A 173,455-nucleotide genomic window follows, 5' to 3' on the forward strand; every position below is an offset into this window, starting at 1 on the left:
TCATCCGCCGCCGCCCCCCGAGATCTACCCCCAATTCTCCCCACTGTTTCCCTCCCGCCCGCACTTCCGTTCGGGCGGCGGGCGCCCCCGACGGTGAGTTTGGTGGGGTCGGACCGGCCGGTCCGACTTCACCGGATCCGCAGGAAAGGCAGTCATGAGCGCGCACGCCGCACCAGACCCCACATCCGAGACCGTCGCCGCCCGGGCAGTGAACCTGACCAAGACGTACGGTTCGGGGGAGACCGCGGTCACCGCACTCGGTGGTACAACGGCCGACTCCGCGAGCAGGGGCGTCGACGTCGAATTCGCGCGGGGGGAGTTCACCGCGATCATGGGGCCGTCGGGGTCCGGGAAGAGCACCCTGATGCACTGCCTGGCCGGCCTGGACTCGGCCACCTCCGGGTCGGTGCTGATCGGTGACACCGACCTCACCGGGCTGTCCGACAAGGGCATGACGGCGCTGCGCCGCGACCGCATCGGGTTCGTGTTCCAGGCGTTCAACCTGGTGCCGACGCTGACGGCGTTGGAGAACATCACGCTGCCCCTCGACATCGCCGGCCGCAAGGCCGACCAGCAGTGGCTGGACTCGGTCCTCACCCGGCTCGGGCTCACCGATCGTCTCGACCACCGGCCCAGCGAGCTGTCCGGTGGACAGCAGCAGCGTGTGGCGTGCGCGCGGGCGCTCGCCGGGCGGCCGGAGATCATCTTCGGTGACGAGCCGACCGGCAACCTCGACTCGCATTCGTCGGGCGAGGTGCTCTCGATCCTGCGCGCCGCGGTCGACGAGTTCGGGCAGACCGTCGTCATCGTGACGCACGACCCGCGTGCCGCGAGCTACGCGGACCGGGTGGTGTTCCTCGCCGACGGGCAGATCGTCGACGAGCTGCGTGAGCCGACCGCCGACACCGTCCTCGATCGGATGAAGGGCCTCGACGCCCGCGTGAGCGTGCGGGGCTGACCGTGGCGACGTTGAACCGGAATCCGATGCGCAAGTTGTCCCTGCGCAACCTCGCCGCGCACAAGGTGCGCCTGATCCTGACGGTCCTCGCCGTGGTGCTGGGTACCGCGTTCGTGACCGGATCGTTCGTGTTCACCGACACCCTGCAGCGCACCTTCAACGGCCTGTTCGAGGACGCCGCGAAGGGCGTCGACGTCCGGGTCTCCACCCCCGAGCAGGGATCGAGCGGGGTCCCGCTCTCCGACACCGCAACGATCGAGGCGGTCCCCGGCGTACGCACGGTGGTGCCCTCCGTCAACGGCCAGATCGTGCTCCTCGGCGCGGACAAGGCGCCGGTGCAGACCGGCGGCGCGCCCAGTCTCGGGGAGTCGTACCTGCCGCCGGACCGCGCACTCGGTGACCCGCCCGAGTTCATCGCGGGTACCCCACCGGTCGCGCCGGGACAGATCGCGCTGAACGAGGGCGGTGCCGACAAGGCCGGCCTGAAGGTCGGTGACACCACCCAGGTCCTCGTCCCGTCGCACGGGGTGTTGAGCGTGGAGGTGTCGGGAATCTACGAAAGCCCGACGGACACCGGTGGATTCATCGGTGCCCTGTTCGAGGCGGGGCAGGCGACGGAACTGTTCACCGACGGCACCCACGCGAACTACCTCGACGTCGCCGGTGACGGCACAGTCGGGCCGAAGCAGCTGAAGGAGGCGATCGCGACCGCGCTGCCCGACACCAAGGTGCAGACCGGTGCGGAGGTCCGGGACGAGGTCGAGGCGGAGGTCACCTCGGCGCTGAAGTTCGTCAACTACTTCCTGCTCGCGTTCGGTGCGATCGCCCTGCTCGTCGGCACGTTCATCATCTACAACACCTTCTCGATGATCGTCGCGCAGCGCCTGCGGGAACTCGCGTTGCTGCGGGCGATCGGTGCCAGCCGCGGGCAGGTCGGTCGCTCGGTGGTCACCGAGGCGCTCGTGGTCGGGGTGCTCGGCAGCGCGATCGGCATCGCCGCCGGTGTCGCCCTCGCCTACGGGCTGCGGTCGATGCTCAACGCGTTCGACGTCGGATTGCCTTCCGGCCCGCTGCAACTGGCCCCCCGCACGGTCGTCGTCGCGTTGCTCATCGGCGTGCTCGTCACCGTGGTCAGCGCATACGCGCCGGCCCGGCGGGCCGCGAAGACCCCGCCGGTCGCCGCGATGCGGGAGGAGTTCGCCGCCGCAGGCGACACGCTGCGGGTCCGCACCCTGATCGGCTCCGCGTTCGCGGTGCTCGGCGTGGTGCTGCTGGTGATCGGTGCCCGCGGTACCGGTGGTGGTGCCGCCGCGACGGTCGGACTCGGCGCCGCGGCCCTGATTCTCGCGGTGCTGCTGGCCGCGCCGGCCCTGTCGCGGCCGGTGGTCGGGGCGCTCGGGACGGTGTTCGCCCGCCCGTTCGGCGCGGTCGGTCGGCTGGCCCGCACCAACGCCGTCCGCAACCCGCGGCGCACCGCAGCGACGGCGTTCGCGCTGACCCTCGGGCTGATGCTGGTGACGGTGATCGGGGTGTTCGGGTCGTCCGCGAAGGCCAGTGTCGACGAACTCGTGGACACCGGCATCCAGGCCGACTACATCCTCACCGGGCCGCAGCAGATCGGCGTTCCGGTCGGGGCGGCCGCGGCCGCCGCGAAGGTGCCCGGGGTCGCGACGGCGGTGTCGCTGCACGGGGTGTCGGTCAAGATCGACGACGAGCAGACGATGGGCACCGGCGTCGGCGGTCAGCTCGACGGGGTGCTCGACTACCAGCTCGTCGAGGGCAGTGCCGCACTGGACGGCAACGTGGTACTCGCGTCGGAGTCCTTCGCGGCCGAGAAGGGGTGGAAGCTCGGCACCCCGATCGTCATGACCAACAAGGACGGCGACACGGTGACCGCCGAGCTGACCGGCATCTACGCCGAGAACCAACTGCTCGGCGACTGGGCCACCACGCAGCAGGTCTACGAACAGGTCACGCCTGCGGTGATGCGCGCGGACTGGGCGGTGCTGATCAAGGCGCAACCCGGGGCCGACCTGACCGCGATGCGCGGCGAGATCGAGAAGGCCACCGACCCCTACCTGGTGGTGCAGGTCAAGGACCGCGACCAGTTCAAGGGGGAGCAGGGCCAGCAGATCGACACCCTGCTGGCGGTCCTGTACGGGCTGCTGGCGTTGGCGGTGGTGATCGCGATCCTCGGCATCGTCAACACGCTCGCGCTGTCGGTGGTCGAACGGCGCCGAGAGATCGGCATGCTGCGCGCCGTCGGCATGCAGCGCCCGCAGGTGCGCCGCACCATCTACATCGAGTCGGTGCTGATCGCGGTGTTCGGCGCCGCGGTCGGGGTGCTGCTCGGTCTCGTGTTCGGGTGGGGATTCGTCCGCACCCTCGCCGACGAGGGCCTCGGCACCGTCGCGGTGCCGTGGGGTCAGGTGATCGCGATGCTCGTCGGGTCCGGGATCGTCGGCGTCCTCGCCGCCCTGTGGCCGGCGAGCCGCGCCGCCCGCACCAAGCCGCTGGAGGCGATCGCGGGGGTGTAGGAACCGGTGAATCAGGCTGTGCCGGTGGGCGTCACACCCACCGGCACACCTGTGGGTCCGTTCGCAAGAGTCGCACCGATGCCCGATTTTCGGGAGTCAGTGTCGGGACAAAGTCGAACGGATGTGCTGATTTCGACGATCCTGTCGGACTCGGCGCGTAGTGTCGCCAGTATGTTCGATTCGGGGGTCGATCAGAGGGGTGGCGGGTCGCGTACCCGTGGTGCGTGGGGCCTGGTGGCGACTGCTGCCGATGTCGCCCTGCTGGCGGAGGCCACCGAGAGTGCCCGGGTCGAGAACCGGGCGGCGGCGCGGAAGGTGCTGGCGGCGGGTGCGCTGTGGGATGCGTGGATCGAGCGGGATGTCGAGCTGGGGTCGGGGAAGATCTCCGACTGCGGCAACGCGGCGATCGCGGAACTCGTGGTGCGGCTGGGGTGTTCGAGGACGGTCGCCGAATCGCATGCGTCGTTGGGGATCGATCTGCGGTTGCGGTTGCCGCTCACCCGGGCGGCGTTCGAGGCCGGGGATCTGGACCTTGCTCGGGCGCGGGCGATCTCACGGGAGACGACGGGACTGTCGGTGGCGACGGTGGCCGCGCTGGAGCCGCAGATCCTGGCCGCGGCACGGCACCTGTCGCCGGGACCGCTGGCCACGGAGATCGACCGCCTTGTCGTCGCGTACAGCCCGGACGAGGCGGCCGCGCAGCGGGAGAACACCCAACGCTGGCAGCGGCGCGTGGTCAACAGACGCGGTCGAGGCTGCTCGACGGTGGAAGTGACCGTCTCCCCGGAGGAGGGGCAGGCGATCATGCAGCTGGTCGCCGAGTTCGCCGGGACGGTGTGTCGCCACGATCTGCGAGGTGCGCAGGAACGCCTCGTCGATTCGGTGCTGGCCCTTGTGCACGGCGAGGCCCACCTGGCGTGCACGTGCGAGCGAGACGACTGCGACGCCCCGAAAGCCGACGCGCTGCCGGGCAGGCGGGCGCCGCTGACGCAGATCACGATGGATGTCGCGACCCTGCTCGGTCTGCTGGCGCAGCCGGCGTACCTGCACGGCCACGGACTGATCGATCCCGAGCTTGCGCGGCAGCTCGCGGAAAACGGGACATGGCAAGCGATGCTCACCGAGGTCCTCCAACTCGCCGAGGAACTGGGCCTCGTCGACCACGAGGACGCGGACGTGGCCGCCGTGGCACGGCCCGCCGCAGCGAACTCCCACGCGCCGTGCGACGAGGCGACCCCTACGCTCTCGAATGCACCTGCCGGGGAATCGGGTTCACCGCGAACCGCACCCGACGTGACAAAACCCGACGTCGTCGTGTCGGACCGCACCGCCCCGACCGGCGATGATGCCGCCGAACACCCGGAACCCGGCAGTGAAGCCCCGGAGCCCCCGCCCAGGTTCTGCGTGCGATCGTTCCTCACGCGCGGCAGTCGCCGCGCCGCGGGACCCGTACCCGACCCCAGAAAGCCGGCGACGGCTGTGTCGTCCCCACCACACCTGCCGCCGACAAGTGTCGGCACCATGACAGACGCGATCCTCGCGGCGGTGCGCGCGAATCCGGCTCTCGCTCACGGCATCCACCGTGACGGGCACGGCGGCCTGCTCGTCCCGCCATCCGGGGCGCTGACCTACCGGCCCGATGCCGCGACTGCTGCGCTCGTTCGAGCCCGGGACCGGCACTGCCGGTTCCCCGGCTGTTCCCGTCCCGTCGAGCAATGCCAGCTCGACCACATCGTCGAGTACCTCGCGTGGGATCCGATCTCCGGAGGCTGGACGATCGTGTCGAACTTGCAGTGCCTGTGTGCGTTTCACCATCAACTCAAGACGCTCGGACTGTGGCAAGTGGTGATCCTCGGCGGCCCGCGCGCGAGCGCTCACGCGTTGTTGTGGACCTCGACGCTCGGGTCGACCGCGGTAACACTCGCCGGCGGCACGTCCGGCGCCGCTGACCTGGCTTCGCTTCGGCCCCGTGTAACCGGCCGCGCCGCTCCGGCCGTGACCGTTCCCTCCACGGACCCGGAAGCGCCGCCGTTCTGACCGTCGCGTTCAGCGCGCGATATCGACGACAACCCTCGCCGGGTCCGTCAGCAGCGACACCGTCACCGGTTGCTTGGCGCTGTCCAGGCCGATGAACGACTGGGTGACGCCCTCGAACACGGTCGCGATGGTGACCTCGGTGATCCCGCCGGATCCGGCCAGCGGGTTCGGGCCGGAGTACTGGTCGACGCCGGTGTCGAACGGATAGCCGGTGCCGGTCAGGGACACCTCCAGAATCGACTGCCCCGGCACGTCGATGACGTCGCCGCTACCGTCCTGCACGGCCTGGTCGACGTAGCGGACGGTCCAGCCGGGGGTTCCAGTGCCGCCGAACTCGTAGACGACGCGGTCGAAGCCGTCGTGCGCCGCGACGCGCACGCCGGTGACGGAAAGCGACGCTCCGGGAGAGTGCTCGGAGTGCGAGTCGACGACGGTCGGCACGCCGCCGGGTTCCGTGATCGGCGACGACGGCGTTCCCGTCGAGTCGACAGCCTGTGCCTCCGCGGTGGGGTGTGCGGGCGGGGCGGGTTCGGCAGCCGTGCCGCAACCGGTCAGTGCCACCAACCCAACAATCGTGAAAGCCATCTGCCGGCGGAGTGTGCGACCTGTCATCGGTCCAGGATAGGCCTGGCGCACACTCGTACCGGCCGCTCAGCGCACGACCATGTCGCTGTCGGTCGCGCTCAGAGTGATGGGGGCGATCGTCCTGCCACGCATCCAGTCTCGGATGAACGCATCGCGTGCGGGGGTCGCGGCGCTGCCCTCGGGGATCGCGATCGCACCGACCAGGTGTCGCGGATCGTTGTCGAGACCCGGACCCCGTGGCGTCATCCGCAGGCCGTCCGCGGTGTGCATCAGCACCGGGATCCGCGAGCCGTCCGGGGCGACGACCGTCGCCTCCCGCGTGGTGGCCGCCGGGTCGAACGCGGTGACTTCGAGGCGATATCCGGACGGTGCCGCGTGACTGCCGAGTGCTTCCAGTGCTCGCGGATCGACCACCGTGTAGGGGAAGCCGATGTCGATCAGGACCTGCGCGTCGATCAGTGCGTCACGGGACGGCAGATCCGCGGTGAAGTTCCAGGGGGCCGGTGGGGCGAGGGTGCGGTCGGAACGGTCCTCCGCCGGATTCTGCACCGGGATACCGAGCCTGCCGGCTCGGGTCGGGGTGAACTCCCATGCGGGGGAGTCGAGGTCCTTGTGCCAGAACCCCGCCTCGCGGCCACGGCTGCCCTCCACCCGCAGCTCCCGCCGACCGGGACCGGGTCCGGTGGAATGCACGCTGATCGCGGAGGTGATCTCGCCGGGGATCTTCGGTTGGTGCACCCAGTCCGGGGCGGGCAGTTGGATCGCGGCGGTGCTGCGGTCCAGCGTCTCCACGACCAGGTTCGGTGCCGTCGGCTTGCCGGACTGGTCGTCCCAGCTGTACCGGAAGAAGATCGAATCGGAGCCCGAAGAGTCGAAATCGAAGGTGCGGGTGTACATGTCGCCGTAGGAGTTCATCACGAAGGTCGTCGATCCGGCCGCTGAGAGCGACGATGCGCGGAACCGTCCGCCGAGCGGTGACCCGATCTCGTAGCTGTCGTCGTTCGGCAGCCACGGATCCGCGTAGGTGATTCGGCTGCCGTCCCCGGTCAGGGCAGGCACCATCGTCATCTTGCCCAGTCCGACGTAGTGGATGCGGCCCGCGATGTCGGTGTACGTCTGGTTGTCCCATGGTGACGACACGCTGAGCGCCCACCCGTTCGGGCGGTCGTCCGGGAGTTGGCGTCCCGAGGCGAGCCAGAGCGGTGCACCCCACGCCGACGTCCAGGTCCATGCGACCGGGTCCTGGGACACGTTGTCCATCGTGTAGATCCACCCGGACTCGTCGACCGCGATCAACTCGTCGTCGTCCACGGAGATCCCGACGAGGCGGTCTCGGAGGCACTCCGGCATCGGTGCGAACCGCCACGGCTCCGCGGTCGCACGCGGCCGGGCCAGCAGGGCGTGACCGGCGAGGGCGAACTCCCAGGACCTGTTGAACTGGGTTGTCGCCGTTCGCAGTTCGACGTTTTCCGGTGCGTCGGTGCCGGGGTACGTCGGGAGGGCGGTGAGTCCGAGCCGGCCACCTCCGGACGGCACGCCGGGCGGCAGTTGGGCGGTGCCGAACGGGACGCAGCCCGCTGGTGCCGCCGACGGCGCCGCCGCCGCGGGCGGGGCGAAGGCCACCACCGTGGCGAACGCCGCCGCCGCGGCCAGTCGAACGTGGTGCATCGTCATCGGTGCCTCCCGGGTCAGGGCTCGATCGGCGCGCGGTCCATCGTGATGCGCCCGCGGACAGCGACACCGTTGATGCTGAGCACCGACCAACGGTGGCCGTCGTGATGCAGCGTCGCGATGCCCGCGTTCGGGATCCGTGGAACGGGTGGGCCGTGCAGGGCGCCGATCACCGAGCGGATCAGCCCACCGTGGCTGACCGCCACGACCGAGCTCCCCGAATGTCGCTCCGCGAGTTCACCGAGGACGGCCAGACCCCGGCGCCGGACCTCCTCGCGCGGCTCGAGGCCCGGGTACATCCCGTCCGGCCAGCGGTCCCACGCCTCGTAGTCGGTCACGCCCTCCGCCCCACCGAAGTGGCGTTCGGCCAGGCCCGGATGGGTCGCCGAGCGGGTCAGCCCGAGCCGGGTGCCGATGATGTCCGCGGTCTCGCTGGCCCGGGAGAGCGGGGAACTGACCAGCACGTCCCACGGTCCGTCCGCCAGGCGAGTAGCCGCGCGCTCGGCTTGGAAACGACCGGTGTCGTTGAGCGGGACGTCGGAGGAACCCTGCAGACGTCGCTGCGCGTTCCAGTCCGTCTCGCCGTGCCGGACCAATGCCAGGTAAGTCATGGTTGCCGCAGGCTAGCACCGCTGGACAGTGCTCGGGGGTAGGCGCACACTGCACACATCCAGGCGAGGAGATGGTGTGGTGCCCGAGACTGACACCCCGACGACGTTGGCGCGGGCTCGGCCGCGGCGCAGCGGCCGGGCACCGTCCGGTCAGATCGCGGACGGCTTCGTCGCGCGGCGGCTGCAACTGGGGCTCACCCAGAGCAGGCTCGCCGAACAGGCCGGGGTCTCCCGGTCCAGTGTGCAAGCCATCGAATCCGGCCGCGCCACCGTGCAACTGGACGTGCTCGAGGCCGTCGCGGACGTGCTCGGCTGCGACATGGTCCTTGCTGCGCGGGCCGGGCGCCGCGTCCCGGAGGAGTGACCGGCGCCCGGCCGGGGGTCAGTTCTCGCAGCCGATGCCGTCGTTGTCGCGATCGAGGTGCGGTGCGTAGCCCGCCTGGCCACGGTAGACCGGAGCGGCACCGGCATTCCGGGCCTCGGTGCAGTTCCGGTAGTACACCTGACTCGGTGCGGGCTGCGGCACGGCGGCCGGCGGTGCGGGCTGCGCGGGCGGAGTCGGGGTAGCGGGCGGCGCCGGGGTGGCGGGCGGTGCCGGGACCGGAGGCAGGAGCCGTGCCACCGAGTCCGCAGATGCGCTCGGGATCAGTGCCACGATCTCCGGCGGCAGGAAGTCGGAGAGGGTGGACGCGGCGGCTGTCGAGGTCCCGCCCACCGCAATTGTCGTGGCGGCAACGAGGCCGATGGTCAGTCTGCGAAGAGTCATGTTTCCCCAGAAATGGTCGAAGGTGCGCTCGAACGATACCGGCGGGGAGGTTTGCCGCACAGTTGCGGGTGGGCGCGATCTCGGCGCGCCCGAGTTTGTCGGGTCAAGCGTTCACGACCTGATCGGGGACAACTTCGGGAACGCCGAAAGGCATTGTCATTCAGTTGGATGACAAGAACCGCGCCGGCACGGTGGGCGGTCGCGGACCGGGCCGACGAGGAGTCGGACAACCGCGAAGTCGCCGCCGTTGCCGCGGGTGCGCCTCCTCGCCGGCCCGTGACAAGCTCACCGTCATGGTGACACGCATTCCGGAGAATCCCCGTCTGGTCAACGCCGCCGAGCGGACGGTGTGGGATGCGTTGAGCAGTCAGCTCGGCGACGCGGACCTGATGGTCGCAAACCAGCGGGTAACCGATCACCAGAAGGACCACGAGATCGACATCGTCGTCGCGGTGGCGGGTCAGGGGATCGTCACCGTCGAGATCAAGGGCGGGATGATCTGGCACGACGGCACCGACTGGTATCAGGATCGGCGCACCGGCCCGACCGTGATCAACCCCGTCCGGCAGGCCCGCGACGGGTGCTACGCGTTGCGTCACTACGTCGAGACCGATCCCCGGTGGACGCAGGGCAGGCTGCGCTGGGACCACCTGGTGGTCTTCCCGAACGCCACCATCGACGCCGGCTTCGCACTGCCGGACTGCCCGCGGTGGAAGGTGATCGACCGCACCGAGCTCGACCAGATCGCCGGACGCATCTGGAAGGTGCTGGTCGGGCAGGAGCTCGACCGCCCCGGGCTGTCGGACGAAGGCGTCGAGCAGCTCGCCACCGCGCTGGCCGGACGCGGGCTGCCGCAGCGGGACGTCGTCGCCCGCGCGGTCGCCAACGAGGACGCGGCGGACGCGCTGTCGGCGCAGCAGGCCGTGATCCTCGACGCCACCCGCCTGCTCACCCGGGTGGAGGTACGCGGTGGAGCCGGCAGCGGCAAGACGTTCCTCGCCGTGGAGCAGGCCCGCCGTCTCGCGAAGCGCGGACAGCGGGTCGCACTGCTCTGCTACTCCCACGGGCTCGCGTCCTACCTGCGTCGCGTGACCGCGAACTGGAACAGGAAGGAGAAGCCGGCCTACGTCGGCGAATTCCATTCGCTCGGCCGCCGGTGGGCCGGGGACGCCGATCCGGACGGGCCGACGTCGGTCCCGGTGCGTCAGGACTACTGGGAGTACGAACTCCCGCGCCAGATGACCGAATTGGCCGCTGCGTTGCCGCAGGGGGAACGGTTCGACGCGGTCGTGATCGACGAGGCGCAGGACTTCGCCGACGCATGGTGGGAGCCGGTCCTCGCGGCACTCGTCGACGAGGAGACAAGCGGCATCTACGTGTTCAGCGACGAGGGCCAGCGGGTGTTCGACCGGCAGGGCGTGCCGCCCGTGCCTCTCGTTCCGCTGGTTCTCGACCAGAACCTCCGCAACACCCGCCAGATCGCCGAGGCGTTCGGCCCGCTCGTGGGGCAGCGGATGCGGCTGCGGGGCGGTGAAGGGCCGCAGGTCCGCTTCGTGGCGTGCGGGACCGCCGACGCAGTGTCGGTCGCCGACGACCAGGTCGACCAGTTGATCGATGCCGGGTGGCGGCCCGAGGACGTGGCGTTGCTGGTGACCGGCAGCCGGCACCCGGAGCAGGTCGAGCGTCAGCAGGAGGGCAACCGTGCCTACTGGGACAGCTTCTGGGACACCGAGCAGGTGTTCTACGGGCACGTGCTCGGGTTCAAGGGACTCGAGCGCCGCGCCGTGGTGCTCGCGTTCAACGAGAAGGAGGCGGCGCAGCGGTCGCGGGAACGGCTGTACGTCGGACTGTCCCGCGCCCGCGACCAGCTCGTGGTGTGCGGCGACCCGGACCTGATCCGCGAGGTCGGAGGCGAGGAACTGGCCCGGCGGCTCGGCCTCTGACCGGGGCGCCGACGAGGACGTCGAAGTTCTGGGACAGTGGAGTCGGCGAGTATCGATTCTGGGAGGGCCGATGGACGCGGCGCAGCGGCGGGAACGAATCACCGCACAGGTGCGGCGGTGGTGCGAGGAGGCGCGCGTCGACGGCTTCCGGCAGGACCTGTCCGCGGACGCGGCGGTACTGATCGCCGCCGGCCACCTGGACGAGCCGACCAGGGAGGTCCTCGCGAACCGGCGCCGCATCGGGCGCCCACTGCCCGACATCGGCGGGTTCGGCGCGCTGCGTACCCTCGCCGACGACTACAGCCGGCTCGACCGCAAGGCGCGCGGCATGCGACCCGGCGCGATGCAGGCGTTGACCTCGTACCGGGCGGGCGAGCTGGAGCGGCGGCTGCTCACCGCCCGCGCGAAGTTCACGCACTCACCCGCGCACTACGCGAACGGGGTTCGCACCATTCGCAGGGACCGGAGGGACGGCGTCCACCTGGAACCGGCGCAGCGGCAGGCGCTGTTCGACGCGCTGGCCTGCACCCCGACCCCCATCTCCGAGCACCGCACGGATCAGGCCACCGCGGCCGCGGCCGCCCTCGCCGCCGAGCGGCTGGCGGGCCTGGCCGACCGGACGCCCTGGGCGGCTGCGGGCCGGCGCGCCGCGGAGATGCTGGGCGGGGTGGCCGGTCCGCCCGACCGCTTCACCGACCGGTTCGACGCGCTGCTGTTCTTGGCCGGAGCCCTCTACGACCGGATCGACGGCTCCGCCGCCTGGCACTCCGAGTACTTCGCGGTCCAGCGTGTGCAGCTGGACCTCGCCGACGAGCTGACGCAGATCGCGGTCGACGCCGTCGCATTGCGGGGGATCGGCGGGGAACTCGACGATGCGTTGCGCGTCGCGCACGGGGACGCCGCCCGCGACCAGATCCGGTCCCGGCAGCGGTCACTCGAACCGGTGTGGGATCAACTGGTCGAGCGGGTCGCCGCGCTCGCCCGGATCGGCGACCTGCTCGGGGATGCCGAGGGGCAGTTGCGGTCGATGGCCGCGGTGCAGCGCACGATGAGCCTGGACTCGCGGATCGACGACCTCGTCGCTCGGGCCGGAAACCGCGAACTGTCCACGGAGAACACCCATCACGTCGGGGACCAGATCGGCGGCGTGGACGAGCTGATGCTGAGCTATCAGGCGCTGCTGCACGGCGACATCCTCGCGCTGCAGGCCCGTACGCGCTGAGACTCAGGCCGCGACCAGACGCAACGCGAGCTCCGCGTACAGGTCGGCGACGGTATCGGGGTCGGTGAACCCGCCGCCGGGGAACCAGCGGCACACGTCCACGCACAGCGAATTGATCGCGAGGTTGACGCCCTGGACGTCGGGCACGACGAAGGAACCGTCCTCGGCGCCGGCACGAATGATCCGCTCGATGATCCGGCTGATCTCGCGGCGCAGGCCGAGGATCTCGTGGTAGTGCTCGGGGGAGAGCGCGGTCAGCTCGTACTGCACCACTCTGCCGCGGGTGTGGTGGGTGGCCTGCCAGCTCGTGAACGCCCGGACCACTGAGGTGAGCCGCTTGGCCGGAGCCTCCCCAGAGGGGTCCGCCTCGGTGAGCAGCTCGACGCACAGCAGGTGGCCCTCGTAGCTGATCGCGAAGAGCAGGTCTTCCTTGGACTTGTAGTGCGGGTACATCGCCGCGGGGGACAGCCCGAGTCGCGCAGCGATGTCCCGGGTGGTGGTGCCGCCGTAGCCGTTCTCGGCGAACGCCTCGGCCGCCGCAACGCGGATCCGCGCCGCGGCTTTCGACGAGCTCACCACGGTGTTGGGTGTCGTGAGACGTATCGCGTTCGCGTCCTTCTCGTCCGTCTCGCTCATCGCCACCTCCTTCGCGCCTGTCGGCCTTGACAACGGCCGTTCACCGGGTAAGTATAAGCATGCGCTTATATAATGAGCGAGCGCTTAGTTCTGGCGCTCACCGGCAGGCGGAATGTGGCCACCGCCCCTGTTCGGCGAACAGGGGCCGGCCCTCGATCTGACACAGAAAGCACGCCATGAATCTGAAACTGACCGACGAGGAACTGCAGTTCCGCGACGAACTGCGGACGTTCTTCACCACGCAGATCCCCGCCGAGATCCGCGAGCGGGCCGCCGGTGGTGGCGGTGAAGTCACCCGTGAGGATTTCGTCGCCACCCAGAAGATCCTGAACGCCAACGGTCTCGCCGTCCCGCACTGGCCCGCCGAGTGGGGTGGCCGGAACTGGACCCCGGTGCAGATGCACATCTACCGCGACGAGATGCAGCTCGCGTCCGTGCCGGACCCGCTCGCGTTCAACGCCGACATGGTCGGCCCCGTGATCGCCGCCTTCGGCTCGCAGGAGCAGAAGGAGAAGTTCCTCCCCGGCACCGCGAACCTCGACATCTGGTGGTGCCAGGGCTTTTCCGAGCCGGAGGCCGGCTCCGACCTCGCGTCGCTGAAGACCCGCGCCGTCCGCGACGGGGACAGCTGGATCGTCAACGGTCAGAAGACCTGGACCACGCTCGGTCAGCACGCCGACTGGATCTTCTGCCTGGTGCGCACCGATCCGGACGCGCCGAAGCGGCAGCAGGGCATCTCCTTCCTGCTCATCGACATGAAGACCCCGGGCATCACCGTCCGCCCGATCAAGCTGATCGACGGCGGCTACGAGGTGAACGAGGTCTGGTTCGAGGACGTGCGCGTCCCCGCCGAGAACCTCGTCGGCGAGGAGAACGCCGGCTGGTCCTACGCGAAGTTCCTGCTCGGCAACGAGCGCACCGGCGTCACCCGCACCGGTGCCAGCAAGGCGCGACTGGCCAAGGCCAAGAAGTACGCCGCCGAGACCAGGGTCGGTGACGGCTCGCTGCTCGACGACCCGCTGTTCGCCGCCCGGTTCGCCGAGCTCGAGAACGAGCTCGTCGCGCTGGAGCTGACCCAGCTGCGCGTGGTTGCGGCCTCCGCCGACGGCAAGCCGAACCCGGCGTCGTCGCTGCTGAAGTTGCGTGGCTCCGAGCTGCAGCAGGCCACCACGGAGATGCTGATGGACGTGGCGGGTCCCGACTCGTTGGCGTTCGAGGCCGGCGACGACATCGCCTCCCCGGCCTGGGCGCAGCGCAGCGCCCCGGTCTTCCTGAACTACCGCAAGGTGTCCATCTACAGCGGATCGAGCGAGGTTCAGCGCAACATCATCTCCTCCTCGATTCTCGGATTGTGAGTAGCAGCCATGGATTTCGAACTCAATGACGAGCAGGTCATGCTGCGGGACACCACCCGTGAACTGCTGAGCCGCAGCTACGACGCAGAGAAGCGCAACGCCGTCACAGCCGAGGGCAAGGGCTGGAGCGACGACGTGTGGGGCAAGCTCGCCGAGATCGGCCTGCTCGGTCTGCCGTTCTCCGAGGAGGACGGCGGCATGGGGGCCGGACCGGTCGAGACGATGGCCGTGATGAACGAGATCGGCCGGGCCCTCGCGCCGGAGCCGTTCCTCGACGGAGTCGTCACCCCGGGCGGACTGGTTGCCGAGGTCGGGTCCGCCGATCAGCGCGCCAAGATCCTGCCTGCGCTCGCCGAGGGCACCGCGCTGCTGGCCTTTGCGCACGCCGAGCCCGGCAGCCGCTGGCCGCACGAGGTCGTCTCGACCAAGGCCACCAAGGCCGGTGACGGCTGGACCCTGACCGGCACCAAGAACCCCGTGCTGCACGGCGACTGCGCCGACACGCTCGTCGTCAGCGCCGTCCTCCCCGGCGGCGGTGTCGGGCTGTTCCTGGTCGCCGCAGGCGCGGCCGGTGTCACCCGCAAGCCGTACGCGACGCATGACGACCTGCGTGCCGCGCAGATCGAGCTCGCCGACGCTCCCGCCGAACAGCTCGGCGAGGGCGGCGACGCGTCCGCAGCCATCACGGCCGCGCAGGTGCGCACCCAGGCCGCACTGTGCGCCGAAGCGGTCGGTGCGATGGAGGAGACCCTCCGTCTCACCACCGAATACCTCAAGCAGCGCAAGCAGTTCGGGGTCCCGCTGGCGAGGTTCCAGGCGCTGACCCAGCGGGCCGCCGACATGTACGTCGAGCTCGAGCTGGCCTCCAGCATGAGCCTGTACGCCACCATGAACCTCGCGGACGGCATCGTCGACCCGATCGTCGCCTCGCGTGCCAAGCTGCAGATCAGCCGCGCCGCCCGGCACATCGGCCTCGAGGCGATCCAGATGCACGGCGGCATCGGCATGACCGCCGAGTACCCGGTCGGCCACTACGTCTCTCGTCTGACCGCGATCGGCCACACCCTGGGCAGCGCCGACGACCACCTCCGGGTGCTCGCCGGTGTGGTTGCCGACCACACGATGGTCGAACTCGCCAAGTAGGACCGTATTTCCCCCTCGCACGGCGGCCCCGTCGACCATCCGGTCGGCGGGGCCTCGGTGTTCTTGCCCCGAGATCGCGGTGCGGCCCGCGATAATGGTGCGATGCGGTCGAGAGACAAGATCCTGGACGCCACACTGGCGACGATCGGCACCGAAGGCTTCGGGGGCGTTTCCATCGCGTCCGTGGCCTCCGCCGCCGGCGTGACCCGGCAGACCATCTACACCATCTTCGGTTCCCGCGAGAACCTGGTGTCGCAGGCGATGGCCGGGCACCTGACGGAGGTCGCGCGGGAGATCCAGTCCGGCCTGACCTCCTCTCGAAACCCCTGCGAGTACGTCGTCGAGCTGATCGTCGCCTCCCGGCGTGCGGTGCGGGCGGATCCCGTCCTGATCACCCTGCTGCGGTCGGAGGCCAGCAACCCGCTGTTCGACTCGGGGGCGATGAGTCGGGCGAAGGAGGTCGGGCGCGGGCTGATCGCGCCGCTCGCCGAGCTGTTCCCGGAGGCCACGTCGCAATTCGACGACATCGTGGAGATCGGCGTGCACCTCGGACTGCCGGTGGTGTGTTTCGACGACGACGAACTACGGACCGACGACGAATTGCGCGCCTTCCTGACCCGGTGGATCGAACCCGGACTGAAATCTTCCGCAACTCCTTGACACTTTCCCGTGCAGGTGTCTAGTTTTAGCCGTCCCGGTGGGCCGGCGTGACATGGAACACGCAATCCTCGGGGGCCATTTGTCGTTCGCAGTCTGGGGGTAGCTCTGTGTCCGGGATCAACCGTCGGTCCTTCTTCACCGCCGCAGCCGCAGCGGGATTCGCCTTGACCGGAGCGTCCGCCGCGCAGGCCGCGACCACCGCGACGGGCATCGGCGCGCAGGTTCGACGGGTGCCGCTCACCCAGGAGGAACACCGGGTGGTGGTGGTCGGTTCCGGATTCGGCGGCGGCGTGGCCGCGCTCCGGCTCGCCGAGGCGGGCGTGCCGGTTCTGGTGCTGGAACGCGGGATTCGCTGGCCGACGGGTCCGAACGCCAAGACGTTCCCGAGTCCGACCGCCCCCGACAAGCGGTTGCTGTGGTACCGCTCCGCGCCTCAGCTGTTCGGCAGGCCGGTCGCATTCGACCCGTACGTCGGCCTGGTCGAGGCGGTCGTCGGCGAGAACATGACCGCACTGTGCCCGGCGGGTGTGGGAGGCGGATCCCTGGTCTACCAGGGGATGTCGCTGCAGCCCGCCGAGGCCGTCTTCAACTCGTGCCTCCCGAACGAGCTCGACTGGCAGCTGATGAACCGGGTGCACTACCCGCGTGTCGCCAAGATGCTCCAACTCGCGACCGCTCCCGACGAACTCGTCAACACGGATGCGTACCGCGCACCTCGGGTGTTCGCCGAGCGCGTCAGGCGCGCCGGTCTGCCCCTGTCGAAGATCCCGATGCCCATCGACTGGAACTACGCGCTCGCCGAACTGCGCGGCGAGATGGCCCCGTCCTACTCGGACGGCTCCGGCGCCATGGGAGTGAACAACGGCGGCAAGCACTCCGTCGACGTCACCTACATCGCGGCGGCCGAGGCCACCGGCAACGTCAAGGTCGAGACCCAGCACGAGGTCACAGGTATCGAGCGCGCAGGGGGCGGTCGATGGCGGGTCCTCGTCAACCGGATCGACACCGACGGAACGGTTCTCGAGAACAAGGTCCTCACCACCGACGCGCTGATCATGGCGGCGGGCAGCGTGAACACCACCAAACTGCTGGTACGGGCCCAGGCGACCGGGCAGATCCCGGACCTGCCCGACGGACTCGGCGGAGGTTGGGGGACCAACGCCGACCGGATCTACGTGTGGACCAACCCGTTCGAGGAATTCGGGGCCACCCAGGGCGGACCGGTCGTGTACGGCAGCCTCAACTGGGACGACCCGACCCGCGCGCACACCGTCATCCAGGCGTCGATCCCGTCGATCTCGCTGGACATGCACAGCACGATGATGGTCGGCTTCGGTGTCAGCGAAGGACGCGGCAGGTTCGCGTACGACTCCGCGCGGGACGAGGCGACGCTGCACTGGCCGTTCGAGGGGGACTCGGTCATCCAGAACAGCGCCATCGGCCCGACCGCGCACAAGATCGCCGGTCCGGACAGCGTGCTCACCGACACCAACGCGATCGTCAACTCGACCTGGCACTCGCTCGGCGGTGCGAGCATGGGGACCGTCTGCGACCTCGACGGCCGCGTCCACGGCCAGCGCGGGCTGTACGTTCTCGACGGCGCACTCATCCCGGGTACGACCGCCGCCTGCAACCCGTCCATGACCATCGCCGCGGTCGCCGAGCGTGCCATGGACAACCTGGTCGCCAACGACGTCGGCACCGTCTTCTGACCGGAGCTCGTTCGTACAACCACGCCCACCGTGCCGGGCAGAACACCGTGCGGTCCGGGCGCGGACGTCCAAATGGAGGGGGAGCCATGTCGGGAACAACGGGACGCAGCGGCGGAGCCGCACGGGTTCGCACCGGCGGAGCCGGACGGGTTCGCAGCGGCGGAGTCGCACGGGTTCGCAGCGGCGGAGCCGTGCGTCGGCGCAGATCCCTGGTCGTCGCAGTGGCGGCGGCGCTGCTGTTGCCGGTGGGTCACGTGGCCGCCGCCCCGGTGTCGGACACGTCGGGGGTGGTCCTGGAGGATCACGACGTCGCGCGGGTCGCCGCCGCCACGGCGGACTGCGGTCCGGGATCGCATCCCGAGACGGGACTGCAGGGGGACGTCCCGGCCGCGGATCGCGACAGCGGCCGCAGCACGCAGGGGTACAACTGCAACATCTCCCGGATCGGGGGCTACGCCGGGCAGGGCAGCGGAATCGTCTCCGCCGCCTACGACCACTGCGCCTACATGGGCTCGATCTTTCCGAGTGCACTTCTCGGGCCGTCCCCGGGCGTGCAGGTCGTCGACGTCTCTGACCCGGCGAACCCGGTGCCGACCGTCGCGCTGACGGAACCCGCGATGGTGGCGGGCACCTGGGAGAGCCTCAAGGTGCACGCAGGCCGGAAGCTGTTGGTGGGCACCGGAGTCCCGGCGCTGTTCGGTGCCGGACTGCTGTCGGTGTACGACATCTCCGACTGCGCCCATCCGCGGCTGCTCAATCCCGGGCCCGGCACGAGCCTGCAGATGCCGCTGCCGATCACCGCGCACGAGGGTGGATTCTCCCCGGACGGCCGGACGTACTGGACGTCGGGTACGGAGGGGGTGCTCAGCGCGGTCGATCTTGCCGACCCCGCCAACCCGAAGGTGATCTGGCAGGGCTGGATCGGATTGTCCGGGCACGGGTTCGGTGTCAGTCCCGACGGCAACCGGTTGTACCTGTCGAACAACTTCGGTGGCCTCACCGTCCTGGACACCAGCGCGGTGCAGCGGCGTGACGCCAACCCGCAGGTGCCGCAGCTGTCGAAGATGTCGTGGACCGACGGCTGGGCCACCCAGCACAGCATTCCCGTCACCTACGACGACCACCCCTACCTGTTCACCGCGAACGAGAGCGGTTCCGGCGGAGTCAAGATCATCGATGTCGCCGCCGACGCGAACCCGAAGATCGTGAACGCGATCAAGCTGGAGATCAACCTGCCGGAGAACGTCGACAGCCAGATCGCGTCCGGCATGGGTGGGTCACTGTTCGCCTACGAATCGCACTACTGCGCCGCGGACCGCCCGGACAATCCGACCGCCCTCGCGTGCGGCTGGTTCTCGTCCGGCATCCGGGTGTTCGACGTGCGGGATCCGTTCGACGTCCGTGAGATCGGCTACTACAACCCGCCGGCCATGACCGGGCGCACCCTCGATCTCCCGAATTCGAGCCACGCGATCGCCTCGCTCCTCGGGGTGCCGGCGCTCAGCCTGCCCGCCGTGATCGAGTCCGTCGCGGGCGGACAGTTCGACCCGGCGCAGGCCTCGGGGCCGCGCTCCGGCATGGTCCTGGGCGGCGACCTGTCCACCGACTGGTGCTCCTCCCCGCCGGAATGGCGTGGGAACGAGCTGTGGGTCTCCTGCAGTGACAACGGCTTCATGACCCTGCGGCTCGACGAGCGCGTCTACACGGCGCCCGCCGACCAACGGTCGACCGTCGGCTCATGACCCGACTCGTCCGCGCGCTCGCCCTCACCTCGCTGGCACTGCTGTTGCTGGTGGTGGGGGCGGCGCTGCGGCCGCTCGTGGTGCCGGAGTCTCCTGAGCAGGGCGCCCTGCTCAGCGACGTCGAGATCGGGTTCGTACAGGACATGGCCGCCCACCACCAGCAGGCACTCGCGATGGTGAACCGCCTCGCCCCCGACGTCGATCCTGCCGTCGCGGCGCTGGCCCGGCAGATCGGCGACACCCAGCGCATCGAGCTCGGCACCCTGCACGGCTGGCTCACGCTCGCCGAGGCCGCGCCGACGAACACGGCGCCGATGGCATGGATGGCCGGTGCCTCGGAGCATCACCACGTGACGCCCGCCGCCGCATCCGGGCCGATGCCCGGCATGGCGTCCATGGCCGAACTCGACGCCCTGTCCACCGCCCGGAGCCGCGACGCCGAGATCCTGTTCCTGCAGCTGATGCTGCGTCATCACGTCGGCGGGGCGACGATGGCGCGGGCCGCGGACGGGTTGCTGACCGGTGGACCGGTCGCGCAGACCGCCCGCGACATGATGCAGTCGCAGAGTCAGGAGGCGGGACTGATGGGCGTCATGCTGGCCCAGCGCGGTGCCCAGCCACTGTCCTGATCGTCGCCGACTCGTGTGGTTCGGTTGCGCGCGCCTCCCACACCTCGGTCGCTGACGGCAGTAGTCTCCGGAGCTGTCCCTGCGCGCGTGCGTGCGACACCAAAATGTTCGGGTAGGTGTTCTCCGATGGCCGCAATTCCTTCCCCCACGAAGAAGATCGTCGGGACCCTTGTGTTCCTGGCCGGACTGATCGGCGCAGCCGTCGGCATCTGGTCCCTCGACGTCGTCGCGGCGGTCGTCTGGCTGGTGGTGGCCACCCTGTCCGGCTTCTATCTGCTGAAATTGCGGGCCGAGGCACGCGGCCGCCTCGACCAGACCTCCTCCTGAGGCCCACCCCACTTTGACCCGCCCCTGACCTGGGCGGTAAGGTCTTCTGTCGGCGTACGGTACGACGCGCATCCAATCCACTTCACGGTGGCCGGCTGTGCTCGTAGCGCGGGTTCCCGGGTCTCCACTGGCCGCCGGGAACGCATCCGGACCGTACCCGCTGGCCAGCAGTTATACGACATGACGAGGAAGTTCTGTGTCTACCTACGCTCCGAAGGCAGGTGACGTGACCCGCCAGTGGTACGTCATCGACGCCACCGACGTGGTGCTCGGCCGCCTTGCCGTCCAGGCAGCGAACCTGCTGCGCGGCAAGCACAAGCCCACCTACGCTCCGAACGTTGACGGCGGCGACTTCGTCGTCATCATCAACGCCGACAAGGTTGCCATCTCCGGCAACAAGCGCACGGACAAGTTCCTGCACCACCACTCCGGTCACCCGGGTGGCCTCAAGTCCCGCTCCGTGGGCGAGGTGCTGGAGAAGAACCCCGATCGCCTCGTGGAGAAGGCCGTCACCGGCATGATCCCGAAGAACAAGCTCGGCCGCGCCATCGCCGGCAAGCTGAAGGTCTACGCAGGCCCGAACCATCCCCACGCCGCGCAGCAGCCGGTTCCGTTCGAGATCAAGCAGGTGGCACAGTGACCGAGCAGAACGAGACCCCCGAGGTCGAGACCGCCGAGGTCGTCGTCGAGGAGTTCGCCGCCGAGCCCGAGGTCGTCGAGGAGTACGTGGCCGAGGAGTCCGTCGCTCCCGCCGCGCCGATCTACATCGACCGCCCGATCCAGACCGTGGGTCGCCGCAAGGAGGCCGTCGTCCGCGTTCGGCTCACCCCCGGCACCGGTGAGTTCAAGCTCAACGGCCGCACCCTCGAGGACTACTTCCCGAACAAGGTGCACCAGCAGCTGATCAAGGCCCCGCTGGTCACCGTCGAGCGGACCGAGTCCTTCGACATCACCGCGCTGCTGCACGGTGGCGGCCCCTCCGGTCAGGCCGGCGCACTGCGCCTCGCGATCTCCCGCGCCCTGATCGAGGTCACCCCCGAGGATCGCCCCGCCCTCAAGAGCGCCGGCTTCCTCACCCGTGACGCCCGCGCCGTCGAGCGCAAGAAGTACGGCCTGAAGAAGGCCCGCAAGGCTTCGCAGTACTCGAAGCGCTGATGCGCCACCGGCCCCGCCTTTCGCGGTGGGTGCCGGGACCTGTTCACCCGAGAGCAGGCGTCCACGCAACACCGGACGCCTGCTCTTGGCGTAGAAGTGCAACAGCAGGAAATCAACCACGCGGGAAACAGCAAGAACGGCAAGGGGTCTGATTCATGGGTCGAATGTTCGGTACGGACGGTGTGCGAGGTCTGGCGAACGCCGACCTCGACGCGGAGCTGGCGCTGCGGATTGCCGGGGCGGCCGCCTCGGTGCTGGCGCTGTCCGAGCGGGCCGCGCCCCGACCGACCGCGGTCGTCGGCCGCGACCCCCGGGCCAGCGGTGAGATGCTCGCCGCTGCGGTCACTGCCGGCCTGTGCGCGGCCGGTGTCGACGTGATCGACGTCGGGGTCCTGCCCACCCCTGCCGTCGCGCACCTGACCGGCGCCTACGACGCCGCGCTCGGCGTCATGATCTCCGCCTCGCACAACCCCATGCCCGACAACGGCATCAAGATCTTCGCGGCCGGCGGCCACAAGCTCGACGACGAGTCCGAGGACCGCATCGAGTCGGCTCTCACCGACCGGGACCTGATTCCGCGGCCCACCGGCGCGGCGATCGGACGGGTCACCACGGCCACCGACGCCGCCTCGCGTTACCTCACGCACCTGGAGGCGGCGGTAGCGCATCCGCTGACCGGGCTGACCGTCGTCGTGGACTGCGCCAACGGCGCCGCATCCGTCGTCGGCCCCGCCGCCTACCGGGCCGCGGGCGCGACCGTCGTCGAGATCCACAGCGCCCCGGACGGCTACAACATCAACGACGGCTGCGGGTCGACGCACCTCGAGGACCTGCGGGCCGCGGTGGTCGAGCACGGCGCCGACCTCGGCATCGCCCACGACGGCGACGCCGACCGCTGCCTCGCCGTCGACGCGACCGGTTCGGTCATCGACGGTGACGTCATCATGTCGATCCTCGCCGTCGCCATGCGCGATTCCGGCGAACTCGCCGACAACACCCTCGTCGCGACCGTGATGAGCAATCTCGGCCTGCACATCGCCATGCGCGAGGCGGGCATCGAGGTCCGCACCACCGCCGTCGGTGACCGCTACGTCCTCGAAGAACTGCGCGCCGGGAGCTTCAGCCTCGGTGGCGAACAGTCCGGGCACGTCGTGCTGCCCGGATTCGGCACGACCGGGGACGGCGTGCTGACCGGCCTGCGGCTGATGAGCAGGATGGCGCAGACCCGGTCGACCCTCGCGGAGCTGGCGACCGTCATGCGGACCCTGCCGCAGGTGCTGGTCAACGTGAAGGTCACCGACAAGGCCGCGGTCGCCGTCGCACCCTCGGTACTCGACGCCGTCGCCGAGGCCGAGCGCCGACTGGGAGACACCGGCCGGGTGCTGCTGCGCCCGTCCGGGACCGAGCAGCTGGTGCGGGTCATGGTCGAGGCCACCGAGATCGAGGTCGCCCGCGCGCTGGCCGACGGTCTCGCCGACCGGGTCGCCTCGGTCTAGAACTCGACCGGTCCTCGCCCGCTCGCGCCTCCCACGTCCGCCGATTGTTCCGGTTCACGCGGAACCGAGGCGGGGTCCGCTGCGTCTGACACCGTGACGGTGTAGTCGGCGGGCGCGCAGCGAAGCGGAGCCGCCCCATACGACAGCGGGGGTTCAGGTGGGTGACGGTCAACTGGAGTTCGACGAGGAGACGGTCCGCGCGGTGGCCGCGGCGCTGATGGATTCGGTAGCGGAACTCATGCGCCTCGCCGAGCGCGTGGACGCGACGGTGACGCACGACCACGGGCGACTGGCCAGCGTGGTGCGCGCGTGGGCACAGAGAACCGGGGCGGATGCGGCCCGGTTGTCCCTCACCGCGGATCGCTACGCAGAGCAGGACGGGGCCGCGGCCTCGAGCGTGCGGCGGTCGGGGTCGTGAGCCGCGACGACGGCCTGGGTCGGTACCGGGTGCACCGCGCGGTCGACCCGGGACCCCTGCACGCCGACGCCGAGGTCTTCCGCTCCACCGCCGCCGTCATGCGGGCGCACCTGCTCGCCCAGGAACACGCGGTGGCACGGTTGGCCGCGGGCTGGGCGGGGGAGGCGGCCGATGCGGCGCTCGCCGCACTGGGGCGTCGACTCGACCGGGCCCGCGCGGACTGTGCGGCGGTCGCGGCTGCGGCGGAGACACTCGACGGTGCCGCAGACCTGATCCGCGACGCGCTGGCGGCACAGGCGGACTTCGTGGAGCGGCTCGGGTCCGTTGCCGGGGACGGACCCGGCGCCGGGCCGGACCCGGGCCGGGTCGACAGCGCGGTCGCGCCGTACATGCGGGCCCGCAGCAGCGCGCTGACGGACCTGTTCGCGGTGATTCACCTCGTCGTCGACGGGGCACGAACCGTGGTCGAGGAAGCGCTCGACGCGGTCGGCGGAGATGTGGAGCCGGCGGCGGACGAATGGCTCGAGACCCCGGCCTCGGGGCCGCGGGAGGTCGCCGTGCCGCAGGAGTGTGCGGCGCCGCTGGAGGCCGCCGCCCCGCAGGAGGCCGCCGCCCCGCAGGAGGCCGCCGTGCCTCGGGAAAGTGACGTGCCGCAGGAAGAGCCCGGGGTGCAACAGGATTCGGTGCTCAGGGGACTGGTCGATCCTCCGGCCCCGCCCGATCCCGCAGACGTGGCCGATCCTCCGATACCCCCTCCGGTCGACGTTCCCGGCGCGCTCGGATTCGGGTCGGGCGCGGTGCCGCAGCGCGATCGTCCGCGGGTCGCTGTGCCGCCCGCGGATCTCCCCGGCGACTCCGCAACCGGTGCGGAACTGGCCGCTGCGGGACAGCTGTGAATCTCGAGGACTTGCGGGCAGTGCTGGCCGCGGCGCTCGACCGAGCCGAGCGCGCGAGCGCGGAGGCCGAACGCCTTGCGGGGGAGGCGGTGCCCACCCGTCCGGCCGAGTCCGTGCCCACGGGTGAAGTGGACCCGGGTGACGGTGGGGCCGGTTACCCGCGCAGCAGCTGGCTCGTGTGATGCGGCTCCTCGACCTCGGAAACCAGCGTGGTGTGCGGGATCTCGACGCCCGGGGTCGCGAACGGTGCGTACTCCGTCTCGCCGGTCAGGTGGTAGAGCAGGTAGCCCGTGAGCAGGGCCCGGGTGGTGCGCTGGGTACTCCGTTTCGAGCCGCCGAGACCCAGGGCTCCGAGCAGGGCCCGGCCCTCTGGAAGCCCGTTGCCGGACGCCTTGTCGACTCCGCGCAGGATCGCCTGCCCACCCCAGGCCGCGGCGAGGGAGCGGGCGTTGCAGTTCATCGAATCCAGGTCTTCGGCGGCCGCCAGGATCAGCGCGGGTCCGGACTGGCGGGCCGCGTACTTCTCCGCCGGGGGCGTCGTCGGTGCCGGAAACACCGCGGCCACAGCGGGGGCGCCGTGGTCGGCGGCAGCGATCACGGCGGCACCGGCGCCCATCGCGTGCCCCGCGAACGCCACCCGGTCTCGCGCGACGCTGATCTTGCCCGGACCGAGCCGGACACCCGTGCAGATGTCGGCGGCACTGCGCAGGTCCGCGGCGAGCGTGAGGTGCGATGCGACCGGAGAGCGCTGGGTGTCCGGGGCGGCCGCGACGATTCCCCACGACGCCAGGTGGGTCAGGGTCTCCCGGTAGCGGTCGGCGCCGGTCATCCAACCGTGCCCGAACACGACCGCGGGCAGTCCGAAGCCCTCGGCGGGGGTGTACACCACGCCGGGCAGACCCGCCAAGGCGAGGTCACCGCGCAGCACCGGATGGGGTCCACGCTTGGATAGACGGGAGGCCAGGGTCTTCGGAGTCGGCGCCACGTGCACGACCGTATCCGATTGCCGGGCCGTGGTGTTCGAAGGCCGGGTCGTCCCCAGCCGGAAACGGCGGCAGAGAGAGGAAACGATCAGGGTGTTTGGCATTCCGGTTCCGGTACCGCGGGACCTGACGCAGGCAGTGGTGAACGTCCGGGACCGGATCGACTCCGGCGGACTGGCGGATCTGCGTCCGACCGAGTCCGAGATCGTCGACACGAACGCGGAACGGACCATCCGCCGCTTCCGGTCCACCGAGCGCGAGGCCACCGGCGCGCCGGTCCTGCTCGTCACCCCGCTGGCCGCCACGTCGATCGCCTTCGACCTGCGACGCGGCTGCAGTCTCGTCGAATACCTGAAGGAGACCGGCCGGGACGTGTACGTCGTCGACTACGGGCCGGTGAACTTCGCGGACCGTTCCCGTGGATTCGAGCACTGGGTCGACGGCGTTGTGCCGGACGCCGTCCGGGTGGTCAGCGACGATGCAGGCGGATCCGACGTACACCTGGCCGGCTGGTCGCTCGGTGGGATCTTCGCGGTGTACGCCGCAGCGGCACATCCCGGTCTGCCGCTGCGATCGCTGACACCGATCGCGAGCCCGTTCGACCTGCGTCGGGTGCCGCTGTTCGCGACGCTGCGTCCACTGGACCGGTTGTTCGGGCCGTTCACCGTCGCCCCCCTGTACCGCCTCGTCGGCACGATCCCGGCGCCGTTGACCAGTCTCGGCTTCAAGGCGGCGAGCGTGGACAAGTACCTCACGCGGCCGTGGACGGTGCTGGCGAACCTGGACGATCGCGACCACCTCGAGCAGATCGAGGCCGTCGACCGGTTCATGAGCAGCATGTACGCCTACCCGGGCCGGACCTTCGGCCAGCTGTATCACGTCGTCATGCGGTCCAACGAGTTCGCCACCGGGCACATGCAGATCGGTGGCAGGCAGGTGAACCTGGACGCGATCGACGTGCCGGTGATGGTCGTCGCGGGCAGCGGTGACGGGCTGGCACCGAAGCACGCCGTCCGGCACCTGACCGACCTGCTCGGCGGTGCGCCCGCCGTGCGCTACGGCGTGTATCCGGGAGGTCACCTCGGGGTGCTCACCGGGCGCAGCGCCCGCGACACCATGTGGCCGGCATTCGCCCGCTTCCTGACCGACTGCGACTGACGATCCACGCCGGCGGGGACCAGTTTCGCGGAACCCCCGCAATCGAGGGGCCGCCTCTGTTTGACTGACGCCTCCTCACGGTAAGGACGGTGCGCATGCGGCGAACGGCCCGCGTCTTGACTTTGGTGTTCCTGCTCCTGCTGACTGTCGGCACCCTGCCGACCGGTGCTGTCGCCGCCCCGCCCGGACCCGCCGAGCCGGAGCCCGCGGTCCTCGGCGTCGGACAGTATCCGCGCCTGGTCCGGCTCGACTCCGGGGCGATCGTCGCCTCGCTGACGACACGGGACGCACAGGGCGACTTCACGCAGATCATGGAGAGCACCGACGAGGGCGTGAGCTTCCATCCGATCGGTGCGGTGCGTGATCCCGAAGCGATCGGCGGCCAGTGCTGCGCCACCATCTTCGAGATGCCGCAGCAGGTGGGCTTCCTGCCTGCGGGCACCCTGCTGTGGGCGGGCACCGTCGGCTATCTGGCAGGCACCGACCGGAAGGTCGGTATCAAGGTCTGGTCCAGCGCGGACGGCGGCCGCAACTGGAGTCCCCTCGGCGTCGCGGCGAGGTCCTCGGGAGACGGCGGCGTCTGGGAACCGGAGTTCACCGTCGACGCGGGCCTGCTGTGGCTGTACTACGCCGACGAGACCGAGCGCCCGCGCCACTCGCAGGTGCTGAGCCGGGTGGCCACCCTCGACGGCGTGAACTGGTGGGGCAGGCACGTGGTGCAGGCCAACGACGAACAGAGCCTGCGTCCGGGCATGGCTACCATCGCGCGCCTGCCGGACGGGCGTCTGGCGTCCACCCACGAGATGTGTGAGCAGGGCGGCGACCGCTGCACGCCGTATCTGAAGTTCTCCGACACCGGGATCTGGTGGGGCAACGGCACCTTCGACCCGGGCGTCCAGGTGGTCGCCGACGACGGCAGCATGCTCAAGCACTCGCCGTTCCTCACGGCGTTGGCGGGCGGACCGAACGGCACCCGACTGGTGCTCGGCGGGCAGGCCCTGATCGACCGGGACGGCAAACGGGACGGACGCAGCGGCCGGGTGCTGCTCGTCAACGACAACTTCGGGATCGGCCCGTGGTTCGAGATCGCGGCGCCGGTCCCCGTCCAGGATCCGAAAGCCGACACGTGCGCCAACTACAGTTCGCCGTTGCTGCCGGTCGACGGCGGAGCGAACCTGCTGCAAATCGCGGTCACGCTGAAGGACGGCGTGTGCACTGCGCGATTCGGCAAGGGTCCCGCGGGTCCGAACTGATCTGGGTTCCGGTGCCCAGTAGGCTTGGGAGCCATGTGCGGAATCGTGGGATATGTCGGCCACCGCCAGGCCCTGGACGTCGTGGTGGAGGCGCTGCGGCGGATGGAGTACCGCGGCTATGACTCCGCCGGGATCGCGGTCCTGGACGGCGCGGGCGGCCTCGCGGTCGAACGCAAGGCTGGGAAGCTGGCCAACCTGACGGCGGAGCTGGCCGAGGTCGGCGCGGAACGCTTCGCCGGCACCACCGGCATCGGCCACACCCGGTGGGCCACCCACGGTCGCCCCACCGACCGCAACGCCCACCCGCACCGCGATGCGAGCGGCAAGCTCGCCGTCGTGCACAACGGCATCATCGAGAACTTCGCCCCGCTGCGCCACGAGCTCGAGGCGGCCGGGGTGGAACTGCTCAGCGACACCGACTCCGAGGTCGCGGTGCACCTCGTCGCGCAGGCGTACGCCGAGGGCGACACGGCCGGCGATTTCGTGGCCAGCACGCACAAGGTGCTCCGTCGCCTCGAGGGTGCGTTCACGCTGGTGTTCACGCACGCCGACCACGCGGACACCATCGTCGCCGCTCGCCGCTCCACCCCGCTCGTGGTCGGTGTCGGCGACGGCGAGATGTTCGTCGGTTCCGATGTCGCCGCGTTCATCGAGCACACCCGCGACGCGATCGAGCTCGGCCAGGACCAGGTCGTGGTGATCACCGCGGACGGCTACGAGATCACCGACTTCGCCGGCAACGAGTCGACCGGGCATCCGTTCCGGATCGACTGGGACCTCGAGGCCGCCGAGAAGGGTGGCCACGACTACTTCATGCTCAAGGAGATCGACGAGCAGCCCTCTGCGGTCGCCGACACCCTGCTCGGTCATTTCGAGGACGGCAAGATCGTGCTCGACGAGCAGCGGCTGTCCGACCAGGAGCTGCGCGACGTGGACAAGGTCTTCGTCGTCGCCTGCGGCAGCGCCTACCACTCCGGCCTGCTCGCCAAGTACGCGATCGAGCACTGGACCCGACTGCCCGTCGAGGTGGAACTCGCCAGCGAGTTCCGCTACCGGGATCCGGTCCTGGACCGGTCCACGCTGGTCGTCGCGATCTCGCAGTCCGGCGAGACCGCCGACACGCTCGAGGCGGTCAAGCACGCCAAGGACCAGAAGGCCCGTGTGCTTGCGATCTGCAACACCAACGGCGCTCAGATTCCTCGCGAGGCCGACGCCGTCCTCTACACCCGGGCCGGTCCGGAGATCGCCGTCGCGTCGACGAAGGCGTTCCTCGCCCAGGTGACCGCCAACTACCTGGTCGGGCTTGCCCTCGCGCAGGCGCGCGGCACCAAGTACCCGGACGAGGTGGCGCGCGAGTACGCCGAACTCGAGGCGATGCCCGCCCTGGTGAGTCGGGTGCTCGAGACGGTCGAGCCGGTGCGGGCACTGGCACGCGAGTTCGCCGATGCGTCGACGGTGCTGTTCCTCGGCAGGCACGTCGGATACCCGGTGGCCCTCGAGGGTGCGCTCAAGCTCAAGGAGCTCGCGTACATGCACGCGGAGGGCTTCGCCGCCGGTGAGCTCAAGCACGGGCCGATCGCGCTGATCGAGGAGGGCCTGCCGGTCATCGTCGTGATGCCGTCCCCGAAGGGGCGGGCGGTGCTGCACTCGAAGCTGGTCTCGAACATCCAGGAGATCAAGGCTCGTGGTGCCCGCACGATCGTGATCGCGGAGGAGGGCGACGAGATGGTGCGCGCGCATGCCGACCATCTCATCGAGATCCCCGCGGCACCGACGCTGCTGCAGCCGTTGCTGTCCACCGTGCCGCTGCAGGTGTTCGCGGCCGAGATCGCTCGCGCCCGCGGCTACGACGTCGACAAGCCCCGCAACCTGGCCAAGTCCGTCACGGTCGAGTGACACTCGGCTCCGCCGCCCGTGAGTGCTCTTCTCCCCAGAGGGGGCCCCGCCCGCCCGAGGGCGAAGAGCACACACGGGCGCGTCGGCGCCCTAGCCGACGACGATCGTGCCGCCCATGCTGGTGTGCACGTTGCACCGGTACGGGTAGGTGCCGGGCTGGCTGAACGTGTGGGTGTAATAGCCGCCGGTCATGGTGCCGCTGTCGAAGTAGTCGTGCGTGGTGCCCCGCTGGGTGGCGGTGACACTGTGCGCGCTGCTGGCGTCGCTGAAATCCCACGTCACGGTGTCGCCCACGTGGATCCGGAGAGTCGACGGCCGGTAGGCCATCTGGGTGACCTGAACGGTGTACTCGGTCCCGGTTTGCGCCGAGGCCTCGAGCACGGTGACCGGTGTGGCGAAGGAGATCAGGGCGGCTGCCGCGGCACACGACATGGCGACCCGAATCGTGTTCATGTTATGAGGGTAGTCCCGGATCCAATCGGGCGAAACCGGCAATTCGACCGAGTGGTCTAGTCGGTGACGACGACGGTTCCGGTCATGTTCGGGTGCAGTGTGCACTCGTAGGCGTAGGTGCCCGGCGTGTCGAACTGCTTGGTGTAGGTGCCGCTGGCCAGGATCGGGCTCTTGAGTTCCGTGGCGGCGGCGCCGGTGCCGGTGACGTTGTGCGGGATCGCGTTGTCGTCGAACTGCCAGGTGACCGACTGTCCGACCCTGATGGTGACCGTGGCCGGGGTGAACGCCATCCCCGCGACCCGCACCACCGTGGTGTCGGCGGGCAACGTCGCCTCCGCGGACGGCGTCGGCACCGTCGACGGAGTGTCGGTGGAGTCGCCGCAGCCGGCCAGCGTCCCGAGGAGCAGCAGTGCGGTGGCGGTCGAGGTCGCGAGTGCACGCATGGACCGAGCGTAGACCTCTCGATACGGTCGTCTCGTCGTATCGATCGATCGGGAGGAATGTCCGGTGCGCCGGTTCCACACGACCTCGCAAGTCCGTGCCGCCGAGGCGCCACTGCTGGCGGCACTGCCGGAGGGCACGTTGATGCGCCGGGCCGCACACGGCCTGGCCGGCGTGGCCGCAGCCGAATTGCGCTCGCGCACAGGTGGTGTCGCGGGAAGGTCGGTGACGTTGCTGGTCGGGTCCGGGGACAACGGCGGCGACGCGCTGTGGGCGGGCGCAATGCTCCGACGGCGCGGGGTGGCCGTGCGGGCGGTCCTCCTCGATCCCGCCCGCGCGCACGGTCCGGGACTCGCCGCGCTGCGTGCGGCCGGGGGCCGGGTGGACGAGGAGGTGGGGGATCCCGACCTGGTCCTCGATGGCATCGTCGGGATCTCGGGCCGAGGGCCGCTGCGACCGGCGGCGGCCGCGCTGGTGGCAGGCATCTCCGCGCCGATCGTCGCGGTCGACCTGCCGAGCGGCGTGGACCCCGACACGGGTGCCACCGCGGGGCCCGCCGTGACCGCCGCGGTGACCGTGGCCTTCGGTGCGCTGAAACCGGTGCACGTGCTCGCCGGCGCGCGGTGCGGGCGGGTCGAACTCGTCGACATCGGGCTGGACCTGCCGCCCGCGGCGATCGCCGCGCTCACCCCGGACGAGGTGGGGGTGCGGTGGCCGCTGCCCGGTGCGGTGGACGACAAGTACAGCCAGGGCGTCGTGGGTGTGGTCGCTGGGAGCGACCGCTATCCGGGCGCCGCGGTGCTGTGCTGCGGCGGCGCGGTCGCCGCCACGTCCGGCATGGTCCGGTACGTGGGAACTGCCGCCCCGCAGGTTCTTTCGCGCTGGCCGGAGGTCGTGGCCGCCGAGACGTTCGCGGACGCCGGCCGGGTGCAGGCATGGGTGGTCGGGCCGGGGATCGGTACCGGGGACGCCGCCCGCGAACTTCTGCGCGCCGCGCTGGCGTCGGATCTGCCGGTCCTCGTTGACGCCGACGGGCTGACCGTGCTCGCCGCCGAGCCGGCGCTGGTCGCCGGGCGCACCGCACCCACCCTGCTGACGCCGCACGCCGGTGAGTTCGCCCGACTGGCCGGCATCGATCCGGCCGACGACCGGGTCGGCCACGTCCGGGCCCTGGCGGCCCGGTGGGGGGTGACCGTACTGCTGAAGGGACGCTCGACGGTGATCGCCGACCCCGAGGGCCAGGTCCTGGTCAACGAGGCGGGCGGTTCCGCGGCCGCGACCGCCGGTTCCGGGGACGTCCTCTCTGGGGTGATCGGGGCGCTGATGTCGACGGGGCTGGATGCCTCGACCGCCGCCGCGATGGGCGCGCGGGCCCACTCCCTGGCCGCGGCCCTGGCTGCGGGCGAAGGATCGGAGGTGCTCGCACCGATCTCGGCCGGGGCCCTGTCGGAGCAGGTCAGGTCCGCGATCCGCATCCTTCGCGCGCAGCGTGTGGTCAATCCGTGACCTCGACAGTGAGCGAGGTCATTGGGCATAACGGCAGGTGGTGGCAGGATTGACGCATCATGACCATCACCGCGCACAGTGACCGTACGGAGTCCGTCCCACCGAAGGAATCCGGTTTGTCCGAAACGTCACCGCAAGCGGAGGCGCTGATCGACCTCGACGCGATCGCCCACAACGTTCGGCTGCTGCGCGAGCACGCCGGTGACGCCGCGTTGATGGCGGTGGTCAAGGCCGACGCCTACAACCACGGAGCCGTCCCGGTGGCGCGGACCGCGCTCGCTGCCGGTGCCTCCGAACTCGGCGTCACCACCGTCGGCGAGGCACTCACCCTGCGTGCGGCAGGAATCACGGCGCCCGTGCTGTCGTGGCTGCACACCGCCGACACCGATTTCCGTGCCGCCATCGCCGCCGACGTCGAACTCGCCGTCTCCTCGCCCCGGCACCTGGACGCGGTGGTCGCCGCCGCTCGCACGGTCGGAACCACGGCGGGCGTGACGCTGAAGGTCGACACCGGGTTGAACCGCAACGGTGTGTCCGCGACGGAACTCGACGAGCTGCTCGACGGACTGGCCCGCGCGCAGTCCGAGGGCGCCGTGCGGCTCGGGGGCGTGTTCTCCCACCTCGCGCACGCCGACCAGCCGCACCACCCCGTCATCGACGCGCAGGCGCAGGTGCTGCGCGACGCCGTGGACCGGGCCGCCCGGCTCGGGATGCGGGTCGATCGCGTGCACCTGTCCAACTCGGCGGCCGCGCTGACCCGACCGGATCTGCGGTTCGACATGGTTCGCCCCGGCATCGCGCTGTACGGGCTGTCCCCGGTGCCGGAACTCGGCGGGTTCGGACTGCGGCCCGCGATGGAGCTGCGCGCCCGGGTCGCACTGGTCAAGAAGGTCGCGGCCGGTGCCGGGGTGTCGTACGGGCACACCTGGATCGCCCCGCACGACACCACTGTGGCCCTGCTGCCCGTCGGGTACGCCGACGGTGTGCCGCGCGCGCTCGGTGGCCGGTTCGAGGTGCAGATCGGGTCGCGCCGCTACCCGCAGATCGGTCGGGTGTGCATGGACCAGGTCGTCGTCGATCTCGGGACCGACCCCGGCCCGGTCGCGGAGGGCGACACCGCGGTCCTGTTCGGTACCGGCGAGAGCGGCGAGCCCGTCGCACAGGACTGGGCCGACGCCCTCGACACCATCCACTACGAGGTGGTCACCGGGGTGCGCGGACGCGTCGTGCGCAGCTACACCGGTGACGAGCAGGTTTGGCGGTGATGCCGTTCGGACGCCGCGGTGCGATCGGCGGGGCCGGAGTCGCGACCGCGGTCGGGGCGCTGGCCGGCGTGCGGGCCGTGCACCACAGAACCGAGCCGAGCCGACGCAGGCGGGACCGGCACGCGGACGAGGACTTCGGCCTGCTCGAGAGCGACCGTGGCAGCATGGTCGTCGCCGACGACGGCGTGACCCTGGCGACCCGCGAGGTCGGGCCTGCCGACGCGCCGCTGACGGTGGTGTTCGTGCACGGCTACTGCCTGCGGATGGATTCGTGGCACTTCCAGCGACGGCAGCTGCGCCGACGCTGGGGGAATGCGGTACGGATGGTGTTCTACGACCAGCGCGGGCACGGACGCTCCGGCACCCCGAGCCCCGAGTCCTGTTCGGTCGGGCAGTTGGGCCGTGACCTGCACGCCGTCCTCCGGACCGTCGCGCCGAACGGTCCGGTTGTCCTGGTCGGGCATTCGATGGGCGGGATGACGATCCTGTCGCTGGCACGCCAGGTTCCGGAACTGTTCGGCACCCACGTGATCGGCGTGGGACTGCTCTCGACCGCCGCCGCCGGACTGAACCAGACCGGGTTGAGCCGCAACCTGCAGAACCCGGTGATCGACGCGTTCCGGCTCGCGGTGCGCACCGCACCGGGTGTCGTCCAGCTGGGCCGCGGCGCGGCCCGCGCGATCATCTCGCCGATCCTGCGGGCGGCCTCCTTCGGCACCGAGGTGAGCCCGTCGCTGCAGCGATTCTCCGAGAGCATGCTCAACGAGACGTCCGTGACGACAATCGTCAACTTCCTCAAATCGCTGGAACTGCACGACGAATCGGCCGCGTTGCCGGTACTCGGGGACCTGCCCGCGCTGGTCCTGTGCGGAGATGCGGACATGGTCATTCCGTTCGTGCAGTCGCAGGCGCTGGCCGACGCACTGCCGAACTCCGAACTGGTGCGGGTGGTTTCGGCCGGGCACCTGGTGCAGCTGGAGTTCCCGATCCGGGTCACCGACTCGATCGACCGCTTGGTGACGCGGGCCGTCGCCGACCAGGACCTCGAATGGAAGGAAAGCGTCGGTGGCTGAATCCGGGCACACCCTCATCCACCTCCCGACGGTGGAGGACACCGAGGCGTTCGGCCGGCGGCTGGCGGTCGAACTCGGCGCCGGCGACCTGGTGGTGCTCGACGGGCCGCTCGGGGCCGGGAAGACGGCGCTGGCGCGGGGAATCGCCGCTGGGCTCGGGGTGCAGGGCCGGGTCAGTTCCCCGACGTTCATCATCGCCCGTGAGCACCGGCCCGGCGTGCGCCCCGGTGGTGGAGACCCGGTCGCGATGGTGCACGTCGACGCCTACCGGCTCGGCCTGGGGGCGCAGCGCTCCGCCACCTTCGACGAACTCGACGCCCTCGACCTGGACACCGATCTGGCGGGTGCGGTCGTCGTGGTCGAGTGGGGCGAGGGGATCGTCGAGCATCTCGCGGACCGGCACCTGCTGGTGCGGCTGCGCCGCGAACCGGAGTCCGATGTCCGCACGGCGCAGTGGGGTTGGGTCTCGTGAACACCGCCGCCGTCATTACCGCACTGACGTGCGAGTACCCTCGATAGCCGTGCTCGTTCTCGCTGTCGATACCGCCACCCCGGCCGTGACCGCGGGGGTGGTCCGCCTCGACGGCGCTTCCCCGCGCACCCTGGCCCACCGCATCACCGTCAATGCCCGCGCCCACGCGGAGGTGCTGACCCCGCACATCCTCGAGTGCCTGACCGAGTCCGGTCACGTCCCGGCCGACCTCGACGCCGTCGTCGTCGGTGTCGGGCCCGGCCCGTTCACCGGCCTGCGAGTCGGCATGGCGACCGCCGCCGCCTTCGGCGATGCGCTGGGCATCCCGGTGCACGGGGTGTGCAGCCTCGATGCCGTCGCGGCCGATGCGACCGCCGCGGACCGGCGAGATCTCCTGGTGGTCACCGACGCCCGGCGTCGTGAGGTGTACTGGGCGCGCTACTCCGGGGGCCGGCGAGTCGAAGGCCCCGCGGTGAACAAGCCCGCCGACGTCGAGCCGCAGCCGTCGGTGGTGGTGGCGGGGTCGGCCGTGCACGCGGACCTGTTCGACCTGCCGGTGGTGGACGTGCAGACGCCCTCGCCCGCCGGACTGGTCGCCGTGGCGGCACCCGCGATTCTCACCGGTGTGAACCCGGAACCGCTTGTGCCGCTGTATCTTCGGCGCCCCGATGCGGTCGAGATGGCGGATCGCAAGAAATGAGCTACGCGCTCACCGAGATGCGACCTGCCGACGCGGAGCGCTGCGCCGAACTCGAAACCCTGCTCTTCGCCGGGGACGGTCCGTGGAGTGCTGCCGCGTTCCGGTCCGAGCTCGCGCACCCGCACAACCACTACTTCGTGGTGCGGGACGAGGCCGGCGCAGTCGTCGGCTACGCGGGAATCGCGTTGCTGGGCACCGTGACCGACGCGGAGTTCGAGGTCCACACGATCGGTGTGGATCCGGCGCACCGCCGCCGCGGGCTCGGCTCACTGCTCCTGGATGAACTCCTGCGTCTCGCCGACGGGTACGGCGGTCCGGTCTTCCTCGAGGTGCGCACCGACAACGACGCGGCGATCACCCTCTACCGGCGGGAAGGGTTCGAGATCGTGGGAACCCGCCGAAACTACTATCAGCCCAGCGGGGCCGACGCATACACGATGCGCCGGCCGGGGCGGTCGACACAGTCGGAGGAGCCGCAGTCGTGATCGTGATGGGTATCGAGAGCTCCTGTGACGAAACAGGAGTCGGCATCGTCCGCTGGCGCGAGGACGGCACCTGCGAGCTGCTCGCCGACGAGGTCGCGTCGAGTGTGGATCAGCACGCCCGCTACGGCGGCGTGGTCCCGGAAGTCGCCTCGCGGGCGCACCTCGAGGCGATCGTCCCGACGATGCGACGCGCACTGGCGCAGGCCGGGATCGCCAAGCCCGACGCGCTGGCCGTCACCATCGGCCCCGGGCTGGCCGGGGCCCTGCTCGTCGGCGCCGCCGCGGCGAAGGCGTACGCGGCCGCGTGGGACGTGCCGTTCTATGCGCTCAACCATCTGGGTGGGCACGTCGCCGTCGACACCCTCGAGCACGGGCCGATGCCGCCGTGCGTGGCGCTGCTGGTCTCCGGTGGTCACACCCACCTGCTGCACGTGCGTGACCTCGCCCGGCCGATCGAGGAACTGGGCACCACCGTTGACGACGCGGCAGGGGAGGCGTTCGACAAGGTCGCCCGTCTGCTCGGTCTCGGCTTCCCGGGCGGGCCCGCCCTCGATGCCGCCGCGCAGGACGGAGATCCCAAGGCGATCGCGTTCCCCCGCGGCATGACAGGTCCGCGCGACGCCCGGCACGACTTCTCGTTCTCCGGACTCAAGACGGCGGTGGCCCGCTACGTCGAGTCCAAGGAACGGGCCGGCGAGCCGGTCCCGATCCCGGACGTGGCGGCGTCGTTCCAGGAGGCCGTCGCCGACGTGCTGACCATGAAAGCGGTGCGAGCGGCCACGGACGTCGGGGTCGACACCCTCGTTCTCGGCGGCGGCGCGACCGCCAACTCGCGGATCCGATCCCTGGCGCAGGAACGGTGCGCCGCGGCCGGTTTGACGCTTCGTATCCCGAAACCACGGCTGTGCACGGACAATGGCGTGATGATCGCCGCATTGGGTGCCCACGTCATCGCCGGGGGAGCGACCCCCTCGCCGCTGACCGTCGCCACCGACCCGGGCCTGTCCGTCACCGTCAGCCAGTCGTCGGACCGGGGCGATGTCCACTGACGGGGACCGAGAGGTCCCTGCCGGGGGCCGCGACGTCCCGGTGCGGGACGGGTTCGCATCCCTGCCCAGGGCGACGCGGCGCACGCTGATCCGGCGCGCGGTCCTGCGGCCGGTGATCAGCGCGGTGCTGTTGGTCGTCGTGTACTTCCTGGTGCCACTGAACGACCTGTCGACCATGTCGGCGCTGGGCGGCCTGCTGCTGTGCCTCCTAGTGGTTCTCGCGGTGTTCGTCTGGCAGATCCGGCGAATCGTCACCGCTCGGTATCCGGGTGTGCAGTCGATCGAGGCGCTCGCGATCTCGGTGCCGACCTACCTGCTGGCCTACGCGACGATCTATCACCTGATGTCGCAGGGGGTCGTCGACAGCTTCAACGAATCGCTGTCGCGGATCGACGCCCTGTACTTCACCCTCGTCTGCTTCTCCACCGTCGGCTTCGGCGACATCGTCGCCGAGACCGAGACCGCGCGGGCGGTGGTGTCGGTGCAGATCGTGGGCAACCTGGTGCTGCTCGCGATCGGAGTGCGGGTGATCACCGCCGCGGTGCGGGCCGGCCGGCGGCGCCGCGGCGACGGAGACGACCGGAGCGGACCAGTGGCCGGCTAGATCTCGGCCGGTCGCGTGGACAGGGTGAGCAGGACCCGGGCGTCGGGCTCGCGAACGAGGTCGTCGATCGTGATGGTGTCCAGTGCGTCGTAGAACGCGTCCTGCGCCCGGCGCAGGGCGTTGCGCAGCTTGCAACCGTGCCGCAGCGGGCACGGGGTGGTGCCGTCGCAGGTGACGACCTCGTCGTCACCCTCGAGTTGCCGGGTCAGCCAGCCGACGGAGGTTCCGCGGGCGCGTTCGGTGATGGAGAGCCCGCCGCCCCGACCGCGGCGGGCTTCGACCATGCCGAGTTCCTTGAGCCGCAACACAACCTTGGTGGTGTGGGTGTAGGGAATCGACATCTCGTCCGCCACCTGACTCGTGGTCAGTCCACCGCCGCCGGGGGCGACGGCCAGGCGCATCATCACGCGCAGCCCGAGATCCGTGAACTTGGTCAGCTGCACGTCAGGGACGCTACGTCACTTGCATTTCACGTGCAACATACGGTGGAAGCATACTGGCCATCCGGTATTCGTCACGCGCGAGGTGAGGGCAGGAGCAGCTCCGTGTTGTGGTCGCCCGCGCTGCCGAGCGCGGCGGCATCCGCGTGGATGTCGTTGAACGAGAGCTCCCGGTACAGCGACGCCAGGCCGGCGGGGGAGAAGTCGCCGTGGCGAGCCTCGTACGGGCTGTCGGCCTCGATCAGCGTGGTCAGCAGCGATATCGTGCCGTCCGCGTTGTCGGCCACCTCGATGATCCGCGCGTGCTGCGGGAAGTCGATGTGCGAGGCGGTGTTGATCTCCCAGAATCCCTGCACCGGTGTCGCACCCGGCCGCGCGGTGATGCGGTTCTCGTGCGTGTGGCCGTTGACCCAGGCGAGCACGTTCGGGAATCGGTGCAGCAGATCCACCAGTTCGGCGCCGCTGTGCCTGCGCTCACCCGGGTTCTCCGGATCGGGCAGCAGACTTCCCATCGAATCGCTGGTGTGGTGGCTGAACACCAGGAACCAGGTGTCGTCGCGGGACTGTGTGACCGGACGGCCGTCGGCGTCGTGGTAGCGGCTGCTGCCGTCCTGCAGGGTTCGTTCGATCCACCGGAACTGGGCTTCGCCCAGCGAGCCGTCGGTGAAGCCCGCCCGGTTGGTCGAGTCCAGGCTGATGCCGACCACGCCGGGGGCGATCTCGAACGAGTAGTAGCCGATACCGGTCTCGCCGGCGTCCGGGGCGAAGCCGTGTCCGACCGGGCCGGGTCCGGTGTTCGCCGGGTCGAGGTGGGCGGCGATGTACTCCCGCGGGGTGAACGGGGCGCGGGACGGATCCGGGGTGACGTGCCGTGGCGGGGTCGTGATCGCGGCCAGTGCTGCCGGTACCCCGGCGGGGTCGAACTTCGTGGCGATGTCGATGGCGCGGGCCTGCTCCGGTGAATCGGGGACCTCGAACTTGAGGGAGCCGGTGTACATCGCGTCGAGGGGGCCGATGCCGCTCGGCAGGGTGCCCTGCACCGAGTCGTCGTGGTTGCCGAACACGCTGTACCAGGGCGTCTTCAGGCCCGGACTGGTGACCGGGGCGAGTGCCGCGCCGAGCAGTCCGGGGATCTGCGGGAAGCCGGCCTGCTTGTACATGTCGCGGAGGGGGGACTCCGGGTTCCAGTACAGCTCCGCACCCGAATTCTGCACGCCCTCGTAGCGGTCCTTCGCGCCGGTGTTGGGAACGAAGGTGCCGCCGTTGAGAGCGGTGAGGAACCAGCCGAGCTCGGCGTGTTCCTTGTTGTCGGTGTTGTCGCCGGTGCTCACCACCGCGTCGAAGCCGCGGCGGGTGTGCGGACCCTTGCCCAGCGCGTTGACCCGCGAGACCAGCGAGACCAGGCCCTGGGTCGTCAGCGTCTCCTGCGGCCGGAACGCCGACCCGTTGAACGGGTGCACGTATTCGAACCGCAGCGGGGACTGGGCATCGACGATGTGGACATCGGTCAGCTGCACCAGCGAGGCCAGCGCGGTGCGGCGGTCCTCCCGGCCGGACCTCGGCTCGGCGAGCTCGCCGCGGACGATCATCGGCCAACCCGGGCCCGCGGTCAGCGAGCGGTAGCCGGTCGTGCCGAGGGGAGTGGCGACCGTCTCGAGGGTGGTGCCGGGCAGGGTGTCGGCGGCGGCGTACCAGGTGCCCCAGGGGGCTCGTCCGAACGCTCCCACCCCCAGCGCGCCCGCTGCGCCCAGTCCGGCCAATCCGAGAAATCCACGTCTGTTCAGGTTTGCCACGGTGCCGACTGTAGGACACCGGTCGTTCACCTCCTCCGATTTCGCCCGCGGCGAATCGGGTGACGCGAGCAGTCCGATGTCTTGAGCGCTGGCACTCGCATGTATAGAGTGCTAGGTGGCATCGACCTGGTTCCGGCACCCGCGACGACGGGACCAGGTGGGGCGCCGTATTCGTGCAGTACAACCGACTTGCCCGGGGAGCAGCCCTGGGCGCCGAAAACCCCGAAAGTGGAGGGCTCATCGTGGCGAGCGTGAACATCAAGCCGCTCGAGGACAAGATCCTCGTCCAGGCCAACGAGGCCGAAACGACCACGGCTTCTGGCCTGGTCATCCCCGACACGGCGAAGGAAAAGCCCCAGGAGGGCACCGTTGTCGCCGTCGGCCCCGGCCGCTGGGACGAAGACGGCGAGAAGCGCATCCCGCTCGACGTCCAGGAGGGCGACACCGTCATCTACAGCAAGTACGGCGGAACCGAGATCAAGTACGCCGGCCAGGAGTACCTGATCCTGTCGGCACGCGACGTGCTGGCTGTCATCTCCAAGTAAGCCACGTGCCTCCGCCCCGGCGTCCCGTCCACGGACCCGGGGCGGACCGCGTTACGGAACAGTTTCCACCGGTACGGCTCGCCGACCTTCCCAGGAGTAACAGCACTTATGTCCAAGCAGATCGAATTCAACGAGACCGCGCGGCGCGCGCTCGAGCGCGGCGTCGACCAGCTCGCGGACGCGGTCAAGGTGACCCTCGGCCCCCGCGGTCGGCACGTCGTGCTGGCCAAGGCGTTCGGCGGTCCGACCGTCACCAACGACGGTGTGTCCATCGCCCGCGAGATCGAGCTCGAGGATCCCTTCGAGAACCTCGGCGCGCAGCTGGTCAAGTCCGTCGCGACGAAGACCAACGACGTCGCCGGTGACGGCACCACCACCGCCACCGTGCTCGCGCAGGCCCTCGTCAAGGCCGGCCTCAAGAACGTCGCCGCCGGTGCGAACCCGATCTCCCTCGGCGCCGGCATCGCCAAGGCCGCCGACGCCGTTTCCGAGGCTCTGCTCGCCGCGGCCACCCCGGTCGAGGGCAAGGAGGCCATCGCGCAGGTCGCCACCGTCTCCTCCCGCGACGAGGAGATCGGCGGACTGGTCGGCGAAGCCATGACCCGCGTCGGCACCGACGGTGTCGTCACGGTCGAGGAGTCCTCCACCCTGCAGACCGAGCTCGTGGTCACCGAGGGAGTCCAGTTCGACAAGGGCTTCCTGTCGCCGTACTTCATCACCGACATCGACGCGCAGCAGGCCGTGCTCGAGGACGCGCTGGTGCTGCTCTACCGCGACAAGATCAGCTCCCTGCCGGACTTCCTGCCGCTGCTCGAGAAGATTGCCGAGTCCGGCAAGCCGGTCCTGATCATCGCCGAGGACATCGAGGGCGAGGCCCTCTCCACCCTCGTGGTGAACTCGATCCGCAAGACCATCAAGGCCGTCGCCGTCAAGGCGCCGTACTTCGGTGACCGCCGCAAGGCGTTCCTCGACGACCTCGCGGTCGTCACCGCGGGCACCGTCGTCAACACCGATGTCGGCCTGTCGCTGAAGGAGGCGGGCCTCGACCTGCTCGGCTCGGCGCGCCGTGTCGTCGTCACCAAGGACGAGACCACCATCGTCGAGGGCGCAGGCACCCAGGCCGAGATCGACACCCGGGTCGGGCAGCTCCGCCGCGAGATCGAGAACACCGACTCCGACTGGGACCGCGAGAAGCTCGAGGAGCGCCTCGCGAAGCTCGCCGGCGGCGTCGCGGTCATCAAGGTCGGCGCGGCCACCGAGACCGACCTCAAGGAGCGCAAGTTCCGCGTCGAGGACGCCGTCAACGCCGCCAAGGCCGCGGTCGAGGAGGGCATCGTCCCCGGCGGTGGTTCCGCGATCGTGCAGGCCGGTCAGGTCCTCGTGGACCTCGCGGCGTCGCTCTCCGGCGACGAGGCCACCGGTGTCGAGGTCGTCCGCACCGCGATCGAGGCACCGCTGTTCTGGATCGCCACCAACGCCGGCCTCGACGGGGCCGTCGTGGTCAGCAAGGTGGCGGAGGCGCCCAAGGGCCACGGCTTCAACGCCGCGACCCTGACCTACGGTGACCTGCTCGCCGACGGTGTCGTCGATCCGGTCAAGGTGACCCGGTCCGCGGTCGTCAACGCGGCGTCCGTCGCGCGGATGGTGCTCACCACCGAGTCGGCCGTTGTCGAGAAGCCGGCCGAGGTCGAGGACGCCGGCCACGGCCACGGGCACAGCCACTAGGTCTCACCTGACGCGAAGAGTCCCGGACGGGAGTGCCCGTCCGGGGCTCTTTCGTGTGTCGGTGGCGCCGGATCAGGAGGCGATCCGCTGCCGGTAGCGCCGGGTGTGTGCCTCGCGCTCGGCCTCGGACATCCCGCCCCAGATGCCGTAGGGCTCGCACACACTCAGTGCGTGGTTCCGGCACTGGGCGAGCACCGGGCACTGTCGGCACATCTCCTTCGCCCGCATTTCGCGCTGTGCTCGGGCGCGACCACGCTCGCCGTCGGGGTGGAAGAACATCGCGGAGTCGACGCCGCGGCAGAGTCCGTGCATCTGCCAGTCCCAGATGTCGGCATTCGGGCCGGGGAGGTGATTTGGTTGTGGCATTCCATCTCCTGACGTCGGCGGCTCGGGCACACAGCGCTCGTTTCGCGTTTCCTGCACCGCGGTGAAGGTCGTTCACTCGCGCACACGATCAATTTCAACGGTAACGTTATAGTCGGCCCGGAAATCGAGTCAACAGTTTCAATACGTGGTGATTTACATACCCCTTGCGGCGAGAATTAACGATCCGTTCATCGACATCGACACAATTTCGTGATTGTTTGTCCGGGTGTCGAGCGAATGTCCTGGTCAGTGTCCATCGACGTCATCGGGACGGGCTGTATGCGCTATTTGCGCCGGTCGCGGCGGGTCTGGGCGGGATCGTGCAGGTGATGGCGTTCCGGTGGATCGCCCGTGCAGGGGACCGGTGCGAGAGCGGTCGTTATCGGCAAAGCCTGCAGGCGAAAGAGTTCAATACTTTTGCAAGTCGAAATCTTAATGTGATCGAAACTCTCGACAAACTCGTCGGTAACGTTTCGTGACGGGCCCGGTCCGGACCCCAACCGCGGGCTGCGGCTCACCGGCCCGTCGGGCGCGCCCTACGCTTGCGCCCGTGCCAGCGACGACAGCCGAGTCCCTCACCGACCACGCGTTCGGTCCGGCGCCGGGCCACCCTGCGCTTCCCGAGGCGCGCTCGGCGCACGACCGCTGGTTGCGGGCCGTGGCACTGGGCGGGCAGGGACGCTACGCGGGTGCCCGCGCCGAACTCGCGGCGCTGCGGCGCGAACGTCCGGGTGCCGTGCTCGCGTCCCTGGCCGCGAGCACCGAGGCGTCCCTGCTGCGTCAGCTCGGGTGGCATCGGATCGCGTCCGGATCCGACGGCCGGGCTCTCGTCCTGGCGGGCGACGATCGCTCCGCGGCGGCCATCGAGGCCCGCTGTGATGCGCTGACGGGCCTGGCCGCCGATGCGCTCGGCTGCGGCCGGTTGGCGCTCGGGTTCCGGTTGCTCGATCGGTGCGAAGAGCTGATCGACGGTGCCGGGCTCCCGGGCGGGGAGTCGCGGCTGTGGCGGCAGCGGATCCGGCTGCACTGGGTGACGGCCGAGATGTCCCTCGCGGCGGGGGATTCCGCGCGTGGTCGCCGGCACGCCGGAACGGCGGTGGAACTGGCCGCCGACTCGCCGTCGGTGCGGCACCAGGTCAAGTCCGAACTCCTGCTCGCCGCCGCGATCAGCGCCGGGGCCGACCCGGCCGCGGCAGCGGACCCCGCGCGCCGGGTGCTGGCGCGCTGCGAGGAACACGGGCTGGTCCCGCTGCAGTGGGCGGCCTCGATGCTGCTCGGGGGAGTGGCCCCAGGCCCGGAGGCCGACGAGATCCGGCGGCGCTGCGAATCACGAATCGTCAGCGCAGGCGGGCGATTCAGGGAATCGTGAGGGTCGGTCGCTATCCTTCAAACGTCCCACCGATCGGTGGGGCCGTCCGGTCACACGGGCGCCACTGTAACGCCAGGACAAAGACTGTCGATGAGTAGTACGAGCGAGGAGTTGGACTCAGCAGTCGCTGCCGCAGCGCAGGGCGATCGAGTTGCCTTGGCTCGGGTTCTGGAAGTTGTCCGACCCATGGTCGTGCGGTACTGCCGATCACGGGTCGGAGCCGCGGAACGGGGGCACCTGTCCGCGGACGACGTGGCGCAGGAGGTGTGCCTGGCTGTGATGACCGCTCTGCCGCGGTATCGGGATCAGGGTCGCCCGTTCATGGCGTTCGTGTACGGGATCGCCGCACACAAGGTGGCGGACGCGCACCGAAACGCCGGCCGCAACCGCGCAGAGTCGATGGCCGAGGTGCCGGACGTCGTCTCCTCGGACGAGGGTCCGGAGAAGCTCGCCCTGGACTCCGAAACAAGCAGGCAGGTCAATGCGCTGCTCGGCACGCTGTCCGAGAAGCACCGAGAGATCGTCATCCTCCGACTGGTAGTGGGTCTGTCCGCGGAGGAGACGGCAGCGGCCGTCGGAAGTACGGCCGGAGCAGTACGGGTCGCCCAGCACCGGGCGCTCGCGAAGTTGAAGACCGAAGTAGCGAAAGCAGGTGAGATGTATGGCTAGGGGGAGCAAGCGCGGTCACGACAAGTGGTCGCGGCGTCATGATGCGTCCGATGCCGATCTCACCCTGCCCCAGGGCGATCCGTTGGCCGATGAGGTGCGCGGCGACGAGCCCTTCGACCTGGCCGCCGTGCAGCGCGACGACGCCCTGCTCGACGCGCTCGCCGGTGGCGGCGAGGTCGCGACCAGCACCGAGGAGGAGTACCGCCTCGCGTCGCTCCTCGCCGGCTGGCGGGCCGAGATCGTCGGCCCCGATCTGCCTGCAGGCCCGACTCTCGACGAGGCCGCCGCCGCGGTCGACCGCGAACTGGGTCGTCGGCGGTCCCCACAGCGCGGCGGACTGCGCCTGCTGCGCCCGGTCGCGGGCGCAGCGGCTGCAATCGCCGTCGTGATGGCCGGTGCGACCGTGTTCTCCTACAACGCTCAGCCCGGCGACCCGCTGTGGCGGGTCAAGGAAGTCGTGTTCACCGAGCGGGCCAACTCGACGGTCGCGAGCATCGACACCGCGAACACCCTCGAAGAGGCGGAACGGATGATCAAGTCCGGCGACGCCCAGGGTGCGATGACGGTGCTGCAGTCCGCGAGCAAGCGGGTCGGTGACGTCAACGACTCCGCGAAGCGCGACGAGCTCAACGCCTGGCACGACCGCCTGATGACCGACGTGACCAATGCCACGACCCCGGCTCCGACCACGACGACAACCGGTGGCCAGAGCGGCCAGATCCCGACGACCGTGCTGCCGGCGCCGCCTCCGACGACGCTGCCGGGCAGCGAGACGACGAGTCAGCCGTCGGTTCCGCCGGAGATCCTGATCGCGCCGATCGTGCCGCCGACGCAGGTGCCGGTGACCACTCCGCCGCCGGTGGAGGTGACGACGCCGAATCCACCTGTCACGACCGTCCCGTCGCCGACACCGGAGATTCCGACCCCGGTCGAGACCGGCTCGGCGACGACCACACGGCTCTTCCCGACGTCGAAGCCGCTGACCGAGACGCGTCAGCTCCTGGTCCCGGACACCTCGCCCAGCGGCGGGTAGTGGCCGCGCCGGCGCAAGCCCCGGACGGCGCCGAGCCCGAACAATCACTGTGCTCGAACAAACACCGTGCTGGAAAAACGAAACGGTCCGACAAGTGCAACTTGTCGGACCGTTGTCGTTGGTCGGGTCAGGCGTCGAAGCTGTCGCCGTGCAGAGCCTCGTTCATGGACGCGTCCGCGTAGCCGCGGCAGTAGTCCCAGGTCACGTACGCCTCGGGAACCGGGTCGTAAGCCGGCTCGTGAGGGCGGACCGTGCCGTCGACGAGCAGCTGGAGCAGGTTCGCGCGCAGCATGTCCCAGTCGTGGTAGTGGTCCTGCTGGCAGTCGTCACAGCAGACGACGAGACCGCGGATCCCGCGGTGCGCGAGCAGCGCCTCGTAGACGGCGAGATCGGCGAGGTCCTCTTCCACGGCGAGCCGCTCGTGGGGGTCGAGGGGCTGTCCCGGCTCGATCGCATCCAATGCGGCGGAGGGGTCGGAGGGGTCACCGGCGAACGGATCCGGCGGCAGACCGGGGGGCAGTTGATCACGCACAGGTCCACGGTACGCAGCGCGAGGCCGTCTGCGCCACCCGTCACAGTCACCAGGTTCGCTCGCCCATACGCGCAGCCGATACCATGGTGAGCGGTCTGAGGGAATACATCGCCGGGGATCGAGCATTGTTTCAGTCCTAGCAATTGCGACGCATCGGTACTCGCCAGGGCGCGCGTAGTGGGTTTTCCACCCGGCGCGACTGCGCCCGAACGGTCCAGCGCAACCGACGTTCGAAGGAAAGGTTCGAAAGCCGCATGACAAATTCCGGAGGGCACGTGCGCACCGGCGGAGATCGCCCCGACAAGGTGGCGATGCTCGGGCTCACCTTCGACGACGTGCTGCTGCTGCCGGCGGCATCGGACGTCATCCCGAGCCAGGTGGACACCTCCAGCCAGTTGACCCGCGAGATCCGGCTGAACGTGCCGCTGGTCAGTTCGGCGATGGACACCGTGACCGAGGCGCGGATGGCGATCGCCATGGCCCGCGCCGGCGGTATGGGCGTGTTGCACCGCAACCTGTCGACCGAGGCGCAGGCGGCACAGGTGGAGACGGTGAAGCGTTCCGAGGCAGGCATGGTCACCGACCCGGTCACCTGCAAGCCCACCGACACCCTCGCCGACGTCGACGCCATGTGCGCACGCTTCCGGATCTCCGGCCTGCCGGTCACCGACGAGCAGGGCCAGCTGGTCGGCATCATCACCAACCGGGACATGCGGTTCGAGGTGGACCAGAACCGGCCCGTGTCCGAGGTGATGACCAAGGCGCCGCTGATCACCGCGCAGGAGGGCGTCACCGCGGAGGCCGCGCTCGGCCTGCTGCGCCGCCACAAGATCGAGAAGCTCCCGATCGTCGACGGTCAGGGCAAGCTCACCGGCCTCATCACGGTCAAGGACTTCGTCAAGACTGAGCAGCACCCCAACGCCACCAAGGACCGCGACGGCCGGTTGCTGGTCGGTGCGGCCGTCGGTGTCGGTGACGACGCGTGGGCCCGTGCGATGGCACTGACCGATGCCGGGGTCGACGTGCTGGTCGTCGACAGCGCACACGGCCACTCCAACGGTGTTCTCGGCATGATCGCCAAGATCAAGGCCGAGGTCGGCGATCGGGTACAGATCATCGGCGGCAACGTCGCCACCCGGGGCGGCGCGCAGGCTCTCGTCGAGGCCGGCGTAGACGCCGTCAAGGTCGGTGTCGGACCCGGCTCGATCTGCACCACCCGTGTCATCGCCGGCGTCGGCGCCCCGCAGATCACCGCGATCCTCGAGGCCGTCGCGGCCTGCAAGCCTCTCGGCGTGCCGGTCATCGCGGACGGTGGTCTGCAGTTCTCCGGGGACATCGCCAAGGCCCTCGCGGCAGGCGCCTCCACGGCGATGCTCGGCTCCCTGCTCGCCGGTACCGCCGAGTCGCCCGGAGAGATGGTTCTCGTCGGCGGCAAGCAGTTCAAGAGCTACCGAGGCATGGGTTCCCTCGGCGCGATGCAGAGTCGCGGACAGGGCAAGTCCTACTCGAAGGACCGCTACTTCCAGGACGACGTGCTGTCCGAGGACAAGCTGGTGCCGGAGGGCATCGAGGGCCGCGTTCCGTTCCGCGGGCCGCTCGGCTCGGTCATCCACCAGCTCACCGGTGGCCTGCGGGCCGCGATGGGCTACACCGGCTCGGCGTCCATCGAACACCTGCAGGAAGCGCAGTTCGTGCAGATCACCGCGGCCGGGCTCAAGGAGAGCCACCCGCACGACATCACGATGACGGTCGAGGCCCCGAACTATGCAGCCCGGTAGGACTGCCGCCCGCTAGCCACACACCCAACTACACATCGAAGAAAGGGGCGCGCGTGCGCGACCTCGTTGAGATCGGTATGGGCCGAACCGCCCGTCGCACCTACGAGTTGGACGACATCGACATCGTCCCCTCCCGCCGGACCCGGTCGTCGAAGGAGGTGTCGACGACCTGGCAGCTCGACGCCTACCGGTTCGACATCCCGGTGCTCGCGCATCCGACGGACGCGTTGGTCTCGCCGTCGTTCGCGATCGAGCTCGGCAAGCGTGGCGGACTCGGCGTGATCAACGGTGAGGGTCTGTGGGGCCGGCACGCCGATGTCGACGCCAAGATCGCCGAGCTGGTGCACCTGGCCGAGTCGGACGCCGACCCGGATGCGCCGATCAAGAAGCTGCAGGAGCTGCACGCGGCGCCGATTCAGTCGAACCTGCTGGCCGCCGCGGTCGCGCAGGTGCGGGAGTCCGGCGTGACCACGGCGGTTCGGGTGAGCCCGCAGAACGCCCGCGCGCTGACCCCGGAGCTGATCAAGGCGGGCATCGACCTGCTGGTCATCCACGGCACGATCATCTCCGCCGAGCACGTCGCCAACGGGGCCGAGCCGCTGAACCTGAAGACGTTCATCTCGGAGCTGGACGTCCCGGTCGTCGCTGGCGGCGTGAGCGATCACCGCACCGCGCTGCACCTGATGCGCACCGGTGCCGCGGGCGTCATCGTCGGCTACGGCTCCACCGAGGGTGCCACCACCACCGGTGAGGTCCTCGGCATCGGGGTGCCGATGGCCACCGCGATCGCCGACGCGGCGGCGGCTCGCCGCGACTACCTCGACGAGACCGGCGGACGCTACGTGCACGTCATCGCCGACGGCGACATCGCCACCTCCGGCGATCTGGCGAAGGCGATCGCCTGCGGCGCCGACGCCGCGGTGCTCGGTGCGCCGCTGGCGGCGTCCGAGGAGGCGCCGGGCGGTGGCTGGTACTGGCCGTCCGCGGCCGCGCATCCGTCGATGCCGCGCGGTGCGCTGCTGCCCGTGGCCTTCGGTGACCGGCCGAGCCTCGACCAGGTGCTGACCGGCCCGTCCGACGACCCGTACGGTTCGCTGAACCTGGTCGGTGGCCTGCGTCGCTCGATGGCGAAGTCCGGCTACTCCGACCTCAAGGAGTTCCAGAAGGTGGGCCTCACCGTCCGCGCCTGACTCCATCACGACAACGCCCGATCCGGTTCTCCGGGTCGGGCGTTGTCGTGTCCGGGCCGGTCCGCCGCGGGTTTGTGCTACCTGCCGTTACGCTTAGGTCACCCTTGTGTGATCGGTCACAGATCTCGGGTGCATACTGGCGAGTAACCAACCCAGATCCACGGTGGAGGTCTCTTGATGGGAAAGCGTGCGACGGATTTCGACGTCCTGATCGTCGGCTCCGGCTTCGGCGGCAGCGTCACGGCGCTGCGACTGGTCGAGAAGGGGTACAAGGTCGGAATCCTGGAGGCCGGCCGACGGTATGCGGATTCCGATTTCGCCAAGACCAGCTGGGACCTCAGGCGCTTCCTGTGGGCACCGGCCCTCGGCTGCTACGGCATCCAGCGGGTGCACCTGCTGCGCGACGTGATGATCCTGGCCGGGGCCGGTGTCGGCGGTGGCTCGCTCAACTACGCCAACACCCTGTACAAGCCGCCGTCGTCGTTCTTCCAGGATCCGCAGTGGCGGGGCATCACCGACTGGGACGCCGAACTGACCCCGCACTACGAGCAGGCCCGCAAGATGCTCGGCGTCGTGCAGAACCCGCACATGACACCCGCCGACGAGGTGATCAAGTCCGTCGCCGGCGACATGGGCGTCGGGGACACCTTCATCCAGACCCCGGTCGGGGTGTTCTTCGGCGAGCCCGGCAAGACCGTCGCCGACCCGTTCTTCGGCGGTGCCGGGCCGGACCGGACCGGCTGCATCGAGTGCGGCGAGTGCATGACCGGCTGCCGGCACGGAGCCAAGAACACCCTCGTCAAGAACTACCTCGGGCTCGCGGAGAAGGCCGGCGCGACGGTGATCCCGATGACCACGGTCACCGGACTGTTCGAGGCGTCGGACGGTACCTGGGACGTGCAGACCCGCCGCACCGGCGCGAAGGTGCGCAAGGGGCACCGGACCTACACCGCAGCCAATGTCGTCCTCGCCGCCGGCACCTGGGGCACCCAGCATCTGCTGCACGAGATGAAGGACCGCGGCGCGCTGCCGAAGCTCTCGCCCACCCTCGGTGAGCTGACCCGAACGAATTCCGAGGCGCTGCTCGGTGCCGCGAAACTGAAGGTCGACCCGAACATGGATCTGACCAAGGGCGTCGCGATCACCTCGTCGTTCCATCCCGCGCCCGACACCCACATCGAGCCGGTCCGCTACGGCAAGGGCTCCAACGCGATGGGTCTACTGCAGACCCTGATGACCGACGGCGGCGGCAGCACGCCGCGATTCGTCAAACTGCTCAAGACGATTGCCGCCAACCCGGGGCAGATGCTGAGGATGCTCAGCGTCAAGAACTGGAGCGAGCGGACCATCATCGCGCTCGTCATGCAGAATCTCGACAACTCGATCACCACCTACACCAAGCCGGGCCTGTTCGGTCGCCGCAAGGTCACCAGCAAGCAGGGGCACGGCGAGCCGAACCCCACCTGGATTCCCGTGGGCAACGACGCGACCCGGCGGATCGCGGAGAAGATCGGCGGCGTGGCGGGTGGCACCTGGGGTGAGGTGTTCAACATCCCGCTGACCGCGCATTTCCTCGGCGGCTGCGCGATCGGCGAGGACGCCGCGCACGGCGTCATCGACCCCTACCATCGCGTGTACGGCTATCCGACGCTCAGTGTCGTGGACGGGGCTGCGGTGTCGGCGAACCTCGGCGTGAACCCGTCGTTGACGATCAGCGCCCAGGCCGAGCGGGCGGCGTCGCTGTGGCCGAACAAGGGGGAGCAGGACACGCGGCCCGCACAGGGGGCGGCGTACCGGCGGCTCGCGCCGGTGGCGCCGAACGCTCCGGTGGTGCCTGCGGGTGCGCCCGCGGCGCTGGTGCTGCCGATCGTGGAGATCCGCTCCGGAAAGCCCGCGCCGTCGAACAGCAGTGGCGTGGCCTGACGCTGCTGCGTGGAGTGGCCCCCGGCCGGTGAGGTCGGGGGCCTGCAGTTTCTGGCCACCTACTTCGGGTGTGCGAAGGCCGGACTCGTCGCGATGCCGGTGAACATCGTTCTCGCGCCGGAGGACATCGTGTGGATCCTGCGGGACTCCGGCGCCACCACGATCGTCGCCGACGCCGACTTCGTGCCGCTGATCGAGAAGATCCTCCCCACACTCGACACCGTGACGACCGTCGTGGTCTCCGGGGAGGGCGCGCCCGATGAGATCGCCGGGCGGCCGATCCTGCCGTGGACCGAGATCGCTTCCCGGACCGTGGACGGACCGCTCGAGGTCCTCGTCGACGACCGCGACACCGCACAGTGCCTCTACACCTCGGGCACGACCTCGCGGCCAAAGGGGGTCCTGACCAGCCACACCTCGCTGATGATCGGCGGACTGACCAATGCGTTGATGCAGGGTGCCGGGTGGGGCGGTGAGCCCGCGGTGCTGCTCAACGTGCTGCCGCTCTTCCACACCACGGGGCTGAACACACTGGTCATGCCGACGCTGTTCATCGGTGGCACCGTGGTGCTGCCGGGACCGTTCGATCCGGGTGCGGTTCTCGACGCGATCGAGACGCACCGGGTGACCACGGTGATGATGCTGCCGATCATGTACGCGGCCGCACTTGCCGCGCAGGGGCAGCAGGCCCGCGACCTGTCGTCGGTGCGCCTGGCCATCTACGCGATGGCCCCGATGCCCGCGACCCTGCTCGACCAGGTCGATGCGGCCTTCCCGAATGCGGCAGTGATCCTGGGGTCGGGTCAGACCGAGGTCGTGCCCGCGACCGTGCTGCAGTGGCCCGAGCACCGCGACACCAAGCCCGACTCGTGGGGGCCGGCGACGCCGACCGTCCAGGTCGGGATCATGGCCGACGGTGAGTTGACGGCCGTCGGGGAGAGCGGCGAGATCGTCTACCGCGGCCCCCATGTGTGCAGCGGCTACTGGAACAACGCCGACGCGAACACGGCGGCGTTCGCGCACGGCTGGTTCCACAGCGGTGACGTCGGGAATCTCGACGCCGAGCAGGTCGTCTGGTTCACCGATCGCCTCAAGGACATCATCAAGTCCGGTGGCGAGAACGTCTCGTCGGTGGAGGTCGAGCGGATCGTCGCCGCGGCACCCGGCGTTGTCGAGTGCTCCGTGGTCGGACTGCCGCACGAGCGGTGGGGTGAGGCGGTGACCGCGGTCGTCGTCGCGGCCGACCCGTCGGTCCCGGACCAGGAGGTCGAGGCGGCGGTCATCGCACATGCGAAGGCGCACCTGGCCGGATTCAAGGTGCCCAAGCGGGTCCTGGTGGTCGACGCGCTGCCCAAGACGGCGACCGGCAAGGCCCGCAAGCACGAACTGCGGGCCGCACTGCAGGCGTGAGGTCGGGGTGGGCGAGGCCACACACTAGACTGGGGGGCGTGGCAGACACCCAGCATTCCGGCCCCAGCCAGCAGAATCCGGTCCTCGTCGTCGATTTCGGTGCGCAGTACGCGCAGCTGATCGCCCGTCGGGTCCGTGAGGCCAGCGTCTACTCGGAGGTCGTGCCGCACACGGCGACCGTCGAGGAGATCGTGGCCCGCAAGCCGGCGGCGGTGATTCTGTCGGGTGGTCCCGCCAGTGTCTACGCCGAGGGCGCGCCGCAGCTCGACCCGCGGCTGTTCGATCACGACATCCCGGTGTTCGGCATCTGCTACGGCTTCCAGGCGATGGCGGGTGCACTCGGTGGCACCGTCACCCACACCGGGACGCGGGAGTACGGCCGCACCCAGCTCAGTGTCGACGGTGGCGTCCTGCACGAGGGCCTGCCGGCCACTCAGCCGGTGTGGATGAGCCACGGCGATGCCGTCACCGACGCCCCGGAGGGCTTCGAGGTGACGGCCACCAGCGCCGGTGCCCCGGTTGCCGCGTTCGAGGACCGGGCGCGGCGCCTGGCCGGCGTCCAGTACCACCCCGAGGTGCTGCACTCGCCGCACGGCCAGCAGGTGCTCACCCGCTTCCTGCGGGAGATTGCCGGCATCGCTCCGACGTGGACCGCGGCCAACATCGCAGACGTCCTGATCGAGCAGGTCCGCGAGCAGGTCGGTGACGGCAAGGCGATCTGCGGCCTGTCCGGCGGCGTGGACTCCGCGGTCGCGGCTGCTCTGGTGCAGCGCGCGATCGGTGACCGCCTCACCTGCGTTTTCGTCGACCACGGTCTGCTGCGGGCGGGCGAGCGCGAGCAGGTTCAGCAGGATTTCGTCGCGTCGACCGGGGCGAAGCTGATCACCGTCGATGCGGTCGACACCTTCCTGGGCGAACTGGACGGCGTCTCCGATCCGGAGGCCAAGCGCAAGATCATCGGCCGCGAGTTCATCCGCAGCTTCGAGGGCGCGGTCACCGAGGTGCTCGGCGAGTCCGCGGCCCACGGTGAGGCCGTCGAGTTCCTCGTCCAGGGCACCCTGTACCCGGACGTCGTCGAGTCCGGCGGCGGGACCGGCACCGCGAACATCAAGAGCCACCACAACGTCGGCGGACTGCCCGAGGACCTGCAGTTCTCCCTCGTGGAGCCGCTGCGGCTGCTGTTCAAGGACGAGGTCCGCGCGGTCGGGCGGGCGCTGGGCCTGCCCGAGGAAATCGTTGCGCGCCAGCCGTTCCCGGGGCCGGGTCTGGCGATTCGCATCGTCGGCGAGGTGACCCGTGAGCGGCTGACCCTGCTGCGGCAGGCGGACGCGATCGCTCGCGAGGAGCTCACCGCTGCCGGTCTCGACGGCCAGATCTGGCAGTGCCCGGTGGTGCTGCTCGCCGACGTCCGCAGCGTTGGTGTCCAGGGCGACGGCCGCACTTACGGTCACCCGATCGTGCTGCGTCCGGTCTCCAGCGAGGATGCGATGACCGCGGACTGGACCCGACTGCCGTACGACGTGCTCGAGCGGATCTCCACCCGCATCACGAACGAGGTGCCGGACGTCAACCGCGTCGTGCTCGACGTCACGAGCAAGCCGCCGGGAACCATCGAGTGGGAGTGACCTGACAGGTGAGGGCCCCGTGTTCGATCTTCGAACGCGGGGCTCTTCGCTTTTTCGGGAGTTGTGACGCGTCCGCAGGGGACGGTGACGGTCGGCATCTCCTCGTGCCCGGGATTTCTGGCAGCGCACTGTGTGCAGAGCAAGTTTTCTCCCAGCGGTCCCCAAGGTTCGCGGTGTCCAATGGGCGCCGGGCGGAGGAGGTCTCGGGGCGAAAGGAGAAACGATGGTTCACTCGGCGCGACAGGTCGACTACGGTGCGCTCGACCGCGGTGCCGGGAGGGTGCGCAGTCGGGCCGCCGAGGGTGACCTGGGTGCGCTGAGGGAGTTGGACGCCGCCACCCGCTCGTTCGCCACGCGGCTGTGCCGGGCGGAACTCGGTGCCGGCCTGGGCATGCGGGTAGCGGATCGGATTGCGGCCGAATCGGTTCCCGTCGCGATCGCGGCGATGCTGGCCGATCCCGGCGCCTCGCCACTGCGGGTTGCCTACACCGAGACGGTGCTCGGGATCGAGTCGGCGCGGCCGACGGCCGGGCTCGCTGTCCTCCCCGATCGGCTTCAGGGCCTTACCCGGCACGAACGGGACGTGCTGGTGCTGAGGATTCCGGTCGGCCTCACCGTGGAGCAGACCGCCGAGGCGTTGGCCTGCACTGTCCACCGGATCCGGCTCGACCAGCACGCGGCGCTCGGCGCCCTGCGTCGCCTCGTTCCGAGCGATTCATCGATTCACAGCTGATTGTCAGGGTCGTCGGTCCTTCGGCGGAGTTGACTTGACGGTGGAGGGAGAGTTTGCGGCTCCCCGCCGCGCCTCCCTCGCGTACGAGGAAGGATCGACGATGACTATCGCAACGAGGAAGCGTGCGGGGACGCTTCTGGTCAAGAGTGCCCTCATGGGCGTCGCTGTCGTGATGCCCGTGGTCGCCCTGGCGGGACCCGCCGCGGCTGCGTCCGGGCCCGCGCAGGTGGTCCCACAGGTCCAGGTGGACCGGCATCACCGCGACGGCGGTGACGGATGGAACCAGTGGAACCGTCCGCGCTGCGGCGACGACTGGAACCGCTGCGGGCCGCGCTGCGGCGGCGACGACTGGAACTGGAACGGGAACCGCTGCGGCGGGCCGGAAGGGGGCTGGCAGCAGGGGCCGCAGTTCAACCAGTTCGGCCAGTTCAACCAGTTCAATCAGTTCGGCGGCCTGCTCGGGCCGTTCGGGGGGCTGTTCGGCAGCTGAACCCAACACGACGCACCGGTCATCGTCTGCGGTGACCGGTGCGTCGTGTTCGGGGTTCCAAGCTACTTTCGTCGGCCCGGTGAGACGACCAGGACGACGCCGACGACGACGGCGGCGAGGACGAGCAGCCACTTGAACTGCCAGTCGCCGAGGGCGCCCAGGTGGTCCGGACCGATGAATGCCCACACGCTGACGAGGAGGGCGGCCAGCCCCGACAGGAGCAGGACTGCGGACGGTCGCCGGGTGCCGGCCGTCTCGGTGGATTCGCTGTTCTCAGCCACGGCGGACCTCCATGTCTCCCATTCGGCCGTTCATGTTGAGGGTCAGGACGGGGCCGCCGGTGCCGTCGGCGCCGCCGTTGAGCCCTTCGGGCAGGCACTTGATGTCGCCGACCGCCATCGAGCAGTGGTTGACGACGTCCATGTTCTCCGGGACCAGCACCGTGAAGGTCGCGAAGCCGGAGGTGATGTCGACGGTCTTGTCCCCGGTGAGGGTGACGCCGCGGAGGTCGAGCGTGAAATCGCCCAACTGGCCGGAGTATTCGGGTGCGATCTCCGCCGCGGAGACCGGTGTCCAGGTGCGGGTGCCGACGTTCTGGCTGTTCCAGTCGACCGGGCCGACCAGTGACGCGAGGATCACGAACCCGATCAGCGGGCCCGTCACCACGAGCAGGCCGTAGCCGCGGCGCAGGAACGCACCGACGACGAGCCCGACACCGATCACGGCCAGGCCGACGGCCCCGATCCGGCCGGGGGACATCCACTCCCAGTCGGTGGCGGTGCCGATCGCCCAGGCGGCGACCGACGCGAGGATTGCCAGTCCGAGCACGACCGACGTCAGCCGGGACCTCGGTCGGGGCGGTGTCGTGACCACCGGCGCCGTGACGGGTGCGGGCTCGGGCAGATCCCACGCGAACGGGGCGACTCCGAGCGGATCCCAGGCGGGCGGGGTGGGGGTGTCGGAGGCGGTCGGAGTGAACACGTCTGTGTTCGTGGGTGATTCACCTGTTCGCGCCGGTTCGCCGCTCTGCGGCGACGTGTCCTCGGTCGTTGCGCTCGGCGGCTGGGCGCCGGTGTCGGGTGCGGACGGTTCGTACGTCTTCGGCAGGGTGGTGAAGACTCCGGGGGGCGTGTAGGCGGTGCCCGCAGCGGGCGGGTACGCACCGGGGAAGACCGTGGCGGGTGGAGTGATGCCGTACCAGGGATCGGCGCCGCCCGGAACGGCCGGCGGGTGCGGCCTGCGCTGGAACAGGAGCCACAGCCCGCCCAGCATCAACGCCATGCTGACCAGACCGGATCCGCCCATTCCGATACCGATCGGTCCGAGTGTGGACATCGCGATCAGCAGCGCGACGACGAGGACGATCGTCTTGGTGCCGGACTCCGAACTCTGTCCCCGTCCGAGCAGTGACTCGGCTGCCGAGGACGGGTCGCCTGCGCGCGGCAGTACCAGCCAGCAGGCCAGGTAGAGGACGATGCCGGCCCCACCGAACAGGGTCGAGACGACGAACGCCACCCGCACCAGTACGGGGTCGACGTCGTAGCGGTGGCCGATCCCGGCCGCGACGCCGGCGATCGGTCCCTGCCGGGGCAGCCGCACGGGCCGGGTTCGCCACAACTGGTTCAGCTGCTCGGAGAAGCTCGGTGTGCTCATGTCGTCCATCGTGGCGGGCACGGACCCCCGGCACATCAGGGACGAACCCTGATCTTTGACCCCGCGCGGGTCGATGGATCAGGGTCAACCCTGATGCGCCCGCCCGCGTGGGCGTGCCACCATCGATGGTGTGCAGCCGATTCCGCATGCCCACATCCCGGGCGAGGTGACCCGGCCCCGACTCGAACGCCGCGTCGGGGGTCGGGTGATCGGTGGTGTCGCGGGCGGCGTCGCCGATCATCTGGGCATCGACGTGTTCAAGGTGAGAGTGGCGTTCGTCCTGCTCGGTGCGCTCGCCGGTTCCGGCATCGTCGCGTACGGCCTGCTGTGGATCTTCACCCCGCCCGGCAGTGACACCGAGCGGCCGAGCCCCGCGGAACGCCGTCGTGCTCTCGGGTTGGCGGTGCTCGGCCTCGCGCTTTCGGGTGGGCTGGCGATCCTCGTCAGCGGTACCGCGGCGGAGGTGCTGGTCCCGGTCGTCGTCGTCGCCATCGGCGCGGCCCTGGTGTGGCGTGAGTACGACTCCGACGGCCCGCGATCGGCATTCGGGTTGCCGCAGAGCCCGACGGTGCTCACCTGGGCCCGGGTGCTCGGCGGCATCTCGCTGATCGTGCTCGGCCTCGGTGTGGTGATCCTCGCTCGGGTGGACCTGGCGTCGCTGCGCTCATCGGTGCTCGCCGTGGTCGTCACCCTGGTCGGCATCGGGCTGCTGAGCGTGCCGCTGTGGCTGCGGTTGTGGCGTGACCTCGGGCAGGAGCGGTCGGCGCGGATCCGCAACGAGGAACGCGAGGAGATCGCCTCGCATCTGCACGACTCGGTCCTGCAGACCCTCGCGCTGATCCAGAAGCAGGCCGACCGCCCGCAGGAGGTGCTTCGGCTGGCGCGCGGTCAGGAACGCGAACTGCGCAAGTGGCTGTTCGGGGAGGGCGAGGCGGCCCACGCGAGCCTTGCGGAGGCGCTGCGCACCATCGCCGGGGAGGTCGAGGACCAGCACGGTATCGCGGTGCAGACGGTCACGGTCGGTGATGTGCGATTGGACGTCCCGGAGGAGGAGTCGGGTCTGCCGAAGGAGGCGGTCACCGCGATCCTCGGCGCCACAAGGGAGGCGCTGGTCAACGCGGCCAAGCATTCCGGTGAGTCGACGGTCGACCTGTTCGCGGAGTCCGACGCCACGCAGGTGAACGTGTTCGTGCGAGATCGGGGTGTCGGATTCGACGCGGCGGCGGTTCCTGCGGACCGTCAGGGGCTGGCGAAATCGATCCGGGCGCGGGTCGAGCGCCGCGACGGCGAGGTCGTGGTGGACTCCGCGGTGGGACGCGGCACCGAGATCCGGATCGGGATGCCCCTGGGAGCACCGGAATCCGGAGACGGGGCCGGAACCTCGGCGAAGGCACAGGGCAGTGACCAGTCGTCGCAGACGGGTGGGGACCCCCTAGAGTCGGTGGTGCCCGAGACCCCGATGAAGGAGCAGCGCAGGTGACGTCGTCCGGAGGACACGAGGTGGTTTCGCCAGGTCCCGGTTTTCGTGTCTTTCTCGTCGACGATCACGCGGTCTTCCGGTCCGGGGTGCGTGCGGAACTCGCGTCGGAGCCCGACATCGAGGTGGTCGGTGAGGCCGGGGGAGTCGCCGAGGCGATCGCCGGGATCAACGCGTCCGCGCCCGATGTGGTGCTGCTGGACGTGCACATGCCGGACGGCGGCGGAGTGGCGGTGCTCCGCGGTATCGACCCCGGCCCGGTGTGCCTGGCGCTGAGCGTCTCCGATGCCGCGGAAGACGTCATCGCGGTGATCCGATCGGGTGCCCGCGGCTACGTGACCAAGACCATTTCCGGCCGCGAACTCGCCGACGGGGTGCGCCGGGTGGCGGGCGGGGACGCGGTGTTCAGTCCACGCCTGGCCGGATTCGTCCTCGACTCCTTCACCGGACGGTCCTCGGCACCCGAACCACCACTGGACCCGGAACTGGATTCGTTGACCCCGCGCGAACTCGAGGTGCTGCGGCTGCTGGCTCGCGGCTACACGTATCGCGAGATCGCCGAGTCCCTGGTGATCTCGGTCAAGACCGTCGAGACACACGCCTCGAACGTGTTGCGAAAGACGCAGCAGTCCAACAGGAATGCCCTGACCCGTTGGGCGCACCGGCGTCGGATCGAGTAGCCACGTCCGGGATCGAGTTCCGGTGCTTGCCGATTCGACGACGCCGCCGGCCCGCGGAGGATGCGGGCTGGCGGCGTCGTCGGTTCAGGGGCAGGTGCGGTGCACGTCGAGTCCGCCGGCGCGAGCCCGGCGCACCACCCACACCAGTGCGGCCGCGACGAGGGCGAGAGCGGCGGGGGCCGGGACCAGCAGCGGCGAGGCCAGCGTCGCCACCAGGACGAGCATCGGTACCAGCAGTGTGCCGGGGTGGGGCCGGAAGGTCGGGGTGACCTGCCGGTCCAGCCAGGCCGGCGCCGGGCCCGCCCTCACGGCCCGACCTGCGCGGGTGCCACGGTGTGGCCGCGGCCGACGTGAGCCTCGGCGCGCATCCGGTCGACCATGTGCGGGTAGTGCAGCTCGAACGCCGGGCGCTCGGAACGGATCCGGGGCAGTTCGGTGAAGTTGTGCCGCGGCGGCGGGCAGGAGGTGGCCCATTCGAGCGAATTGCCGAAGCCCCACGGGTCGTCGACCGTGACGACCTCGCCGTAGCGGTAGCTCTTGAAGACGTTCCAGATGAACGGCAGCGTCGAGGCCCCGAGGATGAACGCACCGATCGTCGAGATCATGTTCAGCGAGGTGAAGCTGTCCGACGGCAGGTAGTCCGCGTAGCGACGCGGCATGCCCTCGTTGCCCAGCCAGTGCTGCACCAGGAAGGTGGAGTGGAAGCCGAGGAACGTGAGCCAGAAGTGCCACTTCGCCAGGCGCTCGTCCATCATCCGTCCGGTCATCTTCGGGAACCAGAAGTAGATGCCGGCGTAGGTGGCGAACACGATGGTGCCGAAGAGCACGTAGTGGAAGTGGGCGACCACGAAATACGAGTCGGTCAAATGGAAGTCGAGCGGCGGGCTGGCGAGCAGGACACCGGAGAGGCCGCCGAAGAGGAACGTCACCAGGAAGCCGACCGAGAACAACATCGGTGATTCGAATGTCAGCTGACCGCGCCACATGGTGCCGATCCAGTTGAAGAACTTCACGCCGGTCGGGACCGCGATCAGGAACGTCATGAACGAGAAGAACGGCAGCAGGATGGCGCCGGTGGCGTACATGTGGTGCGCCCACACCGCGATGGACAGGGCGGCGATGCCGAGGGTGGCGTACACCAGGCCGCTGTAGCCGAAGATCGGCTTGCGTGAGAAGACCGGGAAGATCTCCGACACGATGCCGAAGAACGGCAGTGCCAGCACGTACACCTCGGGATGGCCGAAGAACCAGAACAGGTGCTGCCACAGGATGACTCCGCCGTTGGCGGGGTCGAACAGGTGCGCGCCGAAGTGGCGGTCGACGAACACGCCGAGCAACGCCGCGGCGAGCAGCGGGAAGATCATCAGCGCAAGCAGGCTGGCGACGAGGGTGTTCCAGGTGAAGATCGGCATCCGGAACATGGTCATGCCGGGGGCGCGCAGGCACACGATCGTCGAGATCAGGTTGACCGAGCCCAGGATCGTGCCGAGGCCGCCGAGTGTCAGGCCGATGATCCACAGATCGGCACCGGCGCCGGGCGAGTGGACGGCGTCGGTGAGTGGAACGTATGCGGTCCAGCCGAAGTCGGCGGCGCCGCCGGGGGTGACGAAGCCGGCGGAGGCGATCAGTCCGCCGAACAGGTACATCCAGTAGCTCGCCGCGTTCAGGCGGGGGAAGCAGACGTCGGGGGCGCCGATCTGCAGTGGCATCAGGTAGTTGGCGAAGCCGAAGAAGATCGGTGTCGCGTACAGCAGCAGCATCACCGTGCCGTGCATGGTGAACAGCTGGTTGTACTGCTCGTTCGACAGGAACTGCATGCCCGGCACCGCGAGTTCGGTGCGGATCAGCAGGGCCATCAGGCCGCCGATGAGGAAGAACGCGAACGACGTGACGATGTACATGATGCCGAGCGTCTTGTGGTCGGTCGTGGTGAGGATCTTGACGATCGCCGAGCCCTTCGGCGCCCGCCCGGGTGCCGGGCGGGCGGCCTCGATCGATGCTGGGGGGCGGGGTGCGAGATCAACCACGGCGCACGCTCGCGGCGCCGTGGTTTCCTCGGATCTCGGATTGTCTGTGCTCACGCATGGATCGGATGATTGTCCTGCCCTGCCGCGCGGTGCCAGAGTCGAAGGTCCCTAGGCGGACTGGGAGGAGGATCACAGTCTCGATCCGGGGTGACGGCTCGCCGGATCATTTGGGGGAGGGTAGATTTCGTCCGGCTGTGTGACGGGTGGACCTACGGTCGGGCAGGTCAGACCACGAGGGCGACGATCAACACCACGATCAGCAGGGCTGCCACCGCGAGGGCGGCGATCAGCGGCACCGGCAGGCCGGGTCCGGACTTCGTCGACTCGAATGCCGGCGGCTGGGGGAGCCCCGGACTCGGGCGGTGCACGGACTGCAGGGGTACCGCTTGCGGGGCGGCGGGTAGGCCGCTGGCGGTGCTCGTGGGTAGCCGGCGCGCGGACCGGGCCGGGCCGCTCGATGCGCCCCGGCGGGCCCAGAACGGGACCGTCCCGTCCGCCTCGCGGAGCGGGGCGTCGAGGACGTATGCGATGTTGACGCCGGCGCCGGCGGCACTGCGCGCCAGCAGATCCCGCGCCTCGGCCATGGTGGGACGCCGGGTCGGGTCGGGTTCGAGCATGCGCAGCAGGACGTCGGTGATCTCACCGCTACGGACCGGGCGCATGATCTGTGCCTTGGCCACTCGGTGCAACAGGGCGAGGGTGTCGTCGTCGATGCCGAACGGCGGTTGCCCCTCGGTAGCGGTGTACAGGGTGGCGCCGAGCGAGAACACATCGGACGCCTCGGTCGGGTCGGCGCCGCGCGCGACCTCGGGCGCGAAATAGGCCGGGGTGCCGGTGATCACGGAACTCTGCCCGGGCTGGGTCTCGCCTTTCGCGCGCGAGATGCCGAAGTCGCTGATCTTGACGGTGCCTGCGTCGGGTCCGCGGTCCGCGATCAGGATGTTGCCCGGTTTGACGTCACGGTGCACGATGCCGGCGGCATGCGCGGCGACGAGGGCGTCGGCCACCTGCGCACCGATCTGGGCGACCTGCAATGGGGGAAGGGTCTCGGTGACGTTCAGCGCCTGCGCCAGGCTGCGGGAGGGCATGTGCTCCATCACCAGCCACGGATCGTCGCCTTCGAGCGTGACGTCGTACATCGCGATGGCGTGCGGGTGGGACAGGCGGGCGGCGAGGCGGCCCTCGCGCATCGCGCGGGCCCTCACGTCCGCGGCGGCCTCGGCGGTGAGGCCGGGCGGAAAGCTGATCTGCTTGATGGCGATCTCGCGGTCGAGGAGGGTGTCGTGGGCGAGCCAGACCGATCCCATTCCGCCGCCGCCGAGTTTCGAGCGCAGGCGGTGGCGACCGGCCACCAGATGGTCCGGTCCGACGATTCTCTGCCCCTGCTCCGCCACACCCGCGAGGGTAGACGACGCCCCCGCGGTGTCGACGTCCGGCGCCGTGAACTGCGGTTTCTTCACGCCTTGACGGAGCCGGCGGGACGGGCTTTACTGAAAGTGTTCGAATGTGTGTTCGATGCCTGATTGTTCGATGTCCGGTGTTCGATGCCTGATTGTTTGATGTTCGATGTTCGGTGGTCCCGTGTCTTCCCCCACGGCGGTGCCCACGACCTCGTTCTGTGTTGTGTGGACGTTTGTGTTGTGTGTGGACGGAGTGTGCGGTGGGTGGTCTCGCTGTCGACCTGGCCGGGTTGTCCCGGCAGGAGCGGCTCGAGCAGTTGCGGCGGCAGATCGCCGCGGTGCCGGCGCGGGGCGAGTCGGTCGCGACCCGGCCGGATCGGTCGGCTCCCGGGCGTGAGGCTCCCGGGGCGGCCGCCGAGCGTCCGGTCTTGCCCGTGCCCGAGGCCCTGGCCGACCTGCTTCCGCAGGGAGGGCTTCCCCGGGGGGCAGTGGTCACCGTCTCCGGCGCCGGGTCGCTTCTGGTGGGCCTGCTCGCCTCGGTGACCGCCTCCGGGGGGCACGCGGCGGTGATCGGGCATCCTCGGCTCGGTCTGCTCGCGGCGGCCGAGATGGGCGCCGAACTGGGCCGGCTGGCGGTGATCCCGGACCCGGGGCCCGATCCGGTGGAAGTCGCGGCGGTGCTGCTGGACGGACTGGACCTGGTGGTGCTGGGTCTCGGCGGGCTCGCGGTGCCGCCGTCACGGGCCCGGGCGGTGGTTGCCCGGGCCCGGAGCAAGGGCGCGACGCTGGTGGTGACCGGTGGCGGCTGGAGCGGGGCGGAGGTCCGGCTCGACGCCACCGTCCGCGGCTACGACGGGCTGGGAGGTCACGACGAATCGGGGTGTGGGCGTGGCCGGTTGCGGGGTCTGCGACTTGCGGTCGGCGCCGAGGGGCGGGCCTTCCAGCGGCGGACCGCCAGCGTGGACCTGTGTCCGCGTCGGGGTCGGGTGGAGTGGGTCGCCGAAGTCGCCCCACCGCAGCGGCTGCCGAGTGTCGAGGGCGGTGTGGCATGAGCGCGGGAACCGGATCGCGGGTGTTGGCGCTGTGGTGCGCTGACTGGCCTGCGGTCGCCGCCGCCGCGACCACGGATCTGTCGCCGGCCGAGCCGGTGGCGGTGGTCTCCGGCAACCGGGTGGTCGCGTGCTCGGCGACCGCCCGTGCCGAGGGGGTCGGGCCGGGCCTGCGGAGGCGGGACGCGCAGGCCCGGTGTCCGCGACTGCACGTGCTGCCCGCGGACGAGGGCCGCGACGCCCGGGTGTTCGAGCCGGTGGCCGCGGCGGTCGATGCGGCGGCACCCGGGGTGGAGGTGCTGCGACCCGGGTTGCTGGTGCTCGCCGCGCGCGGGCTCGCCCGGTACTTCGGCTCGGAGGAGGCCGCCGCGGAACGGCTGGTCGACGAGGTCGCGGCGGTCGGGGTCGAGTGCCAGGTCGGGATCGCGGACGAACTGTCCACCGCCGTCGTCGCGGCACGGCGGTCGGCGCTGGTTCCCCCGGGGAGCGGTGCCCGGTTTCTGGCTCCGCTCCCGGTCGCGGAACTCGCCGCCGAGCCGGCGCTGGCGGGGCGGGACCGGATCGACCTGGTCGATCTGCTGCACCGGCTCGGGCTGCGTACCGTCGGGGATTTTGCCGCTCTGACCCCGGTCGCGGTGGCCTCCCGGTTCGGCGCGGACGCGGTGGCGGCCCATCGCAGCGCGCGCGGCGAGCCGGAGCGCCCGCCGTCGGCGCGACCGTTGCCGCCCGATCTCGAGGTGGAGTTGCGGTGCGATCCGCCGGTGGACCGGGTGGACGCGGCCGCTTTCGCGGGCCGTGCGTTGGCCGAGCGTCTGCACGCGCGACTGTCGGCCGCGTCGGTGGCCTGCACGCGGCTGGCGGTGCACGCGAGCACCGGTCACGGTCAGCACCTTTCGCGCATCTGGCGGTGTGCGGAGCCGTTGACACCGGAGGGCACCGCGGACCGGGTGCGCTGGCAGCTGGACGGCTGGTTGACCGGCCGGAGCGAGTCCCGCCCCACTGCGGGAATCGAATTGCTGCGGCTCGAGCCGGTGGAGGTGGTGGCGGCAGGGGCGCTGCAACTCGGGTTGTGGGGCGGCGTTGGGGCGGAGGACGAGCGCGCCCGCCGCGCCCTGGTCCGGGTGCAGGGGCTGCTCGGCGGGGACGCAGTGCGGGTCGGGGTGCTCAGCGGTGGCCGCGGACCGGGGGAGCGGGTCACTGTCGTGCCGTTGGGCGACGAGGCGGTGCCGCACAACGATCCCGCGGAGCCCTGGCCGGGACGGTTGCCCGAGCCTGCGCCCACCGCGGTGCTGCCGGTTCCGCCGTCGGTGGAGCTCGAGGACGCCGCGGGAAATCCGGTGAGGGTGACCGGTCGGGGCGAGTTCGGTGCACGTCCCGCCCGGTTGCGGTGGGGCGCCCGCAGCTGGAATCTGCTCGGCTGCGCGGGCCCCTGGTCGGTGGACGAGCGGTGGTGGGATCCGGCCGCGGCCCGGCGGGCGGCGCGGGCGCAGGTCCTGCTCGGTCCGGGAACCGGTGTCGGGGACGGTGCGCCGCGAGCGCTGCTGGTGCTCTTCGACGGGGCCGGGTGGTGTGTGGAGGGAACCTACGAGTGACGGGCCGGGCTCGCGGCTCCGTTGCGATATACCCACCGGGGGTATATTCTCGCGGCATGAACTCCGCTCACGGAAGTCATACCGGCCACCTGGACCACGGTGCCGCCGAGCACGCCCACTCCGGGCATCCCGGCCCCGCTCACCCGGGCCACGGCGACCACGTCGGCCACAGTGACCACGCCGGTCACGGCGACCACGCCGCCCGGTTCGGCCGGCTGTTCCGGATCATGCTCGTGCTGGCGGTGCCCGTCGTCCTGGCCAACGCGATGTTCGCCGACCTGGTCGGTTACTCCCTGCCGCACGACGGGCCGGTCACCTGGATCTCGCCGCTGCTCGGCACGGTGATGTACCTGTGGGGCGGACGGCCGTTCCTCGCCGGAGCCGTCGGCGAGATCAAGGCCCGCCAACCCGGCATGATGCTGCTGATCGCGCTGGCGATCACCGTGGCGTTCGTCGCGTCCTGGGGTGCGACCCTCGGGCTGCTCGCCCACGACCTCGACTTCTGGTGGGAACTGGCGCTTCTCATCGTGATCATGTTGCTCGGCCACTGGATCGAGATGCGCTCGCTCGGGCAGGCGTCGAGCGCACTGGACTCGCTGGCGGCACTGCTGCCGGACGAGGCCGAGCGGCTCGATGCCGACGGTGTCGCGGAAATCGTGCCACTCACGGCGCTGCAGGCAGGGGATCTGGTGATCGTCCGGCCCGGCGGGAGGGTGCCTGCGGACGGGATCGTCGTCGACGGCGCGGCGGACGTCGACGAGTCGATGATCACCGGCGAATCCGTCGCCATCCGGCGAACGGTCGGCGACCGGGTCGTCGCCGGGACCGTCACCACCGATTCGGCGTTGCGCGTGCAGGTCACGGCGATCGGGGAGGACACCGCGCTCGCCGGGATCCGTCGTCTGGTCGCGGAGGCCCAGAACTCGACCTCCCGCGCCCAGGTCCTCGCCGACCGGGCAGCCGGGTGGCTGTTCTGGTTCGCGCTGGTCGCCGCGTTGCTCACCGCCGCAGCCTGGCTGCTGCTCGGTGAACCCGAGTCGGCGGTCACCCGCACCATCACCGTGCTCGTCATCGCCTGCCCGCACGCGCTCGGTCTCGCGATCCCACTGGTGGTGTCGATCGCCACCGAACGTGCGGCCCGGGCCGGCGTGCTGATCACCGACCGCCGCGCACTCGAGGCCATGCGCACCGTGGATGCCGTGCTGTTCGACAAGACCGGCACCCTCACCCGCGGCGAGCCCGCGGTCGTCGAGGTGCTCCCCGTGTCCGGGCGCACCGCGGGAGAGGTGGTCGCCGCGGCCGCCGCGGTCGAACACGACAGCGAACACCCGCTGGGGCGTGCCGTCGTCGCGGAAGCCGGAGCGCGCGGACTGACGGTGCCCGCGGCGTCGGACTTCCAGGCGCGCAACGGGGTCGGGGTCACCGCCGTCGTCGACGGGGCGACGGTGAGTGTCGGCGGTCCCGGCATGCTCGCCGCGCACGGGCTGGACGCACCAGGCGTTGCCCCGAAGGCGTCGGGAGCGACTGTGCTGCACGTGATTCGGGACGGAGAGGTGATCGGTGCGCTGGCGCTGGCCGATGCGGTCCGCCCCGAGTCGCGGCAGGCGATCGACGCCCTGCACGCACGCGGCGTGCACGTCGCGATGATCACCGGCGATGCGCAGGCGGTGGCGGATTCGGTGGCCGCGGACCTGGGCATCGACGAGGTGTTCGCGGGCGTGCTGCCGCAGGACAAGGGGGCCGAGGTCAAGGCGCTGCAGGCGGCGGGCCGCACGGTGGCGATGGTCGGTGACGGCGTCAACGACGCGCCCGCGCTGGCGCAGGCCGACGTGGGCCTGGCGATCGGCGCGGGCACCGACGTCGCGATCGCGTCGGCCGGAGTGGTGCTCGCCAGTGACGATCCGCGGTCTGTCCTTTCGGTCGTCGAACTCTCCCGCGCCACCTACCGCAAGATGATCCAGAACCTCACCTGGGCGGCCGGGTACAACGTGATTGCGGTGCCGCTCGCCGCCGGTGTGCTCGCGCCGTGGGGGATCACCCTGCCGATGGAGGTGGGGGCGCTGCTGATGTCGGCGTCCACGGTTGTCGTCGCGCTCAACGCCCAACTGCTGCGGCGCCTCGACCTGCGTCCCGCCGCCGTTGTACGGGGGACTAATCTTTCACGAGAAACATGAGCGGTGCGAAGGATGGATCTGATTCGATGATGGCGACGGCGACGGCCACCCTCGGAGGCGTCGAGATCCACTACCGCGACTCCCACGGCCCGGACCCGGTTCCCGTGCTGCTGGTGCACGGCATGGGCGGCGACGGCCGCACCTGGGACCGCTTCGCCCGCAACCTGATCGGTCGCGGCCGCCGGGTGATCACCGCAGACCTGCGCGGCCACGGCCGCAGCACGCACACCCCCAGCTACCTGTTCCACGAGTTCGGTGCCGACCTGCTGGCCCTGTGCGACCACCTGGCGCTGGACCGGGTGGACCTGGTCGGCCACTCGCTCGGGGGGCACGCGGTGTCCCTGGTCGCCCAGTCCCGGCCGGACCTGGTGCGGCGGCTGGTGCTCGAGGAGGCCCCGCTGCCGCTGCGTGCGGGGGAGGAGATGGGGACGCTGACCCGGCGGCTGCCGTCGCCGGTGGAGTTGTGGCACGCGGTGACCAGCCTGGTCCGAAGTCCCCGCGCGACATTCGCGTTCGACCGCTCCATGACCGCGTCCGCGCTCGACCAGTTCCACACCCCGCACCCCGACTGGTGGGAGGCTCTGCCGTCGATTGCCGCGAGGACCCTGCTGGTCACCGGAGGCCCCCGCGGCATGGTGCACCCGGCGCGGCTCGACGCCGCGCTCGCCGCGATCCCGGACAGCCGGACGGTGACGATCGACGTCGGGCACAGCGTGCACCGCGACCGGCCCCGCGAGTTCGCGGCCACCGTCGGCCGGTTCCTCGGCTGAGGCCCTAGCCCCGCCGTCGCCCGCCGAGTTGACGGACGTAGGTCGCCGGTGGGGTGCCGACCGCGGCGGTGAACGCGCGCACGAGGTGCGCCTGGTCGCTGAACCCCAACTGGTGGGCGAGTTCGGTCCACACCACGGGCGTTCCACCGTGCGCCTGCGCGGCCGCGTCGAGGAGTCGATGCCGCTGGATCACCCACTTCGGTCCGATTCCGACGTACTCCGTGAACAATCGCTGCAGGGTTCGCACGCCGGTTCCGGTGCGGGTCGCCAGCTGATCGACCCGATGCAGCGAGCGGTCCGTCTCGATCAGCGTGACCAGCCCGTCCACCTCGTCGACCGTCGGATCGGGTCGAGGAGCACAACGTTCCAGGTAGTCCTCGACGAGTGCGGTCATCTCGTCGTCGTCGGTGGTGCCCAGTGCGGCGGCGGCGACGGGAGCGTCGTCGCGGCCCACCAGCGGCCCGGCCGGCTGCACCGTGCCCTCCAGCGCGCCGACACTCGATCGCAGGAACGAGTGGAATCCGCCAGCCCGGAACGCCACCCCGATCACGTGCCCGGTGCCGGTCAGCGTCCGGTGGAACGCTGCCCGGTTCACCCCGTGCACCAGCAGGCGGCCCTGCTCGGCGGCGAGGTGGATCTTCGGCTGTGGGAGCACCTGCTGGTCGCGGCTGCCCGGCTCCGTCCAGTGCACGATCCACAGGTACTCGACGAACGGACGCAACGACTCTCGGGGAAAGCGTCGTGCCACGGTGATGGTCTGCGCGGCCTCGTCCGGTCGCACGATCGCCTCCGGCACTCCGCGCGGTTGGTTCGCCCTGTCGGTCACGATCACCGAGCTTAGGATCGCCGGGTGACACTCACCGCGCTCGACGGCAAACTCATCGGCTGGGCAGCCGCGTACGTGCTCTCCCAGGCGAACATCATCCGGCTGCTCGGACCGGCGGGGTCGAAGCTGCTCGCCACCCAGACCGCGCTGTCCGCGCACCGGTACCGCGCTGTCCTCGACAGCATGGACGAGACCGAAACCGCACGGTTCCGCAGTCATTTCGCACCCGACATGGTGCATCCGGTGATCTACGCGTCCGCGCTGTACACCGGCGGTGCCCGGCTGGCGCAGCTCACCGACCTGTCGCCGGGCACCCGGACCGCCCTGCGGGTGGCGCCGGTGGTCGCGGCAGCGTGCGACTACGTCGAGAACGTCGTCGACCTGCACCTGCTCGACCACCGCGAGGCCGTCACCGACGCCCGGGTCCGGGCGATCACGGCCGTCAGCACCACCAAGTGGGTGCTGAGCATCGGCACGCTCGCCTACCTGGCGCAGGGATTCGTGCGAGTCCGGGCGCGGATGGCGACCGGCCGTCGCCACTGACCCGGGTCGCGCGGGGGAGCCGGGGCCGGGGGCAGAATGGGCCGGGTGAGCCAGGCGACGACGACCGACGACATCTACCCGACCGTGGCGGAGCAGCGGACCTGTTCGGCGCTGTCCGCGCTCGACGAGCCGCTGCCGGGTACCGCCGCGCAGGTGACCGCCTGGCTGTGCCTCGAACATCCGGGGCCGTGGGGGCGGGACGTGTTCTCCGGTCAGGCTCTCGGCTTCGACCTGTCACCGCGCCTGCAGGCGCACACCGAGGCGTCCGGGGTGCGGCTGATGCTGATCCGGCGGCCCGGCCGCACCGTCGTCGGTTCGCGCCGCACGGTGTTGTTCGCGCGGTCCGCCCCGGACGGCACCTGGTGCGAACGCTTCGAGGTCGCCGAGCCCGAAGACCTGCTCGATCTCGACCTGACCGTGACACCCGCGGCGCCCGGGCTCGGCACCGAGGTCGCCGACCCGGTGGCGTTGGTGTGTGCGCACGGCAAGCGCGACCAGTGCTGCGCGGTGCTCGGCAGGCCCGTCGCCGCGGAGCTGGCCGCCGAGTTCGGGGACGCGGTGTGGGAGTGCTCGCACACCGGCGGGCACCGTTTCGCGCCGTCGCTGATCCTGCTGCCCACCGGGTACACCTACGGGCGGCTCTCCCCGGAGGAGTCCGTGGCGGCGGTCGAAGCCGCCGGCCGCGGCGAGGTGTACCGGACCGGCCTGCGCGGCCGCAGCTGCTGGTCGCCCGCCGAGCAGGTCGCGGAAATCGCGGTCCGCGACCAGGTTTCGGCGGGGACATCCGATCTGGTCGTGACGGGGCCGCCGGAGTGCCCGGTGGTCCGGCACCGGGACGGCCGGTCCTGGAGCGTGCCGGTCACCGGTGCCGACCTGCCGCCGCGTCCGGCCAGCTGCGGCGCCGAGGCGAAGCCGGTGCGCGCACTCGTCGCCGGCGAGGTGCGCACGGCGCGGTGAGCAGAGGCAGCTCCGCTGCGCGAGCGCCGCGGGCGCCCTGGCGATTCAGTGGCCGATGCCGACCTTCTGGTGGATCTTGCGCATCCACGCCGGGGCCCACCAGTTCGCCTCGCCCATCAGCTTGACCAGTGACGGCACCAGCAGCATCCGTACCACCGTGGCGTCGACGATCAACGCGATGATCATGCCGACCCCGAGGAAGCGCATGATCGACAGGCCCGACGTCATGAAGGCGCCGGTGACGATGATCAGCAGCGCCGCGGCCGCGGTCACGATCCGGCCGGTCCGGGCGGTACCGATGCGGACGGCCTCCTCCGTGCTGGCGCCGTTCTCACGGGCCTCGACCATCCGCGACATGAGGAACACCTCGTAGTCGGTGGACAGTCCGAACACGACCGCGAGGATCAACACCACGAACGTCGGTTCGAGCGGGTTCGGGGTGACGCCGAGCAGGTCTGCACCATGGCCGAGCTGGAAGATCCAGGTGAGCAGGCCGAACGTTGCGGCCAGGCTCAGTCCGGCCATCGCGACCGCCTTGACCGGCAACACGACCGATCCGAACGCGAGGAACAGCAGCACCAGCGTCGAGACCACCATGATGGTGAGCATCAGCGGAAGGTGGCTGACGATCGACGAGTTGGTGTCCTCGGTGAGGGCTGCGCCGCCACCGACCATCACCTCGGTTCCCGCGGGCGGGTCGATCGCGCGCAGTGCCTTCACGGTGTCGGCCGGCGGGACGTCGTTGGTGAACGTGGCGGTCAGGATCGACACATCGCCCGGCGACGCGGCCAGTTTCACCTGCGCGACGCCGTCGAGATCGCGGACGTCGCGGGTGAACTCGGTCAGCTGCGGGGTGGTCGGCAGGTTGCCGTCCTGGCCGCGCAGCAGGACGCTCGCCCCGGTACCCGCGGAGTCGAATTCGGTGGCGAGGGTCTCGGCGGCGATCCGGGACGGGTCGTCCTTGGGTAGCACGGTGTAGGTGACCTCGCCGAGGGCGACGCGCAGCAGCGGCGAGGCCAGCACGAGCAGGCCGGCGATGATCGTGACGGAGAAGACGACCGGTCGGCGCATCACCGTGGTCACGACCCGGCTCCAGAACCGGGCGGCGCGCTCCTCTCCGCGTTCGACGGCGCCGCGACGCCAGGCGAGGGAGTTGACCCGGTGACCCAGGATCGCGAGCAGCGCCGGGACGGCCGTCAGTGACAGCAGTGCCGCGCTCGTCACCGCGGCGATCGCGCCGAATCCGAGGGAGCGGATCACCGGCTGCGGGAACACCAGCATTCCGGCGAACGCGCACACCAGCAGCAGTCCGGAGAACATCACCGTGCGCCCGGCGGTGAGCACCGTGCGCTGCACCGCCGCGGCGGGCTCACTGCCGCCGGCGAGTTCCTCGCGGAACCGGCTGACGATGAACAGGCCGTAGTCGATCGCCAGTCCGAGGCCGAGCAGCGACGCCACGTTGAGGGCGAACGAGGAGACCTCGGTGAGCTCGGTGAGCAGGCGCAGCGTGCCGAGGGCGCTGAACACGGTGAGCATGCCGACGAACACCGGGATCGCGGCGGCGGTGACGGTGCCGAATACGACCACCAGCAGCAACAGGGTGATCGGCAACGCGATCGCCTCCGCCTTCACCAGGTCGTTCTGCAGGTGCTGGTTGAACGAATGCCCGACGAGGGTGCCGCCTGCGAATTGCGTCTCGATGCCCGGCGGGCTCAACGATGACTGCATCGCCTCGAGGTCGGCGACGGTGGGGCCGGCGTCCCAGTCGACGAACACGGTCGCCAGTGCCTTCGTGCCGTCCTCGGAGAGCAGCGGTTTCGCGGACGCCGGGTCCAGGGACCAGTACGAGGTGACCGAGCGGGTGGGCCAGTCCTGCCGGAAGTCGGCCAGGGTCTGCTGGACCTCCGGGCCGATGTCGCCGACGGTCCTGCCCTCGGGGACCGAGTAGATCGCCACGATGTCCGGTGACTGCGGACCGAGTTCGCGTTTGACCAGCATACTGACCTGCGCGGACTCACTGTTCGGGTCGTAGTAGCCTTCCTGGCTCATCTTCCCGAACACCCCCAGCCCCCACAAACCGGCGGCCACGACGATGAGAACGGCCAGCGCCAGTACCCACCACTTCCTTGCGACAACGAATTCGGCCCAGCGCGTCATCTGATACTCGGCGCGGATACTCCCTCATTCACGAGGGAGAGGAAGCGCCGGCCTCCTTTCCAGAAGTGTGATGGTGATGTCGAGGAAACGTGTCAGTGGGGTCGGTTAGCGTGCCGGGCATGGGGATCGAGGTGGTGCGCTACAACTACCGGTTGCGGCCGGGAGCCACCGCCGAGCATGCCTTGCTCGAGGAGTGGCATCGCTGCCGCTTCCTGTGGAACGAAGCCGTCCACCGGTTCAGTTCTGGTGTTCAGCCGACGTTTGCGAAACTCAGTAAGCAGTTGACCGAAGCCCGGGCACGCTCGTCGTGGCTGCGGGACGGTTCCCAGGTGGCCCAGCAGCAGATGCTGCGCACCTACGCGAAGGCGTTGGAGGACTCGTTCACGGTCAAAGGGCGGGGCCGACCCCGCTTCAAGGTGCGGAAGAAATCCTTGCCGTCGCTCGAGTACACCCGTCGCGGGTTCCGGATCCGTGACGGCCGGTTGGTGTTGCCCAAAGGTGTGAGTATTCCTGTGGTGTGGTCGCGGGCACTGCCGTCGGAGCCGACGAGCGTGCGTATCACCCGCGATTCGTTGGGGCATTGGTATGCCTCGTTCGTGGTGACCCGCGGAGCCGAGCCGATCCCGGTGGCCGATCCGGACAGTGGTGTCGGGATCGATTGGGGTGTGACCCGTACCGCCACGGCCACCAAGGAGCGTTTCGATCTGCCGCATCACGGGCACCGGCATCGGTGCGCGGCGGAGTTGGCGAAAGCGCAGCGCCGGATGGCGCGACGCAGCCGCGGGAAAGGGCACGCCCCGTCGAAGGGCTACCGGCAGGCCCGTACGCGTGCCGCGAAGGTGCAGAAGAAGGCGGTCCGGCAGAACCGGCACCACGGCAGGATCTGGGCGAGAACCGTCGTCGACGAACATCACCTCATCGCGGTGGAGGACTTCAAACCCAAGTTTCTGGCGAAATCCACGATGGCACGGAAGGCCGCGGATGCCGCGGTCGCCACGGTGAAACGGGAGTTGATCGAGCAGGGCAGGCGGGCCGGCCGGAAGGTGGTGTTGGTGCGGCCCGCGTACACGAGCATGACGTGTTCGAAGTGTTTCGCGAGAGCCAAGCAACGCCTCGAACTCGATGAACGGACTTTCCGGTGCTGTGCGTGCGGGCACACCGCGTGTCGGGATCGGAACGCTGCCAGGGTGGTTCTGGCTGTGGCGGAGCGTGGCCACACCGGTGTCGACGACGTGAGTCAAGCGGATTACCTCCCCCCGGGTGGTGGTGTGGCTGCGGTCTGAGTCGGAAATCTTCTGCCTTCAGGCAGGAGAGGCGTTAATGAATTGGCATCCTCGTCAGGTCGTGTGGTCGGGTCAGGGGGCACGAGCGCCATGACTCTACCGACGGGATCCTGAGGCGATCCTGAGGCGTTGTTCACGGGTGGCGCACGGCCGACGATCGGGGGACAGTGGACGGGTGAACCTCCCCGGCACGATGACCGGTTGGCGGGTGCGCGAGCCCGGACCGATGCGCAGCAGGCCGCTCGCTCAGCTGACGATGCCGGTTCCCGAGCCCGCGCCGGACGAACTGCTCGTCCGGGTCCTGGTGTGCGGCGTGTGCCGCACCGACCTGCACGTGACCGAGGGCGATCTTCCGGTGCACCGGGCGTCCGTCGTACCCGGGCACGAGGTGGTCGGGGAGGTCGTCGGCTGGGGCGACCGGGCCGGGGAGGGGTTCGGGTTGGGGGACCGGGTCGGCATCGGCTGGCTGCGCGGCACCTGCGGAGTATGTCGTTACTGTCTGCGCGGCGACGAGAACCTGTGTCCTGATTCGCGATACACCGGCTGGGACGTCGACGGTGGCTACGCGCAGTACGCGGTGGTGCCCGCGGCCTTCGCGCACCGGCTGCCGGACGGCTACCTGGACGAGGAGCTGGCGCCGCTGTTGTGCGCCGGGATCATCGGCTACCGCGCCCTGAAGTGTGCCGTTGTCCCGGACGGGGGACGGTTGGGGATCTACGGATTCGGCGGCAGCGCGCACCTGGCCGCGCAGGTCGCCCTGGCCCGCGGCGCCGAGGTGCACGTGATGACAAGGGGGGAGCGCGCTCAGCGACTGGCTCTCGAACTCGGCGTGGCGTCGGTGCAGGGCCCGTCGGATCCGCCGCCGGTGCCGCTGGATTCGGCGATCCTGTTCGCTCCGGTCGGCACCCTGGTCCCGCCCGCGCTGGCCGCGCTGGACCGCGGCGGCACCCTCGCGGTCGCCGGCATCCACCTGACCGACGTGCCGCGGCTGAACTACCATCAGCACCTGTTCCAGGAGCGGACGCTGCGCTCGGTCACCGCGAACACCCGGGCCGACGCCCGCGAGTTCCTCGAATTCGCCGGTCGCCACCGGCTTCTCGTCACCGCCAACGCCTACACCCTCGACGAGGCGGATCGCGCGCTCACCGACCTGAGGGAGGGTCGAGTCGTGGGGGCGGCCGTGCTCATCGCCGGCTGACGGTGGTCGAGCGAGCGTGCGTGCAGCCAGGCCCGTTTGCCACGGTGTCGCCCCTCCCGCAATCTCTCGGCGCCGCACTGCCCGAGCCCCCCGCGTCTCCCCGGGCGGCGGAGCGGGGACGGCGACTCCGCGATCTCGAGGTCAATCCTCCCGTGTCGTAACGGCATTGACCGTGTGGTGGGGCGGTGGCGACGCGCCCGGGGAGTGCAGTGAAGCGGCGCGTGACGCCGATGTCCCTGTTATCGTTCGGCAAACCCAGTTTCGAATCTCGACGAAGAATGCCGGTTCTTTCGACGGTTACGGAAGGTGGAGTTATGTGTACGAGGGTGATCTGGCCGGACGCCGCGGGAGCCGTGCTCGTCGGGCGCAACATGGATTATCACCGAGACACCGGGACGAATCTGTGGTCGCTCCCCCGGGGAATCGAGCGCAACGACGGCGTCGGCGGTTCGCTCGCCTGGACCGCGAAGTATGGCAGTGTCGTCGCCGGTGCGTTCGACATGATGACCGTGGACGGCATGAACGAGGCGGGACTGGCGGGCCACATCCTCTGGCTCGCGGAATCCGAGTACGGCACCCATGACGCGTCGCGACCGGGCCTGAGCATGGCGGTCTGGCTGCAGTACTTCCTGGACAATTTCTCCACGGTCGCGGACGCCGCGGCGTGGATCATCGAGTCCCAGGTGCAGGTCGTACCGCTCGGAGATCCGGCGACCGGCGAGGTGCCCGCGGTGCATCTCGCACTCGACGACGCGACCGGCGACTCGGCGATCATCGAGTACATCGACGGCAAGGCCACCGTCTGGCACGACCGCGAGTATCGCGTGATGACCAATTCCCCCACCTACGACAAGCAGCTCGAGCTGCTCAAGGAGGTCGACGGCTTCGGTGGCGACAAGCCCCTGCCCGGGACCACGCTCGCAGCCGACCGCTTCGCGCGCGCCGCCTACTACGTGGGCCGGTTGCCCGAACCCAAGACCGAGGTCGAGGCGGTCGCGGGAATGTTCAGCGTCATCCGCAACGCCGCGCAGCCCTTCCGGATCCCCGATCCCGACAAGCCGTATGCGTCGCAGACGATTTGGCAGACCGTCGCAGACCTGACCAACAAGCGGTACGTCTTCGACTCGACCACCCGGCCCAACATCGTGTGGGTGGACCTCGACAAGCTGGACTTCGGTGAGGGTGCGCCTGCGGGCAGGCTCGACCTGATGGGGGATACGTCGCTCGAGGGCGGTCTCGCCGGAAACGTCACCGGCCGCTTCGAGGAAACCGCGCCGATGCAGTTCCTGACCCTGCCGTCCTGATCCGGGACAGCGGTTGAACACTCACATTGGCTGCATGATCTCCGAGGGGTGCACACATGGATACCGCCGACCAGCAGCCCCTCGTCGGGGAAGCACCTGAGAACACGGGCGAAGCTCTCCTCCGAGCGAGCTGGTTGCCACTGGCGCTGGTGTGTTTCACCGGTCTCGTCTCGGTCTTCAACGCATCGGTGCTGCCGATGGCGATCAGCGGGGTTGTCGAGGGCCTGGACACCACGATCTCGAACGTGCAGTTGGCGATCGTCGCGTACGGGGTGTTCGTGGCCGCCTTCACGGTCACGGGCGGCAAGATCAGCGGAGTCCTGGGTGCCAGGAACACCCAGCTGCTCGGCTTGACCGTCTACGCGGCCGGCATGCTGACCTGCTTTCTGGCACCGGCTGTCTCGGTGCTGATCGCCGGCGAAGCGGTCGCCGGCCTCGGCGGTGCTCTGCTGGTGCCCAACGCGCTGGCGATTCTCGGTCAGGCCTACTCGGGCACTCAGCGCACCGTTGCGGTGTCGATCTTGGCGGGCACCACCGGTATCGGTGCCGCGCTCGCGCTTCTGGCCGGTGGATTCCTCGTGCAGACCTGGGGCTGGCGGGCGCCCTTCCTGCTCCTGCTCGTCGTCATCGCGGGAACGATCGTCATCGCGCTCCGCGTCGTCCTTCCCCGAACGCCGTTCGCGGGCACCATCGACAAGACGAGCATCGCGCTGTCCGCCGTCGGTGTGCTCCTGCTGGTCGCCGCGATCAACCAGATCGGGTCGTGGGGCCTTCTCCTCGCCGCCGAGTCCGCGCCGGTGAGCGTGCTCGGCCTGTCACCCGTACTGGCGTTGCTGTTGCTCGGGGTCCTTGTCCTGCACGTGTTCGCGGCCCGCCAGCACTCCCTGCTCGACGACGGCCGGACGGCCCTGCTCGATCCCCAGGTCTGGGGGTCGGGGCTCAACCGCGCCTGCCTGAGTGGTCTGGTGGCGGTGAACCTGTTGATGGCCGGCGTGAGCTACCTGCTGCCGTTGTACACCCAGATGGTGCTGGGGAAGAGCCCGATGGGATCGGCTCTGATGCTGGTGCCGATCTCCCTGGCCGCGCTCGTCTCTGCCGCTGCCACACCGGTTTTGATGAGGCTGGTCGCGTGCCGCCGGCTGTTGACCGGTGCCCACGTGCTCGCGGCCGCGTCGGTGATCCTGCTGGCACTGACCATCTCGAACCAGTGGTCGGGCGGGTGGACCTGGCTCAGCGAGGTGTGCCTGGGTCTCGGTATCGGAGTCGGGTTGAGTGCGGGCAGTGCCCTTCTCATGGAGACCAGCCCGCCGTCGCTCTCCGGCGAGATCGGCAGCGCACGGGGTATGGCGAACTTCCTCGGGCTCTGCACCGGCACCGCCGTCGCGGGAGCCGTACTGATGGCCGTGCTCGCCCAGTCCGCCTCGAACCGGGTCGCCGACGACCCGGATCTGCGGTCCGACAGCAGGATCGAGGTGACCACCAGTTCGGTCAGCTTCGTCGAGAACGACGACCTCCGCGGCCGTCTCGCCGGACTGGAGCTGACCACGGCGCAGCTCGACCGGGCGGTGGGGATCAACGTCGAATCCAGACTGGTCGCCCTGCGCGCGAGCCTCTTCGTGCTCGGGCTGGCCGTACTGCTGCCGATCGTGACCTTCCGGCACCTGCCCGCTCGTCGGGAACAGGAGGAGTGAACGGCTTCGTCGGCAGCGCGCGCCGGGCCGATCAGGGTCGCGTCTCGAGGTCGTTCCCCGGCGCGATCGCGCCGCAGTCGGTGGGAGCGGGCAGCCCGGCGAAGCGGTCGCCCAGCCAGATGAATGCCTCCGGCGCCCAGGCGGCCATCGTGGGCACGTGGCTCAGTCCGTCGTACTGGGCGTACCGGATCTCGGTGTTGCCGGTGGCGCAGTACTGGCGGGCGAGGGCGCGCACGTCGCCCGCGACCATGACGCCGTCGCCGGGGCCGACGTTCGGCTTGTCGCCCGGGGTGCCTTCGATGACTCCGTTGGCGCCCTGGCCGATGAACATCGGAACCGTCGGGGTGGGGGCCTGGCCGAGGTTGACCTTGGCCGCCGCGGTCATGAACGGTTCGACGCTCGCCGGGTCCGCGTACTCGGGCTTGACCAGCTGCTGCCACGTCAGTCCGGGGTATTGGAAGAGGACGTTGGCGATCGACGCGTCCTGGATCCGGGTGAACAGCCGCTTGCCCTCGTCGTTGAGGTATTCGGAGAAGTCGATGTCGTAGGAGCGCGCGATACCGGCGATCGCCATCAATGCCACGCCGGACCAGCCGGTGCTGCCGCTGATGTAGGTCAGGTTGCGTGCGGGGTTGACGAGCACCCCGGCTTCGGCCGCGCCGACGAGGTTCTCGTTCACGTCGGGGGCGTAGTCGGGCGCCAGTGCGGCGGCCCAGTTGGTGGCGATGGCCCCACCGGAGTAGCCGAACAGTCCGACGCGGGTGCCGGCGTCGAGGCCCGTCTCGGTTGAGCGGGTGGCCGCGCGGATGGAGTCGAGGGTGTTCATGCCGTATTCGGGTCCGGCGGCGAAATCCGCGTTCTGGCCTTCGGTGTCGGCGACGATGACCGTGTACCCCTGGGCGAGGAGTACGGCGACGAACTGGGCCTCCGAGGCGTTGACCGCGCCGCCGAAGGAGAAGTCCCCCGCGATCGCGCGCGACGGACTGTCGGCCGGGTTCATCGAGTCGTAGAACGATTGGTAGGCAACGGCCTTGGTTGGGTCGACGCCGGCGGGCGGCTTCAGCACCGAGGTGACGTTGGTGGTCGGTCGGCCCTGGGCGTCGGTCGTGCGGTACACGAGTTGGACCGCGGTGACCGGGGTGGGCAGGCTCGCGACGTGGTAGGGCATCGATCGGGTCGCAAGGACCGTGCCGGGTTCGATCGCGGCCAGGGGGGTGCCGTCGGTGTAGGTGTAGAAGGGGTCGGTCGTCGCCTGCGCAGCGGGAGCGATTCCTGCTGAGACGGCCATGGTCACCGATACGGCCGCCACCGCTCGTGCGACGGTCCGCGTCCTCGTCATCTGCACCTGTTCAACCTCCCCTGTGTGGACGTGACGGCTGTCACGTCGCGCAGGGAGATTACCGATCGGTAACCGGATCGACAAGAGCAAACTGGACAGATCCTGTTCGAGTGTCAGATGCGCGGGAGGGCCGAGCGAACCTGCCACCGCCACGGTGAGGGTGCTGGGTCAGGGCGAATCCGGCCCGCCGTCGGCGCGGGGGCGGCGGGGCCAGAGGAACCCGACCATGCCGGTGATCGCGAGGGTTAGTACTGCGGTGACGATCATCGTCCGACCCACACCGGTGGAGAAGGCGTCCACGGCCGCGGCGGTGACGTGCTCGGCGAGGTCGGCGGGGAGGGAGGCGAGGGCGTCCGCGAAGGACGACGAGTCGACCAGAGCGCGGTGGGCCTGGTCGACGTCGTCAGGCGTCAGGCCCGCCGCGTCGATCGCCTCCCGGCTGCCGGCGACGGTGAAGCCGCGGGCGAACGCGGTGAGCACCGCGACGCCGAGCGCCCCGCCGACCATGCTCGACATCTTGAACACCCCGGCCGCGGTTCCTGCCAGTGTCGCAGGGACGTCACCGACCGCGGTGTTCGAGATCGGGGTCGAAAGAAGGCCGAGGCCGAGCCCGATGACGATCAGCGCGGCCGTGACCAGCCACATGCTCGAATCCGAGTGCAGCGGCGCGAAGATCGCGAAACCGGTGGCCATCACCACCAGTCCGACCAGGACCGGGAATCGTGCGCCGCGCGTCGCCTCGAGCCTGCTGCCGAGCGGGATGAACGCGAAGATGCCGATCACCGCCGGCAGCATCAGCAGCCCGGCCTGCACCGCGCTGTAGCCGCGGGCGTTCTGCAGCCACAACACCAGTAGGTAGCTGAGGCCGGCGTAGGCGAGGTTCATCGTCAGGTTCGCGGTCAGTGCGCCGTCGAAGGGGCGCAGCCGGAACAGGGAGAGATCGACCAGCGGCTCGGCCACCCGGCGTTCGATCACGACCCAGCCGAGGGCGAGCGCGACCGTGGCGACCAGCAGGGTGATCACCAGCGGGGACGTCCAGCCGGCGCTGGGGCCGTCCGTCAGTGCGTACAGCAGTGCGAACACGGCCAGGCCGATGGTCGCCAGGCCGAGCCGGTCGACGCGGCTGGACGCATTCGGGTCCGCCGACTCGGGCGTCACCGAACGGACCACCGCGTATGCGGCCAGTCCGAGCGGCACGTTGATCCAGAACAGCCACGCCCAGCCCACCGTGTCGGTGATGACCCCGCCGATCGCGGGCGCGACGGCCTGCCCGCCCCACGCCACGGCCTGCCACACCCCGAACGCGGTCAGCTGCGCCGCCCCGGAGAACTGGGGTGGGATCAGGGCCAGCGTCGCGGGCAGGATCAGCGCCGCGCCGATGCCCATCAGTCCGCGGCCGACGATGAGCGTGCCGACGTCGGGGGCGAGCGCCGCGACGACGGAGAACCCGGCGAACAGCAGGATGCCGAGCTGCAGCATGCGACGCCTGCCGAAGACGTCCCCGAACTTGCCGGCGGCGATCACCAGGGCGCCCGTCACGAGGCTGAACGCGTTGTTGGCCCACGACAGCGCGGACAGGTCCGCGCCGAAGTCGTCCGCGATCGTGGGGATCGCCACCCCGAGGTCGGCGAAGGCCAGCCACACCAGCCCGGCGGCGGTGCAGATGGCAGCGAGGGAGACCCAGCGCCGGCTCGGCGCCGTGTCCGGGGTGACGGTCCGGGTCTCGTCGGTCATTTCGTCGGCCCCCTCTGTCACGCGACGGCTGTCCGACAGTGTGCTCGCGGCATGGAGGCCGGTGGTTCACCCGGAAGGGGTGATCCGGGTTGACGCCGGACCCCACCTCGGGCCACTATGGGAACAAATGTTCGAAGCATCCTTCCCCTGCTTCGGCGCGGTCGGTGAACGCCGACGCAGTCGAGACGGGAGGAGCTTGCGGTGGGTTGGAACAACGGGCCGCCGACATGGTCGGAGATGGAACGGGTGCTCTCGGGGCGCTCGGGCCGCAACCCGCCGGAGGCCATGTACCCCGGTGACGGCAGCGACAGCCCGGCATGGTCCCGCAAACGCGGTGTCTACCAGGCCGATCGCATCGTTTCGGAGGTCGGCCCGGTCGTGCCCTACGCGGAACTGCACGCGCACTCCGCGTTCAGCTTCCTCGACGGCGCCGGGCAGCCGGAGGAACTGGTGGAGGAGGCGGTTCGCCTCGGGCTCGAGGCGATCGCCCTGACCGACCACGACGGGCTCTACGGGGTGGTCCGGTTCGCGGAAGCCGCGAAGGAGCTGCGCGTGCGGACCGTCTTCGGTGCCGAGTTGTCGCTTCCGGCAACGGGTGCCGTGGCCGCGCCACCGCGCACCGGGATCCCGGACCCGGACGGCGCCCACCTGCTGGTGCTGGCCCGCGGGCAGGAGGGCTACCGGCGGCTGTCCCGGCAGATCGCCGCCGCGCACCTGGCGGGCGGGCAGAAAGGCAATCCGCGCTACGACCTCGACACCCTGACCGAGGCCGCCGGTGGGCACTGGCAGATTCTCACCGGATGTCGCAAGGGTCACGTGCGTGCAGCGCTCGAGGCCGGCGGATTGTCCGCCGCCGAGGTCGAATTACGCTCACTGGTCGAGAGATTCGGCGCCGACCGGGTTGCGGTCGAGCTCACCGCGCAGGGGGTCGTCGAGGACGACGAACGCAACGCCGCGCTGGCCGAACTCGCTCACCGCTGCGGTCTGCCGGTCGTCGCGACCACCGCTGCCCACTTCGCCGCACCCGACCGGAGCCGTCTGGCGATGGCGATGGCCGCGGTCCGCGCCCGCCGGTCCCTCGACGAGGCCGCCGGCTGGCTCGCCCCCACCGGGGGTGCCCACCTGCGCTCCGGTGCCGAGATGACCCGGCTGTTCGCCGACCACCCGTCGGCGGTGCCGACGGCGGCCGAACTCGGCCGGGAGTGCGCGTTCGACCTCGCGCTCATCGCGCCGAAGCTGCCGCCGTTCGACGTGCCCGACGGGCACACCGAGGACACGTGGCTGCGGGAACTGACCATGGCAGGCGCCCGCCGCCGCTACGGCACCCCCGGCGAGCGGCCCGACGCCTACCGACAGATCGAGCACGAGCTGGGAATCGTTGCGCAACTGGGGTTCCCGGGATACTTCCTGGTGGTGCACGACATCGTCTCGTTCTGCAAGCGCAGCGACATCCTCTGTCAGGGTCGCGGCTCGGCGGCCAACTCGGCAGTCTGCTACGCCATCGGCATCACCAACGTGGACCCGGTCGGCAACAAACTGCTCTTCGAGCGGTTCCTGTCCCCGGAGCGGGACGGTCCGCCGGACATCGACGTCGATATCGAGTCGGACCGGCGCGAGGAGGCCATCCAGTACGTCTACAACCGGTACGGACGCGAGTACGCCGCGCAGGTCGCGAACGTCATCACCTATCGCGGCAAGATGGCGGTGCGGGACATGGCCCGCGCCCTCGGTTACTCGCAGGGCCAGCAGGACGCGTGGAGCAAACAGGTCAGCCGGTGGTCCGGCGTGAAGGACGAGACGGGAACCGACATCCCGCGGGCCGTTCTCGACCTGGCCGGTGAGATCGAGGGTTTCCCGAGGCATCTGGGTATCCACTCGGGAGGCATGGTGATCTGCGATCGGCCGATCGCGGACGTGTGCCCGGTCGAGTGGGCGAGGATGGAGAACCGCAGTGTCCTGCAGTGGGACAAGGACGACTGCGCGGCGGTCGGGCTGGTCAAGTTCGACCTGCTCGGCCTCGGCATGCTCTCCGCACTGCACTACATGATCGACCTGGTTGCCGAGCACAAGGGTGTCGAGGTGGACCTGGCGCATCTGGACCTGTCCGAGGCGGCGGTCTACGAGATGCTGTGCCGCGCCGACTCGGTGGGTGTGTTCCAGGTGGAGTCGCGGGCCCAGATGGCGACGCTGCCGCGTCTGAAGCCGCGCACGTTCTACGACCTGGTGGTGGAGGTGGCGCTGATCCGGCCCGGTCCGATTCAGGGCGGCTCGGTGCATCCCTACATCCGGCGGCGCAACGGCCGCGAACCCGTCACCTACGACCACCCCAGCCTGGAGCACTCGCTCGAACGGACCCTCGGGGTGCCGCTGTTCCAGGAACAGTTGATGCAGATGGCCGTCGACGTCGCCGGGTTCACCGCCGCGGAGGCGGATCGGTTGCGGCGGGCAATGGGCTCGAAACGGTCCCCGCAGAAGATGGAGCGGCTCAAGGGTCGGCTGTACGAGGGCATGCGGGAGTTGCACGGCATCACCGGCGAGGTCGCCGACCGGATCTACGAGAAGCTGTACGCCTTCGCGAATTTCGGTTTCCCCGAAAGTCATTCGCAGTCGTTCGCCTCGTTGGTGTTCTACTCTGCGTGGTTCAAGCTGCACCACCCCGCCGCGTTCTGCGCCGGTCTGCTGCGCGCGCAGCCGATGGGCTTCTACTCGCCGCAGTCGCTGGTCGCCGACGCCCGTAGGCACGGTGTGGTGGTGCACGGCCCGGACGTGAACTTCAGCCTCGCCTACGCGGGCCTGGAGCAAGGCGGCACCGAGGTCCGGCTGGGGCTCGGTGAGGTGCGGCACATCGGGTCCGCGCTGGCGGAGGAGATCGTCGCCGCCCGAGTGGAGGGCGGCCCGTTCGCCTCGCTGCTCGACCTGACCGGCCGGGTGGAACTGACCACCGCGCAGGCGGAGTCGCTGGCCACGGCGGGCGCGCTCGCCGGTTTCGCCGGGACCCGCAGACAGGCGCTGTGGGCGGCCGGGGCCGCGGCGGGGGAGCGGCCCGACCGGCTGCCGGGTACCGGGGCCTCGGTGACCGCGCCGACGCTGCCCGGGATGAGCGACGTGGAACTGGCGGCTGCCGACGTGTGGGCGACCGGGGTCTCGCCGGACTCGTACCCGACCCAGTTCCTGCGGCCGCAGCTCGACGCGCTGGGGGTGGTCCCGGCGTCGCGGCTGCTTTCGGTGCCGGATGGGGACCGGGTGCTGGTCGGCGGGGCGGTCACGCACCGGCAGCGGCCCGCGACCGCGGCGGGCGTCACCTTCATCAACCTCGAGGACGAGACCGGGATGGTCAACGTCGTTTGCTCGGTGGGGCTGTGGGCGCGGTACCGCACCCTCGCGCACACCGCGCCGGCGCTGCTGGTGCGTGGTCGGGTGCAGAACGCGGAGGGTGCGGTGACGGTGGTCGCAGACCGGCTGCAGCGGATGGACCTGCGGATGGCCGGAAGGTCCCGTGACTTCCGCTGACGCCGGCGTGACCCGCGCCACCCCCGTGCGTTGTGGGGAACAGGGCCCGCCGCACTCTGGTTCAGATACCCCAGGGGGTATGCTTGCCTCTGGATCCGAGGAAGGGAGTCGACGTGAAGGTCGTCATCGTGGGTGGCGTCGCCGGCGGAATGTCCGCCGCGACCAGGCTGCGCCGGCTGAACGAGGACGCGCAGATCGTGGTGTTCGAGCGGGGAGCGCACGTCTCGTTCGCCAACTGCGGCCTGCCGTACTACGCGGGCGGGGTGATCGAGGACCGTGAGGCGCTGTTGCTGCAGACGCCGGAGTCCCTCGCGGCCCGGTTCGAGCTCGACGTGCGCGTGCGCACCGAGGTGACCGCGATCGACCCCGCCGCGCGCACCGTCACGGTGCGCGACCTGGCCACCGGCGCCGAGACGGTCGAGTCCTACGACGAACTCGTCCTCAGCCCCGGCGCGAACCCGATCGTCCCGGACATTGCCGGTGTCGAGCGCGCGCTGGTGCTGCGTGACGTCGACGACGTGGACCGTCTGGTCGGTGCGCTCGACGCGCAGGCCGCGACGAACGACGCGGCCCATGTCCCTGCCCGGACCGCGGTGATCGTCGGGGCCGGCTTCATCGGCGTGGAACTGGCCGAGAACCTGCGCCGCCGCGGCCTCGACGTCACGATCGTCGAACTCGCCGACCAGGTGCTCGCGCCGCTCGACCCGGAGATGGCCGCGCCCGTCGCGGACGAGTTGCGTGCCAACGGGGTTCGGATCGAACTCGGCACCCAGGTCACCGCGGTCGGCGCCGACGACGTCACGCTGTCCGACGACCGGGTCCTGCCCGCGGACGTCGTGGTGATGGCGATCGGCGTGCGTCCGGAATCCGGGCTCGCGGTCGCGGCGGGCATCGCGATCGGTCCCCGCGGCGGCATCGCGGTCGACGAGCGGATGCGCACCTCCGCCGAGCACGTCTACGCGGTCGGTGACGCGGTCGAGAAGATCGACGCCGTCTCCGGTCAGCCCGGACTCGTTCCGCTGGCCAACCCGGCGAACCGGCAGGGCCGGCTGGTCGCGGACGTGATCTCCGGGCTGCCGGTGCGTCCGCGTCCTGTCGTCGGCACCGCGATCGTCGGCGTGTTCTCCCTGATGGTCGCCGCCGTGGGCTGGAACGAGAAGCGGCTGCGGGTCGCGGGTCGGCCCTACCGCGCGATCCACACCCACCCGCAGTCGCACGCCGGGTACTACCCCGGAGCCCAGGGGATGTCCCTCAAGCTCCTCGTGGACCCGGACACCGACGCGATCCTCGGCGCCCAGGGCGTCGGTGGGGAGGGTGTCGACAAGCGCATCGACGTGATCGCGACCGCGATGGTCGGCGGCATCGCCGCGTCCGAACTCGCCGACCTGGAACTCGCATACGCGCCGCAGTTCGGCTCCGCGAAGGATCCGGTGAACATGCTCGGTTACATCGCAGACAACCTGCGGAGCGGGACCGCCGCGACGGTCCAGTGGCACGAGTTGCCCGCTGCGCTGGACGCAGGCGCCGCGCTCGTCGACGTTCGCACGCCCGAGGAGTTCGCGGCCGGGTCGATCCCCGGTGCCGTCAACATCGAACTCGACGCGCTGCGGGGGCGGGCCGACGAGCTGCCCGCCGGTGAGCTCGTCGTGACCTGCCAGGTCGGCCAGCGCGGGCACACCGCGGCCCGCATCCTGCGCCAGCTCGGTCGCGACGTCCGCAACCTGGACGGCGGGTACCGCACCTGGAGCGCCGGGCGCGCTCACGCGGACGTCCTCGTCTGACCCACCCTTTCGGGAATTGCCCCCGGTTCATCGGGGGCTTTTTCCGGCCCGGTCATATACCCCCACCCGTATTTACGAGAAGGATGTTCAATGCCATGACCACCACCGACACCGACAAGAACGCCCCGCCGCGGGAGCAGGTGCACGGCCTGATGGCGCGACTCGGCGCCACGATGGCCGACCGCTTCAAGCTCGTCGTCATCGCCTGGATCGCCGTCGTCGTCGCGCTGGGCGCCGCCGCGCCCAGCGTGTTCAGCTCGCTCGCCGGCGCAGGCTGGCAGGCCGACGGCTCCGAGTCCGTCCAGGTCCGCGAGCTCGCGCAGGAGCACTTCGGCGGCACCGGATCCGACGCGCTGCAGGTTGTCGTGCACTCCGAGACACACACGGTGGACGACCCCGAGATGGCGGCCGCGATCGCCGGCGTCACCGGCGTCCTCGACGCCGACTCCCGCATCTCCCAGGTGGTGCCGCCGCAGCCGGGCATGACGATCAGCCCCGACGGGCACACCGCGATCGTGCTCGGCGGCGCGGGCGCCGACCCGAACACGATGGTCACCGCCGCCGGCGACCTCGCCGACCCGCTCGCCGCGGTCGCCACGGACAACATCGAGATCCACCCCACCGGTGCGTCGGCGCTGTGGAGCGACTTCAACGCCGCCAACCACGACGCGATGATCAAGGCCGAGTTGTTCTCCTGGCCGGTCACCCTCGCGATCATGGTGCTCGCGTTCGGCTCCCTGGTCGCGGCGGGTCTGCCGCTGCTGCTGACGATGGCCGGTCTGGTCGCGTCTGCGGGCGCGCTGGTGCTGCTGAACGAGCTCACTCCGATCTCGGTGTGGGCGATGAACTTCGCGATGATGTTCGCCCTCGCGCTCGGCATCGACTACGCGCTGTTCCTGGTCGTCCGCTTCCGGGACGCGCTGCGTAACGGCGCGAGCTCCCGGATGGCCGTCGCCGAGACGATGGCGACCGCGGGCAAGGCGGTGCTGCTGTCCGGCTTGACGGTGCTCGTCAGCCTGTCGGCGGTGCTGCTGGTGCCCGCCCCAGCGGTGCGCACCATGGCGGTCGGCATCATGCTGGCCGTGGTGTTCGTGCTCGCCGCGACTCTGACCCTGCTGCCCGCGGTGCTGGGCAAGCTGGGCGGCAAGGTGAACAAGGGGGCGCTGCCGTACGCCAAGCGTCAGGAGCACCGGTCGCCGGTGTTCTCCCGCTGGGGTGCGCTGGTGAACCGTCGGCCGTGGCCGCTCGCCATCGGCGCGCTGATCGTCCTGGTGTTGCTCTCGATCCCGGTGTTCGGCCTGAAGGTGGCCATGCCGTCGATCCAGGTCGTGCCCGAGGACGCCGCCGTGCGGCAGGGCTACGAGATCGTGCAGGAACAGATGGGTGCAGGCGTGCCCGGCACGCTGCAGATCGTCGCGAACGCACAGGACGCCGACGAGGTGGCGCGGGTCGCCGCCACCACCGAGGGCGTCGCGATGGTGAGCCCGGCCATGCCTGCGGCCGACGACTCCGGCCTGGTGCTGCTTCAGGCGGTCCCGGACGTCGATCCGTCCGACCCCGCGCTGGCAGGCACGCTGGACCGGCTGCGGGCGGACCTGCCCGAATCGGCAGTGGTCGGCGGCGCCCCCGCCGAGAACCTCGACCTGCAGCAGGCGCTGAACGACTACCTGCCGATCGTGATGGCGGTGATCCTGGTCCTGGGCTTCCTGTTGCTGCTGATCGCGCTGCGTGCGCCGCTGGTGGCGCTGATGGGCACGGTCGTCAGCCTGCTGTCCACCGGTGCCGCGTTCGGAGTGGCGAAGCTGATCTTCCAGGACGGTCACGGCGCGGGCCTGCTCGGCTTCGAGCCCCAGGGCTTCCTCGACGGCTGGGGGCCGGTGTTCTTCTTCGCGATGATCTTCGCGATCGCGATGGACTACACGGTGTTCCTGCTCTCGACCGTCAAGGAGCACTACGAGCGCACCGGTGACGCCGCGGCCGCACAGGTCGAGGGCATGGCGCACTCGGGACGGGTCATCTTCGCGGCCGCTGCGGTGATGGTCGGCGTGTTCTTCAGTTTCGCGCTCGCCGAGCCGCTGCCGCCCAAGGAGATGGGCATCATCCTCGGCGTCGCGGTGCTGCTCGACGCGGTCCTGGTCCGGCTGGTGCTGCTGCCCGCGCTGCTGCGCATCACCGGCCGTGCCGCCTGGTGGTCACCGGCGTGGCTGCGTCGCCTGCTGCCCGAGATCAGCTTCTCGCACGGCTGAGTTCGCGGTCGGTTCGATGGACGGCTGCGCCGTCAGTGCTCCGGATCGGGCTCGACGTCCGCGTCCGCGTCCGATCCGGAGCCGGCGTCGGTGTCGGGTTCGGGTTCGGTGTCGGGTTCGGTGTCGAGGGCGCTGACCGCGATGCCGTACGGCAGGAACCGGACGCGCCGGTGGGAGTCGGTGTTGCTCTTGTTCGCCCGCAGCGCGTCGAGTTCGGTGGCGTACACCTGCTCGACCGTCGCGGCGCCGTCGTCGCCGACGACGAAGACCGCCCAGACCCCGTCGGCGGCCGGTCGGCTGTCCTTCCGGCGTGGATAGGTCGCCGTCCACCCGGGGCCGCTCGACCGCACCGTCTCGAACCCGGCTTCACCGAGAAGGTTGCCGAACTTGTCGAAGGCGTCGCGCAGTCCCGCCCCCACCTCACGGGCCAGCCGGTCGAGGTCCTCGGGATCGAATCCGAAGGGCCGGTTCTCGCTCATGGCGTCACTCCTGATGTTCTGGCGGTGGTGCCACCAGTGTGGGCCCGATCACCCGGTAGTGCCAGGAGTTTCACCCAACCCCTTCCCGATACCCCGAGGGGTACCCTGGGGGTAACAGACATCCGAAAAGAAAGTGCAGGTGTCCCATGACCGGAGACGAGGAGAGCATCGCACAGGTGCTGAACCGGCTGCGCCGGGCGCAGGGGCAGCTCGCGGGCGTGATCTCGATGATCGAGAACGGTCGCGACTGCAAGGACGTGGTCACCCAGCTCGCCGCGGTGTCGCGGGCGCTGGACCGGGCCGGGTTCAAGATCGTGGCGACCGGACTGCGGGACTGCCTCGAGGGCACGAACCGGGAGAACCAGGAGCCGATGACCGAGGCGGAGCTCGAGAAGCTCTTCCTCGCGCTGGCGTGACGGGGATGGACGCCGCGGCCTGGGACGAGCGCTACCGGGACCGGCCGGACCCGTGGGGCAGCGAACCCGCGGAGACGATCCGGCAGCGCCTCGCCGGCGCGGCACCCGGCCGCGCGGTGGACCTGGCCTGCGGCGACGGCCGGCACGCCCGGTGGCTGGATCGCCACGGGTGGACGGTCACCGCCGTCGACCACTCCGCGGTCGCCATCGACCAGGCCCGTGACAAGGACACCGACGGCAGGATCGACTGGCAGGTCGGTGACGTCACCTACTGGGCGCCTGCCGGCCCGGTCGACCTGGTGCTGCTGAGCTTCCTGCACCTGCCGATCGCGCTGTTGCGGGAGCTGATCGCGGCCGCTGCCGGGTGGCTGGCCCCCGGCGGCAGGCTGGTGTACCTGGGGCATTCCGCCGAGAACTACCACCGCGGCGTCGGCGGCCCGCCCGACCCGGCGATCCTGCCCGGTATCGCCGACCTCGCGGCCGCGGCCGAGGGCCTGCGGGTCCACGCGCTCGAACACGTGCTGCGCCCCCAGGGCGACGGCACCGCCGTCGACATCCTGCTCGACGCCTCGCCGTGGGAGTTGCCACCGCACCGGTGAACCGGCACGGCACACCGGCCATCGCACCAACGAAAGGACGACAAGACATGGAACTCGGCATCGGAGCCACCCTCGCCACGGACTTCGACGACGCGGTCGCCCGCACCCGGGCCGCCCTGCAGGAGCAGGGGTTCGGCGTGCTGACCGAGATAGACATGCAGGCCACCCTCAAGGCGAAGGTCGGTGCCGAGCTCGACCGGTACCTGATCCTCGGCGCGTGCAATCCGGGCCTGGCGAACCGGGCCGTCGGCATCGACCCGCAGATCGGTCTGCTGTTGCCGTGCAACGTGGTCGTGCGCGCGAACGGCGACGGCGTGGTCGTCGAGGCGATGAACCCCCAGCTGATGGTCGAGGTCACCGGCAATCCGCAGCTCGCGGTCGTCGCGGACGAGGCGGCTGGATTGCTGCGGGCGGCGATCGGTTCCCTCGACGCCTGACGGTCGACGGGCCGCGTGGCGAGATCGTCGGCGCGGCAGGATGTGTCCCGAATGACGGTGTGGTGAGGAGAGGCCCGCCGAGCGCGTAGATTGCTCTCTGTTCGTCACCCGAATGGAGTACGCATGTCTGTGGGAATTGGGGTCAGGATCGGCAGCCTGGTGTCGACACTGGTGGTCGCGTCGAATGAGCCGGGCACCCCAGATCCGATCGTCATCGTCCGGGACACCGTGCTCTACGTCGGCTCCAACAGTGAGGTGGTCCTCGGCGGCGGAGATCCGCCGGAGGGCAGCACGTTCGTCAGCACGGTCTCGGGTTTCGTTGCCCGCGTCGGAGATCCGGAGGGGGTGGCCGCCAGCGACGGCACCCGATACCGCGCCGAGGACGTGGTGGCCTCCGCCATGCGCGCCCTGGTGCGTGAGTGCGAACCGCTGCCCACCTTCGGAGGCCGCGACGGCGGTGCTCCCGCGGTGGTCGCCTCCTACCCGTCGATGTGGGAGGCCGACCTCGTCGCCGATCTGCGCAACTCGCTGAACTACGCGGGCCTGAACGAGATTTCACTCGTCTCGGATGCGGAGGCGGCGTGCGCCTGGTTCGAGTCCGAGGTCGCGGAGAAGCCCGGCCAGTTGATCGGCAGCTACCACGTCGACGATGCGGGCGCGACGGTCACGCTGGTCCGCTCGGGGGTCTCGAGCGGCCGGTCGTTCCGGTTCGCCGCCGGTCGTGGATCGTCGCCGACCGCGCAGTTGTCCACGGCACTGGGCGCATTCGGCTGGTTGCCGTCGAACCTCGATGCGGTGGTGGTCACCGCCGACGGACTGGTCGCCCGCGACGACGTCGCGTTGCGCGGAGTCGCGGACGCGCTCGCCGGGAAGTTCGGCGTGCACGTCGTCGTCGGTCCCGGACCCGAACAGGCCGCGGCACTCGGTGCCGCGATCCTCGCGGCCGGATTCCGCAGCTCGACCCGGCCGAACAAGCCGATCGGGCTGCCGCCTTCCTACGACGTCACCGAGGTGCTCACCGCGATCCGCGGGCCGCTGCTGCCACCCGAGGTCACCGCCGGCGAGACGGTGACCCCGAGCGAGGCGGCGGTGGCGGTCGACGGTGGGGAGTCGGTCGTGGAGGCGGAGTCGACGGTGGTGACCGTCGAGCCGGAGCCCGAGCCCGAGCCCGAGGTGCAGGCCGAGTCGGTGTCCACCCCGGACGGGGTGGGGGGATCGCTCGGCCGGGTCGTGCTGTGGCTGATCGTCGGCCTCGCGGTGTTCGCCCTCGTCGCGGCCGTGGTGGTGTTCTTCGCGCTCTGACCGGGCGTTCCTCGCAACGGGAGTGTGGTCGGCTCGCGCTTGTCACCTCACAACCCGTGTTTGTCGCCCGGGTATCCTGGCGCCCATGCCGCTCTCGCCCCGGGTCCCCGAACTGGCTGCTCTCGATGTCCTGGTATCCGTTGCGCGGCTGGGCAGCATGGGTGCGGCCGGTCGTGAACACGGCCTCAGTCAGCAGGCAGTCAGCGCCCGGGTGCGCTCGGCCGAGCGGCAGCTCGGCATCAAGGTGTTCGATCGCGCCACCACCGGCGTGACCCCCACCTACGAGGGTGGTCTCGTGCTCGAGTGGGCGACGGGAACACTCACCGCCGCAGAGCATCTCGCTTCCGGCATCTCCGCGCTGAGAGGGGAACGGGAGGCGAACCTGACCGTCGCCGCGAGCATGACCATCGCCGAGTACCTGGTGCCGGGGTGGACCGTCACCATGCGCCGCAAGAACCCGAACGTGGTGACGTCGGTGCGGTTGCTCAACTCAACCGACGTGGCCATCCAGGTGCTCGCCGGCGACGCCGACCTCGGGTTCGTCGAGGGGCCCGAGGTGCCCGCCGGTCTCGACTCGCGCGAAGTCGCCCGCGACGAACTGGTGGTCGTGGTTCCGCCCGGCCACCCCTGGGCGAGGTCCGGTCCGATCGCCCCGGCCGAGCTCGCCCGCACCCCGCTGATCCAGCGCGAGTTCGGGTCCGGTACCCGCACGACATTGGAGAAGGCGGTCCCCGGCTGCGTGGCCCCGCTGCTCGAACTGACGTCCTGCACCGCGGTCAAGGCCGCCGTCGTCGCCGGGAACGCGCCCGCGGTGGTGTCGTCGCTGGCGGTTGCCGCCGACCTGAACGACGGCCGCCTCGTCGCCGTCGAACTGCAGGGCCTGCGGATACCACGGCGGTTGCAGGCGGTGTGGGACCGCGACCGCGGGCTGCGCGGTTCGGCCCGCGAGTTCCTCGACATCGCTGCGGGCGCGCGGTGAGCGTCACCCGGTGATTCGCGCACGGCGAGTCCAATTCTTCCCGCCGAGGTGACGGCGGGTCATCCTGATCGGGTGTACCGGTCCGATGCGTTTGAACTCGTCACAGCCGAACGTCAGGGCTTCTGCCCGTCGTGCGCGCACCCGGCGTGCACGACGGGCCCGGGTCGAATTGCCCGACTGATCGGGCTCCGTCCGGCACCGGCGCGCTGCGCGGAGATCCTGATGATCGATCACGCCGCGTCGTGTGCCATGTACTGCCAGTGCCGGGATCCGTTCCACGGCGCCTGACGGACGCGCCCGGTGGGGTCGGACTCCGCTCGTGACCTCGTCGGGATCCGCGGCCAGGTCGTACAGCTCGCGGTGGGCGCGGGGTTCGAGGTGGTTCCTACCCAGCGCCGCCCGCGCCGCGCAGCTACCCGGCCACACCGTGCGGGCCTGCGGTCGCGGCGCAGAATCCTCGGTGGGCTCGACCGAAACGCTCGTATGCTGGCTCACGTGCCCGTGTGGGACGGTCGCGACTACGCCGAGGTGAGTGCGCTGCAACGCACGCTCGCCGGGCAGGCGCTGGCTCACCTCGCCCTGGACGGTGACGAGCGGCTCCTCGACGTCGGCTGCGGGGACGGGTACGTCACCCTCGAACTCGCGCGGCGGCTACCCCGCGGATCGGTGGTGGGGGTGGACGCGTCGCCCCGGATGGTCGAGACGGCGGCGCGCAGGCCCGTGCCGGACGGCACCTCGGTTCGGTTCCTGACCGCCGACGCCCGCGACCTGCCGTTCGTCGGCGAGTTCGACGTCGTGGTCTCGTTCAATGCGTTGCACTGGGTGCCCGACCAGCGGCGGGCGCTGGCGGCCGTGGCCCGGACGCTGCGGACCGGCGGGCGTGCGGTGGTGCAACTGGTGTGCGCGAGCGAGCGTCCCGGCGTCGAGGATGTCGAGATGGACGTGACCCGACGGGCCGAGTGGGCCGCGGAGTTCGCCGGTTTCGTCGCCCCGTACGTGCACCCCGACCCCGAGTCGTACTCCGCAATCGCCGAATCCGCGGGGTTGAAGGTGACCGGCCTGCACACGTGGGACATGCAGTGGGACTTCGGTTCTCGTGCGGACTTCACGCGTTGGTGCACCGTCGGATCCACCGACTGGACGGGTCGTCTCGCCCCGGACCGGGCGGATCGGTTCATGGCCGAGGTGGTCGCGGCCTACGAGGAGGTCGCAGGCGGGCCGGGGCTGTTCCGGTTCACCCAGATGCGGGTGGAGATGCGCCGGGCGGGGGACGGTGATCGCCGGCCGTGACCGAGCGAACCGTGTGTCAGACCCCGCCCGCGAAGCCGTGCTGGCGCCACGCCTCGTAGGTCACCACCGCGGCCGCGTTCGACAGGTTCAGCGAGCGCCGACCCGGGATCATCGGGATGCGCACCCGCGCGGTGACGTGCGGATCGGCGAGGACCTCCTCCGACAGGCCCGTCGGCTCGGGCCCGAACAGGAGCACGTCACCGGGGCGGTACTCGATGTCGGCGTAGCTCGTCTCGGCGTGCGCGGTGAAGGCGTACACACGTTCCGGGGCCAGCGCGGCCCACGCCGCCTCCAGGTCCGTGTGCACCGTCACCGATGCCAGGTCGTGGTAGTCCAGGCCCGCCCGCCGCAGCTTCGGCTCGGACAGGTCGAACCCCAGCGGCTCCACCAGGTGCAGTTCGCACCCGGTGCCCGCGACGAGGCGGATCGCGTTGCCCGTGTTGGGAGGGATGCGGGGCTCGTGGAACAGCAGACGGAACACCCGATCAGCTTGCCACCGGCCGTGGCGGGCGTGGTCGGCAACCCGGCATGCGGGTGTGTCGCGTCGTATGGTTGAGCAATCCCACAGGAGGCCGACGCCCATGGACATGCCACCGGAAGCGCTGCGACGGATCGCCGAGGACCAGGTCGTGTGGCTCACGACCGTCGCAGACAGCGGAACCCCCGCCCCGAACCCGGTGTGGTTCGTGCCCGACGGTGCGGACCTGGTCGTGTTCACCCCGCCGGGCTCGCGCAAGGTGCACAACATCGGCCTGCGACCGACGGTGTCGCTGAACTTCAACTCGGACGAACACGGCGGGGACATCGTCGTCATCACCGGCACCGCCAGTCTGACGCCGAACGTGCTGCCGAGCAGCAACCATCCCTACGTCGACAAGTATTCGGCCGCCATCACCTCGGAACTGCGGACGACCATCGGCGAGATCGACCGCCTGTACAACACCGAAGTTCGGATCACACCGAGCCGGGTCAGACTCACCCCGCCCGCATGAGGGTCGGGTAGCAGACGTCGGATGGCTGCCGGACACGCACTGCCGGTCTCGCCTGTCGCCGGGGCAGGGCAGTATCGGGGCATGGCAGAAGAGATCCAGGAATTCGTCGGCGAGGACTTCTCGGATGCCCGGCTGGCGCGCCAGCACTGGGTCGGGAGGCACTACACCGGCTGCACCTTCCGCGATGCGGACCTCAGCGAACTGCGGACCGAGCACGTCGTGTTCACCGACTGCGACTTCACGGGGGCCGACCTGACCGACTCGAAGCACACCGTGACCGCGTTCCGATCCTGCACCTTCGCGCGGACAACGCTGTGGCACAGTGCATTCCACAGTTCAACGGTGCTCGGGTCGACGTTCGAGCAGTGCCGGATGCGGCCGATCGAATTCGACGAGGTGGATTTCACCCTCGCCTCCCTCGGGAAGGCGGACCTCCGCGGCGTCGACTTCACCGACTGCCGGCTGCGCGAGGCCAACCTCGTCGAGGCCGATCTCCGGAAGGCGGACCTCCGCGCCGTGGACCTGCACGGCGCCCGCACCTTCGGGGTCCGCCTCGAGGAAGCGGACCTGCGGGGCGCGCACGCCGACGCCGGCCTGTGGACGAATGCGAAACTCGGGGGCGCCAAGATCGACCTCACCCAGGCGGTCGCCCTGGCCGCCGCGCACGGACTGGTCGTCGAGCATTGAGTCCCGAGCCCCGGCGCCCGACCGGTCACGAACGAATGACCGGTCTGCCCTGGGATGCGTCGTACCGGGAGGGCCCCGCTCCCTGGGACACCGGCCGACCGCAGCCGGCCGTCGTGCGGGTCGCCTCCGAGGGAGGCTTCACCGGATCCGTGCTCGATGCGGGCTGCGGGACCGGGGAGAACGCGCTTCACGTTGCGGCACTGGGATTGTCGGTCCTGGGTGTCGACGTGGCCGAGACGGCCCTGGCGATCGCCCGGACGAAGGCGGAGGACCGGGGAGTGGAGGTCGAGTTCGCGGCGGCCGATGCTCTCGACCTGGCGGGTGTGGGCCGCACGTTCGACACGGTGCTGGACAGCGGACTGTTCCACACCTTCGACGGTGCCGAGCGCTCGCGGTACGTCGCGAGTCTCGCGGCGGTGACCGAGCCCGGTGGCACGCTGTACGTGCTGTGCTTCAGCGACGGCGGACCGGACACCGGCCCGCATCCGGTCACGCGGGACGACCTGCGCGGCGCGTTCACCTCGGATGGCGGCTGGGCCGTCGTGCGCATCGAACCGGACCGGATCGAGACGCGATTCCACGACCACGGCGCGCCCGCCTGGTTCGCGACGATCAGACGGACCTGACTCCGCCTCAGCGCACGAACTCGCGCGCCAGCAGGTCCATCAGCAGGCCGTCGTCCCAGGTGCCGTCGTGGCGCAGCTCGTACTCGCGCATCACTCCGACGTCCTTGAACCCGACCTTCCGGTAGCAGGCGATCGCGGCGGTGTTCGCGACCGCCGGATCGATCACGAGGCGGTGGTGGTGATGGTCGTCGATCAGATGCGCGCACAGCACCCGCACCACCTCGGTGCCCAGACCGCGGCCCTGAACCTCGGCAGACAGGAACAGGTCCAGGCCGGCGTGCCGGTACTCCGGATCGGGTTCGAAGTACCACTGGGCGAAGCCCACCACCCGGCCGTCCTCGAGCACCGTGTACTTGGTGGTGTCCGGTTCGGTGACCTCCGGCCAGTCGTCGTCCGGCATCTGCCACCACCGGCGCACCTCCGGCTCCCGGTGGATCTCGCGCAGCCGGGCCCGATGCTCCGGTCTCAGCGCGGTCAGAACCACCCTCGGACCGTGCAATTCGGGCGCGAGTTCAGGACTGTGTGCCATGAGTTCAGTGTTACCTGAAACAATGGGCGCCGTGACTGCGACGATCCTGGATGGCAAGGCAACCCGAGACGAGATCTTCATCGACCTGAAGGCCCGGGTGGACGCACTCAAGGCCAAGGGCATCACCCCCGGGCTGGGCACGGTCCTGGTCGGTGACGACCCCGGTTCGGCCTCCTACGTGCGCGGCAAGCACGCCGACTGCGCGAAGGTCGGCATCAACTCGCTGCGCCGTGACCTGCCCGCCGACATCACGCAGGCCGAGCTCGAGGCCGTCATCGACGAACTCAACGCCAACCCGGAGTGCACCGGCTACATCGTGCAGCTTCCATTGCCCAAGCACCTCGACGAGAACGCCGCGCTCGAGCGCATCGACCCGGAGAAGGACGCCGACGGCCTGCATCCGGTCAACCTCGGCCGGCTGGTGCTCGGCAAGGAGTCGACGCTGCCGTGCACCCCGCGCGGTGTCGTGCACCTGCTGCGTCGCTACGAGGTGCCGATCGACGGCGCCCGCGTCACCGTCGTCGGTCGTGGCGTCACCATCGGCCGTCCGATCGGGCTGCTGTTGACCCGCCGCTCCGAGAACGCCACCGTCACCCTCTGCCACACCGGTACCAAGGATCTGGCCGCCGAGGTGCGCCGCGCCGACATCGTCGTCGCCGCCGCCGGCGTCGCGGGCCTGATCACCGCGGACATGGTCAAGCCGGGTGCCGCGGTCCTCGACGTCGGCGTCAGCCGCACCCCCGAGGGACTGCGCGGTGACGTCGCCGACGACGTGCGCGAGGTCGCCGGCTTCATTTCCCCGAACCCCGGTGGCGTCGGACCGCTGACCCGAGCGTTCCTGCTGAGCAACGTCGTCGAGCGCGCCGAGCAGCTCGCCGCCGAGTCGGCCTGACCGACGTGAGTGCCCGGGCCGGCTCCGCGAGCCGGTGGTTGGGGTTCGCCCGCCGCAACCTGCCGCTGCTCGTGGTGGCGGCCGTCGTGCTGGTCGGGATCGGATTCGTGCTCGCCGACCGGTGGCGTCGAGGTGCCTTCGTGTTCGGCATCGCGACGCTGCTGGCCGCCGGGTTCCGGCTCTGCCTGCGGCCGGAGGAGGTGGGCCTGCTTGCCGTGCGCGGGCAGGCTTTCGACGTCACCGCACTGACGCTGGTCGGGGGCACGATCGTGTGGCTCGCCGTCTCCATCGACCCGCTCGGGACCGGCTGAGCCGCACCCGAGCGAGCAACAGGCGCCCCGAGTCGGCCGCCGAAGGCGTGCGCCGGTGATGCCACCGTCGAGGCGGCAGCACCGGCCCGGCGGCGACTACGGGTTGGCGCGGATCGTCCGGGCCAGCGCCAGGGTCTCGTCCATCAGTTCGGTGACCCACTCGACCTCGGTGAGGAAGCCGTCGTGCCCGGCGGGTGAGTGCACCACCCGCGCACCGTCACAACCCGGGAGCATGTCCGCCATCTCCAGGACCTGGTTCAGCGGCATGATCCGGTCGGAGTCGATGGCGCCGACGATCACCGGGACCGGGGTCGACGCGAGGGCGGCGGGAATGCCGCCGCGGCCGCGGCCGACGTCGTGCTTGTTGGCGCAGTGGGTGAGGGCGACGAAGGAGCCGGCGTCGAAGGTTGCCACCAGTTTGTTCGCGCAGTACTCGAGGTAGCTCTGGACCGCGTACCGGCCGCCGTTCCAGATGTCCTCGCCGTCCTGTGCGGCATTCTCGAACTGGTCGTCCAGGGCGGCGGCGCCGCGGTACGTCAGGTGCGCGAACCGGCGGGCGATGTTCAGCCCGTGGTCCGGCGAGGTGCCGGTGCCGTAGTAGTCGCCGCCGTGCCAGTTCGGGTCGGAGGCGATGACGTCGATCTGGGCGGTGTGGCCGCCGATCTGGTCTGCGGTCGCGCGGGGGCTGACCGCGAGGATCAGCGCCGACGCGATCCGGTCCGGGTGGCCGATTATCCATTCGAGGGCACGCATGCCGCCCAGTGAGCCGCCGACGACGGTCGCGAACCGCTTGATGCCCAGTTTGTCCGCCAGTACGCGTTCCGTTTCGACCTGGTCGCGAACCGAGATCGCGGGAAACCGCGAGCCCCAGGCGCGGCCGTCCGGTGCGGGCGAGGAGGGTCCGGTCGTGCCGCGGCAACTGCCGAGCACGTTGGTGACGAGAACACACCATTCGTCGGTGTCGATCGGGGCGCCGGGGCCGACCATGCCCTCCCACCAGCCGGGGGTGGGGTGTACGTCGTCGGCGGGGCCGACCACGTGGGAGTCCCCGGTGAGAGCGTGTTCGATCAACACGATGTTGTCCAGGTCGGGGCTCGGCTCACCCCAGCACTGAACGGCGATCGTGACGTCGGGCAGTTGCTCGCCCGACTCGAGGTGCAGCGTGCCGATCTCGAGATGGACCATGGTCCCGTCTGTCGGCGGAAACGCCAGGAGGGGCCGAGTGTCAGGCGACAGGGTGGTTGTCGCCGCGGCGAAACCGGCAGCCCCAGCGGGGCGCCGGCGGATGCCACCGGGCAGCGGGTGGGTCGTGGTCGGATCTGTTGCTGTAGGGAGCACGGCGCGATGTTATCGAGCTGAGACACTCCCGATGAGGGCATTGGCGAAACTGGGTCTCGCCCCGCGTTCAGCCGATGCGACCTGCTCGGGCCAGCGTCATCGTCTCCCCGAGCAGGCCCGTCACCCACGCCGCCTCGGTGAGGAATCCGTCGTGTCCATCGGCGGAGTGGACCACGCGCAGCCCGTCGCAGCCGGGCAGCAGGGTCGCCAATTCCTCGAGTTGGCGCAGCGGGAACAGTCGATCGGAGTCGATGCCGCCGACGATCACCGGGACCTGTGTCGAGGTCAACGCGGCCGCGACCCCGCCGCGCCCACGACCGACGTCGTGCCGGTTGATGACGTCGGTGAGCACCACGTAGGTGCCGGGGTCGAAGCGGTCCGCCAACTTCGCTGCCTGGTAATCGAGGTAACTCTGCACCGCGTACCGGCCGCCGGCCCGGGGGTCTTCACCCGGCTGGGCGTCGTTCGCGAAGCGCCAGTCCAGGCCCACCTCGGCGCGGTAGGTCAGGTGCGCGATCCTGCGCGCCAGGGCCAGGCCGGCCTCGGGGGAGCGGCCGGTGTCGTGGTAGTCGCCGCCCTGCCAGTCGGGGTCGCCGGTGATCGCGGCGATCTGGGTGCTCTGGGTGCCGATCTGGTCCGCGCTCGCGCGGGCACCGACCGCCAGGACCATCGCGGCCTCCACCCGTGTCGGATGGCCGACGATCCACTCCAGGGTGCGCATGCCACCCATCGAGCCGCCGACGACTGCCGCGAAGCGATCGATTCCGAGCAGGTCCGCGAGCGCGACCTCGGCGGCGACCTGGTCGCGGATGGAGATCGCCGGGAACCGCGACCCCCACGGGGCGTTGTCAGGTGCCCGAGACGAGGGGCCGGTGGAGCCGTCACACCCGCCGAGCACGTTCGCCGCCACCACGCACCATTCCTCGGTGTCGATCGGCGCGCCGGGTCCGACCTGCTCGTTCCACCAGCCGGCGAGGGGCAAGCCCGGTCCCGCCTCGCCGGTGACGTGGGAATCGCCGGTCAGGGCATGCTCGACCAGCACGATGTTGTCGCGGGCCGGGGTCGGCGTGCCCCAGCACTGGACGGCGAGGACGACGTCGGGGAGCACGACACCGTTCTCGAGGTGCAACGGTCCGATGTCGATCGCGATCCGTGTCCCGTCCGTCGGGAGTGGCCATCGCGCTCCCGACGCTGCAGGCGCGGGCTGCCCGTCGGGTGCGGAGCGTACGGGCGGCGGGTCGGTCACAGACACGTTTCCGATGCTAACGATTTGGTGTTGAGGGCGCCACGAACCACGCGCGTGTCGTGACATCCGCCCGCCGGGACGGGCCCGGTGTGGGCTGTCTAGCGGACGCGGCAGTCGGTGCGGTGTGCCCTGGCCAGTGCCATCGTCTCGCCGAGCAGGGTGGTGACCCACGCCGCCTCGGTGAGGAATCCGTCGTGACCGTCCTTCGAGTTCACCACCCGCAAACCCTCGCATCCGGCGAGGTGGGTGGCGATCTCCCGCTGCTGCCACAGCGGGTAGAGCCGGTCCGAGTCGACGCCACCGACGATGGTCGGGACGGTGCAGGAGGCCAGTGCCGCCTCGATGCCGCCGCGACCGCGACCGATGTCGTGGCGGTTCATCGCCTCGGTCAGCAACACGTAGGTGCCCGGGTCGAAACGGGCCACCAGCTTGTCGGCCTGGTGCTCGAGGTAGCTCTGAACGGCGTAGCGGCCGCCGTCGAGCGGGTTCTCGCCCTGCTGGGCGTCGTTCGCGAAGCGCGCGTCGAGTTCGCTCTCCGTGCGGTAGGTCAGGTGCGCGATCCTGCGCGCGATACGCAGCCCGGCCTCGGGTCTGCGGCCCGTGCCGTGGTAGTCGCCGCCCAGCCAGTCCGGATCGGAGGTGACAGCTGCGATCTGGGTGGTCTGCGTGCCGATCTGATCCGCCGTCGCGCGGGCGCCCACGGCCAGGACGAGTGCGGCCGCGACCCGCTCCGGCTGGCCGACGATCCACTCCAGGGTGCGCATGCCGCCCATCGACCCGCCGAGCACCGCGGCGAACCGTTCGATGCCGAGCCGGTCCGCGAGCGCCACCTCGGCTGCCACCTGGTCGCGGATGGAGATCGCCGGGAACCGGGATCCCCACGGTCGGCCGTCCGGGGCGATCGAGCCAGGGCCGGTGGTGCCGCGGCAACCGCCGAGCACATTGGTGGCCAGCACGCACCACTCGTCGGTGTCGATGGGCGCGCCGGGGCCGACCATGCCGTCCCACCACCCGGGCGACGGGTTGTCGGCGTCGGCAGGCCCGGTCACGTGTGAGTCACCGGTCAGTGCGTGCTCGACGAGCACCACGTTGTCGCGGGTCTTGTTCGGTTCGCCCCACACCTGCACGGCCAGAGTGACGTCGGGGAGCACCGCGCCGCTCTCGAGCGTCACCGCGCCGATGGAGACGGACGTCAGCCGCCCGTCCGGCGACGGGAATCCCTCGTGGGACCCGGCCGGACGGGCGCCCGAAACGGAACCGATCGTCAAGATGCCGCCGCCGCGAAACCGGTTTCGAGGTCGGCCAGGATGTCGTCGATGCCCTCGATGCCGACCGCCAGGCGAACCAGGCCCGGGGTGACGCCGGACGCCAGCTGCTCCTCCGCGCTCAGCTGGGCGTGGGTGGTGGACGCGGGGTGGATGACGAGTGAGCGCACGTCGCCGATGTTAGCGACGTGGCTGTGCAGGGTCAGGGCGTCGACGAACTTCTTGCCCGCCTCGACACCGCCGGCGAGTTCGAACGCGACGATCGCGCCCGCGCCCTTCGGGGCCAGCTTCTGGGCCCGCTCGTACCAGGGCGAGCTGGGCAGACCGGCATAGGAGACCGAGGTGACCTCGTCCCGGCCCTGCAGGAACTCGGCAACCGCGGTGGCGTTCTGCACGTGCCGCTCGATGCGCAGGCTCAGGGTCTCGATGCCCTGGCTGATCAGGAACGCGTTGAACGGCGAGACCGCCGACCCGAGATCGCGGAGCAGCTGGACCCGCGCCTTGAGGGCGTAGGCCGGCGCACCGAGGTCGGCGAACACGACGCCGTGGTAGCTCGGGTCCGGGGTGGTGAAGCCGGGGTGGCGACCCTGAGTCCAGTCGAAGGTGCCGCCGTCGACGATGACACCGGCGATCGCGGTGCCGTGGCCGCCCAGGTACTTCGTCGCCGAGTGCACGACGATGTCGGCGCCGTGCTCGAGCGGGCGCAGCAGGTACGGGGTGGCGACGGTGTTGTCGACGATCAGCGGGATGCCGGCGGCGTGCCCGACCTCGGAGATGCCGGGGATGTCGAGGACGTCGTTGCGCGGGTTCGCGATGGACTCGCCGTAGAACGCGACCGTGTTCGGGCGGATCGCGGCCTTCCACTGCTCCAGGTCGTCCGGATCCTCGACGAAGGTGACCTCGATGCCGAGCTTCGGCAGCGTGTAGTGGAAGAGGTTGTAGGTGCCGCCGTACAGGCTCGGGCTGGACACCACGTGGCTGCCGGCGCCCGCGATGTTCAGCAGCGCGAAGGTCGACGCGGCCTGACCGGAGGACAGCAGCAGCGAGGCCACGCCGCCCTCGAGCGCGGTGATCCGCTGCTCGACCGCGTCCTGCGTCGGGTTCATGATCCGGGTGTAGATGTTGCCCGGCTCGGCGAGCCCGAACAGCGCGGCGGCGTGGTCGGTGTTGTCGAACGTGTACGAGGTGGTCTGGTAGATCGGCAGCGCGCGTGCCTTGGTGGTGGCGTCCGATGTCTGGCCGGCGTGGATCTGCTTGGTCTCGAAGGTCCAGTTGGCGGTCGGATCGGTTGCGTTCTCGCTCATGAGTTGGCTCTGCTCCAAGAGTGTCGGGAGATGAGGCGCGGCAAGGGCGCCCGGGGCTGGCTGGGGCCTATCTGCGACAACAACACATGGTGAAACCTCCGGTGGGTCGTGGCCCGGTTGGTGGGTCCGTCCCAGCGGACCCGCGCTTGTCCTCCGTTCCGGAGGACCAGGTCATCACCCGGGGCACCCCACCGCGGATGGAGGGTTGCCGACCAGCGAGCCGGGGCTTGGCACTGGCACTCATGACCTGGCAGCGATCTTAGCGGTACCGGTCACACCCTCGACAACGGGTTCGGTTCACGCGGGCAGCAATTCTGCGATCAGCGCCTCGACGAGGGCGCGGATCTCGTCCCGGACCGGGCGGACGTCGTCTAGGCCCTTGCCTGCGGGGTCGTCGACGGCCCAGTCGCGGTAGCTGACGCCGGGAAACCACGGACAGGTGTCCCCGCAACCCATGGTGATCACCACGTCGGACGTCTGCACCGCGTCGGTGGTGAGGACCTTCGGGCTCTGCGCGGAAATGTCGATCCCGACCTCCGCCATCGCGACCACGGCGGCCGGGTTGACGGACTCCGCCGGTGCGCTGCCCGCCGACCTGACCTCGATCGCGTCCCCTGCGAGGTGTGTCAGGAACGCGGCGGCCATCTGGGAACGGCCGGCGTTGTGGACGCAGACGAACAGGACGCTGGGTGTCATGCGGGCACCTTTCGGGAGAATCGCCCACGCAGGGCGAGCGAGACGTAGACGAGCCCGACCAGGACCGGGACCTCGATCAGGGGACCGACCACACCGGCGAGCGCCTGCCCCGAGTTCGCGCCGTAGGTGGCGATCGCGACGGCGATGGCGAGTTCGAAATTGTTGCCGGCGGCGGTGAACGCCAGCGTGGTCGTGCGTGCGTAGCCGAGTCCGAGGGCGGCGCCCAGTAGGTAGCCGCCACCCCACATGATGGCGAAGTAGGCGAGCAGGGGGATGGCAATCCGCACAACGTCCCACGGGTGGGAGGTGATCTGGTCGCCCTGCAGCGCGAAGAGCACCACGATTGTGAAGAGCAGTCCGTACAGGGCCCACGGGCCGATCCTCGGCAGGAAGGTCGACTCGTACCAGTCGCGACCCCTGGCCTTCTCTCCGTAGCGGCGTGTGAGGTAGCCGGCGACCAGTGGCAGACCGAGGAAGATCAGCACCGACTTCGCGATCTGCCAGGGCGAGGCGTCGATGGTGGTCTGCTCGAAACCCAGCCAACCGGGCAGCACCGACAGGTAGAACCAGCCGAGGACGGCGAACATGATCACCTGGAAGACCGAGTTGATCGCCACCAGCACGGCGGCAGCCTCGCGGTCGCCGCAGGCCAGGTCGTTCCAGATGACCACCATCGCGATGCAGCGGGCCAGGCCCACGATGATCAGTCCGGTTCGGTACTCGGGTAGATCCGGAAGGAAGATCCAGGCGAGGGCGAACATCAGCGCGGGCCCGAGGACCCAGTTCAGGAACAGGGAGCCGACGAGGAGCCTGCGGTCCCCGGTGACGGAGCCCAGACGGTCGTAGCGGACCTTCGCCAGGACCGGATACATCATGATCAGCAGGCCGAGGGCGATCGGCAGCGAGATGCCGTCGACCTGCACCTTCTCGATCGCGGTGTTGATCCCCGGAAGTGCGCGGCCGAGCATCAGTCCGGCGACCATGGCGGCGCCGATCCAGACGGGTAGGTAACGGTCGAGGGTGGAGAGCCTGCCGACCGGAGTTGCCGTGGTCACCGGACCGAAGCCGCGGTCAGCAGCACGACGTGGAGGACGCCGCGGTGCCGCAGCAGGTGCCGTCCGAGTTCTCCTCGCCGGTGGCAAGCAGTTGCGGGCTGGTCCCGAAGGCGTCCGAGTCGGCGAGGACGGTGTAGACCTCCCATTTCTCGCCGGCCGGGCCGGTCACCCACACCTTGTCCTGGGTGGCGAAGCAGCAGGTGGTGTTCATCTCCTCCTCGGTGAACAGGCCCTCTCCGGACAGGCGGGCGATCTCCTGGTGCACCCGCTCGGTCGACTCGACCTCGACGCCGAGGTGGTTGATGGTGCCGCCCTTGCCGGGGTTCTCCAGCAGCACCAGTTTGAGGGGCGGCTCGGTGATCGCGAAGTTCGCGTAGCCGGGCTTGCGCTTCGCGGGTGCGGTGCCGAACAGCTTGGAGTAGAACGTGATCGCCTGGTCGAGGTCGTCGACGTTGAGGGCGAGCTGGGCGCGGGACATGGCGGCCTCCTCGAAGTGCCAACCTTTGTGGCATATGTCGAATTACTTGCGGGGCCCAGGGTGCGCCACCTTCTTGACATATGTCAAGAGGCTGGGATGATCGGACTCATGCCCAAGGCGCTGCCCGTGCTCGACGTGACCGCACCGATCTGCTGCGCACCGGTGTCCGCCACTCCGATCTCCGACGACGACGCGTTGCAGCTCGCGCTACGGCTCAAGGCGCTCGCGGACCCCGTCCGTGTCAAGCTGCTCTCGCTGCTCCTGACCGCCCCCGACGCGGAGATGTGCACCGGGGACCTCGCCGTCCCGCTGAACGTCGCCGAGTCCACCGTCAGCCACCACCTCGCGCAGCTTCGCAAGGCGGGGATGGTCGAGTCCACCCGGCACGGGATGAGCGTCTGCCACCGGGTGCGCCGGGACTCCCTCGACGCGCTGCGGGCGGTGCTAGACCCGAACTGCTGCGCCTGACGCGCCCGGGCCGCAGGGTGGTGACCTGCGCAACACGGCTAAAGTGCTGGTCGCACGCTTGCACGACCTAGCTGGGAGCCTGAAGTGAAGGACGCCGCGACGGCGCTGACCCGAGGGCTGAACGCCCGCCACATCCGATTCATCGCGCTCGGCTCGGCCATCGGGACCGGACTCTTCTACGGGTCGGCCGGGGCGATCGAGAAGGCCGGGCCGTCCGTGCTGCTGGCCTACCTGATCGGCGGCGCCGCCGTCTACATCGTGCTCCGGGCACTCGGTGAGATGGCCGTCAGCAACCCCGTGTCCGGCTCGTTCGGGGAGTACGCGGGCCGGCACCTCGGCCCGCTCGCCGGATTCATGACCGGGTGGACCTACACGTTCGAGATGATCGTCGTCTGCCTCGCCGACGTCACCGCGTTCGGTGTCTACATGGGCTTCTGGTTCCCGGACGTGCCGCGCTGGATCTGGGTGCTGGCGATCGTGTTCTTCATCGGTGCGCTGAACCTGCTCAGCGTCAAGGTGTTCGGCGAACTCGAGTTCTGGTTCACCCTCGTCAAGGTGGCCGCGATCGTCGCGATGATCGCGGCAGGCATCGCGATCCTGATCTTCGGGTTCGGCGTCCACGACACCGGCACCGGAGTGAGCAACCTGTGGGCCGAGGGCGGCTTCTTCGCGAACGGCTTCGGCGGGTTCGTCGCCTGCTTCGCGATCGTCATGTTCGCGTTCGGCGGCACGGAGATCATCGGCATCACCGCCGGTGAGGCCGAGGACCCGGCCCGCACGATTCCCCGCGCCGTGAACACGGTGCCGGTGCGGATCATGCTGTTCTACGTCGCCACCCTCGCAGTGATCATGGCGATCAACCCGTGGCACACGATCGGCACCGAGGGCAGCCCGTTCGTGCAGATCTTCGAGGCCATCGGCATCGGTCCGGCCGCCGCCGTGCTCAACGTCGTCGTCATCACCGCGGCGCTGTCCGCGATCAACAGCGACATCTTCGGTGCGGGCCGGATGATGTACGGGATGGCGCAGCGCGGCCAGGCGCCCGCGGTGATGGCGAAGGTGACCCGGGGCGGGGTGCCGTGGATGACGGTGGTGGTGATGATCGGGGCGCTGCTGCTCGCGGTGCTGCTCAACTACCTGATCCCCGAGTCGGTGTTCGTCGTCATCGCCTCGATCGCCACGTTCGCGACGATCTTCGTGTGGGTGATGATCCTGCTGTCGCAGTACCGGTCGCGGCGCCGGATGAGCCCGCAGGAGACGGCGGCCCTGAAGTTCCCGGTCCCGCTGTGGCCGTACGGGCAGCTGGCGGCGCTGGCGTTCCTCGGCTTCGTGATCGTGGTGCTCGCGTTCGATGCCGACTCGCGTGTCGCCCTGGTGGTCGGCGCCGTGTGGCTCGCCGGTCTCACGCTCGCCTACCTGCGCTTCGTCCGCCCCCGGGTGGCCGCGGCCGACCCGGTCCCGGTACCCGTCGACTGACCCACGCCTGCGCTCATCGTCGCTCCCGCATCGGGATCCGGATCCCGTGGGCGGCGGCCACTTCGACGGCGCGGTCGTAGCCGGCATCCGCGTGCCGCAGTACCGCCGTCGCCGGATCGTTGGAGAGCACCCGCTCGATCTTGCGGGCGGCGAGGTCGGTGCCGTCGGCGACGCACACCTGCCCGGCGTGGATCGACCGGCCCATTCCGACACCACCTCCGTGGTGGATCGACACCCACGACGCCCCCGACGCGGTGGAGACCAGGGCGTTGAGCAGCGGCCAGTCGGCGATCGCGTCCGACCCGTCGGCCATCGCCTCGGTCTCCCGGTACGGCGACGCCACCGACCCGCCGTCGAGGTGGTCGCGGCCGATCACGACCGGTGCGGACAGTTCCCCGGAGGCGACCATCTCGTTGAACCGCAGACCGGCCCGGTGCCGCTGCCCGTGGCCGAGCCAGCAGATCCGGGCGGGCAGCCCCTCGAACCGCACCTTGTCGCCGGCCAGCGTGATCCAGCGGTGCAGGTGCGCGTCGTCGGGGAACAGGGCACCGATCGCCCGGTCGGTGGCGGCGATGTCGGCCGGGTCGCCGGACAACGCGACCCACCGGAACGGGCCGCGGCCCTCCTCGAACAGCGGCCGGATGTAGGCCGGTACGAACCCGGGGAACGAGAAGGCCCTTTCGTAGCCGCCCTTGCGGGCCTCGTCGCGGATCGAGTTTCCGTAGTCGAAGACCTCGGCGCCGGCACGCTGGAAGCCGACCATCGCCTGGACGTGGAGGGCCATCGACGCGCGCGCCTGCTCGGTGAACCAGCCGGGATCCTTCGCGGCCAACCGGTGCCAGTCCTCGACGGCGATCCCGACGGGTAGATAACTCAGCGGGTCGTGCGCGGAGGTCTGATCGGTGACCACGTCGACCGGTGCCCTCATCCTCAGCAGCTCCGGAAGCACCTCGGCGGCGTTCCCGCACAGGCCGATCGAGAGCGGTCTGCGGTCGTCCCGCGCGGCGACCGCGAGAGTCAGCGCCTCGTCGATGTCGGCGGCTTCGACGTCGAGATAGCCGTGGTCGATCCGGCGGGCGATGCGGGCCGGGTCGACCTCGACGACGATCGCGACGCCGCCGTTCATGGTGACCGCGAGCGGCTGCGCCCCGCCCATGCCGCCGAGGCCCGCGGTCAGGGTGACGGTGCCGGCGAGGGTCCCGTCGCACTGCGCGCGGCGACCTGACGCGGCCAGGCGACGGGCGACGGCCCCGAACGTCTCGTAGGTGCCCTGCAGGATGCCCTGGGAGCCGATGTAGATCCACGAGCCCGCCGTCATCTGCCCGTACATGATCAGCCCGAGGGACTCGAGCCGGCGGAACTCCTCCCAGTTCGCCCAGTCCCCGACGAGGTTCGAGTTGGCGATCAGCACCCGCGGCGCCCACTCGTGGGTGCGCAGCACACCGACCGGCTTGCCCGACTGCACCAGCATGGTCTCGTCGTCGGCGAGGCCGGTCAGGGTCGCGACGATCGCGTCGAACGCCGCCCAGTTGCGCGCGGCCTGCCCGGTGCCTCCGTAGACCACCAGGTCGTCGGGACGTTCGGCGACCTCGGGATCGAGGTTGTTCATCAGCATCCGCAGCGCCGCCTCCTGCGGCCAGCCGCGGCACGTCAGGGTCGATCCGCGCGGGGCGCGCACCGGACGGGGACCGGAGCCCGGGGTCGGGTCGTGTGTCGTCACGGCAGTGGGAAGCGGGTCGCGGCGATCGAGTCGAGGTTCATGCCGTCATGCCCGATCAGCCAGTAGCCGCCCTGTCGTTTGCAGGTGGCGATCTCGTCGACGATTCGGAGCAGGAAGTAGAGGGACTCCTCCGGGATCGGGGTGGACGCCAGCTGGTGGGACTCGCCGGGGCGGACCATGTCCAGCCACACCCCGGACCGGCCGTCCAACCGCAGGCCGACGACGTGCGCGGCGTCGACGAACTGATACTTGCGCTGCTGCCACGGCGTGCCGTGCGCATAGCCCTGCTCGAGCACTTGGATCAGTACGGTCATCGACCCTCCCGACGCTGCGCAGGCGATGCCGGTGAACCCACACCGCCAGAGGTCATTATCCCGCTGGTCACACCCGTAAATCCAGGGTGTCGGCGGCGGGTGATTGGATGGTCCGGTGGTGCATGCGGTGTGGTCCCCCGGGGCGGGAGTGATGCTCTGGCGCGACGCCGCCGCACCGGATGACGGCGTCGACCTGCCGTCGCCGCTGCCCGGACTGCTCGGTCGCAGGTTCCGGCACCGCGCCACCGTCGCCCTGCCCAACGGGGACGGCACCGTCTCCGACGTCACGGTGCCCGCACTGGCGCTCGCCCCCGCCGACGCGGCCTCGCTGCTGCTCGACCTGCCCGCCGCTGATCCGCGCCTGCCCGGCGACCTCCGCTACCTGGTGCACGTCGCGCGGGGCGTCCGACAGTGGGTGGATGCGGGCCGGGTGGTGCCGGAACTGCGCCGCGAGGACGGGCACTGGTGGGCGCGGTGGCGGCTGCTCGGCGGGGACCGGCAGCGCGCGTGGCTGGCCGAACTCGCCGTCGCGATGCCCGGAGTCCTGCGCGCCGCCGGCGGCAGGCAGGCCCTCGACAACTTCGTCGAGGCGCTCACCGACCCGATCGCGCGGGACCGGCTCGGCGGCCGCGAGGGCGCGCATCCGCTGCTGCACGCGCTGCTGACCGACAGCCCGCTCGAGGCACCGAACGAACAGCCCTCCCCGCAGTCCGGCGGCGCGCAGGCCGAGGCCCGGCTGGTGCGGTGGCGCGAGTCGCTCGCAGTCGAGGAGCCGGACCTGGTGCTGCGGCTCGTCGAACCGGACGAAGCGACGTGTGGCGGCGCGGCCCCCGACCCGGAGGAGGTGCTGTGGCGGCTGGAGGTGTGCCTGCGGCCGGTCGGGGAGGCGCCCGCGCCGGTGCCCGTCCGGTACGCCGACCCGGATTCCATGCGGATCGCGTTGCGCGGGCTCGGCGTCGCGATGGAGGCGTACCCGCGGCTGCGGGCGGTCCCGTCCGACCCAGACAGCCTGGACCTGCTGCTGCCACTGGCGGTGGTCACCGACCTCGTCGCGCACGGTGCCAGGGCGCTGGCCGTGGCGGGGGTGACGCTGCTGCTGCCACGGGAGTGGGTGATCGCCGCCCCGTCGCTGCGGTTGAAGGTGACCAGTCCGACGGTGCTGCTCGACACCGACGACCGGGCGGTCGGGCTGGGTCAACTGCTGTCCTACAACTGGGAACTCGCGGTCGGTGATCACGTGCTCACGGCCGACGAACTCGACCGGCTGGCACGTTCGACGTCGGACCTGGTGCGGTTGCGGGGCCGGTGGGTGCAGGCCGACGGCGCGGCGCTCGCGAAGGCGGCCAGGTACGTCGGTGCCCGCGCGGACGACGACTCCACACTCGGCGGGCTGCTGGCCGAACTCGCCGCCGGGCCGCCGCCGCTGCCGGTGCAGGAGATCATTTCGACCGGATGGGCTGCGGCGCTGTTCGATTCGCGGTCCCGGCCGGCCGGGGTGCCCACGCCGGCGGGTTTGGCCGCGACGCTGCGGCCGTACCAGCAGCGCGGACTGGACTGGCTGGCGTCGATGCACCGGCTCGGGCTGGGGGCGATCCTCGCCGACGACATGGGCCTCGGCAAGACGGTGCAGGTGCTGGCGCTGCTCGCCCACGAGCGGGAGGTGCTCGACCCCGGGACGCGTGACGTGCCACCGACGCTGCTGGTGTGCCCGATGTCGGTGGTGGGGAACTGGCAGCGCGAGGCGGCGACGTTCACGCCCGGACTGCGGGTGCACGTCCACCACGGTGCCGCGCGCCTGCGCGGGGAGGCGCTGGCGGCCGCGGCGGCCGACCACGACCTGGTGGTCACCACCTACGCGCTGGCCGCGCGCGACGTCGACACACTCCGCGAGATCACTTGGGGAAGGGTCGTTCTCGACGAGGCCCAGCACGTGAAGAACTCCGGGACCGCGCAGTCGCGGGCGGTCCGGGCGATCCCGGCCCGGCATCGGCTCGCGTTGACAGGTACGCCGGTCGAGAACCGGCTGGAGGAGTTGCGCGCGATCCTCGACTTCGCCAATCCCGGGCTGCTCGGCTCGCCGCAACAGTTCCGGGCCCGATTCGCGGTGCCGATCGAGCGAGAACACGACGAGGGCACGCTCGCCCGGCTCAAGACCGTCACCGCGCCGTTCGTGCTGCGCCGCGTCAAGACCGATCCCGCGGTGATCTCCGACCTGCCCGACAAGTTCGAGATGACGGTGCGCGCGAACCTGACCGTCGAGCAGGCGAGCCTGTACCGGGCGGTGCTCGACGACATGACCGCACGACTGCGGGACGCGCAGACCCCGGCGGGACGCAAGGGCGTGGTGCTCGCCGCACTGACCCGGCTCAAACAGGTCTGCAACCATCCCGCGCACTACCTGGCGGACGGGTCGGCGGTGCTGCGGCGCGGACGGCACCGGTCCGGGAAGCTCGCGCTGGTCGAGGACATCGTCGACGCGGTGCTTGCCGACGGCGAGCGGGTGCTGCTGTTCACCCAGTTCCGCGAGTTCGGCTCGATCGTCACGACCTATCTCGCCGAGCGGTTCGGGGTGGACGTCCCGTTCCTGCACGGCGGGGTGTCCCGCGCCGCCCGCGACGCGATGGTGCACGCGTTCCAGCACGATCGTTCCGGCCCGGACACCCCGATCATGGTGCTCTCGCTGAAGGCCGGCGGCACCGGCCTGAACCTGACCGCCGCCAATCACGTTGTGCACCTTGACCGGTGGTGGAACCCGGCAGTCGAGAACCAGGCCACCGACCGGGCGTTCCGGATCGGCCAGCGCCGCGACGTGCAGGTGCGCAAGCTGCTGTGCGTGGGCACCCTCGAGGAACGGATCGACGCGATGCTCACCGGCAAGGCGGAACTTGCGGACCTCGCCGTCGGGGTCGGGGAGAAGTGGATCACCGAGATGAGCGACGACGAGCTGGCCGCGCTGATGAAGCTCGGCGACGACGCGGTGGGCGAATGAGCGGCCGCGGGGTGCCACGACGGCCCGCGGGGTCGGGGTGGGGGCGGTCGCTGCTCGGCGCGATCGAACGCGCCGCGCCGGGCGCCCGGCTGTCTCGTGGCCGCAGTCATGTGCGGGCCGGTCAGGTGCTCGGGGTGCGGTTGGCTCCGGGGCTGGTGATCGGGGAGGTGCAGGGTTCGCAGAACGAGCCGTTCACTGCGACGTTCACGTTGCGCCGCCTGGACCCGGACGCGCTCACCGAGCTGGTCGACCGGGTCCGCGGGACGGCGGGCGTGCTCGCCGCGGTGGCGTCGGGGGTGGTTCCCGCCGAACTCGGTGAACTGTTGCTGCCGATCGGCCCGGGCGACGTCGACTTCGGGTGCACCTGCCCGGACCAGGGCTGGCCCTGCCGGCACGCGGCCGCGCTGGTCGCGGTGACGGCGGAGCGTCTCGACTCCGACCCCACCCTGCTGCTCACGCTGCGCGGGGTCGACCTCGACACCCTGATCCGCGGCGTCGACGAGCGGTCGGAGGAGGCGCCCGACCTCGGCGACTGGTTCGGTGACGACGCCGTCCTCCCGGCGCTGCCCCGGCTCCCGTTCGCGCCGGCGCCGCAAGATCTCAACCCCGTGCATCTGCGGGCCGCGTTGCGGGCGACCGCGGCCGAGGGGGACGACGTGGCGCGTGCCCTGCGCGACCTCGACGCGCTGTACCGGGCACTCGGCGGCGAGTAACCGGACGTCCGAATCCGGGCGGACAATTGTCCAGTCACATCCCTTGCCCAGTCACCTCCCGTCGAAGAATGCCGAGAGTGCTGGGACCGGGTTTGCCGCGGTGGTCGTGTTAGCCACTGCGACGACGATCACGACCAGGGACAGCAACGTCCAGAACACGCCGAACGAGCCCATGAGGCGTCTCGTTCGCCTGTCGGACGATCCCGTTCGCGCGCACGTCGTCCACGACGCCACGCTCATGCCGAGGAGGACAGCCGCCACGATCGTTGCGATCACGGCCATCGCCGCGTGGTATCGAGAAAAGTCCCTGATCATCACATCGAGGGCGGGCAGGGTCTGGTCACCCGCACTCGGGGAGTCGGCCAGTTGTCGCCGGACCTCACCGAGCGTCCCGGCGAGTTCTCCGTCGGTTTCGCCGACCGGCAGCATCGAGATCAGCGAGGAGAAGGGCGCGACCGTTCCCTGGATGTTGGCCATCACCAGCACCAACGAGACCTGCGCGAGCATCGTGGCGAGAACACCGGCCGACGCGAGCGCGGCACGCCTTCCCGACCCCACACCGTCGGTTTTCAGGAACGCCTTCCAGAGCAGAACCGCGAGCGCGACGAGCACGGCCAGCAGGAGCACAGCGATCACAGCCTTGGCGACGTGGTACCGGAACCAGTAGTCGACCAGCGTCTCCAGTCCGGGGGAGAAAGCCCGGTCGCCGGACCTCCAATAGCCGTCGAACGCCTCGCGGAGGGTGGCGGCGAGGCTGCCCTGGTCGAAGAGGCCTCCGCCGGGCCTGCTGCCCGCCAGCACGCGCGGGGCGAAGACGAACGCGGCGACGAGGACTGCCGTGAGGGCGAGGAGCGCAGCGAGTGCGCGACCGGGTATGCCGGCCGATCGCGCCGGGAAGGATGGGGGGTCCGCCGGCGAGGACATCTTCGGTGTGCGCTTCATGATCGGCGACCAGTCGGAGCCGGCGTCCGCGGTTCAGTCGGTCCGTTGTCGTTCTTCGCTTCCGGCGGCAACTCGGCACCTCCACCTGTGCGGGCGGCCGCTCGGGGAGTCCGGAAGCCCTTGACGATCAGCCAGGCGGCGAGCGAGAACTCCCACACCGAGATCGGGAGCGCGGCGAGTCCGGCGGGCGCGGTGCCCTGGGCGTAGACGCCACAGAATATTGCGATGTCGGAGGCGAGCAGCAGTGGGGCACCGACGAGGCCGACGACGGGGATGATCCGCGGCACGAGACCGGAGCGCAGCAGTACGTAGCCCAGGCACAGCGCATTGACCACGGGCATCAGGCTCTGTCCGAGCAGGAACGTCCAGTTGTGGACTGCGACGAGTGCCCGGCCGGCCGTGACGAGCGAGGTCTCGTCCCGCACACCAACTCCAGCGCTGTCTTCGCGCAGGGTGATGACCGACAACAGGCTGATGGCACCGACCATGATGAGGCTGCCCTCGAGTACTCGGGCAGCCACGAAACCGAGGGCCGCCGGCTCGCTCTGACGTCGTGCCACCGGGAACAGCGTGACGGCGGTACCGATGCACGCGAGCGCCAGGACGACCTCGAGAAATGCACCCCACAGCACACTGTCGGGGTTTCCGGCACCGAGAACAAAGTTCGGGTTGTCCAGTATCGGCTCGTAAAGCCACAGGGTGGGAATCGAGGTGACGAAGGTGACGAGGTACAGCGCGCCGGCGATGCGCGCAGTCGTCGCCCCGGTGGTGCCGACCGGTCCTTGTGCCTCAGTCGCCGGCGGCGTGGATGCGGCGGTACTCATGTCGGTACCTCTCCTGACTCGGCGGTGTACGCCGTACACTTTCCCTTGAAACGGTAAGTGTACGATGTACACCTGTCAATGGTGCCGTGCACCATGCACCCGGGAGTGCGGCAAAGTGCCGCACGGACAGGGGTACTGGCTGCTCGCTGTGCACGGCCACGCCCTGCCGAGAAGCTCGAGGCCAGGAGACTGGGCAAGGAGGAGGCGATGTCTCGCGACACCCAGGGTCGCGCTCGCATACCGCTCAACCGCGATCGGGTCCTGCGATCGGCTGTCGTGCTGGCGGACGAGTTCGGTCTTGCTGGGCTGAGCATGCGGCGACTGGCGCAACAGCTCGGGGTAGTGCCGATGGCGCTGTACAAGCACATCGCGGACAAGGACGAGCTACTCGACGGCATGGTCGACCTCGTCATCGACGAGTTCACGCCCCCCGATCCGGCCCTGGATTGGAAGGGTGGCGTTCGGGAACGCGTACTCGCGGCGCGACGAGCAGTGCTGCGCCACCCATGGGCGCGGCAGGCGATCGAATCCCGCACGCGGCGAACGCCGGCGGTGCTGCAGTACATGGATTCGGTGGCCGGCATGTTCCGTGCGGGCGGGTTCTCCGTCGACCTCACCCACCACGTGATGCACGCCCTCGGTAACCGCATCTGGGGGTTCAGTCCCGAACTGTTCGACGAACCGCACGACGATCACGCGCCGCCGCCCGACCCACAGGCACTGCAACAGATGGCGGCCGAGTTCGCCCAGCGGTACCCGCACATCCTCGAGATCACGCTGGCCGCCACCCACGGCGACCTCTCGGGTGTCGGCCAGGGCTGCGACGAGCAGTTCGAGTTCGAGTTCGCGCTCGATCTGCTGCTCGACGGCGCCGAGCGCCTGCATCGCCGGGGCTGGAGCTCTACCGGGCGCGGCCGGAACGCGTCGTTCCCCGCCCCGTAGAGCGTCGGCACCGCCACCCGAGCGGGGTGCCGGCTCTAGACATACGTGGACTTCCAACTATAGGATGGGCACATATCCGAGCACCCGTGATCCGGGCGCGGTTTCCTCCGGTGGCCTTCCCTTCAGTCAGGACAGGAAAAATGGTTCAGGAACTCACTCACTTCGTCGGCGGCAAGCGCGTCCCCGGCACCTCCGACAAGTTCGGCGACGTCTACGACCCCAACACCGGCGAGGTGCAGGCACGCGTGCCGCTCGCCGACAAGGCCGAGACCGAGGCGATCATCGCCAACGCGGTTGACGCTCAGCGTGAGTGGGCCGCGTTCAACCCGCAGAAGCGTGCCCGCGTCCTGATGAAGTTCCTCCAGCTCGTGCAGGAGGAGATGGACTCGCTCGCGCGGCTGCTGTCCTCGGAACACGGCAAGACCATTCCCGACGCCAAGGGCGACATCCAGCGCGGCCTCGAGGTCATCGAGTTCGCGCTCGGTGCTCCGCACCTGCTCAAGGGCGAGTACACCGAGTCCGCCGGTACCGGCATCGACGTGTACTCGATGCGCCAGCCGCTCGGTGTCGTCGCCGGCATCACCCCGTTCAACTTCCCGGCGATGATCCCGCTGTGGAAGGCCGGTCCGGCCCTCGCCGCCGGCAACGCCTTCATTCTCAAGCCGTCCGAGCGCGACCCCTCGGTGCCGCTGCGCATCGCCGAGCTGTTCGTCGAGGCCGGGCTGCCCGCCGGTGTGTTCAACGTGGTCAACGGCGACAAGGAGGTTGTCGACGTCCTGCTCACCGACGACCGGATCAAGGCTGTCGGCTTCGTCGGCTCCACCCCGATCGCGCAGTACATCTACGAGACCGCTGCCGCCCACGGCAAGCGCGCCCAGTGCTTCGGTGGCGCCAAGAACCACGCCATCGTCATGCCCGACGCCGACCTCGACGAGGTCGCGGATGCCCTGATCGGCGCCGGCTACGGCTCCGCGGGCGAGCGCTGCATGGCGATCTCGGTCGCCGTCCCCGTCGGCGAGGAGACCGCCGACGCGCTGGTCGCCAAGCTCACCGAGCGGGTCGGCAAGCTGAAGATCGGCCGCAGCGACGACGAGGGCGCCGACTTCGGCCCGCTGGTCAGCAAGGACGCGCTCGACCGGGTGAACAACTACATCCAGATCGGCCTCGACGAGGGCGCCGAGGCGGTCGTCGACGGCCGCGGCTTCACCCTCGAGGGCCACGAGAACGGCTTCTTCGCCGGTGCGACGCTGTTCGACAAGGTCACCACCGACATGCGGATCTACAAGGAGGAGATCTTCGGTCCGGTGCTGCTCGTCGCGCGGGCCGCGGACTACGAGGAGGCGCTGCGCCTGCCCACCGAGCACGAGTACGGCAACGGCGTGGCGATCTTCACCCGCGACGGGGACACCGCCCGCGACTTCACCAACCGCGTGAACGTCGGCATGGTCGGCGTCAACGTCCCGATCCCGGTGCCGATCGCGTACCACACCTTCGGCGGCTGGAAGCGGTCCGGCTTCGGCGACCTCAACCAGCACGGTCCCGACTCCTTCCGCTTCTACACCAAGACCAAGACGGTCACGCAGCGGTGGCCCTCCGGCACCAAGGAGCACGCGACCAACCACTTCGTCATCCCGACGATGGACTAGGCGGTACCCATGTTCACCCTCACCGACGACGAGCGGGCGATCTCCGAGACCGCCCGCGACTTCGCCGCGGAGTTCCTGGCGCCCAACGCGATCGAGTGGGACCAGACCAAGCATTTCCCGGTGGACGTGCTGCGCAAGGCCGGCGCGCTCGGCATGGGCGGCATCTACATCCGGGAGGACGTCGGCGGGTCGGGTCTGACCCGGCTCGACGCCGCCCGGATCTTCGAGCAGCTCGCGATCGGGGATCCGTCGATCGCCGCGTACATCTCGATCCACAACATGGTCACCTGGATGATCGACACGTTCGGCACCGACGAGCAGCGTCGGCAGTGGGTGCCCGCGCTGGCCGCGATGGAACACCTGGGCAGCTACTGCCTGACCGAGCCCGGTGCCGGGTCGGACGCGGCGGCCCTGTCCACCAAGGCCGTTCGGGACGGCGACGACTACCTGCTCACCGGGGTCAAGCAGTTCATCTCCGGGGCGGGTACCTCGGATGTGTACGTGGTGATGGCCCGCACCGGGGACACCGGGTCGCGTGGTATCTCGGCGTTCATCGTCCCGAAGGACTCCGAGGGACTCTCGTTCGGCGCCAACGAGAAGAAGATGGGCTGGAACGCGCAGCCCACCCGGCAGGTGATCATGGACGCCGTCCGGGTGCCTGCGGCGAACCTGCTCGGCGGTGAGGGCAACGGCTTCCGGATCGCGATGTCCGGCCTCAACGGCGGCCGGCTGAACATCGCGGCCTGCTCGGTGGGCGGGGCCGAGGCCGCGCTGCGCAAGGCGGTCGACCACCTCGCCGATCGCCGTGCCTTCGGTGCGCCGCTGCTGAACTCGCAGGCACTGCAGTTCCAGCTCGCGGACATGCGCACCGAACTCGAGGCGGCCCGCACCCTGCTCTGGCGGGCGGCGGCCGCTCTCGACGCCGACGCGCCCGACAAGGTCGAGTTGTGCGCGATGGCGAAGCGGTTCGCCACCGACACCGGCTTCGAGGTCGCCAACCGGGCACTGCAGATGCACGGCGGCTACGGCTATCTCGCCGAGTACGGTCTGGAGAAGATCGTCCGGGATCTGCGTGTCCACCAGATCCTCGAGGGAAGCAACGAGATCATGCGCGTGGTCGTCGCCCGCAGCGTGGTCGCAGGAAAGGCAGGCGCGGCGTGAGTGATGTGAGCGAACCGGAAGTCGTGGTCGCCCGGGCCGGCGCCATCGGGCGTCTGACCCTGAACCGGCCCAAGGCGATCAACGCCCTCAACCACGCGATGGTGCGGACCATGGCGACCGCGCTGCTCGAGTGGGAGGCCGACCCGCAGGTGCGGACGGTCGTCGTGGACGGGGCGGGGGAGCGGGGCCTGTGTGCCGGCGGGGACATCGTGGCGATCCACGACGACGCCAAGTTCGGCCGCACCGGCTCCCGCGACTTCTGGCGTGACGAGTACATCCTCAACGCCGCGATCGGCCGCTATCCCAAGCCGTACGTGGCGATCATGGACGGCATCGTGATGGGTGGTGGTGTCGGCATCTCCGCGCACGGCAGCGTCCGCATCGTCACCGAACGCTCCTCGATCGCGATGCCGGAAACCGGGATCGGATTCGTGCCCGACGTCGGCGGCACCCACCTGCTGTCCCGGGCGCCCGGCGAGATCGGCACCCACGTCGCGCTGACCACCGGTCGCCTGAACGCCGGAGACGCGATCGCGCTCGGCTTCGCGGATCACTTCGTGCCGTCGGAGTCGCTGGGCGCCTTCGTCGCCGCGCTCGAATCCGGTTCGGTCTCCGAGGCGCTCGCCGAGTTCGAGCGTCCCGCACCGGAATCCCCGCTGCTCGCGCAGCGATCCTGGATCGACGCCGCGTACTCCGCGGACACGGTGGAGGAGATCGTCGAGCGACTGCAGGCCGCCGGCGTTCCGGAGGCCACGAAGGCGGCCGACCAGATCCTCGGCAAGTCGCCGGTCGCGCTGAAGGTGACGCTGCGCTCGCTCCGTCACGCCCGCACCCTCGGCAGCCTCGAGGAGGTCCTCAACGAGGAGTTCCGGGTCTCCGTGGCCTCGCTCGCCTCGCACGACCTCGTCGAGGGCATTCGCGCGCAGGTGATCGACAAGGACCGCAACCCGGCGTGGTCGCCGGCCACCCTCGCCGACGTCACCGAGGGCGACGTGGACCGCTACTTCCAGCCGCTCGGCGATCTCGAACTCGGGCTCGCCGTACCCGATCCAGAAGGGGTCTGACAGATGAGCACCCAACCTTCCGTTGCGTTCCTGGGCCTCGGGCACATGGGCGGCCCGATGGCCGCGAACCTGGTCAAGGCCGGGTACGAGGTGACCGGCTACGACCCGGTGCCCGCCGCGCAGCAGCAGGCGTTCAAGGACGGACTGACCGTCGCGGACACCGCCGTCGCCGCCGTCGCGGACGCGGACGTGGTGATCACCATGCTGCCGAACGGCAAGCTGGTCCTCGACCTGTACGACGAGATCCTCACGGTCGCCAAGCCGGACACCCTGTTCATCGACAGTTCCACCATCGATGTCGCGGATGCCCGCGCGGCCGCGGACCGCGCGCACGCCGCGGGCCACCGTGCCATCGACGCCCCGGTCTCCGGTGGTGTCGCCGGCGCCGCCGCCGGCACGCTGGCATTCATGGTCGGCGGGTCCGAGGCCGACTTCGCCTCCGCGCAGCCGCTGCTGGACGTGATGGGGCGCAAGGTCGTGCACTGCGGCGCGTCCGGCGTGGGGCAGGCCGCGAAGATCTGCAACAACATGATCCTCGGCGTGTCGATGATCGCGATCAGCGAGGCGTTCGTGCTCGGCGAGAAGCTCGGCCTGAGCAACCAGGCCCTGTTCGATGTCGCGTCGAACGCGTCCGGTCAGTGCTGGGCGCTCAGCAGCAACTGTCCGGTGCCCGGCCCGGTCCCGACCACCCCGGCGAACAACGACTACCAGCCGGGCTTCGCGGCCGCGCTGATGGACAAGGACCTCGGTCTGGCCGCGAACGCGTTGCGCGCCAACGGCGTCGAAGCCGAGCTCGGCTTGCGTGCGGCCGAGCTGTACCACCGGTTCAACACCGAAGGTGGTGGGGGACTGGACTTCTCCGCCATCGTCACCGACATCCGCACCCGATCCGAGAAAGCCGAGTGAGCCGCCAGTGAGCGAGTACGAGACCATCCTGACCGACCGCAAGGGCCGCGTGGGAATCGTCACCCTGAACCGGCCGAAGGCCCTCAACGCTCTCAACAGCCAGTTGATGCGCGAGGTGGTTGCCGCAGTCGAGGCATTCGATGCGGACGACGAGATCGGGGCGATCCTGCTCACCGGCTCGGAGAAGGCGTTCGCGGCGGGCGCCGACATCAAGGAGATGCAGCCGAAGACCTTCGCGCAGGTGTACGCGGAGGACCTGTTCTCCCAGTGGGACCGGCTCTCCTCCGTTCGCACCCCGATCGTTGCCGCGGTCTCCGGGTATGCGCTCGGTGGCGGCTGCGAGCTGGCGATGCTGTGCGATTTCATTATCGCCTCCGACACCGCCAAGTTCGGTCAGCCGGAGATCAAGCTCGGTGTCATCCCCGGCATCGGCGGCTCACAGCGCCTGACCCGCGCCGTCGGCAAGGCCAAGGCGATGGACCTGTGCCTGACCGGCCGCAACATGGACGCCGAGGAGGCCGAACGGGCCGGACTCGTCGCCCGTGTCGTCCCGGCTGCGGACCTCCTCGACGTCGCGCTCGAGGCCGCGACCACGATCGCGTCGATGTCCCTGCCGATCGCGATCATGGCCAAGGAGGCCGTCAACCGGTCGTTCGAGACCACCCTCGCCGAGGGCGTGAAGTTCGAACGGCGCGTCTTCCATTCGACGTTCGCGACGGCCGACCAGAAGGAAGGCATGGCCGCGTTCGTGGAGAAGCGCGCCCCCAAGTTCGTGAACGGCTGACACCGTGGGCCGGGACCGACGTCCCGGCTCACCAGCCGGTCAGTGACGACCCCCACCGCGCCGGGCCCGCGGTGGCCGCGGCGAGGAGAACCGCTCCCCGCCCCGCCACCGACGTCGGGTCCGGCGCGGTCGTCACCGGCAGCCCGAGCATGGCGCCGAGCTGCTCGGGCAACCCCGGCAGGTGGGCCCCGCCGCCGAGCGGCACCACCGTCGTCGGGCTCGTCCCCGATTCGCGGATCATCCTGTGCAGCAACGACACCGACGCTTCGACATCGTCTCGAATCAGGGGGCCCAGATCGCCGGTCGTCACCACGGCGGTGGCACCGGTGTGTGCGTCCGTGACGGCGACCACCCTCTCGTGCGTGAGGCGTTCCTTGACGTCGCGGCACCGGGCGAGGTCCTGCCACACCCCGGCCGATGCCAGATGCTCCTGCAGCAGGCCGTCGACACGATCGCCGCACACCAGGTCGCTGCGGCGGGATTCCAGCACCTCCCCGGACGTACCGTCGGCGATGCATACCGACAGCCCGGAACTGCCCACGTCGTAGAGCACCGCCGTGCGGTGCTTGCGCAGCGCCCCGGTGAACCGCAGGTACCGCACCTGCGCCGCCGTCTCCGCCAGGATCTGCACGTGCTGACGCGTGGCGGCGGCGCTCAGGGCCTGGGCCACTTCGGGTTCGAGGCCGGTCCGTAGGGTCACGGCGGTCGCGGACACCAGTTCTCCACGTTCCACCGCGGTCGCGCGCAGGGTGTGGATCGCCGAGATCACCGGTTCGCCTACCGTCGCGTCCGCGCGGCGGCGGATGTCGCAGCGGGCGATCGGGTCATGGTGGGGTCGATCCGACAGTGTCAGCACCGCGCGCGCACCGTTCGCTCCCGCCGACACCCCGAGAACCAGCACCAATCCCGTACTCCTCGCCGCAGTTCAGGTCATCACGCAGATAGGGTCACCACTTGGTGGGTGTGCCCCCGGTGTCGAAGTCGCCGGCCTCCCGGCGCAGTTCCGCCAGAATGCGCACCAGGGCGTCGAGTTTGTCCGCGGACAATCCCGGATTCGCGAACACCTTGCTGTTGAGGCGCTGCGTCGCGTCGAGCACCAGATCGCGTCCGTCCTGGGTGATTTCGATGAGCGTCGCGCGACGGTCGCTCGGATGGGGCACCCGCCGCACCAGACCGGCCTTCTCCAGACGGTCGACGGCGTTGGTGACCGAGGTGGGGTGAACCTGCAGGCGCGCACTGGCCTTCGCCATCGGCAGCGCGCCGGTGCGGGTGAAGGTGAGCAGGGTCAGCAGTTCGTACCGCGAGAACGTCAGCCCGGTCGGTTTGAGGGCCTCCTCGACCCTCGCGATCATGATCTGCTGAGCGCGCATCACCGAGGTCACCGCGGCCATCCCGTCGGCGACGTCGCCCCACCCGTGGGCTTCCCACTGGCGGTGCGCCTCCTCGATCGGGTCGAGCGGCAACGGTTGTGACGGCATGGTTGCCATCATCCCACGAGGCGCCCTCGCCGCTCGTGCCCGGATTGCGTGTCCCCCTACGTGGAATCCGTGCACGACCGCGCGGCGTCCGGCCGGTAGCTTCTGCAGCTGAGGTGATGAAGTCGTGGTCGAAGCTCGAACACCCTGGGCGCAGCATGCGCTGATTCGGGCCGTGTTCTTCCTGATGGGTGCCGAACTGTTCCTCGCGTCCCCGTTGCTGCCGACGATCTCCGCGGACTTCGGTACCGCGATCGCGGCGACGGCGTGGACCGTGACGGTGTTCGGCCTGTCCTACGCCGTGGCGAGCCCGCTGGTCGGGGCATTGACCGAACACCTCCCGCGGAAGCGGGTCATCCTCGCCGGAGTGGCGGTGTTCGCGACGGGCGAGGCACTGTGCGCGTTGTCGCCCAGCCTGGGCTGGCTGCTCGCCGCCCGCGCGATCGGCGGCCTCGGCGGCGCCCTCGTCGGTCCCGCGATGTGGGCGTATCTCGCGGAGACCGCGGCGCCCCGCGAACGCGGCCGCGCGATCGCCGGTGGCTCGGCCGCGTACGCCGGAGGGCAGATCGTCGGAGTCCCACTGGCGACGTTCGCCGCAGCGAGTCTGAGTTGGCGGTTCGCGTTCGCCGCGGTGGCGCTGGGCCTGGTTGTCGCCGGGACGCTGATCGCCGTGCGGTTGCGCGAGTCGGTGCGCCCGGCGAACCACCCGGTGCGGCCGTTCTCGGCGCTGCGGTCGTCCTTCGGCCTGTGGCGGGTCGGGGTGTTCCGCACGATCATGGCCGGCAACTTCTTCGTCCAGGCCGCCAGGCTGGGCACCTACGCGTACGCGGGTGCCCTCTTCGCGTCGAGATTCGGGTTCGGTACCGGCGTCCTCGGGCTGGTCGGCATGGTGGCGGGCATCGGCTCGCTGGTCGGGTCGCTGCTCGCCGGCCCGCTGATCGACCGCTGGACCTCGGCGGGTCGGCACGTGAGCGAGCTCAGCGTCGCGTGGGGACTGCTGATGGCCGTCGGCCTCGGTGTCGCGACCACCGCCGGCACCTGGCAGTTGTGCCTGGCCGGATTCGTGCTGTCCTTCTTCGCCGGGACCGCCTTCTTCGCCACCGCGCAGGTGTACCTGACCACCGTGATGGCCGACCGGCGCGCCGCCGCGGTGTCGTGGAACAACTCGGTGCTCTACGTGGGCACCGGCGCAGGCACCACCGTGCTCGGCTTCACCGCACTGGGCGGCACGACCTTCGCCGCCTGCTCGGTCGCGTTCGCGCTGTGCGCCGCCGGCTTCAGCGCGGTACTCGCCCTGCGCCGCTGACCGAATGTGCCGTCGGTTCGGTCTGACTGACCAAATGGCACATTCGGTCAGCGGCGCGGGGTCACGCGGAGCGCAGATCCGTGAGCGCGGCGGTGCGCTGGTCGATCCACGTGCGCATGGTGTCGACGCTCGACTGCAGCGACTCGGCCGTCAGACCATCGCTGGTCGGCACCGTCTCGGCGAGACCGTCGAGCAGCTCCTGTGCGCGTCCGCTCCCGTACATCCGGTCGAACAGCTCCCAGTACGCGCTCTCGTAGAGCCCGGTGAACGCGTCCGATGCGAGGAATCGGGTCTTGAGGCTGTTGCCGCCGCGCGGCCCGCCGCGCTCGGCGTTGCCGTCCGCCCCCCGGCCGGGCATCGCGCCGCCGCCGGGCGTCTGGGCCGTGTCCGTTCCTGGCTCGCCGGTGGCCGTGGTCGCCTGGCCGCGCCCCGGTAGCTGACCTGCCCCGGCCGGCATCTGTCCGCCGGGCGTCGCGGTGGCGCCCGCCTCGGTGGTGGTTGCTCCCGCGGCTGCGCCCGGTCGGCCACCGCCGCCCATCATCGACACGCTGTCCTGGGGACCGGCCGTGGCGCTTCCGGTCATCGCCAGGTTCAGGTCCCAGGAGACCACCGAGATCAGACCTGTGTCGAGGTCGTACCAGAGGTAGTAGTTCTGGCCGGGTCCGGCCATGTCATCGCCGTTGACGAGCAGGTTCTGGGTGGCCAGGTAGCGTGCGAACGAGTCGACGTCGACCCAGTCGGCCAGGTGCGCGTCGAACTCCTCGTCGGACGCGGAGTCCAGCCACTTCAGGAAGCTGATGAGCGGCTGGAGGTTGCCGCTGTCGACCGCGTTGATCTGCTTGAACTGGTCCGAGTACGAAGACTGGTCGTCGCCCGCGTACGCGAAGGTCGAGTTGGCATCCGCCTTGTACAGGTAGCCGTCCGTGTCGAACAGGCTGTTGGCGTACCCGTCGTCGGGGTGCTCGAGCAGCAGCCGCGTGGTGGTGGCGCTGTCGTTGATCGAGTACACCGTGTATGCGAATCGCTGTGTCGGCTGGTCGGTTTCGGCAGTGAGCGACAGCGCCATCGCCTCGTTCAGGACGGGGCTGCCCGGCCGCACCGAGATCTCGGTCATGCCCTGGTAGGCGCGACCGTCCTCGTTCTCGTCGAAGCTGATCAGCAGGGGGAGTGAGGTGGGGTCGTCGGCAGAGGCGGACGACATCATGCCGCCCATACCGCCGGCGCGACCACCGGCGGCCTCGCCGGTCTGTCCGTCCTCGCCGGTCTGCCCGTCCGCTGGTGGTGTCAACCCCTGTGGCATGTCCGTGCCGTCGGGCATCTGCATGCCTTCCGGCGGTTCGAATCCCTCGGGGAGTTCCATGCCCTCCGGCGGCTGGGATCCGCCTCCGCCGGGGCGGCCTTCGGTGCCCCGCACGCCTCCCAGCGTGGAGTTGCCCTTCAACCGGACCGAGACGTCATTGACGAAGGTGCCGTCGATGGTGATGTCCGCGGTGATCCACTTCTTGTCACCGGTGGACTGGAAGGTGCTGATCATGTCCTGGTACTCGGCGTCGGTGATCTCCAGCGACACCTCGTGCGAGACCGAGTCGTCGAACAGATCCACTGTGCCGGTGATGTTGTCGGTGATCTCCGACGCGATCACCGTGGCGTCACCGGTGATGTACGGGCGGATGCGGGCGTTGCCGAACACGGTCGCCATGATCGCCACGAAGGCGACGAACACCACCAGCAACTTCCAGTGCTGACGCAGCGATGTCGGAATCCGGTGCCGGAGCTTGAGTTTCGGAGCCGGCGCCCCGGCGGTGTTCGTCGCGGGCATCAGATGTCCGTCTGGTCGTATCCGGTCAGGACGGTGACGCGTTGTCCGGCGTTGACCGCGGTCAGCGCGGAGATCAGTTCGGCCGGCTTGCGGTTCTTCTTCAACTGGGCGGTGTAGTACATCTCGTTGAGCGCCCCGGAGCGGACCGCTTCGGTGGAGACGAGTTCGAACTCCGTGCAGTACTGGATGAGGACGTCCTCGACGAGGGCGGCGTACTCCTGCTCCGGCGGCACCTGCACCTTGACGACCTGACGCTGCACGTCGAGCTTGAACCAGTTGAACTTGTTCATGATCAGCAGGACCAGGCAGACCGCGACGGTCGCGGCGATCGCCAGCAGGTAGAACCGGGTGCCGGTGGTCATTCCGATCGCCATCACCAGGAAGATGAACCCGACGTCACGAGTTTCCTTGATGGCGTTGCGGAATCGGACGACGGACAGGGCACCGACGAGCGCGAACGCGCGGGCGATGTTGGAGCCGACGACGAGCATGATCAGCGAGATGATCATGCCGACCATCACCAGGGTCTGCACGTAGGACTGGCTGTAGGAGACGTTCTTGTGGGTGTAGCGGTAGACCCAGCCGATGATCGCGGACAGCACGAACGACAGCGCCAGCGACACGATGATGTCGAAGGTGCTGAACGTTCCGCTCAGGTCCTGGAGGTTGAAATTCATGGTTGTCCTGTTTCGGTTGTCGTGAAATACGGGGAAAGAGGCGGCGGGTGACCTGCGTCAGCTCGCGGCGCGGGTCCCGGGGTCCAGCACGTCGGTGGGCACCCGGTCGTCGAAGCCCTCGGGAAGAACCAGTTCGGGCGCACCGTGCCGGGACCGCGGCGCCATCCCGAACGCCTCCACGGACTGGCAGTACTTCGACACCCGGATCACCGACATGTTCAGCCGGGCAGTGAGATCCGTGGCCCAGTACGGCACCCGCTCGTTCGCCTTGAGCTCCACGATCGCGAGCTTCGGCGGGATGATGAACCGGTTCTCGGCACCGGACGCGAAGTGAAAGTCCCGGTCCCGGCCGTGCACCTTGTGGTCGATCGTCACCCGCAACCCGAGATCGGCCTCCCGGCCGACGAACGCCTCCCGCAGATAGCCGGTGGTGACCATCGGTCGCAGATCCAGGTTCCCGATCAGGGTGGTCACCTCGTTCACGAACGGGCGCTGCGAGGGATCGCACTCGATCTCCTCGCGGCCGTTGAGCCACCGCTGAGCCACCCCGTAGGGCATGGCGGTGCGCCGCTTCTGGGTGACGCGGTTGACGCGCTGTTTGATCTCGATCTGCACCGGGGTGTCGTCGGTGCACTCGGCCGGCTGTCCGTACAGGCGCAGCCGCAGCTTGCGGCGGAACTTCAGGCCCTCGATCTTCTCCCAGTAGAACCGCAGGTCGGGGGTGTCGTAGTAGAGCGAGGTGACCGGGTACCCGCCGTGCGGCGAGTGCGGGTCGGTGTCCATCCGGGCGGCCAGTTCCCGTCGTAGTTCGGGCACCTTCAACTCGTCGACGAGGTACTTGATCTCGTACCGGTTGAACGCGTGCAGCGCACTGGCCGTCTGTGCGAAGCCCCCGGGGGTGGAAGTGGCCGGTGCGTCCTCGGCCGGTGGCGCCGATGGTCGCGCGGTGGGTGGACGGCGGAAGCGGTCGAGAAACGTCATCGTGCTGCCGGCTCCTTGCCCTGTTCGGTCGGTGAACAGAACAAGTACAAGCGGTGGACCTGCGAACAGCTTGTCCGCCAACTGACAATTTCCTGGCAATGGAAAAGTAATGGAGGTGCAAAGGATCTTCGGGGTCGTGTGGGGTGACACTTCACCCGACATTCACCCGGCGATCGGCCTGCCCCGTGTGGTCGAATGTCCTTTCGGTGGCTGCGCGGTGGTGTCGAGGCCTCGGGGGAGGAGCGGCGGTGGTGGGACAAGCGCGCACGTTGCGAAACCCGGCGGCGCACGTCCGCCGGACCCGGGTCGGCCGGCAGAACACGGATCGGATCCTGCGCATGTTCGCGCGTTTCATCAGCGTGGGCTATGTCGCCTACCTGATCGTCCTGATTCCTTCGGTCCTCGCGCTACAGCCAAGGATGGCGTCCTGGTGGACGCCGGTTGCAGTGGTCACGGTGTTCGGGTCCGGGCTGTTACCGGGGCTGCTGTCGTTCCGCCGCGACACCCGGTCCATGCGGAACGCGGCCGGGGTAGCGGCGGGGCTCTTCCTGCTGGCGGCGTTCAGTTGGCCACTGGCCTGGCAGGGGCCACAGATCCCGGCGAGCGACGGTGTCTGGCTGGCCTTCTTTCCCGGACTGGCGAGTCTCGCCGCCATCGTGGCCTGTCCGACCGCGGTTGCCTTCGCCCACCTCGTGATCGGATGCGTGTGCGTGCAACTGATCAACCAGGTCGCCCGGGCGGGTGCTCCCGCGGAAATGCTGCTGCCCGAGATCACCTTCGCGATCATGTTCTGCACGCTGTTCGTGGGTGGCGCGGCGATGGCACTGCGCACCGGCCGGGTGCTGGACGCCACCACCGACGAGACACATGCGGCCGCCGCGGCGGCCGCGGCCCAGCGCGCACGCGCCGTCGAGCGGGAGCGATTCGACGCGCTCATTCACGACAGCGTCATCGCGACGCTGCTGTCCGCGGCTCGGGGACAACGGCCGGCCGTGGTGAACAGGCTCGCCACGGCAACGTTGCAGGATCTGGATTCCCTGCGAAGCGAATTCGAGGCGGACCGTCCGTTCACCGTCGACGAGGCCGTCTCCCGGCTGCGCGCGGCCGCCGCGGACGCCGACGACGGCGCGGTGTTCACGGTGGCCCGGGGTCGCGCCGGGACGACCGTCGTTGCCGGGGAGGCTCTCGCGAGGTTCGCGGCGGCCCCGGACGATGGCGCCGCGGGATTCGCCGATGTCACGGTCCGGGAGCTCGACGCCGTGCCCGCGGATGCGGTGCGGGCGATGGGTGCCGCGCTGGGCGAGGCGCTGCGCAACAGTCGCCTGCACGCGGCCGACTCCACCCGATCGGTGGCGGTGACGGTGACCGCGCACGGAGTGAAGGCGCTCGTCGCCGATGACGGGGCCGGATTCGATCGCACTGCTGTCGCCCCGCATCGACTCGGTGTCACCGTCAGCATCCTGGCGCGCATGCGGCAGACGCCCGGTGGCGCTGCGCGAATCGAGTCCCGGCCCGGCGCGGGGACTCGGGTGTATCTGTCCTGGGAGGCCGAATGACGAGCGGGTACAGCAGCGACGGTGTCGATCGGGACGTGCGGGCGCTGCTCGGTCTGCGCAGTACCGCTGCGACGGTGCTCGTCGCGGCGTACGTGCTGACCTTCCTTCTGCTCGCGCTGTCGACCAGCCCCGGCCGTGACGCGCTGTGGGCGGAACTGGTCGCGTGGCTGCTCGTCAGCGCGGGTGCCGTCGCTTTCGTCCGGACGCCGGGCGACCCGCTGCCGTGGGGTATCACGGTGGTCCTGGCCTCGGTGGGCCCGGTGGCGACCGCCCTCGTGCTCTCGGTGGTGCCGGTGCCGATCGACAAGGCGCTCCAGGTGTGGCCGCTTCCCGCATCGACGGCGATCTGCGCCTACATGTGCCTGCGCGGTCGGACGCCGGCGGCCTGGATCGGCACGGTCTCGTGTCTGGTGTGTTGTGTGGTGTGGGCGGCCCGCACCGGGCAGGGCGCCGGATACGGGCTGGGAATGTCCGCCGTCAACCTTGCGCCGCTGCTGATGGCGACGTTCATCGGGTGGACCATTCGCCCCGCCGCGCGCGACATCTTCGACCTGCGGGACCAGACGACGATCCGGGTTGCTGCCCAGGCGGCGGACACCGCGGTCCTCGAGGAACGCGACCACCAGCTGAGGCGGCTGGACACTCTCGCGCGTCCACTGCTCGAGGAGTTGAGCGTCGCGACGACGATCAGCGACGGCGATCGGCTGGCCTGCAGCCTCCTCGAGGCACATCTGCGTGACGCGATCCGTGCGCCCGCGCTCGGTGACCCGGCGATCGTCACGGCCGCGCGGTCCGCGCGCGGCCGTGGCGTGGACGTCGTCCTGCTCGACGACGGCGGCATGACGACCGTGTCCTACGGGGTCCGCGACCGTATCCACGGCGCGGTCGTCGCCGCGCTCGACGCCGCGGTCGGCGGGGTCCTCACCATCCGGGTGCTGCCGCCCGGCCGTGGCTCGCTGCTCACCATCCTGCACAGCGACGGTGACGACGTCACCCGGCAGCAGTTCGGGACCGACGGGTGCCTCCTCGGCGCGGCCCGCACCGAGTTCGAATCACGCTGAGTGCAACCCTGTCCGCAGTGGCGCGGGGACGGCATCGTGAACTTCGATGCGGGTGTGGCTGAGTGGCTAGGCACCGGCCTGCAAAGCCGTTTACACGGGTTCGAATCCCGTCATCCGCTCGACGACGAGCCCGGCAGGTGAATCACCTGCCGGGCTCGCATCGTTCTCGGGCTCCGCCGATCTCAGCCGACGCTCGGGGGCTGGTCGACGAGCTGCGCGAGGTAGAGCTGCTCGCCGAGCTTGTCGATCAGTTCGAGCTGCGTTTCGAGGTAGTCGACGTGGTCTTCTTCCTCGGCGAGGATCTTCTCGAAGATGCCGGCGGTGGTGTGGTCGCCCTTGCTGCGGCACATCGTGATGCCGGGCCGAAGGCGCTCGACCACCTCGACCTCGACGGCCAGGTCCGACGTGAACTGCTCCCGGATGGTCTGGCCGATGCGCAGCGGCAGGATCCGCTGGTAGTTCGGCAGCGCCTCGAGCATGAGGATGCGGTCGGTGAGCAGCTCCGCGTGCTGCATCTCCTCGAAGGACTCCTGGCGGGTCTTCTCCGCGATCTTCGTCAGGCCCCAGTTGGCCTGCATCTTCGAGTGGAGAAAGTACTGGTTGATCGCTGTGAGTTCGCTGGTCAACTGCTCGTTCAGAAGAGCAATGACCTCATCGTCGCCGCGCATGAACAACCTCCGATGGGGGTGGGCTGAACCGTGAGCTCAGACTAACCCTCACCGGGTGAATTCACACGGTGTACTTTTCGGCGATTCGTCAGGCGCTGATCGGCTCTTCCTCGCATTCGACGACGGCGTAGTGCTGTTCGATCATCGACTTGATCCGGTCGCGGCACATGCCGCAGCCGCGTCCGCGCCCGGCGCCGCAACCCATCGCGACGTGCTTGGCGGTCCGAGCCCCCGCGGAGATGCACTGATGCACCGTGTCCTCGGTGGTGGCCTCGCAAACGCAGACGTACATGTCGTTGACCCTCCAGCCAGCTTCCTCAGGCGAGGCTACACTAAGAGCCCGTCTTTGAAAAGGGTAGGCTAACCCAAGTTTTTGATCTTGATCGGCGTCGAGGTTCCGTGCGATCGTGGATCCATCGGTACGAACTCGACGCCGGGCACTTGCGGGGCCCACGGACTCGGGGAGCAGGTGGCCGCATGGGAAGAATTGGTTCCTTTCGTCGTGATCGGCTCGTCTTCGACGTCCGGGACGAGGGGTCGGTCGACGGCGTCCCGGTCGTGCTGCTGCACGGGTTCCCGCAGGACTCCCGATCCTGGTCGGCGGTGGCGGAACTGCTGCACGCCCGCGGGTTTCGCACCCTCGCCCCCGACCTGCGGGGTGCCTCGCCCGGTGCGCGACCGCGGTCACGGTGGGCCTACCGTCCGTCGGAGTTGACCGCGGACGTCATCGCGTTGATCGAGCAGTCCGGGCTCGGGCCGGTGCACCTGGTCGGTCACGACTGGGGTGCCGCCGCGGCGTGGTGGGTCGCCGGACGCCGGCCCGACCTGGTGCGGACCCTGACCGCCCTGTCGGTGGCGCACCCGAGCGCCTTCGTGCGCTCGCTGGTGACCAGTCGCCAGATCCTGTTGTCCTGGTACATGTTTGCCTTCCAACTCCCGGTGTTGCCGGAACGGTTGTTCGCCGAGGGGACACGGGTGCGCCGGCTCTTCCTCGGCAGCGGCATGACCCGGGAGGTCGCCGACCGCGATCTCGCGCCGATGCGGGAGCGCTCGCGTGCCCGAGGCGGCTTGGGGTGGTACCGCGCGATGTTGCTCGCGGCGCCGTGGCGGCCGCCCGAGCGGATCACCGTGCCGACGCTCTACGTCTGGAGCGACCGCGACACCGCGCTCGGCCGCACGGCCGCGGAGCTGACGGCGCGGTACGTGGACGGTCCCTACCGGTTCGAGGTGTTCGAGGGCGTCAGCCACTGGATCCCGGACGAGGTGCCGGAGCGGCTCGTCGATCTGCTCGCAGAGCATCTGGGTGAGCCGGAGCGCCGCTCAGACGCGGCGGGTCCACGCACCGAGTAGCGACTCGCTCAGTTCGTACTTCATGGCCCGGATGCGGCCGTCGGCAGTTCCGCGGGGATCGAGGCACTCGCGCAACAGCTGCCGGAACCGAGCGGGGGTGACCCCGAATGTCTCGAGCAGTTCGGCTGCGCTCGCGCCGCCGAACGGTGCCCATCTGATGGCGAACCCGACCACCCACACTGCGTGGGGGCTCAGGGCGTGGGATCGGTCGAGGAAGTCGCACTGGCGCAGCCACACTCGAATCCGCTCGCGGTTGCACGGGCCGCCGGCTTCGATCGGGCGCCCGGTCGCGTCGGGGCGTCGGGTGTGCATCAGAGCGCACTGACGGCGAACAGAGGGAAACGGTCGCCGTGCGGGGTCGGCCGGAACTCGACGCGCACCGACCGGGTGGGCTGCTCCGGGATCCGGCCCTCGATCCACGTGTAGACCCGCGGGCCGTCGTCCAGTTCGACGATCGCGGTCACGGCGGGCCCGGGATCCGGGTTGGCGCGAGGTGAGGTCTTCCACGACAGGATCGTTCCCGTTCCGGACGACGGCACGGCGGCGAGGTCGTTGCCGTGGCAGGCGGAGCAGGTGGCGGCCATCGGAGAGCAGAGCGTGGCGCAGTTCGCGCACCGGGTGATGAGCAGTGCACCCGTGTGCGCTGCGGTGGGCATCGGGGACGTGTGTTCGTGTTCGTTCTCGTGCATCGGAGCCTCGGCGGTCGGAGTGTGGTGAGGTGAGTCACACTCTCGCCTGGGGCGCGTCTCGCGACGACCGCAGAACTACCTGGATTACTACCTGCTTTTCCGGTGCGAGCAGGCCTCGGCGTGGGTGAACGGGGCGGGGAGCGGATCCTGGGTGCTCTGCGGACCTGCTCCCCGCCCCAGTGTGCCGGGCGGGGTGGCCGCCCGGCCGTGTCCGGTCTCAACCTGCGGTGCGTTCCGGCTCGGCGTGCGAGCCTTCGATCGGTAGGCCGGCGGACTCCCAGTCCGCGATGCCCTCCCGGTACTTGCGCACGTTCGTGTATCCGAGGGCGCGAAGCCGGTTGGCCACCAATTCGCTGTTCCGGCAGGTGATGCTCGCGCAGTAGGTCACGATCGCGGTGTCCCGGTCGGGGAGGAGGCTCGGGGCACGTGACGCCACGTCGGCCTCGACGAGATTCACCGCCCCGGGGATGTGGCTCCTGTCGAAGTAGTCGGCGGGAAGGGTGTCGAGGAGGGTCACGGAGCCGGATCGGAGGGCCGCGGCCAGGTCGTCGCGGCTGATGAGCTCGGTCATTGTTGTCGCCCTTTCGTCGGATTCACAAACCAATGTGCGTGCGTACGCACATTTAATAGCAATGTGCGTACGCACGCAACTGGACGGATGAAGGTGGTTAGACTGCCCCGGTGGCAGCGACGCGGGACACGGATGGTCGGCACCTGGCGACGAGCGCATGGGGCGCGCTCCTTCAGGTCCACGCCCGGCTGGTGCCCGAACTCGACACCGACCTGCGGCGCGCGACGGGGCTTCCTCTGGCGTGGTACGACGTGCTGCTCGAGCTGGTGGGAGCCGACGGCACTCCGCTGCGGATGAGTGACCTCGGCGAGCGGGTGGTGCTCAGTCGTACCCGGGTCAGTCGCCTGGTCGCCGAGATGGAGACCTTCGGGCTGGTGCAGCGCGATGCCAATCCCGACGACCGACGTTCGGCGTTCGTGACGATCACCGATGCCGGCAGGCGCCGCTATCGCGAGGCGGCCCCGGTCTATCTGAGCGGGATCGGGGAGCGGTTCGCCGACAAGCTGACCGACTCGGAACTGCGGGCGGTCGCGGCGGCGCTGCAGAAGGTGCTCGAGCCGACGTCCGCGACCGACAATCCGACCGGCTGACCGGTCGGCCCGGCTGTCGGCAGCGGGCGGCCGCGGCGATCGTGGATGCCGCGGCCGCCCCGGGGATCACCGGCCGAAGCGCTCCTCGACCTCCTCGGCCGTGAGGCCGTACTGCTCGAGGGTGTAGCGGTGTGCGGGCTTGCGGTCGCCGGAACGAGACTCGGCGTGCATGTCCTCCATCGCCTGCTGCGCCGCCGAACTCACCGGGATGCCGAACCGGGAGTAGATGCCCTCGACGGTGCCGAGCGGGTCCGCCACGAAGTCCGCGTAGTCGACGTCGACGAACTGGGCGGGGTCGTACTGCGCGCGTGCGGCGGTGAACGTCTCGAGGCCGCGGGCCCAGAGCTCGAGTTGCCCGCGACCGATCACCTCACCCCGGAAGGCGTTGGACCAGCCCTCGGTGGCCTGTTCGGCGAGGCTGCACACCGATGGGATGATGGTGCTCGGCGGGCGGTGGGTCTGGATGACGAGGGCATCCGGATACACGGACATCAGCTCGTCGAGCGCGAACAGGTGGCTCGGGTTCTTGAGCACCCAGCGCCGGTCCTGGTCCGGCAGGCCGATCAGCTGCAGATTCTTCTTGTGGCGCGCATAGGCATTCGTCCAGTCCTGACCCTCGAGCCACTTCGAGTACGTCGGCAGGTTCGCCAGGCACTCGTAGGAGATCGACTTGAACGTCTGCCGGAGCAGCTGCCAGCACTCCTCGACCTCGGCCGCGGACATGTAGTGCACGCCCATGAACTCGGGGTGCTCGACGTGGTGCTTGCTGAACTGGGACTCGATGCCCTGGAAGACCGGGTTCGACGCCCACGTCTCGCGCGGTGGCCGCGGCTGCGGCATCTCGGTCAACCACATCTCCAGGCCCTGGTGTGCCGGGTCGACGGTGAGCAGTCGGTGCAGCGCGGTGGTGCCGGTGCGGGGCAGGCCGGTCACGAAGATCGGTCGCTCGATCTTCACGTCCGCGTGCGCGGGGTGCTGCTGCCACGCCGCCTCGGACAGCAGCCGCGCGACCAGTGCGCCGCGCAGGAACACGCGGGACATCTTGCTGCCCAGGGGCGTCAGGTCCTCGTCGCGGGCGTACGAGTCCAGCAGGACACCGAGGGCCTCGGTGTAGTCGTCGACGCCGAAATCGGTCAGGCCGGTCATCTTGGTTGCCGAAGCGTGCAGGTCTTCGACGGTGCCGACGGTGGTGCGTTCAGTCATCGGGGGTGGTCCTTTTGTCGTCGGGTCGTTCCGCGGGCTCCACTCCTGGCCTAGTGGTGGAACTCGCCGCAATTGACGTCGAGGCACTGCCCGGTGACGCCGCTGGCCATCGGTGAGGCCAGGAAGATCACCGCGTCGGAGACCTCCTCGGTCGTCGGCAGTCGCTTGAGATCGGTGCCTGCGGCGGTGTGGTCGTAGATCTGCTCGACGGTGGTGCCGTACTTGTTCGCCTGGTGCGCGAAGTACTGCTGCAACGTCTCGCCCCAGATGTAGCCGGGCGCGACGGAGTTGATCCGGATCCCCTTGGGGCCCAGTTCGGTTGCCAGGGACTGCGACACGGACAGCAGTGCCGACTTGGCCATCTTGTAGCTGCCGTAGCGCTCCTGGGAGTGTCGCAGCACCATCGAGTTCACGTTCACGACCGCGCCCTTGGACGCTTCCAGGGCAGGTGTGAAGAGCTGGGTCATCCGGAGCGCGCCGAACACCGTCAGTTCGACGGCGTCGCGCATGTGCTGGAAGTCCGTGCGTTCCAACGGCTTCATCGACGGCACCGAGAATGCGTTGTTGACCAGTACGTCGACGCGGCCGTACGCGTCGTCGGTGGCGGCGACCAGGTTCTCCACCGAGGCCTGGTCGGTGATGTCGGTGGACACCGTCACCGCCCGGCGGCCGAGGTCGGCGACCTCCTTCGCGACCTCGTCGAGGCGCGACTGGGTGCGTGCGGCCAGCACCAGGTCCGCGCCGGCCTGCGCGCACCGAAGCGCGAGCGTCCGGCCGAGGGCGGGGCCGACCCCGGAGATGACGACGATCTTGTCCTGCAACAGGTTTGTCACGATGGTCCTCGCTGTGTTGTCTTAGCCGAGCATCCGGTTGGCGACGGCGGCCTGGCGCGCCGCGATGCGGGCTGCCCAGTCCTCCGGCGTGATCTTGTTCTGTTCGTGGTAGGGCAGTTTCGCGGCAATCTCGTCGATGCCGACGACCTCGACGGTGGGGCCGTCGGCCGGGGTGAAATCGCGGGACGTGCGCTGCCAGCGGAACTGCAGGATGCCGCGCGGATGGCCGACGGTCTCGATCCAGTTGGTGACACCCGGATTGCGCTCCGAGATCACCATGCGGATCATGCCGTCCGGGTCCACCTGCGCCTGGGTGTTGTTCAGCGACGTCTGGTGGCCGGTGTAGTCCAGGGAGATGTACCACATGCTGCCGAGCTGGAAACCCTGGTACGGCGCATCGGATTTCGGGACCGTGATGATCATCGCCTGGTCCTCGGCGAGGTCGTAGTGGCCGACCGACGAGAACTGGGTGGCGAGCCCGCCCGGCGTGAGCCGGGGCTCGGTCATCGTGTTCACCGGCAGCTTCAGGTAGAACCACTCCGGGAACTGCAGCCACGTCTTGACCCGGCTGACCAGGGCCTTGCCCGCGCGGGCGAAGCGCTTGGCGGTCTCCTCCGGGGTCAAGGCGTCGTAGGGGACACCCATCCGGTCCGCCCGTTCGATGCGGACGGTGCCGCGGCGCTGCGACCAGTCGCTGTAGACCTCGCGGACCACCAGCTGCGATGCGCCCGGCGCGAGCGTGAAGTAGTTGCGGCGCCCGGCCGGGTCCTCGGGTCCGAAGCGGACCTCGAAGTTGCCGTCGGCGTCGATGTCGATGGCGCGGTCGTCGAAGGCGGCGTCGCTGCCGGGGACGTTGGAGTCGGTGTAGTTGCCGCTGAGCACCTGGAAGCTCAGATCGCAGGTGGTGCCGCGGGTTCCGGTGACAACGTACTCGGCGTCGTCGTTGATCCGGGCGCCGAAGTACAGGGTGTCCGGGTTGTCCAGGCCCATCTTGGTGTAGGGCCCGGTGCCTGCGATGAAGGTCGGATGCGTCTTCTCGGTGGCCCACGCGGCGTGGACGCAGGCGAGAATGCCGCCGGCCAGGTACTGGTAGCCCTCCAGCAGGTCCTGTTCGGACCGGATGTGGGGTGCGGCCGCGACCAGTTGCTCGGCCTCGGCGATCGCTTCTCGCAGCGGTGCCGTCAGCGGTGATGCGACCGTCTCGGCCGGTGGATCTGTCTGCACTCCCGCTCCTCGTGTTCAGGTGGTACAAATATGTACCCAAGTGGTAGAGAATTTTGTGCCCTGACGATAGAACGTATTTCAAGGAGTGGTCAATGGCAGCCGAACCGGACGCCGTGACGGGGCGCCGCTCGCCCCCGACCGTGCGCGTCATCCAGGTGCTCGACCATCTCGTCGCCAGGCCCGATCGCCGGTTCGGGCTATCCGAGCTCGCCCGCGCGCTCGACATCAGCAAACCGACCTGCCTGGGCATCCTCGCCGCCCTTGTCGGCGGCGGGTATCTCACCCGCGGTCCGGATGCGCGGTACGGCCTCGGGCCCGCGCTCATCGCGGCCGGCCGGGCCGCCCAGCGCGGATTCGCGGTCGGGGCGATCGTCCGGCCGCACCTGGAGGCGCTGGCGGCCGAGTTCGGTGCGGTCTGCACCGCGTCCGCGGTGGTGGGGGATCAGGTGATGATCCTCGAGGTCGCGGCACCCCCTGGAGTCGAGTCGGGACGGACCGCGGCCAAGGTCGGGCAGGTGTATCCCTTCGCGCCGCCGGTCGGGCTGATGTACGTGCTGTGGAGCCACGACGACGAGTTCGAGCGGTGGCTGCAGCGGGAGCCGGCCTTTCCCGTGGTGCTCGACCGGGACCTGCTGCAGCGTGTCGTCGACGACTGCCGCGAGTCGGGGTATCTCGTCGAACGGCTCACGCCGACGGGGCGTCGACTGTTCTCGCTGATGGCGGGGGTGGCGGGTCGAGACCTGCCCGCCGAGCTTCGCGAACTGGTCGGGGAAATGGTGTCCAGCCTCGGCGAACGCGTCTACCTCGGCCGGGAGACGTCCGCCGACGCCGAATATCCCGTGAGCCTGATCGCGGCGCCGAGCTACGACGAGGACGGCAGGCAGTCCCTGGTGCTGACCCTCGATGTGGGCGGCTCGATCGGCGGAGCCGAGATCGAGCGTCGGGGCCGGGCGCTCGCGGCCGCGGCGGATGCGGTGACCGCGGAGGTGGGCGGCCGGGCGCCGGTTCGAGGTGGTGACGCAGTCGCCGGCCATTGACCGGTTCTGTAACACGTTCTAAAGTCGGCTCCAGACTTCGTTTAGTACCGATGCGGTACATAGATGTACCGCCTGTGAGCGTTGAACCGGAGCCCCGATGACCACACAGCCCGCACCGCATTCCGCGTCCCCGCCCAGCTACACGCTGTCGCACCTCGCGGCCCTCGAGGCCGAGGCGGTGCACATCTTCCGCGAGGTCGCGGCCACCTTCGAACGACCCGTGCTGCTGTTCTCCGGCGGCAAGGACTCGGTGGTGATGCTGCACCTGGCCGCGAAGGCGTTCTGGCCGGCGGCACTGCCGTTCGCGGTGATGCACGTCGACACCGGGCACAACTTCGACGAGGTGATCGAGTTCCGCGACCGGGTCGTCGACCACCTCGGGCTGCGCCTGATCGTCGCCAGTGTGCAGGACGACATCGACGCAGGCCGGGTGGTCGAGGACTCCGGGCCGCGGGCCAGCCGCAACCGGTTGCAGACGCACGCGTTGCTGCGCGGCATCCGCGACGGCGGCTTCGACGCGGTGTTCGGCGGCGCCCGCCGGGACGAGGAGAAGGCGCGAGCCAAGGAGCGGGTGTTCAGTTTCCGCGACGAATTCGGGCAGTGGGACCCGCGGGCCCAACGGCCGGAGCTGTGGAACCTCTACAACGGCAAACACCGCAAGGGCGAACACATTCGGGTGTTCCCCCTGTCGAACTGGACCGAGCTCGACATCTGGCAGTACATCGCCGAGGAATCCATCGAGCTGCCTGCCATCTACTACGCACACCGGCGCCGTGTCGTGCCCCGCGACGGAATGCTGTTGGCCCACACCAGGTTCCTCACGCTGCTTCCGGGGGAGGAGTCGTACGAGGAACTGGTGCGTTTCCGCACGGTCGGCGACGCCACCTGCACCGGCTGCGTCGAGTCCTCCGCCGACACCGCCGCCGCCGTCGTCGCGGAGGTCGCGGCGAGCCGGATCACCGAACGCGGCGCCACCCGAGCCGACGACCGCATCTCCGAGGCCGGCATGGAAGACCGGAAGAAGGAGGGGTACTTCTGATGTCGCTGAACCCCGAACTGCAATCCCCGCATCACCGTCAGCAGCTGCTCCGGGTCGCGACCGCGGGCAGCGTCGACGACGGCAAGTCGACGCTGATCGGCAGGCTGCTCTACGACTCGAAGGCGATCTTCGAGGACCAGCTCGAAGCCGTCGAGCGCAGCAGTCGCGAACGCGGTGACGAGCACGCCAACCTGGCGCTGCTGACCGACGGCCTGCGCGCCGAGCGCGAGCAGGGCATCACCATCGACGTCGCGCACCGCTACTTCGCGACGCCTCGGCGGAAGTTCATCATCGCCGACACCCCGGGGCACGAGCAGTACACCCGCAACATGGTGACCGGGGCGTCCACCGCGGACCTGGCCCTGATCCTCGTCGACGCCCGGAACGGCGTGCTCGAACAGACCCGGCGGCACGCCTTCCTCTCCGCGCTGCTCGGTATTCCGCACCTGGTGGTGTGCGTCAACAAGATGGACCTGGTCGACTGGTCACAGGACCGCTTCGAGGACATCTGCGAGGAGTTCCGGCGGTTCGCGGCCAAGCTCGACGTCCACGACCTGTCGTTCGTCCCGGTGTCGGCGCTGCGGGGCGACAACATCGTCACCCGCACCGAGAACATGCCCTGGTACGAAGGCTCCTCGCTGCTGCATCTGCTCGAGGAGGTGCACGTCGCGTCCGACCGCAACCTGATCGACGCGAGGTTCCCGGTGCAGTACGTGATCCGGCCGCAGCGGCAGACCGACGCCGACCTGCACGACTTCCGCGGCTACGCGGGCACCGTCGCGAGCGGCGTGTTCAAACCCGGTGACGAGGTTGTGGTGCTGCCGTCCGGCTACACCACCGAGATCGCGGAGATCCACGGCCCCGGTGGGCATCCGGTGCAGGAGGCGTTCGCGCCGTCCGCCGTGTGCATCCGGCTGGCGGACAACATCGACATCGCGCGCGGCGACCTCCTGTGCCGGCCGAACAACCGGCCGCTCGTCGGGCAGGAGATCGACGCGATGGTGTGCTGGCTCGCCGAACGGTCCACGTTGAGCGAACACCACCGGTACACGTTGCTGCACACCACCCGCTCCACGCGCGCGCAGGTGGTGCGGCTCGACTACCGGCTCGACGTCAACACCCTGCACCGCGACGAATCCGCGCAGTCGTTGCAGCTCAACGAGATCGGGCGGATCCAGCTGCGCACCCAGCAGCCGCTTCTGTTCGACCCATACCGGCGCAACCGGGTGACCGGCAGCTTCATCCTGGTGGACGAGACCACCGGCAGCACCGTCGCCGCCGGGATGATCACCGGTCCGACACTCAAGGAGTCGAAGGTCGTCTGGCACGCCTCGGCCGTCGATCGCGACGAGCGGGCCACCCGGGGTGCCACGGTGTGGTTGACCGGACTGTCCGCGTCCGGGAAGTCCACCGTGGCAGTCGAACTCGAACGCAGGCTCGTCGCCGCGGGCGTCCCCGCCTACCGGCTCGACGGGGACAACCTGCGGCACGGACTCAACGCCGATCTCGGATTCGGTGCCGCGGACCGCGCCGAGAACGTGCGCCGCGTCGGTGCCGTCGCGCAGCTGTTCGCCGACTCGGGGGTGGTCGCGGTCGCGTCCCTGATCAGCCCCTACCGCGCGGACCGGGATCGGGTGCGGGCCGCGCACGAGGCCGCGGGCCTGCGCTTCGTCGAGGTGTTCGTCGACACCCCGATCGAGCAGTGCGAGGCCAGGGATCCGAAGGGCATGTACGCCAGGGCCCGGGCAGGGGAGATCACCGGATTCACCGGGATCGACGACCCCTACGAGCGTCCCGAACACGCCGAGCTGGTGTTGACGCCGGAGGACGGCGATCCGGTCGCGCAGGCCGCCGCGATCATGGAGTATCTGAGTCGATGAACAACGACTGCGACCTCGACGACGCCCAGCTCGCGGCGGAGATGGCGGCCCGCGCGGGCGACCTGCTGCTCGACCTGCGCGCGCGCGAACTCGGCGCGAATCCGCTGCCGAAGGATGCGGCCCGGGAGCTGAGCCGGCGCGGCGACAAGGAGGCCAACGCGCTGTTGCTGCGGCTGCTCGCCGAGCACCGGCCCGCCGATGCCGTGCTGTCCGAGGAATCCGCCGACGATCCGGCGCGGCGCGGCGCCGATCGGGTGTGGATCATCGACCCGCTCGACGGGTCCAGGGAGTACGGGCTGCCGGCCCGCGCCGACTGGGCGGTGCACGTCGCGCTGTGGGAGCGCGGCGTCGGCATCACCGCCGCCTCGGTCGCCCAACCGGCACTCGGCCGGGTCTACCGCAGCGACACCTGCACGGCGGCGGTCGGGGAGCACCCCCGCCCGCGAATCCTGGTCAGCGACAGCCGTCCACCGGAGTTCGCGGGACCCCTCGCCGAGCGGGTCGGCGGCGAGGTCGTGCCGATGGGCTCGGCGGGGGCGAAGGCGATGGCGGTGCTGCGCGGTGAGGCCGATGCGTACGTGCACGCGGGCGGGCAGTGGGAGTGGGACTCCGCGGCCCCGGTCGGGGTCGCCCTGGCCGCCGGGCTGCACTGCTCGCGGATCGACGGGACGCCGCTGGTCTACAACGAGGCGCACCCGTACCTGCCGGACCTGCTGATCTGCCGCCCCGACCTGGCAGGTCCGCTGCTGTCGGGGATCGCGGAACTGACCGGGACGCCGCCGGACAGCCCACGGGTCGCGATGGTCCGCGAGTACCTCGGCTCGCTGCTCACCCACGACGCGAGCAAGGTCCGGCTGGCGGCCGACTGCTTCCGTGTCGAGAACGGAAGGCGGACGGGTGATTCCGGTCCGGAGATCGTCCGCGAGCTGGAGACCGGCGCGCAGTACCTGCCGTTGACCGGGATCCGGAACCTGACGTTCACCGAGTTCGGCACCGACGTTGTCGCGCGCTTCCTGCTGGACATGGCCGTCGGCGACGAGACGCACACCGTGGCGCTGACCGAACACTTCTCCGTGCCGGGTGCCGAGATCGCCGCGGTCACGGCGATCATCGAGCCCGCCCCCCGATCCGAGTGAACGGTACATTCACTCGGATCGGATCGAGTGAACGCTTCCGTTCACTGGGGGAAGTGAGGGTGCGGTGAGGGTGTACGCGAACACCGATCCGCGCCTCGGGCTCGCCGAGATCGGGGCGCACGCCCGGCGGGTCGAGGCCATGGGCTACGACGGAATGCACGTCTCCGAAACCGTGCACGATCCGTTCCTGCTCGCCTTGCAGGCCCTGCAGGCGACGTCCCGGATCGTGGTGCGCACCTCGGTCGCGCTCGCGTTCGTGCGCAGCCCGGTCCTGACCGCCTACACGGCCTGGGATCTCGCCCGGCTGTCCGGCGGCCGGTTCCAGCTCGGCCTCGGCACCCAGATCCGGCAGAACGTCGAGGAGCGCTACGCGATGCCGTGGTCGGAGCCGGCGCCGCGTCTGCGCGAGTACGTGCAGGTCGTGCGGGCCGCGTTCGCCACCTTCCGCGGCGGCGAACTGGTGCCGTTCGTGGGGGAGCACTACCGGTTCACCCGAATGCAGCCGTACTTCAACCCGTTCGACGGCGACGACCTGCCGCCGGACCCGCCGATCTTTCTCGGAGGCGTCGGCAAGAGGATGTGCCGGGTTGCGGGGGAGGTCGCCGACGGATACGTGGGCCACCCCACCAACTCCGGCCCCCGGAGCCTGGCCGACGACATCCTGCCCGCGCTGGCGGAGGGTGCACGGTCCGCCGGTCGGACCCGAGACGACCTCGAGGTGATAGCCGGAGTGCAGGTGATCACCGGCGACACCGACGAGGCTCTCGCGCGCGAACGGGACCGGCAGCGACGGCAGTTCGCGTTCCTGTACTCGACCCCGGCGTACCGGCGCGGCCTCGACCACGCCGGTCTCGGGCACCTGCAGGCGCCGCTCGCCCGGATGGTCCGCGAGGACTCCTGGACGGGGCTCGGCGACCTCGTCACCGATGACGTGCTCGGCGCACTGCTGCCCACCGCCCGTCACCCGGAGCTGGCCGCAGTCGTCGCCGATCGCGTCGGCGGCCTCGTCGACGGCATCACCCTCGCACCACCCACCGACCCCGCCGACGACCCGCAGTTCGCGCGGGTGGTTTCGCAGCTGCGCTGCCCGTGAGTGCATTTCACCCCGACCGGGGTGAAATGCACTCACCGGCGCGGCCGCACCCCACACCAGTAAGGAGATCCGCATGACCACTCCCGACGCCGTCGTGTCCGAGTTCTGTGCCCGCTGGAAGGAGGCAGACGCCGATGCCCTGGCCGAGTACTTCACCGAAGATGCCGTCTACCACAACATTCCGATGGAGCCCGTGGTCGGCAAGGGCGCGATCAAGGACTTCATCACCGGGTTCGTCGCGCAGTTCGGCGGCATCGACTTCCGGGTGCACCGCCAGGCCGCGAACGGGTCGGTGGTGATGAACGAACGCACCGACGTCTTCGCCATGGGCGGCACGAGCATCGAGTTGCCCGTGATGGGCGTCTTCGAGGTGACCGGGGACGGCAAGATCTCCGGCTGGCGCGACTACTTCGACATGGCACCTCTCGCCGCGCTCGGGAGCTGACGGCGCGGGCATCCGAACAAGCAAAGAGCCCCGGTCGACGTTGTCGACCGGGGCTCTTGTGGCTGTGGTGCACTCGAAATGCGAGTGCCCCCGGCAGGATTCGAACCTGCGACCTTTCGCTCCGGAGGCGAACGCTCTATCCCCTGAGCTACGGGGGCGCACCGAAAACTCGGTGTGCCGGTTGGGCTGGCTTAGCGTAGCGCATCGCGCGACGAATCCCTATTCGCACCCCCATACTCGATGAAGTAGCAGGTGACTCCTCACTGGAAGGCGCGCGAAGGCATGGCCGAACACGACCAGGTGCCCGACTACTCCGACGACGAACTCGACCTGGACCTGAGGTGGTGGGCCGCGGCCAACTACCTCACGGTCGCGCAGATCTACCTGCGCGAGAACACCTTGCTGCGGGAGCCGTTGCGGCCCGAGCACATCAAGCCCAGACTGCTCGGGCACTGGGGAACCAGCCCGGGATTGTCCGCGATCTACACCGTCCTGAACCGGCACATCCGCCGCACGGACGCGAACTGGCTGTACGTGACCGGGCCCGGTCACGGTGGTCCGGCCCTGGTCGCGGCCACGTATCTCGAGGGCACCTACTCGGAGATCTACCCGCACGTGAGTGCCGACGCAGCCGGCGTCGAGCGGCTCTGCCGCCAGTTCTCGACGCCCGGCGGCGTCCCGAGTCATGTCAGTGTCCAGACACCCGGCAGCATCCACGAGGGCGGTGAACTCGGGTACGCCCTCGCGCACGCGGCCGGCGCAGCGTTCGACCGGCCGGAACTGCTGGTGGCGTGTGTGATCGGAGACGGGGAGGCCGAGACCGGGCCGCTGTCGGCCTCGTGGAAGGTGCCCGCGTTTCTGAACCCGCGCCGCGACGGCGCCGTGCTGCCGATCCTGCACCTCAACGGTGCGAAGATCGCCGGCCCGACGGTGCTGGGACGGAGCAGCGACGTCGACGTCGCGGCGTACCTGGCCGGGCAGGGCTGGGCGCCGGTCCTCGTCGAGGGCGACGACCCGCGGCAGGTGTTTCGTGACCTCGCCGCCGCGGTCGACGGTGCGTACGACACGATCCGGGGGCTGCAGGCCGCGGCCCGGGCCGGCTCGCCCCCGCAGGAACGCCGGTGGCCGGCGATCGTGCTGCGAACCCCGAAGGGGTGGACCGGTCCGCACACCGTCGACGGGGTGCTGGTCGAGGGCACGCACCGGGCCCACCAGGTGCCGCTGTCCGGGGTCCGCGACAATCCCGACCACCTCGCCCGGCTGGAGCAATGGCTGCGGTCGTACCACCCGGAGCGTCAGTTCGACGAGAACGGGTCGCTGGCGCGTGAACTCGCCGGACTCGCCCCGGTGGGGGACAAGCGGATGGGTTCGACGCCGTACGCCAACGGGGGACGGCTGCGCCGGCCGCTCAGGATCCCGCCGCTGGAGCGGTACGCGCTCGCCGTCACCGAACCCGGCACCTCGTTCCACGAGACCACCCGGGTGTTCGGCGAGTTGATGCGCGACATCTACGCGGACGGCGTCCGGTCCGACGGCGGCGGCGACTTCCGGCTGTTCTGCCCCGACGAGACGGCCAGCAACCGCCTCGGGGCCGTGTTCGAGGTCACCGACCGGTGCTGGCAGCTGCCCGTCACCGGGTACGACGACGGGCTCGGGCCCGACGGACGGGTGATGGAGGTGCTCAGCGAGCACCTGTGTCAGGGCTGGCTCGAGGGCTACCTGCTGGCCGGGGGCCACGGGGTGTTCGCTAGCTACGAGGCGTTCGCGATGGTCAGCGTCTCGATGCTGATCCAGCACGCCAAGTGGCTCCAGCACGCACTGACCCTGCCGTGGCGCGAGTCGGTGTCGTCGCTGAACGTGCTGCTCACCAGCACCTGCTGGCGCAACGACCACAACGGCTTCAGTCACCAGGGCCCGGGCATGATCGACTCCGCGATCCCTCTGGCTCCGGACGTGGTGCGGATCTGGCTGCCGCCGGACTCGAACACCCTGCTCTCGATCGCCGACCACTGCCTGCGCAGCACCGACCACGTCAACCTGATCGTCGTCGACAAACAGCCGCACCTGCAGTACCTGACGCTGGAGCAGGCCGCCGAGCACTGCGCGGCCGGCGCCTCGGTGTGGCACTGGGCGGGCACCGAGGACGCCGACGCGGACGCCCCCGACGTCGTACTGGCCGCCGCCGGGGACGTGCCCACCCAGGAGATCCTCGCCGCGGCGGAGCTGCTCCGGAGGTGGGTGCCGTACCTGCGGGTGCGGGTGGTGAACGTGGTTGACCTGATGGCGCTGATGCCCGAGGACACGCATCCGCACGGATTCACGCCCACGAAGTTCCGGGAGCTGTTCACCGACGACACCCACGTGGTCTTCGCGTTCCACGGGTACTCGCGCGCCGTGCACGAACTACTGCACGGCCGGCCCGACACCGATCGCTTCCACGTGCGGGGATTCAGCGAACAGGGCACCACCACAACACCGTTCGACATGGTGGTGCTCAACCGGATGAGCCGGTACCACCTGGCGATCGAGGCGCTGCGGCGGAGCCGTCGGGTGCCCGAGCGCGGCGACGAGCTGGCCCGGTACTGCCGCGCCCAGCTGGACCGGCACCGCGACTACGTCGTCGCGCACCTCGAGGACATGCCCGAGGTGCGCGACTGGACATGGGGATCGCTGCAATCGTCCGGATAGCTCGCAGCCCCCGTCTCCCATCGCATGAACGGAACATTCAGTCGATCTACTCGACTGAACGCTTCCGTTCATGCCGGGAGGGGTCAGTTCAGCGGAAGCGGGGCCGCGCCCTTCTCCGTGAGCAACTGCGTCATCCGGTGCGACTCGCTCGCCTGGGTGTCGACCATCGTCTGCGCCAGGTCTCGCACCGTCTGCACCTCCGCGTGCTGGGCGGCGTACTCCATCATCGGCTGCCCGCCCTGGTGGTGGCGCAGCATCAGCTGCAGGAACAGCACGTCGCCCTCGGGACCCCGGGCCTGACGCAGCGCGGCCATCTCCTCCGACGTCGCCATGCCCGGCATCTGCGCCGAGGAGGGCGCAGGGGTCGTCGTGGCCCCATGGCCCGTCGTGCCGTGGCCGTCGCCGTGGCCGCCCACGTCGGACATCCAGGCCATGTGCTCGTCGGTCGTCGCCACCGGCTGGTCCCACAGCGACAGCCAGCCGGTCATCTGACCGATCTGGTTCTGCTGCGTGGTGAGGATGTCGTACGCGAGATCCCGCACCATCGGATCGGCGGCGTTGGCGATCGAGATCGCCGCCATCTCCACCGCCTGGTTGTGGTGCACGATCATGTCCTGCGCGAAGCCCACGTCCACCGAGCCCGCGGCCGGGGCGGCGGGCTGGTCGTCGTGCAGGAACTGGTTCGCGAAGAATCCGAGCCCGAATCCGACCGCGATCGCCGCGATCAGGCCCAGGACGGCGAGGGCGGTGCGCTGGCTGCGCGTACCGCCGGCCGCCGCGCCGTCGGAGCCCGTCATGTCAGCTCGCCGGGGCGGGCTCGGGGGCCATCGGCAGCCCGGCGCCGCCGCCGGTCTCCGAGGTGTCCGGCGTCAGGCCCTTGCCGTCCATGGTCACGGCGTCGGGGCCGGGGGGAGTGGCGTCGAACGCGGGCGGGTTGTCGGGATCGAACGCACCCGGGATCGTCGAGCAGCTCGCACCCTTCTCCGGGTAGGCGCCGAAGTTGTTCAGCCGCAGCGCCGCGATGAACTGGTTGATCCGCGGATCGTCGGCGCTGTCCAGCTTGAGCTGGTGGCCCCAGCTCTGCAGGGAGATCGCGGAGTCCATGCCCGGGTACGGCGACATCAGCATGTACGACTTGCCGTCGACGCGGTCGACCAGCGCCTGCCGCTCGTCACCGGACACCTTGTCCGGGTTGTAGGCGATCCAGACGGCACCGTGCTCGAGCGAGTGCACCGCGTTCTCCGTACGGATCGCGTTCGGGTAGACCACGCCCGTGCAGGTGGCCCAGGTCGCGTCGTGCGGCCCACCGAAGGGCGGCGTCTGGTCGTACGCGACCCGCTGGGCCGCCGACACGTGCAGCGCGGCCGGGTACTCGATCTTGACGACACCCTCGATCTCCGTGGAGGGGTCCGGGTTCGACGCGCTGGGGGCGAACTTGTCCGCCTCGGCCTTGTCCTGGTACTTCGGCACCAGGTTGATCGCCAACAGCGCGACCAGGGCGATGACCGCGGCCGCGGCGCCGATCGTCAACCAGGGGATCTGACGCTGCTTCGGCAGTCCGCGCTTGGCGGAGCCGCCGGAGCTCTTGTTGGCAGCCTTGATGGCCTTGGCGGACTTGGCGCTGTTCTTGGCGCTGCGATTTTCCGAACCGCTCGGCATCTGTGAGTGCTCTTTCGCTGATGTGGACGTCGGGTCTGTGGGACGGGACGCCGGCGTCGGTGCGACAGGTGGGTCCCGTGGTCGTCCCACTGTACGTTCAGTGCCTGAAGGCAGGCTTTGAACGGCCAGCACATAGGATGAATACCCGTGACTCCCGCCGACCTTGCCGAACTCCTTCGCGTCACCGCCGCGAAGGTCCTCACAGACCACGACCTCGACGCGTCCGTGCTGCCCGCGACGCTGACCGTCGAGCGCCCGCGCAACCCCGAACACGGCGACTACGCCAGCAACGTCGCGATGCAGGTCGGCAAGAAGGCCGGAGTGAACCCGCGCGACCTGGCCACCTGGCTCGCCGAGGCCCTGACCGCGACCGACGGCATCGAGTCCGCGGAGGTCGCCGGACCGGGATTCCTCAACATCCGGCTCGCCGCCGCCGCCCAGGGCGCCATCGTCGCCAAGGCGATCGCGGCAGGTCAGAGCTACGGCAGCTCGACCGCGCAGGCCGGCAAGCGGATCAACCTCGAGTTCGTCTCGGCGAACCCGACGGGCCCGATCCACCTCGGCGGCACCCGATGGGCGGCGGTCGGCGACGCCCTCGGCCGGATCCTCGCCGCCCAGGGTGCGGACGTCACCCGCGAGTACTACTTCAACGATCACGGCGCGCAGATCGACCGGTTCGCCCGCTCGCTGATCGCCTCGGCAAAGGGCGAACCGACCCCCGACGACGGCTACGCCGGTGCGTACATCGCCGACATCGCCGCCGAGGTGCTCCGGCAGCGCCCCGACGCGCTCGACCTGCCCGCCGACGAGCAGCAGGAGGTGTTCCGCTCGATCGGTGTCGCGCTGATGTTCGACCACATCAAGCAGACCCTGCACGAGTTCGGCACCGACTTCGACGTCTACTTCCACGAGAACTCGCTGTTCGAGTCCGGCGCGGTCGAGAAGGCCGTCGCCACCCTCAAGGCCAGCGGCAACCTCTACGAGGAGGACGGCGCGTGGTGGCTCAAGAGCACCGACTTCGGTGACGACAAGGACCGCGTCGTCATCAAGTCCGACGGCAACGCCGCCTACATCGCAGGCGACATCGCGTACTTCCAGGACAAGCGCTCGCGTGGCTTCGACCTGTGCATCTACATGCTCGGCGCGGACCACCACGGTTACATCGGCCGTCTAAAGGCCGCCGCGGCCGCGTTCGGGGACGACCCGGCGACCGTCGAGGTGCTGATCGGCCAGATGGTCAACCTGGTCCGCGACGGCGCGGCGGTCAAGATGAGCAAGCGCGCAGGCACCGTCATCACCCTCGACGACCTGGTCGAGGCGATCGGCGTCGACGCCGCCCGCTACGCGATGATCCGCTCGTCGGTGGACTCGAGCCTCGACATCGACCTCGAGCTGTGGGCGGGCACCACCAGCGAGAACCCGGTGTACTACGTGCAGTACGCGCACGCCCGGCTCGCATCGCTGGCCCGCAACGCCGCCGACCTGGGCCTGTCCGCTGCGGACCCCAAGCTCGAACTGCTCACCCATGACCGGGAGGGCGACCTGATCCGCACCATCGGCGACTTCCCGAAGGTCGTCGCCACCGCGGCGGACCTGCGCGAGCCGCACCGCGTCGCCCGGTACCTCGAGGAATTGGCCGGCACCTACCACCGCTTCTACACCGACTGCCGCGTCCTGCCCCAGGGCGACGAGCCGGCCGGCGACCTGCACACCGCGCGGCTCGCGCTGTGCGGTGCCACCCGCCAGGTCCTCGCGAACGGTCTCGGTCTGCTCGGTGTCAGCGCACCGGAGCGGATGTGAGCGCGCACCCCGCCGGTCCGCGCCACGCGGACATCCAGCACGCACCCGGGCTGCCGTCACGGCCGACCGACCCGTCGCAGATGACCACCCTGCCCGCCGAGGTGTGGCCGCGCGGCGCCACGCGAGGTGACGACGGGGTGGTCCGGCTGGCCGGTGTCCCGGTCACCGAACTGGCCGAGCAGTACGGCACGCCGCTGTTCGTGATCGACGAGGACGACTTCCGGTCCCGCTGCCGCGACATGGCCCGCGCCTTCGGTGCCGCCGAGCGGGTGCACTACGCGTCCAAGGCGTTCCTCAGCGCCGAGATCGCCCGCTGGGTCGCCGATGAAGGCCTGTCGATGGACGTCGCGTCCGGTGGCGAGCTGGCCGTCGCGCTGCACGGCGGATTCCCCGCCGAGCGGATCACCATGCACGGCAACAACAAATCCGTCGCCGAGCTGCGCGCCGCGGTGTCCGCGGGCGTCGGTCACGTGGTGCTGGACTCGATGCAGGAGATCGACCGCCTCGACGCCGTCGCCGGCGACCTCGGCGTCGTGCAGGAGGTGTTGATCCGGATCACCGTCGGGGTCGAGGCGCACACCCACGAGTTCATCGCGACCGCCCACGAGGACCAGAAGTTCGGTTTCTCGCTCTCCGGCGGTGCCGCCCTCGACGCGGTCCGCCGGGTGTTCGAGACCGACAACCTCAAGCTCGTCGGTCTGCACAGCCACATCGGCTCGCAGATCTTCGACGTCGACGGCTTCGAGCTGGCCGCGCACCGGGTGATCGGGCTGCTGCGGCAGATCGTCGACGGCTTCGGCGTCGAGAAGACCTCGCAGGTGAAGATCATCGACCTCGGTGGCGGCCTGGGCATCTCCTACCTGGAGAGCGACGACCCGCCGCCGGTCGACGACCTGGCCGCGAAACTCGCGAACATCGTCGCCACCGAATCCGCCGCGGCCGGACTGCCGGTCCCGACGCTCATGGTCGAACCGGGTCGGGCCATCGCCGGACCGGGCACCGTGACGCTGTACGAGGTCGGCACCACCAAGGATGTCCGGTTGGACGGCAACGCAACTCGCCGTTACGTCAGCGTGGACGGCGGAATGAGTGACAATATCCGGACCGCGCTGTACCAGGCCGAGTACGACTGTCGGCTGGTCTCGCGGGACAGTCGGGCGGAGCCGGTTGTCGCACGCGTGGTGGGCAAGCACTGCGAGAGCGGTGACATCGTGATCCGCGACGCCTGGCTGCCCGAGGACGTCGGTGCCGGAGACCTGCTCGCGGTCGCGGCCACCGGCGCATACTGCTATTCGATGTCCAGCCGCTACAACCTGCTCACCCGACCCGCCGTGGTCGCGGTCCGAGACGGGAAGTCCCGACTCGTCCTGCGCAGGGAGACCGTGGAAGATCTGCTCAGCTTGGAGGTACAGCAAGATGACTGAACCGAACGCCGCCGCGATCGGCGTGGCGGTACTCGGCCTCGGCAACGTCGGCAGCGAGGTTGTGCGGATCATCCGCGAACACGCCCGCGACCTCGAGGCCCGTGTCGGTGCGCCACTGGTCGTGCGGGGCATCGCCGTCCGCCGGATCGACGGGGACCGCGGCGTGCCGGAGGAGCTGCTGACCACCGACGCGGATTCGCTCGTCGCGCGTGACGACGTGGACGTGGTGGTCGAGGTCATCGGCGGAATCGAGGTGCCGCGCAAGCTCATCCTCTCCGCGCTGAACTCCGGCAAGTCCGTGGTCACCGCCAACAAGGCGCTGCTCGCCGACTACACGGGCGAACTCGCCGAGGCCGCCGAGAAGCAGAACGCCGACCTGTACTTCGAGGCCGCGGTCGCCGGGGCGATCCCCGTGATCCGGCCGCTGACCCAGTCGCTCGCCGGCGACCGCGTCGTCAGGGTCGCCGGAATCGTCAACGGCACCACCAACTTCATCCTGTCAGCGATGGACGAGACCGGCGCCGACTACGCCGACACCCTCGCCGAGGCGGGCCGGCTGGGCTACGCGGAGGCCGATCCGACCGCCGACGTCGAGGGCTTCGACGCGGCGGCCAAGGCCGCCATCCTGGCGTCGATCGCCTTCCACACCCGTGTCACCGCCGCCGACGTCTACCGCGAGGGCATCTCGAAGATCACCTCGGCGGACCTCGAGGCCGCGAAGTCGCTGGGCTGCACCGTCAAGCTGCTCTCCATCTGCGAGCGGATCGTCGGCGAGGACGGCACCGAGCGGGTGTCCGCGCGCGTCTACCCGTCGCTCGTGCCGCTCGATCACCCGCTGGCGTCGGTGAACGGCGCCTTCAACGCGGTCGTCGTCGAGGCCGAGGCCGCGGGGCGCCTGATGTTCTACGGCCAGGGTGCCGGCGGCGCCCCCACCGCGTCCGCCGTCATGGGCGACGTGGTGATGGCGGCCCGCAACAAGGTCAACGGCAGCCTCGGACCGCGAGAGTCGAGCTACGCGGACCTGGCGGTCGCGCCGATCGGTGAGATCCCCACCCGCTACTACGTCAACATGCAGGTCGCGGACCGCGCGGGCGTGCTGTCCGCGGTCGCGGCGGAGTTCGCCAAGCACGACGTCTCCATCTCGACGGTGCGCCAGGAAGGCGCCGGGGACGGTGCGCGGTTGATCGTCGTCACGCATCGGGCCACCGATGCGGCCCTGTCCGAAACCGTTGCATCCCTTGGCAAGCTCGACTTCGTCACCGCGGTCACCAGTGTTCTCCGATTGGAAGGTTCCAGTGAATAGCCCTCGTCAGCACACCCCCGTTCACACGCCCTGGCCGGGCCTGATCGAGGCGTACCGGGACCGACTCTCGATCGGCGAGAACTGGAAGACGATCACGCTGCGCGAGGGCGGCACCCCGCTCATCCCCGCCGGATACCTGTCCGAGCTGACCGGCTGCGACGTCCACCTCAAGGTCGAGGGGCTCAACCCCACCGGGTCGTTCAAGGACCGCGGCATGACGATGGCCGTCACCGATGCTCTCGCCCGCGGGCAGAAGGCCGTGCTGTGCGCGTCCACCGGCAACACCTCCGCATCGGCCGCCGCCTACGCCGCCGTCGCGAAGATGACCTGCGCGGTGCTCGTCCCGCAGGGCAAGATCGCGATGGGCAAGCTCGCCCAGGCCGTGATGCACGGCGCCAAGATCATCCAGGTCGAGGGCAACTTCGACGACTGCCTCGAACTCGCCCGCAAGACCACCGCCGAGTTCCCGACCATCGGCCTGGTCAACTCCGTGAACCCGGTCCGCATCGAGGGGCAGAAGACCGCGGCGTTCGAGATCGTCGACGCCCTCGGCAAGGCCCCCGACATCCACGCCCTGCCCGTCGGCAACGCCGGCAACATCACCGCGTACTGGAAGGGCTACTCGGAGTACCACGCCGACGGCATCTCCTCGTCCCGGCCGCGCATGCTCGGCGTGCAGGCCGCCGGCGCTGCCCCGCTCGTGCACGGCGCCCCGGTCAAGGATCCCGAGACCATCGCGACCGCGATCCGCATCGGCGCCCCCGCATCGTGGGACGGTGCCGTGAACGCCAAGGAGGAGTCGAACGGCGTCTTCCGCGCGGCGACCGACGAGGAGATCCTCGAGGCGTACCGGTTGATCGCGCGCACCGAGGGCGTCTTCGTCGAACCGGCGTCCGCCGCGTCCGTCGCCGGCCTGCTGGCCGCGCACAAGGAGGGCTGGCTCGACGCCGGTCAGACCGTGGTGTGCACCGTCACCGGCAACGGCCTCAAGGACCCCGACACGGCCCTGCTGGGAATGCCTCCCGTCCAGCCGATTCCGGTCGACCCGGTGGCCGTCGCGTCGGCGCTCGAGTTGGTGTAGTGACCGCACAGCGAATCGAAGACACAACGATGACTCGGACGTTGCCGACGGGGCTGACCGTGACGGCGCGGGTGCCCGCGTCCACGGCAAACCTCGGTCCGGGATTCGACACGCTGGGTATGGCCCTCGGCCTGTACGACGAGATCACGGTCACCACAACCGAGTCCGGACTCGCCGTTCGGGTCGAGGGGGAGGGGGCCGGGGACGTCCCGCTGGGCCCCTCGCACCTGGTGGTGCGCGCGATCGAGCGGGGACTCGAGGCGGCGGGGGTCTGGGCCGGTGGTCTGGACGTGGTGTGCCGCAACGCCATTCCACATTCGCGTGGACTCGGTTCGTCCGCATCGGCGGCCGTCGGCGGGCTCGCCGCCGGAAACGGCCTGGTGACCCTGCTCGACCCCGAGCTGGCACTGACCGAGGCCCAGTTGGTGCAGCTCTCGTCCGAGTTCGAAGGGCACCCCGACAATGCGTCCGCGAGCGTGCTCGGCGGTGCGGTGGTGTCCTGGAGCGAGGACCCGGTCGACGGGGACTCACCGCGCCGATTCGGCGCGGCCCGGCTCGCCGTCCATCCGAGCATTCGCGTCGTGGCGCTGGTGCCGGAGGAGCGGTCGACGACCGCCCACACCCGTGGACTGCTCCCGGAGACGGTGTCGCATGCCGACGCCGCCTTCAACGTCAGCCGCGGTGCACTGGCCGTGGTGGCCCTCACCTCCCGGCCCGATCTGCTGATGACCGCCACCGAGGATCGGTTGCACCAGCGGCAGCGGGCATCCGCCCTGCCCCTGACGACCCGCTGGGTCGCTGCGCTGCGTGAACGGGGCATCGCCGCCGTCGTCTCCGGCGCCGGTCCGACGGTGCTGGCGTTGACCACCGCGCCGCTGCCCGCGGACCTTCGAGTCTCCGCCGAGTCGGACGGCCTTCGGGTGCTCGACCTCGAAATCGCGGACGGCGTCCGCGTCTCCTGAGCCCTCCCGCCGGTGTGCCGCAGCACACCGGCGGGTTGTTCTTGCCCGTAACCGTGTTCACGGCTATCCTGGGGGCGTTCGCCCATCGTGCGTATCAGTCGCCGGTGCTCTATCAGGGCAATCACTCCCGAAATCAGGAGTCTCCCGATCGGATTCTCATCGGTCGCGAAGCTCGGAAATCACGGAACAGCCCCGAGTTCCGGACTGCGTGTTTTTCGCCCGAACCCCCTGTGCTCGAGGCTTTCGGCCTCTCGGGGTGTCGGCTCGGAGAAGGCGCCTGAGTGCGAGATGAGGGCGAGCGGCCCGACATTTCCCGAACATGTCCGGCATATCCGAGTTCAGTAATTGAGCTGCGGGACGAACCCTCGACTCAGCGCCGCGCGGGCGAGGGAAGGAAAGGACATCCGTGACCGATACGGACCTGATCGCCACTCCTGTGCTCGACTCTGCGGTGTCCACCGCGGCGAGCCAGTCCGGCGGTTCACAGACTTCAGAGACGGCCCCGGCCGTCGCTGCCGCGACCAAGCGCGCCGACGCGCGTCGTGGCGCCGGGCTTTCCGGAATGGTGCTCGCCGAGTTGCGCGCCCTCGCCGGTGAGCTCGGTATCAAGGGCACCTCCGGCATGCGCAAGGGCGACCTGATCGCCGCGATCAAGGAGCGGCAGGCCGGTGGTTCCACCACCAAGGCGGCCAAGGCCGCCGCCACCGAAAAGGCTCCCGCCGTGAAGGTCGAAGCCCCCGCGAAGACCGAGGCCCCCGCCAAGAGCGAAGCCTCCACCAAGGCCGAGGCGCCTGCGAAGGCCGAGGCGCCCGCGAAGCGCGAGACGCGTGCGAAGGCCGAGGCCGTCGAGGCCACCGGCCAGACCGCACTCCCCGTCGAGTCCGACTCGTCGGGTGATGCAGACCAGGGCGGACGCCGGGGTCGGCAGCGCCGTGGATCGGCCCGGGCCGCCGGTGCCGCCACCGAGCAGGCCGAGGCGACGGAGCAGCCGGCCGAGCGTCAGGGCGGGCGGCAGGAGCAGGGTGGCGATCGCCCCCGCCGCGATCGCAACCAGGGTGACCGCAACCAGGGTGACCGCAACCAGGGTGACCGCAACCAGGGTGACCGTAACCAGGGTGACCGTAACCAGGGTGGCCGCAACCAGGACCGCGCCCAGGACGAGCGCGGCCAGGGCAACAACGGACCCCGCGGTGAAGGCCGCGACAACCGCGGCGGGGACGACGACGGCGACGGCCGCGGCCGGCGCGGACGTCGATTCCGCGAGCGGCGCCGTGGACGCGACCGCGGCGAGGGCGGTGGCGCCGACGTCGAGATCCGCGAGGACGACGTCCTGCAGCCCGTCGCGGGCATCCTCGACGTCCTCGACAACTACGCGTTCGTGCGCACCTCCGGCTACCTCGCCGGGCCCAACGACGTCTACGTGTCGATGAACCTGATCCGCAAGAACGGTCTGCGTCGAGGCGACGCGATCACCGGTGCGGTTCGCGTCCCCCGCGAGGGCGAGGGCGGCGGCAACCAGCGGCAGAAGTTCAACCCGCTGGTGCGTATCGACACCGTCAACGGCGGCGACGTCGAGGCGGCCAAGCGTCGTCCGGAGTTCAACAAGCTCACCCCGTTGTACCCGAACCAGCGGCTGCGGCTCGAGACGGCTCCGAACGTCCTGACCACCCGCGTCATCGACCTGATCATGCCGATCGGCAAGGGCCAGCGCGCCCTGATCGTCTCGCCGCCGAAGGCAGGCAAGACGACGATCATGCAGGACATCGCGAACGCGATCGCGACGAACAACCCCGAGTGCTACCTGATGGTCGTCCTGGTGGACGAGCGGCCCGAAGAGGTCACCGACATGCAGCGTTCGGTCAAGGGTGAGGTCATCGCCTCCACCTTCGACCGGCCGCCGTCAGACCACACGTCGGTCGCGGAGCTGGCCATCGAGCGGGCCAAGCGTCTCGTCGAGAACGGTCGCGACGTGGTCGTGCTGCTCGACTCGATCACCCGCCTCGGCCGCGCGTACAACAACTCGTCGCCCGCGTCCGGACGCATCCTCTCCGGTGGTGTCGACTCGACCGCGCTGTACCCGCCGAAGCGATTCCTCGGTGCCGCCCGCAACATCGAGAACGGTGGCTCGCTCACCATCATCGCCACGGCGATGGTCGAAACCGGTTCGACCGGCGACACCGTGATCTTCGAGGAGTTCAAGGGCACCGGCAACGCCGAGCTCAAGCTCGACCGCAAGATCGCCGAGCGGCGCGTGTTCCCCGCGGTGGACGTCAACCCGTCCGGCACCCGCAAGGACGAGCTGCTGATGAGCCCCGACGAGTTCGCGGTCGTGCACAAGCTGCGCCGCGTGCTGTCGGGCCTGGACTCGCACCAGGCGATCGACCTGCTCATCGACCGGCTCAAGAAGTCCAAGAGCAACGTCGAGTTCCTGATGCAGGTCACCAAGACCGCTCCGGGCGCCATCGGCGACGACTAGGGAACAGATTCGGGCCGGAGGCCGTTTAGGAGAACGTCAGCGGCCTCTGGCAGAATGATCGATCGCGCATCAGGCATCTGCCGCGTGCTACGAACAACCATGTCCGGTTCCGGTTCACGGCTTCGATTCTCGAAGTCGACCCGGCGACCACCGAAAGGGACACCATGAAGGCAGGAATTCACCCCGAATACGTGGCGACCACCGTCGTCTGCGGTTGCGGGAACACGTTCGAGACCCACAGCACCAAGGAGTCCGGACGCATCGTCGTCGAGGTCTGCTCGCAGTGCCACCCGTTCTACACCGGCAAGCAGAAGATCCTCGATACCGGCGGACGCGTTGCCCGCTTCGAGGCTCGCTACGGAAAGCGCGCCCCGAAGAAGGCCGCTGCCGAGAGCTAGCGACATCGCCGACGCCCGTCCTGTGCACCTTGCAGGCCGGGCGTCGGCGTTTTTGCATCCCGTCCCCGGGAATCCAGACCCCCTGACTCACATATCGGAGCGCACCATGGCGGGCACGACCCAGCCCTCGGCCATCGACGACATTCTGGCCGAACACGCCGGCCTCGAACTGCAGCTGGCGGATCCGTCGCTGCACAACGATCCGGCCGCAGCCAGACGGGTCGGCAAGCGATTCGCCGAACTCGCGCCGATCATGGCCACCCACACCAAGCTGCTCGCCGCCCGTGAGGACCTCGAGGCGGCCCGTGAGCTGGCCGCCGACGACTCCGCCTTCGCGGCCGAGGTGCCCGCGCTCGAGGCGCTCGTCGCAGAGCTGGACGTGGCGCTGACCGATCTGCTCGCGCCGCGCGACCCCCACGACGCGGACGACGTGGTGCTCGAGCTCAAGTCGGGCGAGGGTGGCGAGGAATCGGCGCTGTTCGCGTCGGATCTGGCCCGGATGTACATCCGCTACGCGGAGCGGCACGGCTGGCGCGTCGAGGTGCTCGACGCCACCATCTCCGATCTCGGCGGGTACAAGGACGCGACGATCTCGATCAAGTCGAAGGGCGACGTGCGGGACGGGGTCTGGGCCCGGTTCAAGTTCGAGGGCGGAGTACACCGCGTGCAGCGCGTGCCCGTCACCGAGTCGCAGGGCCGCGTGCACACCTCCGCGGCAGGCGTGCTGATCTACCCGGAGCCCGACGAGGTCGAGGAGGTGCAGATCGACGAGGGCGATCTGCGCATCGACGTGTACCGGTCGTCCGGCAAGGGCGGTCAGGGCGTCAACACGACCGATTCCGCGGTCCGGATCACGCACCTGCCCACGGGCATCGTGGTGACCTGCCAGAACGAACGCTCCCAGCTGCAGAACAAGGCCCGCGCGATGCAGGTTCTCGCGGCGCGGCTGCAGGCCGCCGCCGAGGAGGCCGCCGAGGCCGAGGCGTCGGCCGGGCGGGCCAGCCAGGTCCGCACCGTCGACCGGTCCGAGCGCATCCGTACCTACAACTTCCCCGAGAACCGCATCACCGATCACCGCATCGGATTCAAGGCGCACAACCTCGACGCCGTGCTCGACGGTGACATGGACGCGCTGCTCGACGCGCTCGGCAAGGCCGACCGGGAGGCCCGGCTCGCCGCGGAGTGAGCCGGGGGAGCGGGGCCTCCCGGCAGGTCAGTCGTCGGGCTCGCCCGCCAGCTGGCTGATGTCGATGCCCGGCAGCAGGAAGCAGTTCTCGCCCGTGGCGTTCTGGTAGTTGCCCCACACGGCGGACACGGCGACACCCCCTTCCGGTTCCACGAGCGCGGCAGGGAACTTGGCGTCGCCCTCGCTGGGCGTCAGTTCGGCCGCGCCGGTCTCGCCGGTGTTGATGTTGATCCAGTTGACATCGGGACCGGACCTGCCTGCCTCGTTGACGACGAACAGCAGGTCGTCCGGTTCGATGGCGGCCTGCTCCTGGTGGGTGAGGGACTGCACCGGGGCGATGCCGCCGGCGCAGAACAACGGAGTCGGCTGAATGTCGATCGGTGCCGCGGACGCCAGTGCGGGCGCCGCGAGGGCGGCGGCGCCGGTGAGTGCCGCTGCCGTGGCGACGCGAAAGGTGAATCTTGAACTTGTCATGGGGATTCCTTTCCTTTGGCCGGACGAATCGACCGTATCGGCGTTCTCCGCGCCCGGCGTGGTTCGTGGCCTGTGCGTGTCCGGTTCGTGACGGCGTGGCAGGCTGAACGCCGTGAGCCGACAACCGTTGCGCCTGGCGATCCTCGACGCCACCAGAATCCTCGAGGAAGCCGGCGTGCCCAGCCCGCGAACAGACGCGGAACTGCTCGCCGCGCACGTGGTGGGCGTCGAACGCGGCCGACTCGGATTGGTGCCGCTCGTCGAACCCGAGGTCATCGAGACCTACCGGGAGATGGTGGCGCAGCGCGCGAAACGAATTCCGTTGCAGCACATCACCGGCGTCGCGGCGATGGGGGATATCGACCTCGCGGTGGGCCCTGGCGTCTTCGTGCCACGGCCCGAGACGGAGCTGTTGCTCGCGTGGGCGCTGGCCGTGCTCGAGGCCACCCCGACCCGGCCGCCCGTGGTTCTCGACCTGTGCACCGGTTCCGGGGCGCTGGCGTTGGCCATCGCGCACGCCCGCCCGGACGCGGTCGTGCACGCCGTCGAACTGGAGCCGAAGGCACTGGCGTGGGCGCGCAAGAACGCCGACGCCCGGGCCGCCGACGGGGACACACCGATCGTCCTGCACCACGGGGACGTGACCAGCAGGGCGCTGCTGACCGAACTCGAGGGCGGCGTGGATCTCGTGGTCTCGAACCCGCCGTACATTCCCGAGGGGGCGGTCCTCGACCGCGAGGTCGCCGAGCACGATCCGGCGTCCGCACTCTTCGGTGGCCCGGATGGGCTGTCGGTGATCACGCCGATGGTCTCGAACATCGCCCGGTGGCTGCGGATCGGCGGCGCGCTTGCCATCGAGCACGACGACAGCAACGGTGGCCAGGTCGCCGCGCTGCTGCGGGAACGACGCGTCTTCGGCGAGGTCGCCGAGCACGACGACCTCGCCGGCAAACCGCGGTTCGTGGTGGGTCGACGCGTCGCGACCGCGGCCGAGGCGGCGCGACGCCCGTGAGGTCGCGAACCCCCGATGTCCCGGCTGTCGGGGTGGTGACCGAACCGGCTCTTTCGGCAGGGTGAAAGGATGGACCGGTGAGCATCGTCTACGACTGCGGACAACCCGAAACACGTGAGGCCGGAATCCGCGCGGCCGGCAACGCACTCAAGGCAGGCCGGCTGGCGGTCATCCCCACCGACACGCTGTACGGCCTGGCGGCAGACGCCTTCGACGGCGAGGCGGTCGCGAGCCTGCTGCGCGCCAAGGGCCGTGGGCGGGACATGCCGGTGCCGGTCCTCGTCGGCTCGTGGAACACGATCGACGGGCTGGTGTTCACCGTGCGCCCGGAGGCCCGCGAACTGATCCGTGCCTTCTGGCCGGGCGGGCTGAGTCTCGTTGTCCAGCAGGCGCCGTCGCTGGCCTGGGACCTCGGGGACACCCGCGGGACGGTGATGCTGCGGATGCCACTGCACCCCGTTGCCCTCGAACTGCTGCGCGAGGTCGGCCCGCTCGCGGTGTCGAGTGCCAACATCTCCGGGCATGCGCCCGCGACCACCGTGGAGGAGGCGCGCAGCCAGCTCGGTGGCAGCGCCAGCGTCTACCTCGACGGCGGGCCGGCCGAACATGCCCTCGCGTCCACCATCGTCGACCTGACCTCCGACGTCCCGCGCATCCTGCGTGAGGGTGCGGTCCCGACACCGGCGGTCGCCGAGGTGCTCGGCGTGACCGTCGAGAGCCTGCTCGGGGGCGGGGACCGAGGGTGAGCACCGCACAGTGACCGTCGTCGACGCCACGCTCCTGCTCGCAGCGGACGGCCCGGCGAACCGGGGGGCCGGGGTGCCGCTGCGGGAGCTGCTGCTGGTGCTGTTCACCGCCGCGGTCGTCACGTTCCTCGCGACCGGTGCCGTGCGGCTGTTCGCGATCAAGTTCGGGGCGGTCGCCGTTCCCCGGGACCGCGACGTGCACGTCACGCCGACGCCGAGACTCGGCGGCCTCGGCATGTACCTCGGTTTCGCTGCGGCACTGCTGTTCGCTCAACAGCTTCCGGCGTTGACGCGCGGATTCGAGTACAACACCAAGGACATTCCGGCGGCACTGGTCTCGGCGACGGTGATCGTCGCGGTGGGGTTCATCGACGACCGCTGGGGGCTCGACGCGCTCACCAAGTTCGTCGGCCAGGTCACCGCGGCCGGGGTGATGGTCGTGATGGGTGTGAGCTGGCTGGTGCTGTACGTCCCGTTCGGGGGCGGCACCACCTGGGTGCTCGACCAGCTGCAGGGCGGCTTGTTCACCGTGCTCGTCGCGGTCGTGATGATCAATGCGATGAACTTCGTCGACGGTCTGGACGGCCTGGCCGCCGGGCTCGGGTTGATCGCGTCGGTGGCGATCTGCGTGTTCTCCGTCGGCCTGCTCCACGAGCAGGGCGGTGACGTCAGCGCCTACCCGCCGGCGATGCTGGCCGCCGCGCTCGCGGGTGCCTGCCTCGGGTTCCTCCCGCACAACTTCCAGCCGGCCCGGATCTTCATGGGTGACTCCGGGTCGATGCTGATCGGCCTGATGCTCGCAGCGATCTCGACGAGTGCGTCCGGGCGGATCCCGCTGAACGCCTATGGATCTCGCGACATGCTCGGCCTGCTCTCGCCGCTGCTCCTGGTCGGCGCCGTGATGTTCATTCCGATCCTGGACCTGCTGCTGGCGGTGGTTCGCCGGACGATGGCGGGCCGCAGCCCGTTCGCGCCGGACAAGATGCACCTGCACCATCGGTTGCTGCAGATCGGGCACTCGCACCGTCGTGTCGTGCTTCTGATCTACCTCTGGGTCGGCGTGCTCGCGTTCGGCGCCGTGGGGTCCGCGCTGTTCGACCGGCGCATCGTGGTGCTGCTGGTGGCCGGCGGGCTGGTGTTCGCGTTGGTGGTGACCGCGGTCCCGTCGCTGCGGCTGCAGCAGGTTCGTGGCCGCGACGGCGGCGGTGCCGCCTGACGGGTGCGGCGGCGGTGCCGCCTGACGGGTGCGGCGGCGGTTCCTGAGCGACCGCTACCCTTGACGGTTGTGAGCTTCTCTCCCGAACCCCTGCCCGATCCGTCCGCACCACTTCGCGCCGCGGTGCGTTGGGGGCTCGCAGGGCTGGTTGCCCTCGCGGTCGTGGGGTCCGTGGTGGCCTCGCTGGTCGCGGGGTGGGCCGGACTGTGGGGTGCGCTGATCGGTGTCGCGGTGGGTGGTGGGTTCATCCTCTGCACCGCGCTGGCGGTCCTGTTCACCGAGAAGATGCCGCCGGCGACGTCGGGTCTGATCCTGCTCGGCAGCTGGCTGCTGAAGATGATCCTCGCGATCGTCGTGCTCGGCCTGCTCAAGGGGATGGATTTCTACAGCAAGGGCGCCCTGGTGATCGTCATGGTGCTCGCACTGGTGATCGTGCTCGGCGCCGAGACCTACGGTCTGCTGAAGGTGAAGGTGCCGTACGTCGACACCGCGGAGCCCAAATCTGACGAGAAGTAGTACTACGTCCAGTAGTTTTTTCGTCAATGACGACCCCCGTCTACACAACGTCGTAGTTGTCTTGATAAGGTCAAGCTCACGCGAGTGCTGGAATGACGCGAATCAGACGAAACAGCGTCGGGCCGCAGTCGCACAGGTGACTCCCGTTTCGAGTGTTTCGTGGTACGAAACTGCGCGTGGTGGGGCCGCCGAGTCGACGACAGTCGCCGACACCGACAGACGCAAGACCGCCGATTCCTCCGGGCACAGGCGGGCACAGCGGCTGACGAATACGCGAGCCGACCTTGTCGACTTGTTAGTTCGTCAATGTCCGATCGAACCGCAGGCGATGCCGCCTGCGGCCACGACTACGGGAGAGACCGCTGAGCGTCACCACCCTGGCCGCGGAGTTCCATCCGCCGTCACTTGCAGACTTCTTCCCTCCCGCTGTGCTGTTCGAGGGCACGCCGTTCGAGCTCGACCGTCTGATGCTGATCCGCATCCTCATGACGGTCGTCCTGCTCGGCTTCTTCGCGTTCGCGATGCGCAGCCCGAAGCTCATCCCTCGTGGCGCGCAGAACGTCGCCGAGATCGGACTGAACTTCGTCAAGGAGCAGATCGCCGACGAGGTCCTCGGCAAGGAACAGGGCAAGCGCTTCCTGCCCGTCCTGGTCACGATCTTCTTCACGGTCCTGTTCCTGAACTCGTCCAGTGTGATCCCGTTCCTGAACATTTCGTCCAACGCACGCGTCGGCATGCCGATCGTTCTCGCCGCGCTCGCGTACGTCGTGTTCAACTACGTCGGTATCAAGAAGTACGGCTTCTTCAAGTACGTGAAGTCGAGCATCGTGGTCCCGAACGTGCCGCTGCCGCTGCACTTCCTGCTGATCCCGATCGAGTTCATCTCGACGTTCATCCTGCGGCCGTTCACGCTGACCGTGCGACTCATGGCCAACATGCTGGCCGGTCACATCATGCTCGTGCTGTTCTTCAGCGCCACCCAGTACTTCTTCTTCGAGGCCGCGGCCGGAATGAAGATCTTCGGTGTGTTCTCGCTGGCAGCCGGATTCGGCTTCACCCTCTTCGAGCTGCTGGTGATCTTCCTGCAGGCGTACGTCTTCGCCCTGCTGACCGCCGTGTACATCGACCTGGCGCTGCACGCCGATTCGCACTGATCTCGACTGCACTGACTGCCTGACACACCACACAAACTGACCCTTCGCCGAACCCGGCGGCGGGCAACAGAAAGGGAACGGAAAACCACATGAGCCTCTCGTACCTGGCACAGACCACCTCCGAGGTCACCGGCGGCGGATTCGGCGCCATCGGTTACGGCCTCGCCGCCATCGGCCCGGGCATCGGCGTGGGCATCGTCGTCGGTAAGGCCATCGAGGGCATCGCCCGTCAGCCCGAGCTCGCCGGCCAGATCCGTACCAACATGTTCCTCGGTATCGCGTTCACCGAGGCCCTGGCGCTGATCGGCCTCGTTGCCGGCTTCATTTTCTGATCACGCCATGTCGAACATTGCAGTGATCGCGGCCTCGGAGGGTGAGGACATCAATCCTCTGCTCCCCGAGACCTATGACATCGTCTGGTCGCTGGTCTGTGTCGCTGTCATCGGCTTCGTCTTCTGGAAGTACATCCTTCCGAAGTTCCAGCAGGTCCTGGCCGATCGCTCCGACCAGATCGAGGGCGGCATCAAGCGCGCCGAAGAGGCCCAGGCAGAGGCGAAGGCGGCGCTCGAGCAGTACCGCGCCCAGCTCGCCGACGCTCGGACCGAGGCAGCGGCCATCCGCGAGGATGCCCGCACCCAGGGTCAGCAGATCATCAACGAGATGAAGGTGCAGGCCCAGGAGGAAAGCGACCGTATCGTCGCAGCCGGCAGCAACCAGCTCGCCGCACAGCGTCAGCAGATCGTGGCGGAGCTCCGCAGCGACCTCGGGCGCACCGCGGTGGACCTGGCCGAGAAGGTCATCGGCGAGACCCTGGCCGACGACGTGAAGCGGGCCGGCACGATCGACCGGTTCCTCAGCGAACTGGACACCGTCAGCGCTGACTCCGCAAACGGAAAGTGAGCACCATGTACGCAGCAAGCCGTGAGGCGCTGACTCAGACGAGGAGCGCCCTGGAATCAGCGTTGGCCGGGGTTTCGGCCGGCGCAGCGACCGCGGCTGCGGCACAGACCGGTGCGGAGCTGTTCACGGCGGTCGAGGTTCTCGACGGCCAGCGCACCCTCCGCGCCGCGCTGGCCGATCCGTCGGCTCCCGCGGCCGTCCGGCAGGCGCTCGCCGAGCAGGTGTTCTCGGACAAGGTTTCCGCCGAGACCCAGGCGACGCTGAAGGCAGCGGTCGGTCAGGACTGGTCGACCTCCGCGGACCTGCGCAACTCGCTGGTCCAGCTGGGCCGGGAGTCGCTGCTGCGTGCAGCCGACGACCAGGGTCAGCTCGACACCGTCGAGGACGAGCTGTTCCGGCTCGGGCGCATCGTGGCCGGCGACGCCGACCTCGAGCAGAGCCTGTCCGATCGTGCCCGCCCGGCGTCGGCCAAGCGTGAGCTGCTGTCCAAGCTGCTGTACGGCAAGGTCACGGCGGTCACCGAGGCGCTGGCGGGCCAGGCGGTCGGCCGACTGCAGTCGGCTCCGGCGGACGCGTTCAACGAGTTGTCCGAGCTGGCCGCGGCCCGACGGGACAAGGCGGTCGCGCACGTGCGCAGCGCCACCCCGCTGTCGGCAGCCCAGTCCGAACGGCTCGCCGAGACGCTGACCAGGACCTACGGGAAGCCGGTCACCGTGCATGTGGAGGTCGACCCCGAGCTCCTCGGTGGACTCGTGGTCCGCGTGGGTGACGAGGTCATCGACGGCAGTGCCGCGGGACGACTCGCCGCGCTGCGCAAGAACCTCAAGTAGCCGGCGTCCACCTGCTGCGCCACGCAGCACCCACCCTCCCGAACCAATTTCGAGACCAGATACCGAGAGCAGGAAGAACATGGCGGAGCTGACGATCTCCTCCGACGAGATCCGTAGCGCGATCGAGAACTACACCGCGAGCTACTCCCCGGAGGCCTCCCGTGAGGAGGTCGGCACGGTGTCCGACACCAGCGACGGCATTGCGCACGTCACCGGCCTGCCTTCGGCGATGGCCAACGAGCTGCTGGAGTTCCCCGGCGGCGTCCTCGGTGTGGCGCTGAACCTGGACGCCACCGAGATCGGTGCCGTCATCCTGGGTGACTTCCAGGACATCGAGGAGGGCCAGCAGGTCAAGCGGACCGGCGACGTCCTCTCCGTTCCCGTCGGCGACGGCTTCCTCGGCCGCGTCGTCAACCCGCTCGGCCAGCCGATCGACGGCCTGGGCGAGATCGAGTCGACCGAGACCCGCGCCCTCGAGCTGCAGGCCGCGACCGTGCTCGAGCGTCAGCCCGTCGAGGAGCCGCTGCAGACCGGCATCAAGGCCATCGACGCGATGACCCCGATCGGCCGCGGACAGCGTCAGCTCGTCATCGGCGACCGCAAGACCGGCAAGACCGCGGTCTGCATCGACGCGATCCTGAACCAGAAGGCCAACTGGGCGACCGGCGACCCGAAGCAGCAGGTCCGCTGCATCTACGTCGCGATCGGTCAGAAGGGCTCCACCATCGCCGGCGTGAAGCAGGCGCTGGAGGAGAACGGTGCGATGGAGTACACCACCATCGTCGCCGCCCCGGCCTCCGACTCCGCCGGCTTCAAGTGGCTCGCTCCGTACACCGGTTCGGCCATCGGCCAGCACTGGATGTACCAGGGCAAGCACGTCCTCGTCGTGTTCGACGACCTGACCAAGCAGGCCGAGGCGTACCGCGCCATCTCGCTGCTGCTGCGTCGCCCGCCGGGACGCGAGGCCTACCCCGGTGACGTCTTCTACCTGCACTCCCGCCTGCTGGAGCGCTCGGCCAAGCTGTCCGACGCGCTCGGTGGCGGTTCGCTGACCGCGCTGCCGATCATCGAGACCAAGGCCAACGACGTTTCGGCCTACATCCCGACCAACGTCATCTCGATCACCGACGGTCAGGTCTTCCTCGAGTCCGACCTGTTCAACAAGGGCATCCGCCCCGCCATCAACGTCGGCATCTCGGTGTCCCGCGTCGGTGGCGCCGCCCAGACCAAGGGCATGAAGAAGGTCTCCGGCTCGCTGCGTCTGGAGCTGGCACAGTTCCGTGAGCTCGAGGCGTTCTCCGCGTTCGCCTCGGACCTGGACGAGGCATCGAAGGCTCAGCTCGAGCGCGGCCAGCGTCTGGTCGAGCTGCTCAAGCAGGACCAGTACAGCCCGATCGCTGTCGAGGACCAGATCATCTCGATCTACCTCGCCGGTGAAGGCGTGTTCGACTCCGTGCCGGTCGGCGACGTCCGCCGGTTCGAGTCCGAGCTCCTCGAGGACCTGCACCGTAACGCCGCCGGCGTGTACGAGCAGATCGCGGGTGGCAAGGCGCTCGACGACAGCTCGATCGAGGCGCTCAATGCCGCGACCGACAAGTTCAAGCAGGGCTTCCTCGCCTCCGACGGCAGCCGCGTCGTCAACGAGGCCGAGGCCGCCGCTCTCGGTGCCGACGAGGTCAGCCAGGAGCAGGTTTCCGTCACCCGCAAGCACGTCACCAAGTGAGCGCGGCGGCCGTGACGGACACCAATTGGGAAGGAGGGACTGAGTAGATGGCGAACTTGCGCGAATTGCGCTCCCGCATCAAGTCGGTCAACTCGACCAAGAAGATCACCAAGGCGCAGGAGCTGATCGCCACCTCCCGGATCACCAAGGCGCAGATTCGGGTCGCGGCGTCCAAGCCGTACGCCGAGGAGATCACCAAGGTGCTCTCCGCGCTGGCGAGTGCCTCGGGATCGCTCGATCACCCGCTGCTGAACGAGCGCGCGAACCCGAAGCGCGCGGCCGTGCTGGTGGTCACCAGCGACCGCGGTATGTGCGGTGGCTACAACTCCAACGTCCTCAGGGAGGCCGAGGAGCTGTTCGCGCTGCTGCGCAGCGAGGGCAAGGAGCCGGTGCTCTACGTGCTCGGCGCGAAGGGCCTGACCTACTACACCTTCCGCGACCGCGATGTGAAGGGTGCCTGGACCGGATTCTCCCAGGATCCGGGCTACGCCGATGCGGCACGGGCCAGCCGTCACCTCGTCGAGCTGTTCATGGCGGGATCCGGCAACACGATCCCGGCGTACAACGGTGAGGGCACGATCGAGGGCGTCGACGAGCTGCACATCGTCTACACGAAGTTCGTGTCGATGCTGACGCAGTCTCCGGAGGTTCGCCGGATGGCGCCGCTGGAGGTCAACTACCAGGACGAGAACTTCGAGCTCGGCGAGGACATGCTCACCGACTCGAACGGTGCTGCGCCGACGGCTCAGTACGACTTCGAGCCGGAGGCCGGGACGCTGCTGTCCGCCCTGCTGCCGAAGTACATCAACACCCGCATCTACTCCTCGCTGCTCGATGCGGCAGCGTCGGAGTCGGCCGCACGTCGTACCGCCATGAAGGCGGCCACCGACAACGCGAACGAGCTGGTGAACACCCTGAGCCGTGAGGCCAACCAGGTGCGCCAGGCACAGATCACCCAGGAAATCAGCGAGATCGTCGGTGGCGCGAATGCGCTCGCCTCGAGCGCAGGAAGTGACTAAGAGCACATGACCGCAGCAGTAACCCAAACCAACGCGAACGGCGCGGGCACCACGTCCGGCCGGGTCGTGCGGGTCATCGGTCCCGTTGTGGACGTTGAGTTCCCGCGTGGCGCCGTCCCCGCCCTGTTCAACGCCCTGAACGCCGAGGTCACCCTCCCGTCCGTGGCCAAGACGCTGACCCTCGAGGTGGCGCAGCACCTGGGCGACAACCTGGTGCGCACCATTTCGATGCAGCCCACCGACGGCCTCGTCCGCGGCGCGGCGGTCGTCGACTCCGGCAAGCCGATCTCGGTTCCCGTCGGTGACGTCGTCAAGGGCCACGTGTTCAACGCCCTCGGCGACTGCCTCGACGCGCCGGGCACCGGTCGCGACGGCGAGCAGTGGGGCATCCACCGCAAGCCCCCGGCCTTCGACCAGCTCGAGGGCAAGACCGAGATCCTCGAGACGGGCATCAAGGTCATCGACCTGCTGACCCCGTACGTCAAGGGCGGCAAGATCGGTCTGTTCGGTGGTGCCGGCGTCGGCAAGACCGTTCTGATCCAGGAGATGATCACCCGTATCGCCCGCGAGTTCTCCGGAACCTCGGTGTTCGCAGGCGTCGGTGAGCGCACCCGTGAGGGCACCGACCTTCACCTCGAGATGGAAGAGATGGGCGTCCTCCAGGACACCGCCCTTGTCTTCGGCCAGATGGACGAGCCGCCGGGAACGCGTATGCGCGTGGCCCTGTCCGCGCTGACCATGGCGGAGTACTTCCGCGATGTCCAGGGCCAGGACGTGCTGCTGTTCATCGACAACATCTTCCGCTTCACCCAGGCCGGTTCCGAGGTCTCGACCCTGCTGGGTCGTATGCCTTCGGCCGTGGGTTACCAGCCGACGCTGGCGGACGAGATGGGTGAGCTCCAGGAGCGCATCACCTCGACCCGTGGCCGCTCGATCACCTCGCTGCAGGCGATCTACGTCCCCGCCGACGACTACACCGACCCGGCGCCGGCGACCACGTTCGCGCACCTCGATGCGACCACCGAGCTCTCGCGTCCGATTTCGCAGATGGGTATCTACCCCGCTGTGGACCCGCTGACGTCGACCTCGCGCATCCTGGAGCCCGGCATCGTCGGTGCCGAGCACTTCCGCGTCGCCAACGAGGTCAAGCGGATCCTGCAGAAGTACAAGGAACTGCAGGACATCATCGCCATCCTCGGTATGGACGAGCTGCAGGAGGAGGACAAGGTCCTCGTCGGCCGCGCCCGTCGTCTGCAGAAGTTCCTCGGCCAGAACTTCATCGTCGCCGAGAAGTTCACCGGTGAGCCCGGCTCCGTGGTGCCGCTGCGCGACACCATCGAGGCGTTCGACCGCGTCTGCAAGGGCGAGTTCGATCACCTGCCCGAGCAGGCGTTCAACAGCTGTGGTGGACTCGACGACGTCGAGGCCGCTGCCGCCAAGATCGCGGGGAAGTAGTCGACGATGGCTGAGATGACCGTTGAGCTCGTCGCCGTCGAGCGGCGGCTGTGGTCGGGGCAGGCGACTCTCGTCAGCGCCCAGACCACCGAGGGTGAGATCGGCATCATGTACGGCCACGAGCCGGTCCTCGGCCAGCTGGTCGAGGCCGGGACGGTCGCCATCACCACCGCTGACGGCGAGCGTCTCGTCGCCGCGGTGCACGGTGGCTTCCTCTCGGTGACCGGCAAGACGGTGACGGTCCTGGCGGAGTCCGCGGACTTCTCCGGTGACATCGACGTCGACGTCGCCAAGGCCGTCCTCGCCGACAGCAGCGCCACCGACGAGGCGATCGCGATCGCCAAGGGCCAGCTCCGCGCTGTCGAGCGGGCCTGACAGGTACCCCCGAAAAGCCGCGACGAGTAGGCCGACGAGTAGTGACATCCGGAGTGATCGTTCTCTTCATTCTGGTTGTGCTGCTCGCGGCCCTCGTCGCGGCTTTCGTGTACCGCCTCACCGTCCTGCGGCGCGGCGGCACCGCGGCGATCCTGCGAACGTTGCCTGCCGACGCCGGTCTGGGTTGGCGGCACGGGATCATTCGCTACGGCGAGGAAACCCTGGTGTTCTTCAAACTGTCGAGCCTGCGCCCGGGACCGGATACGCGGATCGCCCGTCAGGGCATCGAACTCGGCGATCGACGATCCCCACAGGACACCGAGTACGACATCATGACCGACGAGATCGTCATCGTCGAGGTGCGTGACGGTGAGCGGGCGTTCGAGTTCGCCCTCGACAGGGGAGCGCTGACCGCGTTCCTCTCCTGGGTCGAATCGCGGCCGTCCGGGCGTTCCGTGCGGGGACGCCCACCCGGATCGACCGACTGACATACGAACGAACCCCGACCGTCTCCGGTCGGGGTTCTCGTGGTTTCAGGGTCAGTCCCGGTCTCCGCCGGGCTTCCACAGGACGTCGCCGCCCGGGTTCGCGACCCGGCCGAGGATGAACAGCAGGTCCGACAACCGGTTCAGGTACTTCGCCGGCAGCACGCTGGTGTCCTCGGGCGCCGCGTCGACCGCGGCCCACGCCGCGCGTTCCGCACGCCGGACCACGGTCCGTGCGACGTGCAGTTGCGCGGCCAACACGGTCCCACCCGGCAGGATGAACGAATTCAGCGGCTCGAGCTCCTCGTTGAACTCGTCGCACCATCCCTCGAGGCGTTCGACGTAGGCGGGGGTGACCCGCAGCGGCGGGTACTTCGGATTCTCGACCACCGGCGTCGACAGGTCCGCGCCGGCATCGAACAGGTCGTTCTGCACCTGTCGGAGCACGCCGGTGATCCGGTCGTCGGGGGAGCCGAGGGCCAGTGCGACTCCGAGCGCCGCATTGGCCTCGTCGCAGTCGGCGTAGGCGATCAGCCGGGGGTCGTTCTTCGACACCCGGGAGAAGTCGCTCAGTCCGGTGGTCCCGTCGTCTCCGGTGCGGGTGTAAATGCGGGTCAGGTGCACTGCCATGGGGTCACGGTACCGCGCCTCGCGAGGGCGCCGAGGGCAGCTGGTTAGGCTGTGCGACTGTGAGTGAACGCTTTCTGGTCACCGGCGGCAACCGACTGTCGGGAGAAGTCTCCGTCAGCGGCGCGAAGAACAGCGTCCTGAAACTGATGGCGGCAGCACTGCTGGCCGAGGGCACCACGACGATCACCAACTGTCCCGACATCCTCGACGTCCCGCTGATGGCCGAGGTCCTGCGTGGACTCGGTTGCGAGGTGGCACTCGACGGTGACGAGGTGCGGATCACCACCCCGGCCGAACCGAAGTACCACGCGGACTTCCCCGCGGTGACTCAGTTCCGGGCGTCGGTCTGTGTGCTCGGCCCGCTCGTCGCACGGTGCCGCCGGGCCGTCGTGGCACTGCCCGGTGGTGACGCGATCGGTTCGCGACCGCTGGACATGCATCAGTCGGGGCTCCGCCTGCTCGGCGCCACCAGCGAGATCCAGCACGGTTGCGTCGTCGCCGAGGCGGAGGACCTGCACGGTGCCAGCATTCGGCTGGCCTTCCCGTCGGTCGGGGCGACCGAGAACATCCTGATGGCGGCTGTCCTCGCGAAGGGTGAGACGGTGATCGACAACGCCGCCCGCGAACCCGACATCGTCGACCTGTGCAACATGCTTGGGCGGATGGGCGCCCAGATCGAGGGCGCCGGAACGTCGACGCTGACGATTCAGGGTGTCAGGGCCCTGCGCCCGACGGAGCACCGCGTGATCGGGGACCGCATCGTCGCGGCCACCTGGGGAATCGCCGCCGCGATGACGCGAGGTGACGTGCGCGTGCGCGGGGTCAACCCGAGGCATCTGGCGCTCGTGCTCGACAAGCTGCGGGCGGCGGGCTCGGAGGTCACCGCCGAGCCCGACGGATTCCGGGTGGTGCAGGAGTCGCGTCCGAGGGCGGTCAACTTCGCGACCCTGCCGTTCCCCGGATTCCCGACGGACCTGCAGCCGATGGCGATCGGGCTGGCCGCCGTCGCGGACGGCACTTCGATGATCACCGAGAACGTCTTCGAGGCACGGTTCCGGTTCGTCGAGGAGATGATCCGGCTCGGTGCCGACGCGCGTACCGACGGCCACCATGCGGTGGTCCGGGGTATCCCGCAGCTGTCGAGCGCACCGGTGTGGTCGTCCGACATCCGCGCCGGAGCGGGCCTGGTGCTCGCCGGCCTGGTCGCGGACGGAACCACCGAGGTCCACGACGTGTACCACATCGACCGTGGCTACCCGAGGTTCGTCGAGGACCTCACCGATCTCGGGGGAGACATCGAGCGGGTGCCGGGAACGGACTGAGGTCCGGCCGGCCCGTGGTGACCGAAGGGCGTCGTCGCTCGCGAATGCGAGGGGCGGCGCCCTTCGGCGTTGTGGAGCCCTCGGAATCGTGGGTGTCCGGCGTCACACCGCGGTGTTCTGCCGGTGTTGGCGGGTTTCGATGGGTGGTGACCTGCGTGTTCGCATCGCTGCGCATGCTGTGACCAGCGGATTTGCGATGCCGTTCACGGCCACGTAACTTTTGTCGAGTCAGAGCGACACGGACACCGACCCGGCCCGCGAGGGACTGG

Annotated in this window: 164 protein-coding genes, 2 tRNA genes and 1 riboswitch; of the genes, 113 read left to right on the forward strand and 53 right to left on the reverse strand. The window is 69.8% G+C overall.

The window, feature by feature from the left end:
- Positions 1-154 precede the first annotated feature (154 nt).
- The 3 genes from ACWDU4_RS08235 (at position 155) to ACWDU4_RS08245 (ending at position 5,532) form a co-directional block, all read left to right on the forward strand.
- The gene (locus ACWDU4_RS08235; RefSeq protein WP_450113389.1) at positions 155-958 is read left to right on the forward strand and encodes an ABC transporter ATP-binding protein; all 804 of its coding nucleotides are present in this window, start codon (positions 155-157) and stop codon (positions 956-958) included.
- Positions 959-984: 26 nt separating this feature from the next.
- Positions 985-3,495: an ABC transporter permease gene (locus tag ACWDU4_RS08240; RefSeq protein WP_450113390.1), complete on the forward strand. Its 2,511-nt coding sequence runs from the start codon at positions 985-987 to the stop codon at positions 3,493-3,495.
- A gap of 171 nt (positions 3,496-3,666) precedes the next feature.
- The gene (locus ACWDU4_RS08245; RefSeq protein WP_450113391.1) at positions 3,667-5,532 is read left to right on the forward strand and encodes a DUF222 domain-containing protein; all 1,866 of its coding nucleotides are present in this window, start codon (positions 3,667-3,669) and stop codon (positions 5,530-5,532) included.
- A 9-nt stretch (positions 5,533-5,541) separates the two neighbouring features.
- On the opposite strand, the gene ACWDU4_RS08250 is transcribed toward ACWDU4_RS08245, so the two are convergent.
- The 3 genes from ACWDU4_RS08250 to ACWDU4_RS08260 are packed head-to-tail and all read right to left on the reverse strand — an operon-like array spanning position 5,542 to position 8,399.
- Positions 5,542-6,144, reverse strand: a complete 603-nt coding sequence (locus ACWDU4_RS08250) for an AMIN-like domain-containing (lipo)protein (RefSeq protein WP_450113392.1) — start codon at positions 6,142-6,144, stop codon at positions 5,542-5,544.
- 39 nt (positions 6,145-6,183) lie between these two features.
- A complete protein-coding gene (locus ACWDU4_RS08255) occupies positions 6,184-7,785 on the reverse strand; it encodes a hypothetical protein (RefSeq protein ID WP_450113542.1) in 1,602 nt (533 codons plus the stop codon).
- Positions 7,786-7,805: 20 nt separating this feature from the next.
- On the reverse strand, positions 7,806-8,399 hold the full coding sequence (locus ACWDU4_RS08260; RefSeq protein ID WP_450113393.1) for a histidine phosphatase family protein: 594 nt from the start codon (positions 8,397-8,399) through the stop codon (positions 7,806-7,808).
- Between the two features lie 79 nt (positions 8,400-8,478).
- Between ACWDU4_RS08260 and ACWDU4_RS08265 the strand changes: the two genes are divergently transcribed.
- On the forward strand, positions 8,479-8,763 hold the full coding sequence (locus ACWDU4_RS08265; RefSeq protein ID WP_450113394.1) for a helix-turn-helix transcriptional regulator: 285 nt from the start codon (positions 8,479-8,481) through the stop codon (positions 8,761-8,763).
- An 18-nt stretch (positions 8,764-8,781) separates the two neighbouring features.
- Here ACWDU4_RS08265 and ACWDU4_RS08270 read toward each other — a convergent pair whose 3' ends face one another.
- Complete coding sequence (locus tag ACWDU4_RS08270; RefSeq protein ID WP_450113395.1) at positions 8,782-9,165, reverse strand: excalibur calcium-binding domain-containing protein; 384 nt, start codon at positions 9,163-9,165, stop codon at positions 8,782-8,784.
- Positions 9,166-9,458: 293 nt separating this feature from the next.
- On the opposite strand from ACWDU4_RS08270, the gene ACWDU4_RS08275 reads away from it, so the two are divergent.
- Both ACWDU4_RS08275 and ACWDU4_RS08280 read left to right on the forward strand, forming a co-directional pair.
- Positions 9,459-11,108: an NERD domain-containing protein gene (locus ACWDU4_RS08275; RefSeq protein WP_450113396.1), complete on the forward strand. Its 1,650-nt coding sequence runs from the start codon at positions 9,459-9,461 to the stop codon at positions 11,106-11,108.
- A gap of 70 nt (positions 11,109-11,178) precedes the next feature.
- On the forward strand, positions 11,179-12,330 hold the full coding sequence (locus tag ACWDU4_RS08280; RefSeq protein ID WP_450113397.1) for a hypothetical protein: 1,152 nt from the start codon (positions 11,179-11,181) through the stop codon (positions 12,328-12,330).
- A gap of 3 nt (positions 12,331-12,333) precedes the next feature.
- Here the strand turns inward: ACWDU4_RS08280 and ACWDU4_RS08285 are convergent, their stop codons facing one another.
- Positions 12,334-12,966: a TetR family transcriptional regulator gene (locus ACWDU4_RS08285; protein ID WP_450113398.1), complete on the reverse strand. Its 633-nt coding sequence runs from the start codon at positions 12,964-12,966 to the stop codon at positions 12,334-12,336.
- 176 nt (positions 12,967-13,142) lie between these two features.
- Here ACWDU4_RS08285 and ACWDU4_RS08290 point away from each other — a divergent pair, with 176 nt between their 5' ends.
- The 13 genes from ACWDU4_RS08290 to ACWDU4_RS08350 all read left to right on the forward strand — a co-directional run bounded on the left by ACWDU4_RS08290 (position 13,143) and on the right by ACWDU4_RS08350 (position 24,681).
- Complete coding sequence (locus ACWDU4_RS08290; RefSeq protein WP_450113399.1) at positions 13,143-14,321, forward strand: acyl-CoA dehydrogenase family protein; 1,179 nt, start codon at positions 13,143-13,145, stop codon at positions 14,319-14,321.
- 9 nt (positions 14,322-14,330) lie between these two features.
- Positions 14,331-15,464: an acyl-CoA dehydrogenase family protein gene (locus ACWDU4_RS08295; protein ID WP_450113400.1), complete on the forward strand. Its 1,134-nt coding sequence runs from the start codon at positions 14,331-14,333 to the stop codon at positions 15,462-15,464.
- A 102-nt stretch (positions 15,465-15,566) separates the two neighbouring features.
- Positions 15,567-16,124, forward strand: coding sequence for a TetR/AcrR family transcriptional regulator (locus ACWDU4_RS08300; RefSeq protein ID WP_450113401.1), 558 nt, complete (start codon positions 15,567-15,569; stop codon positions 16,122-16,124).
- A gap of 107 nt (positions 16,125-16,231) precedes the next feature.
- The gene (locus ACWDU4_RS08305; protein WP_450113402.1) at positions 16,232-17,836 is read left to right on the forward strand and encodes a GMC oxidoreductase; all 1,605 of its coding nucleotides are present in this window, start codon (positions 16,232-16,234) and stop codon (positions 17,834-17,836) included.
- Between the two features lie 86 nt (positions 17,837-17,922).
- Positions 17,923-19,578 (forward strand): LVIVD repeat-containing protein, encoded by a 1,656-nt coding sequence (locus tag ACWDU4_RS08310; RefSeq protein WP_450113403.1) that lies wholly within the window; start codon positions 17,923-17,925, stop codon positions 19,576-19,578.
- The gene (locus ACWDU4_RS08315) at positions 19,575-20,207 is read left to right on the forward strand and encodes a DUF305 domain-containing protein (protein ID WP_450113404.1); all 633 of its coding nucleotides are present in this window, start codon (positions 19,575-19,577) and stop codon (positions 20,205-20,207) included. Before ACWDU4_RS08310 ends, ACWDU4_RS08315 begins: the two co-directional genes overlap by 4 nt.
- 126 nt (positions 20,208-20,333) lie before the next feature.
- Positions 20,334-20,534 (forward strand): hypothetical protein, encoded by a 201-nt coding sequence (locus ACWDU4_RS08320; RefSeq protein WP_450113405.1) that lies wholly within the window; start codon positions 20,334-20,336, stop codon positions 20,532-20,534.
- Positions 20,535-20,730: 196 nt separating this feature from the next.
- Positions 20,731-21,174, forward strand: a complete 444-nt coding sequence (rplM, locus tag ACWDU4_RS08325; protein WP_450113406.1) for a 50S ribosomal protein L13 — start codon at positions 20,731-20,733, stop codon at positions 21,172-21,174.
- The gene (gene rpsI, locus ACWDU4_RS08330) at positions 21,171-21,689 is read left to right on the forward strand and encodes a 30S ribosomal protein S9 (RefSeq protein WP_450113407.1); all 519 of its coding nucleotides are present in this window, start codon (positions 21,171-21,173) and stop codon (positions 21,687-21,689) included. The genes rplM and rpsI overlap by 4 nt, the downstream gene beginning before the upstream one ends.
- 155 nt (positions 21,690-21,844) lie before the next feature.
- Positions 21,845-23,185 carry a phosphoglucosamine mutase gene (gene glmM, locus ACWDU4_RS08335; protein WP_450113408.1) on the forward strand — a complete coding sequence of 447 codons (1,341 nt, stop codon included), beginning with the start codon at positions 21,845-21,847 and terminating at the stop codon, positions 23,183-23,185.
- A 157-nt stretch (positions 23,186-23,342) separates the two neighbouring features.
- A complete protein-coding gene (locus ACWDU4_RS08340; RefSeq protein WP_450113409.1) occupies positions 23,343-23,603 on the forward strand; it encodes a hypothetical protein in 261 nt (86 codons plus the stop codon).
- On the forward strand, positions 23,600-24,499 hold the full coding sequence (locus ACWDU4_RS08345) for a hypothetical protein (protein WP_450113410.1): 900 nt from the start codon (positions 23,600-23,602) through the stop codon (positions 24,497-24,499). Before ACWDU4_RS08340 ends, ACWDU4_RS08345 begins: the two co-directional genes overlap by 4 nt.
- A complete protein-coding gene (locus ACWDU4_RS08350) occupies positions 24,496-24,681 on the forward strand; it encodes a hypothetical protein (RefSeq protein ID WP_450113411.1) in 186 nt (61 codons plus the stop codon). The genes ACWDU4_RS08345 and ACWDU4_RS08350 overlap by 4 nt, the downstream gene beginning before the upstream one ends.
- Here ACWDU4_RS08350 and ACWDU4_RS08355 read toward each other — a convergent pair.
- Positions 24,654-25,484: a hypothetical protein gene (locus tag ACWDU4_RS08355; RefSeq protein ID WP_450113412.1), complete on the reverse strand. Its 831-nt coding sequence runs from the start codon at positions 25,482-25,484 to the stop codon at positions 24,654-24,656. The two genes, ACWDU4_RS08350 and ACWDU4_RS08355, sit on opposite strands and share 28 nt — an antisense overlap.
- A 91-nt stretch (positions 25,485-25,575) precedes the next feature.
- Between ACWDU4_RS08355 and ACWDU4_RS08360 the strand changes: the two genes are divergently transcribed.
- From ACWDU4_RS08360 to glmS, 3 genes are all read left to right on the forward strand, one after another.
- The gene (locus ACWDU4_RS08360; protein WP_450113413.1) at positions 25,576-26,640 is read left to right on the forward strand and encodes an alpha/beta fold hydrolase; all 1,065 of its coding nucleotides are present in this window, start codon (positions 25,576-25,578) and stop codon (positions 26,638-26,640) included.
- A 95-nt stretch (positions 26,641-26,735) separates the two neighbouring features.
- Positions 26,736-27,893, forward strand: a complete 1,158-nt coding sequence (locus ACWDU4_RS08365; RefSeq protein WP_450113414.1) for a sialidase family protein — start codon at positions 26,736-26,738, stop codon at positions 27,891-27,893.
- 33 nt (positions 27,894-27,926) lie between these two features.
- Positions 27,927-29,789: a glutamine--fructose-6-phosphate transaminase (isomerizing) gene (glmS, locus tag ACWDU4_RS08370; RefSeq protein ID WP_450113415.1), complete on the forward strand. Its 1,863-nt coding sequence runs from the start codon at positions 27,927-27,929 to the stop codon at positions 29,787-29,789.
- Positions 29,790-29,879: 90 nt separating this feature from the next.
- Here glmS and ACWDU4_RS08375 read toward each other — a convergent pair whose 3' ends face one another.
- Both ACWDU4_RS08375 and ACWDU4_RS08380 read right to left on the reverse strand, forming a co-directional pair.
- Positions 29,880-30,242: a cupredoxin domain-containing protein gene (locus ACWDU4_RS08375; protein ID WP_450113416.1), complete on the reverse strand. Its 363-nt coding sequence runs from the start codon at positions 30,240-30,242 to the stop codon at positions 29,880-29,882.
- A gap of 56 nt (positions 30,243-30,298) precedes the next feature.
- On the reverse strand, positions 30,299-30,685 hold the full coding sequence (locus ACWDU4_RS08380) for a cupredoxin domain-containing protein (protein WP_450113417.1): 387 nt from the start codon (positions 30,683-30,685) through the stop codon (positions 30,299-30,301).
- Positions 30,686-30,749: 64 nt separating this feature from the next.
- On the opposite strand from ACWDU4_RS08380, the gene ACWDU4_RS08385 reads away from it, so the two are divergent.
- The 8 genes from ACWDU4_RS08385 to ACWDU4_RS08420 are packed head-to-tail and all read left to right on the forward strand — an operon-like array spanning position 30,750 to position 37,837.
- On the forward strand, positions 30,750-32,189 hold the full coding sequence (locus ACWDU4_RS08385) for an NAD(P)H-hydrate dehydratase (RefSeq protein WP_450113418.1): 1,440 nt from the start codon (positions 30,750-30,752) through the stop codon (positions 32,187-32,189).
- Between the two features lie 59 nt (positions 32,190-32,248).
- The gene (gene alr / locus ACWDU4_RS08390) at positions 32,249-33,454 is read left to right on the forward strand and encodes an alanine racemase (protein ID WP_450113419.1); all 1,206 of its coding nucleotides are present in this window, start codon (positions 32,249-32,251) and stop codon (positions 33,452-33,454) included.
- Entirely contained in the window at positions 33,454-34,527 is a 1,074-nt protein-coding gene (locus ACWDU4_RS08395; protein ID WP_450113420.1) for an alpha/beta fold hydrolase, read from the forward strand. The genes alr and ACWDU4_RS08395 overlap by 1 nt, the downstream gene beginning before the upstream one ends.
- On the forward strand, positions 34,520-34,999 hold the full coding sequence (gene tsaE / locus ACWDU4_RS08400; RefSeq protein WP_450113421.1) for a tRNA (adenosine(37)-N6)-threonylcarbamoyltransferase complex ATPase subunit type 1 TsaE: 480 nt from the start codon (positions 34,520-34,522) through the stop codon (positions 34,997-34,999). Before ACWDU4_RS08395 ends, tsaE begins: the two co-directional genes overlap by 8 nt.
- A gap of 49 nt (positions 35,000-35,048) precedes the next feature.
- On the forward strand, positions 35,049-35,699 hold the full coding sequence (tsaB, locus tag ACWDU4_RS08405; RefSeq protein ID WP_450113422.1) for a tRNA (adenosine(37)-N6)-threonylcarbamoyltransferase complex dimerization subunit type 1 TsaB: 651 nt from the start codon (positions 35,049-35,051) through the stop codon (positions 35,697-35,699).
- Positions 35,696-36,184: a ribosomal protein S18-alanine N-acetyltransferase gene (gene rimI, locus ACWDU4_RS08410; protein WP_450113423.1), complete on the forward strand. Its 489-nt coding sequence runs from the start codon at positions 35,696-35,698 to the stop codon at positions 36,182-36,184. The genes tsaB and rimI overlap by 4 nt, the downstream gene beginning before the upstream one ends.
- Positions 36,181-37,233: a tRNA (adenosine(37)-N6)-threonylcarbamoyltransferase complex transferase subunit TsaD gene (gene tsaD, locus ACWDU4_RS08415; RefSeq protein WP_450113424.1), complete on the forward strand. Its 1,053-nt coding sequence runs from the start codon at positions 36,181-36,183 to the stop codon at positions 37,231-37,233. Before rimI ends, tsaD begins: the two co-directional genes overlap by 4 nt.
- On the forward strand, positions 37,223-37,837 hold the full coding sequence (locus tag ACWDU4_RS08420) for a potassium channel family protein (protein WP_450113425.1): 615 nt from the start codon (positions 37,223-37,225) through the stop codon (positions 37,835-37,837). The genes tsaD and ACWDU4_RS08420 overlap by 11 nt, the downstream gene beginning before the upstream one ends.
- Here ACWDU4_RS08420 and ACWDU4_RS08425 read toward each other — a convergent pair.
- Together ACWDU4_RS08425 and ACWDU4_RS08430 are read right to left on the reverse strand one after the other, a co-directional pair.
- Positions 37,834-38,280 carry an RrF2 family transcriptional regulator gene (locus tag ACWDU4_RS08425; protein ID WP_450113426.1) on the reverse strand — a complete coding sequence of 149 codons (447 nt, stop codon included), beginning with the start codon at positions 38,278-38,280 and terminating at the stop codon, positions 37,834-37,836. The genes ACWDU4_RS08420 and ACWDU4_RS08425 overlap by 4 nt on opposite strands.
- A 71-nt stretch (positions 38,281-38,351) precedes the next feature.
- On the reverse strand, positions 38,352-40,070 hold the full coding sequence (locus ACWDU4_RS08430) for a TIGR03767 family metallophosphoesterase (protein ID WP_450113427.1): 1,719 nt from the start codon (positions 40,068-40,070) through the stop codon (positions 38,352-38,354).
- 242 nt (positions 40,071-40,312) lie between these two features.
- Here ACWDU4_RS08430 and groES point away from each other — a divergent pair, with 242 nt between their 5' ends.
- A complete protein-coding gene (gene groES, locus ACWDU4_RS08435; RefSeq protein WP_007535256.1) occupies positions 40,313-40,615 on the forward strand; it encodes a co-chaperone GroES in 303 nt (100 codons plus the stop codon).
- Between the two features lie 108 nt (positions 40,616-40,723).
- Positions 40,724-42,340, forward strand: coding sequence for a chaperonin GroEL (gene groL, locus ACWDU4_RS08440; RefSeq protein ID WP_450113428.1), 1,617 nt, complete (start codon positions 40,724-40,726; stop codon positions 42,338-42,340).
- Positions 42,341-42,412: 72 nt separating this feature from the next.
- Here groL and ACWDU4_RS08445 read toward each other — a convergent pair whose 3' ends face one another.
- On the reverse strand, positions 42,413-42,706 hold the full coding sequence (locus tag ACWDU4_RS08445) for a WhiB family transcriptional regulator (RefSeq protein ID WP_450113429.1): 294 nt from the start codon (positions 42,704-42,706) through the stop codon (positions 42,413-42,415).
- A 550-nt stretch (positions 42,707-43,256) separates the two neighbouring features.
- Here ACWDU4_RS08445 and ACWDU4_RS08450 point away from each other — a divergent pair.
- The 3 genes from ACWDU4_RS08450 (at position 43,257) to ACWDU4_RS08460 (ending at position 45,777) form a co-directional block, all read left to right on the forward strand.
- The gene (locus tag ACWDU4_RS08450; RefSeq protein WP_450113430.1) at positions 43,257-44,075 is read left to right on the forward strand and encodes a hypothetical protein; all 819 of its coding nucleotides are present in this window, start codon (positions 43,257-43,259) and stop codon (positions 44,073-44,075) included.
- Between the two features lie 90 nt (positions 44,076-44,165).
- Positions 44,166-44,744, forward strand: coding sequence for a sigma-70 family RNA polymerase sigma factor (locus ACWDU4_RS08455; protein ID WP_450113431.1), 579 nt, complete (start codon positions 44,166-44,168; stop codon positions 44,742-44,744).
- On the forward strand, positions 44,737-45,777 hold the full coding sequence (locus tag ACWDU4_RS08460) for an anti-sigma-D factor RsdA (RefSeq protein ID WP_450113432.1): 1,041 nt from the start codon (positions 44,737-44,739) through the stop codon (positions 45,775-45,777). The genes ACWDU4_RS08455 and ACWDU4_RS08460 overlap by 8 nt, the downstream gene beginning before the upstream one ends.
- 127 nt (positions 45,778-45,904) lie before the next feature.
- Here ACWDU4_RS08460 and ACWDU4_RS08465 read toward each other — a convergent pair whose 3' ends face one another.
- Entirely contained in the window at positions 45,905-46,309 is a 405-nt protein-coding gene (locus tag ACWDU4_RS08465) for a DUF5319 domain-containing protein (RefSeq protein WP_450113433.1), read from the reverse strand.
- Between the two features lie 254 nt (positions 46,310-46,563).
- Between ACWDU4_RS08465 and guaB the strand changes: the two genes are divergently transcribed.
- The 7 genes from guaB to ACWDU4_RS08500 all read left to right on the forward strand — a co-directional run bounded on the left by guaB (position 46,564) and on the right by ACWDU4_RS08500 (position 55,458).
- Positions 46,564-48,087 (forward strand): IMP dehydrogenase, encoded by a 1,524-nt coding sequence (gene guaB / locus ACWDU4_RS08470; protein ID WP_450113434.1) that lies wholly within the window; start codon positions 46,564-46,566, stop codon positions 48,085-48,087.
- Positions 48,088-48,140: 53 nt separating this feature from the next.
- On the forward strand, positions 48,141-49,277 hold the full coding sequence (locus tag ACWDU4_RS08475; protein WP_450113435.1) for a GuaB3 family IMP dehydrogenase-related protein: 1,137 nt from the start codon (positions 48,141-48,143) through the stop codon (positions 49,275-49,277).
- Positions 49,278-49,454: 177 nt separating this feature from the next.
- Positions 49,455-51,200 (forward strand): FAD-dependent oxidoreductase, encoded by a 1,746-nt coding sequence (locus ACWDU4_RS08480; protein WP_450113436.1) that lies wholly within the window; start codon positions 49,455-49,457, stop codon positions 51,198-51,200.
- A gap of 9 nt (positions 51,201-51,209) precedes the next feature.
- Positions 51,210-52,610 (forward strand): class I adenylate-forming enzyme family protein, encoded by a 1,401-nt coding sequence (locus tag ACWDU4_RS08485; protein WP_450113437.1) that lies wholly within the window; start codon positions 51,210-51,212, stop codon positions 52,608-52,610.
- A gap of 38 nt (positions 52,611-52,648) precedes the next feature.
- The gene (guaA, locus tag ACWDU4_RS08490; protein WP_450113438.1) at positions 52,649-54,235 is read left to right on the forward strand and encodes a glutamine-hydrolyzing GMP synthase; all 1,587 of its coding nucleotides are present in this window, start codon (positions 52,649-52,651) and stop codon (positions 54,233-54,235) included.
- Between the two features lie 223 nt (positions 54,236-54,458).
- Positions 54,459-54,968 carry a sigma factor-like helix-turn-helix DNA-binding protein gene (locus tag ACWDU4_RS08495; RefSeq protein ID WP_450113439.1) on the forward strand — a complete coding sequence of 170 codons (510 nt, stop codon included), beginning with the start codon at positions 54,459-54,461 and terminating at the stop codon, positions 54,966-54,968.
- Positions 54,969-55,068: 100 nt separating this feature from the next.
- On the forward strand, positions 55,069-55,458 hold the full coding sequence (locus ACWDU4_RS08500; RefSeq protein WP_450113440.1) for a hypothetical protein: 390 nt from the start codon (positions 55,069-55,071) through the stop codon (positions 55,456-55,458).
- A gap of 62 nt (positions 55,459-55,520) precedes the next feature.
- Here the strand turns inward: ACWDU4_RS08500 and ACWDU4_RS08505 are convergent, their stop codons facing one another.
- Both ACWDU4_RS08505 and ACWDU4_RS08510 read right to left on the reverse strand, forming a co-directional pair.
- Entirely contained in the window at positions 55,521-55,739 is a 219-nt protein-coding gene (locus tag ACWDU4_RS08505) for a hypothetical protein (protein ID WP_450113441.1), read from the reverse strand.
- The gene (locus tag ACWDU4_RS08510; protein WP_450113442.1) at positions 55,732-57,111 is read right to left on the reverse strand and encodes a PspC domain-containing protein; all 1,380 of its coding nucleotides are present in this window, start codon (positions 57,109-57,111) and stop codon (positions 55,732-55,734) included. The genes ACWDU4_RS08505 and ACWDU4_RS08510 overlap by 8 nt, the downstream gene beginning before the upstream one ends.
- Before the next feature lie 130 nt (positions 57,112-57,241).
- Between ACWDU4_RS08510 and ACWDU4_RS08515 the strand changes: the two genes are divergently transcribed.
- Positions 57,242-58,591, forward strand: coding sequence for an ATP-binding protein (locus ACWDU4_RS08515; protein ID WP_450113443.1), 1,350 nt, complete (start codon positions 57,242-57,244; stop codon positions 58,589-58,591).
- Between the two features lie 20 nt (positions 58,592-58,611).
- Positions 58,612-59,268 carry a response regulator gene (locus ACWDU4_RS08520; RefSeq protein WP_450113444.1) on the forward strand — a complete coding sequence of 219 codons (657 nt, stop codon included), beginning with the start codon at positions 58,612-58,614 and terminating at the stop codon, positions 59,266-59,268.
- Positions 59,269-59,352: 84 nt separating this feature from the next.
- On the opposite strand, the gene ACWDU4_RS08525 is transcribed toward ACWDU4_RS08520, so the two are convergent.
- From ACWDU4_RS08525 to ACWDU4_RS08535, 3 genes are all read right to left on the reverse strand, one after another.
- Positions 59,353-59,577, reverse strand: a complete 225-nt coding sequence (locus ACWDU4_RS08525) for a hypothetical protein (protein WP_450113445.1) — start codon at positions 59,575-59,577, stop codon at positions 59,353-59,355.
- Positions 59,574-61,295, reverse strand: a complete 1,722-nt coding sequence (gene ctaD / locus ACWDU4_RS08530) for an aa3-type cytochrome oxidase subunit I (protein WP_450113543.1) — start codon at positions 61,293-61,295, stop codon at positions 59,574-59,576. The genes ACWDU4_RS08525 and ctaD overlap by 4 nt, the downstream gene beginning before the upstream one ends.
- A gap of 224 nt (positions 61,296-61,519) precedes the next feature.
- Positions 61,520-62,689 (reverse strand): serine/threonine-protein kinase, encoded by a 1,170-nt coding sequence (locus ACWDU4_RS08535; protein WP_450113544.1) that lies wholly within the window; start codon positions 62,687-62,689, stop codon positions 61,520-61,522.
- A gap of 266 nt (positions 62,690-62,955) precedes the next feature.
- Here ACWDU4_RS08535 and ACWDU4_RS08540 point away from each other — a divergent pair, with 266 nt between their 5' ends.
- The 4 genes from ACWDU4_RS08540 to ACWDU4_RS08555 are packed head-to-tail and all read left to right on the forward strand — an operon-like array spanning position 62,956 to position 68,280.
- Positions 62,956-63,747, forward strand: coding sequence for a hypothetical protein (locus ACWDU4_RS08540; RefSeq protein WP_450113446.1), 792 nt, complete (start codon positions 62,956-62,958; stop codon positions 63,745-63,747).
- Complete coding sequence (locus tag ACWDU4_RS08545) at positions 63,744-65,336, forward strand: DNA polymerase Y family protein (protein WP_450113447.1); 1,593 nt, start codon at positions 63,744-63,746, stop codon at positions 65,334-65,336. The genes ACWDU4_RS08540 and ACWDU4_RS08545 overlap by 4 nt, the downstream gene beginning before the upstream one ends.
- 56 nt (positions 65,337-65,392) lie before the next feature.
- Positions 65,393-67,510 carry a heavy metal translocating P-type ATPase gene (locus ACWDU4_RS08550; protein ID WP_450113448.1) on the forward strand — a complete coding sequence of 706 codons (2,118 nt, stop codon included), beginning with the start codon at positions 65,393-65,395 and terminating at the stop codon, positions 67,508-67,510.
- Complete coding sequence (locus ACWDU4_RS08555; RefSeq protein WP_450113449.1) at positions 67,507-68,280, forward strand: alpha/beta fold hydrolase; 774 nt, start codon at positions 67,507-67,509, stop codon at positions 68,278-68,280. Before ACWDU4_RS08550 ends, ACWDU4_RS08555 begins: the two co-directional genes overlap by 4 nt.
- A gap of 4 nt (positions 68,281-68,284) precedes the next feature.
- Here ACWDU4_RS08555 and ACWDU4_RS08560 read toward each other — a convergent pair whose 3' ends face one another.
- On the reverse strand, positions 68,285-69,106 hold the full coding sequence (locus ACWDU4_RS08560; protein WP_450113450.1) for a DUF6597 domain-containing transcriptional factor: 822 nt from the start codon (positions 69,104-69,106) through the stop codon (positions 68,285-68,287).
- Between the two features lie 24 nt (positions 69,107-69,130).
- Here ACWDU4_RS08560 and ACWDU4_RS08565 point away from each other — a divergent pair, with 24 nt between their 5' ends.
- On the forward strand, positions 69,131-69,649 hold the full coding sequence (locus tag ACWDU4_RS08565; RefSeq protein WP_450113451.1) for a hypothetical protein: 519 nt from the start codon (positions 69,131-69,133) through the stop codon (positions 69,647-69,649).
- Between the two features lie 45 nt (positions 69,650-69,694).
- Positions 69,695-70,606, forward strand: coding sequence for a sucrase ferredoxin (locus ACWDU4_RS08570; protein WP_450113452.1), 912 nt, complete (start codon positions 69,695-69,697; stop codon positions 70,604-70,606).
- 45 nt (positions 70,607-70,651) lie between these two features.
- On the opposite strand, the gene ACWDU4_RS08575 is transcribed toward ACWDU4_RS08570, so the two are convergent.
- Positions 70,652-72,763 carry an MMPL family transporter gene (locus tag ACWDU4_RS08575; RefSeq protein WP_450113453.1) on the reverse strand — a complete coding sequence of 704 codons (2,112 nt, stop codon included), beginning with the start codon at positions 72,761-72,763 and terminating at the stop codon, positions 70,652-70,654.
- Positions 72,764-72,882: 119 nt separating this feature from the next.
- Here ACWDU4_RS08575 and ACWDU4_RS08580 point away from each other — a divergent pair, with 119 nt between their 5' ends.
- The 4 genes from ACWDU4_RS08580 to ACWDU4_RS08595 all read left to right on the forward strand — a co-directional run bounded on the left by ACWDU4_RS08580 (position 72,883) and on the right by ACWDU4_RS08595 (position 78,239).
- On the forward strand, positions 72,883-74,046 hold the full coding sequence (locus ACWDU4_RS08580) for an RNA-guided endonuclease InsQ/TnpB family protein (protein ID WP_450113454.1): 1,164 nt from the start codon (positions 72,883-72,885) through the stop codon (positions 74,044-74,046).
- Between the two features lie 193 nt (positions 74,047-74,239).
- A complete protein-coding gene (locus ACWDU4_RS08585) occupies positions 74,240-75,244 on the forward strand; it encodes a zinc-binding alcohol dehydrogenase family protein (RefSeq protein WP_450113545.1) in 1,005 nt (334 codons plus the stop codon).
- Positions 75,245-75,558: 314 nt separating this feature from the next.
- The gene (locus ACWDU4_RS08590) at positions 75,559-76,548 is read left to right on the forward strand and encodes a linear amide C-N hydrolase (RefSeq protein WP_450113455.1); all 990 of its coding nucleotides are present in this window, start codon (positions 75,559-75,561) and stop codon (positions 76,546-76,548) included.
- 56 nt (positions 76,549-76,604) lie between these two features.
- A complete protein-coding gene (locus ACWDU4_RS08595) occupies positions 76,605-78,239 on the forward strand; it encodes an MFS transporter (RefSeq protein WP_450113456.1) in 1,635 nt (544 codons plus the stop codon).
- A gap of 31 nt (positions 78,240-78,270) precedes the next feature.
- On the opposite strand, the gene ACWDU4_RS08600 is transcribed toward ACWDU4_RS08595, so the two are convergent.
- The gene (locus ACWDU4_RS08600; RefSeq protein WP_450113457.1) at positions 78,271-79,578 is read right to left on the reverse strand and encodes a lipase family protein; all 1,308 of its coding nucleotides are present in this window, start codon (positions 79,576-79,578) and stop codon (positions 78,271-78,273) included.
- Positions 79,579-79,746: 168 nt separating this feature from the next.
- On the reverse strand, positions 79,747-81,312 hold the full coding sequence (locus ACWDU4_RS08605; RefSeq protein ID WP_450113458.1) for an MFS transporter: 1,566 nt from the start codon (positions 81,310-81,312) through the stop codon (positions 79,747-79,749).
- 201 nt (positions 81,313-81,513) lie between these two features.
- Here ACWDU4_RS08605 and ACWDU4_RS08610 point away from each other — a divergent pair, with 201 nt between their 5' ends.
- From ACWDU4_RS08610 to ACWDU4_RS08620, 3 genes are all read left to right on the forward strand, one after another.
- Complete coding sequence (locus ACWDU4_RS08610) at positions 81,514-84,822, forward strand: error-prone DNA polymerase (RefSeq protein ID WP_450113459.1); 3,309 nt, start codon at positions 81,514-81,516, stop codon at positions 84,820-84,822.
- Between the two features lie 113 nt (positions 84,823-84,935).
- Positions 84,936-86,603, forward strand: coding sequence for an FAD-dependent oxidoreductase (locus ACWDU4_RS08615; RefSeq protein WP_450113460.1), 1,668 nt, complete (start codon positions 84,936-84,938; stop codon positions 86,601-86,603).
- 95 nt (positions 86,604-86,698) lie between these two features.
- Entirely contained in the window at positions 86,699-88,849 is a 2,151-nt protein-coding gene (locus tag ACWDU4_RS08620; RefSeq protein WP_450113461.1) for an MMPL family transporter, read from the forward strand.
- A 32-nt stretch (positions 88,850-88,881) separates the two neighbouring features.
- Here the strand turns inward: ACWDU4_RS08620 and ACWDU4_RS08625 are convergent, their stop codons facing one another.
- Positions 88,882-89,328 carry a hypothetical protein gene (locus ACWDU4_RS08625; protein WP_450113462.1) on the reverse strand — a complete coding sequence of 149 codons (447 nt, stop codon included), beginning with the start codon at positions 89,326-89,328 and terminating at the stop codon, positions 88,882-88,884.
- 146 nt (positions 89,329-89,474) lie between these two features.
- Here ACWDU4_RS08625 and ACWDU4_RS08630 point away from each other — a divergent pair, with 146 nt between their 5' ends.
- The 6 genes from ACWDU4_RS08630 (at position 89,475) to ACWDU4_RS08655 (ending at position 94,351) form a co-directional block, all read left to right on the forward strand.
- Complete coding sequence (locus tag ACWDU4_RS08630) at positions 89,475-89,744, forward strand: metal-sensitive transcriptional regulator (RefSeq protein WP_450113463.1); 270 nt, start codon at positions 89,475-89,477, stop codon at positions 89,742-89,744.
- A gap of 5 nt (positions 89,745-89,749) precedes the next feature.
- A complete protein-coding gene (locus tag ACWDU4_RS08635) occupies positions 89,750-90,343 on the forward strand; it encodes a class I SAM-dependent methyltransferase (RefSeq protein ID WP_450113546.1) in 594 nt (197 codons plus the stop codon).
- Between the two features lie 47 nt (positions 90,344-90,390).
- Complete coding sequence (locus tag ACWDU4_RS08640) at positions 90,391-90,780, forward strand: DUF302 domain-containing protein (RefSeq protein ID WP_450113464.1); 390 nt, start codon at positions 90,391-90,393, stop codon at positions 90,778-90,780.
- 123 nt (positions 90,781-90,903) lie between these two features.
- On the forward strand, positions 90,904-92,082 hold the full coding sequence (locus ACWDU4_RS08645) for a hypothetical protein (protein WP_450113465.1): 1,179 nt from the start codon (positions 90,904-90,906) through the stop codon (positions 92,080-92,082).
- An 85-nt stretch (positions 92,083-92,167) separates the two neighbouring features.
- Positions 92,168-93,061, forward strand: a complete 894-nt coding sequence (locus tag ACWDU4_RS08650) for a LysR family transcriptional regulator (RefSeq protein ID WP_450113466.1) — start codon at positions 92,168-92,170, stop codon at positions 93,059-93,061.
- 495 nt (positions 93,062-93,556) lie between these two features.
- A complete protein-coding gene (locus tag ACWDU4_RS08655; RefSeq protein ID WP_450113467.1) occupies positions 93,557-94,351 on the forward strand; it encodes a class I SAM-dependent methyltransferase in 795 nt (264 codons plus the stop codon).
- Positions 94,352-94,367: 16 nt separating this feature from the next.
- Here the strand turns inward: ACWDU4_RS08655 and ACWDU4_RS08660 are convergent, their stop codons facing one another.
- Complete coding sequence (locus tag ACWDU4_RS08660; RefSeq protein ID WP_450113468.1) at positions 94,368-94,832, reverse strand: tRNA (cytidine(34)-2'-O)-methyltransferase; 465 nt, start codon at positions 94,830-94,832, stop codon at positions 94,368-94,370.
- A 100-nt stretch (positions 94,833-94,932) separates the two neighbouring features.
- On the opposite strand from ACWDU4_RS08660, the gene ACWDU4_RS08665 reads away from it, so the two are divergent.
- The 3 genes from ACWDU4_RS08665 (at position 94,933) to ACWDU4_RS08675 (ending at position 96,656) form a co-directional block, all read left to right on the forward strand.
- The gene (locus tag ACWDU4_RS08665; RefSeq protein ID WP_450113469.1) at positions 94,933-95,343 is read left to right on the forward strand and encodes a pyridoxamine 5'-phosphate oxidase family protein; all 411 of its coding nucleotides are present in this window, start codon (positions 94,933-94,935) and stop codon (positions 95,341-95,343) included.
- Between the two features lie 81 nt (positions 95,344-95,424).
- Positions 95,425-96,030, forward strand: a complete 606-nt coding sequence (locus ACWDU4_RS08670; RefSeq protein WP_450113470.1) for a pentapeptide repeat-containing protein — start codon at positions 95,425-95,427, stop codon at positions 96,028-96,030.
- Between the two features lie 35 nt (positions 96,031-96,065).
- Positions 96,066-96,656: a class I SAM-dependent methyltransferase gene (locus tag ACWDU4_RS08675; RefSeq protein WP_450113471.1), complete on the forward strand. Its 591-nt coding sequence runs from the start codon at positions 96,066-96,068 to the stop codon at positions 96,654-96,656.
- A gap of 7 nt (positions 96,657-96,663) precedes the next feature.
- On the opposite strand, the gene ACWDU4_RS08680 is transcribed toward ACWDU4_RS08675, so the two are convergent.
- Positions 96,664-97,185 (reverse strand): GNAT family N-acetyltransferase, encoded by a 522-nt coding sequence (locus ACWDU4_RS08680; RefSeq protein WP_450113472.1) that lies wholly within the window; start codon positions 97,183-97,185, stop codon positions 96,664-96,666.
- 31 nt (positions 97,186-97,216) lie between these two features.
- Here ACWDU4_RS08680 and ACWDU4_RS08685 point away from each other — a divergent pair, with 31 nt between their 5' ends.
- Positions 97,217-98,077, forward strand: a complete 861-nt coding sequence (locus ACWDU4_RS08685) for a bifunctional methylenetetrahydrofolate dehydrogenase/methenyltetrahydrofolate cyclohydrolase (RefSeq protein ID WP_450113473.1) — start codon at positions 97,217-97,219, stop codon at positions 98,075-98,077.
- Positions 98,078-98,082: 5 nt separating this feature from the next.
- A complete protein-coding gene (locus ACWDU4_RS08690; RefSeq protein WP_450113474.1) occupies positions 98,083-98,388 on the forward strand; it encodes a DUF3017 domain-containing protein in 306 nt (101 codons plus the stop codon).
- A 96-nt stretch (positions 98,389-98,484) separates the two neighbouring features.
- Here ACWDU4_RS08690 and metX (ACWDU4_RS08695) read toward each other — a convergent pair whose 3' ends face one another.
- The 7 genes from metX (ACWDU4_RS08695) to ACWDU4_RS08725 form a co-directional block, all read right to left on the reverse strand.
- Positions 98,485-99,600 (reverse strand): homoserine O-acetyltransferase MetX, encoded by a 1,116-nt coding sequence (gene metX / locus ACWDU4_RS08695; RefSeq protein WP_450113547.1) that lies wholly within the window; start codon positions 99,598-99,600, stop codon positions 98,485-98,487.
- A gap of 193 nt (positions 99,601-99,793) precedes the next feature.
- Complete coding sequence (metX, locus tag ACWDU4_RS08700; protein ID WP_450113475.1) at positions 99,794-100,978, reverse strand: homoserine O-acetyltransferase MetX; 1,185 nt, start codon at positions 100,976-100,978, stop codon at positions 99,794-99,796.
- A gap of 92 nt (positions 100,979-101,070) precedes the next feature.
- On the reverse strand, positions 101,071-102,240 hold the full coding sequence (metX, locus tag ACWDU4_RS08705; RefSeq protein ID WP_450113476.1) for a homoserine O-acetyltransferase MetX: 1,170 nt from the start codon (positions 102,238-102,240) through the stop codon (positions 101,071-101,073).
- The gene (locus ACWDU4_RS08710; protein ID WP_450113477.1) at positions 102,237-103,541 is read right to left on the reverse strand and encodes a bifunctional o-acetylhomoserine/o-acetylserine sulfhydrylase; all 1,305 of its coding nucleotides are present in this window, start codon (positions 103,539-103,541) and stop codon (positions 102,237-102,239) included. The genes metX (ACWDU4_RS08705) and ACWDU4_RS08710 overlap by 4 nt, the downstream gene beginning before the upstream one ends.
- 137 nt (positions 103,542-103,678) lie before the next feature.
- Positions 103,679-103,789, reverse strand: a riboswitch (SAM riboswitch).
- Positions 103,790-103,838: 49 nt separating this feature from the next.
- Positions 103,839-104,237, reverse strand: coding sequence for an arsenate reductase ArsC (locus ACWDU4_RS08715; protein ID WP_450113478.1), 399 nt, complete (start codon positions 104,235-104,237; stop codon positions 103,839-103,841).
- Positions 104,234-105,292 (reverse strand): ACR3 family arsenite efflux transporter, encoded by a 1,059-nt coding sequence (gene arsB / locus ACWDU4_RS08720; protein ID WP_450113479.1) that lies wholly within the window; start codon positions 105,290-105,292, stop codon positions 104,234-104,236. Before arsB ends, ACWDU4_RS08715 begins: the two co-directional genes overlap by 4 nt.
- A 16-nt stretch (positions 105,293-105,308) precedes the next feature.
- A complete protein-coding gene (locus tag ACWDU4_RS08725; RefSeq protein ID WP_450113480.1) occupies positions 105,309-105,770 on the reverse strand; it encodes an ArsI/CadI family heavy metal resistance metalloenzyme in 462 nt (153 codons plus the stop codon).
- Positions 105,771-105,878: 108 nt separating this feature from the next.
- Between ACWDU4_RS08725 and ACWDU4_RS08730 the strand changes: the two genes are divergently transcribed.
- Entirely contained in the window at positions 105,879-106,238 is a 360-nt protein-coding gene (locus tag ACWDU4_RS08730) for an Rv2640c family ArsR-like transcriptional regulator (protein WP_450113548.1), read from the forward strand.
- 84 nt (positions 106,239-106,322) lie between these two features.
- Positions 106,323-107,714, forward strand: coding sequence for an amino acid permease (locus tag ACWDU4_RS08735; RefSeq protein ID WP_450113481.1), 1,392 nt, complete (start codon positions 106,323-106,325; stop codon positions 107,712-107,714).
- A gap of 13 nt (positions 107,715-107,727) precedes the next feature.
- Here ACWDU4_RS08735 and hutU read toward each other — a convergent pair whose 3' ends face one another.
- Positions 107,728-109,434, reverse strand: coding sequence for a urocanate hydratase (gene hutU, locus ACWDU4_RS08740; protein ID WP_450113482.1), 1,707 nt, complete (start codon positions 109,432-109,434; stop codon positions 107,728-107,730).
- The gene (locus ACWDU4_RS08745) at positions 109,431-109,748 is read right to left on the reverse strand and encodes a hypothetical protein (protein WP_450113483.1); all 318 of its coding nucleotides are present in this window, start codon (positions 109,746-109,748) and stop codon (positions 109,431-109,433) included. The genes hutU and ACWDU4_RS08745 overlap by 4 nt, the downstream gene beginning before the upstream one ends.
- A 151-nt stretch (positions 109,749-109,899) precedes the next feature.
- On the opposite strand from ACWDU4_RS08745, the gene ACWDU4_RS08750 reads away from it, so the two are divergent.
- Entirely contained in the window at positions 109,900-112,737 is a 2,838-nt protein-coding gene (locus ACWDU4_RS08750; protein ID WP_450113549.1) for a DEAD/DEAH box helicase, read from the forward strand.
- Positions 112,734-113,450 carry an SWIM zinc finger family protein gene (locus ACWDU4_RS08755; RefSeq protein ID WP_450113484.1) on the forward strand — a complete coding sequence of 239 codons (717 nt, stop codon included), beginning with the start codon at positions 112,734-112,736 and terminating at the stop codon, positions 113,448-113,450. The genes ACWDU4_RS08750 and ACWDU4_RS08755 overlap by 4 nt, the downstream gene beginning before the upstream one ends.
- Positions 113,451-113,501: 51 nt before the next feature.
- Here the strand turns inward: ACWDU4_RS08755 and ACWDU4_RS08760 are convergent, their stop codons facing one another.
- On the reverse strand, positions 113,502-114,392 hold the full coding sequence (locus tag ACWDU4_RS08760) for a hypothetical protein (RefSeq protein ID WP_450113485.1): 891 nt from the start codon (positions 114,390-114,392) through the stop codon (positions 113,502-113,504).
- The gene (locus ACWDU4_RS08765; protein WP_450113486.1) at positions 114,389-115,216 is read right to left on the reverse strand and encodes a DUF4386 domain-containing protein; all 828 of its coding nucleotides are present in this window, start codon (positions 115,214-115,216) and stop codon (positions 114,389-114,391) included. The genes ACWDU4_RS08760 and ACWDU4_RS08765 overlap by 4 nt, the downstream gene beginning before the upstream one ends.
- 207 nt (positions 115,217-115,423) lie before the next feature.
- On the opposite strand from ACWDU4_RS08765, the gene ACWDU4_RS08770 reads away from it, so the two are divergent.
- The 6 genes from ACWDU4_RS08770 to ACWDU4_RS08795 all read left to right on the forward strand — a co-directional run bounded on the left by ACWDU4_RS08770 (position 115,424) and on the right by ACWDU4_RS08795 (position 121,719).
- Positions 115,424-116,158: a TetR/AcrR family transcriptional regulator gene (locus ACWDU4_RS08770; protein ID WP_450113487.1), complete on the forward strand. Its 735-nt coding sequence runs from the start codon at positions 115,424-115,426 to the stop codon at positions 116,156-116,158.
- Between the two features lie 140 nt (positions 116,159-116,298).
- On the forward strand, positions 116,299-117,804 hold the full coding sequence (locus tag ACWDU4_RS08775) for a CoA-acylating methylmalonate-semialdehyde dehydrogenase (RefSeq protein ID WP_450113488.1): 1,506 nt from the start codon (positions 116,299-116,301) through the stop codon (positions 117,802-117,804).
- Positions 117,805-117,813: 9 nt separating this feature from the next.
- On the forward strand, positions 117,814-118,965 hold the full coding sequence (locus tag ACWDU4_RS08780) for an acyl-CoA dehydrogenase family protein (protein WP_450113489.1): 1,152 nt from the start codon (positions 117,814-117,816) through the stop codon (positions 118,963-118,965).
- 5 nt (positions 118,966-118,970) lie between these two features.
- Positions 118,971-120,029: an enoyl-CoA hydratase/isomerase family protein gene (locus ACWDU4_RS08785; protein WP_450113550.1), complete on the forward strand. Its 1,059-nt coding sequence runs from the start codon at positions 118,971-118,973 to the stop codon at positions 120,027-120,029.
- Between the two features lie 3 nt (positions 120,030-120,032).
- Entirely contained in the window at positions 120,033-120,935 is a 903-nt protein-coding gene (gene mmsB / locus ACWDU4_RS08790) for a 3-hydroxyisobutyrate dehydrogenase (RefSeq protein WP_450113490.1), read from the forward strand.
- Between the two features lie 7 nt (positions 120,936-120,942).
- Positions 120,943-121,719 carry an enoyl-CoA hydratase gene (locus ACWDU4_RS08795; protein ID WP_450113491.1) on the forward strand — a complete coding sequence of 259 codons (777 nt, stop codon included), beginning with the start codon at positions 120,943-120,945 and terminating at the stop codon, positions 121,717-121,719.
- 28 nt (positions 121,720-121,747) lie between these two features.
- Here ACWDU4_RS08795 and ACWDU4_RS08800 read toward each other — a convergent pair whose 3' ends face one another.
- Together ACWDU4_RS08800 and ACWDU4_RS08805 are read right to left on the reverse strand one after the other, a co-directional pair.
- On the reverse strand, positions 121,748-122,620 hold the full coding sequence (locus ACWDU4_RS08800) for a hypothetical protein (RefSeq protein WP_450113492.1): 873 nt from the start codon (positions 122,618-122,620) through the stop codon (positions 121,748-121,750).
- A gap of 46 nt (positions 122,621-122,666) precedes the next feature.
- Positions 122,667-123,197, reverse strand: a complete 531-nt coding sequence (locus tag ACWDU4_RS08805; RefSeq protein ID WP_450113493.1) for a MarR family winged helix-turn-helix transcriptional regulator — start codon at positions 123,195-123,197, stop codon at positions 122,667-122,669.
- A gap of 124 nt (positions 123,198-123,321) precedes the next feature.
- Here ACWDU4_RS08805 and ACWDU4_RS08810 point away from each other — a divergent pair, with 124 nt between their 5' ends.
- Entirely contained in the window at positions 123,322-124,500 is a 1,179-nt protein-coding gene (locus tag ACWDU4_RS08810) for an MFS transporter (protein WP_450113494.1), read from the forward strand.
- Between the two features lie 61 nt (positions 124,501-124,561).
- On the opposite strand, the gene ACWDU4_RS08815 is transcribed toward ACWDU4_RS08810, so the two are convergent.
- The 3 genes from ACWDU4_RS08815 to ACWDU4_RS08825 are packed head-to-tail and all read right to left on the reverse strand — an operon-like array spanning position 124,562 to position 127,977.
- Entirely contained in the window at positions 124,562-126,319 is a 1,758-nt protein-coding gene (locus tag ACWDU4_RS08815) for a CotH kinase family protein (RefSeq protein WP_450113495.1), read from the reverse strand.
- Positions 126,319-126,996: a DUF4956 domain-containing protein gene (locus ACWDU4_RS08820; protein ID WP_450113496.1), complete on the reverse strand. Its 678-nt coding sequence runs from the start codon at positions 126,994-126,996 to the stop codon at positions 126,319-126,321. The genes ACWDU4_RS08815 and ACWDU4_RS08820 overlap by 1 nt, the downstream gene beginning before the upstream one ends.
- Before the next feature lie 57 nt (positions 126,997-127,053).
- Positions 127,054-127,977 (reverse strand): VTC domain-containing protein, encoded by a 924-nt coding sequence (locus ACWDU4_RS08825; RefSeq protein ID WP_450113497.1) that lies wholly within the window; start codon positions 127,975-127,977, stop codon positions 127,054-127,056.
- A 248-nt stretch (positions 127,978-128,225) separates the two neighbouring features.
- On the opposite strand from ACWDU4_RS08825, the gene ACWDU4_RS08830 reads away from it, so the two are divergent.
- From ACWDU4_RS08830 to ACWDU4_RS08840, 3 genes are all read left to right on the forward strand, one after another.
- Positions 128,226-129,533 carry an ATP-binding protein gene (locus ACWDU4_RS08830; RefSeq protein WP_450113498.1) on the forward strand — a complete coding sequence of 436 codons (1,308 nt, stop codon included), beginning with the start codon at positions 128,226-128,228 and terminating at the stop codon, positions 129,531-129,533.
- Positions 129,530-130,594, forward strand: coding sequence for a hypothetical protein (locus ACWDU4_RS08835; protein WP_450113499.1), 1,065 nt, complete (start codon positions 129,530-129,532; stop codon positions 130,592-130,594). Before ACWDU4_RS08830 ends, ACWDU4_RS08835 begins: the two co-directional genes overlap by 4 nt.
- Before the next feature lie 48 nt (positions 130,595-130,642).
- Positions 130,643-130,713 (forward strand) — tRNA-Cys (locus tag ACWDU4_RS08840).
- A gap of 63 nt (positions 130,714-130,776) precedes the next feature.
- Here ACWDU4_RS08840 and bfr read toward each other — a convergent pair.
- Together bfr and ACWDU4_RS08850 are read right to left on the reverse strand one after the other, a co-directional pair.
- A complete protein-coding gene (gene bfr / locus ACWDU4_RS08845; protein ID WP_450113500.1) occupies positions 130,777-131,262 on the reverse strand; it encodes a bacterioferritin in 486 nt (161 codons plus the stop codon).
- Positions 131,263-131,350: 88 nt separating this feature from the next.
- A complete protein-coding gene (locus ACWDU4_RS08850; RefSeq protein ID WP_450113501.1) occupies positions 131,351-131,554 on the reverse strand; it encodes a (2Fe-2S)-binding protein in 204 nt (67 codons plus the stop codon).
- A 185-nt stretch (positions 131,555-131,739) separates the two neighbouring features.
- Between ACWDU4_RS08850 and ACWDU4_RS08855 the strand changes: the two genes are divergently transcribed.
- On the forward strand, positions 131,740-132,612 hold the full coding sequence (locus ACWDU4_RS08855; RefSeq protein ID WP_450113502.1) for an alpha/beta fold hydrolase: 873 nt from the start codon (positions 131,740-131,742) through the stop codon (positions 132,610-132,612).
- Here ACWDU4_RS08855 and ACWDU4_RS08860 read toward each other — a convergent pair.
- The 3 genes from ACWDU4_RS08860 to ACWDU4_RS08870 all read right to left on the reverse strand — a co-directional run bounded on the left by ACWDU4_RS08860 (position 132,583) and on the right by ACWDU4_RS08870 (position 133,872).
- A complete protein-coding gene (locus ACWDU4_RS08860; RefSeq protein ID WP_450113503.1) occupies positions 132,583-132,924 on the reverse strand; it encodes a hypothetical protein in 342 nt (113 codons plus the stop codon). The genes ACWDU4_RS08855 and ACWDU4_RS08860 overlap by 30 nt on opposite strands.
- Positions 132,924-133,268 carry a Zn-ribbon domain-containing OB-fold protein gene (locus ACWDU4_RS08865; RefSeq protein ID WP_450113504.1) on the reverse strand — a complete coding sequence of 115 codons (345 nt, stop codon included), beginning with the start codon at positions 133,266-133,268 and terminating at the stop codon, positions 132,924-132,926. The genes ACWDU4_RS08860 and ACWDU4_RS08865 overlap by 1 nt, the downstream gene beginning before the upstream one ends.
- 250 nt (positions 133,269-133,518) lie before the next feature.
- On the reverse strand, positions 133,519-133,872 hold the full coding sequence (locus ACWDU4_RS08870) for a rhodanese-like domain-containing protein (RefSeq protein ID WP_450113505.1): 354 nt from the start codon (positions 133,870-133,872) through the stop codon (positions 133,519-133,521).
- Between the two features lie 110 nt (positions 133,873-133,982).
- Here ACWDU4_RS08870 and ACWDU4_RS08875 point away from each other — a divergent pair, with 110 nt between their 5' ends.
- Positions 133,983-134,462, forward strand: a complete 480-nt coding sequence (locus ACWDU4_RS08875; RefSeq protein WP_450113506.1) for a MarR family winged helix-turn-helix transcriptional regulator — start codon at positions 133,983-133,985, stop codon at positions 134,460-134,462.
- 66 nt (positions 134,463-134,528) lie between these two features.
- Here the strand turns inward: ACWDU4_RS08875 and ACWDU4_RS08880 are convergent, their stop codons facing one another.
- The 3 genes from ACWDU4_RS08880 to ACWDU4_RS08890 are packed head-to-tail and all read right to left on the reverse strand — an operon-like array spanning position 134,529 to position 137,683.
- Positions 134,529-135,665: a sulfotransferase family protein gene (locus ACWDU4_RS08880; protein WP_450113507.1), complete on the reverse strand. Its 1,137-nt coding sequence runs from the start codon at positions 135,663-135,665 to the stop codon at positions 134,529-134,531.
- A 50-nt stretch (positions 135,666-135,715) separates the two neighbouring features.
- Positions 135,716-136,498 (reverse strand): SDR family oxidoreductase, encoded by a 783-nt coding sequence (locus ACWDU4_RS08885; RefSeq protein WP_450113508.1) that lies wholly within the window; start codon positions 136,496-136,498, stop codon positions 135,716-135,718.
- Positions 136,499-136,519: 21 nt separating this feature from the next.
- A complete protein-coding gene (locus ACWDU4_RS08890) occupies positions 136,520-137,683 on the reverse strand; it encodes a hypothetical protein (protein ID WP_450113551.1) in 1,164 nt (387 codons plus the stop codon).
- Positions 137,684-137,814: 131 nt separating this feature from the next.
- On the opposite strand from ACWDU4_RS08890, the gene ACWDU4_RS08895 reads away from it, so the two are divergent.
- The 6 genes from ACWDU4_RS08895 to ACWDU4_RS08920 all read left to right on the forward strand — a co-directional run bounded on the left by ACWDU4_RS08895 (position 137,815) and on the right by ACWDU4_RS08920 (position 144,352).
- Entirely contained in the window at positions 137,815-138,759 is a 945-nt protein-coding gene (locus ACWDU4_RS08895) for an IclR family transcriptional regulator (RefSeq protein ID WP_450113509.1), read from the forward strand.
- 97 nt (positions 138,760-138,856) lie between these two features.
- On the forward strand, positions 138,857-139,798 hold the full coding sequence (gene cysD / locus ACWDU4_RS08900; RefSeq protein WP_450113510.1) for a sulfate adenylyltransferase subunit CysD: 942 nt from the start codon (positions 138,857-138,859) through the stop codon (positions 139,796-139,798).
- Complete coding sequence (gene cysC / locus ACWDU4_RS08905) at positions 139,798-141,678, forward strand: adenylyl-sulfate kinase (protein ID WP_450113511.1); 1,881 nt, start codon at positions 139,798-139,800, stop codon at positions 141,676-141,678. Before cysD ends, cysC begins: the two co-directional genes overlap by 1 nt.
- A complete protein-coding gene (locus tag ACWDU4_RS08910; protein ID WP_450113512.1) occupies positions 141,675-142,814 on the forward strand; it encodes a 3'(2'),5'-bisphosphate nucleotidase CysQ in 1,140 nt (379 codons plus the stop codon). Before cysC ends, ACWDU4_RS08910 begins: the two co-directional genes overlap by 4 nt.
- Positions 142,815-142,878: 64 nt before the next feature.
- Positions 142,879-143,907, forward strand: a complete 1,029-nt coding sequence (locus ACWDU4_RS08915) for a TIGR03617 family F420-dependent LLM class oxidoreductase (RefSeq protein ID WP_450113513.1) — start codon at positions 142,879-142,881, stop codon at positions 143,905-143,907.
- Between the two features lie 73 nt (positions 143,908-143,980).
- Entirely contained in the window at positions 143,981-144,352 is a 372-nt protein-coding gene (locus ACWDU4_RS08920; protein WP_450113514.1) for a limonene-1,2-epoxide hydrolase family protein, read from the forward strand.
- An 85-nt stretch (positions 144,353-144,437) separates the two neighbouring features.
- Here ACWDU4_RS08920 and ACWDU4_RS08925 read toward each other — a convergent pair.
- Positions 144,438-144,510 (reverse strand) — tRNA-Arg (locus ACWDU4_RS08925).
- 124 nt (positions 144,511-144,634) lie between these two features.
- Between ACWDU4_RS08925 and ACWDU4_RS08930 the strand changes: the two genes are divergently transcribed.
- Positions 144,635-147,040: a phosphoketolase family protein gene (locus tag ACWDU4_RS08930; RefSeq protein WP_450113515.1), complete on the forward strand. Its 2,406-nt coding sequence runs from the start codon at positions 144,635-144,637 to the stop codon at positions 147,038-147,040.
- Positions 147,041-147,123: 83 nt separating this feature from the next.
- Here ACWDU4_RS08930 and ACWDU4_RS08935 read toward each other — a convergent pair whose 3' ends face one another.
- Both ACWDU4_RS08935 and ACWDU4_RS08940 read right to left on the reverse strand, forming a co-directional pair.
- A complete protein-coding gene (locus ACWDU4_RS08935) occupies positions 147,124-147,837 on the reverse strand; it encodes a DUF305 domain-containing protein (RefSeq protein WP_450113516.1) in 714 nt (237 codons plus the stop codon).
- Position 147,838: 1 nt separating this feature from the next.
- Positions 147,839-148,699 (reverse strand): DUF3105 domain-containing protein, encoded by an 861-nt coding sequence (locus ACWDU4_RS08940; protein ID WP_450113517.1) that lies wholly within the window; start codon positions 148,697-148,699, stop codon positions 147,839-147,841.
- Between the two features lie 147 nt (positions 148,700-148,846).
- On the opposite strand from ACWDU4_RS08940, the gene argS reads away from it, so the two are divergent.
- The 8 genes from argS to prfA all read left to right on the forward strand — a co-directional run bounded on the left by argS (position 148,847) and on the right by prfA (position 159,329).
- Positions 148,847-150,499 (forward strand): arginine--tRNA ligase, encoded by a 1,653-nt coding sequence (argS, locus tag ACWDU4_RS08945; protein ID WP_450113518.1) that lies wholly within the window; start codon positions 148,847-148,849, stop codon positions 150,497-150,499.
- Positions 150,496-151,923 carry a diaminopimelate decarboxylase gene (gene lysA, locus ACWDU4_RS08950; protein WP_450113519.1) on the forward strand — a complete coding sequence of 476 codons (1,428 nt, stop codon included), beginning with the start codon at positions 150,496-150,498 and terminating at the stop codon, positions 151,921-151,923. Before argS ends, lysA begins: the two co-directional genes overlap by 4 nt.
- On the forward strand, positions 151,916-153,226 hold the full coding sequence (locus ACWDU4_RS08955; RefSeq protein ID WP_450113520.1) for a homoserine dehydrogenase: 1,311 nt from the start codon (positions 151,916-151,918) through the stop codon (positions 153,224-153,226). The genes lysA and ACWDU4_RS08955 overlap by 8 nt, the downstream gene beginning before the upstream one ends.
- The gene (gene thrC / locus ACWDU4_RS08960; protein ID WP_450113521.1) at positions 153,219-154,307 is read left to right on the forward strand and encodes a threonine synthase; all 1,089 of its coding nucleotides are present in this window, start codon (positions 153,219-153,221) and stop codon (positions 154,305-154,307) included. The genes ACWDU4_RS08955 and thrC overlap by 8 nt, the downstream gene beginning before the upstream one ends.
- Before the next feature lie 29 nt (positions 154,308-154,336).
- Positions 154,337-155,269 carry a homoserine kinase gene (thrB, locus tag ACWDU4_RS08965; RefSeq protein ID WP_450113522.1) on the forward strand — a complete coding sequence of 311 codons (933 nt, stop codon included), beginning with the start codon at positions 154,337-154,339 and terminating at the stop codon, positions 155,267-155,269.
- A 406-nt stretch (positions 155,270-155,675) separates the two neighbouring features.
- Positions 155,676-157,745: a transcription termination factor Rho gene (gene rho, locus ACWDU4_RS08970; RefSeq protein ID WP_450113523.1), complete on the forward strand. Its 2,070-nt coding sequence runs from the start codon at positions 155,676-155,678 to the stop codon at positions 157,743-157,745.
- A 164-nt stretch (positions 157,746-157,909) separates the two neighbouring features.
- On the forward strand, positions 157,910-158,143 hold the full coding sequence (gene rpmE / locus ACWDU4_RS08975) for a 50S ribosomal protein L31 (RefSeq protein WP_450113524.1): 234 nt from the start codon (positions 157,910-157,912) through the stop codon (positions 158,141-158,143).
- Positions 158,144-158,249: 106 nt separating this feature from the next.
- Positions 158,250-159,329, forward strand: coding sequence for a peptide chain release factor 1 (gene prfA, locus ACWDU4_RS08980; protein ID WP_450113525.1), 1,080 nt, complete (start codon positions 158,250-158,252; stop codon positions 159,327-159,329).
- A 27-nt stretch (positions 159,330-159,356) separates the two neighbouring features.
- Here the strand turns inward: prfA and ACWDU4_RS08985 are convergent, their stop codons facing one another.
- Positions 159,357-159,803 (reverse strand): hypothetical protein, encoded by a 447-nt coding sequence (locus ACWDU4_RS08985; protein ID WP_450113526.1) that lies wholly within the window; start codon positions 159,801-159,803, stop codon positions 159,357-159,359.
- 112 nt (positions 159,804-159,915) lie between these two features.
- On the opposite strand from ACWDU4_RS08985, the gene prmC reads away from it, so the two are divergent.
- From prmC to ACWDU4_RS09050, 13 genes are all read left to right on the forward strand, one after another.
- A complete protein-coding gene (prmC, locus tag ACWDU4_RS08990; protein ID WP_450113527.1) occupies positions 159,916-160,815 on the forward strand; it encodes a peptide chain release factor N(5)-glutamine methyltransferase in 900 nt (299 codons plus the stop codon).
- A 77-nt stretch (positions 160,816-160,892) separates the two neighbouring features.
- Positions 160,893-161,561, forward strand: a complete 669-nt coding sequence (locus ACWDU4_RS08995; RefSeq protein WP_450113528.1) for an L-threonylcarbamoyladenylate synthase — start codon at positions 160,893-160,895, stop codon at positions 161,559-161,561.
- 10 nt (positions 161,562-161,571) lie between these two features.
- Positions 161,572-162,777, forward strand: coding sequence for a glycosyltransferase family 4 protein (locus ACWDU4_RS09000; protein WP_450113529.1), 1,206 nt, complete (start codon positions 161,572-161,574; stop codon positions 162,775-162,777).
- A 60-nt stretch (positions 162,778-162,837) separates the two neighbouring features.
- Complete coding sequence (locus tag ACWDU4_RS09005) at positions 162,838-163,293, forward strand: hypothetical protein (protein ID WP_450113530.1); 456 nt, start codon at positions 162,838-162,840, stop codon at positions 163,291-163,293.
- 428 nt (positions 163,294-163,721) lie between these two features.
- A complete protein-coding gene (gene atpB / locus ACWDU4_RS09010; protein ID WP_450113531.1) occupies positions 163,722-164,447 on the forward strand; it encodes a F0F1 ATP synthase subunit A in 726 nt (241 codons plus the stop codon).
- Positions 164,448-164,536: 89 nt separating this feature from the next.
- Positions 164,537-164,779, forward strand: a complete 243-nt coding sequence (locus tag ACWDU4_RS09015) for an ATP synthase F0 subunit C (RefSeq protein ID WP_450113532.1) — start codon at positions 164,537-164,539, stop codon at positions 164,777-164,779.
- Positions 164,780-164,786: 7 nt separating this feature from the next.
- On the forward strand, positions 164,787-165,347 hold the full coding sequence (locus ACWDU4_RS09020; protein ID WP_450113533.1) for a F0F1 ATP synthase subunit B: 561 nt from the start codon (positions 164,787-164,789) through the stop codon (positions 165,345-165,347).
- A gap of 5 nt (positions 165,348-165,352) precedes the next feature.
- Positions 165,353-166,177 carry a F0F1 ATP synthase subunit delta gene (locus ACWDU4_RS09025; protein WP_450113534.1) on the forward strand — a complete coding sequence of 275 codons (825 nt, stop codon included), beginning with the start codon at positions 165,353-165,355 and terminating at the stop codon, positions 166,175-166,177.
- 79 nt (positions 166,178-166,256) lie between these two features.
- The gene (atpA, locus tag ACWDU4_RS09030) at positions 166,257-167,900 is read left to right on the forward strand and encodes a F0F1 ATP synthase subunit alpha (RefSeq protein WP_450113535.1); all 1,644 of its coding nucleotides are present in this window, start codon (positions 166,257-166,259) and stop codon (positions 167,898-167,900) included.
- A gap of 47 nt (positions 167,901-167,947) precedes the next feature.
- The gene (locus ACWDU4_RS09035; RefSeq protein ID WP_450113536.1) at positions 167,948-168,919 is read left to right on the forward strand and encodes a F0F1 ATP synthase subunit gamma; all 972 of its coding nucleotides are present in this window, start codon (positions 167,948-167,950) and stop codon (positions 168,917-168,919) included.
- Positions 168,920-168,925: 6 nt separating this feature from the next.
- Positions 168,926-170,374: a F0F1 ATP synthase subunit beta gene (gene atpD / locus ACWDU4_RS09040; RefSeq protein ID WP_450113537.1), complete on the forward strand. Its 1,449-nt coding sequence runs from the start codon at positions 168,926-168,928 to the stop codon at positions 170,372-170,374.
- A 6-nt stretch (positions 170,375-170,380) separates the two neighbouring features.
- Positions 170,381-170,749, forward strand: a complete 369-nt coding sequence (locus ACWDU4_RS09045) for a F0F1 ATP synthase subunit epsilon (RefSeq protein WP_450113538.1) — start codon at positions 170,381-170,383, stop codon at positions 170,747-170,749.
- A gap of 53 nt (positions 170,750-170,802) precedes the next feature.
- A complete protein-coding gene (locus ACWDU4_RS09050) occupies positions 170,803-171,237 on the forward strand; it encodes a DUF2550 domain-containing protein (RefSeq protein WP_450113539.1) in 435 nt (144 codons plus the stop codon).
- A 51-nt stretch (positions 171,238-171,288) separates the two neighbouring features.
- Here the strand turns inward: ACWDU4_RS09050 and ACWDU4_RS09055 are convergent, their stop codons facing one another.
- The gene (locus ACWDU4_RS09055; protein WP_450113540.1) at positions 171,289-171,864 is read right to left on the reverse strand and encodes a cob(I)yrinic acid a,c-diamide adenosyltransferase; all 576 of its coding nucleotides are present in this window, start codon (positions 171,862-171,864) and stop codon (positions 171,289-171,291) included.
- Between the two features lie 59 nt (positions 171,865-171,923).
- Between ACWDU4_RS09055 and murA the strand changes: the two genes are divergently transcribed.
- Entirely contained in the window at positions 171,924-173,186 is a 1,263-nt protein-coding gene (gene murA / locus ACWDU4_RS09060) for a UDP-N-acetylglucosamine 1-carboxyvinyltransferase (RefSeq protein WP_450113541.1), read from the forward strand.
- Positions 173,187-173,455: the final 269 nt, after the last annotated feature.

The sequence above is a fragment of the Rhodococcus sp. NPDC003348 genome (assembly GCF_053589375.1).

What these genes read in the sequence shown, in the direction of transcription:
- ACWDU4_RS08235 (WP_450113389.1), top strand. Translation starts at nt 155, where the DNA reads ATGAGCGCGCACGCCGCACCAGACCCCACATCCGAGACCGTCGCCGCC.
- ACWDU4_RS08240 (WP_450113390.1), top strand. Translation starts at nt 985, where the DNA reads ATGCGCAAGTTGTCCCTGCGCAACCTCGCCGCGCACAAGGTGCGCCTG.
- ACWDU4_RS08245 (WP_450113391.1), top strand. Translation starts at nt 3,667, where the DNA reads ATGTTCGATTCGGGGGTCGATCAGAGGGGTGGCGGGTCGCGTACCCGT.
- ACWDU4_RS08250 (WP_450113392.1), bottom strand. Translation starts at nt 6,144, where the DNA reads ATGACAGGTCGCACACTCCGCCGGCAGATGGCTTTCACGATTGTTGGG.
- ACWDU4_RS08255 (WP_450113542.1), bottom strand. Translation starts at nt 7,785, where the DNA reads ATGCACCACGTTCGACTGGCCGCGGCGGCGGCGTTCGCCACGGTGGTG.
- ACWDU4_RS08260 (WP_450113393.1), bottom strand. Translation starts at nt 8,399, where the DNA reads ATGACTTACCTGGCATTGGTCCGGCACGGCGAGACGGACTGGAACGCG.
- ACWDU4_RS08270 (WP_450113395.1), bottom strand. Translation starts at nt 9,165, where the DNA reads ATGACTCTTCGCAGACTGACCATCGGCCTCGTTGCCGCCACGACAATT.
- ACWDU4_RS08275 (WP_450113396.1), top strand. Translation starts at nt 9,459, where the DNA reads ATGGTGACACGCATTCCGGAGAATCCCCGTCTGGTCAACGCCGCCGAG.
- ACWDU4_RS08280 (WP_450113397.1), top strand. Translation starts at nt 11,179, where the DNA reads ATGGACGCGGCGCAGCGGCGGGAACGAATCACCGCACAGGTGCGGCGG.
- ACWDU4_RS08285 (WP_450113398.1), bottom strand. Translation starts at nt 12,966, where the DNA reads ATGAGCGAGACGGACGAGAAGGACGCGAACGCGATACGTCTCACGACA.
- ACWDU4_RS08290 (WP_450113399.1), top strand. Translation starts at nt 13,143, where the DNA reads ATGAATCTGAAACTGACCGACGAGGAACTGCAGTTCCGCGACGAACTG.
- ACWDU4_RS08295 (WP_450113400.1), top strand. Translation starts at nt 14,331, where the DNA reads ATGGATTTCGAACTCAATGACGAGCAGGTCATGCTGCGGGACACCACC.
- ACWDU4_RS08300 (WP_450113401.1), top strand. Translation starts at nt 15,567, where the DNA reads ATGCGGTCGAGAGACAAGATCCTGGACGCCACACTGGCGACGATCGGC.
- ACWDU4_RS08310 (WP_450113403.1), top strand. Translation starts at nt 17,923, where the DNA reads ATGTCGGGAACAACGGGACGCAGCGGCGGAGCCGCACGGGTTCGCACC.
- ACWDU4_RS08315 (WP_450113404.1), top strand. Translation starts at nt 19,575, where the DNA reads ATGACCCGACTCGTCCGCGCGCTCGCCCTCACCTCGCTGGCACTGCTG.
- ACWDU4_RS08320 (WP_450113405.1), top strand. Translation starts at nt 20,334, where the DNA reads ATGGCCGCAATTCCTTCCCCCACGAAGAAGATCGTCGGGACCCTTGTG.
- glmM (WP_450113408.1), top strand. Translation starts at nt 21,845, where the DNA reads ATGGGTCGAATGTTCGGTACGGACGGTGTGCGAGGTCTGGCGAACGCC.
- ACWDU4_RS08365 (WP_450113414.1), top strand. Translation starts at nt 26,736, where the DNA reads ATGCGGCGAACGGCCCGCGTCTTGACTTTGGTGTTCCTGCTCCTGCTG.
- glmS (WP_450113415.1), top strand. Translation starts at nt 27,927, where the DNA reads ATGTGCGGAATCGTGGGATATGTCGGCCACCGCCAGGCCCTGGACGTC.
- ACWDU4_RS08375 (WP_450113416.1), bottom strand. Translation starts at nt 30,242, where the DNA reads ATGAACACGATTCGGGTCGCCATGTCGTGTGCCGCGGCAGCCGCCCTG.
- ACWDU4_RS08380 (WP_450113417.1), bottom strand. Translation starts at nt 30,685, where the DNA reads ATGCGTGCACTCGCGACCTCGACCGCCACCGCACTGCTGCTCCTCGGG.
- alr (WP_450113419.1), top strand. Translation starts at nt 32,249, where the DNA reads ATGACCATCACCGCGCACAGTGACCGTACGGAGTCCGTCCCACCGAAG.
- ACWDU4_RS08395 (WP_450113420.1), top strand. Translation starts at nt 33,454, where the DNA reads ATGCCGTTCGGACGCCGCGGTGCGATCGGCGGGGCCGGAGTCGCGACC.
- rimI (WP_450113423.1), top strand. Translation starts at nt 35,696, where the DNA reads ATGAGCTACGCGCTCACCGAGATGCGACCTGCCGACGCGGAGCGCTGC.
- ACWDU4_RS08420 (WP_450113425.1), top strand. Translation starts at nt 37,223, where the DNA reads ATGTCCACTGACGGGGACCGAGAGGTCCCTGCCGGGGGCCGCGACGTC.
- groL (WP_450113428.1), top strand. Translation starts at nt 40,724, where the DNA reads ATGTCCAAGCAGATCGAATTCAACGAGACCGCGCGGCGCGCGCTCGAG.
- ACWDU4_RS08445 (WP_450113429.1), bottom strand. Translation starts at nt 42,706, where the DNA reads ATGCCACAACCAAATCACCTCCCCGGCCCGAATGCCGACATCTGGGAC.
- ACWDU4_RS08455 (WP_450113431.1), top strand. Translation starts at nt 44,166, where the DNA reads ATGAGTAGTACGAGCGAGGAGTTGGACTCAGCAGTCGCTGCCGCAGCG.
- ACWDU4_RS08460 (WP_450113432.1), top strand. Translation starts at nt 44,737, where the DNA reads ATGGCTAGGGGGAGCAAGCGCGGTCACGACAAGTGGTCGCGGCGTCAT.
- guaB (WP_450113434.1), top strand. Translation starts at nt 46,564, where the DNA reads ATGACAAATTCCGGAGGGCACGTGCGCACCGGCGGAGATCGCCCCGAC.
- ACWDU4_RS08480 (WP_450113436.1), top strand. Translation starts at nt 49,455, where the DNA reads ATGGGAAAGCGTGCGACGGATTTCGACGTCCTGATCGTCGGCTCCGGC.
- ACWDU4_RS08495 (WP_450113439.1), top strand. Translation starts at nt 54,459, where the DNA reads ATGGTTCACTCGGCGCGACAGGTCGACTACGGTGCGCTCGACCGCGGT.
- ACWDU4_RS08500 (WP_450113440.1), top strand. Translation starts at nt 55,069, where the DNA reads ATGACTATCGCAACGAGGAAGCGTGCGGGGACGCTTCTGGTCAAGAGT.
- ACWDU4_RS08510 (WP_450113442.1), bottom strand. Translation starts at nt 57,111, where the DNA reads ATGAGCACACCGAGCTTCTCCGAGCAGCTGAACCAGTTGTGGCGAACC.
- ACWDU4_RS08545 (WP_450113447.1), top strand. Translation starts at nt 63,744, where the DNA reads ATGAGCGCGGGAACCGGATCGCGGGTGTTGGCGCTGTGGTGCGCTGAC.
- ACWDU4_RS08550 (WP_450113448.1), top strand. Translation starts at nt 65,393, where the DNA reads ATGAACTCCGCTCACGGAAGTCATACCGGCCACCTGGACCACGGTGCC.
- ACWDU4_RS08555 (WP_450113449.1), top strand. Translation starts at nt 67,507, where the DNA reads ATGAGCGGTGCGAAGGATGGATCTGATTCGATGATGGCGACGGCGACG.
- ACWDU4_RS08575 (WP_450113453.1), bottom strand. Translation starts at nt 72,763, where the DNA reads ATGACGCGCTGGGCCGAATTCGTTGTCGCAAGGAAGTGGTGGGTACTG.
- ACWDU4_RS08580 (WP_450113454.1), top strand. Translation starts at nt 72,883, where the DNA reads ATGGGGATCGAGGTGGTGCGCTACAACTACCGGTTGCGGCCGGGAGCC.
- ACWDU4_RS08585 (WP_450113545.1), top strand. Translation starts at nt 74,240, where the DNA reads ATGACCGGTTGGCGGGTGCGCGAGCCCGGACCGATGCGCAGCAGGCCG.
- ACWDU4_RS08590 (WP_450113455.1), top strand. Translation starts at nt 75,559, where the DNA reads ATGTGTACGAGGGTGATCTGGCCGGACGCCGCGGGAGCCGTGCTCGTC.
- ACWDU4_RS08595 (WP_450113456.1), top strand. Translation starts at nt 76,605, where the DNA reads ATGGATACCGCCGACCAGCAGCCCCTCGTCGGGGAAGCACCTGAGAAC.
- ACWDU4_RS08600 (WP_450113457.1), bottom strand. Translation starts at nt 79,578, where the DNA reads ATGACGAGGACGCGGACCGTCGCACGAGCGGTGGCGGCCGTATCGGTG.
- ACWDU4_RS08605 (WP_450113458.1), bottom strand. Translation starts at nt 81,312, where the DNA reads ATGACCGACGAGACCCGGACCGTCACCCCGGACACGGCGCCGAGCCGG.
- ACWDU4_RS08620 (WP_450113461.1), top strand. Translation starts at nt 86,699, where the DNA reads ATGACCACCACCGACACCGACAAGAACGCCCCGCCGCGGGAGCAGGTG.
- ACWDU4_RS08625 (WP_450113462.1), bottom strand. Translation starts at nt 89,328, where the DNA reads ATGAGCGAGAACCGGCCCTTCGGATTCGATCCCGAGGACCTCGACCGG.
- ACWDU4_RS08630 (WP_450113463.1), top strand. Translation starts at nt 89,475, where the DNA reads ATGACCGGAGACGAGGAGAGCATCGCACAGGTGCTGAACCGGCTGCGC.
- ACWDU4_RS08635 (WP_450113546.1), top strand. Translation starts at nt 89,750, where the DNA reads ATGGACGCCGCGGCCTGGGACGAGCGCTACCGGGACCGGCCGGACCCG.
- ACWDU4_RS08640 (WP_450113464.1), top strand. Translation starts at nt 90,391, where the DNA reads ATGGAACTCGGCATCGGAGCCACCCTCGCCACGGACTTCGACGACGCG.
- ACWDU4_RS08645 (WP_450113465.1), top strand. Translation starts at nt 90,904, where the DNA reads ATGTCTGTGGGAATTGGGGTCAGGATCGGCAGCCTGGTGTCGACACTG.
- ACWDU4_RS08650 (WP_450113466.1), top strand. Translation starts at nt 92,168, where the DNA reads ATGCCGCTCTCGCCCCGGGTCCCCGAACTGGCTGCTCTCGATGTCCTG.
- ACWDU4_RS08665 (WP_450113469.1), top strand. Translation starts at nt 94,933, where the DNA reads ATGGACATGCCACCGGAAGCGCTGCGACGGATCGCCGAGGACCAGGTC.
- ACWDU4_RS08670 (WP_450113470.1), top strand. Translation starts at nt 95,425, where the DNA reads ATGGCAGAAGAGATCCAGGAATTCGTCGGCGAGGACTTCTCGGATGCC.
- ACWDU4_RS08675 (WP_450113471.1), top strand. Translation starts at nt 96,066, where the DNA reads ATGACCGGTCTGCCCTGGGATGCGTCGTACCGGGAGGGCCCCGCTCCC.
- ACWDU4_RS08680 (WP_450113472.1), bottom strand. Translation starts at nt 97,185, where the DNA reads ATGGCACACAGTCCTGAACTCGCGCCCGAATTGCACGGTCCGAGGGTG.
- ACWDU4_RS08710 (WP_450113477.1), bottom strand. Translation starts at nt 103,541, where the DNA reads ATGAGCGAGAACGCAACCGATCCGACCGCCAACTGGACCTTCGAGACC.
- ACWDU4_RS08715 (WP_450113478.1), bottom strand. Translation starts at nt 104,237, where the DNA reads ATGACACCCAGCGTCCTGTTCGTCTGCGTCCACAACGCCGGCCGTTCC.
- ACWDU4_RS08725 (WP_450113480.1), bottom strand. Translation starts at nt 105,770, where the DNA reads ATGTCCCGCGCCCAGCTCGCCCTCAACGTCGACGACCTCGACCAGGCG.
- ACWDU4_RS08730 (WP_450113548.1), top strand. Translation starts at nt 105,879, where the DNA reads ATGCCCAAGGCGCTGCCCGTGCTCGACGTGACCGCACCGATCTGCTGC.
- ACWDU4_RS08745 (WP_450113483.1), bottom strand. Translation starts at nt 109,748, where the DNA reads ATGACCGTACTGATCCAAGTGCTCGAGCAGGGCTATGCGCACGGCACG.
- ACWDU4_RS08750 (WP_450113549.1), top strand. Translation starts at nt 109,900, where the DNA reads ATGCTCTGGCGCGACGCCGCCGCACCGGATGACGGCGTCGACCTGCCG.
- ACWDU4_RS08755 (WP_450113484.1), top strand. Translation starts at nt 112,734, where the DNA reads ATGAGCGGCCGCGGGGTGCCACGACGGCCCGCGGGGTCGGGGTGGGGG.
- ACWDU4_RS08760 (WP_450113485.1), bottom strand. Translation starts at nt 114,392, where the DNA reads ATGAAGCGCACACCGAAGATGTCCTCGCCGGCGGACCCCCCATCCTTC.
- ACWDU4_RS08765 (WP_450113486.1), bottom strand. Translation starts at nt 115,216, where the DNA reads ATGAGTACCGCCGCATCCACGCCGCCGGCGACTGAGGCACAAGGACCG.
- ACWDU4_RS08770 (WP_450113487.1), top strand. Translation starts at nt 115,424, where the DNA reads ATGTCTCGCGACACCCAGGGTCGCGCTCGCATACCGCTCAACCGCGAT.
- ACWDU4_RS08775 (WP_450113488.1), top strand. Translation starts at nt 116,299, where the DNA reads ATGGTTCAGGAACTCACTCACTTCGTCGGCGGCAAGCGCGTCCCCGGC.
- ACWDU4_RS08780 (WP_450113489.1), top strand. Translation starts at nt 117,814, where the DNA reads ATGTTCACCCTCACCGACGACGAGCGGGCGATCTCCGAGACCGCCCGC.
- mmsB (WP_450113490.1), top strand. Translation starts at nt 120,033, where the DNA reads ATGAGCACCCAACCTTCCGTTGCGTTCCTGGGCCTCGGGCACATGGGC.
- ACWDU4_RS08805 (WP_450113493.1), bottom strand. Translation starts at nt 123,197, where the DNA reads ATGCCGTCACAACCGTTGCCGCTCGACCCGATCGAGGAGGCGCACCGC.
- ACWDU4_RS08815 (WP_450113495.1), bottom strand. Translation starts at nt 126,319, where the DNA reads ATGCCCGCGACGAACACCGCCGGGGCGCCGGCTCCGAAACTCAAGCTC.
- ACWDU4_RS08820 (WP_450113496.1), bottom strand. Translation starts at nt 126,996, where the DNA reads ATGAATTTCAACCTCCAGGACCTGAGCGGAACGTTCAGCACCTTCGAC.
- ACWDU4_RS08825 (WP_450113497.1), bottom strand. Translation starts at nt 127,977, where the DNA reads ATGACGTTTCTCGACCGCTTCCGCCGTCCACCCACCGCGCGACCATCG.
- ACWDU4_RS08835 (WP_450113499.1), top strand. Translation starts at nt 129,530, where the DNA reads ATGACGAGCGGGTACAGCAGCGACGGTGTCGATCGGGACGTGCGGGCG.
- bfr (WP_450113500.1), bottom strand. Translation starts at nt 131,262, where the DNA reads ATGCGCGGCGACGATGAGGTCATTGCTCTTCTGAACGAGCAGTTGACC.
- ACWDU4_RS08850 (WP_450113501.1), bottom strand. Translation starts at nt 131,554, where the DNA reads ATGTACGTCTGCGTTTGCGAGGCCACCACCGAGGACACGGTGCATCAG.
- ACWDU4_RS08855 (WP_450113502.1), top strand. Translation starts at nt 131,740, where the DNA reads ATGGGAAGAATTGGTTCCTTTCGTCGTGATCGGCTCGTCTTCGACGTC.
- ACWDU4_RS08860 (WP_450113503.1), bottom strand. Translation starts at nt 132,924, where the DNA reads ATGCACACCCGACGCCCCGACGCGACCGGGCGCCCGATCGAAGCCGGC.
- ACWDU4_RS08865 (WP_450113504.1), bottom strand. Translation starts at nt 133,268, where the DNA reads ATGCCCACCGCAGCGCACACGGGTGCACTGCTCATCACCCGGTGCGCG.
- ACWDU4_RS08870 (WP_450113505.1), bottom strand. Translation starts at nt 133,872, where the DNA reads ATGACCGAGCTCATCAGCCGCGACGACCTGGCCGCGGCCCTCCGATCC.
- ACWDU4_RS08880 (WP_450113507.1), bottom strand. Translation starts at nt 135,665, where the DNA reads ATGACTGAACGCACCACCGTCGGCACCGTCGAAGACCTGCACGCTTCG.
- ACWDU4_RS08895 (WP_450113509.1), top strand. Translation starts at nt 137,815, where the DNA reads ATGGCAGCCGAACCGGACGCCGTGACGGGGCGCCGCTCGCCCCCGACC.
- cysD (WP_450113510.1), top strand. Translation starts at nt 138,857, where the DNA reads ATGACCACACAGCCCGCACCGCATTCCGCGTCCCCGCCCAGCTACACG.
- cysC (WP_450113511.1), top strand. Translation starts at nt 139,798, where the DNA reads ATGTCGCTGAACCCCGAACTGCAATCCCCGCATCACCGTCAGCAGCTG.
- ACWDU4_RS08910 (WP_450113512.1), top strand. Translation starts at nt 141,675, where the DNA reads ATGAACAACGACTGCGACCTCGACGACGCCCAGCTCGCGGCGGAGATG.
- ACWDU4_RS08920 (WP_450113514.1), top strand. Translation starts at nt 143,981, where the DNA reads ATGACCACTCCCGACGCCGTCGTGTCCGAGTTCTGTGCCCGCTGGAAG.
- ACWDU4_RS08930 (WP_450113515.1), top strand. Translation starts at nt 144,635, where the DNA reads ATGGCCGAACACGACCAGGTGCCCGACTACTCCGACGACGAACTCGAC.
- ACWDU4_RS08935 (WP_450113516.1), bottom strand. Translation starts at nt 147,837, where the DNA reads ATGACGGGCTCCGACGGCGCGGCGGCCGGCGGTACGCGCAGCCAGCGC.
- ACWDU4_RS08940 (WP_450113517.1), bottom strand. Translation starts at nt 148,699, where the DNA reads ATGCCGAGCGGTTCGGAAAATCGCAGCGCCAAGAACAGCGCCAAGTCC.
- ACWDU4_RS08955 (WP_450113520.1), top strand. Translation starts at nt 151,916, where the DNA reads ATGACTGAACCGAACGCCGCCGCGATCGGCGTGGCGGTACTCGGCCTC.
- thrB (WP_450113522.1), top strand. Translation starts at nt 154,337, where the DNA reads ATGACTCGGACGTTGCCGACGGGGCTGACCGTGACGGCGCGGGTGCCC.
- rpmE (WP_450113524.1), top strand. Translation starts at nt 157,910, where the DNA reads ATGAAGGCAGGAATTCACCCCGAATACGTGGCGACCACCGTCGTCTGC.
- prfA (WP_450113525.1), top strand. Translation starts at nt 158,250, where the DNA reads ATGGCGGGCACGACCCAGCCCTCGGCCATCGACGACATTCTGGCCGAA.
- ACWDU4_RS08985 (WP_450113526.1), bottom strand. Translation starts at nt 159,803, where the DNA reads ATGACAAGTTCAAGATTCACCTTTCGCGTCGCCACGGCAGCGGCACTC.
- ACWDU4_RS09015 (WP_450113532.1), top strand. Translation starts at nt 164,537, where the DNA reads ATGAGCCTCTCGTACCTGGCACAGACCACCTCCGAGGTCACCGGCGGC.
- ACWDU4_RS09020 (WP_450113533.1), top strand. Translation starts at nt 164,787, where the DNA reads ATGTCGAACATTGCAGTGATCGCGGCCTCGGAGGGTGAGGACATCAAT.
- ACWDU4_RS09025 (WP_450113534.1), top strand. Translation starts at nt 165,353, where the DNA reads ATGTACGCAGCAAGCCGTGAGGCGCTGACTCAGACGAGGAGCGCCCTG.
- atpA (WP_450113535.1), top strand. Translation starts at nt 166,257, where the DNA reads ATGGCGGAGCTGACGATCTCCTCCGACGAGATCCGTAGCGCGATCGAG.
- ACWDU4_RS09035 (WP_450113536.1), top strand. Translation starts at nt 167,948, where the DNA reads ATGGCGAACTTGCGCGAATTGCGCTCCCGCATCAAGTCGGTCAACTCG.
- atpD (WP_450113537.1), top strand. Translation starts at nt 168,926, where the DNA reads ATGACCGCAGCAGTAACCCAAACCAACGCGAACGGCGCGGGCACCACG.
- ACWDU4_RS09045 (WP_450113538.1), top strand. Translation starts at nt 170,381, where the DNA reads ATGGCTGAGATGACCGTTGAGCTCGTCGCCGTCGAGCGGCGGCTGTGG.
- ACWDU4_RS09055 (WP_450113540.1), bottom strand. Translation starts at nt 171,864, where the DNA reads ATGGCAGTGCACCTGACCCGCATTTACACCCGCACCGGAGACGACGGG.